General features: G+C 55.7%; 215 protein-coding genes, 12 tRNA genes and 1 riboswitch (2 of these 228 cut by a window edge). Of the genes, 120 read left to right on the plus strand and 107 right to left on the minus strand.

Going from position 1 to position 230686, the window contains the following annotated elements; translation table 11 throughout:
* Positions 1-926: the 3' portion of a mechanosensitive channel protein gene (gene ybiO / locus FU672_RS07495; protein WP_148242770.1), read on the plus strand. Its footprint begins 1288 nt before the window's first position; 926 of the gene's 2214 nt are visible here — the last part of the coding sequence; the start codon falls outside the window, past its left edge; the stop codon is at positions 924-926.
* Between the two features lie 46 nt (positions 927-972).
* Here the strand turns inward: ybiO and rlmF are convergent, their stop codons facing one another.
* Positions 973-1890, minus strand: coding sequence for a 23S rRNA (adenine(1618)-N(6))-methyltransferase RlmF (gene rlmF, locus FU672_RS07500; RefSeq protein WP_187360786.1), 918 nt, complete (start codon positions 1888-1890; stop codon positions 973-975).
* Between the two features lie 243 nt (positions 1891-2133).
* On the opposite strand from rlmF, the gene mcbA reads away from it, so the two are divergent.
* The 3 genes from mcbA (at position 2134) to ybiJ (ending at position 3335) form a co-directional block, all read left to right on the plus strand.
* Positions 2134-2400 carry a DUF1471 family periplasmic protein McbA gene (mcbA, locus tag FU672_RS07510; RefSeq protein WP_023334995.1) on the plus strand — a complete coding sequence of 89 codons (267 nt, stop codon included), beginning with the start codon at positions 2134-2136 and terminating at the stop codon, positions 2398-2400.
* A 122-nt stretch (positions 2401-2522) separates the two neighbouring features.
* A complete protein-coding gene (locus FU672_RS07515; RefSeq protein WP_148242772.1) occupies positions 2523-2789 on the plus strand; it encodes a DksA/TraR family C4-type zinc finger protein in 267 nt (88 codons plus the stop codon).
* A gap of 285 nt (positions 2790-3074) precedes the next feature.
* Positions 3075-3335, plus strand: a complete 261-nt coding sequence (gene ybiJ, locus FU672_RS07520; RefSeq protein WP_023310874.1) for a DUF1471 family protein YbiJ — start codon at positions 3075-3077, stop codon at positions 3333-3335.
* 116 nt (positions 3336-3451) lie between these two features.
* Here the strand turns inward: ybiJ and ybiB are convergent, their stop codons facing one another.
* Complete coding sequence (ybiB, locus tag FU672_RS07525) at positions 3452-4414, minus strand: DNA-binding protein YbiB (protein ID WP_148242773.1); 963 nt, start codon at positions 4412-4414, stop codon at positions 3452-3454.
* A 255-nt stretch (positions 4415-4669) separates the two neighbouring features.
* On the opposite strand from ybiB, the gene FU672_RS07530 reads away from it, so the two are divergent.
* The 5 genes from FU672_RS07530 to FU672_RS07550 all read left to right on the plus strand — a co-directional run bounded on the left by FU672_RS07530 (position 4670) and on the right by FU672_RS07550 (position 10039).
* Entirely contained in the window at positions 4670-5206 is a 537-nt protein-coding gene (locus tag FU672_RS07530) for a fimbrial protein (protein WP_148242774.1), read from the plus strand.
* A gap of 68 nt (positions 5207-5274) precedes the next feature.
* Positions 5275-5949 (plus strand): fimbrial biogenesis chaperone, encoded by a 675-nt coding sequence (locus FU672_RS07535; protein ID WP_148242775.1) that lies wholly within the window; start codon positions 5275-5277, stop codon positions 5947-5949.
* Between the two features lie 27 nt (positions 5950-5976).
* Positions 5977-8520: a fimbria/pilus outer membrane usher protein gene (locus FU672_RS07540; RefSeq protein ID WP_148242776.1), complete on the plus strand. Its 2544-nt coding sequence runs from the start codon at positions 5977-5979 to the stop codon at positions 8518-8520.
* A 21-nt stretch (positions 8521-8541) separates the two neighbouring features.
* Positions 8542-9528, plus strand: coding sequence for a fimbrial protein (locus FU672_RS07545; RefSeq protein ID WP_148242777.1), 987 nt, complete (start codon positions 8542-8544; stop codon positions 9526-9528).
* A gap of 7 nt (positions 9529-9535) precedes the next feature.
* On the plus strand, positions 9536-10039 hold the full coding sequence (locus FU672_RS07550; protein WP_148242778.1) for a fimbrial protein: 504 nt from the start codon (positions 9536-9538) through the stop codon (positions 10037-10039).
* Here FU672_RS07550 and dinG read toward each other — a convergent pair.
* Together dinG and rhlE are read right to left on the minus strand one after the other, a co-directional pair.
* Entirely contained in the window at positions 10026-12203 is a 2178-nt protein-coding gene (dinG, locus tag FU672_RS07555; protein ID WP_148242779.1) for an ATP-dependent DNA helicase DinG, read from the minus strand. The genes FU672_RS07550 and dinG overlap by 14 nt on opposite strands.
* 97 nt (positions 12204-12300) lie before the next feature.
* Positions 12301-13686 (minus strand): ATP-dependent RNA helicase RhlE, encoded by a 1386-nt coding sequence (rhlE, locus tag FU672_RS07560; RefSeq protein ID WP_033144989.1) that lies wholly within the window; start codon positions 13684-13686, stop codon positions 12301-12303.
* Between the two features lie 207 nt (positions 13687-13893).
* Between rhlE and cecR the strand changes: the two genes are divergently transcribed.
* Genes cecR through FU672_RS07585 form a run of 5 tightly spaced genes read left to right on the plus strand, consistent with a single transcriptional unit; the run spans position 13894 to position 19582 of the window.
* Entirely contained in the window at positions 13894-14571 is a 678-nt protein-coding gene (gene cecR / locus FU672_RS07565; RefSeq protein ID WP_148242780.1) for a transcriptional regulator CecR, read from the plus strand.
* A complete protein-coding gene (hlyD, locus tag FU672_RS07570) occupies positions 14568-15563 on the plus strand; it encodes a secretion protein HlyD (protein ID WP_148242781.1) in 996 nt (331 codons plus the stop codon). The genes cecR and hlyD overlap by 4 nt, the downstream gene beginning before the upstream one ends.
* Positions 15556-17295, plus strand: a complete 1740-nt coding sequence (locus tag FU672_RS07575; protein ID WP_148242782.1) for an ATP-binding cassette domain-containing protein — start codon at positions 15556-15558, stop codon at positions 17293-17295. Before hlyD ends, FU672_RS07575 begins: the two co-directional genes overlap by 8 nt.
* A complete protein-coding gene (locus tag FU672_RS07580; protein WP_148242783.1) occupies positions 17285-18418 on the plus strand; it encodes an ABC transporter permease in 1134 nt (377 codons plus the stop codon). Before FU672_RS07575 ends, FU672_RS07580 begins: the two co-directional genes overlap by 11 nt.
* A 57-nt stretch (positions 18419-18475) precedes the next feature.
* The gene (locus FU672_RS07585; protein WP_148242784.1) at positions 18476-19582 is read left to right on the plus strand and encodes an ABC transporter permease; all 1107 of its coding nucleotides are present in this window, start codon (positions 18476-18478) and stop codon (positions 19580-19582) included.
* Here the strand turns inward: FU672_RS07585 and FU672_RS07590 are convergent.
* Positions 19544-19954 (minus strand): YbhQ family protein, encoded by a 411-nt coding sequence (locus FU672_RS07590; RefSeq protein WP_148242785.1) that lies wholly within the window; start codon positions 19952-19954, stop codon positions 19544-19546. The genes FU672_RS07585 and FU672_RS07590 overlap by 39 nt on opposite strands.
* Positions 19955-20087: 133 nt before the next feature.
* Between FU672_RS07590 and FU672_RS07595 the strand changes: the two genes are divergently transcribed.
* From FU672_RS07595 to FU672_RS07605, 3 genes are read left to right on the plus strand one after another with little or no spacing between them, the layout of a single operon-like run.
* A complete protein-coding gene (locus FU672_RS07595; protein ID WP_023334979.1) occupies positions 20088-20849 on the plus strand; it encodes an endonuclease/exonuclease/phosphatase family protein in 762 nt (253 codons plus the stop codon).
* A complete protein-coding gene (clsB, locus tag FU672_RS07600) occupies positions 20846-22084 on the plus strand; it encodes a cardiolipin synthase ClsB (protein WP_148242786.1) in 1239 nt (412 codons plus the stop codon). Before FU672_RS07595 ends, clsB begins: the two co-directional genes overlap by 4 nt.
* Positions 22084-23046: a lysylphosphatidylglycerol synthase domain-containing protein gene (locus FU672_RS07605; RefSeq protein ID WP_148242787.1), complete on the plus strand. Its 963-nt coding sequence runs from the start codon at positions 22084-22086 to the stop codon at positions 23044-23046. Before clsB ends, FU672_RS07605 begins: the two co-directional genes overlap by 1 nt.
* Before the next feature lie 89 nt (positions 23047-23135).
* Here the strand turns inward: FU672_RS07605 and FU672_RS07610 are convergent, their stop codons facing one another.
* The 6 genes from FU672_RS07610 to moaA form a co-directional block, all read right to left on the minus strand.
* Entirely contained in the window at positions 23136-23843 is a 708-nt protein-coding gene (locus tag FU672_RS07610) for a Bax inhibitor-1/YccA family protein (protein WP_148242788.1), read from the minus strand.
* A 64-nt stretch (positions 23844-23907) separates the two neighbouring features.
* On the minus strand, positions 23908-24360 hold the full coding sequence (gene moaE / locus FU672_RS07615) for a molybdopterin synthase catalytic subunit MoaE (RefSeq protein WP_148242789.1): 453 nt from the start codon (positions 24358-24360) through the stop codon (positions 23908-23910).
* Between the two features lies 1 nt (position 24361).
* Positions 24362-24607: a molybdopterin synthase sulfur carrier subunit gene (gene moaD / locus FU672_RS07620; RefSeq protein WP_148242790.1), complete on the minus strand. Its 246-nt coding sequence runs from the start codon at positions 24605-24607 to the stop codon at positions 24362-24364.
* Complete coding sequence (gene moaC / locus FU672_RS07625) at positions 24600-25085, minus strand: cyclic pyranopterin monophosphate synthase MoaC (protein ID WP_023292962.1); 486 nt, start codon at positions 25083-25085, stop codon at positions 24600-24602. The genes moaD and moaC overlap by 8 nt, the downstream gene beginning before the upstream one ends.
* A 3-nt stretch (positions 25086-25088) precedes the next feature.
* Entirely contained in the window at positions 25089-25601 is a 513-nt protein-coding gene (gene moaB / locus FU672_RS07630; RefSeq protein WP_148242791.1) for a molybdenum cofactor biosynthesis protein B, read from the minus strand.
* Between the two features lie 24 nt (positions 25602-25625).
* Positions 25626-26615 carry a GTP 3',8-cyclase MoaA gene (gene moaA, locus FU672_RS07635; protein WP_148242792.1) on the minus strand — a complete coding sequence of 330 codons (990 nt, stop codon included), beginning with the start codon at positions 26613-26615 and terminating at the stop codon, positions 25626-25628.
* Positions 26603-26737: riboswitch (molybdenum cofactor riboswitch) on the minus strand. Its footprint overlaps the gene before it by 13 nt.
* 225 nt (positions 26738-26962) lie before the next feature.
* On the opposite strand from moaA, the gene yvcK reads away from it, so the two are divergent.
* Entirely contained in the window at positions 26963-27871 is a 909-nt protein-coding gene (gene yvcK, locus FU672_RS07640) for a uridine diphosphate-N-acetylglucosamine-binding protein YvcK (RefSeq protein ID WP_023310851.1), read from the plus strand.
* 72 nt (positions 27872-27943) lie between these two features.
* Here yvcK and uvrB read toward each other — a convergent pair whose 3' ends face one another.
* Positions 27944-29959 carry an excinuclease ABC subunit UvrB gene (uvrB, locus tag FU672_RS07645; RefSeq protein WP_148242793.1) on the minus strand — a complete coding sequence of 672 codons (2016 nt, stop codon included), beginning with the start codon at positions 29957-29959 and terminating at the stop codon, positions 27944-27946.
* A gap of 752 nt (positions 29960-30711) precedes the next feature.
* On the opposite strand from uvrB, the gene FU672_RS07650 reads away from it, so the two are divergent.
* Complete coding sequence (locus FU672_RS07650) at positions 30712-31434, plus strand: ABC transporter ATP-binding protein (protein ID WP_148242794.1); 723 nt, start codon at positions 30712-30714, stop codon at positions 31432-31434.
* Here FU672_RS07650 and bioD read toward each other — a convergent pair.
* The 4 genes from bioD to bioB are packed head-to-tail and all read right to left on the minus strand — an operon-like array spanning position 31397 to position 35024.
* Positions 31397-32098 (minus strand): dethiobiotin synthase, encoded by a 702-nt coding sequence (gene bioD / locus FU672_RS07655; protein ID WP_187360787.1) that lies wholly within the window; start codon positions 32096-32098, stop codon positions 31397-31399. The genes FU672_RS07650 and bioD overlap by 38 nt on opposite strands.
* A complete protein-coding gene (gene bioC / locus FU672_RS07660) occupies positions 32091-32846 on the minus strand; it encodes a malonyl-ACP O-methyltransferase BioC (RefSeq protein ID WP_148242796.1) in 756 nt (251 codons plus the stop codon). The genes bioD and bioC overlap by 8 nt, the downstream gene beginning before the upstream one ends.
* Entirely contained in the window at positions 32830-33987 is a 1158-nt protein-coding gene (gene bioF / locus FU672_RS07665; RefSeq protein WP_148242797.1) for an 8-amino-7-oxononanoate synthase, read from the minus strand. The genes bioC and bioF overlap by 17 nt, the downstream gene beginning before the upstream one ends.
* Positions 33984-35024, minus strand: coding sequence for a biotin synthase BioB (bioB, locus tag FU672_RS07670; protein WP_032641628.1), 1041 nt, complete (start codon positions 35022-35024; stop codon positions 33984-33986). The genes bioF and bioB overlap by 4 nt, the downstream gene beginning before the upstream one ends.
* 86 nt (positions 35025-35110) lie before the next feature.
* On the opposite strand from bioB, the gene bioA reads away from it, so the two are divergent.
* Together bioA and FU672_RS07680 are read left to right on the plus strand one after the other, a co-directional pair.
* Positions 35111-36400 (plus strand): adenosylmethionine--8-amino-7-oxononanoate transaminase, encoded by a 1290-nt coding sequence (gene bioA, locus FU672_RS07675; protein WP_410053325.1) that lies wholly within the window; start codon positions 35111-35113, stop codon positions 36398-36400.
* Positions 36401-36448: 48 nt separating this feature from the next.
* The gene (locus FU672_RS07680; protein WP_108090560.1) at positions 36449-36925 is read left to right on the plus strand and encodes a kinase inhibitor; all 477 of its coding nucleotides are present in this window, start codon (positions 36449-36451) and stop codon (positions 36923-36925) included.
* 66 nt (positions 36926-36991) lie between these two features.
* Here the strand turns inward: FU672_RS07680 and hutH are convergent, their stop codons facing one another.
* From hutH to hutI, 5 genes are all read right to left on the minus strand, one after another.
* A complete protein-coding gene (gene hutH, locus FU672_RS07685) occupies positions 36992-38512 on the minus strand; it encodes a histidine ammonia-lyase (protein WP_148242799.1) in 1521 nt (506 codons plus the stop codon).
* A complete protein-coding gene (hutU, locus tag FU672_RS07690) occupies positions 38512-40197 on the minus strand; it encodes a urocanate hydratase (RefSeq protein ID WP_148242800.1) in 1686 nt (561 codons plus the stop codon). The genes hutH and hutU overlap by 1 nt, the downstream gene beginning before the upstream one ends.
* A 127-nt stretch (positions 40198-40324) precedes the next feature.
* Positions 40325-41059, minus strand: coding sequence for a histidine utilization repressor (locus tag FU672_RS07695; protein ID WP_148242801.1), 735 nt, complete (start codon positions 41057-41059; stop codon positions 40325-40327).
* A gap of 19 nt (positions 41060-41078) precedes the next feature.
* Positions 41079-42017 (minus strand): formimidoylglutamase, encoded by a 939-nt coding sequence (gene hutG, locus FU672_RS07700; RefSeq protein WP_148242802.1) that lies wholly within the window; start codon positions 42015-42017, stop codon positions 41079-41081.
* On the minus strand, positions 42014-43237 hold the full coding sequence (hutI, locus tag FU672_RS07705; protein ID WP_148242803.1) for an imidazolonepropionase: 1224 nt from the start codon (positions 43235-43237) through the stop codon (positions 42014-42016). Before hutI ends, hutG begins: the two co-directional genes overlap by 4 nt.
* Positions 43238-43461: 224 nt before the next feature.
* Between hutI and FU672_RS07710 the strand changes: the two genes are divergently transcribed.
* Positions 43462-44745 carry a putative acyl-CoA thioester hydrolase gene (locus tag FU672_RS07710; protein ID WP_148242804.1) on the plus strand — a complete coding sequence of 428 codons (1284 nt, stop codon included), beginning with the start codon at positions 43462-43464 and terminating at the stop codon, positions 44743-44745.
* Positions 44746-44847: 102 nt separating this feature from the next.
* On the opposite strand, the gene pgl is transcribed toward FU672_RS07710, so the two are convergent.
* Positions 44848-45843, minus strand: a complete 996-nt coding sequence (gene pgl, locus FU672_RS07715; protein ID WP_148242805.1) for a 6-phosphogluconolactonase — start codon at positions 45841-45843, stop codon at positions 44848-44850.
* A 140-nt stretch (positions 45844-45983) separates the two neighbouring features.
* Here pgl and FU672_RS07720 point away from each other — a divergent pair, with 140 nt between their 5' ends.
* A complete protein-coding gene (locus FU672_RS07720) occupies positions 45984-46802 on the plus strand; it encodes a pyridoxal phosphatase (protein ID WP_148242806.1) in 819 nt (272 codons plus the stop codon).
* On the opposite strand, the gene modC is transcribed toward FU672_RS07720, so the two are convergent.
* The 4 genes from modC to FU672_RS07740 form a co-directional block, all read right to left on the minus strand.
* Positions 46803-47861 carry a molybdenum ABC transporter ATP-binding protein ModC gene (modC, locus tag FU672_RS07725; RefSeq protein ID WP_148242807.1) on the minus strand — a complete coding sequence of 353 codons (1059 nt, stop codon included), beginning with the start codon at positions 47859-47861 and terminating at the stop codon, positions 46803-46805.
* 2 nt (positions 47862-47863) lie between these two features.
* Positions 47864-48553 carry a molybdate ABC transporter permease subunit gene (gene modB / locus FU672_RS07730; RefSeq protein ID WP_033144966.1) on the minus strand — a complete coding sequence of 230 codons (690 nt, stop codon included), beginning with the start codon at positions 48551-48553 and terminating at the stop codon, positions 47864-47866.
* Positions 48553-49326, minus strand: coding sequence for a molybdate ABC transporter substrate-binding protein (gene modA / locus FU672_RS07735; protein WP_148242808.1), 774 nt, complete (start codon positions 49324-49326; stop codon positions 48553-48555). Before modA ends, modB begins: the two co-directional genes overlap by 1 nt.
* Positions 49327-49504: 178 nt before the next feature.
* Complete coding sequence (locus tag FU672_RS07740) at positions 49505-49654, minus strand: AcrZ family multidrug efflux pump-associated protein (RefSeq protein ID WP_008501118.1); 150 nt, start codon at positions 49652-49654, stop codon at positions 49505-49507.
* 127 nt (positions 49655-49781) lie between these two features.
* Here FU672_RS07740 and modE point away from each other — a divergent pair, with 127 nt between their 5' ends.
* The 7 genes from modE to gpmA all read left to right on the plus strand — a co-directional run bounded on the left by modE (position 49782) and on the right by gpmA (position 57598).
* Positions 49782-50570, plus strand: a complete 789-nt coding sequence (gene modE / locus FU672_RS07745) for a molybdenum-dependent transcriptional regulator (RefSeq protein WP_148242809.1) — start codon at positions 49782-49784, stop codon at positions 50568-50570.
* A 67-nt stretch (positions 50571-50637) separates the two neighbouring features.
* Positions 50638-52110: a molybdate ABC transporter ATP-binding protein ModF gene (gene modF / locus FU672_RS07750; protein ID WP_148242810.1), complete on the plus strand. Its 1473-nt coding sequence runs from the start codon at positions 50638-50640 to the stop codon at positions 52108-52110.
* 201 nt (positions 52111-52311) lie between these two features.
* The gene (gene galE, locus FU672_RS07755; protein WP_024908784.1) at positions 52312-53328 is read left to right on the plus strand and encodes a UDP-glucose 4-epimerase GalE; all 1017 of its coding nucleotides are present in this window, start codon (positions 52312-52314) and stop codon (positions 53326-53328) included.
* A gap of 9 nt (positions 53329-53337) precedes the next feature.
* A complete protein-coding gene (galT, locus tag FU672_RS07760; protein ID WP_148242811.1) occupies positions 53338-54384 on the plus strand; it encodes a galactose-1-phosphate uridylyltransferase in 1047 nt (348 codons plus the stop codon).
* A gap of 3 nt (positions 54385-54387) precedes the next feature.
* On the plus strand, positions 54388-55536 hold the full coding sequence (galK, locus tag FU672_RS07765; protein WP_148242812.1) for a galactokinase: 1149 nt from the start codon (positions 54388-54390) through the stop codon (positions 55534-55536).
* On the plus strand, positions 55530-56573 hold the full coding sequence (gene galM / locus FU672_RS07770) for a galactose-1-epimerase (RefSeq protein WP_148242813.1): 1044 nt from the start codon (positions 55530-55532) through the stop codon (positions 56571-56573). The genes galK and galM overlap by 7 nt, the downstream gene beginning before the upstream one ends.
* Positions 56574-56845: 272 nt before the next feature.
* Positions 56846-57598, plus strand: a complete 753-nt coding sequence (gene gpmA, locus FU672_RS07775) for a 2,3-diphosphoglycerate-dependent phosphoglycerate mutase (RefSeq protein WP_023310804.1) — start codon at positions 56846-56848, stop codon at positions 57596-57598.
* A 61-nt stretch (positions 57599-57659) separates the two neighbouring features.
* On the opposite strand, the gene aroG is transcribed toward gpmA, so the two are convergent.
* On the minus strand, positions 57660-58712 hold the full coding sequence (gene aroG, locus FU672_RS07780; protein ID WP_148242814.1) for a 3-deoxy-7-phosphoheptulonate synthase AroG: 1053 nt from the start codon (positions 58710-58712) through the stop codon (positions 57660-57662).
* Positions 58713-59016: 304 nt separating this feature from the next.
* On the opposite strand from aroG, the gene FU672_RS07785 reads away from it, so the two are divergent.
* Complete coding sequence (locus FU672_RS07785; protein WP_148242923.1) at positions 59017-59397, plus strand: protein YbgS; 381 nt, start codon at positions 59017-59019, stop codon at positions 59395-59397.
* A 106-nt stretch (positions 59398-59503) separates the two neighbouring features.
* On the plus strand, positions 59504-60442 hold the full coding sequence (zitB, locus tag FU672_RS07790) for a CDF family zinc transporter ZitB (protein WP_148242815.1): 939 nt from the start codon (positions 59504-59506) through the stop codon (positions 60440-60442).
* On the opposite strand, the gene pnuC is transcribed toward zitB, so the two are convergent.
* The 20 genes from pnuC to mngA all read right to left on the minus strand — a co-directional run bounded on the left by pnuC (position 60439) and on the right by mngA (position 77321).
* Positions 60439-61158: a nicotinamide riboside transporter PnuC gene (gene pnuC / locus FU672_RS07795; protein WP_148242816.1), complete on the minus strand. Its 720-nt coding sequence runs from the start codon at positions 61156-61158 to the stop codon at positions 60439-60441. The genes zitB and pnuC overlap by 4 nt on opposite strands.
* Before the next feature lie 22 nt (positions 61159-61180).
* On the minus strand, positions 61181-62224 hold the full coding sequence (nadA, locus tag FU672_RS07800) for a quinolinate synthase NadA (protein WP_123922724.1): 1044 nt from the start codon (positions 62222-62224) through the stop codon (positions 61181-61183).
* 187 nt (positions 62225-62411) lie between these two features.
* A tRNA-Lys gene (locus FU672_RS07805) sits at positions 62412-62487 on the minus strand.
* A 24-nt stretch (positions 62488-62511) separates the two neighbouring features.
* Positions 62512-62587, minus strand: a tRNA-Lys gene (locus FU672_RS07810).
* 45 nt (positions 62588-62632) lie between these two features.
* A tRNA-Lys gene (locus tag FU672_RS07815) sits at positions 62633-62708 on the minus strand.
* A gap of 3 nt (positions 62709-62711) precedes the next feature.
* Positions 62712-62787: transfer RNA gene (locus FU672_RS07820), tRNA-Val, on the minus strand.
* 126 nt (positions 62788-62913) lie between these two features.
* Positions 62914-62989: transfer RNA gene (locus FU672_RS07825), tRNA-Lys, on the minus strand.
* A 161-nt stretch (positions 62990-63150) separates the two neighbouring features.
* Positions 63151-63945 (minus strand): cell division protein CpoB, encoded by a 795-nt coding sequence (cpoB, locus tag FU672_RS07830; protein ID WP_148242817.1) that lies wholly within the window; start codon positions 63943-63945, stop codon positions 63151-63153.
* A gap of 9 nt (positions 63946-63954) precedes the next feature.
* Complete coding sequence (pal, locus tag FU672_RS07835; protein ID WP_003858578.1) at positions 63955-64476, minus strand: peptidoglycan-associated lipoprotein Pal; 522 nt, start codon at positions 64474-64476, stop codon at positions 63955-63957.
* A gap of 35 nt (positions 64477-64511) precedes the next feature.
* On the minus strand, positions 64512-65804 hold the full coding sequence (gene tolB / locus FU672_RS07840; RefSeq protein WP_116343916.1) for a Tol-Pal system beta propeller repeat protein TolB: 1293 nt from the start codon (positions 65802-65804) through the stop codon (positions 64512-64514).
* A gap of 134 nt (positions 65805-65938) precedes the next feature.
* Positions 65939-67240: a cell envelope integrity protein TolA gene (tolA, locus tag FU672_RS07845; RefSeq protein WP_148242818.1), complete on the minus strand. Its 1302-nt coding sequence runs from the start codon at positions 67238-67240 to the stop codon at positions 65939-65941.
* 28 nt (positions 67241-67268) lie between these two features.
* A complete protein-coding gene (gene tolR, locus FU672_RS07850; protein ID WP_003858589.1) occupies positions 67269-67697 on the minus strand; it encodes a colicin uptake protein TolR in 429 nt (142 codons plus the stop codon).
* Between the two features lie 3 nt (positions 67698-67700).
* On the minus strand, positions 67701-68393 hold the full coding sequence (gene tolQ / locus FU672_RS07855; protein ID WP_008501101.1) for a Tol-Pal system protein TolQ: 693 nt from the start codon (positions 68391-68393) through the stop codon (positions 67701-67703).
* Complete coding sequence (gene ybgC / locus FU672_RS07860; RefSeq protein WP_148242819.1) at positions 68390-68794, minus strand: tol-pal system-associated acyl-CoA thioesterase; 405 nt, start codon at positions 68792-68794, stop codon at positions 68390-68392. The genes tolQ and ybgC overlap by 4 nt, the downstream gene beginning before the upstream one ends.
* A 148-nt stretch (positions 68795-68942) precedes the next feature.
* Positions 68943-69233 carry a cyd operon protein YbgE gene (ybgE, locus tag FU672_RS07865; protein WP_010428735.1) on the minus strand — a complete coding sequence of 97 codons (291 nt, stop codon included), beginning with the start codon at positions 69231-69233 and terminating at the stop codon, positions 68943-68945.
* A complete protein-coding gene (cydX, locus tag FU672_RS07870; RefSeq protein ID WP_003858598.1) occupies positions 69233-69346 on the minus strand; it encodes a cytochrome bd-I oxidase subunit CydX in 114 nt (37 codons plus the stop codon). The genes ybgE and cydX overlap by 1 nt, the downstream gene beginning before the upstream one ends.
* Positions 69347-69360: 14 nt before the next feature.
* Positions 69361-70500 carry a cytochrome d ubiquinol oxidase subunit II gene (gene cydB / locus FU672_RS07875; RefSeq protein ID WP_023334940.1) on the minus strand — a complete coding sequence of 380 codons (1140 nt, stop codon included), beginning with the start codon at positions 70498-70500 and terminating at the stop codon, positions 69361-69363.
* Positions 70501-70515: 15 nt separating this feature from the next.
* Positions 70516-72084 carry a cytochrome ubiquinol oxidase subunit I gene (cydA, locus tag FU672_RS07880; protein ID WP_148242924.1) on the minus strand — a complete coding sequence of 523 codons (1569 nt, stop codon included), beginning with the start codon at positions 72082-72084 and terminating at the stop codon, positions 70516-70518.
* A 677-nt stretch (positions 72085-72761) separates the two neighbouring features.
* Positions 72762-75392 carry a mannosylglycerate hydrolase gene (mngB, locus tag FU672_RS07885; RefSeq protein ID WP_148242820.1) on the minus strand — a complete coding sequence of 877 codons (2631 nt, stop codon included), beginning with the start codon at positions 75390-75392 and terminating at the stop codon, positions 72762-72764.
* Positions 75393-75413: 21 nt separating this feature from the next.
* A complete protein-coding gene (gene mngA / locus FU672_RS07890) occupies positions 75414-77321 on the minus strand; it encodes a PTS 2-O-a-mannosyl-D-glycerate transporter subunit IIABC (protein ID WP_148242821.1) in 1908 nt (635 codons plus the stop codon).
* 170 nt (positions 77322-77491) lie between these two features.
* On the opposite strand from mngA, the gene FU672_RS07895 reads away from it, so the two are divergent.
* A complete protein-coding gene (locus tag FU672_RS07895; protein WP_148242822.1) occupies positions 77492-78208 on the plus strand; it encodes a GntR family transcriptional regulator in 717 nt (238 codons plus the stop codon).
* 65 nt (positions 78209-78273) lie between these two features.
* Here the strand turns inward: FU672_RS07895 and FU672_RS07900 are convergent, their stop codons facing one another.
* Complete coding sequence (locus tag FU672_RS07900; RefSeq protein ID WP_148242823.1) at positions 78274-79029, minus strand: oligogalacturonate-specific porin KdgM family protein; 756 nt, start codon at positions 79027-79029, stop codon at positions 78274-78276.
* Between the two features lie 424 nt (positions 79030-79453).
* On the opposite strand from FU672_RS07900, the gene FU672_RS07905 reads away from it, so the two are divergent.
* The 4 genes from FU672_RS07905 to FU672_RS07920 are packed head-to-tail and all read left to right on the plus strand — an operon-like array spanning position 79454 to position 84306.
* Positions 79454-80710 (plus strand): MFS transporter, encoded by a 1257-nt coding sequence (locus FU672_RS07905; RefSeq protein WP_222848621.1) that lies wholly within the window; start codon positions 79454-79456, stop codon positions 80708-80710.
* Between the two features lie 29 nt (positions 80711-80739).
* Complete coding sequence (locus FU672_RS07910; RefSeq protein ID WP_148242824.1) at positions 80740-81972, plus strand: alginate lyase family protein; 1233 nt, start codon at positions 80740-80742, stop codon at positions 81970-81972.
* 28 nt (positions 81973-82000) lie between these two features.
* Positions 82001-83935, plus strand: coding sequence for a heparinase II/III domain-containing protein (locus FU672_RS07915; protein WP_148242825.1), 1935 nt, complete (start codon positions 82001-82003; stop codon positions 83933-83935).
* A gap of 47 nt (positions 83936-83982) precedes the next feature.
* Positions 83983-84306, plus strand: a complete 324-nt coding sequence (locus tag FU672_RS07920; RefSeq protein ID WP_148242826.1) for a cupin domain-containing protein — start codon at positions 83983-83985, stop codon at positions 84304-84306.
* Positions 84307-84397: 91 nt separating this feature from the next.
* Here FU672_RS07920 and sucD read toward each other — a convergent pair whose 3' ends face one another.
* The 8 genes from sucD to sdhC form a co-directional block, all read right to left on the minus strand.
* On the minus strand, positions 84398-85267 hold the full coding sequence (sucD, locus tag FU672_RS07925) for a succinate--CoA ligase subunit alpha (RefSeq protein ID WP_014169173.1): 870 nt from the start codon (positions 85265-85267) through the stop codon (positions 84398-84400).
* On the minus strand, positions 85267-86433 hold the full coding sequence (gene sucC, locus FU672_RS07930) for an ADP-forming succinate--CoA ligase subunit beta (RefSeq protein WP_006809579.1): 1167 nt from the start codon (positions 86431-86433) through the stop codon (positions 85267-85269). The genes sucD and sucC overlap by 1 nt, the downstream gene beginning before the upstream one ends.
* A gap of 95 nt (positions 86434-86528) precedes the next feature.
* Entirely contained in the window at positions 86529-87749 is a 1221-nt protein-coding gene (gene odhB, locus FU672_RS07935) for a 2-oxoglutarate dehydrogenase complex dihydrolipoyllysine-residue succinyltransferase (protein ID WP_008501093.1), read from the minus strand.
* Between the two features lie 14 nt (positions 87750-87763).
* The gene (sucA, locus tag FU672_RS07940) at positions 87764-90571 is read right to left on the minus strand and encodes a 2-oxoglutarate dehydrogenase E1 component (protein ID WP_148242827.1); all 2808 of its coding nucleotides are present in this window, start codon (positions 90569-90571) and stop codon (positions 87764-87766) included.
* Between the two features lie 269 nt (positions 90572-90840).
* A complete protein-coding gene (gene sdhB / locus FU672_RS07945) occupies positions 90841-91557 on the minus strand; it encodes a succinate dehydrogenase iron-sulfur subunit SdhB (RefSeq protein ID WP_008501090.1) in 717 nt (238 codons plus the stop codon).
* A gap of 15 nt (positions 91558-91572) precedes the next feature.
* Positions 91573-93339, minus strand: coding sequence for a succinate dehydrogenase flavoprotein subunit (sdhA, locus tag FU672_RS07950; protein ID WP_148242828.1), 1767 nt, complete (start codon positions 93337-93339; stop codon positions 91573-91575).
* The gene (gene sdhD, locus FU672_RS07955; protein WP_008501088.1) at positions 93339-93686 is read right to left on the minus strand and encodes a succinate dehydrogenase membrane anchor subunit; all 348 of its coding nucleotides are present in this window, start codon (positions 93684-93686) and stop codon (positions 93339-93341) included. The genes sdhA and sdhD overlap by 1 nt, the downstream gene beginning before the upstream one ends.
* Positions 93680-94084, minus strand: coding sequence for a succinate dehydrogenase cytochrome b556 subunit (sdhC, locus tag FU672_RS07960; protein WP_020684965.1), 405 nt, complete (start codon positions 94082-94084; stop codon positions 93680-93682). The genes sdhD and sdhC overlap by 7 nt, the downstream gene beginning before the upstream one ends.
* Positions 94085-94723: 639 nt before the next feature.
* Here sdhC and FU672_RS07965 point away from each other — a divergent pair.
* A complete protein-coding gene (locus FU672_RS07965) occupies positions 94724-96007 on the plus strand; it encodes a citrate synthase (RefSeq protein ID WP_010428698.1) in 1284 nt (427 codons plus the stop codon).
* A gap of 83 nt (positions 96008-96090) precedes the next feature.
* Here the strand turns inward: FU672_RS07965 and nei are convergent, their stop codons facing one another.
* From nei to FU672_RS08000, 7 genes are all read right to left on the minus strand, one after another.
* A complete protein-coding gene (gene nei, locus FU672_RS07970; RefSeq protein ID WP_148242829.1) occupies positions 96091-96882 on the minus strand; it encodes an endonuclease VIII in 792 nt (263 codons plus the stop codon).
* Positions 96883-96900: 18 nt separating this feature from the next.
* Entirely contained in the window at positions 96901-97641 is a 741-nt protein-coding gene (pxpA, locus tag FU672_RS07975) for a 5-oxoprolinase subunit PxpA (RefSeq protein WP_148242830.1), read from the minus strand.
* Complete coding sequence (gene pxpC / locus FU672_RS07980) at positions 97628-98560, minus strand: 5-oxoprolinase subunit PxpC (RefSeq protein ID WP_148242831.1); 933 nt, start codon at positions 98558-98560, stop codon at positions 97628-97630. The genes pxpA and pxpC overlap by 14 nt, the downstream gene beginning before the upstream one ends.
* Complete coding sequence (gene pxpB / locus FU672_RS07985) at positions 98554-99210, minus strand: 5-oxoprolinase subunit PxpB (RefSeq protein ID WP_148242832.1); 657 nt, start codon at positions 99208-99210, stop codon at positions 98554-98556. The genes pxpC and pxpB overlap by 7 nt, the downstream gene beginning before the upstream one ends.
* Positions 99211-99224: 14 nt before the next feature.
* Positions 99225-99968, minus strand: a complete 744-nt coding sequence (locus FU672_RS07990; protein WP_148242926.1) for a type 2 GTP cyclohydrolase I — start codon at positions 99966-99968, stop codon at positions 99225-99227.
* Positions 99969-99978: 10 nt separating this feature from the next.
* Positions 99979-101391 carry a deoxyribodipyrimidine photo-lyase gene (phrB, locus tag FU672_RS07995; RefSeq protein ID WP_148242833.1) on the minus strand — a complete coding sequence of 471 codons (1413 nt, stop codon included), beginning with the start codon at positions 101389-101391 and terminating at the stop codon, positions 99979-99981.
* A gap of 606 nt (positions 101392-101997) precedes the next feature.
* Positions 101998-102204, minus strand: coding sequence for a YbfA family protein (locus FU672_RS08000; protein WP_014069366.1), 207 nt, complete (start codon positions 102202-102204; stop codon positions 101998-102000).
* Positions 102205-102512: 308 nt separating this feature from the next.
* On the opposite strand from FU672_RS08000, the gene kdpF reads away from it, so the two are divergent.
* From kdpF to potE, 9 genes are all read left to right on the plus strand, one after another.
* Positions 102513-102602: a K(+)-transporting ATPase subunit F gene (gene kdpF / locus FU672_RS08005; RefSeq protein ID WP_014069365.1), complete on the plus strand. Its 90-nt coding sequence runs from the start codon at positions 102513-102515 to the stop codon at positions 102600-102602.
* The gene (kdpA, locus tag FU672_RS08010; protein WP_148242834.1) at positions 102602-104281 is read left to right on the plus strand and encodes a potassium-transporting ATPase subunit KdpA; all 1680 of its coding nucleotides are present in this window, start codon (positions 102602-102604) and stop codon (positions 104279-104281) included. The genes kdpF and kdpA overlap by 1 nt, the downstream gene beginning before the upstream one ends.
* A 17-nt stretch (positions 104282-104298) precedes the next feature.
* Positions 104299-106347, plus strand: coding sequence for a potassium-transporting ATPase subunit KdpB (gene kdpB, locus FU672_RS08015; RefSeq protein WP_148242835.1), 2049 nt, complete (start codon positions 104299-104301; stop codon positions 106345-106347).
* A gap of 12 nt (positions 106348-106359) precedes the next feature.
* Complete coding sequence (gene kdpC, locus FU672_RS08020; RefSeq protein ID WP_148242836.1) at positions 106360-106935, plus strand: potassium-transporting ATPase subunit KdpC; 576 nt, start codon at positions 106360-106362, stop codon at positions 106933-106935.
* Positions 106936-109623, plus strand: a complete 2688-nt coding sequence (kdpD, locus tag FU672_RS08025; RefSeq protein WP_148242837.1) for a two-component system sensor histidine kinase KdpD — start codon at positions 106936-106938, stop codon at positions 109621-109623.
* Positions 109620-110297 (plus strand): two-component system response regulator KdpE, encoded by a 678-nt coding sequence (kdpE, locus tag FU672_RS08030; protein ID WP_148242838.1) that lies wholly within the window; start codon positions 109620-109622, stop codon positions 110295-110297. The genes kdpD and kdpE overlap by 4 nt, the downstream gene beginning before the upstream one ends.
* Before the next feature lie 279 nt (positions 110298-110576).
* Positions 110577-110681, plus strand: a complete 105-nt coding sequence (speFL, locus tag FU672_RS08035) for a leader peptide SpeFL (protein ID WP_003858645.1) — start codon at positions 110577-110579, stop codon at positions 110679-110681.
* A gap of 255 nt (positions 110682-110936) precedes the next feature.
* A complete protein-coding gene (speF, locus tag FU672_RS08040; RefSeq protein ID WP_148242839.1) occupies positions 110937-113135 on the plus strand; it encodes an ornithine decarboxylase SpeF in 2199 nt (732 codons plus the stop codon).
* Entirely contained in the window at positions 113132-114445 is a 1314-nt protein-coding gene (potE, locus tag FU672_RS08045) for a putrescine-ornithine antiporter (protein WP_148242840.1), read from the plus strand. Before speF ends, potE begins: the two co-directional genes overlap by 4 nt.
* A 104-nt stretch (positions 114446-114549) precedes the next feature.
* On the opposite strand, the gene pgm is transcribed toward potE, so the two are convergent.
* Both pgm and seqA read right to left on the minus strand, forming a co-directional pair.
* Complete coding sequence (pgm, locus tag FU672_RS08050; protein ID WP_148242841.1) at positions 114550-116190, minus strand: phosphoglucomutase (alpha-D-glucose-1,6-bisphosphate-dependent); 1641 nt, start codon at positions 116188-116190, stop codon at positions 114550-114552.
* Positions 116191-116214: 24 nt separating this feature from the next.
* On the minus strand, positions 116215-116763 hold the full coding sequence (seqA, locus tag FU672_RS08055; protein ID WP_008501070.1) for a replication initiation negative regulator SeqA: 549 nt from the start codon (positions 116761-116763) through the stop codon (positions 116215-116217).
* 183 nt (positions 116764-116946) lie between these two features.
* Between seqA and ybfF the strand changes: the two genes are divergently transcribed.
* From ybfF to fur, 4 genes are all read left to right on the plus strand, one after another.
* Entirely contained in the window at positions 116947-117720 is a 774-nt protein-coding gene (gene ybfF / locus FU672_RS08060) for an esterase (RefSeq protein WP_148242842.1), read from the plus strand.
* 128 nt (positions 117721-117848) lie between these two features.
* The gene (gene ybfE, locus FU672_RS08065) at positions 117849-118136 is read left to right on the plus strand and encodes a LexA regulated protein (protein ID WP_148242843.1); all 288 of its coding nucleotides are present in this window, start codon (positions 117849-117851) and stop codon (positions 118134-118136) included.
* 155 nt (positions 118137-118291) lie between these two features.
* A complete protein-coding gene (gene fldA, locus FU672_RS08070) occupies positions 118292-118822 on the plus strand; it encodes a flavodoxin FldA (RefSeq protein ID WP_008501067.1) in 531 nt (176 codons plus the stop codon).
* A 290-nt stretch (positions 118823-119112) separates the two neighbouring features.
* Positions 119113-119559, plus strand: coding sequence for a ferric iron uptake transcriptional regulator (gene fur / locus FU672_RS08075; RefSeq protein ID WP_023310771.1), 447 nt, complete (start codon positions 119113-119115; stop codon positions 119557-119559).
* Between the two features lie 94 nt (positions 119560-119653).
* Here fur and chiQ read toward each other — a convergent pair whose 3' ends face one another.
* The 4 genes from chiQ to nagE all read right to left on the minus strand — a co-directional run bounded on the left by chiQ (position 119654) and on the right by nagE (position 125731).
* The gene (gene chiQ / locus FU672_RS08080) at positions 119654-119980 is read right to left on the minus strand and encodes a ChiQ/YbfN family lipoprotein (RefSeq protein WP_148242927.1); all 327 of its coding nucleotides are present in this window, start codon (positions 119978-119980) and stop codon (positions 119654-119656) included.
* 47 nt (positions 119981-120027) lie between these two features.
* A complete protein-coding gene (gene chiP / locus FU672_RS08085; protein WP_148242844.1) occupies positions 120028-121425 on the minus strand; it encodes a chitoporin ChiP in 1398 nt (465 codons plus the stop codon).
* 447 nt (positions 121426-121872) lie between these two features.
* Positions 121873-123540, minus strand: a complete 1668-nt coding sequence (gene glnS, locus FU672_RS08090) for a glutamine--tRNA ligase (protein ID WP_148242845.1) — start codon at positions 123538-123540, stop codon at positions 121873-121875.
* Positions 123541-123709: 169 nt separating this feature from the next.
* Complete coding sequence (gene nagE, locus FU672_RS08095) at positions 123710-125731, minus strand: N-acetylglucosamine-specific PTS transporter subunit IIBC (protein ID WP_148242846.1); 2022 nt, start codon at positions 125729-125731, stop codon at positions 123710-123712.
* Between the two features lie 329 nt (positions 125732-126060).
* Here nagE and nagB point away from each other — a divergent pair, with 329 nt between their 5' ends.
* From nagB to FU672_RS08155, 12 genes are all read left to right on the plus strand, one after another.
* On the plus strand, positions 126061-126861 hold the full coding sequence (gene nagB / locus FU672_RS08100; protein ID WP_023310765.1) for a glucosamine-6-phosphate deaminase: 801 nt from the start codon (positions 126061-126063) through the stop codon (positions 126859-126861).
* Between the two features lie 55 nt (positions 126862-126916).
* Positions 126917-128065: an N-acetylglucosamine-6-phosphate deacetylase gene (gene nagA / locus FU672_RS08105; RefSeq protein WP_148242847.1), complete on the plus strand. Its 1149-nt coding sequence runs from the start codon at positions 126917-126919 to the stop codon at positions 128063-128065.
* Between the two features lie 8 nt (positions 128066-128073).
* Positions 128074-129294, plus strand: coding sequence for a DNA-binding transcriptional regulator NagC (gene nagC / locus FU672_RS08110; RefSeq protein WP_021242995.1), 1221 nt, complete (start codon positions 128074-128076; stop codon positions 129292-129294).
* A gap of 45 nt (positions 129295-129339) precedes the next feature.
* Positions 129340-130092, plus strand: a complete 753-nt coding sequence (gene nagD, locus FU672_RS08115; RefSeq protein ID WP_148242848.1) for a ribonucleotide monophosphatase NagD — start codon at positions 129340-129342, stop codon at positions 130090-130092.
* 249 nt (positions 130093-130341) lie between these two features.
* The gene (gene asnB / locus FU672_RS08120; RefSeq protein WP_014069343.1) at positions 130342-132006 is read left to right on the plus strand and encodes an asparagine synthase B; all 1665 of its coding nucleotides are present in this window, start codon (positions 130342-130344) and stop codon (positions 132004-132006) included.
* Between the two features lie 226 nt (positions 132007-132232).
* A tRNA-Met gene (locus tag FU672_RS08125) sits at positions 132233-132309 on the plus strand.
* Between the two features lie 8 nt (positions 132310-132317).
* Positions 132318-132402 (plus strand) — tRNA-Leu (locus tag FU672_RS08130).
* A 23-nt stretch (positions 132403-132425) separates the two neighbouring features.
* A tRNA-Gln gene (locus tag FU672_RS08135) sits at positions 132426-132500 on the plus strand.
* Between the two features lie 32 nt (positions 132501-132532).
* A tRNA-Gln gene (locus tag FU672_RS08140) sits at positions 132533-132607 on the plus strand.
* Positions 132608-132624: 17 nt separating this feature from the next.
* A tRNA-Met gene (locus FU672_RS08145) sits at positions 132625-132701 on the plus strand.
* Between the two features lie 44 nt (positions 132702-132745).
* Positions 132746-132820, plus strand: a tRNA-Gln gene (locus FU672_RS08150).
* A 37-nt stretch (positions 132821-132857) separates the two neighbouring features.
* A tRNA-Gln gene (locus FU672_RS08155) sits at positions 132858-132932 on the plus strand.
* A 114-nt stretch (positions 132933-133046) separates the two neighbouring features.
* On the opposite strand, the gene ubiF is transcribed toward FU672_RS08155, so the two are convergent.
* The gene (gene ubiF, locus FU672_RS08160; protein ID WP_148242849.1) at positions 133047-134222 is read right to left on the minus strand and encodes a 3-demethoxyubiquinol 3-hydroxylase; all 1176 of its coding nucleotides are present in this window, start codon (positions 134220-134222) and stop codon (positions 133047-133049) included.
* 135 nt (positions 134223-134357) lie between these two features.
* On the opposite strand from ubiF, the gene miaB reads away from it, so the two are divergent.
* From miaB to rihA, 10 genes are all read left to right on the plus strand, one after another.
* On the plus strand, positions 134358-135782 hold the full coding sequence (miaB, locus tag FU672_RS08165; RefSeq protein ID WP_148242850.1) for a tRNA (N6-isopentenyl adenosine(37)-C2)-methylthiotransferase MiaB: 1425 nt from the start codon (positions 134358-134360) through the stop codon (positions 135780-135782).
* Between the two features lie 163 nt (positions 135783-135945).
* A complete protein-coding gene (locus FU672_RS08170) occupies positions 135946-136992 on the plus strand; it encodes a PhoH family protein (protein WP_148242851.1) in 1047 nt (348 codons plus the stop codon).
* Complete coding sequence (gene ybeY / locus FU672_RS08175) at positions 136989-137456, plus strand: rRNA maturation RNase YbeY (protein ID WP_148242852.1); 468 nt, start codon at positions 136989-136991, stop codon at positions 137454-137456. Before FU672_RS08170 ends, ybeY begins: the two co-directional genes overlap by 4 nt.
* 89 nt (positions 137457-137545) lie before the next feature.
* Complete coding sequence (gene corC, locus FU672_RS08180) at positions 137546-138424, plus strand: CNNM family magnesium/cobalt transport protein CorC (RefSeq protein WP_021242574.1); 879 nt, start codon at positions 137546-137548, stop codon at positions 138422-138424.
* Between the two features lie 5 nt (positions 138425-138429).
* Positions 138430-139968, plus strand: a complete 1539-nt coding sequence (lnt, locus tag FU672_RS08185) for an apolipoprotein N-acyltransferase (protein WP_148242853.1) — start codon at positions 138430-138432, stop codon at positions 139966-139968.
* A 400-nt stretch (positions 139969-140368) separates the two neighbouring features.
* Entirely contained in the window at positions 140369-141274 is a 906-nt protein-coding gene (locus FU672_RS08190) for an amino acid ABC transporter substrate-binding protein (RefSeq protein ID WP_023334902.1), read from the plus strand.
* Between the two features lie 155 nt (positions 141275-141429).
* Positions 141430-142170, plus strand: coding sequence for an amino acid ABC transporter permease (locus FU672_RS08195; RefSeq protein WP_148242854.1), 741 nt, complete (start codon positions 141430-141432; stop codon positions 142168-142170).
* Complete coding sequence (gene gltK, locus FU672_RS08200; RefSeq protein WP_023334900.1) at positions 142170-142844, plus strand: glutamate/aspartate ABC transporter permease GltK; 675 nt, start codon at positions 142170-142172, stop codon at positions 142842-142844. The genes FU672_RS08195 and gltK overlap by 1 nt, the downstream gene beginning before the upstream one ends.
* Positions 142844-143569 carry an amino acid ABC transporter ATP-binding protein gene (locus FU672_RS08205; RefSeq protein ID WP_014883001.1) on the plus strand — a complete coding sequence of 242 codons (726 nt, stop codon included), beginning with the start codon at positions 142844-142846 and terminating at the stop codon, positions 143567-143569. Before gltK ends, FU672_RS08205 begins: the two co-directional genes overlap by 1 nt.
* A gap of 120 nt (positions 143570-143689) precedes the next feature.
* The gene (gene rihA / locus FU672_RS08210) at positions 143690-144631 is read left to right on the plus strand and encodes a pyrimidine-specific ribonucleoside hydrolase RihA (RefSeq protein WP_148242855.1); all 942 of its coding nucleotides are present in this window, start codon (positions 143690-143692) and stop codon (positions 144629-144631) included.
* 54 nt (positions 144632-144685) lie between these two features.
* On the opposite strand, the gene FU672_RS08215 is transcribed toward rihA, so the two are convergent.
* The gene (locus FU672_RS08215; RefSeq protein WP_148242928.1) at positions 144686-145168 is read right to left on the minus strand and encodes a zinc ribbon-containing protein; all 483 of its coding nucleotides are present in this window, start codon (positions 145166-145168) and stop codon (positions 144686-144688) included.
* Positions 145169-145382: 214 nt separating this feature from the next.
* Between FU672_RS08215 and leuS the strand changes: the two genes are divergently transcribed.
* From leuS to lipA, 14 genes are all read left to right on the plus strand, one after another.
* Positions 145383-147965: a leucine--tRNA ligase gene (leuS, locus tag FU672_RS08220; RefSeq protein ID WP_148242856.1), complete on the plus strand. Its 2583-nt coding sequence runs from the start codon at positions 145383-145385 to the stop codon at positions 147963-147965.
* A gap of 14 nt (positions 147966-147979) precedes the next feature.
* The gene (lptE, locus tag FU672_RS08225; RefSeq protein ID WP_148242857.1) at positions 147980-148549 is read left to right on the plus strand and encodes an LPS assembly lipoprotein LptE; all 570 of its coding nucleotides are present in this window, start codon (positions 147980-147982) and stop codon (positions 148547-148549) included.
* Positions 148549-149580: a DNA polymerase III subunit delta gene (gene holA / locus FU672_RS08230; protein WP_148242929.1), complete on the plus strand. Its 1032-nt coding sequence runs from the start codon at positions 148549-148551 to the stop codon at positions 149578-149580. Before lptE ends, holA begins: the two co-directional genes overlap by 1 nt.
* Complete coding sequence (gene nadD, locus FU672_RS08235) at positions 149573-150238, plus strand: nicotinate-nucleotide adenylyltransferase (RefSeq protein ID WP_029740134.1); 666 nt, start codon at positions 149573-149575, stop codon at positions 150236-150238. The genes holA and nadD overlap by 8 nt, the downstream gene beginning before the upstream one ends.
* A 269-nt stretch (positions 150239-150507) precedes the next feature.
* Positions 150508-150825, plus strand: a complete 318-nt coding sequence (rsfS, locus tag FU672_RS08240; protein ID WP_023334893.1) for a ribosome silencing factor — start codon at positions 150508-150510, stop codon at positions 150823-150825.
* A gap of 3 nt (positions 150826-150828) precedes the next feature.
* Positions 150829-151296 carry a 23S rRNA (pseudouridine(1915)-N(3))-methyltransferase RlmH gene (gene rlmH / locus FU672_RS08245; protein ID WP_003858701.1) on the plus strand — a complete coding sequence of 156 codons (468 nt, stop codon included), beginning with the start codon at positions 150829-150831 and terminating at the stop codon, positions 151294-151296.
* A 28-nt stretch (positions 151297-151324) separates the two neighbouring features.
* A complete protein-coding gene (gene mrdA, locus FU672_RS08250; protein ID WP_047061344.1) occupies positions 151325-153226 on the plus strand; it encodes a peptidoglycan DD-transpeptidase MrdA in 1902 nt (633 codons plus the stop codon).
* 2 nt (positions 153227-153228) lie between these two features.
* Positions 153229-154341: a peptidoglycan glycosyltransferase MrdB gene (gene mrdB, locus FU672_RS08255; protein WP_023310746.1), complete on the plus strand. Its 1113-nt coding sequence runs from the start codon at positions 153229-153231 to the stop codon at positions 154339-154341.
* Positions 154342-154357: 16 nt separating this feature from the next.
* Positions 154358-155470: an endolytic peptidoglycan transglycosylase RlpA gene (gene rlpA, locus FU672_RS08260; protein ID WP_148242858.1), complete on the plus strand. Its 1113-nt coding sequence runs from the start codon at positions 154358-154360 to the stop codon at positions 155468-155470.
* A gap of 139 nt (positions 155471-155609) precedes the next feature.
* Positions 155610-156821 carry a D-alanyl-D-alanine carboxypeptidase DacA gene (gene dacA / locus FU672_RS08265; RefSeq protein ID WP_014069323.1) on the plus strand — a complete coding sequence of 404 codons (1212 nt, stop codon included), beginning with the start codon at positions 155610-155612 and terminating at the stop codon, positions 156819-156821.
* A gap of 106 nt (positions 156822-156927) precedes the next feature.
* Positions 156928-157191 (plus strand): DUF493 family protein YbeD, encoded by a 264-nt coding sequence (gene ybeD, locus FU672_RS08270; RefSeq protein ID WP_006177135.1) that lies wholly within the window; start codon positions 156928-156930, stop codon positions 157189-157191.
* A gap of 94 nt (positions 157192-157285) precedes the next feature.
* Positions 157286-157927, plus strand: a complete 642-nt coding sequence (lipB, locus tag FU672_RS08275; protein ID WP_148242859.1) for a lipoyl(octanoyl) transferase LipB — start codon at positions 157286-157288, stop codon at positions 157925-157927.
* 291 nt (positions 157928-158218) lie between these two features.
* Positions 158219-159172: a YbeF family transcriptional regulator gene (locus tag FU672_RS08280; RefSeq protein ID WP_148242860.1), complete on the plus strand. Its 954-nt coding sequence runs from the start codon at positions 158219-158221 to the stop codon at positions 159170-159172.
* A gap of 207 nt (positions 159173-159379) precedes the next feature.
* On the plus strand, positions 159380-160345 hold the full coding sequence (gene lipA, locus FU672_RS08285; protein WP_013097595.1) for a lipoyl synthase: 966 nt from the start codon (positions 159380-159382) through the stop codon (positions 160343-160345).
* Between the two features lie 81 nt (positions 160346-160426).
* On the opposite strand, the gene tatE is transcribed toward lipA, so the two are convergent.
* Together tatE and FU672_RS08295 are read right to left on the minus strand one after the other, a co-directional pair.
* Positions 160427-160630, minus strand: a complete 204-nt coding sequence (tatE, locus tag FU672_RS08290) for a twin-arginine translocase subunit TatE (RefSeq protein ID WP_023310742.1) — start codon at positions 160628-160630, stop codon at positions 160427-160429.
* 125 nt (positions 160631-160755) lie between these two features.
* Positions 160756-161544 carry a deaminated glutathione amidase gene (locus FU672_RS08295; RefSeq protein WP_148242861.1) on the minus strand — a complete coding sequence of 263 codons (789 nt, stop codon included), beginning with the start codon at positions 161542-161544 and terminating at the stop codon, positions 160756-160758.
* A gap of 67 nt (positions 161545-161611) precedes the next feature.
* Here FU672_RS08295 and crcB point away from each other — a divergent pair, with 67 nt between their 5' ends.
* Entirely contained in the window at positions 161612-161995 is a 384-nt protein-coding gene (crcB, locus tag FU672_RS08300; RefSeq protein WP_148242862.1) for a fluoride efflux transporter CrcB, read from the plus strand.
* A 219-nt stretch (positions 161996-162214) separates the two neighbouring features.
* Here the strand turns inward: crcB and cspE are convergent, their stop codons facing one another.
* Both cspE and pagP read right to left on the minus strand, forming a co-directional pair.
* Entirely contained in the window at positions 162215-162424 is a 210-nt protein-coding gene (gene cspE / locus FU672_RS08305) for a transcription antiterminator/RNA stability regulator CspE (protein WP_002439184.1), read from the minus strand.
* Positions 162425-162614: 190 nt separating this feature from the next.
* The gene (gene pagP, locus FU672_RS08310) at positions 162615-163232 is read right to left on the minus strand and encodes a lipid IV(A) palmitoyltransferase PagP (protein ID WP_080298633.1); all 618 of its coding nucleotides are present in this window, start codon (positions 163230-163232) and stop codon (positions 162615-162617) included.
* Positions 163233-163625: 393 nt separating this feature from the next.
* Here pagP and dcuC point away from each other — a divergent pair, with 393 nt between their 5' ends.
* Both dcuC and rna read left to right on the plus strand, forming a co-directional pair.
* Positions 163626-164993 carry an anaerobic C4-dicarboxylate transporter DcuC gene (dcuC, locus tag FU672_RS08315; protein ID WP_148242863.1) on the plus strand — a complete coding sequence of 456 codons (1368 nt, stop codon included), beginning with the start codon at positions 163626-163628 and terminating at the stop codon, positions 164991-164993.
* A gap of 130 nt (positions 164994-165123) precedes the next feature.
* Complete coding sequence (gene rna, locus FU672_RS08320; RefSeq protein WP_410053326.1) at positions 165124-165897, plus strand: ribonuclease I; 774 nt, start codon at positions 165124-165126, stop codon at positions 165895-165897.
* Here rna and FU672_RS08325 read toward each other — a convergent pair.
* Complete coding sequence (locus FU672_RS08325) at positions 165891-166508, minus strand: flavin reductase family protein (protein WP_023310735.1); 618 nt, start codon at positions 166506-166508, stop codon at positions 165891-165893. The two genes, rna and FU672_RS08325, sit on opposite strands and share 7 nt — an antisense overlap.
* A gap of 244 nt (positions 166509-166752) precedes the next feature.
* On the opposite strand from FU672_RS08325, the gene rnk reads away from it, so the two are divergent.
* The 3 genes from rnk to uspG all read left to right on the plus strand — a co-directional run bounded on the left by rnk (position 166753) and on the right by uspG (position 167988).
* A complete protein-coding gene (rnk, locus tag FU672_RS08330; protein ID WP_023334880.1) occupies positions 166753-167163 on the plus strand; it encodes a nucleoside diphosphate kinase regulator in 411 nt (136 codons plus the stop codon).
* Between the two features lie 137 nt (positions 167164-167300).
* Complete coding sequence (yldA, locus tag FU672_RS25390; RefSeq protein ID WP_283771125.1) at positions 167301-167390, plus strand: small membrane protein YldA; 90 nt, start codon at positions 167301-167303, stop codon at positions 167388-167390.
* Positions 167391-167559: 169 nt separating this feature from the next.
* On the plus strand, positions 167560-167988 hold the full coding sequence (gene uspG, locus FU672_RS08335; RefSeq protein ID WP_023310731.1) for a universal stress protein UspG: 429 nt from the start codon (positions 167560-167562) through the stop codon (positions 167986-167988).
* A gap of 61 nt (positions 167989-168049) precedes the next feature.
* Here uspG and ahpF read toward each other — a convergent pair whose 3' ends face one another.
* Complete coding sequence (gene ahpF, locus FU672_RS08340; RefSeq protein WP_148242865.1) at positions 168050-169615, minus strand: alkyl hydroperoxide reductase subunit F; 1566 nt, start codon at positions 169613-169615, stop codon at positions 168050-168052.
* Between the two features lie 188 nt (positions 169616-169803).
* Positions 169804-170367 (minus strand): alkyl hydroperoxide reductase subunit C, encoded by a 564-nt coding sequence (gene ahpC, locus FU672_RS08345; protein WP_008501015.1) that lies wholly within the window; start codon positions 170365-170367, stop codon positions 169804-169806.
* Between the two features lie 623 nt (positions 170368-170990).
* Here ahpC and citR point away from each other — a divergent pair.
* The 3 genes from citR to FU672_RS08360 all read left to right on the plus strand — a co-directional run bounded on the left by citR (position 170991) and on the right by FU672_RS08360 (position 173875).
* Positions 170991-171908 carry a DNA-binding transcriptional repressor CitR gene (gene citR, locus FU672_RS08350; protein ID WP_148242866.1) on the plus strand — a complete coding sequence of 306 codons (918 nt, stop codon included), beginning with the start codon at positions 170991-170993 and terminating at the stop codon, positions 171906-171908.
* Between the two features lie 132 nt (positions 171909-172040).
* Positions 172041-173276 (plus strand): phosphoadenosine phosphosulfate reductase, encoded by a 1236-nt coding sequence (locus tag FU672_RS08355; RefSeq protein WP_148242867.1) that lies wholly within the window; start codon positions 172041-172043, stop codon positions 173274-173276.
* The gene (locus FU672_RS08360) at positions 173249-173875 is read left to right on the plus strand and encodes an IbrB-like domain-containing protein (protein ID WP_148242868.1); all 627 of its coding nucleotides are present in this window, start codon (positions 173249-173251) and stop codon (positions 173873-173875) included. Before FU672_RS08355 ends, FU672_RS08360 begins: the two co-directional genes overlap by 28 nt.
* Here the strand turns inward: FU672_RS08360 and FU672_RS08365 are convergent, their stop codons facing one another.
* Entirely contained in the window at positions 173876-175036 is a 1161-nt protein-coding gene (locus tag FU672_RS08365; protein WP_148242869.1) for a pyridoxal phosphate-dependent aminotransferase, read from the minus strand.
* Between the two features lie 122 nt (positions 175037-175158).
* Between FU672_RS08365 and FU672_RS08370 the strand changes: the two genes are divergently transcribed.
* Genes FU672_RS08370 through FU672_RS08380 form a run of 3 tightly spaced genes read left to right on the plus strand, consistent with a single transcriptional unit; the run spans position 175159 to position 176998 of the window.
* A complete protein-coding gene (locus FU672_RS08370) occupies positions 175159-175773 on the plus strand; it encodes a methylthioribulose 1-phosphate dehydratase (protein WP_148242870.1) in 615 nt (204 codons plus the stop codon).
* Positions 175770-176459 (plus strand): acireductone synthase, encoded by a 690-nt coding sequence (gene mtnC / locus FU672_RS08375; RefSeq protein ID WP_023334872.1) that lies wholly within the window; start codon positions 175770-175772, stop codon positions 176457-176459. Before FU672_RS08370 ends, mtnC begins: the two co-directional genes overlap by 4 nt.
* On the plus strand, positions 176456-176998 hold the full coding sequence (locus FU672_RS08380; protein WP_148242871.1) for a 1,2-dihydroxy-3-keto-5-methylthiopentene dioxygenase: 543 nt from the start codon (positions 176456-176458) through the stop codon (positions 176996-176998). Before mtnC ends, FU672_RS08380 begins: the two co-directional genes overlap by 4 nt.
* 87 nt (positions 176999-177085) lie before the next feature.
* Here the strand turns inward: FU672_RS08380 and FU672_RS08385 are convergent, their stop codons facing one another.
* Together FU672_RS08385 and FU672_RS08390 are read right to left on the minus strand one after the other, a co-directional pair.
* Positions 177086-177874 carry a DUF2971 domain-containing protein gene (locus tag FU672_RS08385; RefSeq protein ID WP_148242872.1) on the minus strand — a complete coding sequence of 263 codons (789 nt, stop codon included), beginning with the start codon at positions 177872-177874 and terminating at the stop codon, positions 177086-177088.
* 19 nt (positions 177875-177893) lie between these two features.
* Entirely contained in the window at positions 177894-178145 is a 252-nt protein-coding gene (locus tag FU672_RS08390) for a helix-turn-helix domain-containing protein (RefSeq protein ID WP_148242873.1), read from the minus strand.
* A gap of 106 nt (positions 178146-178251) precedes the next feature.
* Here FU672_RS08390 and FU672_RS08395 point away from each other — a divergent pair, with 106 nt between their 5' ends.
* A complete protein-coding gene (locus FU672_RS08395) occupies positions 178252-178524 on the plus strand; it encodes a helix-turn-helix domain-containing protein (RefSeq protein WP_148242874.1) in 273 nt (90 codons plus the stop codon).
* Between the two features lie 35 nt (positions 178525-178559).
* Here FU672_RS08395 and FU672_RS08400 read toward each other — a convergent pair whose 3' ends face one another.
* Both FU672_RS08400 and mtnA read right to left on the minus strand, forming a co-directional pair.
* Positions 178560-179039, minus strand: a complete 480-nt coding sequence (locus FU672_RS08400) for an SRPBCC family protein (protein WP_148242875.1) — start codon at positions 179037-179039, stop codon at positions 178560-178562.
* 43 nt (positions 179040-179082) lie between these two features.
* Positions 179083-180099: an S-methyl-5-thioribose-1-phosphate isomerase gene (mtnA, locus tag FU672_RS08405; protein ID WP_148242876.1), complete on the minus strand. Its 1017-nt coding sequence runs from the start codon at positions 180097-180099 to the stop codon at positions 179083-179085.
* A gap of 103 nt (positions 180100-180202) precedes the next feature.
* Between mtnA and mtnK the strand changes: the two genes are divergently transcribed.
* Entirely contained in the window at positions 180203-181402 is a 1200-nt protein-coding gene (gene mtnK, locus FU672_RS08410; RefSeq protein WP_148242877.1) for an S-methyl-5-thioribose kinase, read from the plus strand.
* Between the two features lie 52 nt (positions 181403-181454).
* On the opposite strand, the gene FU672_RS08415 is transcribed toward mtnK, so the two are convergent.
* The 4 genes from FU672_RS08415 to FU672_RS08430 all read right to left on the minus strand — a co-directional run bounded on the left by FU672_RS08415 (position 181455) and on the right by FU672_RS08430 (position 186368).
* Positions 181455-182696 (minus strand): LVIVD repeat-containing protein, encoded by a 1242-nt coding sequence (locus FU672_RS08415; protein WP_187360788.1) that lies wholly within the window; start codon positions 182694-182696, stop codon positions 181455-181457.
* Between the two features lie 93 nt (positions 182697-182789).
* Positions 182790-183854, minus strand: coding sequence for a sugar ABC transporter substrate-binding protein (locus tag FU672_RS08420; protein ID WP_148242878.1), 1065 nt, complete (start codon positions 183852-183854; stop codon positions 182790-182792).
* Between the two features lie 19 nt (positions 183855-183873).
* Complete coding sequence (locus tag FU672_RS08425) at positions 183874-184869, minus strand: ABC transporter permease (protein WP_148242879.1); 996 nt, start codon at positions 184867-184869, stop codon at positions 183874-183876.
* On the minus strand, positions 184866-186368 hold the full coding sequence (locus FU672_RS08430; RefSeq protein ID WP_148242880.1) for a sugar ABC transporter ATP-binding protein: 1503 nt from the start codon (positions 186366-186368) through the stop codon (positions 184866-184868). Before FU672_RS08430 ends, FU672_RS08425 begins: the two co-directional genes overlap by 4 nt.
* Before the next feature lie 160 nt (positions 186369-186528).
* On the opposite strand from FU672_RS08430, the gene FU672_RS08435 reads away from it, so the two are divergent.
* From FU672_RS08435 to FU672_RS08450, 4 genes are all read left to right on the plus strand, one after another.
* Positions 186529-187617 carry an oxidoreductase gene (locus FU672_RS08435; protein ID WP_148242881.1) on the plus strand — a complete coding sequence of 363 codons (1089 nt, stop codon included), beginning with the start codon at positions 186529-186531 and terminating at the stop codon, positions 187615-187617.
* 57 nt (positions 187618-187674) lie between these two features.
* Positions 187675-188418 carry an SDR family NAD(P)-dependent oxidoreductase gene (locus FU672_RS08440; RefSeq protein WP_148242882.1) on the plus strand — a complete coding sequence of 248 codons (744 nt, stop codon included), beginning with the start codon at positions 187675-187677 and terminating at the stop codon, positions 188416-188418.
* Between the two features lie 183 nt (positions 188419-188601).
* The gene (locus FU672_RS08445; RefSeq protein WP_148242883.1) at positions 188602-188898 is read left to right on the plus strand and encodes a type II toxin-antitoxin system RelE family toxin; all 297 of its coding nucleotides are present in this window, start codon (positions 188602-188604) and stop codon (positions 188896-188898) included.
* On the plus strand, positions 188879-189283 hold the full coding sequence (locus FU672_RS08450; protein WP_148242884.1) for a helix-turn-helix domain-containing protein: 405 nt from the start codon (positions 188879-188881) through the stop codon (positions 189281-189283). The genes FU672_RS08445 and FU672_RS08450 overlap by 20 nt, the downstream gene beginning before the upstream one ends.
* Here the strand turns inward: FU672_RS08450 and FU672_RS08455 are convergent.
* The 7 genes from FU672_RS08455 to entC form a co-directional block, all read right to left on the minus strand.
* The gene (locus FU672_RS08455; RefSeq protein WP_006809671.1) at positions 189280-189477 is read right to left on the minus strand and encodes a YbdD/YjiX family protein; all 198 of its coding nucleotides are present in this window, start codon (positions 189475-189477) and stop codon (positions 189280-189282) included. The two genes, FU672_RS08450 and FU672_RS08455, sit on opposite strands and share 4 nt — an antisense overlap.
* Positions 189478-189536: 59 nt before the next feature.
* Positions 189537-191642: a pyruvate/proton symporter CstA gene (cstA, locus tag FU672_RS08460; RefSeq protein ID WP_148242885.1), complete on the minus strand. Its 2106-nt coding sequence runs from the start codon at positions 191640-191642 to the stop codon at positions 189537-189539.
* A 150-nt stretch (positions 191643-191792) separates the two neighbouring features.
* Positions 191793-192206: a proofreading thioesterase EntH gene (entH, locus tag FU672_RS08465; protein WP_148242886.1), complete on the minus strand. Its 414-nt coding sequence runs from the start codon at positions 192204-192206 to the stop codon at positions 191793-191795.
* Positions 192206-192961, minus strand: coding sequence for a 2,3-dihydro-2,3-dihydroxybenzoate dehydrogenase EntA (gene entA / locus FU672_RS08470; protein WP_148242887.1), 756 nt, complete (start codon positions 192959-192961; stop codon positions 192206-192208). Before entA ends, entH begins: the two co-directional genes overlap by 1 nt.
* The gene (locus FU672_RS08475; protein ID WP_148242888.1) at positions 192961-193815 is read right to left on the minus strand and encodes an isochorismatase; all 855 of its coding nucleotides are present in this window, start codon (positions 193813-193815) and stop codon (positions 192961-192963) included. The genes entA and FU672_RS08475 overlap by 1 nt, the downstream gene beginning before the upstream one ends.
* 10 nt (positions 193816-193825) lie before the next feature.
* Positions 193826-195436, minus strand: a complete 1611-nt coding sequence (entE, locus tag FU672_RS08480; RefSeq protein WP_148242889.1) for a (2,3-dihydroxybenzoyl)adenylate synthase EntE — start codon at positions 195434-195436, stop codon at positions 193826-193828.
* A gap of 9 nt (positions 195437-195445) precedes the next feature.
* Positions 195446-196621, minus strand: a complete 1176-nt coding sequence (gene entC, locus FU672_RS08485; protein ID WP_148242890.1) for an isochorismate synthase EntC — start codon at positions 196619-196621, stop codon at positions 195446-195448.
* A gap of 188 nt (positions 196622-196809) precedes the next feature.
* On the opposite strand from entC, the gene fepB reads away from it, so the two are divergent.
* The gene (gene fepB / locus FU672_RS08490) at positions 196810-197769 is read left to right on the plus strand and encodes a Fe2+-enterobactin ABC transporter substrate-binding protein (RefSeq protein ID WP_148242891.1); all 960 of its coding nucleotides are present in this window, start codon (positions 196810-196812) and stop codon (positions 197767-197769) included.
* 77 nt (positions 197770-197846) lie between these two features.
* Here fepB and entS read toward each other — a convergent pair whose 3' ends face one another.
* Positions 197847-199073 (minus strand): enterobactin transporter EntS, encoded by a 1227-nt coding sequence (gene entS / locus FU672_RS08495; protein WP_148242892.1) that lies wholly within the window; start codon positions 199071-199073, stop codon positions 197847-197849.
* Positions 199074-199181: 108 nt separating this feature from the next.
* Between entS and fepD the strand changes: the two genes are divergently transcribed.
* From fepD to fepC, 3 genes are read left to right on the plus strand one after another with little or no spacing between them, the layout of a single operon-like run.
* Positions 199182-200186, plus strand: a complete 1005-nt coding sequence (gene fepD, locus FU672_RS08500; protein WP_148242893.1) for a Fe(3+)-siderophore ABC transporter permease — start codon at positions 199182-199184, stop codon at positions 200184-200186.
* Positions 200186-201175, plus strand: a complete 990-nt coding sequence (gene fepG / locus FU672_RS08505) for an iron-enterobactin ABC transporter permease (protein WP_148242931.1) — start codon at positions 200186-200188, stop codon at positions 201173-201175. The genes fepD and fepG overlap by 1 nt, the downstream gene beginning before the upstream one ends.
* A complete protein-coding gene (gene fepC, locus FU672_RS08510) occupies positions 201172-201972 on the plus strand; it encodes an iron-enterobactin ABC transporter ATP-binding protein (RefSeq protein WP_148242894.1) in 801 nt (266 codons plus the stop codon). Before fepG ends, fepC begins: the two co-directional genes overlap by 4 nt.
* A 94-nt stretch (positions 201973-202066) precedes the next feature.
* Here the strand turns inward: fepC and entF are convergent, their stop codons facing one another.
* The 3 genes from entF to fes are packed head-to-tail and all read right to left on the minus strand — an operon-like array spanning position 202067 to position 207340.
* Positions 202067-205924, minus strand: coding sequence for an enterobactin non-ribosomal peptide synthetase EntF (gene entF / locus FU672_RS08515; RefSeq protein ID WP_148242895.1), 3858 nt, complete (start codon positions 205922-205924; stop codon positions 202067-202069).
* Positions 205921-206133 carry an MbtH family protein gene (locus FU672_RS08520; RefSeq protein WP_148242896.1) on the minus strand — a complete coding sequence of 71 codons (213 nt, stop codon included), beginning with the start codon at positions 206131-206133 and terminating at the stop codon, positions 205921-205923. The genes entF and FU672_RS08520 overlap by 4 nt, the downstream gene beginning before the upstream one ends.
* 10 nt (positions 206134-206143) lie before the next feature.
* The gene (gene fes / locus FU672_RS08525) at positions 206144-207340 is read right to left on the minus strand and encodes an enterochelin esterase (protein WP_148242897.1); all 1197 of its coding nucleotides are present in this window, start codon (positions 207338-207340) and stop codon (positions 206144-206146) included.
* A 144-nt stretch (positions 207341-207484) separates the two neighbouring features.
* Between fes and FU672_RS08530 the strand changes: the two genes are divergently transcribed.
* The 7 genes from FU672_RS08530 to FU672_RS08555 all read left to right on the plus strand — a co-directional run bounded on the left by FU672_RS08530 (position 207485) and on the right by FU672_RS08555 (position 217094).
* The gene (locus FU672_RS08530; RefSeq protein WP_148242898.1) at positions 207485-209725 is read left to right on the plus strand and encodes a TonB-dependent siderophore receptor; all 2241 of its coding nucleotides are present in this window, start codon (positions 207485-207487) and stop codon (positions 209723-209725) included.
* Positions 209726-209832: 107 nt separating this feature from the next.
* On the plus strand, positions 209833-210495 hold the full coding sequence (entD, locus tag FU672_RS08535) for an enterobactin synthase subunit EntD (RefSeq protein ID WP_148242899.1): 663 nt from the start codon (positions 209833-209835) through the stop codon (positions 210493-210495).
* A 480-nt stretch (positions 210496-210975) separates the two neighbouring features.
* Positions 210976-211122, plus strand: coding sequence for a hypothetical protein (locus FU672_RS24850; RefSeq protein ID WP_187360789.1), 147 nt, complete (start codon positions 210976-210978; stop codon positions 211120-211122).
* A gap of 190 nt (positions 211123-211312) precedes the next feature.
* Positions 211313-211459, plus strand: coding sequence for a hypothetical protein (locus FU672_RS08540; RefSeq protein ID WP_187360790.1), 147 nt, complete (start codon positions 211313-211315; stop codon positions 211457-211459).
* A 133-nt stretch (positions 211460-211592) separates the two neighbouring features.
* On the plus strand, positions 211593-212867 hold the full coding sequence (locus FU672_RS08545; protein WP_148242900.1) for an HlyD family secretion protein: 1275 nt from the start codon (positions 211593-211595) through the stop codon (positions 212865-212867).
* On the plus strand, positions 212860-214992 hold the full coding sequence (locus FU672_RS08550; RefSeq protein WP_148242901.1) for a peptidase domain-containing ABC transporter: 2133 nt from the start codon (positions 212860-212862) through the stop codon (positions 214990-214992). The genes FU672_RS08545 and FU672_RS08550 overlap by 8 nt, the downstream gene beginning before the upstream one ends.
* Positions 214989-217094: a prolyl oligopeptidase family serine peptidase gene (locus FU672_RS08555; protein WP_148242902.1), complete on the plus strand. Its 2106-nt coding sequence runs from the start codon at positions 214989-214991 to the stop codon at positions 217092-217094. Before FU672_RS08550 ends, FU672_RS08555 begins: the two co-directional genes overlap by 4 nt.
* A 47-nt stretch (positions 217095-217141) precedes the next feature.
* On the opposite strand, the gene betT is transcribed toward FU672_RS08555, so the two are convergent.
* Positions 217142-219175, minus strand: a complete 2034-nt coding sequence (betT, locus tag FU672_RS08560) for a choline BCCT transporter BetT (RefSeq protein ID WP_148242903.1) — start codon at positions 219173-219175, stop codon at positions 217142-217144.
* A 128-nt stretch (positions 219176-219303) separates the two neighbouring features.
* Between betT and betI the strand changes: the two genes are divergently transcribed.
* The 3 genes from betI to betA are packed head-to-tail and all read left to right on the plus strand — an operon-like array spanning position 219304 to position 223055.
* Entirely contained in the window at positions 219304-219891 is a 588-nt protein-coding gene (gene betI / locus FU672_RS08565) for a transcriptional regulator BetI (RefSeq protein ID WP_148242932.1), read from the plus strand.
* Positions 219892-219904: 13 nt separating this feature from the next.
* A complete protein-coding gene (gene betB / locus FU672_RS08570) occupies positions 219905-221377 on the plus strand; it encodes a betaine-aldehyde dehydrogenase (protein ID WP_148242904.1) in 1473 nt (490 codons plus the stop codon).
* A gap of 13 nt (positions 221378-221390) precedes the next feature.
* On the plus strand, positions 221391-223055 hold the full coding sequence (betA, locus tag FU672_RS08575) for a choline dehydrogenase (RefSeq protein WP_148242905.1): 1665 nt from the start codon (positions 221391-221393) through the stop codon (positions 223053-223055).
* A gap of 100 nt (positions 223056-223155) precedes the next feature.
* Here the strand turns inward: betA and FU672_RS08580 are convergent, their stop codons facing one another.
* From FU672_RS08580 to budA, 5 genes are all read right to left on the minus strand, one after another.
* Positions 223156-223854 (minus strand): GNAT family N-acetyltransferase, encoded by a 699-nt coding sequence (locus FU672_RS08580; protein WP_148242906.1) that lies wholly within the window; start codon positions 223852-223854, stop codon positions 223156-223158.
* A gap of 115 nt (positions 223855-223969) precedes the next feature.
* Entirely contained in the window at positions 223970-224443 is a 474-nt protein-coding gene (locus FU672_RS08585) for a cold-shock protein (RefSeq protein ID WP_148242907.1), read from the minus strand.
* Between the two features lie 131 nt (positions 224444-224574).
* A complete protein-coding gene (locus FU672_RS08590) occupies positions 224575-225345 on the minus strand; it encodes a (S)-acetoin forming diacetyl reductase (protein ID WP_148242908.1) in 771 nt (256 codons plus the stop codon).
* Between the two features lie 20 nt (positions 225346-225365).
* Positions 225366-227045 (minus strand): acetolactate synthase AlsS, encoded by a 1680-nt coding sequence (gene alsS, locus FU672_RS08595; protein WP_148242909.1) that lies wholly within the window; start codon positions 227043-227045, stop codon positions 225366-225368.
* A 13-nt stretch (positions 227046-227058) separates the two neighbouring features.
* Positions 227059-227838 carry an acetolactate decarboxylase gene (gene budA / locus FU672_RS08600; RefSeq protein ID WP_148242910.1) on the minus strand — a complete coding sequence of 260 codons (780 nt, stop codon included), beginning with the start codon at positions 227836-227838 and terminating at the stop codon, positions 227059-227061.
* A 105-nt stretch (positions 227839-227943) separates the two neighbouring features.
* Here budA and FU672_RS08605 point away from each other — a divergent pair, with 105 nt between their 5' ends.
* On the plus strand, positions 227944-228825 hold the full coding sequence (locus FU672_RS08605; RefSeq protein ID WP_148242911.1) for a LysR family transcriptional regulator: 882 nt from the start codon (positions 227944-227946) through the stop codon (positions 228823-228825).
* 74 nt (positions 228826-228899) lie between these two features.
* Here FU672_RS08605 and FU672_RS08610 read toward each other — a convergent pair whose 3' ends face one another.
* The 3 genes from FU672_RS08610 to FU672_RS08620 form a co-directional block, all read right to left on the minus strand.
* A complete protein-coding gene (locus FU672_RS08610) occupies positions 228900-229262 on the minus strand; it encodes a cupin domain-containing protein (protein WP_148242912.1) in 363 nt (120 codons plus the stop codon).
* Positions 229263-229337: 75 nt separating this feature from the next.
* A complete protein-coding gene (locus tag FU672_RS08615) occupies positions 229338-230156 on the minus strand; it encodes an AraC family transcriptional regulator (RefSeq protein WP_187360791.1) in 819 nt (272 codons plus the stop codon).
* A gap of 98 nt (positions 230157-230254) precedes the next feature.
* Positions 230255-230686, minus strand: partial view of an MFS transporter gene (locus FU672_RS08620; RefSeq protein WP_148242933.1) — the final stretch only. It continues 1122 nt past the right edge of the window; only the last 432 of its 1554 coding nucleotides appear in the window; its start codon lies beyond the right edge, outside the window; its stop codon occupies positions 230255-230257.

Here is a 230686-nt window from a genome sequence, read left to right on the forward strand (position 1 = left end):
CGCGCATTCTCACCGTCTGCGTGGCGATTATGCTGCTCCTGAATGCGTGGAGCCTGTTTGATTTCTGGAACTGGCTGCACAACGGTGCGGGTGAAAAAACGGTCGACATTCTGATTCGTATCGCGCTGATTTTGTTCTTCTCCGCCGTCGGCTGGACGCTGCTGGCGAGCCTTATTGAGAACCGTCTGGTCTCGGATATTCACGGCAGGCCTCTGCCCAGCGCGCGGGCAAGAACGCTGTTAACGCTGTTCCGCAACGCGCTGGCGGTGATTATCAGCACCATCACCATCATGATTGTGCTGTCGGAAATCGGCGTGAATATCGCCCCGCTGCTGGCAGGTGCCGGTGCCCTGGGGCTGGCCATCTCCTTCGGTTCGCAAACGCTGGTGAAGGATATTATTACCGGTATCTTTATTCAGTTTGAGAATGGGATGAACACGGGCGATCTGGTGACCATCGGGCCGTTAACCGGCACCGTTGAGAGGATGTCCATCCGTTCGGTTGGCGTGCGTCAGGACACCGGGGCGTACCACATCATTCCCTGGTCTTCGATCACCACTTTCGCCAACTTTGTGCGCGGCATAGGTTCCGTTGTGGCGAACTACGATGTAGATCGCCACGAGAATGCAGACAAAGCGAAGCAGGCGCTGCGCGATGCGGTAGAAGAACTGATGCAGATGGAGGATATTCGCGGGCTGGTGATCGGAGAACCGTCATTTGCCGGCATCGTCGGGCTGACGAACACGGCATTTACCCTGCGCGTGTCGTTCACCACCCAGCCGCTGAAGCAGTGGACGGTGCGCTTTGCGCTCGACAGCATGGTGAAAAAACACTTTGATCTGGCGAACGTGCGGATGCCCGTGCAGACGTATCAGGTATTGCCACCAGCCGCATCGCCGCTTCCTCCGCAGGAGCCGACGCTGTAACCTAATTGCCCGGTGGCGCTGCGCTTACCTTACCGGGCCTACGGGTTCAGGCCTGCTTTTTACGTTTGTTGTTGTCCATAAACGTCCAGGCGATAAAGCGGCTCTGTTTCTGGCCCTGCGCCATCTCTTTTTTCACCACTTTTACGGCGCCCGCTTCGGTCAGCGTGCGGTAGAGCGGTGGCAGGTTATCCCCCCGGGAAACCAGCGTCGTGAACCACTTCACCTGACGGCCAAACTGTTTGCTTTCTGCAATCATGCGCAGGATAAAGGCCACTTCACCGCCTTCGCACCAGAGTTCGTGCTGCTGACCGCCGAAGTTCAGCGCAGCATCTTCAGCCTGCCCCAGGTTACGGCGCTTACGCTCGCTGCCTGCACGGGCAGAGGCCGCTGAATCATGGAACGGCGGATTGCACATCGTCGCGTCATAGCTTTCGTTTTTGTGAATAATGCCGTTGAAGATCGACGCCGCGTCTTTCTGACGACGCAGGCGAATGGCGCGGCTTAATCCCGGGTTAGCGCTGATAATCGCCTGGGCGCTGGCAAAGGCCTCGTCACCGATTTCGCTTCCGGTAAAGCGCCACTGGTATTCATGCGCGCCGATCAGCGGGTAAATCAGGTTCGCCCCGGTGCCAATATCCAGAATGGTGGCCTGCTGTGGAACGACACCCTCATTGCTTTCGGCAAGAAGGTCGGCAAGGTGATGAACGTAATCAGCGCGACCCGGCACAGGAGGACAGAGAAAGCCTTCCGGAATATCCCAGTGAGCCACACCGTAAAAATGCGCCAGCAGGGCTTTGTTCAGCATTTTAACCGCCTGCGGGTCAGCAAAGTTGACCGAGGGCTCACCCGCTGGGGTCTGAACCAGGTAGTCCTTCAGCGGCGGGCAGCTCAGGCATAACGCATTCATGTCGTAGCGGCTGCGGTGGCGATTTCGCGGGTGCAATCCCGGCTTTTGGGCAGTCATGGCATTCTCCTTTAAACAGCGGCGTAAGATACCCTTTGCTGGCTCAACGGTAAATCTTTCTCTGCATCGCTCAAAAAATCGCCATAAATCAAACACCTTTATGTCTATGATCCGTCAGCGAATTGTCAATTTATATCGTTCAAAAAATAAGCAGATCATCATCAAATATTTGCGCTAAGTCACATTCGTCAGGCTTCTAAACTTAAAGGGAATCACCTGTTGTTTCCTCATGAGGATGTGATTATGAAAAAGTACCTGACCCTTGCTGTTATCGCAGCCGCCCTGGCGACCGCGTCCTTCTCTGCCATGGCCGTTCAGTCACTGACCCAGAGTACCGATACTAGCCAGTTGCGTCCTGCAGGCACCGTTTCGGTAAGTCGTGCCAGTAACCTTGACGATCTACAGGATAAGCTCGCCGAAAAAGCCCGTCAGGAAGGTGCAAAAGGATTCGTGGTGAACTCCGCTGGCGGAGATAACCATATGTACGGCACTGCGACCATTTATAAATAACCTGCCTCTTCCACAAGACTGCATCTGCCCAACGGGTGCAGTTCTCTTCTCCCCTCACCTTGATTGTTCATTTTTTAACCCCATAGTAAACAGATGGCCTAAACCGATTTCAGGAGGACACTATGGCTTCCGGCTGGGCAAATGACGACGCTGTTAACGAACAGATCAACAGTACTATTGAAGATGCGGTTGCGCGTGCTCGCGGTGAAATTCCGCACGGCGAAAGCTTAACTGAATGCGAAGAATGCGGAGAACCCATTCCAGAGGCGCGCCGAAAAGCCATTCCCGGTGTACGGCTTTGCATTACGTGCCAGCAGCATAAAGATTCAAAAAATTCATCACACTCGGGATATAATCGCAGAGGTTCGAAAGACAGCCAGTTACGTTGACTTTGCTTTACCAAAGCTAACCGAGGACGCGCGTTCCTTTACGCTCACGGTTTTTAGCCAGACGCGTAGCAAAACGTGCCCTTCATATCGCTTCTGTAAAGCGCATCTGCAAGAACTGTAAAGCGGTGCTTTGAATTTATTAATATTCAATAAGTTATTTGTCATTCAATTTTTTTGATCGACCACGTCAATTCTCTTCGATTTTATCACTCGCGAAAAACCGTGATACTTATCACATCGACGGAACATCGTCCCCTTAACAGAAACACCTGCGAGAGATTAATTATGAAAACCATCAAATATGCTGTAGCTGCTGTTGCCCTGTCCGCTCTGTCTTTCGGCGCTTTCGCTGTAGAGCCGGTCTCTTCTACTCAGGCACAGAACATGAACAAAGTCGGTGTGGTCAGTGCTGATGGTGCCACCACGCTGGACGGTCTGGAAGCCAAACTGGCTGAGAAAGCCGCTGCTGCCGGTGCAAGCGGATACACCATTACCTCCGCTAACGGCAATAACAAGCTGAGCGGTACTGCGGTTATCTACAAATAATCGACTGAATGAATGCTGTACCCTCGCCATACCCTCTGGTGAGCTGCTCCACCCTCATTGACCCTGTTGTTGTTACCCTTGCTTGCCCGTCCGCCACTGGACGGGCTTTTTTTTGTCTAAAACGCCTGCGCCACACGTTCAAGCCCGGCCTGGACGGATTCCACTTCTCCGGTTGCCAGCAAACAGCAGGCCATCTGCAGCTTGATCGAATGCGGAACAGGAACATTTCCGGCAAGGCACTGCTCAATCCAGTGGGCTGTGGTATGGGGATCTTTTGCCTCAGGCAATATCACACCGGTATTTTCCTCCCCGCGTTCCAGAATGGCGCGCGTACCGGCAGAATCAATCAGCATCACCTGCGGGCAGCGCTGTGGGTTCGCATAAACCTCACCTTCCGTGCCGTGCATCAGCAACGCCCTTCCGCCAATGGCCTCAAAGAATTGCCCCACGCGCGCCACGTATTCCGGGTGCGAGACGCTGGAAAGACGCAGGGCGGCATCTTCGCCAAACGGCGTGGCCAATTTAGCCAGCGTGTGCGCGCTGTTACGCACGCCCATGCGCCAGCGCATATCGAGCTGCTTTTCCAGCGGCGGGCAGAGTGTGCTGACCGGGATATAAACAGGCTGATGGCCATCCAGCTTCGCCTGCGCCTGACCGGCATGACGCGTTGGTTCGATGCCCAGCATCCCGAAAATAGTCTCCGTCAGCACGCGGGTGGGATCTTCGCTTACACCGTGCACCACCACCGGGAACCCCAGCTTGTGTAATAAGATAGCAAGCAGCGGGGTTAAATTTGCCTGCTTGCGCGCGCCGTTGTAGCTCGGGATCACGATCGGCATGGGTTTTGCCACGGGTGGCGTTAAGCGCAGCGTTTGCGCCTGCATGGCTTCATAGAACCCGCGCATCTCCGCCTCACCTTCCCCTTTGATACGCAGCGCAATCAGAATGCCCCCCATTTCCAGGTCGGGGACGTCGCCCTCAAGCATGCGAGTATAAAGTGCACGCGCGGTTTCATGGTCCAGATCGCGGGCATGATTTTTCCCGCGCCCTACCTCTTTGATAATTTTGCGGTAATCCACGACTTCTCTCCTGACAGCATCTCTTGTTAACAATATAGCCCTGATGATTGCCAGGCTGTTAGTGATTTATCCCTTTCCCCAATGCTCTGTTTTAATGAACAAAAATAAACACAAGTAATTTTTCAATTATTTGTGATTTATACAGAAGATTCTTAGCCATACATTTTTTGATTAAATAACCAGCGGAAAGTCTTCAAGGGTCAACGGTGAAAACGTCCAGGCAACGTTCGCACCAGTAACATATCAGGATTCACTATGAACAAGGTTGCTTTAGGTTTATTCGTCGCCGCAGCGGTGGGGTGTTCTGCATCCGCATTTGCGGCAACAAACGGTGAAGGTCAGATCAACTTCACCGGGGAAATTATTGATTCAGCATGTCAGGTGGTTAATGGGTTAAGTAACCCGTTAAACGTTCAGTTAGGCAAAGTCTCTAAAACGGTATTTACCGGTGCAGGCTCTACCAGCACGTTAACGAAGTTCGATATTCAGTTAAAAGACTGTCCGGAAACGGTTACCTCCGCAGCGATTAACTTCGGCGGAACGCCGGATGCGAATAACAACGCCACGCTGGCATTAACGCCGGATGTGGATGCTGCAACGGGTGTAGCTATTCAGCTGGTTGACGCTTCTGAGCAGCCGGTGAGTCTGTATACCCCTTCTCAGCAATATGCGTTAGCCTCCGGTACGGCGGTTAACGACCTGATATTCGGTGCTCGCTATATTCAAACCGGGGCCGCGATTACCGCAGGTCCAGCTAATTCTGTATCGACCTTCACCGTTATCTATAACTGATATTATCAATCCTGAGATATTAACGCGTTTATACGCGTTAATATCTCTCCTATTATTGAGAAATATTTATGCGCCACGGTTATTTACTGAGCACGCTTTTACTGGCGACCGCCACTGCACATGCAGGTGTCATTATTAATGGCACACGTCTGGTCTACCAGGGAGATAAAAAGGAATCGTCTCTTGGTCTTTCAAACCCGGATACAACGGATTATCTGGTACAGTCCTGGGTCGACGCTGGCGGTAAAAATCTGGCCAAAGCCCCTTTCCTGATCACCCCTCCGCTTTTTCGCCTTGATGCGAAAGAGGATAACGTTCTGCGCGTGGTGCGCACCGGCGGTAATTTACCGGAAGATCGTGAATCCTTGTACTGGCTGAATATCAAAGCCATCCCCTCGTCAAAGCACGTTGACGGGATGAATACCCTGCAAATTGCCATTAATACGCGCATAAAATTGTTGTATCGCCCAACGGCGGTTAAAGGCAAACCTGAAGATGTTGCGAATAAACTTGAGTGGCATCGTGAGGGCAACGATTTGGTCGTGAATAACCCCACGCCTTTCTATATGAATTTCCAGAAGGTGACGCTTAACGGCCATAAAGTGGATAAAGCCACATGGGCAATACCTGAAACGGAAACGCATTTTGCCTTACCTGGCAACGTCAGCGGTTCCACTGTCGCGTATTCCATTATTACGGATTACGGCAGCATCAGCCAGACCTGGTCGAAATCAGTCCACTAATATCACGCGCAGATAATTACTCTCATCATGTACAGCCATAAAAAACGGTTCACCTGCCGAATTTCATCACTGCTGGTCATTCTCTGTGGCCTGGCACTGGCGATCTTTGCGCAGCAGGTTATGGCTGATGATTATTTTAACCCGGCGCTGCTGGACATTGATAATCCACAACAGGGTAAGACCGATCTGTCGGTTTACGAAAAAGGGCCAGGGCAGGCACCGGGTAAATATCAGGTCGCCATTTTTATTAATAACAATAAAATTGATACCCGCGACGTCACGTTCACATTACAAAAAGATTCGCACGGCAACAGTTCACTTCAGCCCTGCTTTAGCCTGAGCGATTTAAAAAGCCTTGGGATCAAGACCCGAAAATACCCGGGGCTGATGGCAAAAGGCCGATGCGCCGATTTAACCGCCATCCCGGCAACCTCCGCATCGTTTCACGTTCGCAATCAGCAGTTGCTGCTCAGTATTCCACAGTTGGCCCTGGGTCAGGTTCCACGCGGCTATATCGACCCGAAAGAATTCGACGAGGGGATCACCGCGGGTATTCTCAACTACAGCGCGACCGCCAGCCAGAGCCATGCGCGTCAGTCGGGCGAGCAGGATAACAGTAGCCAGTACGTTAACCTGCGTCCCGGTTTTAACGTCGGTGCCTGGCGCGTGCGCAACTACTCCACGTGGAATCGCAGCACACAGGGAAAAGAAGAGCAGCAAAAATTCTCCTCCGTTTATACCTATGCCCAGCGCGATATCATCGCGATGAAGAGCGATCTCACCGTTGGGCAAAGCTCCTCACCTTCTGATGTTTTTGACAGCGTGCCCTACACCGGCGTGGAGATTAAATCCGACAGCGACATGCTGCCGGACAGCGAGAAAGGCTATGCGCCGATTATTCGCGGCACCGCACACAGCAATGCGCTGGTGATGGTACGCCAGAATGGCTACGTCATTTATCAGAACACGGTCGCGCCCGGCGCGTTTGAAATTAACGATCTCTACCCCACCGGCAGCAGCGGCGATTTGCAGGTCACCGTGAAAGAGACCGACGGCAGCGAAAGCCATTTCGTGGTGCCGTATGCCTCCGTACCGGTACTGCAGCGTGAAAAAAACCTGCGCTACAGCGTGACCGCCGGGCGGTACCGTTCTTACGACAAAGACGTCGAGAAGACCCCGTTTGCTCAGGGCAGCGCGATTTACGGCCTGCCCTATGGTTTCACCGCCTACGGCGGCGTGCAGCAGAGCAGTCATTATCAGTCCCAGGCGCTCGGCGCCGGGAAAAACATGGGCGATTTAGGGGCGTTCTCCATCGACGTCACCCGTGCGAAAGCCCTGCTGAAAAAGCAGCAGTCCAGCAAGGGCCAGTCCTGGCGCGTGCGCTACAGCAAAGATTTCGCCGGTTCAGGCACCAACTTCTCGCTCGCGGGCTATCGCTACAACAGCAAAGGGTTTTACACCCTGGAAGACACCATGGAGTCTTACACCCGCTCTGACGACTGGTCTGCCCCTCAGCAGCGCCGCGCCCGAACCGAGGCCACCGTCGACCAGACGCTGCCTGAAGGCTGGGGGTCCGTCACCCTGAGCATGGTGAAAGAGACTTACTGGAGCCAGAGCCAGGACATGACCTCCATGAGCGTCAGCTACAACAACAGCTGGCACGGGGTGAGCTACAGCCTGAGCTACAGCATGAACAAGAACACTGACGACAGCGATGAAAACGGCGACGAAGTGACGAACGACAACCAGTTCTCGCTGAGCGTCTCCGTTCCGCTGGACCACTGGATGCATAACACCTGGGCCACCTACAACCTGAATAACACCAAAGACGGCACCACGCAGAACATCGGTCTTAACGGCACGGCGCTGAAGGAAGACAACCTGAACTGGAATATTCAGCAGGGGCTGAGCAGTACCGGCAGCGGTAACTCGACCAGTCTGAATGCCGATTACAAAGCGACCTATGGCGAAGTGAGTGGCGGCGTCAGTCAGGATAAGTATCAGCAGACCGTTAACGTTGGTTTGCAGGGTGGCGTGGTTGCTCATGCTAACGGGATCACCCTGAGCCAACCGCTCGGTGAGACCATCGCGCTGGTGAAAGCACCCGGCACCCACGGAACGCATATTGCTAACCAGACGGGCGTTGAGACCGATTTCCGCGGCTATACCGTCGTGCCGTTCGTCACCGCATATCGCCATAACACCATCGCGCTGGATACCGAAACGCTGCCGGACAACGCCGACGTGACGCACGCGGCGCAGGTGGTGACCCCAACACGCGGCGCCGTGGTGCGTGCGAGCTTTAATACCCGCGTGGGCAGTCGCGTTCTGATGACGCTCACCCACAACGGCAAACCGCTGCCCTTCGGTGCAACGGTGACCACGGAGGATAAGGACAGCGAATTTATTGTCGGTAACGACGGACAGACCTACCTCTCAGGTCTGCCACCGCAAGGGCACCTCGCCGTCTCCTGGGGAGAGGATGTGAGCGAGCACTGCGTCGCTGACTACGCGCTAACGGATGAGAACGAGAAAACCAGCATTATCAACGCTGCGGCGCAGTGTCATTGATGCATCCATCAGGCAAATATTATGCAAATGATTAAACAGTGCTTCTTCTTACTGGTTCTGGGAACCGCCGCGTTATTTATGCCGCATGCGAAAGCGACATGCACCACGCCGGATCTGCCCAAAATGATCAATGTGGCATCCATCGCCGTCCCGACGACGCTGGCGGTTGGCGAGACCATTCCCGGCACCGAACAGATCACCCATGTCGCCGGTCATTGCGATCAGGCGGTAGAAAGCGGGCTGGAAATTGTCTCTTGCTATTACGGCACTGGCGCGGAAATCCCGGGCCTGAAAGGCGTCTACGATTCTGGCGTACCTGGTGTCGGTGTTGCATTGATGAACGATCAGGGTCAACGCATCAGCGGAGCCGGAGGCGTAAACTGCATCTCTACGGGAACGCCTGTCGGTTATGTCTCCAGTGACGGCAATCTCTCTTTTAACTTTGAGGTTACGCTTGAGCTGGTCAAAACCAGCGATACGGTGACATCAGGCACACTGAATCAAAGTCAGACCCGTTTTGGGATTGGTGTTTATCACCACGACGGCATCGGTGATCCGAACTCTATCGCCTACGCAGGGAATATCAATGTCCAGCAGGTGACCTGCTCCGTCTCGCCAAAAAGCCTGACCGTGGTACTGGGTGATTTCCCGGTTAGCCAGTTCTTCTCAACCGGCATGCTCACCGACGAAAAGGACTTTAACGTTAGCCTGAACTGTAATACGACGGTTCAGCCGGAGCTGAAGATCAGCAGCGCGAACGGCTATGTCCCCGGCTACGAAGGGGTAATTAAGCTAACCCCGGAAAGCGGCGTAGCAACAGGAGTGGGGGTATTTATCGTCGCCGATAACAAGGTTCCCGCTTTTGATGAGTACTTCACCACCTCAAGCCCCGCGAACGCCAACGAAACGCTAAACATTCCCTTTAAGGTTCGTTACGAGCAAATCAGCAATACCGTCACCCCCGGACCGGCCAATACCGTGGCGACCATTACCGTTGCATATAAGTAGGTTAATAATGAAAAAAACGCTGATTTTGCTGGCTCTCGGTCTGTTGTCCACCGCTTACGCTGAAGACATTCAGATAGCGATGACGGGAAATATTTATGCCAATACCTGCTCAGTCGATACGGCAAGCCAGAACCTGACCGTCGATTTAGGGCAGGCAGTTGCGGGCAATTTTAAAGATGTGGGGGATACCGGTGAGTGGAAAGCGTTTGATTTGACGCTCTCAAAATGCCCGTCGACCACCACGCTTGCGACGGCGACATTTATGGGCCAGGCGGACGCCGCCCATCCGAACAAATTTGCCAACACGGGCAGCGCGGGTGGACTGGCGCTGGAGCTGGCAGACCGTCCGGACAATATGTTGATCGCCCCGCAGGCCAGTTTCAGCGCGCTCGTCAACCAGAGTGACCACACCGTCGATTTCCCGCTGGCCGCGCGCTATTACACCACCTCAATGCCGGTCAGCGCAGGCACCTTCAACAGCGTTATTCAGGTCACCTTCACTTACCAGTAGGACCGCGCCCCTTAGCACGGATGCTTTTCTTACGCCCGGCGGTCAGTTTTGCCGGGCGTTTTTTTACCTCCGGCACTTCCGGTTGCTCAATCGGGAAGATCGGCAGCGCGTTCAGGAGCCGTTGGCCGTAATTTTTGGTGAGCAGACGTTTGTCATAAATCACCACTTCCCCCCAGCAGCCGTGGCTACGGATCAGACGCCCGACCTGCTGAATCAGGTTAAACGACGCCGCAGGTAAACTTTGCACTTCAAACGGATAGCGGTTAAGGCTTTTCAGCCATTCTCCCTCGGTGATCACCACCGGGCTGTCGATGGGCGGAAAGGCGATTTTATGGATATGCACCTGCGTCAGGTAATCCCCTTTCAGATCCAGACCTTCGGCAAAGGACTGTAGCCCCACCAGCACGCTGCGCTCGCCGTTATCGATGCGCTTGCGGTGGGTTTCCACCAGCCGGTAGCGCGGCTGATCGCCCTGCACCAGCAGGAGTAAACGCAAATCGGTGACGTGCTCCAGGAAACGCTGCATCGCACGCCCGCTGGCAAACAGCACCAGCATGCCGGGATATTTTTTGCTCTCGACCTGTTCGCGGAAGTAAGCCGCCATCTCCGCAATATGCTGCTCTTCGTTGTCGATGAGCGGCTCAAACGTCATGCGCGGAATGACCAGCTTGCCCTGCTCACAGTGGTTAAACGGCGAGTCCAGCGCCACAAAGCGGTCGCCCGCTTTTTCCCGCAGGCCGCTCATCTCCTGCAAACGCGAGAAACTGTTCAGGGAACGCAGCGTCGCAGAGGTGACGACCACGTGCGGCACGCTGCGCCAGATCAGCTTTTCCAGCTGATCGGCCACGCGAATGCCCACGCAGTGGAAAAAGAGGTGCACCTGCCCGTCCCGCACTTCGCGGGTGGCCCATTTGGTGACCGGCGCGCCGGACGCCTGTGCCATTGAGGCCAGTCTCCAGAGCTTGCTCTGCGCTTCAAACATCCCCAGCGCGCGGTTCATCTGCAGCAGAATGCGGTGCAGACGCACCACGTCATGCGAGCCGGTTTTTTCGCTCAGATCGTTTAAGAACATCTCCGCCAGCCCGCGCAACTTTTCCAGATGCTTCGCCAGCTGCTGGCAGATCTCCATCACCTCTTCCGGTAGCTCGCCCATCGCAAAGCGATGTTCAGCCTCCAGGGACGCAGGAAGGTAGAGGTTCAGGATGGTGTTCAGGGACGAAATAAGGCTATAGACCTCTTCACAGTGGTCGCTCAGCCGTTCGGGCACCGCCAGCGGCGGCGTGGTTTTCGGGCGGAACTGCTCCATGCAGGTCGCCACCAGTTTGCAGAAGAGATCGAGCTGCAGACGGAACCAGGGGGCGGTAATTTCGGCGCTCATCTCCAGCGCGTCCCGCGCTACGTCGGGCAGGTGGTGTCCTTCGTCAAGCACCAATAGCAGGTTTTTCGGCTCGGGAAGCACCGCTTCGCTCTCCAGCGCGGCCATCACCAGCGCGTGGTTGGCGACCACCACTTCCGCCTCCTGAATCTCACGCCGGGCGACAAAGAACGGGCACTCGCGGTAGTAGTGACAGTTGCGGTTCAGACAGCTGGCTTTGTCGGTGCTGAGCCTGCGCCACAGGTCGTCGCTTATGGCCTGGCTGGTGTGATCCCGCAGGCCGTCCCACTTATAGCCGTCGAGCTCGGTTTTGAGTTTTGCACACTGCTCCTGCTCGGCCTTATTGTTTGGCGTCAGCTCGTCATCCAGAAACGCGAGCAGATCCTGTTGATTCGGCTCGCTGCTGGCAAGCGCCGCCAGGTTACGCGGGCACACGTAACGCCCGCGCCCAAAGGCTGCCGTAAACCGCAGGTCGGGGATGATTTTTCGCAGCAGCGGTAAATCTTTGCTGAAGATCTGATCCTGCAGCGCCACGTTGGCGGTGCTGACCACCAGCGTTTTGTCCTCTTCCCGCGCAATCGCGATGCCGGGAATGAGATACGACAAGGTTTTCCCGACACCGGTCGGGGCTTCAATCGCCAGATGTCGCCCGTCGTCCCCGGCGAGCGTTTTTGCCACGTCAGCAATCATCTGCCGCTGCGGCGCTCGGGGGATAAAATCGGGGATCTGCTGTTGTAGCGCCTTATACCATGCGCCAATTTGCGCCTTCAGCGCAGCGGTTAAAGCCATTGGAAAACCTGAAATACTGTATAAACAGCCACTATTGTGGCACTTTCTCTTCGCTGCCGCAAAAAGAAAAGCCCGGCTTTACGACCGGGCTTCCAGATTACTGCGGGTTAGCAGGCTTGCGTGGGCGGCGTCGGCGCTGCCCTTCTCCTGCCGGTTTCCCTTCGCCACTGCGCCACGGGTTTTCACCGGCCGGTTTGCTGTCGTTGTTACGACGCGGCGGTTTGCCGGATGACTTCGGTGCGCCACCTTCGGCACGACGCGGCTGCTGACCGCGACCGCCGCCGCCCTGACCACGTCCACCGCCGCCCTGACGGCCGTTCTGAATCGGCTCGGCTTTGATCGACGGATCCACTTCGTAACCTGGGGTTTCGATGCGCGGGATCTCTTTCTTCAGCAGGCGTTCGATATCGCGCAGCAGCTTGTGTTCATCCACACAGACCAGCGAGAGTGCTTCACCTGTTGCCGCCGCGCGGCCGGTACGGCCGATACGGTGAACGTAATCTTCCGGGACGTTTGGCAGCTCGTAGTTCACCACGTGCGGCAGCTCTTCGATATCAAGGCCACGGGCAGCGATGTCGGTCGCCACCAGCACGCGGATATCGCCAGATTTGAATTCCGCCAGCGCACGGGTACGCGCGCCCTGGCTCTTGTTACCGTGAATGGCGGCGCTGCGGATGCCGTCTTTATTCAGCTGTTCCGCCAGGTGGTTCGCACCGTGCTTGGTGCGGGTAAAGACCAGCACCTGCTGCCAGTTACCCTGACCGATCATCTGGGAGAGCAGTTCCCGCTTACGCTTTTTATCAACAAAGTGTACGTGCTGCGTTACCTGCTCAGAGGCCGTGTTGCGACGCGCCACTTCCACTTCCAGCGGGTTATGCAGCAGCTTTTCCGCCAGCGCCTTGATCTCGTCGGAGAAAGTCGCGGAGAAAAGCAGATTCTGACGACGCGCAGGCAGCTTAGCCAGCACGCGACGGATATCGTGAATAAAGCCCATGTCGAGCATGCGGTCGGCTTCGTCCAGCACCAGAATTTCAACCTGATCCAGCTTCACCGCATTCTGATGTTCGAGATCCAGCAAACGACCCGGCGTGGCGACTAGCACGTCAACGCCACTACGCAGCTTCATCATCTGCGGGTTGATACTGACACCGCCGAACACCACCAGCGAGCGAATGTTGAGATAGCGGCTATAGTCACGCACGTTCTCACCAATCTGCGCCGCCAGCTCACGGGTTGGGGTAAGGATCAGGGCACGAACCGGACGACGGCCTTTGGCGTGCGGCTGGTTTTTTACCAGCAGCTCTAACAGCGGCAGCGTAAAGCCCGCGGTTTTACCGGTGCCGGTCTGGGCGCTGGCCATCAGGTCACGACCCTGCAGGACGGCGGGGATCGCCTGCTGCTGGATTGGGGTTGGCTCAACGTAGCCCTGCTCTGCGATCGCGCGCAGAATTTCCGGGTTCAGGCCAAGGGAATCAAAAGACATAAAAACTCCGAACCGCCCCGACCATCACAGGTGTAGTTTTCAGGGAGATATAACGAATAGGGGAGGACAAAAACCACAATGTCGCGAAGGGGCGGAGTGTAGCAGCTTTTGTGACGTGGCGCATAAAATATCCCTCAGCATTCCCTCGACGTTAGCGTGAATCAGGCATAATCTTAATCAATCGATTGATTAATTTTTATTGCCGCTATGAATACGACACCCACAACAACCAAAGGTGAACAGGCCAAAAATCAGCTTATCGCCGCCGCGCTGGCGCAGTTTGGTGAGTACGGGCTGCATGCGACCACGCGCGATATTGCCGCGCTGGCCGGGCAGAACATTGCGGCGATTACCTACTATTTTGGCTCAAAAGAGGATTTATATCTTGCCTGCGCCGAGTGGATCGCCGATTTTATCGGCACGCAGTTTCACCCGCACGTTGAGGAAGCCACCGCGCTGCTTAGCCAGCCGTCGCCCGATCGCGCCGCCGTTCGCCAGCTTATTCTCAACGCCTGCCACAATATGATCCGCCTGCTGACGCACGACGATACGCTCAACCTGAGCAAGTTTATCTCCCGGGAGCAGCTCTCCCCGACAGTCGCTTACCAGCGGGTGCACGATCGGGTGATTGAGCCAATGCACTCACACCTGACCCGGCTGATCGCCGCCTATACCGGGCGGGATGCCAGTGATACTGAGACAATTTTGCATACCCACGCCCTGCTGGGTGAAATTCTTGCCTTCCGTCTGGGCAGGGAAACCATCCTGTTACGCACCGGCTGGACACAATTTGATGAGGATAAAGCCGCGCAGATTAGCCAGGTCATCGCCTGTCATCTCGATCTGATCCTGCAAGGCTTAACGCAAAGGAGCCTGAAGTCATGAAAAAACCTGTCGCCATCATTCTGGTGGTTGTTGTTTTGCTTGCCGCGGGAGTCGGTGGATGGCTGTGGTATCAGAGTCATCAGGATAAAGGCCTGACGCTGTACGGTAACGTGGATATTCGCACGGTGAATATGAGCTTCCGCGTGGGCGGACGTCTCGCCTCGCTGAGCGTTGACGAAGGCGATGCCATTAAAACCGGACAGACGCTGGGCATGCTCGATAAAGCGCCCTATGAGAATGCACTGCTGCAGGCCAAAGCAGGCGTGTCCGTCGCTCAGGCGCAGTATGACCTGATGCTGGCAGGCTATCGCGACGAAGAGATCGCCCAGGCAGCCGCCGCCGTTAAGCAGGCGCAAGCCGCCTATGACTACGCGCAGAACTTCTACGCGCGCCAGCAGGGGCTGTGGAAAAGCCGCACCATTTCAGCTAACGATCTGGAAAATGCGCGCTCGTCCCGCGACCAGGCGCAGGCCACGCTGAAGTCCGCGCAGGATAAATTAAGCCAGTACCACACGGGTAACCGCCCGCAGGATATCGCCCAGGCGAAAGCCAGCCTTGAACAGGCGCAGGCGCAACTGGCTCAGGCAGAGCTGGATCTGCACGACACCACCTTAATCGCGCCGTCTGACGGCACGCTGATGACCCGCGCCGTGGAGCCGGGCAGCATGCTCAGCGCCGGCAGCACCGTCTTAACGCTCTCCCTGACCCGCCCGGTCTGGGTACGCGCCTACGTTGATGAGCCGAATCTCGGCCAGATGCAGCCGGGCCGCGAACTGCTGCTCTATACCGACGGTCGCCCGGACAAGCCGTATCACGGCAAAGTGGGCTTTGTCTCCCCTACCGCCGAATTTACGCCGAAAACCGTTGAAACACCGGACCTGCGTACCGACCTGGTGTATCGCCTGCGCATCATCGTGACCGATGCGGACGACGCGCTGCGTCAGGGCATGCCCGTCACCGTAAAAGTGAACAACGGGGAACGACATGAATGACACAGTTATTCAGCTCAACAATCTGGTTAAACGCTTTAAGGGGATGGATAAGCCTGCGGTAGCTCCGCTGAACTGCACCATTCAGAAAGGCTATGTGACCGGGCTGGTCGGCCCGGACGGCGCGGGGAAAACCACGCTGATGCGGATGCTGGCCGGGCTGCTGAAGCCGGATGAAGGAAGTGCCAGCGTGCTCGGCCTTGACCCGATCAAGGATGACGGAGCCCTCCACGCCATGCTCGGCTATATGCCGCAGAAGTTTGGCCTGTATGAAGACCTGACGGTGATGGAAAACCTGAACCTGTACGCCGACCTGCGCAGCGTCACCGGCGAAACGAGACAGAAAACCTTCGCGCGTCTGCTGGAGTTTACCTCCCTCGGCCCGTTCACCGGCCGGCTGGCGGGCAAGCTCTCCGGCGGGATGAAGCAGAAGCTGGGGCTGGCCTGCACGCTGGTCGGCGAGCCAAAGGTGCTGCTGCTGGATGAGCCCGGCGTCGGCGTAGACCCCATTTCCCGCCGCGAGCTGTGGCAGATGGTGCACGAGCTGGCGGGCGACGGCATGCTGATCCTCTGGAGCACCTCCTACCTCGACGAAGCGGAACAGTGCCGGGACGTGCTGCTGATGAACGAAGGTGAACTGCTTTATCAGGGCGAGCCGACGACGCTGACGCAGAGCATGGCCGGGCGCAGCTTCCTGCTGCACAGCCCGCAGGAGTCCAACCGCAAGCTGCTGCAGCGGGTGCTCAAGCTGCCGCAGGTCAGCGACGGGATGATACAGGGCCGCTCGGTACGGCTGATCCTCAAAAAAGAGGCCACCGTCGACGATATTCGCCGCGCGCCTGGCATGCCTGAGATCGAGATAGAAGAGACCGCGCCGCGCTTTGAGGACGCGTTTATCGACCTGCTGGGCGGCGCGGGTACGTCAGAGTCGCCGCTTGCCGCCATTTTGCATACGGTGGAAGGCACGCCGGGCGAAACGGTCATTGAAGCCAAATCCCTCACTAAAAAGTTCGGGGATTTCGCCGCCACCGATAACGTCAATTTTGCGGTAAAACGCGGCGAGATTTTTGGCCTGCTCGGGCCGAACGGTGCGGGAAAATCGACCACCTTTAAGATGATGTGCGGCCTGCTGGTGCCGACGTCCGGCAAGGCGCTGGTGCTGGATATGGACCTGAAGGTCAGCTCCGGCAAGGCGCGCCAGCATCTGGGCTATATGGCGCAGAAATTCTCCCTGTATGGCAACCTGACGGTCGAGCAGAATCTGCGCTTTTTCTCCGGCGTGTATGGGCTTCGCGGGCGCGCGCAGAACGAGAAAATCCGCCGCATGAGCGACGCCTTCGGGTTAACCAACATTGCCTCCCACGCCACCGACGAGCTGCCGCTCGGCTTTAAGCAGCGGCTGGCCCTGGCCTGCTCGCTGATGCACGAGCCGGATATTCTGTTCCTGGATGAACCCACTTCTGGCGTTGATCCCCTCACCCGCCGCGAGTTCTGGTTACATATCAACAGCATGGTGGAAAAAGGCGTGACCGTCATGGTGACCACCCACTTCATGGATGAGGCAGAGTACTGCGACCGCATCGGGCTGGTGTATCGCGGCAAGCTGATTGCCCACGGTACCCCGGACGACCTGAAAAACCAGGCCGCCGACGATGAGGTCCCGGACCCGACCATGGAGCAGGCGTTTATCACCCTCATCCACGACTGGGATAAGGAGAATGCCCATGCGCAGTAATGCCCTTTCCTGGCGCAGGGTGCGCGCGTTATGCATTAAAGAGACGCGGCAGATTGTGCGTGACCCCAGCAGCTGGCTGATTGCGGTAGTGATCCCCCTGCTGCTGCTGTTTATCTTTGGCTACGGCATTAATCTGGACTCCAGCAAGCTCCGGGTCGGGATTTTGCTGGAGCAGCAGAGCGAAGAGGCGCTGGACTTCACTCACGCCATGACCGGATCGCCCTACATTGACGCCACCATCAGCGACAACCGGCAGGAATTGATCCAGAAAATGCAGGCCGGGAAAATTCGCGGTCTGATCGTCATTCCGGTTGATTTCGCCGCCAACATGGCGCGGGCGAATACCGATGCACCGATCCAGGTGATTACCGACGGCAGCGAGCCGAACACCGCCAACTTCGTGCAGGGCTACGCGGAGGGGATCTGGCAGCTCTGGCAGATGCAGCGCGCGGAAGACCGGGGCGAGACGTTTGAACCGCTCATCGACGTGCAGACGCGCTACTGGTTTAACCCCGCCGCCATCAGCCAGCACTTTATTATTCCGGGCGCGGTGACGATTATCATGACGGTGATCGGCGCGATTCTGACCTCGCTGGTGATCGCCCGCGAGTGGGAGCGCGGCACCATGGAGGCGCTGCTCTCTACCGAAGTGACACGCGTCGAGCTGCTGCTGTGCAAGCTCATCCCCTACTATTTCCTCGGCATGCTGGCGATGCTGCTCTGTATGCTTGTCGCAGTCTTTATCCTCGGCGTGCCGTATCGCGGCTCGCTGATCGTGCTGTTCTTTATCACCAGCCTGTTTTTACTCAGCACGCTGGGGATGGGGCTGCTCATCTCCACCATCACCCGCAACCAGTTCAACGCCGCGCAGGTGGCCCTCAACGCCGCGTTCCTGCCGTCAATTATGCTGTCCGGGTTTATCTTCCAGATAGACAGTATGCCTGCGGTGATCCGCGCCGTGACCTATGTTATTCCGGCTCGCTACTTTGTGAGCACGCTGCAAAGCCTGTTCCTGGCGGGGAATATTCCGGTGGTACTGATCATCAACACGCTGTTTTTAATGGCGTCAGCGGCGATGTTTATCGGGTTGACGTGGATGAAAACGAAAAGAAGATTAGATTAGCCAACGGATTTTGTAGGTCGGGTAAGCGCAAGCGCCACCCGACAGGAGGACGATGCAATGTTTCACCGTTTATGGACGTTAATACGCAAAGAGCTGCAATCCCTGCTGCGCGAGCCGCAAACCCGCGCCATTCTGGTCTTGCCGGTGCTGATCCAGGTTTTACTGTTCCCGTTTGCTGCCACCCTTGAGGTGACCAACGCCACCATTGCCATTTATAACGAAGACAACGGCAAACACGCCGTCGAGCTGACGCAGCGTTTTGCCCGTGCGAAAGCCTTTACCCACATCCTGCTGCTGAAAAGCCCGCAAGAGATCCAGCCCACTATCGACACGCAAAAAGCGCTGCTGCTGGTGCGATTCCCGGCGGATTTCTCCCGCAATCTGGATACCTTCCAGACCGCACCGATGCAGCTGATCCTCGACGGGCGCAACTCCAACAGCGCCCAGATAGCGGCCAACTATCTGCAGCAGGTGGTGAAGGATTACCAGCAGGAGCTGATGGAGGGCAAACCGAAGCCCAACAACAGCGAGCTGGTGGTGCGTAACTGGTACAACCCAAATCTGGACTACAAGTGGTTCGTGGTGCCGTCGCTGATCGCCATGATCACCACCATCGGGGTGATGATCGTCACCTCCCTGTCCGTCGCCCGCGAACGTGAACAAGGCACGCTGGATCAGCTGCTGGTCTCCCCGCTCGCCACCTGGCAAATTTTCGTCGGCAAAGCGGTCCCGGCGCTGATCGTCGCGACGTTCCAGGCCACCATCGTGCTGGGGGTGGGGATTTGGGCCTATCAGATCCCGTTTGCCGGTTCGCTGGCGCTGTTTTACTTCACGATAGTCATTTACGGGCTGTCGCTGGTGGGGTTTGGACTGCTGATTTCGGCGCTCTGCTCGACGCAGCAGCAGGCATTTATCGGGGTATTCGTCTTTATGATGCCCGCGATTTTGCTCTCGGGTTATGTTTCTCCCGTCGAGAACATGCCGGTGTGGCTACAGGATCTGACGTGGGTAAATCCGATTCGGCACTTTACGGATATCACCAAGCAAATCTATCTGAAGGATGCGAGTCTGGATATTGTGTGGGGAAGTTTGTGGCCGCTACTGGCGATCGCGGCCACGACGGGCTCAGTGGCGTACGCGATGTTTAGACGCAACATTGCGTAGCTTTTTCTCTTTGGTCAGCAACGAGACGACCGCAGGCCCTGCGAGGATAGCCATACCCGCGAGGGCCAGCAGCAGGTTGTTTTGCAGCACGCGCGACAGCAGCCACAGAACGATCATCGCCGCACCAAAATACCAGGTGGTGGTGAGCTCTTCGAGCACATCACCCACCTCGCGCCAGCGCGCTTCATGGTGGCGCTGTAAGAACAGCATCGACAGCACGGTGACGCCATAAAGGACGCATAGCCCCAGGCCAACACGCACCAGCGTGCCGCTCATCCAGCCCATCACCAGTACGGCCACGACCAGTAAATGCAACATTATCTGCCAGCAACTCAGGCCAGTTGCGACACGAACACGTTGTTGCCACTTCATGGCTTCTCTCCTGAAGGATTTTTCTCTGCTTAATCAGACTACCGCACTTTACGGAAAATTCCGTAACGCCGCATCTTTTTGTGACGCCGACTACACTTTATTTTCATTGGGATAGTCACTCAGGAAGGAGCTTATGACTCAAAAAATGCAGCATTTCTCGCTTAAAGTGCTGACGATAAACATTCATAAGGGCTTCACAGCATTTAACCGTCGCTTCATTTTACCGGAGCTGCGCGACGCGGTACGCACCGTCAGCGCGGACATTGTCTGCCTGCAGGAGGTGATGGGCGCACACGAGGTGCATCCGCTTCACTTTGAGAACTGGCCCGACACGCCGCACTATGAATTTCTGGCCGATACCATGTGGAGTGATTACGCCTACGGCCGCAACGCGGTCTACCCGGAAGGGCATCACGGAAACGCGGTGCTGTCCCGTTACCCCATTGAACATTACGAAAACCGCGACGTTTCCGTCGGGGAAAGCGAAAAACGCGGCCTGCTTTACTGCCGCATTACCCCGCCCGACCTTGAGCGACCTGTCCATGTCGGCTGTGTTCATCTGGGCCTTCGCGAAGCCCATCGTCAGGCGCAGCTGAAAATGCTGGCCGAATGGGCCAACGCGCTTCCCGAAGGTGAACCGGTGGTGGTGGCGGGCGATTTCAACGACTGGCGACAGCGGGCAAACCATCCGCTGAAAGTGGATGCCGGGCTGGAGGAGATTTTTACTCGCGCCAACGGCAGGCCTGCGCGCACCTTCCCGGTCCGTTTCCCGCTGCTTCGACTTGACCGCATCTACGTGAAAAATGCCCACGCCAGCAGCCCGACAGCCCTGGCGCTTCTTAACTGGCGACATCTTTCCGACCATGCCCCGCTCAGCGCGGAGATCCACCTATGAAATGTTCCTGGCAGGAAGGCAACCGGATCACGCTGCTGGTCAATGGGGACGAGTATTACCCGGCGGTGTTTAAGGCGATTGATAACGCACAGCAGAAGGTGATCCTCGAAACCTTTATCTGGTTCGAAGATAACGTCGGCAAACAGTTGCACAGCGTACTGCTGCGCGCCGCACAGCGCGGCGTCAAAATTGAAGTGCTGCTGGATGGCTATGGCTCGCCGGATCTCAGCGATGCATTCGTCAATGAGTTGACCTCTGCGGGCGTGGTGTTCCGCTACTACGATCCCGGCCCTCGCCTGTTCGGCATGCGTACCAATCTTTTCCGCCGGATGCACCGCAAAATTGTGGTGGTGGATGAGACGGTAGCGTTTGTCGGCGGCATTAACTACTCCGCTGAGCATATGTCCGACTACGGCCCGGAAGCGAAGCAGGACTACGCCATTCGCATTGAAGGCCCGGTGGTGCAGGACATCTTACTGTTTGAGCTGGAGAACCTGCCGGGTAAAGAGGCCGTTCGCCGCTGGTGGAGACGCCGCCATCGTCCGGAAGAGAACCGTAAGCCCGGCGAAGCACAGGCCCTTTTCGTCTGGCGGGATAACGGCGAGCACCGGGACGACATTGAACGTCATTATCTCAAGATGCTCGCCAACGCGAAGCGCGAAGTGATTATTGCTAACGCCTACTTTTTCCCGGGCTATCGTCTGCTGCATGCCATGCGCAATGCGGCCCGGCGCGGGGTACGCGTGAAGCTGATTGTGCAGGGCGAGCCGGATATGCCGATAGTCAAAGTCGGCGCGCGGCTACTGTATAACTATCTGGTGAAGGGCGGCGTACAGATCTACGAATATCGCCGCCGACCGCTGCACGGCAAAGTGGCGCTGATGGACGATCACTGGGCAACCGTAGGCTCCAGTAACCTCGATCCGCTGAGCTTATCGCTCAATCTTGAAGCTAACCTGATCGTTCACGATCGCCAGTTTAACCAGACCCTGCGGGATAACCTGCAGGCGTTAATCGTTAACGACAGCGTGCGCGTGGACGAATCCATGGTTCCCAAACGTACCTGGTGGAACCTGGGCATCAGCGTGGTGGTGTTCCACTTTCTGCGCCATTTCCCGGCCATGGTCGGCTGGCTGCCGGCGCATACGCCTAAGCTTGCGCAGGTGGACCCGCCGGTACAACCCGAAATGGAAACCCAGGACCGTATTGAAGCGGAAGATGGAGGCAAACCCTGATGGCGAAATCGCATCCACGCTGGCGGCTGGCAAAAAAGATCCTGACCTGGCTGTTTTTTATTGCGGTCGCGGTTCTGCTGGTGGTCTACGCACAGAAAGTTGACTGGGAAGAGGTGTGGAAAGTCATCCGCAACTATAACCGGATGGTGCTGCTGGGCGCTGTGGGGCTGGTTATTGTCAGCTACCTGATGTACGGCTGCTATGACCTGCTGGGCCGTGCTTACTGCGGCCACAAGCTGGCCAAACGTCAGGTAATGCTGGTGTCGTTTATCTGCTACGCCTTTAACCTGACGCTAAGCACCTGGGTTGGCGGCATTGGCATGCGCTATCGCCTTTATTCACGGCTCGGCCTGCCGGGCGGGACCATCACGCGTATTTTCTCGTTAAGCATCACCACCAACTGGCTGGGCTATATTCTGCTCGGCGGGGTGATCTTCACCATCGGCGTAGTGCAACTGCCCGCGCACTGGTATATCGATGAGGCCACGCTGCGCATTCTGGGTATTGTGCTGCTGCTGATTATCGCCGTTTATCTGTGGGCCTGCGCGTTTGCCAGACGCCGTCATATGACCATTAAAGGGCAAAAACTGGTGCTGCCCTCGTGGAAGTTTGCGGTGCTGCAGATGGCCGTTTCCAGCGCCAACTGGATGGCGATGGGGGCCATTATCTGGCTGCTGATTGGCGAGGACGTAAATTACTTCTTCGTGCTGGGCGTGCTGCTGGTGAGCAGTATTGCGGGCGTAATTGTGCATATTCCGGCGGGGATCGGCGTGCTGGAGGCGGTATTTATTGCCCTGCTGGCCGGGGAGCATGTCTCTCAGGGAACGATTATCGCGGCCCTGCTGGCGTACCGCATGCTGTATTACTTCCTGCCGCTGGCGCTGGCAACGGTCTGTTATCTGGTGCTGGAGAGCCGGGCGAAGAAGCTGCGGGCGAAGAATGAGAGGATGTTAGCGAAGTGAACAAGTCGGGTGGCGGCTTCGCCTTACCCGACCTACGGTTCGCGTTTCGTAGGCCGGGTAAGGCGAAGCCGCCACCCGGCAAAGCAACCTTAACGACGGTTGCCGAAAATCCGCAGCAGCATCAGGAACAGGTTGATGAAGTCCAGATACAGCGTCAGCGCGCCCAGGATCGCGTATTTGCGCAGGTTCGAACTGTCGCGTACGTCAATCTGCTCGCCGATGTTTTTCAGCTTCTGGGTGTCATACGCCGTCAATCCAACGAAGATCACCACCCCAATGTAGGTCACGGCCCACATCAGCGCATCGCTCTTCAGCCACAGGTTCACCAGCGACGCCAGCACAATCCCAATCAGCCCCATAAACAGCATGCTGCCTAAACCGCTCAGATCACGTTTGGTGGTGTAACCGTAGAGGCTCATCGCACCGAACATCCCACCGGTCACCACGAAGGTACTGGCGATAGAAGAGTAGGTGTAAACAATGAAAATACTGGAAAGCGTCAGCCCCGTTAGCGCCGAATAGAGCATAAACAACGTGGTCGCCATTCCGGCACTCAGCTTTTGCACCAGACCCGAAAGCACAAACACCAGCGCCAGCTGCGCGATTATCAGCCCAAAGAAGGTGATTTTGCTGGAGAAGATAAACATCATCAGTTCAGGCGTGTTCGCCGCATACCACGCGATAAACGCGGTAAGCAGCAGGCCAACCGTCATCCAGCCGTACACCTGAGCCATATACGTCTGCAGGCCACTACGGGTCTGCTGTACTATTGAATCGGAACGCGGAAATCGGTCCATGATTCACTCCTGATTAAGTTTAAGTAGACACACACGTTAAGATTAACACATCCACGTAAACCGACTACCAACGGCTGGCGGCTTGTTTATCGCTGTCGCGAGATTCCACCCAACGGTCACCTTCCGGCGTGGCTTCGCGCTTCCAGAACGGCGCTTTGGTTTTGAGGTAATCCATAATGAACTCCCCTGCCGCAAACGCGCTGCTGCGGTGTGCACTGGTTACCCCGACGAAGACAATCTCTTCGCCTGGCCACATCTCGCCGATACGGTGAATCACCGTGATGCGGCCAAGCGGCCAGCGGCCTCGCGCCTCGTCGACAATCTCCGCCAGCGATTTCTCGGTCATCCCCGGATAATGCTCCAGCGTCAGCGCCTTCACGCTGTCACCGAGGTTGTGGTTGCGCACCTTGCCGGTGAAGGTGACAACCGCGCCGTCTTCATCGCGTTCCGCCAGCCAGCTATATTCGGTCCCCACGTTAAAACGCTCAGGACTCACCAGAATTCGGGTTTCAGCCATCTTAGCCCCCTGTCACCGGCGGGAAGAAAGCCACTTCATCCCCTTCAGCCAGCGGGTGGGTGAATTCCACCAGCGTCTGGTTAACGGCGGCCAGCAGTTTGCCTTCGTCGAGCGCCAGCGCCCAGCGCTCGCTTTGTGCCGCCAGATGCGCGCGCAGGGCAGCGACGTTTTCGAAAGACGCATCCAGCGTCAGGCTGTCGGTATTCACCAGCTCGCGGACCTGGGCAAAAAAGAGCACCTTAATCATGGCTGTCCACCTTAAAATCACCGGATTTGCCGCCGCTTTTTGCCAGCAGGCGAACCGGGCCAATGACCATATCTTTCTGCACCGCTTTGCACATGTCGTAGATGGTCAGCGCGGCGACAGAGGCCGCCGTCAGCGCTTCCATCTCCACGCCGGTTTTGCCGGTTAAGCGGCAGAGTGACTCAATGCGTACACGGCTCTGCTCCGGCTGCGCCTGCAGGTTCACTTCCACCTTGCTCAGCATCAGCGGATGGCACAGCGGAATTAAGTCCCAGGTGCGCTTGGCGGCCTGGATACCGGCGATGCGTGCGGTCGCAAAGACATCACCCTTGTGGTGGCTGCCGTCGATAATCATCGCCAGCGTCTCCGGCAGCATAGTGACGAACGCTTCCGCGCGCGCCTCACGCACCGTTTCCGCTTTGGCGGAGACATCCACCATATGCGCTTCGCCAGCGGCGTTAATGTGGGTCAGTTGTGACATAGCTTATTTCTTTAAATGGGGATGGAAATTACACGGACGGGTACGGGCATCCAGCTGCGGGGCGATGATGTTTTCCCACGCGGTGCGGCAGGCTTTGGTCGAACCTGGCATGGCGAAAATCAGCGTGCTGTTCGCCATGCCCGCTACGGCGCGCGACTGGAGCGTAGAGGTACCAATCTCTTCAAAGGAGAGCATGCGGAACACTTCGCCGAAGCCTTCCACTTCGCGGTCGAACAGCGGGATAAGCGCTTCGGGGGCCTGATCGCCTGCGGTAAAGCCGGTGCCGCCAGTAATCAACACCACCTGCACGTCATCGCTGGCGATCCACTGAGAGACCTGAGCGCGAATGGCGTAGCGGTTCTCCTTCACGATCGCTTTATCGACGATGTTATGCCCCGCGTCATGGGCCGCCTCGCGCAGCCAGTGGCCGGAGGTATCATCCTCTTCGCCACGGCGGTCGGAAACGGTAAGGATAGCAATGCGTGTCGGGATAAATTCTGCACTTACCTGACTCATCTTCTGATTCCTTCTTAAGCCTGATTACCCGCCGATGTAAGACAGGTTCTGAGTAATGCCGGTATTGCCCTGATGCAGGAAGTGGGTCTGTTTTTTATGCGTCAGCGCTTCAGAAATGCGCGCTTCAAGCGCGTCCTGCTGCGCATCGTCTTCCAGCAGATCGCGAAGGTCTACGCCGCCGTCGCCGAACAGGCAAAGATGGAGCTTGCCAACGGAGGAGACGCGCAGGCGGTTGCAGCTGGCGCAGAAGTCTTTCTCATAAGGCATGATAAGCCCTATCTCCCCTTCGTAATCCGGGTGACAGAAGACCTGCGCCGGGCCGTCGCTGCGCTGGCGGATCTGGTGGATCCAGCCGCGTTTCAGCAGATCCTCGCGCAGTACCATGCCGGAGATGTGATGGCGACGAAACAGCTCGCTGCCCTCGCCGGTTTCCATCAGCTCAATAAAACGCAGTTGAATGGGACGTGATTTGATCCACGCCAGGAAGGTGTCCAGCTGATGGTGGTTTACATCACGCATCAGTACCGTGTTGACTTTGACTTTTTCGAAGCCCGCCGTGAACGCGGCGTCGATGCCGTCCATGACCTGCTGGAATTTATCCTGGCCGGTAATGGCGTGGAACTGACGAGCGTCCAGGCTATCGACGCTGACGTTGATCGCCGTCAGCCCGGCATCGCGCCAGTTCGCCACGTCACGCGCCATGCGGTAACCGTTGGTGGTCACGGCAATCTGGCGGATACGTTCGTTTTCACGCACGGCGGCAATGATATCGGGAAAATCACGGCGCAGAGAGGGTTCGCCGCCGGTCAGACGCACTTTTTCGGTGCCGAGCTCAGAGAAGGCGCGCGTGACGCGGCGCACTTCATCCACGGAGAGAAAGCCGTTATTGGTGACGCTGCCCGGTTTGTAGCCATCGGGCAGGCAGTAGGTGCAACGGAAGTTGCACACATCGGTAATCGACAGACGTAAGTAATAAAACTTACGCGCGAAAGCATCAGTAAGTTGTGAAGCCATGTACACCTTTCCAGATACGGGAGGCACAGTCATTTCTTTCTGTACCCTGGTGGCAAATTCGCCACGGCCAGAGCGCCATATCTTTCGACACAGGCACAAGGGCTAGAGTGTATGTTTTCAATTTTGAAAACGTGGTTATGGCGATAGTAGCGCGGAAATTCTGACTGCGCCATTATCGCTTTACGCTATATAATTATCTATATAACGAATCGTTCCTGCATTTTCGCTACAGAATACCTAAAAACCGCATTTTCACATTGATATACGTCATTTTGCATCGGGTGAGGCATCGTCTTTTAGGGGTAGTTAGGTTACTGTTACGCGATCGAACGTGATAAGGAATACGTATGCGCAATCGCACTTTTGCGGATCTTGACCGAGTGGTCGCTCTTGGCGGAGGACACGGCTTAGGCCGGGTTATGTCCTCTTTGTCGTCACTCGGCTCAAGGCTGACAGGGATAGTGACCACCACCGACAACGGCGGCTCAACCGGGCGCATTCGTCGTGCCGAAGGCGGTATTGCCTGGGGAGATATGCGCAACTGCCTGAACCAGTTAATTACCGAGCCAAGCGTCGCGTCGGCGATGTTTGAGTACCGTTTTGGCGGTAATGGCGAACTTTCCGGGCATAACCTCGGAAATCTGATGTTAAAGGCGCTTGATCACCTGAGCGTACGGCCTCTGGAAGCCATCAACTTAATCCGTAATCTGCTCAAAGTGGACGCATTCCTGATCCCCATGTCTGAACAACCGGTTGACTTGATGGCAATCGACGCCGAAGGGCATGAAGTTTACGGTGAGGTGAATATTGACCAGCTCATCCTGCCGCCAACGGAGTTAATGACCTATCCGAGCGTACCCGCCACGCGAGAAGCGGTGGAGGCAATCGGGGAAGCGGATCTTATCCTGATCGGTCCGGGCAGTTTTTATACCAGCCTGATGCCAATTCTGCTGGTGAAAGAGCTGGCGCAGGCGTTGCGCCGCACCCCTGCCCCGATGGTTTACATCGGTAACCTTGGACGTGAACTGAGCCCGGCGGCAGCAAGCCTGTCGCTGGCAGACAAACTGGAATTAATGGAGCAGTACGTCGGTAAAAAAATTATCGACGGTGTCGTGGTCGGGCCGAAAGTGGATGTGTCGGGTATTGGCGACCGCGTGGTGGTGCAGGAGCCGCTGGAAGCGAGTGATATTAAATATCGCCATGACCGTCACCTTCTACGCGAGGCGCTGGAGAAGGCGATTCAGGCGCTGGGCTAGGTTCGTTTTGTGCGGCCTGATGCCCTCACCCCGGCCCTCTCCCACAGGGAGAGGGAGAAAACATCGCTTTACTCACGATGCCGCGATGAAAAGATCCCGCAACTGATGTAACTGGTCGCGGATCTGCGCCGCCTCTTCGAACTCCAGGTTCTGCGCGTGCTGCATCATCTGCCCTTCCAGCTCGTGGATTTTCTGCTGCAGCGCTTTCGGCGTCAGCACGACGGTATCTTCTTCCACCACTGAACGCGCCTTGCCGCGACCTTTCGCTTTGGTTTTGGCAATGTTCTGACCCAGCGCCAGAATATCCACCACCTTCTTGTTCAGCCCCTGCGGGGTAATGCCGTGCTCTTCGTTGTAACGATGCTGTTTCTCGCGGCGACGCTCCGTTTCACCAATCGCTTTCGCCATCGACGGGGTAATTTTGTCACCGTACAGAATCGCTTTACCGTTGACGTTACGCGCCGCACGGCCAATGGTCTGAATTAACGAACGCTCGGAACGCAGGAAGCCCTCTTTGTCCGCATCCAGAATCGCCACCAGCGAGACTTCCGGCATATCCAGACCTTCTCGCAACAGGTTGATCCCCACCAGCACGTCAAACTCGCCCAGACGCAGGTCGCGAATAATCTCCATGCGCTCTACGGTATCGATATCCGAGTGCAGATAGCGCACCTTCTCGCCGTGCTCTTCGAGATACTCGGTCAGGTCTTCCGCCATACGCTTGGTGAGCGTGGTCACCAGCACACGCTCGTTGATGGCTGAACGGGCGCGGATCTCAGAGAGCAGATCGTCAACCTGAGTGGCCACCGGACGAACTTCAATAATTGGGTCGAGCAACCCGGTTGGACGCACAACCTGATCAACAACGTCTTCACCGGATTTCTCCAGCTCGTAGTTGCCCGGCGTGGCCGAGACGTAAATGGTTTGCGGCGCTAACGCCTCAAACTCTTCAAACTTCATCGGACGGTTATCCAGCGCTGACGGCAGTCGGAAGCCGTACTCCACCAGCGTCTCTTTACGCGCCCGGTCACCGCGGTACATCCCGCCGATCTGCGGGATCGTGACGTGGGATTCGTCGATCACCAGCAAACCGTCTGCCGGAAGGTAATCAAACAGCGTCGGCGGCGGCTCGCCCGGCCCGCGCCCGGAGAGGAAGCGCGAGTAGTTTTCAATGCCGGAGCAGTAGCCCAGCTCGTTCATCATCTCAAGGTCGAACTGGGTGCGCTGGCTCAGGCGCTGCTCTTCCAGCAGCTTATTGTTAGCCAGAAGCACCTTACGGCGCTCGGCCAGTTCAACTTTGATCTCTTCCATCGCCTGCACGATACGCTCGCGCGGCGTCACGTAGTGCGTTTTCGGGTAGATGGTGAAACGCTGGATAACCGACTCAACGTGTCCGGTCAGCGGGTCAAAGAGCGACAGGCGTTCAACCTCTTCGTCAAACAGCTCGACGCGCAGCGCCATATCGTCCGATTCCGCCGGGAAGATGTCGATCACCTCACCACGTACGCGGAAGGTGCCACGCTGGAACGCCTGATCGTTACGGGCATACTGCAGCTCTGCCAGACGACGGACGATGGCGCGCTGGTCGATGATCATCCCCTGCGTCAGGTGCAGCATCATCTTGAGATACAGATCCGGATCGCCCAGACCGTAGATCGCGGAAACGGACGCGACGACGATCACATCGCGACGCTCCAGAAGCGCCTTAGTGGCCGACAGTCGCATCTGCTCAATGTGTTCGTTCACTGAGGCATCTTTCTCGATGAAGGTGTCAGAGCTCGGTACATACGCTTCAGGCTGGTAGTAATCGTAGTAGGAGACGAAATACTCCACCGCATTTTCCGGGAAGAACTCTTTCATCTCGCCATAAAGCTGCGCGGCCAGGGTTTTATTGGGTGCCAGCACCATCGTTGGGCGCTGGAGATCCGCAATCACGTTGGCGATGGTGAACGTTTTACCCGAGCCGGTTACCCCCAGCAGCGTCTGGTGCGCCAGCCCATCTTCCAGCCCCTCTTCCAGACGACGGATCGCCTCAGGCTGATCGCCAGATGGACGGAAAGCAGAATTCAATTTGAACGGTTTACTCATGGGCGACAACCTGATGACGTTATAAGCGGCAGGTGAGTAATTTTACTCGTTGTTGTCAGGAATGCCAGTAAAAAACACTGGATGAAAAACCAGTGGCATGTCAGGATATTTAGCATAGCGCCGGAATGATGAGTGAGATAACGGCCAAAATTTGAGCTGTGACAATATAAAACACCAGTCAGGTCAGGTTATCCCCAGAACTTTTTCTTTTTTAACATTTGTCAAGCCAGGTAATGATAGTTTTGTGGCAACGGGTGACACTTTCATGACGGGAATTGCTTTTATCTAAGCAATTAAATAATAAACGATATTTTCTAAAGCCGCGTTTCGCGTCAATTTGGGCGTAAGCCGCGTCTTCTCTCGCTTATCGCGTGTTTTCTAACTCTAATGCACATGGTTATCCACAGGAATAGTGGATAACTGCTTCCAGCCCATGCAGACTGGCGCTCGGCAAATTCCCGGATTTTCCCACGAAACGGCAGTAAAAAATTTTTATAGCTATTTTTTGATGATTAACAGTTGCGTCATTCATAACCAACCGATGGGATCTTGCTCACATTTTCATCATTTCGGGTTCTGCACCACAACTCAACACCACCGGCACCGTCGATGTGCAATCCCGTTTTTTATAAGCCCCTCTCCGGTGACTTATTCCTAAAAAAGCCGTTTTTTTAAACACTTTTCGGTTTCTGGCAGGGGTTTTGCAGATTCAAACTCGAGCCTCACCTACACACATTTTTAAGGAGAGAAAGATGTTGAGTCTGCGTGCTGTGAATCAGTTTTACGGAAGCCAACATACGCTATGGAACGTGAATTTGGATTTTCCGCAAGGGATGTGTACAGGCGTCGTTGGCCTGCCGGGGATGGGAAAAACCACCCTCATGAATTGCATCGCCGGGAGAGTGCCCGTCGAAAGCGGCAGCATCATCTGGCATGAGGCGGGGGCGCCGCCGCGCGATTTGCTTAACCTGCCGCCAGAACAGCGTTCAGGACCGGGGATAGGTTATGTCCCGCAGGACAGGCGGATCTTCTCCCAGTTAACGATTGAGGAGAATCTGCATATCGCCATGCGGGCAATGGGGAAACCCAACCCGGAAGCGAAAAGTGACGTTTACGACCTGTTTCCGGCGCTCTACGCATTGCGACAGACCCGCGCCAACACGCTCTCTCCGGACGACCAGTATCAGCTGGCGCTGGCTAATGCGCTGGTGAACCGTCCGCACCTGCTAATCCTTGATGAGCCCCTGCACGGCGCAGGACACAGCGTTGCCCAGAAGCTGGGACAGCTGCTGGCGCGCTTAAACCGGGAGTTAGGTATGACGGTGCTGTTAGCGGAGCAGCAGCTGTCGTTTATCCGCCGGGTTGCGGACCGGTTCTGTATGCTCTACCGCGGGCGTAACGTGGCACAGGGCCACGTTAACGAACTGGATGACGAGCTTATCGCTCACTGGATGTCGCGGGAAGCAAGACGCTGAGATCGAGATAACGCCCGGTTTCGGCATTTTCCGCGCCGTCAGCAAGCCAGGGAATTTCCCCGAGGCACGGGGCGGGAAGTACACGCCTGAGCGTCGTCAGATACTCCTGGTGTCGTTTACCCGGCGCAACCACGTCGTTGGCTATCCAGCCCGCCAGACGCAGCCTGGCCTGCTGTACGGCCTGCGCGGTCAACATGGCGTGATTGATGCAGCCCAGCTTGACGCCGACGACCAGAATGACCGGAAGCTGCTCGGCCTGCACCCAGTCAGCAAACGTCTGCGTGTCCGAAAGCGGCGTAAACCAGCCCCCAGCCCCTTCCACCAGCACCCAGTCGGCCTGGCTTTCCAGCGTCCGTAACCCGGCAGACAGCACGGCGAAATCAATCGGACGACCTTCGTCAGCGCTGATAATGTGCGGCGAGGTCGGCTCGGCAAAGGTATACGGATTTACCGCTGAATAGGCGAGCTCACGCGTGCTGTTCCGCTGGAGCGCCAGCGCGTCGGAGTTGCGTAACCCTTCCGCCGTCATCTCGCTGCCGGAAGCAACAGGCTTATACCCGGCGGTGTTTTTTCCGAGCAGCCTTGCCGCCTGCAGCAGTGCCGAGCTGGCAACCGTTTTGCCCACTTCCGTATCCGTTCCGGTGACAAAATAACGTTCAGTCACGTTCGATAATCCCATGAAAAAGTTGATAAGAGAGCGGGAAATGCCCCCGTTGCTGCGGCCAGGCCAGCTCCAGACGCTGCAGCTGTCCCCGGGTCAGCGGTTTTTTCTCCCGCCCGGCATGCAAATGCGTGGCGCCGATGCCCTTCAGCGAGCGCATGGCGCTGAACGCATCGCTAAAATTGAGGGTGATGGTCTGCACCGTGCTGCGGTAGCGCCAGCCTGCCAGCGCCAGCGTAACCTGCTCATGCGATAAAAAGCGGTTAGCGTGCGGTTGCTCATCCACCGCTTTCCACGCCTGATTCAGCTCCGGCAGCGAACTTTCCAGCAAGGTGGTAAAGGCCACCTTCCCGCCCGGTCGCGCCACGCGATAAAGCTCGCTTAAGGCCTGTGGCAGACTGCTGCACCACTGAACCGCCAGATGACTCCAGACCAGATCGAACTGCGCATCCGCCAGCGGGATCGCCTCGATATCGGCCAGCAGATAGTGGTCCGCTGCCTGCCTCTGACGCGCCTCGTCGAGCATCTGGTCTGAGAGGTCGATAGCCGTGACCTGGCTTCCCGTTCCGCGCCAGTAGCGGCTGTTGCTGCCGGGACCACAGCCCGCGTCCAGCACCTGCGGAAAACGGTTCTCGCCAAGCGCGGCCAGAAGCCCCTCCGCGCTCTGACGCTGCAGTTCATCGTGCTGCGAATAGCTCTGCGCGGCCCGACCAAATGCCGCCGCAACGGCCTGCTTATTCACCGGCATCATGGAGCGCCTCCAATAACGTCCGGATATCCTGTGCGTCATGCGCCGCCGTCAGGGTTAAACGCAGCCGTGCGGTGCCCGGCGGAACGGTTGGCGGGCGGATGGCGGTCACCCACATGCCGCGCTCGCGTAGCGCCTGCGCCAGTGCCAGCGCGCGGCTGTTTTCGCCGACAATCACTGGCTGGATAGCGCTCTGCGAATCGGGACTGTGGAAAGGCAGCGCCGCTAACCCCTGGCGGAAGCGGGAGATATGCTCTGCCAGCCGCTGACGACGTTCATCCCCTTCTGCACTGCGTATCACCGCCAGCGACGCAGACAGCGCCACGGCCTGCGCCGGGGGCATGCTGGTGCTGTAAATCAGGTGTCGGGCAAACTGCAGCAGATAATCGGCGACAGACTCGCTGCACAGCACGGCGGCACCGCTGACGCCAAAGCCCTTGCCAAAGGTGACAATCAGCAGTTCCGGCTTCACGTTTTGCTGGTAAGCGCTACCGCGCCCTTCGTTACCCATTACGCCAATGCCGTGGGCATCGTCGACCAGCAGCCAGGCGTTTTGCCGTTTTGCGGCCTCGTGCAGTGCGGCAAGCGGCGCGCTGTCGCCGTCCATGCTGAACACCCCTTCCGTGATCGCCAGCTGTTGTCCGCCGCAGGGTTTATCCAGCAGCGCAGCAAGCTGCCCCGCATCGTTATGGGCAAAGCGGCGCAGCTGCGCCGGGCTTAAATTTGCCGCCTCCAGCAGCGAGGCGTGGCTCAGGCGGTCAGCGACAATGCGGTCCTCTTTTCCCATCAGCGCGGTAATGACCGCCTGATTCGCGGCAAAGCCGGAAATAAAGAGCAGCGCGCGCGGATAGCCGAGCCAGTCGGCAAGCGCCTCTTCCAGTGCCTGATGCGCCGTGGTGTATCCGCTGACGTGTCCCGAGCCGCCGCTGCCCACGCCAAACCGCTCCGCACCCTGCTGCCAGGCGCGGATGATGGCCGGATGCTGGCTCAGTCCGAGATAATCGTTGCTGGAGAAATTACAAAACTGCCGCCCGTCGCGGGTAAGAAAACGGCCCGCGCCGTTTTCCACCACCCTGCGAACGCGAAGCGCCTCTGCTGCCCGGCGTTCGTCCAGCGCGGTATTAATTCGTGCCTGCCAGGTCATACGGCTGCCGCGTTGTAGAACTGGTCGGTGTCGGCGTTGAAAATCTGCTGCTCCAGTTGCTGCTGTTGCTCGTTATCACCCGTCAGCACTTCGGTCTGATGCGGGTTCAGCCCCAGCTTGCGGAACAGCTGAACGTCTTTGTCCTCTTCCGGGTTCGGCGTGGTCAGCAGCTTGCAGCCGTAGAAGATGGAGTTGGCACCGGCCATAAAGCACATTGCCTGGGTCTGCTCGTTCATCTGCTCGCGACCGGCAGAGAGACGCACGAAAGAGGTCGGCATCATGATGCGCGCCACCGCGATGGTGCGAATAAAATCAAACGCATCCACGTCGTCGTTATCCGCCAGCGGCGTGCCTTTGACCTTCACCAGCATGTTGATCGGCACGCTCTCCGGCGGGGTCGGCAGGTTCGCCAACTGCAGCAGCAGGCCCGCGCGGTCTTTCACCGTTTCGCCTAAGCCGACAATACCGCCGGAGCAGACCTTGATCCCCGCATCACGCACTTTATCCAGCGTATCCAGACGCTCCTGATAGGTACGCGTGGTGATGATGTTGCCGTAAAACTCCGGCGAGGTGTCGAGGTTGTGGTTGTAGTAGTCCAGCCCTGCCGCGGAGAGGCGCTGCGCCTGCTCGTCGTTCAGCGTGCCGAGCGTCATACAGGCTTCGAGACCCATCTCCTTCACGCCCTTCACCATCTGCTCCAGATACGGCATGTCGCGATCGTGCGGGTTCTTCCACGCCGCGCCCATGCAGAAGCGGGTCGAGCCAGCGTTTTTCGCCTTGCGCGCCGAGTCAAGCACCTGCTCAACCTCCATCAGCCGTTCAGATTCCAGACCGGTTTTGTAACGTGCGCTCTGCGGGCAATATTTGCAGTCTTCAGGACAGGCACCGGTTTTGATCGACAGCAGCGTACTGACCTGAACATGGCGCGGATCGAAGTGCTGACGATGCACCTGTTGGGCTTCGAACATCAGCTCAAGGAAAGGTTTGTTGAATAATTCAGTGACTTGCGACATCGTCCAGCGTGCGTGGTGAGCCATGGGGCTTCTCCAAAGGGTTTTGTTAATTTTCGGTTCGGTTTATACTCGTAAACCTAAAACTTTTCAAAATGGTTTACAAGTCGATTATGACCCAGGACGATCTCGCCTTCGACAAGCAGCATATCTGGCACCCTTACACCTCCACCACCCACCCCCTTCCCGTCTATCCGGTGGCCTCGGCCCACGGCTGCGAGCTGCACCTCGCCAGCGGCGAGCAGCTCGTTGACGGGATGTCTTCCTGGTGGGCGGCCATTCACGGGTACAACCACCCGCGCCTGAATGCGGCAATGAAGGCGCAGATTGACCAGATGTCGCACGTGATGTTTGGCGGAATTACCCATCAGCCCGCGGTGGATTTATGCCGCCGGCTGGTGGCGATGACGCCTGACTCGCTGGAGTGCGTGTTCCTGGCCGATTCCGGCTCCGTGGCGGTGGAAGTGGCGATGAAAATGGCGCTGCAGTACTGGCATGCGTTGGGCGAAACGCGCCAGCGCTTCCTCACCTTCCGCAACGGCTATCACGGGGATACCTTCGGGGCGATGTCGGTGTGCGATCCGGACAACTCCATGCACAGCCTGTGGAAGGGCTATCTGCCGGAAAACCTGTTTGCCCCGGCCCCGCAGAGCCGTTTCGACGGCGAGTGGAACGAGATGGACATGGTCGGTTTCGCACGGCTGATGGCGGCACATCGCCATGAAATCGCCGCCGTGATCCTTGAGCCGATTGTGCAGGGCGCGGGCGGAATGCGGATGTACCATCCGGAATGGCTGAGACGTATTCGCAGGATGTGCGATCGCGAGGGCATTCTGCTGATTGCGGATGAGATCGCCACCGGCTTTGGCCGCACCGGCAGGCTGTTTGCCTGCGAGCATGCGGGTATCGCCCCGGATATTCTGTGTCTGGGCAAGGCGCTGACCGGCGGCACCATGACGCTCTCCGCCACGCTCACGACCCGTCACGTTGCCGACACCATCAGCGACGGCGAGGCGGGCTGCTTTATGCACGGCCCGACGTTTATGGGTAACCCGCTGGCCTGCGCCGTCGCAAGCGAAAGTCTCGCCATTCTGACGAGCGGCGAGTGGCAGACGCAGGTTGCGGCCATTGAAGCGCAGCTGAAAGACGAGCTGAGCGCCGCCTCGGGTGCGAATTTCGTGGCGGACGTTCGCGTGCTGGGCGCCATCGGCGTGATTGAAACCACCCATCCGGTGAATATGGCGGCGCTGCAGCGCTTCTTCGTTGAGCAGGGCGTCTGGGTGCGGCCTTTCGGCAAGCTTATCTACCTGATGCCGCCGTACAGCATTACGCCGGAGCAGCTGCGTAAATTAACCGACGCGGTTGTAACAGCCGTTAACATTCCCGCGCATTTCACGATGTAACCCTATGCATTACACTTGCTGAACGAGCGATCAACGAGGGTAAACCGTATGAAAATCATCAGTAAAGATCTGCGCGACGGTGAAAAACTGCCGGAACGCCACGTATTCAACGGCATGGGGTATCAGGGAGACAATATCTCCCCGCACCTGGCATGGGACGAGGTTCCGGCCGGAACCAAAAGCTTTGTCGTAACCTGCTACGATCCGGATGCGCCTACCGGCTCTGGCTGGTGGCACTGGATTGTGGCGAACCTGCCTGCCGACACGCGCGTCCTGCCACAGGGTTCCGGTTCAGGCCTGGTTGCCCTGCCTGAAGGCGCCATTCAGACGCGCACTGACTTTGGTAAAGCGGGCTACGGCGGCGCGGCACCGCCAAAAGGGGAAACTCACCGCTATATTTTTACGGTGCACGCGCTGGATGTGGACAAGATTGAGGTAGATGAAGGGGCGAGCGGCGCGATGGTAGGGTTTAACGTGCATTTCCATACGCTCGGAAGCGCGTCGATTACGGCGATGTATTCGTAATCGTGCGGGCTGATGCCCTCACCCCGGCCCTCTCCCACAGGGAGAGGGTTAGGGTGAGGGTAAAAATCACAGCACCGAAGGCAACAGCCCCACCAGTCGCCCTTCTTCCAGAAGCTGCATCGCCTTATCAATATCCGGCGCAAAGAAGCGGTCGTCATCGTAGTGCGTAACGTGCTCGCGCAGCGCATGACGCGCCTGCTCCAGCAGCGGGCTGGATTTTAGCCCTTCACGCAGATCGATACCCTGACTTGCCGCCAGCCATTCCACCGCCAGCACGCCGCGGGTGTTGGAGGCCATTTCCCAGAGACGACGCCCGGCAGCCGGTGCCATCGAAACGTGATCTTCCTGGTTCGCTGACGTTGGCAGGCTGTCGACGCTGTGCGGGTGCGACAGGGCTTTGTTCTCGCTCGCCAGCGCCGCCGCGGTCACCTGGGCAATCATAAAGCCCGAGTTGACCCCGCCGTTACGCACCAGGAACGGTGGCAGCTGGGACATATGTTTATCCATCATTAACGCAATACGACGCTCGGATAACGCGCCAACTTCGGCAATGGCTAATGCAAGATTATCCGCCGCCATCGCCACCGGCTCGGCGTGGAAGTTGCCCCCGGAGACCACCTCGTTTTCCTGGGCGAACACCAGCGGGTTATCGGACACCGCGTTGGCCTCCACCAGCAGCACCTCTGCCGCCTGGCGCAGCTGCGTCAGGCACGCACCCATCACCTGCGGCTGGCAGCGCAGGGAATACGGATCCTGAACCTTCTCGCAGTTATGGTGTGAATCGGCAATTTCGCTGGTGTCGGTAAGCACGTGACGGTACATCGCGGCGGCATCAATCTGCCCGCGCTGACCGCGCACCTCGTGAATGCGGGCATCGAACGGACGACGCGAGCCCAGCACGGCTTCGGTGGTCAGCGCGCCGCACACCACCGCCGAGGCAAACAAATCTTCCGCTTCAAACAGGCCGCGCAGCGCGAAAGCGGTCGATGCCTGCGTGCCGTTCAGCAGCGCCAGGCCCTCTTTCGCCGCCAGCGTGATAGGGGTTAACCCGGCTTTTTTCAGCGCCTCTTTCGCAGGAAGCCACTCGCCCTGCCAACGCGCTTTGCCTTCACCCAACAGCAGCAGCGACATGTGCGCCAGGGGAGCAAGATCGCCGGATGCCCCAACAGAGCCTTTCGCCGGGATCCACGGATAGACTTCCGCATTGACCAGCGCCATCAGCGCCTGGATCACACTCAGGCGAATGCCGGAAAAACCACGCGCCAGGCTGTTGATTTTGAGTACCATCATCAGACGGACGATCTCATCATCCAGCGGCTGACCGACGCCCGCCGCGTGTGACAGCACCAGCGAACGCTGTAAGTTTTCCAGATCGTGTGTCGCAATGCGGGTCTGCGCCAGCAGCCCAAAGCCGGTGTTAATCCCGTAGGCGGTGCGCCCTTCGGCAACAATGGCTTCGACGCAGGCGACGCTGTCATTAATGGCGGCGTGGGCACTTGCATCAAGCGAAAGGGTGACCGGCTTACGCCAGACGTTACGCAGCTGTTTGAGCGTCAGTGAGCCGGGAGTGAGTGTTAACGCGTTCATTAATGCTTTCCTTGTGTGGCAGGGATCATCGGCAGGTTAAGGCCCTGCTCTTTGGCACAGTCAATGGCAATCTCATAACCCGCATCCGCGTGACGCATCACGCCGGTTGCCGGGTCGTTGTGCAGCACGCGAGCGATACGCGCGGCGGCTTCATCGGTTCCGTCGCAGACAATAACCATCCCGGAATGCTGGGAGAAGCCCATCCCGACGCCGCCGCCATGGTGCAGCGACACCCAGGTCGCGCCGCTGGCGGTATTCAGCAGAGCGTTCAGCAATGGCCAGTCGGAGACCGCATCCGAGCCGTCGCGCATGGCTTCCGTTTCGCGGTTCGGGCTGGCGACGGAGCCGGAGTCCAGGTGATCGCGACCAATGACGATCGGCGCAGAGACTTCACCGCTGCGCACCATTTCGTTGAAGGCGAGGCCGAGTTTTTGACGCCACTCCAGCCCTACCCAGCAGATACGCGCCGGCAGGCCCTGGAAATTAATGCGCTCGCGGGCCATGTCCAGCCAGCGATGCAGGTGCTCGTCATCGGCGACGATCTCCTTCACTTTGGCGTCGGTTTTGTAGATATCCTCCGGGTCACCGGACAGGGCAACCCAGCGGAACGGACCGATGCCGCGGCAGAACAGCGGGCGAATATAGGCAGGAACGAATCCCGGGAAGTCGAACGCGTTATTTACGCCCATCTCTTTCGCCATCTGGCGGATGTTGTTGCCGTAATCAAAGGTCGGAATGCCCATCTGGCTAAACGCCAGCATGGCGGAGACGTGTTCTGCCATGGAACGTTTCGCGGCAAGTACCGTGCCTTCCGGATCGGTTTCCGCTTTTTGCTGATAGGCTTCCCACGTCCAGCCTTTTGGCAGGTAACCGTGCAGCGGGTCATGGGCACTGGTCTGGTCGGTGACCAGATCCGGGCGCACGCCGCGGGCGACGAGCTGCGGGAGAATGTCCGCCGCGTTGCCGCACAGGGCAATCGACACCGCTTTACCTTCGGATGTGTATTTTTTAATGCGCGCCAGCGCATCGTCCAGATCGGTTGCCTGTTCATCGACGTAGCGGGTACGCAGACGGAAATCAATGCGGCTCTGCTGGCACTCAATGTTGAGCGAGCACGCGCCGGCCAGCGTGGCGGCCAGCGGCTGCGCGCCACCCATGCCGCCGAGACCCGCGGTCAGCACCCAGCGGCCTTTCAGCGAGCCGTTATAGTGCTGGCGGCCGGCTTCCACGAAGGTTTCGTAGGTGCCCTGCACAATCCCCTGGCTACCGATGTAGATCCAGCTCCCGGCGGTCATCTGGCCATACATCGCCAGCCCTTTTGCGTCCAGTTCGTTGAAGTGTTCCCAGGTGGCCCAGTGCGGCACGAGGTTAGAGTTGGCGATCAGCACACGCGGCGCGTTCTTGTGCGTTTTGAACACGCCCACCGGCTTGCCGGACTGCACCAGCAGGGTTTCGTCGTGCTCGAGTTCAGTCAGGGATTTTACAATTGCGTCATAGCATTCCCAGTTGCGCGCGGCGCGGCCTATGCCGCCGTAGACCACCAGCTCGTGGGGGTTCTCCGCTACCTCAGGATCGAGGTTGTTCATCAACATGCGCAGCGGGGCTTCGGTGAGCCAGCTTTTGGCGGTGAGAGTGGTGCCGCGCGCGGCGCGGACATCCTGCTGGCGGTATTTACCTGACGACATTGTGTGCTCCTCATACGGGACAGATGATGCATTTAGATATACTTGTATAGACAAGCACACACAAGGCCGGATTTAACAAAAAAGATACAATTTTGTTATATTGCGTTAGCGATCACGCTTATAAAACTTATGACATGAAGTGGCCCTGCAGCCGGTAGCGATTCCCCGGGAAAAGCAGCCGGGCATGCGACACAATGTGCGACGAGGACCAGGTTCGACGGCGGATCAGCAGGCACGGATCGTGCTCTTTAATGCGCAGCCGTTCACACTCCTGCGGCGTGGCGCGCACGGCCTCCACAATGTGCTCCCCTTCTGTGAGCGGTGCGACAAGCGAGAGATAGGCATGCGGCGTGGTCTGGGTGTAATCCTGGTCCAGATAGTCCGGAATCCGTTCAGCGTTCACGCAGCGATCTTCAATCTGCACCGGAATGTCGTTCTCGAAATGCACCATCACGGAATGGAAGATACGGCTGCCTTCTTTGACATTCAGCTCTACGGCCTGCTCGGCGCTGGCCTGGGTCTCTTCGAGCACCAGCACCTCACAGCGGTGCTGATGATTTCGCGAGGTTATCTCATCGGCAATACTGCGGATTTCAAACAGGGCCGATTGCCCTTTCGGTTCCGCCACAAATGTCCCCACGCCCTGCAGGCGCACCAGAAGGCCTTCGTCGGTCAGTTCGCGCAGCGCCCGGTTGATGGTCATCCGGCTAAAACCAAACTGCGCCACCAGCTCAGCCTCCGAGGGAATGCGATCGTGCGGCCGCCAGTCGCCAGCGGCAATTTTTTCGCTGATCGCCTGCTTCACCTTTTCGTAGAAAGGCGCGGGAGGGCTCGACTGCGGCAGAGGTGAGCGTGAAAACATCGTGACTCCTTGAATAGTGTTATGCCCACCAGTGAGCAATTTGCCAAGCCAGACGGGCGGCAAGCTTTGCGCCCTGTCCGTCCCGATCGTACTGCGGGTTAAACTCTACCAGATCGGCGGCCTGTAGCTTACCGCTACGGCAGATTTGTTCGATAACCGGCAGAAGATCCAGCGCCGGAACCCCTAACGCAGCCGGTGCGGAAACGGCAGGCATTTCGCTGGCAGGCAGGACGTCCAGATCGATCGTCAGGTAGATACGATCGGCCTGCACCAGCACCTTTTCCAGTGCGGATAATGCATCGCGCCTGAAATGGAGATCTTCCACCAGCGTGACGTTCAGGCGTTCGGCCTCATCCCACAGCGCCAGCGTGTTCGCCGCCCGGCTCACGCCAAAGCAGGCGTACTGAAATTCCCGCCCGCGCTCATCGCAGTATTGTGCCAGCTGGCGAAACGGGGTGCCGGACGTGGCCTGGTCGGCCTTGCGCAGGTCAAGATGGGCATCAAGATTAATAATGACAACCTGCTCGTTCGGGAACGCATCCAGAACGCCGCGACCGTGTGCCCACGCGGTTTCATGTCCGCCACCGAAAACCAGCGTCCGCATCCCGGACTGCTGGCAGGCCGTCACCGCATCGCTTAACGTCTTCTGCGCGGTTTCAAGATCGGTACCCTCAATGTAGATTGAGCCCATATCCGCCAGCCGCTCATGTTCTCGATGGCTTGCCATATTCGCCAGCGCTTTTCGCAGCATATCCGGTGCCTGCACGGCACCGGACCTGCCCTGATTGCGTTTAACCCCTTCATCACATTCAAAGCCTATCAGCGCGATACCGGATGCAAGCGGCGTGAACTGCCCCTGCTGCTTTATCGTCTGGAAAATGCGCGTTGCATTGCTGGCCTCGGCGCTGTCGTCGCGCCCCTGCCAGACCGTTTCGGCTACGGGCCGCCATAACCTCATACTGCCTCCCCACGGAAAATACGTTGATACAGCGGATTGCGTCCCGGCTCGTAGACCATCTCTACCGGATGGTGAGCATCCCAGACGATAAAATCAGCAACAAATCCTGCCTGCAGCTGTCCGTGGGTTGCGCCACGGCCCAGCGCCTGCGCGGCATGCCGCGTGACGCCAGCCCAGGCTTCTTCAGGGGTCAGACCAAACTGGACGCAGGCCATGTTCATCGCCAGGTGCAGGCTGGCAAACGGGCTGGTACCCGGGTTATAGTCGGTCGCGACGGCCATCGGTATCCCTTGTTTTCTGAGCTGTTCAACCGGCGGACGCTGGCGCTCCTGGAGAAAATAGAACGCACCGGGGAGCAATACCGCAACCGTACCGCTTTCCGCCATCGCCTGAACGCCTGCATCGTCGAGATATTCGATATGATCGGCCGACAGCCCCTTATATCGGCTGACCAGCGCCGCGCCGCCCTGATTAGACAGCTGCTCGACATGCCCTTTCACCGGAATACCGAGCGCGGTGGCAGCCTGGAAGAGGCGCTCGGTTTGCGACGGGGTGAAGCCGACATTTTCACAAAACACGTCTACTGCTTCATATAACTCTTTCTGCCACAGCGTGGGCAATATCTGCTCGCAGACCAGCGTGAGATACGCATCTGGATCCTGCCGGTATTCCGGCGGAACCGCGTGCGCGGCCAGCAGCGTTGGGCTGATATCGATCGGGTTATTGAGGCTCAGCTGGCGCGCGACCTGCAGCATCTTCTCTTCGGCCTCGGGGTTTAGACCGTATCCCGACTTGATTTCAACCGTGGTGACGCCTTCATTCATCAGTCGCTGAAGCCGCTGCTGCGCCAGTTGAAGCAGGGTTTCGGGTGAGCTGCTGCGCGTCGCCGTCACGGTAGCGTTAATCCCGCCCCCCTGGGCGCTGATCGTTTGATAAGAGACGCCGTTCAGACGCTGCTCCCACTCCGCCGCACGATCGCCGCCAAACACCAGGTGGGTATGGCAGTCAATCAGGCCAGGCGTGACCAGACGTCCCTGGAGATCGACACAGTGACGGTGTCCGGAAGGAATGTCAGATTCAGGGATCACGGCCAGAAGGGTGCGGTCGCGCACGACCAGGGCGTGTTGCTCTTTCAGTCCATAAGGCGCAGATACGTCCGGTACCATCGTCGCCAGTCGCGCATTTCGCCATATTACATCGTCGGGATGAATCTGCTGCATGGGCATTCCACTTGTCATGGGTTGTATAGACATTTATTTTCATCTGTTGTCTGCTGTCAACCGACTTTGTGGAAATTGTTATTTATTTGTGATCACTTACCTGCCGCTCCGGGGCTAAAAATGCAACTTTTACCCTTTTTATCTTCCCGTTTCGCTCAACTTAGTATAAAAAAGCAGGCTATTTCGTCTATCCCGTAAAGACTTGCATACCCAGGAGCTTCACCTTGAACATTTCCAGGATTTCCCGTCTGGCGTTAGCACTCGCCTTTGGCGTGACCTTATCCGCATGCAGTTCAACTCCACCGGATCAGCGACCTTCTGAGCAGGTTGCGCCCGGTACCGCCTCCCGCCCGATTTTGTCCGCTGATGAAGCGAAGAACTTCGATCGTGCGCACTACTTCTCAGCGATGGATCCTAACGCTGCGCCGTGGACACCGTCTTCTATTAACCTGCCTAAACAGCCTGACTTCGTGGTTGGCCCGGCGGGTACGCAGGGCGTAACGCATACCTCTATTCAGGCTGCGGTTGATGCTGCCATCACTAAACACAGCGCGTCTCGCCAGTACATCGCGATCCTGCCGGGTGAATATGAAGGCACCGTGTATGTTCCGGCGGCCCCAGGCAGCATTACGCTTTACGGTCTGGGCGAAAAAGCGATCGACGTAAAAATTGGCCTGGCGATTGATTCCGAAATCGACAGCAACGCGTGGCGCCACCTGGTGAACCCGGCCGGTAAATATATGCCGGGTAAACCGGCGTGGTACATGTTTGATAACTGCCAGAGCAAGCGCTCCGCCACCATTGGCGTGATGTGCTCAGCGGTATTCTGGTCTCAGAATAACGGTCTGCAGCTGCAGAACCTGACCATTCAGAATACCCTGGGCGACAGCGTTGATGCCGGCAGCCACCAGGCCGTTGCGCTGCGTAGCGATGGCGACCAGGTGCAGATTAACAACGTCAACATTCTGGGTCGTCAGAACACCTTCTTCGTGACCAACAGCGGTGTACAGAACACGCTGCAGAATAACCGCCTGACCCGTACCCTGGTGACCAACAGCTACGTTGAAGGGGATGTGGATCTGGTGTCCGGTCGCGGCGCGGTGGTATTTGATAACACCGATTTCCGCGTGGTGAATTCACGTACTCAGCAGGAAGGTTACGTGTTTGCTCCGGCAACCCAGTCTAATCTCTTCTACGGCTTCCTGGCCGTGAACAGCCGCTTTAACGCTGCGGGTGATGGCGTGGCGCAGCTGGGACGCTCCCTGGACGTCGACTCTGCGACTAACGGCCAGGTCGTGATCCGCGACAGCGTGATCAACGAAGGCTTCAACATGGCGAAGCCGTGGGCTGATGCCGCGATCTCCAAACGTCCATTCTCCGGCAATACCGGTGCGGTGGATGATAAAGGGAACGTGCAGCGCAACCTGAACGACGCTAACTTCAACCGCATGTGGGAATACAACAACCGCGGTCTGGGTAGCAAAGTGGTTGCTGAGCCGAAGCAGTAAGATGTCCTTTTGCCGGCCTACACAAACCGTAGGCCCGGTAAACGCAGTGCCACCGGGCATAAAAAAACCTCGCATTCGCGAGGTTTTTTTGTTTTAAGCCGCTTAGTGAGCGTTAACGACCACCCACATTGGCCCCTGGCCGACGGCGTAACGTCCTTTCTCTTCCAGCAGTCCCTGCTCACCTTTAATTTCATACAGCGCGATGTGGTGGGATTTCTGCCCCGCCGCAATCAGGTATTTACCGCTGTGATCGATATTAAACCCGCGCGGCTGGGTTTCCGTTGGCTGGAAGCCTTCAATGGCCAGCACGCTGCCATCTTCAGAGACGCTAAACACGGTAATCAGGCTGGAAGTACGGTCACAGGCGTAAAGATGGCGACCATTTGGCGTAATGTGGATATCCGCCGCCCAGCGGGTATCGGAGAAGTCAGACGGCATCATATCCAGCGTCTGCACACACTCAATCTGGCCGTTAGGATCTTTCAGCTCCCATACGTCCACAGAGCTGTTCAGTTCATTGACCACGTAGGCGTACTGCTGGTTCGGATGGAAGACCATATGACGCGGACCCGCGCCTTCAACGGTAGTCACTTCGGCAGGATGCTGCGCCACCAGGTGGCCATCGTCGCTCAGGGTGAACAGGCAGATACGATCCTGCTTCAGCGCAGGCACCCACAGCGTGCGGTTATCCGGAGAGATATTCGCCGAGTGGCAACCTTCAAGCCCTTCAACCACATCTACGGTTTCCACCGGAATGCCATTTTCCAGACGCGTTACGCTGACACAGCCTGCGTTATAAGAGCCGCTGAAGACAAAGTTGCCTTTACGATCGGTAGAGATATGGGTTGGGCTGCCCGGCAATGGTGCTTCGGCAGTGTACGTCAGCGCGCCATCGTCCGGAGAAATGCGATAAGCCAGCACGCGGAACTCCGGGCGCACACCCACGTACAAGAAACGTTTATCCGGGCTGATGACCATCGGTTGCACCTGGCCTGGCACATCAACAACCTGAACCAGCGTGAGTGTCCCTTCGGTATTTAAACGCCAGACGTGGATCTGCTGGCTTTCAGGACTGGCGGTATAAACGGTTTGCTTCATGAATATTCACTCCTCACTGCGCATGAAAGTAGTTAACTTTTGACGGTGAATGCTGAATTGTCGACAGGAGTTTTGAAGCGTTCGCCTCTCGGTGTACCATCCCATCAAAACGTAAATTCAATATTAACCCGGGAAAACAGATGACCTCGCGTGTGATTGCTCTGGATTTAGACGGTACCTTACTGACGCCGCAAAAAACCCTTCTCCCCTCCTCCCTTGAGGCGCTAAAACGCGCGCAGGAAGTGGGATATCAACTCCTTATCGTAACGGGTCGACATCACGTTGCCATTCACCCTTTTTATCAGGCACTGGCGTTAGATACACCTGCAATTTGTTGTAATGGCACTTATTTGTATGATTATCAGGCAAAAAAGGTTTTAGCATCCGACCCGCTGCCGGTTCCCCAGGCGCTGCAACTGATTGACCTGCTGGATGAGCATGCCATTCACGGCCTGATGTACGTGGATAACGCGATGGTGTACGAGCGCCCTACTGGCCATGTGGTGCGTACCAGCAACTGGGCATTGTCCCTGCCTGAAGCGCAGCGTCCGGTCTTTACCCAGGTTTCCTCCCTGCGTCAGGCAGCCCAGGATGTTGAGGCTATCTGGAAATTCGCTCTGACGGATGAAGACACCACCAAACTGAATACCTTCGCGAAACACGTGGAACAAACGCTGGGTCTGGAGTGCGAATGGTCCTGGCATGACCAGGTGGACATTGCCCGTAAAGGCAACAGCAAAGGCAAGCGTCTGACGCAGTTTGTGGAATCAAAAGGCTGGTCGATGCAGGATGTGATCGCCTTTGGTGATAACTACAACGACATCAGCATGCTGGAAGCCGCCGGTACCGGCGTGGCGATGGGCAATGCCGACGACGCGGTCAAAGCCCGCGCCAACGTAGTGATTGGTGACAACACCACCGACAGCATTGCGCAGTACATCTATACTCACCTGCTGTAATCAGGCGGTGATCGAGACGCTCTTAATTTGCGCGTAAAGCCACAGGCCAGGTTTAATCCCTAACTCATCCCTGGCCCACGGGCTGATGCGCGCCCAGAGCGTCCTGCTGCCGACTTCAAGCTTCACTTCCACCTGCCCGTTATCATCAAAACACTCCGCGACTTTGGCGCGCAGAATATTTCTAATGCTGGTTTGCAGCGGCGGTTGCAGCACCAGCGAGACGTCCGACGCCTGGATGCGAATTCTCAGAGCGGACTGTAACGGTTTGTCGATCTTATTGACCCAAAGATGCTGGTCACCCAGCGCCAGGGCGGTCATCGCGTAGTGTGGATGGTGTTCCAGAACGCTCACTTTCAGGATGCTGCTCTGCTGTTCCCGGGGTAACCAGGGGTGCATTACGCTGCTGCCCCACACCTCTTCCAGGTTACCGAAGGCCTTAACGCTGCCCTCTTCCAGCACCAGTACCTTGTCGGCCAGATGGAGGATTTCGTCCAGCGAATGGCTGACGTAGAGCATCGGAATATTAATTTCGCGCGTCAGACGCTGTAGATAAGGCAGAAGTTCGCGTTTACGCGGAATATCCAGCGAGGCCAGCGGTTCGTCGAGCAGCAGCAGCTCCGGTGCGGTCAGCAACGCGCGGCCAATGGCCACACGCTGTTTTTCTCCGCCGGAGAGCGAGGATGGCAGCCTGTCGAGCAGAGGTTCAATGCCTAACAGCGTCACCAGCTTATCAAATTGCCCGGCCATGCTTTTCGCCATGCCGTAACGCAGGTTGCCGCGCACGCTGTAATGCGGGAATAAGCGCGCGTCCTGGAAAACATAGCCGATGCGGCGTTTATCCGGCGAGAGGTAAATCTTATTCTCCACGTCATTCAGGACGCGGTCATTCAGGACAATACGGCCAGACTGCGGGCGGGTCAGGCCGCTGATGGCATTAATCAGAGACGTTTTGCCCGCCCCCGACACGCCAAAGATGGCGGTGATACCGCTTGCCGGCAGCGTCTCGTTAAGCGTCAGGGTATGTTTTCCCAGCGTCTGGGTAAAATGGAGTTCCAGCATGCTTATTTCCCCATCCGCTCGCGGCTGAGCCGCGCCAGCCATTCAGACACCATTAGCGATACCAGCGCCAGCACAATTGAAATAATACACAGCCGCGCCGCCGCGCCTTCACCGCCCGGCGTTTGAATCAGGGTATACATTGCCGAGGGGATGGTTCGCGTCTCGCCAGGGATGTTCGACACAAAGGTGATCGTCGCGCCAAACTCGCCCAGCGAGCGGGCAAAGGCCAGTACTGTACCAACAATAATGCCGGGTAACGTCAGGGGTAGCGTGATGGTGAAAAAGACGCGCCAGCGCCCTGCGCCCAGCGTGCGGGCCGCCTGTTCAAGCTTCATGTCCACGCCTTCCAGCGCGAGGCGTATCGCCCTCACCATCAGCGGGAATGACATCACCGCCGCCGCCAGTACCGCACCGCGCCAGCTAAACGCAAACGTCAACCCAAACCAGTCGTAGAGCTTCTCGCCGATAAAACCGCGTCGCCCCATCGAAATCAGCAGCAGGTAACCGACCACCACGGGCGGCAAAACGAGCGGAAGATGAAGCACGCTGTCGAGCAGCGTTTTGCCGGGAAACTGACAGCGAACCAGTAACCAGGCAAAGAAGATCCCAAAGGGCAAACTCAGCGCAACCGCCAGGGAAGAGACTTTAAGGCTCAGCAGAACAGCCTGCCATTCAGGATCGGTCAATATCATCAGTGAGTCGTAAATCCATAACGTTTAAAGATTGCGGACGCCTCCGGGCCCTTCAGGTAATCGCGGAAGGCCGTTACGGTCGCATTTTTATGTCCATCAACAATCGCAACAGGATATTCCACTTTCTTGTGGGAGTCTTCCGGGAACGTTGCGACCACTTTTACACCTTTACTGGCAACGGCATCAGAGCCATACACAATGCCCAGCGGGGCTTCGTTGCGTTCCACCAGCGCCAGCGCGCCGCGTACGTCTTCCGCCGGGGCCAGTTTCGGTGACAATGTCTCCCATGCGCCCAGCTTTTGCAGCGCTTCTTTGGCGTAAATCCCGGCCGGAACGTGCTCCGGATCGCCCACCGCCAGACGACCACCGTTCAGCAGGCTCGTCCAGTTGGTCTCTTTGTTGATGGTGATGTCCGCCTGCGCACTGGTTTTTGGCGCCACGACAACCAGGCTATTCCCCAGCAGCGTTTCGCGGGTTGTCGCATCAATCGATTTCTTCTCCGCCGCGTAATCCATCCACTTCTGGTCAGCCGAGATGAACAGATCCGCCGGTGCACCCGCTTCTATCTGGCGCGCCAGCGTCGAGGAAGAGGCAAACGAGGAGACTACGTCGACGTTTTTCTCTTTTTTATACGCCGCCGCAATATCCTGCATTGCATTGGTCAGCGACGCCGCCGCAAAGACCGTGATTTTACCCTCGTCCGCCAGCGCGTGTCCGGTAAGTGAAAGCGTCAGCGTTGCCCCTGCGAAAAGGCGTACCCATGTACGTGCCATTTGTAACTCCTGTGAGTATCGTTATATACATATTAATATAACGATATCGTCAGGGAGATCCCAGCGTTTAATCGTACCGCTGAAGGGGTAAATCAGTGTGATGCGTTAAATATTATCGGCGAAAACGGGAAAATCTTGAGAGCAAAACGCCCGGACTCGCCGGGCGTTTTGTGGGGAATCAATGCTGCTTTTTAGCCTGGTCTCTGTGACCAATGTTCGAAAAGACGTTGAACACTTCACCCAGGCCGTAGATGGCACCGAGGATGATGGCCATCACTACTGGTACCATGATCACGGCGAATACCAGACTTTTCAACAACTCTAACATGGTTTTCTCCAGATATTGTGAACGGCTTATTCTACCCTTTCAAGTGAGAAAAACATCCCCTTTTGTGCGGTGCCCTTTGCGCCCTGCACCATTTGGGTCACAATACTCTTTTTGCCAGGACACTGTTATGCAGGCCGAAATTCTCCTCACTCTACGACTTCAGCAAAAGCTTTTCGCCGATCCGCGACGTATCGCCCTGCTTAAACAAATAGAACAAACGGGCTCAATTAGCCAGGGGGCGAAAAACGCGGGCATCAGCTACAAAAGTGCCTGGGACGCCATCAACGAAATGAACACCCTGAGCGAACAACCGCTGGTGGACAGAGCCACAGGCGGCAAAGGCGGCGGCGGTGCGATCGTGACTCGTTATGGCCAGCGTCTTATTCAGCTTTACGATCTGCTGGCCCAGATCCAGCAAAAAGCGTTTGATGTGTTGAGCGACGACGATAACGTTCCGCTGGACAGTTTGCTGGCCGCTATTTCCCGCTTCTCGTTACAAACCAGCGCCCGCAACCAGTGGTTTGGTACGGTGACGGCGCGCGACAATCTCCAGGTACAGCAGCATATTGAGATCCTGCTTGCCGATGGCACCACCCGTCTGAAAGCCGCAATAACAGCGCAGAGTGCAGAGCGCCTTGAGCTGGATGAAGGTAAAGAGGTGCTGGTGCTGCTGAAAGCACCGTGGGTCAATATCACGCGCGATCCCGACACCGCAAAGGCAGCAGATAACCAGCTACAGGGTGCAATTAGCCATATCGAACGCGGCCAGACGCAGTGCGAAGTGCTGATGACCCTGGCCGACGGGCAACGGCTTTGTGCGACGATACCGCTTAGCGAAGCGGACGGTTTAGAAGAAGGTACTGTCGTCACCGCCTGGTTCAACGCAGACCGGGTGATTATCGCCACATTGTGCTGAGCGCATTGACAATCGCGCCGACAGTGCGTATCCCTGATATCTGTTGCTGCAAAAACAGGGATAAATCATGTCATCATTGCATATTTCGCAAGGCACGTTTCGTCTTAACGATACCCGAACGCTGACGATTGCTGATCTGACAATACGCGCGGGTGAAAGCTGGGCGTTTGTCGGCACTAACGGCAGCGGTAAATCCGCGCTGGCCCGCGCGCTGGCCGGAGAGCTCCCCCTCCTGAAGGGCAAATACCAGGGCGACTTTACACGCCTGACGCGCCTGTCATTTGAACAACTGCAAAAGCTAGTAAGCGACGAGTGGCAGCGCAACAACACCGATTTACTCAGCCCTGGCGAAGAAGATACCGGCCGTACGACGGCGGAAATTATTCAGGATGAGGTGAAAGATCCCGCCCGCTGTCAGCGCCTGGCAGAACGGTTCGGCATCACCGCCCTGCTGAACCGGCGCTTTAAATACCTTTCTACCGGCGAGACGCGGAAAACGCTGCTTTGTCAGGCGCTGATGAGCGAGCCCGAGCTGCTTATCCTCGACGAACCGTTCGACGGCCTTGACGTGCAGTCCCGTGCACAGCTGGCGTCCCTGCTGGAGTCGCTTAATCAGCAGGGATATACCCTGGTGCTGGTGCTTAACCGCTTCGATGAAATTCCGGATTTTATCCAGTACGCAGGCGTACTGGCTGACTGTAACCTGACCGAGACCGGTGAAAAAACAGCGCTGCTTAAGCAGGCGCTCATTGCCCAGCTCGCGCACAGTGAACAACTCGACGGTATTACCCTTCCGGAACCTGACGCCCCTTCAGCCCGCCACGCGCTTGATCCCCACCAGCCGCGCATCGTGCTGCGGGATGGGATGGTCTCTTATGACGATCGCCCGATCCTTAACCGTCTAAGCTGGACGGTCAATCCTGGCGAGCACTGGCAGATCGTCGGCCCTAACGGCGCGGGAAAATCAACGCTGCTGAGCCTGGTAACCGGCGATCACCCGCAGGGCTATAGCAACGATCTCACGCTGTTCGGTCGGCGTCGCGGCAGCGGCGAAACCATCTGGGATATTAAAAAACATATCGGCTACGTCAGCAGCAGCCTGCATCTGGATTACCGGGTCAGTACCACGGTACGCAACGTGATCCTTTCCGGCTATTTTGATTCCATCGGTATTTATCAGGCGGTGTCGGATAAACAACACAAGCTGGCCCAGCAGTGGCTGGATATCCTTGGCATGGACAATCGGGTCGCTGACGCGACGTTCCATAGCCTGTCGTGGGGGCAGCAGCGTCTGGCCTTGATCGTCCGCGCGCTGGTGAAACACCCTACGCTCCTGATCCTCGACGAACCGCTGCAGGGACTCGATCCGCTGAATCGACAGCTTATCCGCCGCTTTGTGGACGTGCTGATTAGTGAAGGTGAAACGCAGCTGCTGTTCGTTTCACACCATGCCGAAGATGCCCCCTCCTGCATCACGCATCGCCTGGAGTTTGTTCCGGACGGTGAGCACTATCATTATCTGCAAAGCAAAATCGATTAACTCCCGGAGGGCACCGCCCTCCGTTTTTCAGATAACCTGCACTAAGACATCGCTATCCCTTTGATCTACAATGCCCCACAGCGGCTGAAAATCGGACTTTAAAAACAGTGTAAACGATTCCACTATTTTATCCCATGTCACACTTTTCGCGACTCTGTTATGCTATGGTTATTACATACCATAAGCCCAATGGAGCGAAATATGCGAGTTCTGGTAACAGGTGGTAGCGGTTACATAGGTAGTCATACCTGCGTGCAACTGCTGCAAAACGGTCACGACGTCATCATCCTCGACAACCTGTGCAACAGTAAGCGCAGCGTACTGCCTGTGATTGAACGTCTTGGCGGTAAACAACCCACTTTTGTGGAAGGCGACATCCGCAACGAAGCGCTGATGACCGAGATCCTTCACGACCACGCCATCGAAGCGGTGATCCACTTCGCGGGTCTGAAAGCGGTCGGTGAATCCGTTGCGAAACCGCTCGAGTATTACGACAACAACGTCAACGGTACCCTGCGTCTCATCTCCGCCATGCGTGCTGCCAACGTCAAAAACTTCATCTTTAGCTCCTCCGCCACCGTCTACGGCGATCAGCCCAAAATCCCTTACGTTGAAAGCTTCCCGACCGGTACACCGCAAAGCCCGTACGGCAAAAGCAAACTGATGGTGGAGCAGATCCTGACCGATCTACAAAAAGCACAACCGGAGTGGAGCATTGCCCTGCTGCGCTACTTCAACCCGGTCGGCGCGCATCCGTCTGGAGACATGGGTGAAGATCCGCAGGGCATCCCGAACAACCTGATGCCGTATATCGCCCAGGTTGCCGTGGGTCGCCGCGACTCGCTGGCGATTTTTGGCAATGACTACCCCACCGAAGATGGCACCGGCGTGCGTGACTACATCCACGTGATGGATCTGGCCGACGGCCATGTGGCGGCGATGCAGCAACTGGCCAACAAACCGGGTGTGCATATTTACAACCTCGGCGCCGGGGTCGGCAGCAGCGTGCTGGACGTGGTTAACGCCTTCAGCAAAGCCTGCGGTAAGCCGGTGAGCTACCACTTCGCCCCGCGTCGTGATGGCGACCTGCCTGCTTACTGGGCCGATGCCACCAAAGCCGACAAAGAGCTTAACTGGCGTGTGACGCGCACGCTTGATGAAATGGCACAGGATACCTGGCACTGGCAGTCACGCCACCCGCAAGGCTATCCGGACTAAGGATCCGTCATGACGCAATTTAATCCCGTCGATCATCCGCATCGTCGTTTTAACCCGTTAAGCGGGCAATGGATTTTGGTTTCTCCACATCGCGCCAAGCGCCCCTGGCAGGGGGCGCAGGAGACGCCTGCAAAACAGACGCTGCCACAGCACGACCCGGACTGCTTCCTCTGCCCGGGCAACACGCGCGTAACGGGGGATAAAAACCCGGACTACAAAGGCACCTTCGTTTTCACCAACGATTTTGCCGCCCTGATGACCGACACCCCGGACGCGCCGGAAAGCCACGATCCGCTGATGCGCTGCGAAAGCGCGCGCGGAACCAGCCGCGTGATCTGCTTCTCGCCCGATCACAGCAAAACGCTGCCAGAGCTGAGCGTGGACGCGCTGAAAGAGGTCGTCAGCACCTGGCAGGCGCAAACCGCAGAGCTGGGACAGAGCTATCCGTGGGTGCAGGTGTTCGAAAACAAAGGCGCGGCCATGGGCTGCTCTAACCCACACCCGCACGGCCAGATCTGGGCGAACAGCTTCCTGCCCAATGAAGCCGAGCGTGAAGACCGCCTGCAGAAAGCGTATTACGCGGAAAACGGTTCGCCGATGCTGGTGGATTACACCCAGCGTGAGCTGGCCGACGGCAGCCGCACCGTGGTGGAAACCGAACACTGGCTGGCCGTCGTCCCTTACTGGGCTGCCTGGCCGTTTGAAACGCTGCTGCTGCCGAAAGCGCACGTTCAGCGCATCACCGAGCTCAGCGATGCGCAGCGCGACGACCTTGCCCTGGCGCTGAAAAAGCTGACCAGCCGTTACGATAACCTGTTCCAGTGCTCCTTCCCGTACTCCATGGGCTGGCACGGCGCCCCGTTTAACGGCGAAGAGAATCAACACTGGCAGCTGCACGCCCATTTCTATCCGCCGCTGCTGCGCTCTGCGACGGTACGTAAATTTATGGTGGGCTATGAAATGCTGGCGGAAACCCAGCGTGACCTGACGGCGGAACAGGCGGCAGAACGTCTGCGTGCCGTTAGCGACGTCCACTATCGCGAATCAGGAGTCTAAAAAATGAGTCTGAAAGATAAAACACAATCCCTGTTTGCTGAGAAATTTGGCTACCCTGCCACCCACGTTATCCAGGCACCTGGTCGCGTTAACCTGATCGGTGAACACACCGACTATAACGACGGTTTCGTGCTGCCGTGCGCCATCGATTACCAGACCGTCATCAGCTGTGCGAAGCGCGACGATCGTCAAGTCCGCGTGATTGCGGCGGATTACGGTAATGAGACGGACGCGTTTTCCCTCGATGCCCCGATTGTGACGCACGACAGCCAGCAGTGGTCTAACTACGTGCGCGGCGTGGTGAAACACCTTCAGAAGCGTAACAAGAACTTTGGCGGTGCGGATTTAGTCATCAGCGGCAACGTGCCGCAGGGTGCGGGCTTAAGCTCCTCTGCGTCTCTGGAAGTCGCCGTTGGCACCGTGTTCCAGCAGCTTTATCATTTACCGCTGGATGGCGCGCAAATCGCCCTGAATGGTCAGGAAGCAGAAAACCAGTTCGTGGGCTGTAACTGCGGCATTATGGATCAGCTGATCTCCGCGCTGGGCAAAAAAGAGCATGCCCTGTTAATTGATTGCCGCTCGCTGGGTACCAAAGCCGTTCCCCTGCCAAAAGGCGCGGCTGTGGTGATCGTCAACAGCAACTTTAAGCGCACGCTGGTGGGCAGCGAATACAATACCCGCCGCCAACAGTGCGAAACCGGCGCCCGTTTCTTCCAGCAGCCTGCCCTGCGCGACGTAACGCTCAATGAATTTAATAAAGTGGCGCACGAGCTGGATCCGGTCGTCGCCAGGCGAGTTCGTCACGTGCTGACGGAAAATGCCCGTACCGTTGAAGCCGCGTCCGCGCTGGCGAAAGGTGACCTGAAACGCATGGGTGAGCTGATGGCGGAATCTCACGCCTCCATGCGCGATGATTTTGAAATCACCGTTCCGCAGATCGACACCCTGGTGGACATCGTCAAAGCCACCATCGGCGACAAAGGTGGCGTGCGCATGACGGGCGGTGGTTTTGGCGGCTGCATCGTTGCGCTGGTGCCTGAAGAGATGGTCCCTGCCGTACAGGACGCCGTGGCGAAGCAGTACGAAGCAAAAACAGGTATCAAAGAAACCTTCTATGTTTGTAAAGCATCACAAGGAGCCGGACAGTGCTAAACGAAACACCTACCCTTGCACCGGATGGTCTGCCGTATCGCCTGTTAACCCTGCGCAACAGCGCAGGGATGGTCGTTACGGTGATGGACTGGGGTGCAACCCTGCTTTCTGCCCGCGTACCGATGCCGGACGGCAGCGTGCGCGAGACCCTGCTCGGCTGCGCCTCGCCTGAGCAGTACGTCAATCAGTCCGCCTATCTGGGCGCGTCCGTTGGGCGCTATGCTAACCGCATCGCGAAGAGCCGTTTTGAGCTCGACGGCGTGCAGTACACCCTGCTGCCAAGCCAGGGTGAGAACCAGCTGCATGGCGGACCGGAAGGGTTTGATAAACGCCGCTGGAAGATTGTTCGTCAAAACGACGGGGAAGTGTTGTTCTCGCTGGATTCGCTTGATGGCGATCAGGGCTTCCCGGGAAACCTTATCGCGTCCGCGCGCTTTACGCTGACCGACGACAACCGTATCGCCGTTGAATACCGTGCGACGGTCGACAAGCCGTGTCCGGTCAACCTGACCAATCACGCGTACTTTAATCTGGACGGTAACCAGTGCGACGTGCGTAACCACAAGCTGCAGATCCTGGCGGATGCATACCTGCCGGTTGACGAGATGGGCATTCCGTATCAGGGCCTCAAAAACGTGAGCGGCACCAGCTTTGACTTCCGCAGCGCGAAATCCATCGCCCAGGATTTCCTGAGCGATGACGATCAGCGTAAGGTAAAAGGCTACGACCACGCTTTCCTGCTGCAGACCAAAGGTGATGTGAAACAACCTGCCGCACAGGTCTGGTCTGCGGATGAGAAACTGCAGATGACGGTTTATACCACTGCCCCTGCCCTGCAGTTTTACTCTGGCAACTACCTCGGCGGCACGACGGCGCGCGAACACGATGAATACAGTGACTGGCAAGGCCTGGCGCTGGAGAGCGAGTTCCTGCCGGACAGCCCGAACCATCCGGAATGGCCACAGCCGGACTGCGTGCTGCGCCAAGGTGAAGAGTACGTTAGCGTCACAGAGTATCATTTCATTCCGCGCGCTTAATGCCCGGCGGCGCTACGCTTGCACGGGCCTACGGGTGCCGGATAAGCGAAGCGCCATCCGGCAAAAAACGCCAGCCCTCACAACGAGGGCTTTTTTCTGCGCGCTTTGCTGAAAATAGCGCCGATCGCAGACAAAATCATAACCCTGGATTCACAAGCATCTTACACTCAGAGGCTATTTTCGCTATGGTTAGGGTTAAGCGTTGCTGGTGGCATGGCCACGGCAATATAATGAGAATTGTTATCATTCTAAAAATGCTTGAGGAGTAAGAGATGGCTATTACTAAGCTGGTTCTGGTGCGTCACGGCGAAAGCCAGTGGAACAACGAAAACCGCTTTACCGGTTGGTACGACGTTGATCTGTCTGAGAAAGGCGTAAGCGAAGCAAAAGCAGCAGGTAAACTGCTGAAGGAAGAAGGCTTCAGCTTTGATTTTGCTTACACCTCTGTGCTGAAACGTGCCATCCACACCCTGTGGAACGTGCTGGACGAACTGGATCAGGCCTGGCTGCCGGTTGAGAAGTCATGGAAACTGAACGAACGTCACTACGGTGCGCTGCAGGGCCTGAACAAAGCGGAAACCGCTGAGAAATATGGCGACGAGCAGGTTAAACAGTGGCGTCGCGGCTTCGCAATCACCCCACCAGAGCTGACCAAAGATGACGAGCGCTACCCGGGCCACGACCCGCGTTACGCGAAGCTGACCGACGCTGAGCTGCCAACCACCGAGAGCCTGGCGCTGACCATCGACCGCGTTGTGCCTTACTGGAACGAAACCATTCTGCCACGCCTGAAAAGCGGCGAGCGCGTGATCATCGCGGCTCACGGTAACTCCCTGCGTGCGCTGGTGAAATACCTGGACAACATGGGTGAAGACGAAATCCTCGAACTGAACATCCCAACTGGCGTACCGCTGGTGTATGAGTTCGACGAAAACTTCAAGCCAATCAAACACTACTACCTGGGTAACGCAGAAGAGATCGCGGCGAAAGCAGCGGCTGTCGCAAACCAGGGTAAAGCGAAGTAATTTTCGCCAGACAAAAAAAAGCGCGGAGCCTTCCGCGCTTTTTTATTTGTGCCTGAGGCACTCAGCCGCGACGCGCTTTTACCGCATTCGCCAGCTGACGCAGGATGGTATCGGTATCGTCCCAGCCAATACAGGCATCGGTGACGCTTTTGCCATACACCAGCGGTTCGCTGCCTTCCAGGTTCTGGTTACCTTCAACCAGATGGCTTTCGATCATCACCCCAATCACCGCCTTCTCACCGCCGGCAATCTGCTGGCAGACGTCTGCCCCTACTTCCATCTGCTTTTTAAACTGCTTGCTGGAGTTGGCATGGCTGAAATCGATCATCACCTGCGGTGGCAGCCCGGCTTTTTCCAGCCCGACCTTCACTTCTGCCACGTGTTTTGCACTGTAGTTTGGCTCTTTGCCGCCGCGCAGAATGATATGACAGTCACCGTTACCGCTGGTGTTAACGATGGCGGAATGGCCCCATTTGGTCACCGACAGGAAGCAGTGCGGCGCGCCCGCTGCGTTGATGGCATCAATAGCTACCTTCATCGTGCCATCAGTGCCGTTTTTGAAACCCACCGGGCAAGAGAGACCGGACGCCAGCTCGCGGTGCACCTGAGATTCAGTGGTGCGCGCGCCAATTGCGCCCCAGCTCATCAGGTCAGCGAGGTATTGTGGCGTAATCATATCCAGGAACTCACCGGCCGCAGGCAGGCCGCTGTCGTTGATTTCCAGCAGCAGCTTGCGGGCAATGCGCAGGCCGTCGTTGATCTGGAAGCTGTTATCCATGTGTGGATCGTTAATCAGCCCTTTCCAGCCCACGGTGGTACGCGGTTTTTCGAAGTAAACGCGCATCACGATTTCCAGTTCGCCTTTCAGCGCTTCACGCAGGGTGAGCAGCCGTGCGGCGTACTCTTTCGCAGCTGCAGGATCGTGAATGGAGCACGGGCCAATCACCACCAGAAGACGATCGTCATTACCTTTGAGGATCTTATGGATCGCTTTACGAGCATGAGACACCGTGTTTGCGGCATTTTCAGTGGCGGGGAATTTCTCAAGGAGCGCTACGGGAGGTAATAACTCATTGATCTCTTTAATGCGTAAATCGTCGTTCTGATAATTCATTTTCTTTCCAGCTCTGCCATATCTTTAGTAATGAAAGCAATCCTTTCAATCTATCTTGTCGACCAGAAAGTGTAAACACGGTTTTACACTTCACGCAGATAATTCCTGGAATTCGCCTAAAAATCGCCACAAAATAGCGAAAAATGAGATCTAACCTAAGCTTTTTAACTGTAACAACCAATTTTACACGCTTAAACGCGATTCCCTACTGACGCAAGTCCGTAAGGCGGAATCTTTCGCCTCTGAAAAAGATGCACTGTTGGAGAATGTTATCCAGCGTAACGACAAGAACAGGAGCACCATGATGAAAATGACAAAACTGGCAACCCTCTTCCTGACCGCCACACTCACTCTGGCCAGCGGCAGCGTCCTCGCCGCGGAAACGGGCACATCAGACAGCAACGGGGATGCGAATGCGGCTGCAGCAGCAGGCCAGCCCGCCCCTGATGCGAAACAGAATATCGCCCCGAATAATGTCGACAACAGCCAGATCAATACCGGCAACACCAACACCGGCGGCACGATGCTGCATCCCAACAGCAGCGGTTCCGGCACCATGAACCATGACAATATGAGTTCAGATGAGATTCATAAGAACTCGATGTGTAAGGACGGCAAATGCCCCGATCCTAATGACAAAGTAGGAAACGACGCGAATACCAAAACCGATGGCACCACCCAATAATGGGTGGTGATCGGGAAGAAAAAGGAGAGCTCTGGCTCTCCTTTCTTTTTGGAGTAACCTATTAAAAACGCTACACTAAAAACAATAACACATCAGGAAAGCAGACATGGCGCACTCCCATTCCCACTCACACTCTCCCGGCAACGACAACGCGAAGCGACTTCTGCTGGCCTTTGGCGTTACGGCAACGTTTATGGTTATCGAGGTCATTGGCGGCCTGGTTTCCGGCTCTCTGGCACTTCTGGCTGATGCCGGACATATGCTGACCGATGCCGCAGCGCTGCTCTTCGCTCTGCTGGCGGTGCAGTTTGCGCGTCGTCCTCCGAATGCGCGCCATACCTTCGGCTGGCTGAGGCTGACAACCCTTGCTGCGTTTGTTAACGCCATTGCGCTGGTAGTCATTACCGTTCTTATCGTCTGGGAGGCCGTACAGCGCTTCAGACACCCGCAGCCGATCGCCGGGGCAACAATGATGGTGATTGCCGTGGCAGGGCTGCTGGCGAATATCCTGGCCTTCTGGATTTTGCACCGCGGCAGCGGGGAAAAGAACCTCAACGTACGCGCTGCAGCTCTGCATGTTCTGGGTGATTTGCTCGGTTCAGTCGGGGCGATTGTCGCCGCGCTGGTGATTCTCTACACCGGCTGGACGCCTGTCGATCCAATTCTGTCCGTGCTGGTGTCATGTCTGGTCTTGCGCAGCGCCTGGCGGCTACTGAAGGAGAGCGTGAATGAACTGCTTGAAGGGGCACCGGCATCGATGGATATTGACGAACTGAAGCGCAACCTGCGCCGTTCAGTCCCGGAAGTACGCAATGTTCATCATGTGCACGTCTGGCTGGTGGGGGAAAAACCGGTCATGACGCTGCACGTCCAGGTGATCCCGCCTCACGACCACGATGCGCTGCTTGAACGCATCCAGCACTTTCTTGAACATCACTACGAAATTGGCCATGCCACCATCCAGATGGAGTATCAGCCCTGTAACGGGCCGGACTGCTACCTGAACGAGGCGCAGTCCGGACATTCAGATCATCACCACCACTAGCTGGAAAGCGCGTGAGAACCTCGCTCACGCGCGCTGTTAATCCACATCCGGCTGCCGTTCAGCGCGATGAAGGTCAGCAGCAGATATTCCAGCGACATCGCATAGACGCCCTGCAGGGCGAAGATCGCCACGCTAATCACATTGATGATGACCCAAAGCAGCCAGTTCTCAACGTATTTACGGGTCATCAGGATCATCGCCGCAATCGACAGCACCATCATGCAGGAATCCCAGAACGGGAAGGCATCCGGCTGGAGCACTGGCATCGTCACGTTCAGGCCGAAACCTGACATGACCGAAACGGCAACGCGGGTCAGGAACGCAAACACCGGGTTGATATAGGCGGTCATAAAACCAATGGCAACCACGCAGGCAACAAACCAGGCGATGGCTTTCGGCAAGGGAAGCCAGCGGATTTGAAGCTCAGCCTCCTGCTGGCTGTTCTGACGTGACCACGCGTACCAGCCGTAAATATTGGCGGCGAAGAAGAACAGCTGCAAAAGCAGGCTGGCGTACAGTTGGATCTGGAAGAAGATAATCGCAAACAGCGTAACGTTAATCAGCCCGAACGCATAATTGCTGATTTTCTCCAGGCTTGCCAGCCAGATACAGAGTAATCCCGCCAGCGTGCCAACGGCCTCAATCCATGACAGGTCATAGCCACCTGCACCAATCGGTATATGAACCAGAATGTTCTGCGTGCTAAAAAAATCCATCTTTTCCCCGTGGCGTTTTGAATTAAGTACGTAGTGTAGCCGCAAAATCCAGCATGCGGTTAAGCGGAATTAACGCACCTTCACGCAGGGCGGCATCCACATGGATTTCATGCGCTGCACCGCCTGTCTCGAGCCCTTCGGCAATGGCCTTCAGGCCGTTCATCGCCATCCACGGGCAATGCGCACAGCTGCGACACGTTGCGCCCTCACCCGCAGTTGGCGCTTCAAGGAGCTCTTTCTCCGGCACGGCCTGCTGCATCTTATAGAAGATACCGCGATCGGTCGCCACGATGAGCTGCTTGTTAGGTAACGTCCTGGCCGCGTTGATAAGCTGGCTGGTTGAGCCCACAGCATCCGCCATGTCGACTATCGACTGCGGTGATTCAGGGTGAACAAGAATAGCGGCGTCAGGATAAAGTGCCTTCATGCGCGCCAGCGCCTGGGTTTTGAATTCGTCATGCACAATGCAGGCGCCCTGCCAGCAGAGAACGTCAGCCCCCGTCTGCTTCTGGACATAATTTCCAAGATGACGGTCAGGTGCCCAGATAATTTTCTCACCCAGGCTATCCAGATGTTCAATCAGCTCAACGGCGATGCTGGAGGTGACAACCCAGTCTGCCCGCGCTTTTACCGCCGCAGAGGTGTTGGCGTAGACCACCACGGTCCGGTCAGGATGAGCGTCACAGAAGGCCGTGAATTCGTCAATCGGGCAGCCCAGATCCAGCGAACATTCCGCATTGAGCGTCGGCATCAGAATGGTTTTTTCAGGGCTGAGAATTTTTGCCGTTTCACCCATAAAACGCACGCCAGCGACCAGCAGCGTGGAAGCGGGATGTCTTGCACCGAAGCGTGCCATCTCCAGTGAGTCAGAAATACAGCCTCCGGTCTCTTCCGCCAGTTGCTGAATTTCCGGGTCGGTGTAGTAATGGGCCACCATCACCGCATCTCGTTCTTTGAGAAGACGTTTGATCTTCTCGCGATAGAATTGCTTTTCATCCTGGCTCAGCGGGACAGGTTTTGGCGGAAACGGATAGATTGCGGCTTCAGGATCAAACATCACACTCATTATGGCTTCTCGTTTTACTGGCTTAACAATATTGCCTTTCTTTTGCATGACATAGCAAAACGCGTGGCAATTGTGTTTTGTATACTAAACAAGATAGCGAATATGAGAGGAAAAGTCACCGGAAATAGGTGCGGATAGCATTTGTAGGCAGATAGCAAAAAGGCGCCTTTAGGGCGCCTTTCTACACTGGTGGGTCGTGCAGGATTCGAACCTGCGACCAATTGATTAAAAGTCAACTGCTCTACCAACTGAGCTAACGACCCCTTGCGGGATTTATTTCTTCGAAGTGGTGGGTCGTGCAGGATTCGAACCTGCGACCAATTGATTAAAAGTCAACTGCTCTACCAACTGAGCTAACGACCCGTTCGGGTGCTGACTTCGAAGATTTTACTCGGTACCACTTTTAAGTGGTGGGTCGTGCAGGATTCGAACCTGCGACCAATTGATTAAAAGTCAACTGCTCTACCAACTGAGCTAACGACCCGAGTGGTGGGTGATGACGGGCTCGAACCGCCGACCCCCTCCGTGTAAAGGAGATGCTCTACCAACTGAGCTAATCACCCACTCTGTACTGCCGGTATGCGTTAAGTGGTGGGTCGTGCAGGATGACTCGGCTTCGCCTCGCCCTACGGGCCGTTGCTGACGCAACGTTATCCTTCACGTTTTACTACTACTTCCACCTGACTTAGTGGTGGGTCGTGCAGGATTCGAACCTGCGACCAATTGATTAAAAGTCAACTGCTCTACCAACTGAGCTAACGACCCACTTTTACGCTGTTTTCACGTTGTTTGATATCCCGTGGCAACGGCGGCATATATTACTGATTTAAGAATTCAGCGCAACAAAAATTTCGATGAAGATCACTTAACTGCTTACGAATCATGCTGCACGACCAGAAATAACGCGATTTCTGGTCATGCGATAATCATCCCATCGAATTCAGACGTTTTTGCGCCTGCTTAGCACCTTCGGTACCCGGGAATTTAGAGACCACCTGCTGATAAACCGCTTTGGCTTTCGCAGTGTCGCCTTTGTCCTGCATGATGACGCCCACTTTGTACATCGCATCAGGCGCTTTTGGCGATTTCGGGTAATTTTTTACCACGGAGGCAAAATAAAACGCCGCATCGTCCTTTTTACCCTTGTTGTAATTCAGCTGACCGAGCCAGTAATTCGCATTTGGCTGATAAGTGGAATCAGGGTATTTCTTAACAAAGCTCTGAAACGCAGCAAGCGCCTCATCCTGACGAGATTGATCCTGCACCAGGGCAATGGCCGCGTTGTAATCTGTATTCGCGTCACCGCTCTGTACAGGCGCACCTGTTGAAGCAGAAGCATCCGCAGCCGGAGCTGATGTCGCCGCACCGCTCTGATCGCCCGCGGCTTGCTGTGCTTGTGCTGCTGCACCACCGCTGCTCAGGCTATCCATCTGCAGCAAAATCTGCTTCTGACGTTCCACAACCTGGTTCAACTGATACTGGCTTTCCTGAATCTGGCCGCGGAGAGAGTCAATATCGTTTTGGTTATCGGAAAGTTGTTGCTGGAGTTGGGTTAAAAGCTGGCTGTGAGCGTTAGAAATACGCTCGAGTTGAGTGACCCGGTCTTCTACCGAGCCTGAGCCGACACTACTGATTGGTGCCTGAGCAAAAGCGGCCCAGGGGGCCGCTATTCCAACCAGTAACGACAGACTCAACAGATGATGTCTGAAGTTACTGCTCATGCAATTCTCTTAGTAAACCAGTACGGCACGACGGTTTTTGGAGTAAGCCGCTTCGTCGTGACCCAGTACTGCAGGTTTTTCTTTACCGTAAGAAACGATGGAGATCTGGTCAGCAGAAACGCCTTTACCCTGCAGGTACATTTTAACAGCGTTAGCACGACGTTCACCCAGGGAGATGTTGTACTCTGGAGTACCACGTTCGTCCGCGTGACCTTCTACGGTGACTTTGTAAGATGGGTTGCTACGCAGGAAGTTTGCGTGCGCATCCAGCATCGCAGCGAAGTCAGAACGAATGTCGTATTTATCCAGATCGAAGTAAACGATGTTGTTCTGCTGCAGCTGCTGCATCTGAAGACGCGCTTGCTCTTCAGAAGACATGTTGCCATTGCCGTTCGCGTCCATACCGGTGCCGGCACCCATCATGCCTTCGCCGCTCTGGTCATTGCTGGCGTTCTTGTTAGAAGAACACGCTGCGATTGCCATTACAGGCAGAGCGATCATCAGCCCCTTCAGCACTTTGTTCAGTTGCATTTCTATGATTCCTTTAGTAATCAATTAATTATTATTTACAGATACGGCGACCAGGCAGGTGATTTTACCTGTCCATCAGTTGCCGGAATACGCGCTTTGAAACGCCCATCTGTAGAAACCAGATTCAGCACAGATCCCATCCCCTGAGAAGAGCTGTAGATTACCATCGTGCCGTTAGGTGCCAGACTTGGCGTTTCATCCAGGAACGTTGACGACAGAACTTGAACGCCACCCGCTACCAGATCTTGTTTGGCAATGTGCTGCTGCCCACCGTTGGAGCTCACCATTACCATAAATTTACCGTCGCTGCTCACGTCTGCGTTCTGGTTCTGCGAACCTTCCCAGGTAATACGCTGCGGAGCACCGCCGTTGATGTTGACTTTATAGATTTGTGGACGGCCAGCCTGGTCAGAGGTAAACGCCAGGTTTTGACTGTCCGGGAACCATGAAGGTTCGGTGTTGTTGCTGCGACCGTCGGTCACCTGACGGATCTGGCCAGAGCCAATGTCCATCACGTACAGGTTCAGGCTACCGGTTTTTGACAGCGCAAAGGCCAGTTTAGACCCGTCCGGAGAGAAGGAAGGCGCACCGTTGTGACGTGGGAAAGACGCCACCTGACGAACAGCACCGTTTGCCAGCGTCTGGATAACCAGCGCTGAACGGCCGCTTTCGAAGGTGACATAGGCCAGTTTAGAACCGTCCGGAGACCAGGCTGGAGACATCAACGGCTGTGAAGAACGTTTCACCAGGAACTGGTTATAGCCGTCGTAGTCAGATACGCGCAGCTCATACGGGAACTGACCACCGTTGGTCTGCACCACATAAGCAATACGGGTACGGAACGCCCCTTTAATGCCGGTCAGTTTTTCAAATACCGCATCGCTGGCAGCGTGTGCCGCGTAGCGCAGGTACTGCTTAGTGACCTTGTAAGAGTTCTGTGCCAGAACGGTACCCGGTGCACCGCCGGTATCCACCAGCTGCCAGGCCACGTTGTAAGAGCCGTCCGGGTTAGGCGTAACCTGACCCACAACCACGGCATCAATACCCAGTGCAGACCATGCTGCAGGCTGTACTTCCTGCGCGCTACCCGGCTGCTGAGGCAGGCGAGAACGATCTAACGGGTTGAATTTACCGCTGTTACGCAGGTCAGCCGCCACGATGCCACCGGCATCTTCAGGTGCAGCGCCAGGACCGGCCCACTGGAACGGAACAACACCGATTGGGCGTGCCGAGTCCACCCCCTGGGTGATCTCGATACGTACTTCTGCGTGCAGTACTGCTGCCCACAGCATTAAAAAACCAAATGCTACACGTAATGCCTGCTTCATCATATCTCCCTTATCCGGGTAACCTTACCCACGATAATTTAGCAGAATGTTAACAAACTCAAATAGACAAAACTACCAGAACCCTGTGACTAAACCTGGTCTATTTTTCCCCGTTTGCACGGGGAAAATGTAACTTAAGGTTTGAAGTCCAGCGGCGCATTTTTGAAGACTTCGTAAACGGCCTGAGACGGCGGTTTAGGCATCTTCGCCTGACGCGCTGCAGCCAGGGCCGCAGTACATAAAGCCGGGTCGCCACCTTCAGACTTAATATCCAGCAGCATGCCGTCCGGAGCCAGTTTTATACGCAACGTACACGTTTTACCGGTATAGGAAGACGCATCATAGAATCGGCTTTCAATAGCGGATTTAATCTGCGCGGCATAACCGTTGATTTCAGCCCCAGTCGCACCGTTACTCTTAGTGTTACCACTTCCCGTCGGCGCTGCGTTGTTTCCTTTCGCCCCACCGCCCGTTTTCGGTGCATTCTTACCGGAACTCAAATCGCCCAGCAGATCGTCAACCCCTGCGGCAGCGGCAGCTTTTTCAGCGGCGGCAGCCTTCTTCGCAGCGGCTTTTTCAGCTGCTGCTTTCTTATCGGCAGCGGCCTTCTCAGCTGCAGCTTTTTTGTCAGCAGCGGCTTTTTCTGCAGCGGCTGCTTTTTCTGCTGCTGCTTTCTCAGCAGCAGCCGCTTTCTTCGCGGCCTCGGCAGCAGCTTTCTTCTCTGCTTCCTGAGCGGCTTTCTTCGCGGTTTCGGCTTCAGCTTTCTTCTGAGCATCAGCAGCGGCTTTCTTCGCGGCTTCCGCTTCAGCTTTCTTCTGAGCATCAGCAGCGGCTTTCTTCGCGGCTTCCGCCTCAGCTTTCTTCTGAGCATCAGCAGCGGCTTTCTTCGCCGCTTCCGCTTCAGCTTTCTTCTGAGCATCGGCAGCGGCTTTCTTCGCCGCTTCTGCCGCTAATTTTGCCTGGGCATCAGCCTGTGCTTTCGCGTCCGCTGCGGCTTTTGCTGCCGCCTCTTCCGCCTGCTTTTGCTGTTCCTGTGCTTTCTTCGCGGCCTCTTCGGCTTGTTTCTGCTGTTCCGCCTGCTCTTTCGCGGCTTCCTGCGCCTGCAAACGTTCTTTCTCAAGCTGCTTCAGACGCTCCTGCTCTGCGGCCTGCTTTTCACGCAGTTCTTCCGCCTGCTGTTGCGACTGTTTTTCACGCTGCTCTTCAGCCCGTTTGGCACTCGCCTTCTGCTGTTGTTCGCGATTATAGTTCTGTACTACCGCACCGGGATCCACCATCACGGCGTCAATGGAAGACCCTCCACCGCCGCCGGCTGATGCATCAATATGCTCGTCGAACGAACTCCAGATCAGCGCTGCAAAGAGAATAACGTGCAGCACTGCGGAGACGATTATCGCTCGCTTAAGCTTGTCGTTCTGTTCGGTTGCCTTTGACACTATCGGTTCCCAAAAACTACGCGGATGATCAAATAGGTTGGGTCATTAAGCCAACTGACTTAACACCCGCACTATGTAGCAAGTTCAGCGCTTTAATAATTTCATCGTAGGGTACGTCTTTCGCGCCACCGATTAAGAAGACCGTTTTCGGATTTGACTCCAGGCGACGCTGCGCTTCAGCAATAACCTGCTCAGGTGGCAGCTGATCCATTCGATCTTTTTCTACCACAACGCTGTATTGCCCCACGCCGGAAACCTCAATGATAACCGGAGGATCGTCATTGGTGCTCACCGCCTGTGATTCTGTCGCATCCGGCAGATCCACTTCCACGCTCTGGGTAATGATTGGCGCTGTCGCCATGAAGATCAGCAGCAGTACCAACAGGACGTCCAGCAGTGGAACGATATTGATTTCGGACTTGAGCTCGCGACGACCTCGTCCACGCGATCTGGCCATGGTTTACCCCTTGTTGCTCTCGGTGCTGGTAAACGCCTGACGGTGCAGAATCGCAGTGAACTCTTCCATAAAGTTGTCGTAGTTCAGTTCCAGTTTGTTCACGCGCTGGTTCAGACGGTTGTAAGCCATAACCGCCGGAATTGCCGCAAACAGACCGATAGCGGTCGCAATCAGTGCTTCAGCGATACCCGGTGCAACCATCTGCAACGTCGCCTGCTTCACCGCGCCCAGCGCGATAAAGGCGTGCATAATCCCCCACACGGTACCAAACAGACCGATATACGGGCTGATAGAACCGACAGTGCCAAGGAAAGGAATATGCGTTTCAAGGTTTTCCAGCTCACGGTTCATAGAGATGCGCATCGCACGCGAGGCACCTTCCACCACCGCTTCCGGCGCATGATTGTTTGCACGATGCAGACGAGCAAACTCTTTGAAACCACTATAAAAAATTTGCTCGGAGCCTGTAAGGTTTTCACGGCGTCCCTGGCTTTCCTGATACAGACGAGAAAGCTCAATACCCGACCAGAACTTATCTTCAAATGCTTCAGCTTCACGGCCAGCGGCATTGAGGATACGCGTTCTCTGGATGATGATGGCCCAGGATGCGATTGAAAAACCAATCAAAATCAACATGATAAGTTTAACCAGAAGGCTTGCCTTCAGGAACAAATCAAGGATATTCATGTCAGTCACTGCTTAAACTCCGCGACAATAGACTTAGGAAGCGCACGAGGCTTCATTATGGTTGGATCAACACAGACAATCAGTACTTCAGCTGAGTTCAGTACGGTGTTCTCTGCATTGACTATCCGCTGCGTGAAAACCAGTGAGGTCCCGCGCATTGATGTAATTTCAGTTTGGACTTCGAGCATATCGTCGAGTCTGGCAGGCGCAAAATACTCAAGCGTCATCTTGCGAACCACGAAGGCAACTCGCTCAGCCAACAGCACCTGTTGACTAAAGTGATGATGGCGCAGCATCTCTGTGCGTGCCCGTTCATAAAAAGCAACGTAGCTGGCGTGGTAAACCATACCACCGGCATCGGTATCTTCGTAATAGACACGAACCGGCCATCGAAACAGCGTTGTATTCACTTTACATCCCGGTAATGCAACAAAAGTTAATGCTTTTAAACTTCGCTACTATACGCGCGGGAAAGAGGGTTGGGAATGGGAGAAAGTAAACGGAGAGTAAATTTTTATGGGCTCGGGTAAGCCCATAACGTTAACGGACATTTCTTATTCAGAAGAAGAAGAAAATCAAACCGGCGAGAAGCACCAGATCGGCAATCAGCGGGCAAAAAATTCCCTGCCAGTGAACGGCTTTCGGACGAAAGCCCACGCCGTGGATCACACCTGCGCACACCGCCCACATAATGAGGAAGCCATGCCAGATTTCAAGCTCGCTGGTTTTCGCTGCAAAGCGCGAAGGGTCCCAGAAGATACAACCTGCCAGCAGTAATGCCATCACTAAAGAAAGCGCCCGTAACGGGCGCTTATCCATTACCGCATATAACGTTGCGATAATGTTCATTAGTGTTTTTCTTCACCCGCTTTGGTCGCTTCTACGTGCTCAAGCGCCAGGGCAGTGATGACACCAAATGCACAGGCAAGAAGCGTCCCTAAAATCCATGCGAAATACCACATATTCAGCTCCTTACTTAGTACATAGAGTGGGTGTTGCTTTCGATATGTTCTTTAGTGATGCGACCGAACATTTTCCAGTAACACCAGATGGTGTAAGCCAGAACAATCGGAACGAACACGCAAGCAACATACGTCATCAGGTTCAGCGTCATATGGCTGGACGTTGCATCCCACATGGTCAGGCTAGCATTCAGCATGGTGCTGGATGGCATGACGAATGGGAACATCGCAATACCCGATGTCAGGATGATGCACGCCAGGGTCAGTGATGAGAACACGAACGCCAGAGCACCTTTCTCCAGACGAGACGTCAACACGGTCAGCAGCGGTAACAGCACGCCCAGAGCCGGGATCGCCCACAGCGCAGGGGTATTGTTAAAGTTCACCAGCCATGCGCCCGCCTGACGCGCCACTTCTTTGGTCAGCGGGTTAGACGGCGCAGTATGGTTGATCGCAGACGTCACCACGTAGCCATCAATGCCGTACACCACCCACACACCGGCCAGTGCGAAGCAGACCAGCGTGACCAGCGCAGCGACCTGAGCCGTCGCGCGAGAACGCAGGTGCAGTTCACCAACCGTACGCATCTGCAGATAGGTTGCGCCCTGAGTGATGATCATCGCCACGCTCACCACGCCGGCCAGCAGACCAAACGGATTCAGCAGCTGGAAGAAGTTACCGGTGTAGTAAAGACGCATGTATTCGTCCAGGTGGAACGGTACGCCCTGCAGCAGGTTACCGAACGCCACGCCGATCACCAGCGGTGGAACGAAGCTACCGATGAAGATGCCCCAGTCCCACATGTTGCGCCAGCGGGTATCTTCAATCTTGGAACGGTAGTCGAAACCAACCGGACGGAAGAATAAAGAGGCCAGCACCAGAATCATCGCCACGTAGAAGCCGGAGAACGCAGCCGCGTAGACCATCGGCCAGGCAGCGAACAGCGCGCCGCCTGCGGTGATCAGCCACACCTGGTTACCGTCCCAGTGAGGGGCGATGGAGTTGATCATGATTCGACGCTCGGTGTCATTACGACCGAGGAAACGGGTGAGCATCCCCACCCCCATGTCGAAACCATCCGTGACGGCGAAACCGATCAGCAGAACGCCGATCAACAGCCACCAGATAAAACGCAATACTTCATAATCGATCATTTGATGACTCCTGTCTTAGCGTGCCGGCTGAGTAGTCGCAGTGGACTGCTCGTAGTGATAGCGACCGGTTTTCAGGCTGCTTGGGCCAAGGCGCGCGAACTTGAACATCAGGAACAGTTCAGCCACCAGGAACAGGGTGTACAGACCACAAATCAGCAGCATGGAGAAGATCAGATCGCCCGCTGTCAGGGACGAGTTCGCTACCGCCGTTGGCAGCACCTCACCAATCGCCCATGGCTGACGGCCATACTCCGCAACAAACCAGCCGGATTCGATAGCGATCCACGGCAGTGGAATACCGTACAGCGCGGTGCGCAGCAGCCATTTTTTCTCGCCGATGCGGTTGCGAATCACGGACCAGAAGGACGCCGCAATGATCAGCAGCATGATGATGCCGCAGCCCACCATGATACGGAATGCGAAGTACAGAGGCGCAACGCGTGGAATCGAGTCTTTGGTTGCCATCTGGATCTGCGCTTCCGTCGCGTCAGAAACATTCGGGGTATAACGCTTCAGGAGCAGACCGTAACCCAGATCTTTCTTCACGTTGTTGAACTGGTCGCGAATAGCCTGGTCGGTAGAGCCAGCACGCAGCTGTTCCAGCAGCGAGTAGGCTTTCATACCGTTACGGATACGCTCTTCGTGCTGAACCATCAGCTCTTTCAGACCGGTCACCTGCTTATCAACAGAACGAGTGGCGATGATACCCAGCGCGTAAGGGATCTGAATGGAGAAGTGGTTTTCCTGCGCGTCCTGATCCGGAATACCGAACAGCGTAAAGGCAGCAGGCGCCGGTTGGGTTTCCCATTCGGCTTCGATGGCGGCCAGTTTGGTTTTCTGCACGTCCCCCATTTCGTAACCGGATTCATCACCCAGAACGATAACGGAGAGGATTGCAGCCATACCGAAGCTTGCAGCGATAGCAAAGGAGCGCTTAGCAAAGGCGAAGTCACGACCGCGCAGCATGTAGTAAGAACTGATACCCAGGATAAACATCGCGCCGCACACATAGCCAGAAGCGACGGTGTGAACGAATTTAACCTGCGCAACCGGGTTCAGGACCAGCTCGGCAAAGCTGACCATCTCCATACGCATGGTTTCGAAGTTGAAATCAGACGCGATAGGGTTCTGCATCCAGCCGTTCGCCACCAGGATCCACAGTGCGGACAGGTTCGAACCTAATGCCACAAGCCAGGTTACCGCCATATGCTGGACTTTACCCAGACGGTCCCAACCGAAGAAGAACAGACCTACAAAGGTGGATTCGAGGAAGAATGCCATCAGACCTTCAATGGCCAGCGGCGCACCGAAGATATCCCCTACATAGTGGGAATAGTAAGACCAGTTAGTCCCGAACTGGAACTCCATGGTCAAACCGGTTGCCACGCCCAGTGCGAAGTTGATACCAAACAACTTGCCCCAGAACTTGGTCATATCTTTATAAATCTGTTTGCCGGAGAGAACGTATACCGTTTCCATGATGGCCAGCAGGAACGCCATACCGAGCGTCAGTGGCACAAACAGGAAGTGGTACATCGCGGTCAAGGCAAACTGTAAGCGCGACAGTTCGACTATATCTAACATCATGACTCCTTGCTCATCGCATGAAGACTCCGAGAGTGAACCCCGTCAGAAAGAGATCCACACGCATGCCCCAATACAAATTATTCGCATCCTTGTCGTCGTTATTACCCTGAAAGAGGATAAAAACGATGACGTGAGGTTACAAATACGTTAATAAAAAACTCAAATTGATCCCGCAAATATAATACGCTGCAAAACCCTTACAATAAACAGGTTTTTATTGAATCACATTTACGTTTTTCGACGGTGATCAATTTATAGCAAAATTACCACTTTTCAGCCATTTTGATCGGGGACAATTTAGCGCTTTTCCGTGCCTTTTTCCAAGAATTAAACCTTGATTTAAATCAAAAACAAACGCTAATGTTAACCATGTTTAATCATGGTGAGAATGGTAAAAACCATGTTAATGATATGTACATGCAAAGATGTGATTGGTTATCGAAGACGGGAAAAAATATAAACAGAAGTGATTTTAATTAGCGCTAAAGAAAGCATCATTTTCGACGAGGGACAAACAATAAAGCGTAGTCGGGCCAGATTATTTTTCCATTGCATTCATGCAACCCTTCGAAATTACATTTAATTTACTTTTGACACCCCATAAGTTAACACCGCTATGTGACTATTTAATGAAAAAAGGCCGCCCTCTCTGCAGCCTTTTTCGTATCACTGGTTCAGGCGATAAGAATACTAAAGGTTCGTGACTGCCCCGGCCTGAATGCCCCGACAATGCCCTCTCCTTCACACCGATCCATTATCCGTTCATTCATGTCCGTTTCGCAGCACCGTTTCACCGTCGGATTCATGGATAACGTCGTGTCAAATGCGCTGGACTCCGAAGGGTTGAACAGGCGCAGAATGAGCTCATCACGATCTTCAGCCTTTTTGAGCGTACTGAGCACGCATCCCGTTGGCGAAAGCGCTAACAAACTGTAACTTTCCGGCGTGATAAACGACGCGCGATTCAGTTTCATCGCATCCCAGGGAATTTTGTTATAGCACTGCACCGGCGTTAACCACGATTTAGCCTGCTGCGCGACGCCCGCGTTTTCCGGCATGCCACTGAAGCTGAAGAGGCTAAAGCGACAGGTTAACGGCCCGCGAACCTGAGAGTCAGGAACAGGCATTTTGATCCCCGAAGGTCTGCCAGGACGCAACAGCAAATCTTCTTTCCCGAGTAGCCCCACGCCACGCAACAAGGTCAAGGCGAATGCTTTTTTGTCATCGCCCACCACTTCAAACTCACGCAGTCCCTCGGTGAACAGCGCCAGCCCGTTTCGCTTTTCCTGCAGTACGGCATAGTTGAGTAAATTCCAGACGGGAACCGGCGCTTCTTTCCAGCTCTCCTCATGCCAGGTCGCCATCGCCGCGTCCTGCACCGGGCGAGTGAGCGTGCCAAACTGCGTGTCCGCTAACACTTCCTGAGTCGTAAACGGCGTTGGGATCAGTACGCGAACGCGGTGGTCGTCGGCCTGGTTATCCAGACGCACCGCCACATCAATGCGTCTGCTGTGATGACTAAGCGTAATGTCAAACTCAGCGTCGAGATAGCCGTTTCGCTGGCGCGCCGCGCGTTCGGCCAGATTAGCCGGAACAGCGATCCGATGGCGGATAGCCGCCCTGCTCTGCCAGCCTTCGTGCGTGACCTCAACCTGATATTCGCCCTGCGCTGAAGTGAGTCTCCACTCTTCCCGCGAAGGCGAGTAGTCGTACTCATCGCCATCATCAGAACTCTCTTCGATTTCCAGTACGCGGTCATAAATAAGCCCGGTCTCTTTATCGCGCAGGCGCAGCGTGCCGTCGTCATTTACGTCAATCTGCCAGAAGGCATTTTCAAGTAAGGATTCGGTGTCTTTAACCACAGAAAGCATCTTCCCGGCCACGTTCGGTTCGATAAACAGCGTACGGTAGCCCATCGACGGCAGTATTTGGCTGAGCTGAATATCAAACTCCATAAACGGTTCGTAATTGCCGTAATGGACAATCTGCCGGTCAATAAGACCAGGGTCGAGTTCGCGCGCACTGCGAATGAAATAGGGGATCTCGTTGCCTTTTTCATCGCGCAGTCGGAACTGGCTGGCGCGCAGCCGAATCGTGGTGTTCATCACCTCTTCACGCGGCCAGGGCATCAGGTTGAACATCACCAGCTTATCGGCGTCGCTTTGTGGCATGTTGTCGACAATCTTGCGCATATAGAAACGCACCAGGTTGTCAGCCATGTCCTCAGCCAGTTCAAAGCGGGAGACAATCTCGCGGTGCACCTTATCGCAGCAACAGCAGCCGATGCTGTCGTGAGCGTGGTTTTTGAGGATCTCTTTCCACATTTTTTCCAGCAAACCGTGGTGATATTCAAAACCCAGCGTCCAGGCAAGTGTGGCCAGCGGCTCGAGGATATTGACAATTTTGTTCTCGATACGCGCATGGGCGATTTTGATGTCCATGCGCGTGGAGCCGATGGTCCGGTGAACGCGCATGTATTTCCCGTCGATAAACTCCCCTTTCAGCGTCGCTAGTTCATCGCGGTGCGCGTCGATGTGCTCAAACACCTCTTCGAACCGACTCATCACAAATTGACGCTGAGGATAGATTTCACGAAGCTTATCCATTACCGCGAAAATGTTCTGCTGCAGCGGCATCTGGTCATGACCGTTGGGCAGTAAAATTTCTTTGGTCACCGAGGCTTTTTCCAGGACCTCGAAATAGCTGTCGAGCCGTTTTCGCAGCCCTGCTTCGTCCTCCGGTAAGTACTTACCAATCGCATAGCCCAGCGGCAGTACCTGCGCCGTCACTTCACTGCCGTCCTGGCTCTGCCAGAGAAACTCGGTTTTGTCGGTCCCGTGTCGTTCCGAGCAGCCGCGCCAGAACATCGTGCGGGTAATGCCAAACCCGTTATAGATATGCGGTAGCTGGCCGGACATACCAAACGAATCCGGCAGATAGCCGATCCTCATCGGCTCGCCGAACGCCATACAGTCGCGCATGCCGTACATAAGATTGCGGACAATCGACTCACCGCTGACAATCGTGGTATCGGTCTGGGTATACCAGGGGCCGATAATCAGCTTTCCGCGCTCCACAAGCGCTTTCACCCGCGAGCGGTTTTCAGGCACGACGGCAAAATAATCCTCCAGCACCGCCGTCTGTCCATCGAGGACATAATATTTATACTCGTCATCCTGCTCCAGATGGGTCAGGATCTCTTCCATATTATTGACCAGAAGAATACGTGACGCTTCGGTGGTGAAGTACCACTCACGGTCCCAGTGCATATGCGGCGTGATATGAACGCGAGATACAGCTTTCATCTTCGTTTCCTGTGTGAGTGTTTATGGCGTAACGTCTTCAGTAACGTACTTACCGCGCTCAACGGCATGACGCCGCCAGAGAATTAAAACCAGTGTGGAGATGGCGGTCCCCACCAGCGCTGCGCCAAACCAGCCTGCAGCAGCGGCCACACCATTCAGCCCGGCAGGATGCAGTAAAAAGAGGGAGAAAATGCCGGCTCCGGGTGTGGACAACCCAATCCCCATCGCGCCAACAATCGCCCCTGTGGCCATAGAGCCAAGGACAAACGAGCCAATTACCCGCAGCGGATCTTCAATCGCCATCGGGATCGCCCCTTCGGTGATACCCGCCAGCCCAAGCAACCACGTGGATTTGCCCGTCTCGATTTCAAACTGTTTGAAAAGGTGCGGAGCAAGCATCGTTGAGGCGGTCACGGTGAAAGCTGACACCATTTTGACAGAGGCGAATATGGCATACGGTCCGTAGACACCGTTGGCCATCGCCCCCAGGCAGAAAGCATACGAAGCTTTGTTGACCGGCCCGCCCAAATCGAACGAGCACATAAAACCGAGAACGGCTCCGAGCAACAGCGCATTCGCCCCAGACAGCCCGTTAAGCCACGCCGTGAGCGAATTGTTCAGCCATGCCACCGGCTCGCCAATTACAAACAGCATCAGGCTGCCCGCCCCCAATACGCCGATGACCGGATAGAGGTAATAGGTTAAAAAACCGTTGTAACGGGTAGTGAGGCGAATATGATTTTTCACCCAGCGCATCAGGTAGCCAGCAATCAACCCGCCCGCGATAGCCCCCAGAAAACCGGAGCCGATCATATTGGCGGCAAGGCCGGCCGCAAAGCCTGGCGCCAGCGCGGGTTTATCCGCCAGCGAGTAGGCGGTATAGGCAGCGAGCACGGGCACCATCAAAATACCGAGCATACCGCCGCCAAGTTTGCGGTACATCCACAGCCACGAATTCTCCTGATCGAACAGATGCTGCAGGCCGAGTATCTGCGCCAGCAGCACCGCGACGGCCAGCACCGTTCCCCCGGCGACAATCAACGGCACCGCAAAGGAGATCCCGCTGAGAAGCGCCTGCTTAAGCTCCGTCTTAACGCTCTTTTTTTCTGCCTGGACAGGCTGCGTACCCGATGAGGATGGTAATGCCAGCGCACGCTCAATTAACGCTTCGGCATGACGCAGCGGTTCCGCAACCGGCACAGAAATCGCCGGAATCCCCTCGAAACGCTCGCTCTCTTTGATCGCCACTTCCGCTGCGAAGATGCACGCTTTCGCCGCCTGCAACTGCTGAGGAGTAATGCGATCTTCGATGCCGTTCGCCCCCTGCTTTTCGACCACCACGTTAATGCCAAGCTTACGCCCTGCTTTTTCCAGGTATTCAGCCGCCATATAGGTATGGGCAATACCTGCCGGACACGCGGTGACGCAGACGACGGTGGGCGCATTCACCAGAGCGGCAGCCTCGTGTTCCTGCGGGACATCGTCCAGCGCAGCGAGCAGGTCTTCCGCCGTCGCTGCCGCCATCACGCGTCCCCGGAGAGCATCATCCGCCAGGCGAGACGTCAACTCCGTTAACACCTGGATATGTGTGGATCCCGCTTCAGCGGGCGGGATGGCAAGCAGGAAGATCAGCTCAACGTTTTCCGGTCCGTCCACACCTTCCCACTCCAGCGGTTCACTCAGGGTGGCGACCGCAAAAGCCGCTTCTTTCACCACAGCTGTTTTGCCATGGGGCACCGCCAGTCCTTCGCCAAGCGCAGTGGGGCCGAGCGACTCGCGATGAAAGACCTCCTTCAAAAATGCATCGCCATCTGTAATTTTGCCCAGCGCCACCAGTCGCATCGTAAGCTGGCGAATGGCCTCATCACGGCTGGCATAGTGCGCCTGCACGCAGACAGCACTGGTGTGGGTCAGAGTCGTCAGGTTCATAAGATCCTCACACGTAAGTTGTTATTGTCTGGTGGCAATTGTGACAGGCAACACAATACATTTATGTGATCACTTTCACTAACAATGCAAATTTGTATTTAAATTGTATTATTTACAAATTTTAAGCTGAAGGCATAATTCCGTGAAAAGGTATTAGAAAGGCAGATTCTATGGGTAACAAACCGATGTACCGGCAGATAGCCGATGCGCTTCGCGAGAAAATCAATGCGGGTGAGTTAAAACCCGGCGATGCGTTACCGACGGAATCCAGCCTTCAGGAGGCGTTCAACGTTAGCCGTGTAACGGTGAGACAGGCGCTGAAGTTGCTTACGGAAGAGCAGATCGTCGAGAGCATTCAGGGCAGCGGCACCTACGTAAAAGAAGAGCGCGTTAACTACGACATTTACCAGCTCACTGGCTTTTACGAAAAACTGGCGGACCGGAACGTGGATACCCACAGCGAGGTGAATATTTTCGAAGTGCTGAAAGCCGATGCAAAACTTGCCGAAAAGCTGAATATCGCTCATGACGATAAAGTCTGGCACGTCAAACGAGTCCGCTTTATCAAACAAAAACCAGTGAATCTGGAAGAAACGTGGATGCCGCTGGCGATGTTCCCTGACCTCACCTGGGAAGTGATGGAGAATTCGAAATACCACTACGTTGAACAGATCAAAAAGCTGGTTATCGATCGCAGCGAGCAGGAGGTCATTCCCGTGATGCCCTCTGCCGAGGTCGTGAATGCTCTGGGGATCGATGCGGCAAAACCTGTCCTCGAAAAAATCTCCCGCGGCTACCTCAGTGATGGACGCGTATTTGAATACAGCCGCAATACCTTCAAAAGCGATGACTACAAATTTACGCTTGTGGCGAAACGCAGACACTAAACGTACATGAATGACAAAAACCCGGTGCAAAACCGGGCTCTCATGTTAATACGTTAGTGCAATGTTTAAAGTGTAAACGTCATACCGATGCGATAGCGTGACTCAGACATATTGTCTTCGCCTTCGTAGTAGCCCTGCTGATCCAAATAATCGTATTCCACATAGGGACTAAACCATTTGTTCCATTTATAACGCAGGGTAAATGCATTCTCCGTAGCCCAGGTTTTATTATTTTTATAGGTATAATTCTCATTGGCATGTTTATATGCCGTGCCCTGATATAAGAAACTCCATTCACTATTAAATTTATAGCCCACAAAGATGTCTAAACGATTGACACTGTCACGATGCGACTCCCCTTCATCGTTAATAGATTCATAGGTATTATAATCGTAGCGGTAACGCAAACCGAGACTCCAGTCAGCACCTGGCAGATAGTTGACCCTAATATAGGGACGAAGTTGCGTGCCTTTGTTGCTCCAGTGATATATCCCCCCTGGTTGCAGGTTCCATTTATCGGCAAATCGCCAGGTATAATTGGTCTCTATCTCGTTATAGTCCGTTGTACTATCGCCAAAAGAGTGTGCACTGTCGGACTTATCTGTGCCATTTGTACCCTTTCCATTATTTTTATTGTTTTTATTATCCATCTCCGCACTGGCCCACCAGCCGTTAGCCCAACTTTCGCTGATCTTATATCGTGACTCATAGGAGTGGCTCCCGGTTTTATAGCCACCACGTACATCAAACGTTAGCGCATGGCTCACCAGCGGTGAGCCAGCAGCGATCAGAAGAAGAAAACGTAATAGATTCTTTTGCATAACAGACATTCATCCTTTATATAAAATCACTTGCCAGAAAATAAAAACCGTCAACAAACAATTCCGTGGAATCATATTTGTTTACAACCAAATATCACGCACATATTTTCATAAATAAGATCATCATCATAAAATTTACCGAAACATTGTTTCGATAAAATAAAAACATAAGAGAAATTTACTTAATAAAAATACACATAGGTTTCATGAATTTATTTTTTAGATTTTTCAAAACAAAAAACGATAACAGAAAACAAACAAAATGGTCTTGACGCGATCCTTAAAGAAACCACAAAATAAAAATGAAACATTGTTTTAAAAGCGAGATCAAGATCATGAACGCTATGGCCACAAGGCCATACAATAAAATGAAACCATGTTTTATGTTTTATTAAATAAATCATCAACGTACAGGATGGATGTCGTGAAGATCAAAAAACTACGCTGGTACATTATCTCACTCGTCATGCTAGGGACGATAATTAACTACTTAGCAAGAAGCACGCTCGGCGTCGCGGCGCCGGAAATGATGAAAACGCTCAACCTTTCCAGCGAGCAGTACTCATGGATTGTATCGGTCTTTCCTTTCACCTATGCCATCGGCGGGATCGCCTGCGGCTTTGTAATTGATAAATTCGGTTTGCGTGTCAGCTTTGCTGTACTGGCTGCATTGTGGTCTGTATGCAACATGTTGACGGCATTATTTAACACCTGGTTCCCGATCGCCGCCTTGCGCGGCGGCCTGGGTCTGACCGAAGCAGCCTTCAATCCTGCGGGTATGAAGGTGACCGCCGAGTGGTTCCCGGCAAAAGAGCGCGGCTTAGCCTGCGGCGTTTACAGCCTCGGTACCTCCGTTGGTGCCATGCTGGCGCCACCGCTGGTCGTTTGGGCGATTGTTAACTACAACTGGGAAATGTCTTTTGTTGTCACAGGTGCTATCGGCGTTGTTTGGGCCATTCTATGGGCAGTGCTTTATCGCTCCCCGGAGTCGCATCCTGCGTTGCTGAAGGAAGAACATGAAGAAGTGCTGGCCGACCAGATAGAGGTGGTTCAAGAGAAAGCAACTCTGATGTCCATGATCAAAGATAAGAGCCTTTGGGCAATCTCCTTACCCCGTTTTATGGCCGATCCGGCATGGGGAACACTGCACTATTGGATGCCGCTTTATCTGGTGACGGTGCGTCACATGAACATGAAAGAAATCGCTATGTTTGCCTGGCTCCCCTTCCTGACCGCTGACCTGGGCTGCCTGGCGGCAGGCTATATTTCGAAGTTTCTGCACAACCGCGGCGTACATATTGTTAACGCTAAACGCATCACTTTTACATTTGCCGCTCTGCTCATGCTGTCGATGGCTGGCGTCGGTTTTGTCAGCAATGTCTATGTGGCTATTGCGCTGTTCTGCATTGCCGGGTTCGCCCACCAGTGCCTGTCCGTTACCGTGATCAGCATGTCATCTGACCTGTTTCCGAAACAAAAAGTCGCAACCGCGACGGGTTTTGCAGCCTTCACCGGCAGTATGGGGAACTTTCTGTTCAGTATTTTCCTCGGTGCCATGGTTGCCGTTGTAGGTTACGACATCTTTTTTATCAGTCTGGGTGTCTTCGATTTGATTGGCGCATTGTTCCTGTGGATGCTGATTAAGGCCCCTTTGGTAAAAGTCGCACCGGCAATCGCCTGAGAGATAGCCTGAACGTAAGGAATAGACTTATGAATAATCGCGACATTGTGCTTATCAGTGCGTTGTTCTCAACCTCTGCTTTAGCAGCGACCGGGAAGCCTCCCTTTCAGAGCCTGCATGGCGGTTGTCTGACCTACGATTGCAGTCAGATGCTTGAGATCAAAAAAAGCCTTCAACACGGAGATCAAACATACGCCCCCGCCTGGAAGAAGCTGCTGCAGAAAGCAGACCTGGCACTGGAACACAAACCCTACAGCGTAACGGATAAAAAATTGTTACCGGCATCCGGGAATAAGCATGACTATTACAGCTTTGGCCCCTACTGGTGGCCGAATCCGGATACTAAAGACCACCTTCCCTATATTCGTAAAGACGGCCAGATAAACCCCTCGTCAAAAACAGACGATACGGACAGCAAGCGCCTGGCGCTGTTCTCTGACGATATTCGCGTACTATCGCTTGCCGCATTTTATAGCGCAGACGCCCGCTATGCGCAAAAAGCAGAAATCATGCTGGATACCTGGTTTCTGAACAAAAAAACCAGAATGAATCCTGACCTCAGTTACGCCCAGGCGATTCCGGGCATAGTGAATGGCCGGGGGATTGGCATTATTGATACGCGCGTATTGATAGATGTCGCTGACAGTATCGTCCTGTTGCACCATGCGGGATTCCTGTCTGATAAAGAGGTTCAGGGTTACAAAAGCTGGTATTCAGCCTATACCACATGGTTATTAACCAGCACTAACGGGCAGGAAGAGGGAAACTGGTATAACAATCACGGCGCCTGGTATGACGCACAGGTTACCGCCTTTTCATTGTTCTCAGGTGACATCAAACAGGCTCGTCGGCAAATTGATATTTTCAAAAACAGACACCTTGTCGCGCAGGTGAACGCCAAAGGTGAACTACCGGCCGAGCTTGAACGAACTCGCTCATTCCACTACACCAATTTCGCCCTGGCAGCTTACGCCAGAATGGGTCGCTACGGTGAAATAACCGGTGACGATGTCTGGAATTACGAACTTGATGGGCGAACCATGAAAAAGGCTTTTTCCTTCATCAGCCAGCAAACAAGTAAACCCGCCAGCAATTGGCCGTATCAGGAAATCAAATACATCCCTGAAGAGGCTACCGGCCCATTACTCGCTGCGACAAGAGCCTGGAAAGACGATGATTTCCGCAAAAATACCGCAGCATTGGTGAAAACAAATGACACCGATATCAACATCCTGGTTCCAGGCTCTGTACTGGTGAAGTAAACGCCATGACAACGCATACAGGTAGATAATGAAACTGTTTACACAAGCCCAAATTGCGACCGCGAAAGACCGGGTAACGCCGGAGATCCTCCACCGACTGGTGGAAAACAACTGTGACGTGCTCAACCACGACACGCTGGTTCCGCAAACAGGTTGCGCCACCTGGAACCACTATTTTTACTGCCCGGAGCACAGCGTGCGGCTGCTCTGGGACCGAAAGTCGCCAAATAAGCACCGTTGCCCCATTGATGGAGCCGTATTTACTGGCGAACCCTACTACGGGGCATGGTGGCGTTGGCTCAATGGACTGAATGCCAGGGCATGCTATGAGCTTGGCATTCTCTGGCTGCTAACGGACGATAATATCTACCTGGATAAAATTATCGATATCCTGATGCAGTACGCAAAATACTACCCCGACTACGAAGAGCACGGTGGGATTCCTTACAATGGTCCCGGTAAAGCCAACGCGCAGACGCTGTGTGAAGCCAACTGCCATGCTGACTTCGCACGCGGGTTCGATATTGTCAGCTCAGAACTGACGACAGAACAGTATGAGTACATTTCCCGACGCCTGCTGCGCTGTGGAGCCGATTTCCTGATGCGGAACCGGAGCAATCAAATTCACAACCATGAGGTGAAGATCAGCGCAACCATCGGCATTATCGGCGCTATTCTCGACGATGAGTATTATCTGACGTTTGCTGTTAACAGTCCTTATGGCCTGCGGTATCAGCTGGAACACGCCCTGCTGCCCGGCGGATTCTGGTTCGAGGGTTCACTGCATTACCATTACTACGCCCTTGAAGCGTTCATGGGTTTCGAGAAATTCGCCCATCATGGTCCATTCAGTCTGCTGGATAAGCCCTGGTATGTGAACATGCTGTCACTGCCATTAACGCTACTGATGCCAAATATGACGCTGCCGAAGGTGAACGACTGCGTGAACGGTCAGGAGAAGCTCGGCCACGCCGATATTTATGAATTTGCATTCAACTATTATGGCAACCCGCAATATGGTGAGCTGTTAGCCTGGTTATATACCGCCGGACCGCGCGACAATATTGACGCCCTTTTCTATGGGCAACCACTACCATCGCAGGTGTTAAGCGCCCCGGAAGGCAATGAGCATAATCCTGATGCCGGATTTACGATAATCCGCAATGCGCCAGGGCGCGCCGTATGCATTAAGCATGGTCCCTATGGCGGCGAGCACGATCACTATGACAGGCTCAACCTCATCGTCTTCAATAACTACAGCGCACTGTTCCCCGATCTGGGCACCACCGGCTATGGCGCACCGCTGCACTATGGCTACTACAAAAATACGTTTTCGCACAACACGCTGTGCGTCAACGGACTTAACCAACCCCCTGCACTCCCCCGGGTTATCGATTATCAGCAACGGGAAGGAGAAACGAGGCTTATTGCTGAAGTGGACTGGCGCAGGGCAACTGCGTTACCCGACAGTAAAACTCGCGTGGAGTGGGATGCAGAGTCTTACCGGGATATCGTTTTTCGCCGCACCGTCGTGGTGACGGAAAACCTGCTGATTGATAAATGGGACATTGATAACCCTCACTACCAGTGCGTTGATGCGGTTTACCACATCAATGCCGCAGCAACGCAGGCGGCACCACAGAATGGCGTCCGGATCTGCTACCCCTACGTTAAACAGGCAACCGAGCAACCGCTGAAGGGAAAAATTGAGGTTCGCTACCAGGCTGACGCCCCGGTTTCTGTCACCTGCTTTTCGACCAACAATACGGCGTTAATCAAAGCTCAGGGACCGAATAACCCTTCGACATCGATGCTCGACTATCTGCTATTACGCAGCCGTGATAAGCGTATTTCCTTCGTGTTTGTCACGGATTTCACGGGCACCGGAAAAGTCGATATCGTGAAGAGCGACGACACGATAACCGTCATTGACATGACGTTAAACCGCGAATACCGCCTCTGACAACGCAGTCAGAAGTCACGGATTCAATATGCAACTAAGGTGATACGATGTTTGTTTTTCACAATCTGACGCAGCTGGAAGAAGCAGGTAATGGCGTAACGCGCCGGATCCTCTCCCATGCCGGCAATATGATGGCGGTTGAAGTGCATTTTGCCCAGGGCGCTATCGGCCCTATGCACAGCCATCCTCACGAGCAGTTGACGTATGTACTCTCCGGTGAGTTTGAATTCACCATTGCCGACGAAACGCACATCGTCAGAGCGGGAGATACGCTGTACAAACAGCCCAATGTCATGCACGGGTGCGTGTGTCGCAAGGCGGGAACCCTGCTGGATACCTTCACGCCGGTACGTGAGGATTTCCTGCAATAAACAATAAAAAAAGGCCGCTTTACAGCGGCCAACCATGTCGAAACGGACATTTTTATACTTCAACGCCCCCCTTTCGGGGAGCAGAGAGGACTTACTTAATGATGGATTTCAGTGCTTCGCCGATATCCGCCAGGCTGCGAACGGTTTTCACGCCTGCGGCTTCCAGCGCTGCGAATTTCTCATCAGCCGTACCTTTACCACCAGCGATGATCGCGCCTGCGTGACCCATACGCTTGCCTTTCGGCGCGGTCACACCCGCGATGTAACCCACAACCGGCTTGGTCACGTGTTCTTTGATGTAAGCAGCCGCTTCTTCTTCCGCGCTACCACCGATCTCACCGATCATCACGATCGCTTCGGTCTGTGGATCTTCCTGGAACATCTTCAGGATGTCGATGAAGTTAGAGCCCGGGATCGGGTCACCGCCGATGCCCACACAGGTGGACTGGCCGAAGCCGTAATCGGTGGTCTGCTTCACTGCTTCATAGGTCAGGGTACCGGAACGGGACACGATGCCCACTTTACCCGGCTTGTGAATGTGGCCCGGCATGATGCCGATTTTGCATTCGCCCGGGGTGATAACGCCAGGGCAGTTCGGGCCGATCATACGCACGCCTGCTTCATCCAGCTTCACTTTCACGGTCAGCATATCCAGCGTAGGGATGCCTTCAGTGATGGTGATGATCAGTTTGATGCCTGCGTCGATCGCTTCCAGAATGGAGTCTTTGCAGAACGGAGCCGGAACGTAGATCACGGTTGCGGTTGCGCCCGTCGCTTCTACGGCTTCACGCACGGTGTTGAACACCGGCAGGCCCAGATGCGTGGTGCCGCCTTTACCTGGCGTTACGCCGCCAACCATCTGCGTGCCGTAGGCAATCGCCTGTTCGGAGTGGAAAGTCCCCTGGCTACCGGTGAAGCCCTGGCAGATAACCTTGGTATCTTTATTAATTAAAACTGACATTATTTCCCCTCCACTGCGGCAACAACCTGCTGAGCTGCATCCGTCAGACTTTTCGCTGCAATAATATTCAGGCCGCTGTCAGCCAGTTTTTTCGCGCCGAGTTCAGCGTTGTTACCTTCCAGACGTACAACAACCGGAACGTTAACACCCACTTCTTCTACCGCACCGATGATACCGTCAGCGATCAGGTCGCAACGGACGATGCCGCCGAAGATGTTAACCAGAACGGCCTTCACGTTGTCGTCAGAGAGGATGATTTTGAACGCTTCGGTTACGCGCTCTTTGGTTGCGCCACCGCCTACGTCGAGGAAGTTTGCTGGCTCACCGCCGTGCAGCTTAACGATATCCATAGTGCCCATTGCCAGGCCCGCACCGTTAACCATGCAGCCGATGTTGCCATCAAGAGCAACGTAGTTCAGTTCCCACTGTGCAGCCTGCGCTTCACGCGGATCTTCCTGAGACTGATCGCGCATTTCGCGCAGATCTGGCTGGCGGAACAGTGCGTTACCGTCAGCGCCCAGTTTGCCGTCGAGGCAAATCAGGTCGCCCTGGGTGGTGATCACCAGCGGGTTAATCTCGATCAGCGCCAGGTCGCGCTCCAGGAAGATAGTGGCCAGACCCATGAAGATTTTGGTGAACTGCTGAACCAGTTTACCTTCCAGGCCCAGCTTGAACGCCAGCTCGCGACCCTGGTAAGGCATTGGGCCCGCCAGCGGATCGATAGCCACTTTGTGGATCAGGTGCGGGGTCTCTTCCGCCACTTTTTCGATTTCCACGCCGCCTTCGGTAGACGCCATGAACACCACGCGACGGGAGCTACGGTCAACAACCGCGCCCAGGTACAGTTCTTTCGCGATATCGGTCGCCGCTTCCACCAGGATCTGGTTAACCGGCTGGCCGTTCGCATCTGTCTGGTAGGTTACCAGACGCTTGCCGAGCCAATGTTCAGCAAACGCACGAATCTCTTCTTTGCTCTTAACAACCTTCACACCGCCCGCTTTACCACGGCCACCAGCGTGAACCTGACACTTAACTACCCACGGGCCGGAACCGATTTTAGATGCGGCTTCTTCTGCTTCACGCGGGGTAGTACAGGCATAACCCACCGGAGCCGGTAAGCCATACCGGGCAAACAGCTGTTTGGCCTGATATTCATGTAAGTTCATGTGTTCTATCCATCCTTCAGGGTAATCGTTATCTTCAAACCTGTAGACCGGCGCTACGCTTATCCGGCCTACAGGGCAGGTGATGCTAAAAGTGACTAGACGTCCAGCAGCAGACGCGTTGGATCTTCCAGCAGCTCTTTAATCGCTACCAGGAAGCCCACGGACTCGCGGCCGTCGATCAGGCGGTGGTCGTAAGAGAGCGCCAGGTACATCATTGGCAGGATCTCAACTTTACCGTCTACCGCCATAGGGCGATCTTTAATGGCATGCATACCCAGGATCGCGCTCTGCGGCGGGTTAATGATCGGGGTAGACATCAGCGAGCCGAATACGCCGCCGTTGGTAATGGTGAAGTTACCGCCGGTCAGATCGTCTACGGTCAGCTTGCCGTCGCGGCCTTTAACAGCCAGCTCTTTAATGTTTTTCTCGATGTCAGCCATACCCAGGGTATCTACATCACGCAGAACCGGGGTCACCAGGCCACGTGGAGTAGAAACCGCCATGCTGACGTCGAAATAGTTGTGGTAAACCACGTCATCGCCATCGATAGACGCGTTCACTTCCGGGTAGCGTTTCAGCGCTTCAACTACCGCTTTCACGTAGAAGGACATAAAGCCCAGACGGATACCGTGACGTTTTTCAAACGCGTCACCGTACTGCTTGCGCAGGTCCATGATTGGCTTCATGTTCACTTCGTTGAAGGTGGTCAGCATCGCAGTGGAGTTTTTCGCTTCCAGCAGACGCTCAGCCACACGCTTACGCAGGCGAGTCATTGGCACGCGTTTTTCGCTACGGGCGCCCAGAGCAGGCTGTGCTGCTGGTGCTGCCGCAGGGGCTTTCGCTTCTGCCTGAGCAGGCGCTTTCGCCAGGTGTTTGTCGATGTCTTCGCGGGTCAGACGACCGCCCACACCGGTGCCCTTAATGGCTGCCGGGTCAAGGCTGTGCTCAGCCAGCAGGCGACGGATCGCCGGGCTGAGGGCGTCGTTAGACTGTTCTTCCAGAGAAGCCTGCTGGCGCTGAGCCGGCGTAGAGGCTTTCTCTTCAGATTTCGCGCTGGACTCTTTGCCCGCGCTGTTGCCTTCACGCAGGCGACCCAGGATCTGGCGAGAGGTTACGGTAGTACCTTCATCTTCCAGCACCGCGTCCAGAACGCCATCCGCCGAAGCCGGTACTTCCAGTACCACTTTGTCAGTTTCGATTTCTACCAGCACTTCATCGCGCTTAACGGCATCGCCTGGTTTTTTGTGCCAGGTAGCGACGGTCGCATCTGCTACGGATTCAGGCAGGTCGGGAACAAGAATATCTACGCTACTCATTTTGTATCCTTTAATTAATCGACGTTCAGCGCGTCATTGACCAGATCTTGTTGCTGCTTCTGGTGAACGGACATATACCCTACCGCCGGAGAGGCGGAGGCCGGGCGACCTGCATAACGCAGGGCTGACCCAAATGGAATCACTTCACGGAAATGATGCTGGCTGCAGTACCATGCGCCCTGGTTGAGCGGCTCTTCCTGACACCAGACAAAATCATGTACGTGAGCATATTGTTTCAGCACGTCCTGCATCGCCTGATGCGGGAACGGATAAAGCTGTTCGATACGCACGATGGCGACATCTTTCTGATCGTTCTTGCGGCGCTGTTCCAGCAGGTCGTAATAAACCTTACCAGAACACATCACGACACGCTTCACGGCCTGCGGATCCAGCTCGTCAATTTCGCCGATGGCCGGCTGGAAGGTACCGTTCGCCAGTTCTTCCAGGCTGGACACCGCCAGCGGATGACGCAGCAGGGATTTCGGTGACATCACCACCAGCGGACGGCGCATACCGCGCAGCGCCTGACGACGCAGCATGTGGTACACCTGAGCCGGGGTGGACGGCACGCAGACCTGCATGTTCTGCTCTGCGCAGAGTTGCAGATAACGTTCCAGACGCGCGGAGGAGTGCTCCGGACCCTGGCCTTCGTAACCGTGCGGCAGCAGCATCACCAGGCCACACATACGACCCCACTTCTGCTCGCCGGAGGAGATGAACTGGTCGATAACCACCTGCGCGCCGTTGGCGAAGTCACCGAACTGCGCTTCCCAGATGGTCAGGGTGCGTGGTTCAGCGGTGGCATAACCGTATTCGAAGGCCAGTACCGCTTCTTCAGACAGCACGGAGTCCCAGACCTTGAACTGGCCCTGACCGTTATGCACGTGCTGCAGTGGGGTGTAGGTAGAACCGTTGGACTGGTTGTGAACAACCGCGTGACGGTGGAAGAAGGTACCACGACCCGCATCTTCACCGGACAGACGAACAGGAATGCCTTCGTCAACCAGCGTTGCGTAGGCCAGCGTTTCCGCGCCGCCCCAGTCGAACAGCTTCTCACCTGCCGCCATGGCCTGACGGTCGCCGTAGATTTTCGCTACGCGAGACTGCATCTCGATAGCGTCCGGTACGGTGCTGATGCGTTTAGCCAGCTCCTGCAGGCGCTTCATCTCAACCTTGTTCGGGTAGCTCTCATCCCACTCGTGGTTGAGGTACGGCGACCAGGTAAAGGAGTGCATGTTCATCGGACGCAGTTCTTTCACCACGCATTCACCCGCATCCAGCGCGTCGCGGTAAAGGTTGACCAGCTCGGTCGCATCTTCCAGCGTCGCCACTTTGTCCGCTTCCAGCTTGTCAGCATAGATTTTGCGCGGCGTTGGGTGTTTTTTGATTTTCTGATACATCAACGGCTGGGTTGCACTTGGCTCGTCCGCTTCGTTGTGGCCGTGACGGCGGTAGCAGAACAGGTCGATCAGCACGTCACGTTTAAAGGTGTTACGGAAGTCGAGCGCCAGACGGGTAACGAAAGCAACCGCCTCCGGGTCATCCGCATTCACGTGGAAGATTGGTGCCTGCACCATCTTACCGATGTCGGTGCAGTACGGGGTAGAACGCGCGTCAAGCGGGTTAGAGGTGGTGAAGCCCACCTGGTTGTTGATCACGATGCGAACGGTACCGCCCACTTCGTAACCCCGCGCTTTCGACATGTTCAGGGTTTCCTGAACCACGCCCTGACCGGTAATCGCCGCATCACCGTGAATGGTGATTGGCAGAACTTTGTTGCTGCTCGGCTCGTCCAGACGATCCAGACGCGCACGCACGGAACCGATAACCACCGGGCTAACGATTTCCAGGTGTGACGGGTTAAACGCCAGCGCCAGGTGAACCAGACCGCCTTCGGTTTCGATATCAGACGAGAAGCCCATGTGGTACTTCACGTCGCCGGTGCCGAGGTGTTCTTTATGTTTGCCCGCGAATTCGTCGAACAGGTCCTGCGGTTTTTTACCCAGCACGTTGACCAGCACGTTCAGACGACCACGGTGCGCCATCCCCAGTACCACTTCACGGGTGCCGCTCTTGCCTGCGTGACGAATCAGCTCTTTCAGCATCGGCACCAGCGCATCGCCGCCTTCCAGCGAGAAGCGTTTTGCGCCCGGGAATTTCGCGCCCAGATAGCGCTCAAGCCCTTCCGCTGCGGTCAGTTCGTTCAGGAAGCGTTTTTTCTCGTCAGCCGAGAAGGTCGCGTGGCCCGCTACGGATTCGATGCGCTGCTGGATCCAGCGTTTCTCTTCGGTAGAGGTAATGTGCATGTATTCCGCGCCGATGGAGCCGCAGTAGGTTTGCTTGAGCGCGTCAATCAGATCGCCCAGCTTCATCGTGTCTTTGCCGATGGCAAAGGAACCTACGTTAAAGCTTTCCTGGAAATCGGCCTCGGTCAGATCGTGATACGCCGGATCGAGATCGGCCACACGGTCTTGTTTCCACAGTCCCAGCGGATCGAGATTCGCATGCTGGTGACCGCGGAAGCGATAAGCGTTGATAAGCTGCAGGACTTTAACCTGCTTCGCATTGGTGTCAGGGTCGGAAATCGCAGAAGAGTAACGTGAGGCATCCTTCGCCAGACGACGGAAATAATCACGTGTTTTGGAATGGAATTGATCCGGTTTGACCCCTGTGCCAGGCAACTGCTGGAACATGGAACGCCAGTTTGCGTCCACTGAGTCAGGATCGGTTAAGAAGTCTTCATAGAGCTGTTCAATCCAGCTCTGGTTCGCACCAGAAAGGAAAGAAGAGTCCAGCCAGGCTTTCATTGCGCCGTTCTGCATCGTGATCCCTTAAGCATTTTTATGCTTACTTTCGCCGTAGAAACTACCACGCACACCACGTGTACGTGCCGGGGTTCACCTGCGAGCTCTTTTCATTTGGCCCGCGAAGGAACCTTTAGAAACTGTCTTAAGGGTTTCCCCTCACCCCGACCCTCTCCCATGGGGAGAGGGGGAAGGTCGTCGGCAGTTTTTAAAGATTTCCTGCAATCTGTCCCCTCTCCCTTAGGGAGAGGGTTAGGGTGAGGGGAACATCGCTCCCCTCTCTTTACTTACGCACTGCGCTGCAGCAGCATCGACTTAATATGACCGATGGCGCGCGTCGGGTTCAGCCCCTTCGGACACACACTGACGCAGTTCATGATGCTATGGCAGCGGAATACGCTGAAAGCGTCACTCAGTCCTTCCAGACGGCTATCGGTTTCGGTGTCGCGGCTATCGATCAGGAAGCGATAGGCAGCCAGCAGACCGGCCGGGCCGATAAACTTGTCCGGGTTCCACCAGAACGACGGGCAGGACGTTGAACAACATGCACAGAGAATACACTCGTACAACCCATCGAGTTTTTCACGCTGCTCAGGAGACTGTAAGTGCTCGCGAGCGGGTGGATTTTGCCCATTATTCAATAAGTAAGGCTTAATCTTCTCATATTGTGCATAGAATTGCCCCATGTCTACCACCAAATCACGCACGACCGGCAGGCCTGGCAGAGGACGGATAACAATTTTCTGACCCGGACGCTGCAAAGCTGAAATTGGCGTGATGCAGGCCAGGCCATTTTTGCCGTTCATGTTCACCCCGTCAGAGCCACACACCCCTTCACGGCAGGAGCGGCGGAACGACAGTGTCGGATCTTTTTCTTTCAGCTGGATTAAGGCATCCAGCAGCATCATGTCGCGACCTTCTTCCGCTTCCAGGGTGTAGTCCTGCATACGCGGAGCATCATCAACATCCGGGTTATAACGATAAACTGAGAATTCGAGTTTCATTATCCTGTCTCCGCATTAGTAAGTACGAATCTTCGGCGGGAACGCCGGACGCAGTTTCGGTTCCATATTGACGCTACGACGCGTCATGGATTCCGACTCTGGCAGATACAGGGAATGGCACAGCCAGTTTTCATCGTCACGCTCCGGGAAGTCGAAGCGGCTATGCGCGCCACGGCTTTCGGTACGGAAGTTTGCCGACATCGCCGTCGCGAACGCGGTTTCCATCAGGTTATCCAGCTCCAGGCACTCAACGCGCTGGGTGTTGAACTCGCTGGAGGTGTCGTCCAGGCGGGCATTTTTCAGACGCTCGCGGATCGCTTTCAGCTGCTCAAGACCTTTCGCCATCGCGTCACCTTCACGGAAGACCGAGAAGTTGTGCTGCATGCATTCCTGCAGCGCTTTACGGATTTCCACCGGATCTTCGCCGTTACGGTTACCGTTCCAGCGGTTGAGGCGCTCAAGTGAGGCATCAATCTCGTCATCGGTTGCATCACGCAGCGTGCCCTGCTCGGCAATGGATTCCTGCAAATGCAGACCCACCGCACGACCAAATACCACCAGGTCCAGCAGGGAGTTGCCGCCCAGACGGTTTGCACCGTGTACGGATACGCAGGCAATTTCGCCTACCGCGAACAGGCCCGGGATGATCACATCTTCGCCCTGCTCGTTCACGGTCAGCGCCTGACCGGTTACTTTGGTCGGAATACCGCCCATCATATAGTGGCAGGTTGGGATAACCGGAATCGGCTCTTTCACCGGGTCGACGTGTGCGAAGGTGCGGGACAGTTCCAGGATGCCCGGCAGACGAGATTCCAGCACCTCTTTACCCAGGTGGTCGAGTTTCAGCTTCGCGTGTGGACCCCATGGGCCGTCACAGCCGCGGCCTTCACGGATTTCGATCATGATGGAACGCGCCACCACGTCACGACCCGCCAGGTCTTTCGCATTCGGGGCATAACGCTCCATGAAGCGCTCGCCGTGTTTGTTCAGCAGGTAACCACCTTCACCGCGGCAGCCTTCCGTCACCAGAACGCCCGCACCGGCGATACCGGTTGGGTGGAACTGCCACATTTCCATATCCTGCACCGGCACGCCCGCGCGGATAGCCATACCCACGCCGTCACCGGTGTTGATGTGGGCGTTGGTGGTGGACTGATAGATACGGCCTGCACCGCCGGTAGCCAGCACGGTAGCACGTGCTTTGAAGTAAACCACTTCACCGGTTTCGATGCACAGCGCGGTACAGCCGACGACTGCGCCATCGGCGTTTTTCACCAGATCCAGCGCATACCACTCGGAGAAGATGGTGGTATGGTTTTTCAGGTTCTGCTGATACAGGGTGTGCAGCAGTGCGTGACCGGTACGGTCAGCCGCCGCCGCGGTACGTGCCGCCTGCTCGCCGCCGAAGTTTTTCGACTGGCCGCCAAACGGACGCTGATAGATGGTGCCATTTTCCAGACGGGAGAACGGCAGACCCATGTGGTCCAGCTCCAGAATCGCTTCCGGGCCGGTTTTACACATATATTCGATGGCATCCTGGTCGCCGATGTAGTCGGAACCTTTTACCGTGTCATACATGTGCCATTCCCAGTTGTCTTCATGGGTATTACCCAGCGCAACGGTGATACCGCCCTGCGCAGACACAGTGTGGGAGCGAGTCGGGAAAACTTTTGAGAGCAGCGCACAGGTCTGGCCGCTCTGGGAAATTTGCAGTGCGGCACGCATACCTGCGCCACCGGCACCAATTACAACAGCATCAAATTCTCTGACTGGCAGTTTCATTACACACCCCACACCACAACGAATCCATAAATAACGTAAACCACCAGTGCAACGACAATGGCCAGCTGCAGTGGGAGGCGAATCGCCAGCGGTTTAACGTAATCGGTCAACACCTGCCACATGCCAATCCAGGCATGAATAAGGATGGAGAACAGCGCCAGCAGGGTGAACACTTTGGTGAAGGCGGATCCGAAGAACCCACTCCAGATTTCCCACGTCAGCGTGCCGCTGGTCGCGAAGAAACCGATCATATAGATGATGTAAAGGGTGAGAACGATGGCGGTAGCACGGACAAGGATGAAGTCATGTACGCCGTTGCGTCCTAATGCGGAGGCGTTGCTTACCATACGAGAACTCCTGCGAGAAGTGAGAGCACGACTGTAATCACAAATGAAATGTTAGCAGAGCGTTTACCGGCTTCGAAAGTCTCTTCCAGGTAGCCAAAGTCCATCAGCATATGGCGAACACCCACGACGACGTGGTACGCCAGCGCGGTCAGAATGCCCCACATGATGAATTTCACGAAGAAGCTGTTCATGATGGCAGAGGCCTGGAGGAATCCTTCAGGGGAAGAGAGGCTGGTGCCCAGTAACCACAACAGAATACCGACCGCCACAAACGTAATCACACCAGAAACACGGTGCAGAATGGACGCTATTGCTGTTACGGGGAACCGGATCGTTTTGAGATCCAGATTGACAGGTCTTTGTTTTTTCACATTTCTTATCATGAATAACGCCCACATGCTGTTCTTATTGTTTCCTTCCTCCGGACTGCGATGCGGGTCAAGCAGCGTTCCTTTTCTATAACTGCGCGTCATGCAAAACATTGCTTCCAGATGCTAAAACGACACGTTACAACGCTGGGTGGCTCGGGATTGCAGGGTGTTCCGGAGACCTGGCGGCAGTATAGGCCGTTCACAAAATCATTACAATTAACCTACATACAGTTTGTCGGGTTTTCTCTGGAACAGTGATCAGGGTCACGATAACAACATCTTTTTAATTTTTAATCATCTGATTTGACAAATGTTAAACAATATTGTTACAAACGTCATCAGAAAAGGCATATAATGCGTAAAAGTTATGAGGTCTCACTTTCACCTGACAAATAGTTATGTAACAGTGTGATGGTATTGACCGAAGTTATCAGGACAGTTATTAGTGATATACAGGTTTGAATAATTCGGACTGCAAAAACGCTGATTTGCTGTTGTTTCACTGATATTTCATTCGTTTACCTGCAAGGCGCCATAGCTCTGTACCCTGGTTTGTCCTCGTGAGCTGAGCGGTAAGCCAAATAACAATCTGGTAACGGTGATTAACAGCTGAAAGCAAATCCGGTAAAGCGCAGTCTTAAGCATAAGGCGCTAAGGAGACCGTAAATGGCTGATACAAAGGCAAAGCTCACCCTCGGTGGTGACACTGCTATTGAACTGGATGTGCTAAAAGGCACGCTCGGTCAGGATGTTATTGATATCCGTACGCTGGGTTCTAAAGGTGTGTTCACCTTTGACCCGGGATTTACCTCTACCGCATCTTGCGAATCCAAAATCACCTACATTGACGGTGACGAAGGTATCCTGCTCCATCGCGGCTTCCCCATCGATCAGTTAGCCACCGAATCCAACTATCTGGAAGTGTGCTACATCCTGCTGAACGGCGAAAAACCGACGCAGGCACAGTACGATGAATTCAAAACCACCGTGACCCGTCACACCATGATCCATGAGCAGATTACCCGTCTGTTCCATGCGTTCCGCCGTGACTCTCACCCAATGGCGGTGATGTGCGGGATTACCGGTGCGCTGGCGGCGTTCTACCACGACTCCCTTGACGTGAATAACCCGCGTCACCGTGATATCGCGGCGTTCCGCCTGCTGTCCAAAATGCCTACCATGGCGGCGATGTGCTACAAGTATTCCATCGGCCAGCCGTTTGTGTATCCGCGCAACGACCTCTCCTACGCGGGTAACTTCCTGCGCATGATGTTCTCTACGCCGTGCGAAGAGTACGAAGTGAACCCGGTGCTGGAACGCGCAATGGACCGTATTCTGATCCTGCACGCTGACCACGAACAGAACGCCTCTACCTCTACCGTCCGTACCGCCGGCTCTTCAGGCGCGAACCCGTTCGCCTGTATCGCTGCGGGCATCGCCTCCCTGTGGGGACCGGCGCACGGTGGCGCGAACGAAGCGGCACTGAAGATGCTGGAAGAGATCAGCACCGTTGAGCACATTCCTGAGTTCGTGCGTCGCGCGAAAGACAAGAATGACTCCTTCCGCCTGATGGGCTTCGGTCACCGTGTTTACAAAAACTACGACCCGCGTGCGACCGTCATGCGTGAGACCTGCCACGAAGTGCTGAAAGAGCTGGGTACCAAAGATGACCTGCTGGAAGTGGCGATGGAGCTGGAACACATCGCGCTGAACGACCCGTACTTCATCGAGAAGAAACTCTACCCGAACGTCGATTTCTACTCTGGCATTATTCTGAAAGCGATGGGCATTCCGTCTTCCATGTTCACCGTAATCTTCGCCATGGCCCGTACCGTTGGCTGGATTGCGCACTGGAACGAAATGCACAGCGAAGGCATGAAAATCGCCCGTCCTCGTCAGCTGTATACCGGCTACGAGCAGCGTGATTTTAAGTCTGATATTAAGCGCTAATAAACACGCCCGGCGGCGCTTCGCTTGCCGGGCCTGAAAGTGCGAAAGTAGGCCGGGTAAGGCGTAGCCGTCACCCGGCTTTTTTATTTCTGGCAGTGCGGGCACCAGTAAAAGGGTCTCGAAGAGAGCATAATCCTGTCAATAATCCCGCCGCATCGCTCGCACTTCTTCCCCGCCCGATGAAACACCTTGAACCGGAACAGCGCCCCGTGATGCTTGTTCTCATCCACCACGCCGCGCGTGTTGTACGACAGCCGAGGAATATCCAGCAGCGCGTGGGATAACGCCTCCAGCTGTTCATCATTCAGCTGAGACGCTTTATGTTGCGCCGACAGCCCGACTTCCCAGAGGATCTCTACCCGCAGATAGTTACCCAACCCGGCCAGAAAGGCCTGGTCGAGGAACAGACCGGAAAACTGTCGGTTACGGAATTTAGGTGATAACAACCGGGCTTTCACGTCGCTCGCCGTCAGGCGCATGTCCAGAACGTCTGGTCCTACCCGTTGCAGGAACGGGTGCGTGAGCTGCTGCTCCGGCGTTAACATTTCGATGTCCGACGCGCTGTAAAGCAGGATCGCTTTATCCGCCGTTTGCAGCCTGACGCGCAGCACGCGGGTGGTTTGCGGCTGTTCATTCGCGTTAACGACCCGCCACACGCCATAAAGCTGGTTATGGCTATATAACGTCAGGTTATGGGAAAAGTGCGTGAGCAAGGCCTTGCCGCGCGTTTCAATATGGGTCACCGTTTGCCCCACCAGCTGTAATTCAAACGGTTTTAGCTGAGGAAAAGCAAACCAGACATGCGTCAACGGTTTGCCCTTTATCGCCGCCTCCAGGCTATCCGCTGCGCGGCGGATCTCCGGACCTTCTGGCATGTTATTGTCCTTTCATGATTATTCTGCGCTGACAAGGATGCCCTCTTCAGAGAACGCAGCCCGCAAGCGGCGCGCGAACTGGAGCGCATGCTCGCCATCGCCGTGTAAACATACCGTATCAGCCTGAACGTTTGCCGGTGTTCCATCCACGGCGGTCACCCGCCCGGTGCGCACCATCTCCAGCGTCTGCGCCAGCGCTTTACCTTCATCGGTAATCAGCGCCCCGGCTTGCGTACGCGGTACAAGACTACCATCGGGCTGATAACCTCGGTCAGCAAACACTTCCTGACGGGTGGTCAGGCCCAGCCGCTGTCCGGCGCGAATCAGCTCGCTGCCCGCCAGACCCACGAGGATCAGCTGCGGATTACAGTCCCGCACCGCGCGGGCAATCGCCTCCGCCAGCGCCGGATCTTTCGCCGCCTGATTGTAGAGCATGCCGTGCGGCTTCACGTGGCGCATCACACCGTTCTCCGCACGCACCATCGCCTCCAGTGCGCCGATCTGGTAGAGCACCTGAGCGTAGACGGTCTCAGGCGGGAGATCCATCGCCGTGCGGCCAAAGTTTTCCCGATCGGGGAAGCTCGGATGAGCGCCTATCGCAACGCCATTTTTAATGGCATGACGCACGCTCTCCAGCATGGTTTGCGCATCGCCCGCGTGAAAGCCACAGGCGATGTTGGCCGAGGTGACCAGGGTCATCAGTGCCGCATCGGCGCTGCTGCCCTCACCCAGATCGGCATTCAAATCAATCTTTACCATCAAGCCTCCACGCCAGCTGTTCGAGATAACGCTGCTGATCCTGCCGGGCTTTCAGCGCCTCCTCCAGCGAACACTGCACGAAGTGAATCGGCTGCCCGAGGGGAATTTGCGCCAGATGGTAGCGATCGGCTTCAATGATGCAGGCAATGCGCGGGTAACCGCCGGTAGTTTGCGCGTCGTTCATTAACACGATGGGCTGACCGTTGCCCGGCACCTGAATAACTCCCGGCAATAAACCATGGGAGAGCAGTTCCCGGTCCGTCGTGCGGGTCAGCGGCTGCCCCTGCAGGCGGTAGCCCATGCGGTTACTCTGCGGGCTGAGCTTCCACGGCGAGCGCCAGAAGGACTCCTTAGACGCCTCGTCAAACTCATGATATTCCGGCCCCGGTAAGGCGCGGATCTGGTTTCCCCACAGCAGCTGTTTTACGCCCTGCGTGGTCGAGAAATGGCGCGCGGAGGGCTTGATTGCCAGCCGATCGCCGTCGCGCAGCAGGCGTCCTTCGTGACCGCCGATCCCGGCTTTCTGATCGGTACTGGACGAGCCCAGCACTTCCGGCACGTCGATGCCGCCCGCCACCGCAAGATAGCTACGCACACCGTGCAAAGGACGCTTCAAGGTCAGACGCTGTCCGGCTTTCGCCCGCAGCCGCCAGCCGGTCCAGACCGCTTTGCCATCCAGCGAGGCATCACAGCCTGCGCCGGTTAAGGCAAACCAGGTCTCCTGACTAAACTCAATGACGCACTGGCCGAGCGTAATTTCGAGCGCGGCCGTATTGCCGGGGTTCCCCACCAGCACGTTAGCAATCTCCAGCGCAGGCCTGTCCAGCGCGCCACAATAGCTCACGCCAGACTGGCGCATGCCAAAGCGGCCCGCATCCTGTACGGAGGTATAAAGCCCGGCGCGAATAAGCGTTAACATACCCCCTCCTTCTGCGGGATAAAGCGAAGGGTATCGCCGGGACGCAGGAGTATTGGCGTCTCCAGCCCGGGTTCAAATAACGGTGTCGCGGTATGCCCAATTAGCTGCCAGCCGCCAGGCGATGTCAGTGGATAAACGCCAGTCTGCTCGCCGCCGATAGCCACCGTCCCCGCCGGTACGCTCAGACGCGGTTCGGCACGGCGTGGCGTATGTAACTGAGGTGACAATCCCCCCAGGTACGGGAATCCGGGCTGAAACCCCAGGAACCAGACCACGTAGTCAACCGAACTGTGCAACTCTACAACCTGCTTTTCTGTTAATCCGCAGTGGTCTGCCACCACGCCAAGATCCGGCCCACCCGTGCCGCCATAAACGACCGGGATCTCAATGGCACGCGATTCCGGCTCCAGCGCCTCACTCTCTTCCCACCAGCGCTGCAAACGTTCGATGGCATCCAGCGCCAGGGTATGCGGGCTACGCAACACCACAGTGATGTTATTCATCCCCGGAATGGCTTCAACCACTTCCGGGAGATCGACCAGACGCTGTGTTAGCCGCCAGATACGCTTTTGTGTGGCAAGGGTCACCGGCGGCTCGAGCTCCAGAACCACTGCCGTTTCTCCCAGAAGATAACAACGCGCTCGCTGCACTCAGGCACCTCTCATCAGGCCGGGTTAGGAATATCAATAAAGGTCACATCCAGATCGGTATTTTCCGTCAGCCACTCGCTGAGGGCGCGAATGCCGCCACGCTCGGTGGCATGATGACCTGCAGCGTAAAAATGCAGTCCCTGTTCACGCGCCGAATGAATGGTCTGCTCGGAAACCTCGCCGGTGATAAAAGCATCGACGCCGAAACGCGCGGCACTGTCGATAAAGCCCTGACCGCCCCCGGTACACCAGGCAACACGCTTCACCGTATCCGGACCGGTATCACCGCTCCACAGCGGACGACGCCCCAGGCGCGCTTCAATCCACGAGGCCAGCTCCAGCCCCGGAACCGGCATCGCCAGTTCGCCCCACGGCACCAGCGGCTCAATTTCGCCCATCACGGTAATGCCCAGTAGCTGCGCCAGCTGGACGTTGTTGCCGAGTTCCGGATGCGCATCCAGCGGCAGGTGGTAACCGTACAGGTTGATGTCATTTGCCAGCAGCGTTTTCAGGCGGTTGCGCTTCATCCCGCGAATAATCGGCGATTCGTTTTTCCAGAAGTAACCGTGATGGACAATCACCGCGTCGGCGTCCTGACGCACAGCCTCGTCCAGCAGCGCCTGGCTTGCCGTCACGCCGGTGATAATTTTTTGCACCGTCTCACGACCTTCAACCTGGAGCCCGTTCGGGCCGTAATCGCTGAAGGACATACTGTTCAGTTTTTCGTTAATCAGGCTTTCCAGTTCGCTGTTTTTCATCATCACTCTCTTATGCTTTGCGGGCAGCTTCGTACGCCGCCAGCGTGGCGACACGCGCCTGTTTATGGTCGACAATCGGGCGAGGGTAATCCAGCTTTACACGCTGTTTATCCGCCCATGCCCACGGTTCGTGGATCGCTTTAGCAGGTATATGGTTAAGTTCAGGAACCCAGCGGCGGATAAACTCGCCGTCCGCATCAAATTTTTGTCCCTGAGTGGTCGGATTAAAAATCCGGAAATAGGGCGCGGCATCGGTGCCGGTAGAGGCCGCCCACTGCCAGCCGCCGTTATTCGCCGCGAGATCGCCATCGATCAGCTGAGAGATAAAATAGCGCTCTCCGATACGCCAGTCGATAAGCAGATCCTTCACCAGAAAGCTGGCGGTAATCATCCGCAGGCGGTTGTGCATCCACCCGGTTTCATTCAGCTGGCGCATGGCGGCATCAACTATCGGGTAACCCGTCCGCCCTGTTTGCCAGGCTTTCAGCAGCCGATCGTTCGATTGCCACTCCACCTTCTCCGTCCAGTTGATGAAGGGACGATGTTTACATAAATCAGGGTGATACGTCATCAGATGGCGGTAGAACTCGCGCCAGATCAGTTCATTCAGCCAGACGGACCCTGCGCCCCCCTCCAGCACCTGCGGCTGCTCCGCCAACAGGCGATGTAAACACTGGCGAGGAGAGATCGCGCCCAGCGCCAGACAGGCCGACAGGCGGCTGGTGCCCTCAATGGCGGGAAAATCCCGACGCGCGCCGTAATTGGCCGCGTCCTGTTTGCAGAACTGGCGCAGTTGGGCGATAGCCGCTTTTTCATCGGCGGGGAACTGCGTTTCATCAAACGGTTGCTGAGGGTAATCAAACGTCAGTTCAGGGAGGTCCTTTATGGGTTCGCCTCTCACGGCAGGCGCGGCAACGCACTCCGGCAGCGCTTCTTTCAGACGTTTGATAAAGGCATTTTTAAACGGCGTAAAAACTTTATACATCTCGTGGTTGCCGGTCATCACGCTGCCCGGTGCCAGCATCACGCTGTCATCAAACCCTTCGCAGACCACCTCTTCCAGCATCTTCTCCAGCTGACGGTCGCGCTGCTGCTCGTTGAATTCGTACTGATAGTTGTAAAATAAATGCGTGACGTTGTGCTGCTTACAGATCTCCTGCACCGTCTGAAGCTGTGCGGCAAAATCACTCACCTCTTTATAGATCAGCGGTATGCCTTTTCCGGCCAGCGAGTGCTGCAGATCGGTCAGATACGCACGGAGCAAGGCAGCCTGGCGGGGAGCCATATCGTGCTGCCGCCACTGCGCGGGCGTGGCCATAAACAGAGCCAGTACGTTAGCGTCTTTGGCGCGACAGGCCGCCGCGAGTGCGATGTTGTCATGTACGCGCAGATCCGCGCGAAACCAAACCAGATGGGTGGGCATAAAACTCCAGGCAAATATCCATTATGTCCGTAAGGGCTCGCCACCAAAGGAAAAAGCGGCGAGCTATTAATGTACTTTGCCATGAAGTGTAGACGGGATGAAATAAAAAAGGCCGCCCAAGGCGGCCTTAACGCTACTTGTCCTGCGCTATCGTAGAAAATGCAACAAACCCGGTGGATTCATCACTTTTTACAACGAGTACGCTGGCGACAATGAACGCGATGCAAAAATAGCGTTTCACTATGCGGTCCCTGCTGCTAACCGCTCCACCGTTCACCACCGGTGATAAGTCGGTGGACACAAGCCCTGGTAGGCGGATGCTTTACGGTTGTGAACACACCTTTCCCGAGACCGATGCCCATGTGCGAGATGGCGGAAAGGGACGACGCATCATAATTAACATTCGTCGCGCAGTTAAGATATTCGATGAAAATTAGGAATTTATAAAGGGTCTGGGGGATTGCCTGCCGTCTGAAGGAAGGTATGATAAAGATCCTTGGTAGGCGGTTGCAAAAACGCCATCCCAACGGACCGCGAATCCCGAGGGACAAAAAAACCGCCACATTGCTGTAGGCGGTTTTTTTATTGCTGTGCGTAATCTTCTTTCTAGTAGAAATCGCAGGTCGCTTTCTCGGCCTGATCCATCCACACGGGCTTCTCGCTGGTTTTCGCCCAGACGCGGTGCAGATAGCTGTAAAAACGTGCACGATCTTTCCAGAACAGCATCACCGGCAGAGCCAGCACACCAGCCACTACGGCGAAAGTGCGACGCATGAACACGATATGAGCCGGATACTCTTTATAAAGATCCATATTTTCTCCCCTATAGTTGGCCGGAAACGTCATCCGGAAAATTCAAAATCTGTGACCTGGCTAAAATAATATCGCTTTGTTTGTAATTTTACTACTCATCCGACCACTTATTTTTATCCATTTAGTGAATATTTACATTCACAACGTAATTAAGTTACAAAAAAGTTAACAATTTACTTATCAATAGTTAAATTGTGGGCTTTGCCATTTTTATACTTTTTTTACACCCGCCCTCCCCATTTTTGCGAAATCTTTGCGCCGGAAATCCTACCGTTAGTACAACAACGAAAGTCACCCGGAGGTGGATTGTGAGTGCAGGTCTTATTGCCGGCATCGTGCTGGTGTTCCTGTTATTGGGTTATCTGGTCTATGCCCTGATTAATGCGGAGGCCTTCTGATGGCTGCTCAGGCGTTTCTGCTTATTGCCAGCTTCTTAGTGGTATTGTTCGTTCTGGCAAGGCCACTGGGAACAGGACTGGCACGATTGATCAACAACGTCCCCTTGCCCGGCACGGGAAACGTTGAAAAAGGGATCTGGCGCGTACTGGGAATAGACGACCGGGAGATGAACTGGCGTGACTATCTGATCGCCATTCTGCTGCTGAATATCGTCGGGCTCATTGCGCTTTTTGCCATGCTGATGTTGCAGGGTATCCTGCCGCTAAATCCGCAACAATTACCGGGCCTGTCCTGGCATCTTGCGCTGAACACGGCAGTCAGTTTTGTCACCAACACTAACTGGCAGTCCTATTCCGGTGAAACCACGCTCAGCTACTTCAGCCAGATGGTCGGGTTAACCGTGCAGAACTTCCTCTCAGCCGCGAGCGGTATTTCGGTGATCTTCGCGCTGACGCGTGCGTTTGCGCGCCAGAAAGTGAGCACGCTGGGTAACGCGTGGGTGGATCTGACCCGCATTACGCTGTGGATCCTGCTGCCGATTGCGCTGCTGATCGCACTGTTCTTTATTCAGCAGGGCACCCTGCAAAACCTGATGCCTTACGCGCCTTATACCTCGCTGGAAGGGGCAAAACAGCTCCTGCCGATGGGGCCAGTGGCGTCACAGGAAGCCATCAAAATGCTCGGGACGAACGGGGGTGGCTTCTTCAACGCCAACTCGTCGCATCCGTTTGAAAACCCTACCGCCTTGACCAATTTTGTGCAGATGCTGGCGATTTTCCTGATCCCCGCCGCGCTCTGCTTTGCCTTTGGTGATGTGGTCAACGATCGCCGTCAGGGCCGCACCCTGCTCTGGACTATGTCGCTTATCTTTGTGGTCTGTGTTGCGCTGGTGATGTGGGCTGAATGGAGCGGCAACAGCCATTTCATGCAGCTTGGGGCTGACAGCAATATCAACATGGAAGGTAAAGAGAGCCGCTTTGGCATTCTCGCCAGCAGCCTGTATGCGGTGGTCACCACGGCGGCCTCGTGCGGGGCAGTCAACGCCATGCACGATTCCTTTACGGCGCTGGGTGGCATGATCCCGATGTGGCTGATGCAGATTGGCGAAGTGGTGTTTGGCGGCGTGGGCTCGGGTCTTTACGGCATGCTGCTTTTCGTGCTGCTGGCGGTGTTTATTGCCGGTTTGATGATTGGCCGCACCCCGGAATACCTCGGTAAAAAAATCGACGTTCGCGAGATGAAATTAACCGCGCTGGCGATTCTGGTCACCCCTGCGCTTGTGCTGCTCGGCACCGCGCTGGCGCTGATGACAGAGGCAGGACGCAGTGGCATCTTTAACCCTGGCATTCACGGTTTTAGTGAAGTGCTGTATGCCGTCTCTTCTGCCGCCAACAACAACGGCAGCGCCTTTGCAGGCTTAAGCGCCAACTCACCGTTCTGGAACTGCCTGCTGGCGTTCTGCATGTTTGTGGGTCGCTTCGGGATCATTGTGCCGGTTATGGCGATTGCCGGATCGCTGGTGAATAAAAAAATCCAACCGACCACCACCGGGACACTACCGACCCACGGCGCGCTGTTTATCGGCCTGCTGACGGGCACCGTGTTACTGGTCGGCGCCCTGACCTTTATCCCCGCCCTCGCGTTAGGCCCGGTCGCGGAAACCCTCTCTTTACGCTGATTTGCGGAGAAATTGTCATGAGTCGTAAACAACTGGCCCTGTTCGAACCGTCATTAGTTCGCCAGGCGCTCATGGATGCGGTGAAAAAGCTGAGCCCGCGCGTGCAGTGGCACAACCCGGTGATGTTTATTGTCTGGGCAGGAAGCATCCTGACCACCGCCCTGGCGATTGCCATGGGAACGGGCCACATGCCGGGAAATGCGATGTTTACCGGCGCCATCAGCCTGTGGCTGTGGTTTACCGTGCTGTTTGCCAACTTTGCGGAAGCGCTGGCGGAAGGCCGGAGTAAAGCCCAGGCCAACAGCCTGAAAGGGGTGAAAAAAACTGCCTTCGCGCGCAAGCTACGTGAACCGAAATACGGCGCGCAGATGGACCACGTTCCGGCGGATGAACTGCGTAAAGGCGATGTGGTACTGGTAGAAGCCGGCGATATCATTCCATGCGACGGAGAAGTCATCGAAGGGGGCGCCTCAGTGGATGAAAGCGCCATTACCGGGGAATCCGCGCCGGTGATCCGTGAATCCGGCGGTGATTTCGCTTCCGTGACGGGCGGGACGCGTATTCTCTCCGACTGGCTGGTGATCCAGTGTAGCGTTAACCCGGGGGAAACTTTCCTTGACCGGATGATCGCCATGGTGGAAGGCGCCCAGCGTCGTAAAACCCCCAACGAAATTGCCCTGACCATCCTGCTGGTGGCCTTGACCATCGTCTTCCTGCTGGCAACCGCGACGCTGTGGCCGTTCTCCGCCTATGGCGGCACCGCGGTCACCATCACGGTCCTGGTGGCGCTGCTGGTCTGTCTGATCCCAACCACCATTGGTGGCCTGCTGTCAGCCATCGGCGTGGCCGGCATGAGCCGTATGCTCGGTGCTAACGTCATCGCCACCAGCGGGCGTGCGGTTGAAGCCGCCGGTGACGTGGATGTCTTACTGCTGGATAAAACCGGGACCATTACCCTCGGTAACCGCCAGGCGTCAGATTTCTTACCCGCGCCGGGCGTGGATGAAAAAACGCTGGCGGATGCCGCACAGCTCTCTTCGCTTGCCGATGAAACCCCGGAAGGTCGCAGTATCGTGATCCTCGCCAAGCAGCGCTTTAACCTGCGCCAGCGTGACGTTCAGAGCCTGCACGCCACTTTCGTGCCCTTCACGGCGCAAACCCGCATGAGCGGAATTAACATTCAGGATCGCATGATCCGTAAAGGCTCTGTTGACGCTATCCGTCGCCACATTGAGGCTAACAATGGCCACTTCCCACCGGAAGTAGACAGCCTGGTCGAAAGCGTGGCCCGTCAGGGGGCGACGCCGCTGGTGGTGGCCGAAGGGGCACATGTGCTGGGGGTGATTGCCCTGAAGGATATCGTCAAAGGCGGCATCAAGGAGCGCTTTGCCCAACTGCGTAAAATGGGGATCAAAACGGTGATGATCACCGGGGATAACCGTCTTACCGCCGCGGCGATTGCCGCCGAAGCGGGCGTAGATGATTTTCTTTCTGAAGCCACACCGGAAGCGAAACTGGCACTGATTCGTCAGTATCAGGCGGAAGGTCGTCTGGTGGCGATGACGGGTGACGGTACCAACGATGCCCCTGCCCTGGCGCAGGCCGACGTGGCGGTGGCAATGAACTCCGGTACCCAGGCGGCAAAAGAGGCGGGCAACATGGTCGACCTCGACTCTAACCCGACCAAGCTGATTGAAGTGGTGCACATTGGCAAGCAGATGTTGATGACGCGCGGTTCGCTGACCACGTTCAGTATCGCCAACGACGTGGCGAAATATTTCGCCATTATTCCGGCCGCGTTTGCTGCGACCTATCCGCAATTAAACGCGTTGAACGTGATGCACCTGCATTCCCCGGCATCGGCCATTCTGAGCGCAGTAATCTTTAACGCCCTGATTATTGTCTTCCTGATCCCGCTGGCACTGAAAGGCGTGAGCTATAAGCCGCTCACAGCCGCCGCCATGCTGCGCCGTAACCTGTGGATTTACGGCCTGGGCGGGCTGGTGGTGCCTTTCATCGGTATCAAGGTTATCGACCTGCTGTTGACGCTGTTCGGTCTGGTTTAAAAGGTGATTCAAATGACGATGTTACGCCCCGCTATACTTCTGTTTATTCTGCTGTCTCTTATTACCGGCGGGCTGTACCCGCTGGTGACCACCGCGCTGGGCCAGTGGTGGTTTAAGGATCGGGCCAACGGCTCGCTAATTATGCAAAACGGTGAAAACCGCGGTTCGCGCCTGATTGGTCAGAACTTTACGGATGCCCGTTACTTCCAGGGACGCCCTTCCGCCACTGCCGAAAGCCCGTATAATCCGATGGCATCCGGCGGCAGCAACCTGGCGGGCAGCAACCCTGAGCTGGACAAAGCCGTTGCTGAGCGCGTGGCAACCCTGCGCGCCGCCAATCCGCAGGCCAGCCGTGAGGTCCCCGTAGAGCTGGTGACCGCCTCGGCCAGCGGGCTGGACTACAGCCTGACGCCAGCAGCAGTTGCATGGCAAGTCCCGCGCGTCGCCGCGGCCCGTCAGTTGACCGTCGAACAGGTTAGCAAGCTGGTTGCAGAGCACACGCAAAAGCCGCTGGTCAGCTTCATCGGCATGCCCGTGGTGAATATTGTTGAGCTGAATCTGGCGCTGGACGCGCTAAGGAAAAACTAAATGACCGACGAGCCCATGCGCCCGGATCCGGACAGGCTGCTTGAACAGACGGCTGAAGCCCATCGCGGCAAACTGAAAATTTTCTTTGGCGCCTGCGCTGGCGTCGGGAAAACCTTCGCCATGCTGACGGAAGCCCAGCGGCTTCGGGCGCAGGGGCTCGATATTTTGATTGGCGTGGTTGAAACACACGGACGTAAAGAGACGGCATCGCTGCTGAAGGGGCTGGCTACCCAGCCGCCCCGACGCATCAGCCACCGCGGTCGGTTAGTCACCGAATTCGATCTTGATGCCGCCCTCGCCCGCCGCCCCGCCCTTATCCTGATGGACGAACTGGCGCACAGCAATGCGCCAGGCTCACGCCATCCAAAACGCTGGCAGGATGTTGAAGAGCTTCTTGAAGCCGGCATCGATGTTTTCACGACGGTTAACGTTCAGCATCTTGAAAGCCTGAACGACGTGGTGAGCGGCGTGACCGGCATCCAGGTGCGCGAGACGGTGCCCGATCCCTTCTTTGATTCCGCTGACGAGGTAGTGCTGGTCGACCTTCCGCCGGACGACCTTCGTCAGCGCCTGCATGAAGGCAAAGTCTATATCGCCGGCCAGGCCGAACGCGCCATCGAACATTTCTTCCGTAAAGGTAACCTGATTGCCCTGCGCGAGCTGGCTCTGCGGCGAACCGCCGACCGTGTGGACGATCAGATGCGCGCCTGGCGTGACCTGCAGGGCCAGGAACGCGTCTGGCATACGCGAGATGCCATCCTGCTGTGCGTAGGGCACGGCAGCGGCAATGAAAAGCTTGTCCGCACCGCTGCTCGCCTGGCGGCTAAATTTGGCAGCGTCTGGCATGCGGTGTATGTCGAAACGCCGCAGCTGCACGCGCTGCCTGAAAACCAGCGTCGCGCGATCCTGAGTTCGCTGCGCCTGGCGCAGGAGCTGGGTGCCGAAACCGCCACCCTATCCGATCCGCAGGAAGATAAAGCCATTCTGCGCTACGCCCGTGAGCACAACCTGGGGAAAATCGTGATTGGCCGTCGCCAGCATCGCCGCTGGTTTAGCCGCGAATCCTTTGCCGACAAGCTGGCCCGCCGCGCGCCGGATCTGGACCTGGTGATCGTGGCGCTGGACGACAAACCTACCCCCTTACCGAATCGCGCGCCGGACAGCCGCACCTTCAGCGATAAATGGCGCATTCAGCTTCGCGGCTGTCTTGTCGCCGTCGTGCTCTGCGCCCTGATTACCGTCATTGCCAGCCAGTGGCTGATTGCGTTTGATGCCGCCAACCTGGTGATGATTTACCTTCTTGGCGTGGTGGTGGTGGCGCTCTTTTACGGGCGCTGGCCGTCGGTCCTGGCGACGATTGTCAACGTCATCAGCTTCGATCTGTTCTTTATTGCCCCCCGCGGGACGCTCGCGGTGTCGGACGTACAGTACATCCTTACCTTCGCCGTGATGCTCACCGTCGGGCTGGTGATCGGGAATCTGACGGCGGGCGTGCGCTATCAGGCGCGTATCGCCCGCTATCGCGAACAGCGCACGCGCCATCTCTACGAGATGTCGAAATCGCTGGCGGTGGGCCGCACGCCGCTGGATATTGTGCAGACCAGCGAGCAGTTTATTCGCTCGACGTTTCATGCCAGCAACCTGATTTTACTCCCGGACGAACACGGCAAGCTGCGTCCGCTGACGTCGGCCTCAGGCATGACGCCCTGGGACGAAGCCATCGCGCGCTGGAGCTTTGATAAAGGGCTGCCTGCGGGCGCAGGGACCGACACCCTGCCCGGCGTGCCCTATCAAATTCTGCCGCTGCGCAGCGCCGATAAAAATCAGGGGCTGGTGATTGTTGAGCCCTCAAACCTGCGCCAGCTGATGATCCCCGAACAGCAGCGACTGCTGGAGACCTTTACGCTGCTGGTTGCCAGCGCGCTGGAACGGCTGGCCCTCACCGCCAGCGAAGAGCAGGCCCGGCTGGCGAGCGAGCGTGAAAGCATTCGTAACTCGCTGCTGGCGGCGCTCTCTCACGATCTGCGAACCCCGCTCACCGTCCTGTTTGGTCAGTCAGAAATCCTGACGCTGGACCTGGCGGCGGAAGGCTCTAAACACGCCCTTCAGGCCAGCGAGATCCGCCAGCATGTGCTGAATACCACGCGTCTGGTGAATAACCTGCTCGATATGGCGCGTATCCAGTCAGGCGGTTTTAACCTCAAAAAAGAGTGGCTCACGCTTGAAGAGGTGGTGGGCAGCGCCCTGAAAATGCTCGAACCCGGTCTGGGTGGGCGACATATCGCGCTGAACATGCCCGAGCCCCTGACGTTAATTCATGTCGATGGTCCGCTGTTTGAGCGGGTGCTGATCAACCTGCTGGAAAATGCCGGCAAATATGCGGGCGCCAGTGCTCAAATTGGCGTGGATGCGACGGTGGACGATGGCACGCTTCGCCTTGACGTCTGGGATACCGGACCGGGCATTCCTGCCGGGCAGGAGTTGGCTATTTTCGAAAAATTCGCGCGCGGCAATAAGGAGTCGGCCATTCCTGGCGTGGGGCTGGGGCTGGCGATTTGCCAGGCGATCATTGACGTCCATGGCGGGTCCATTTCCGCAGAGAATCGTCCGGAAGGCGGCGCGCGGTTTTGTGTTACACTTCCTCTGGAAACCCCGCCAGAACTTAATGAATTACCAGAGGATTTGTGATCAACGTTCTGATTGTTGAAGATGAGATCGCCATTAGCCGTTTTCTGCGCGCTGCGCTGGAAGGGGACGGTCTGCGCGTTCATGATGCGGCTACGCTTCAGCGGGGTTTAATTGAAGCCGCCACCCGCAAGCCGGACCTGGTGATCCTCGATCTTGGGCTGCCGGACGGTGACGGTATCGATTTTATCCGGGAAGTCCGTCAGTGGAGCCAGATGCCGATCCTCGTGCTCTCCGCCCGTACTGAAGAGACGGATAAAATCGCGGCGCTGGATGCCGGGGCGGATGACTATCTGATTAAACCTTTTGGTATCGGCGAGTTACAGGCTCGCCTTCGCGTGGCGCTGCGTCGCCACAGCGCAACCACGCCTGCTGACCCAACCTATACGTTTGGGGATATCCGGGTTGACCTGGCCGCACGGCGCATTGTGCGCGGCGATGAGGAAATACACCTCACGCCAATAGAATTTCGCCTTCTCGCCGTACTGCTCAACAACCACGGCAAGGTACTCACCCAACGCCAGCTGTTAAGTCAGGTATGGGGGCCCAACGCAGTGGAGCATAGTCATTATTTACGCATATATATGGGACATCTTCGTCAGAAACTCGAACTCGACCCCGCTCGCCCTCGCCATTTATTAACTGAAACCGGTATCGGTTATCGGTTTATGCTTTGAATAACTATTCATTTTATTTTTAAATAAAAACAAAATCCCTCAGAAAATATTTCACAAATAACCCATACGTTATTTTTACGGGTTATTTATGCTCATTTAAAACATTGATAACACAACCTGTTAACGCACCACCAACAAATCAGAATTTTGATCTATGATATTCATCAAAAACGAATATTTATTTCTGATTTGATCGGTTAACGGTGATCTTCTTCACAGTTAATCGCTTTTTCCTGGATAAAATGACCATGCTTTCAATTGCTGAAAGGAAAATGAAACATGGAAAACAACAATCGCTTAATGCCCCATATAAGGCGGACAACACATATCATGATGTTTGCCCACCGAAACTGCTTTGACTTTCATCTCTTTAATGCCCGGTAGTCCTTCGACTTCTGGCGCACTCGCTTACAGGTTATCCTGAAACACTTTATTTTACAGTCCATTGCCTGTGATCTCGTGCGCTCATTCATCTTGATTCAGACTCATCCGCACCGGGCGGACTGAATTTCAATCATCAAAAAAGCAATTCACTGATTTTAATCAGCGGCCACCCTTTGCTTTTTTTTCCGGAAAATTATCGATTTCTTTCTTGCAAGAAATCGAGGGACGCTTATTACCTAAAATAAAGAGAGAAAGATGAAAAGTTTAAAAATCGCAGCCAGCCGTGCATGTCCGGATTGCTTTACCACTCAACGTGAACTGGTGGATGTCCGCGCTTCTGATTATATTGATGTTGCCGCCATTGTTCTGGCGGTCACGGATATTGCCAGCGGCATCCTGGACGAAATAGAAGCCACCGGTTTTGGCATTCCTGTTTTTGTCGCAACGCACAAAGAAGAGTTCATCCCGGCAGACTATTTATCACGCATTCATGGCGTATTTGAGTATTCAGACACCAGCAACGACTTTTATGGACGTCAACTGGAAGCGGCAGCCCAGAAGTATGAAACCCAGCTGCGTCCGCCGTTTTTCCGCGCCCTTGTCGACTATGTGAAACAGGGCAACAGCGCGTTTGACTGCCCGGGGCACCAGGGGGGCCAGTTCTTCCGCCGTCATCCTGCCGGTAATCAGTTTGTCGATTTCTTTGGTGAGACGCTTTTCCGCTCCGATCTGTGTAACGCCGACGTGGCGATGGGCGATCTGCTGATCCACGAAGGCGCACCATGCATCGCCCAGCAGCATGCGGCGAAAGTCTTTAATGCCGATAAGACCTACTTCGTGCTGAATGGTACTTCGTCATCCAACAAAGTGGTGCTTAACGCCCTGCTCACCCCGGGCGACCTGGTGTTGTTCGACCGTAATAACCACAAATCTAACCATCACGGTGCCCTCCTTCAGGCAGGTGCAACGCCGGTCTATCTGGAAACCGCACGCAACCCGTACGGCTTTATTGGCGGCATTGACGCCCACTGTTTTGAAGAAAGTTATCTACGCGAGCTGGTGGCAGAGGTGGCGCCTGGCCGTGCACGCGATGCGCGTCCGTTCCGTCTGGCGGTGATCCAGCTGGGTACCTACGATGGCACCATCTATAACGCCCGTCAGGTAGTGGATAAGATTGGGCATCTGTGTGATTACATCCTGTTTGACTCGGCCTGGGTGGGTTACGAGCAGTTTATTCCGATGATGGCCGACTGCTCTCCGCTGCTGCTGGAGCTGAACGAAAACGATCCGGGGATCCTGGTCACCCAGTCCGTGCATAAACAACAGGCCGGCTTCTCGCAGACCTCGCAAATCCATAAGAAAGACAGCCATATCAAAGGCCAACAGCGCTATGTCCCGCATAAGCGGCTGAATAATGCCTTTATGATGCACGCCTCCACCAGCCCGTTTTATCCACTGTTCGCTGCGCTGGACATCAACGCCCGTATGCATGAAGGCCAGAGTGGCCGCAACATGTGGATGGACTGCGTGGTTAACGGTATCGAAGCGCGCAAGCTGATCCTGGAAAACTGCCAGTATCTGCGTCCCTTCGTGCCGGAGACGGTGGATGGTCGTTCCTGGGAAAGCTGGGACACGGCGGAAATTGCGACCGATCTGCGCTTCTTCCACTTCGTTCCGGGTGAAAACTGGCACGCTTTTGAAGGCTACGCTGAGCATCAGTATTTTATCGATCCGTGCAAGCTCCTGCTGACCACACCGGGCATTAACGCCCGCACCGGGGAGTATGACGACTTCGGCGTGCCCGCCACTATCCTCGCCAACTTCCTGCGTGAAAACGGCATCGTGCCGGAGAAATGCGATCTCAACTCGATCCTGTTCCTGCTCACTCCTGCGGAAGATATGGGCAAACTGCAACAGCTGGTGGCACAGCTGGTGCGTTTCGAAAAACTGCTCGAGAGCGATGTTCCGCTGAAAGACGTCCTGCCTTCTCTCTACAAACAACATCCGGAACGTTACGCGGATTACACCCTGCGCCAGATCTGCCAGGAAATGCATGACCTGTACGCCCGCCACAACGTGAAACAGCTGCAGAAAGAGATGTTCCGCAAATCTCACTTCCCACGCGTGATGATGAACCCGCAGGACGCGAACTACGCCTATCTGCGCGGTGAAGTTGAACTGGTCTCCCTGCGCGACGCGGAAGGCCGCATCGCCGCCGAAGGCGCCCTTCCTTATCCGCCAGGAGTGCTGTGTGTTGTCCCAGGGGAAGTCTGGGGCGGTTCCGTGCTGCGCTACTTTGCCGCACTGGAAGAAGGCATCAACCTTCTGCCGGGCTTTGCACCGGAGCTGCAGGGTGTGTACGTCGAGGAGTGTGAGGGCCGCAAACAGGTTCGCTGCAATGTCATCAAACAACCCGCCGCTCAGCCATCGCTGCTGAAAGGAGAGAAATTATGAGTAAGTCCAATAAGATGGGCGTGGTGCAGCTCACCATCCTCACCATGGTGAACATGATGGGCTCCGGGATTATCATGCTGCCCACCAAACTGGCAGAGGTGGGTACCATCTCAATCATCTCCTGGCTGGTAACGGCAGTCGGTTCAATGGCGCTGGCGTGGGCGTTTGCCAAATGCGGGATGTTCAGCCGTAAGTCAGGCGGCATGGGTGGCTATGCCGAATACGCCTTTGGCAAGTCGGGCAACTTTATGGCCAACTATACCTACGGGGTGTCGCTGCTGATCGCCAACGTAGCGATTGCCATCTCCGCCGTGGGTTACGGTACGGAGCTGTTTGGCGCGACGCTCAGTCCGGTACAAATTGGTTTAGCCACCATCGGCGTGCTGTGGATCTGTACCGTGGCTAACTTTGGCGGCGCGCGTATCACCGGACAGCTCAGCAGCATCACCGTCTGGGGCGTGATTATCCCGGTTGTCGGCCTGTGCATCATCGGCTGGTTCTGGTTCAGCCCGACGCTGTACGCTAACTCCTGGAACCCGCACCATGTGCCGTTCTTTACCGCAGTCGGCTCTTCTATCGCCATGACGCTCTGGGCCTTCCTGGGTCTGGAATCCGCCTGCGCGAACGCGGAAGTGGTAGAGAATCCGGAAAAGAACGTCCCGATTGCGGTCCTCGGCGGAACGCTGGGGGCGGCGGTGATCTATATCGTCTCGACTAACGTGATTGCCGGGATTGTGCCAAACATGGATCTGGCTAACTCTACGGCGCCGTTCGGGCTGGCCTTCGCGCAGATGTTCACCCCGGAAGTCGGGAAAGTGATCATGGGTCTGATGGTGATGTCCTGCTGCGGTTCACTCCTCGGCTGGCAGTTCACCATCGCACAGGTGTTTAAATCCTCGGCTGATGAAGGCTATTTCCCGAAAATCTTCTCCCGGGTAAGTAAATCTGAGGCGCCGGTCCAGGGGATGTTAGCGATCGTGATCTTCCAGAGCGGCCTGTCGCTGATGACCATCAGCCCGTCGCTGAACAGCCAGTTCAACGTGCTGGTTAACCTGGCGGTAGTGACGAATATCATTCCGTATATTCTGTCGATGGCGGCGCTGGTGATCATTCAGAAGGTGGCGAAGGTGGATCCGCGCAAAGCGAAGGTGGCAAATATTGTCGCCCTGGTAGGGGCCATTTACAGCTTCTATGCGCTCTACTCCTCCGGCCAGGAAGCGATGCTGTACGGCGCGATGGTGACCTTTATGGGCTGGACGCTGTACGGGCTGGTGTCACCGAGGTTTGAATTGAAGAATAAGCACAGTTAGGTAAACGCAAAACGGCAACCCAAGGGTTGCCGTTTTTAATGTTTTCTCCCTCTCCCAGTGGGAGAGGGCCGGGGTGAGGGCATCAGCCCGCACCAGATCACGACTTACGCGTTTTTCAACACTTCGCTGACAATCTCTACCGCTTCTTTCTCAATCTGCTGACGGTGCTCAGCGCCGAGGAAGCTTTCGCAATAGATTTTGTACGCATCTTCCGTACCGGATGGACGCGCGGCGAACCAGCCGTTTTTCGTCATCACTTTCAGACCACCGATAGACGCACCGTTACCCGGCGCCGCCGTCAGACGCGCGGTGATCGGATCGCCCGCCAGGGTGCTTGCGCTGACCATCTCCGGGGAGAGCTTGGACAGGGCCGCTTTTTGGGCTGACGTCGCGCTAGCCTGAATACGGTTATAGCTTGGCGCACCAAAGCGTGCCGCCAGCTCATTGTAATGTTCCTGCGGGTTTTTACCGGTGACCGCGGTGATTTCCGCCGCCAGCAGGCACATGATGATGCCGTCTTTATCGGTTGACCATGGCGTGCCGTCGAAACGCAGGAAAGATGCTCCCGCACTCTCTTCACCACCAAAACCGAAGCTGCCGTCGTGCAGACCGTCAACGAACCATTTGAAGCCCACCGGCACTTCCACCAGCTTGCGACCCAGCGCCTCGACCACGCGGTCGATCATGGCTGAGGAAACCAGCGTTTTACCAACAGCCACCTCTTTGCCCCACTGCGGACGGTGCTGGAACAGGTAGTTAATCGCGACTGCCAGATAGTGGTTCGGGTTCATCAGTCCAGCAGGGGTGACGATACCGTGACGGTCATAATCCGGGTCGTTAGCAAACGCCAGATCGAATTTATCACGCAGCGCCAGCAGACCCGCCATCGCGCACTCGGAGGAGCAGTCCATACGGATCGCGCCGTCTTTGTCCAGGTGCATAAAGCGGAAGGTCTGATCGACGTGATCGTTCACGATGGTCAGATCCAGCTTGTAGTGCTCGGCGATACGTTTCCAGTATTCGATCCCCGAGCCGCCCAGTGGATCGACACCCAGCTTCAGGCCGGCTTTCTGGATAGCCGCCATATCGACGATATCCGCCAGGCCTTCCACGAACGGCTGAACCAGATCCTGCTCTTTCACGTGGCCGGACGCCATGGCAGCATCCAGAGAAATGCGCTTCACGCCTTTCAGACCGTCAGCCAGCAAGGCGTTAGCACGATCTTCCACCACTTTGGTGACGTTAGTGTCTGCCGGGCCACCGTTAGGCGGATTGTATTTGATGCCACCGTCTTCCGGCGGGTTGTGGGATGGCGTGATAACGATACCGTCAGCCAGCGCGCCACCTTTTTTGTTGTGCACCAGGATGGCGTTAGAGACCGCAGGCGTTGGGGTGAAGCCGTTGTTCTCCTGAACAATCACATCGACGCCGTTTGCAGCCAGCACTTCCACCACAGAGATGAACGCCGGTTCAGACAGGGCATGGGTATCTTTCCCCACGTAGCACGGACCGGTAACGCCGTTTTTAGCGCGCTCTTCCGCGATGGCCTGAGCAATGGCCAGAATGTGCGGTTCGTTAAAGCTGTGGCGCGCCGCGCTGCCGCGGTGACCAGATGTACCAAACTTCACTGCGTGTTCTGCGTTGCCCACGACCGGTTTCAGCACGTAATACTGCGCGGTCAGCTGAGCGACGTTAATCAAATCGCTTTGTTGTGCAGGTTGGCCTGCACGGCTGTGATTTGCCATTACCGGGTCCTTCTGATGCAAGGGTTAAATTGTACCGCAAACCTTTTCAATCAATTCCGCCGGGAACTGCATGGACTGCATGATGTGTTCGATCATGCTGCACTTGCGGCCCGTATTGGTATTGGTGATCACCCAGTACGGGGTGCCAGGAACATGTTTGGGTTTGGTTTGATTGCCATTTTGCAGCAGCGTCTGCTCGTCGCCCGCGAAATAGACGCGAGTGCGACCGTGAAGCGACTCGGTCGCTTCAGCAAACGCTTTGTTATCCAGTGAATAAAGTGTAGACAGCACCAGCATAAAGCGGTTGACCGCCTTTTTCTGCTCCGCGTATTCATCGGAGAGCAGCAGCTCGCGCATCGCGCGCACTTTATCTTTTGCCGGTGTCACGGCAGGTTTTGCTTGCGCAACAACGCTCGGCTGAGACACGACATCTTTAGTGACTGGGGTAGCAGGCTGTGAAGCGGCGGAAATTTTAAGCATGCGCCGTAAAATGTCGGACGCGCTCTCCCCGATATGCCGCGTCTGGCTGGCAATATACTGATAGAGTTCGTCATCAACTTCGATTGTTTTCATCTTAATCCAGTGCGATATCTTATCTGAATACAAGTCATTGGGATTATAAGGTCAAATCCCAACAGCGGATAGCGTCAAACCAGGTTGGCAGCAAAAGTCAGATTAAACTGGAACCTTGCAGCCGGGCGGCAGAATGGTCAACATGATACCCTAACCTGACATACGTAAAAAAAGAACTTTGCCATGAAATTGAATACCCGAGCGCAAACTGCACAATCGCCGAACAATAATTCTCCCATCGTACTGGTTCACGGGCTTTTTGGCAGTCTGGATAACCTGGGCGTGCTGGCGCGCGATCTGGTTACCGATCACGATATTTTGCAGGTCGATATGCGCAATCACGGTCTTTCCGGGCGTTCCGACGAGATGACCTACGCGGCGATGGCGCAGGATCTTCTGGATACGCTGGATGCCAACGATCTGCAAAAGGTAACCCTCATCGGGCATTCAATGGGTGGCAAAGCGGTGATGGCCCTGACGGCACTGGCTCCGGAGCATATTAGCGGCCTGGTGGTGATTGACGTCGCGCCCATGGATTATGACGTGCGTCGTCACGACGAGATTTTTGCCGCCATTAATGCGGTCACAGAAGCGGGTGTCGCGACACGCCAACAGGCGGCTGCCGTCATGCGTGAGCATCTTGATGAAGAAGGCGTCGTCCAGTTCCTGTTGAAGTCGTTTGTTGACGGGCAATGGCGTTTTAACGTGCCGGTGCTCTGGGACCAGTACAACAACATCGTGGGATGGGAAACCGTCCCCGCCTGGCCACACCCTACCCTCTTTATTCGCGGCGGAAACTCTCCTTACGTTACCGACGCGTATCGCGACACGCTGCTGGCTCAATTCCCGCAGGCTCGCGCCCACGTGATTGCCGGTGCCGGGCACTGGGTGCATGCGGAAAAACCGGATGCTGTACTGCGCGCCATCCGCCGCTATCTCGCTGATACTGCAAATTGATTAAAAAGAAAGCGACTGGAAGGCTGCAGGCTTCCAGTCGTTGGCGTGCCGTTTTTGGTGATGTATGATGGCGCGCTTATCGCCCGGGCATTAGCAGGGCGGCGTGTTTCCCCCGAAGTCTCAGAATCATGGCCAAAGAACAAACGGACCGTACGACACTAGATCTGTTCGCGAATGAGCGTCGCCCGGGACGACCCAAGACGAATCCGCTTTCGCGCGATGAACAGCTGCGTATCAATAAACGCAACCAGCTTAAACGCGATAAAAATCGTGGGCTTAAGCGTGTCGAACTGAAGCTTAACGCCGACGCCGTCGATGCGCTGAACGAGCTGGCTGACACGCGAAATATCAGCCGCAGCGAGCTCATTGAAGAGATGTTGATCGCCCAGCTTGAGACGTTACGCAGCCAGGCATAAGTCTGAAAATCCCCTTTATCGCCCTTTTCATGTAGCACAGAGTGCAGTCCTGCGCGATAGCTGTTTCCGCAGGGTTGCCAGTTCTGCTATTATTGCCCTTATCCGTGGCCGAATTGCGCCACCATACTATTAAGTTTCAAGAGGTTATTTTACTCATGGCAATCATCGGCATTTTCTTTGGCAGTGATACCGGCAATACCGAAAATATCGCAAAAAACATTCAAAAACAGCTCGGTAAAGACGTTGCTGATGTTCATGACATCGCCAAGAGCAGCAAAGAAGATCTGGAAGGCTATGACATTCTGCTGCTGGGTATCCCAACCTGGTACTACGGTGAAGCCCAGTGCGACTGGGATGATTTCTTCCCGACGCTGGAAGAAGTGGACTTCAACGGTAAGCTGGTCGCCCTGTTTGGCTGTGGCGATCAGGAAGACTATGCCGAATACTTCTGTGACGCGCTGGGTACCATCCGCGATATCATTGAGCCGAATGGCGCGGTTATCGTAGGCCACTGGCCGACCGCCGGTTACCACTTCGAAGCGTCTAAAGGCCTGGCCGATGACGATCATTTCGTGGGTCTGGCCATCGACGAAGACCGTCAGCCAGAACTGACCGCCGAGCGCGTTGAGAAGTGGGTGAAGCAGATCCGTGAAGAACTGCATCTGGATGATATTCTCAACGCCTGATTTTACCGCGGCGCAACTGCGGTTGCGCCCATGCCCCAGGTCAAACCGATTAAATTAATCGCTACAATCTTTTAACTTTTTCGCCCAGACCTGTACAATGTCTCCCTGATGAAATGTGGTTTTCCATTGAGCAAGTTTGTTGGTGATACCACGTTTTTATAAGCATATTTTGCCTGAGACTTGCAGTTTTCATTTAGCCATGGCAGTTCTATAATGAGACGCATTATCCCAGGTGCATTTTCTGTCACTTCCTACAGAAGTGAATCGTTTAGCAACAGGACAGATTCCGCATGACTGACAACAATACCGCATTAAAGAAGGCTGGCCTGAAAGTTACGCTTCCTCGGTTAAAAATCCTTGAAGTACTTCAGGGTCCAGACAATCACCATGTCAGTGCGGAAGACCTTTATAAACGTCTTATCGACATGGGTGAAGAGATTGGGCTGGCTACCGTCTATCGCGTGCTGAACCAGTTTGATGACGCGGGCATTGTTACCCGTCATAACTTCGAAGGCGGTAAATCTGTTTTCGAACTGACCCAGCAGCAGCACCACGATCACCTGATCTGCCTCGATTGCGGCAAGGTCATTGAATTTAGTGATGATTCCATTGAATCACGCCAGCGTGAAATCGCGGCGCGTCATGGTATCCGCCTGACGAACCACAGCCTGTACCTTTACGGTCACTGCGCTGAAGGCGATTGCCGCGAAGACGACCACGCGCACGACGCGAAATAAGTGAGTGTTTATACTCTGAGCCAGCCGTAAGGCTGGCTTTTTTTATGCGCGAAAAAGCCCGGTGGCGCAGCGCCACCGGGCGGAGTACAGCGCGTTATTTATTGTTGTTGCGAATCTCGTTCCAGATCTTATCGCAACGCTTCGCCACTTCCTGATCGTTACCGGTTTTACGCGCCTGGATACAGGCCTGGTAATCCATCACGCGAACGTTCTCCTGCGTCGCGAACTGCTCATGCGCTTTCTCTTTCTTCAGCACGTTCAGTACGCTCTGACAGGCTTCAATTTTCTCCGGCGATCCTTGCGCAGTATTAATACAGGCGCTGTACGCCTCCTTCAGACGGGAGTCCTCTTTCGGTGCCTGAGTCTGAGCACACGCCACCAGGCCTGATGCCAGCAACGCGACGATTACGATTTTTTTCATCATGTGCAGTCTCCATACCGGCGGGACTCAGCCCGCCGGTGTGTTCATCAGAAGATGGTGAATGGGGCGATAACCATGAATTTCACGTCACGCTCATCCTGGAAGATGTTGCCGTAACCGCCCGCATAGCTCGGGATATCGGAGTGGTTGTCATACTGGGTGAAGTGCAGTTTGAACATCGTGCCTTTCGCGCGACCATCCTGCAGGGTATAGATAGCGTCGAGGCTGTAGGAAGACTCTTTCAGACGGTAGTTAGGATCGTAGTATGCGTCCGGTGTGGCCATATCCGCCGGTTTTGCGTCCCAGGCGTAAGCGTAAGAAGCACCCACTGCCCAGCCAGGCAGGTTCCAGTTTTTCAGGTCATACATTGCGCCGAAGAAGACCGCTTTCTCGCCGTCGGCGTTGAAGTCTGAGCGGTTATCCCACCAGATATCAAGACGACCGTTGGATGAGGCATAGGTTGGGGTCATACGCTGCAGGAAGTAGCCCTGCTGCCCTTCTGCCTTCACCCATGTGCCTTCCAGACGCAAATCAACCTGACCAACCTTGTAGCCAAAGGTTAACGCCTGCAGCCATGCGGTGCCATCATAGGTATCGTTAACGGTGCCATTGCTGGCTTTATCGCGGGTACCGTAGAACTGATAGCTGGTACTCAGCGGGCTGCCCGCGATATCAAACTTGTAGCTGGCTTTTGCAAAATACTGATCGATATAACCTTCAGCCTGACCGAATGCCGCTTCAAGCACCAGATCGTTTTTGAAGTCGTACTTCGCGCCCAGCGAGTGCAGGTAATCGACTTTGGTTTTTTTATCGTTCTGATAGAACTTGTCCATTTCGATGTGCCACGGCGCTTTGTACTCGTTGGTCCACATATAGGAGAAGCTCAACGCACCCGCATCACCGTAGTCAAAGTTAGCCCCGGCTTCCGCTCCCTGATAGGTACCCGGCATAAAGCTCCAGTGCGGTGCTAACAGGGTCTGGCCAGTTGGCTGAATATAACCACCGCGCGCCCATACCGGACCGTATTTAAATTTCGCAGCGGCTTTGTAAAGGCTGATACCGCTTTTATCCCCGGACCAGTCTTCATCATAGGCTTTGTTGCTGGAGGAGAAGGCAATTTCGTTAGGGTGGCCGCTGTCGCCGTTCTCCGCCATTTCAATCGCGGTAAACGCGGCGATATCCAGACCGAACATATCGGCGGCATAGCCTGACTGGAAGTCCAGGTTGGCGTTCCAGGTGGAGTGAGAAAGGTTAGTTTTGTATTTATCTTCAGTGACGTCTTTACGGTCACGCTCACGCTGCCAGTAATAAATACCGCCCGTAAGGGTAGAATCTTCGATGAAACCCGCTGCTTTAGCCTCTGGCGCAATCACCAGGCCCGATATTGCTGTCACACCGGCGATAGCCAGCGCCAGCGCACTACGTTTGCCACTGAACGTACGCATAGATTATTCCTCTTTGACGAATTAAAACGCCTGAAACGGCGTAAATAAAAAAGACCAAATGGTCAGGGATAGTTTTAAATACCCTCGAATTAACTACCGTCTTTAGGTTATTTTTCGCGACGCGAATTATCAATGCTTTTCAGCGGACAAAAGTCAGGATTATGACGAAGTGCACATAATTGGTAGTGATTTGTAACATTTACAGGGAGGCGAGGAATGACGGGGAATTGTCAGGTATTTCAGTGGGTAGCTGTGGAATCTTTTCCCGGTTTTATAACTTTTTTGATTTTCGCAATGACACAAACTTTTTTTTGAAAAATAAGTAGCACCTCATTGACCTGATATTTTCATGGCGCCTTTTTAGGCCCTGGCTTAATACCCTGATCGTTAAATAAAAAAAACGCCGCATAGTGCGGCGTTTGTCTCTCATTGACCAGAGCAGCAATATTATTCGCCGATCTTCGTCCAGGTATCACGCAGACCTACGGTACGGTTAAATACCGGTTTTTCCGCGGTACTGTAACGGCTGTCCAGGCAGAAGTAGCCTTCACGTTCGAACTGGAACGCTTTGCCCGCTTCAGCGGCTTTCAGAGAAGGCTCCGCATAACCCTGCTTAATCACCAGAGACTCCGGATTGATGGTCGCCAGGAAGTCTTCCGCAGCACCTGGGTTAGGCACGCTGAACAGACGATCGTACAGACGAATTTCTACCGGCAGCGCGTGGGATGCGCTCACCCAGTGAATAACGCCTTTCACCTTGCGGCCATCCGCCGGATCTTTGCTCAGCGTTTCCGCGTCATAAGAACAGAAGATGGTGGTGATATTCCCTTCTGCATCTTTCTCTACGCGCTCGGCTTTGATGACGTAGGCATTACGCAGACGCACTTCTTTACCCAGCACCAGACGCTTGTACTGCTTGTTGGCTTCTTCGCGGAAGTCAGCGCGGTCAATCCAGATGTCACCGCTGAACGGCACGTCACGGCTTCCCATTTCCGGTTTGTTCGGATGGTTAGGCATGGAGACCAGCTCGCTTTCACCCTGCGGATAGTTTTCGATGACCAGTTTCACCGGATCGATAACGGCCATCGCGCGCGGGGCGTTTTCGTTCAGGTCTTCACGAATGCAGGACTCCAGAGAAGCGATCTCAATGGTGTTGTCCTGTTTGGTGACACCAATACGTTTACAGAACTCGCGGATAGAGGCAGAAGTGTAACCACGACGACGCAGACCGGAGATGGTCGGCATACGTGGGTCATCCCAGCCCTCAACGTGCTTGTCGGTCACCAGCAGGTTCAGCTTACGCTTGGACATCACGGTGTATTCCAGATTCAGACGAGAGAACTCGTACTGGCGCGGATGCACAGGAATGGTGATGTTATCCAGAACCCAGTCGTACAGACGTCGGTTGTCCTGGAACTCCAGCGTACACAGGGAGTGCGTAATGCCTTCCAGCGCATCGCTGATGCAGTGGGTGAAGTCGTACATCGGGTAGATGCACCACTTATTACCAGTCTGGTGGTGTTCAGCAAATTTGATACGGTACAGCACCGGATCGCGCATCACGATGAACGGAGACGCCATGTCGATTTTGGCACGCAGGCACGCTTTGCCTTCTTCGAAGCCACCGGCACGCATTTTTTCAAACAGCGCCAGGTTCTCTTCCACGCTGCGATCGCGGAACGGGCTGTTTTTGCCCGGCGCGGTCAGCGTACCGCGGTATTCACGGATTTCATCAGCAGACAGTTCGTCAACATACGCCAGACCTTTGTTGATCAGTTCAACCGCGTAGGCGTACAGCTGATCAAAATAGTCAGAGGAGTAGCAGATGTCGCCAGACCAGTTGAAACCCAGCCATTGCACGTCATTCTTGATGGACTCAACGTATTCGATGTCTTCTTTTACTGGGTTGGTGTCATCGAAACGCAGGTTGCACTGTCCCTGGTAGTCTTGTGCAATGCCAAAGTTCAGGCAAATGGACTTAGCATGCCCGATATGCAGGTAGCCGTTCGGCTCCGGCGGGAAACGGGTATGAATTGTGGTGTGCTTACCACTGGCCAGATCTTCATCGATGATCTGACGAATAAAGTTACTCGGGCGGGCTTCTGCCTCACTCATCGTGGATTCCTCAAAGCGTAAACAACGTATAACGGCGTATGATCTTATAAGCCGGACGTAGTGACAACCCTTAAAACGTCTCTGAAGAAAATAATGGGGGCATTTGCTGCAAAAAAAAGCGGCGGAGGATCTCCCCCGCCGCTTAAGGCATGACTCTACTCAGGAGCGATTACTTGCCTTTAATCTCATACAGCGGTGTTTGACCCGCAACCACCTGACCTTTCGCCTGAATGACCAGGCCGCTGAAGTCATCGATGTTGCTGCAAACGACCGGACTTATCATGGAGCGCGCGTTGGCGTTCAGGAAGTCCAGATCCATTTCCAGAATCGGCTGCCCGGCCACCACTTCGGCACCCTCTTCCACCAGGCGAGTAAAGCCCTGGCCGTTCAGCGCAACGGTATCGATACCCATATGGACAACGATCTCCGCGCCATTTTCGGTTTCGAGGCAGAACGCGTGGTTGGTGTTGAAGATTTTCACGATGGTACCGGCCGCCGGAGACACAACGGTTTTTTCCGTTGGTTTCACCGCCACACCGTCACCGACCGCTTTGCTGGCGAAGGCTTCGTCAGGCACCTGCTCAATCGCAACGACTTCACCTGTTACCGGTGAAACCAGCGCGGCTACCGTTTTGGCGTTGGGTACTGCCTGCGGTTTTGCAGCCGCTGGCGCGGCGGCAGGTGCAGCAGAAACGTCTGCTGCACCTACCGGACCGGTGGTTTTCATGGCGTTAGCAATTTTCTCCGCCACGAAGCCAACGATAATCTGCACGCTGGTTTTGTTCAGGCGGATAACACCGGAAGCACCCAGACGTTTGGCCAGCGCTTCATTCACCAGGGAAGAGTCTTTGACGTTCAGACGCAGGCGAGTGATACAGGCGTCGATACCGGTCAGGTTGTCAGAACCGCCGACAGCGGCGATGTACTGACGCGCCAGACCTGATACGTCCTGATCCTGAGCACCGCTCACGTTCATATCCTGACCATCCGCTTCGCTACCGGCGACAGCCAGTTCACGACCCGGCGTCATCAGGTTGAATTTGGTGATAGTGAAACGGAACACCATGTAGTAGATCGCGAAGAACACCAGACCTTGTGGGATCAGCATCCACCAGTGAGTCGCCAGTGGGTTACGGGACGACAGCACCATATCCACCAGACCGGCGCTGAAGCCGAAACCGGCAATCCAGTGCATGCTGGCGGCGATGAACACGGAGATACCGGTCAGCACGGCGTGGATCACATACAGAACCGGCGCCACGAACATGAAGGAGAACTCCAGCGGTTCGGTGATACCCGTGAAGAAGGCCGCGAACGCCCCCGCCATCATGATACCCAGCACTTTCGCTTTATTCTCTGGACGCGCGCAGTGGTAGATAGCCAGCGCAGCACCCGGCAGACCAAACATCATGATCGGGAAGAAGCCAGCCTGGTAACGACCGGTGATACCGACAACCGCTTTACCTGCTTCGATGGACTGTGCGCCACCCAGGAAGTTAGGAATATCGTTAATACCGGCAACGTCGAACCAGAATACGGAGTTCAGCGCGTGGTGCAGACCGACCGGGATCAGCAGACGGTTGAAGAACGCATACACGCCCGCACCGACAGAACCCAGTTTCTGGATGTGCTCACCGAAGTTCACCAGACCGTCGAAGATCATCGGCCAGACGTACATCATGATGAACGCGACAACGATCATCACAAACGAGGTCAGGATGGGGACCAGACGGCGGCCGCTAAAGAAGGAGAGCGCTTTTGGCAACTCTACGCTGCTGAAGCGGTTATACAGTTCAGCGGAGATGATACCCACAAGGATACCAACAAACTGGTTGCTGATCTTACCGAATGCCGCCGGAACCTGGTCCGCCGGAATTTTTTGGATCATGGCCACTGCTGCAGGTGAGCAGAGGGTGGTTAACACGAGGAAACCGACAAAACCGGTCAGCGCAGCGGCACCGTCTTTGTCTTTGGACATACCATAAGCCACACCAATAGCAAACAGCACGGACATGTTGTCGATAATGGCGGAACCTGACTTAATAAAGAACGCCGCCAGCGCGCTGGTATTACCCCAGCCGTTGGGGTCGATCCAGTAGCCGACACCCATCAGGATGGCTGCGGCAGGCAGCGTGGCGACCGGCACCATAAGTGCGCGACCAACCTTTTGTAAATAACCTAGAATACTCACTTTCTTCCCCCTATGAGACCCCGTTTAAGGCATGTTCTCAGCTCTGTTTTTTTATTGTGTCACGAACTATAGATACAGTTGATGATTCACTGGCATTGTGAGTGTGTGAAAAATTAATTCGTATCGCAAATTAAACGCGTACTTTTTGTGATTTTTGTCACCAAATATCGTTATTCACCCTCCCTTATACTGGCTAACAGCGAAAACTTATTTTATCATTCAAAAAATCAAGACGGATTGATCCGGCCTGAAAGTTTCCAGGTTACGCTTAAGTATCAGGTTCCGATAGCCATCCGCCCACTCTTCTACTTTAACTCTTGAGGTGAACAATGAGACTGATTCCCCTGGCAACTGCTGAACAAGTCGGTAAATGGGCCGCTCGCCATATCGTTAACCGTATTAACGCATTTAAACCGACTGCCGATCGTCCTTTCGTTCTTGGACTTCCGACAGGCGGCACGCCGCTGACCGCCTATAAGGCGCTGGTTGAGATGCATAAAGCAGGCCAGGTTAGCTTCAAACATGTTGTGACCTTCAATATGGATGAATACGTTGGCTTACCGAAAGACCACCCGGAAAGCTACCATAGCTTTATGCACCGTAATTTCTTTGATCACGTTGATATTCCATCTGAAAATATTAACCTGCTGAATGGAAACGCGCCTGATATTGACGCAGAATGCCGTCAGTATGAAGAAAAAATCCGTTCTTACGGTAAGATCCACCTGTTCATGGGCGGTGTAGGTAATGATGGTCATATCGCGTTTAACGAACCGGCGTCATCTCTGGCTTCCCGCACCCGTATTAAAACGCTGACCCATGACACACGCGTGGCAAACTCCCGCTTCTTTGACGGCGATGTTAACCAGGTTCCAAAATACGCCCTGACCGTAGGCGTAGGCACCCTGCTGGATGCCGAAGAAGTGATGATTCTGGTGCTGGGCGGCGTGAAAGCGCAAGCGCTCCAGGCTGCCGTTGAAGGCAACGTTAACCATATGTGGACCATCAGCTGCCTGCAGCTGCATCCTAAATCAGTCATCGTCTGCGACGAGCCGTCCACGATGGAGCTGAAGGTAAAAACGCTGAAATACTTCAACGAGTTAGAAGCTGAGAACATCAAAGGTCTGTAATTGAATAACCGCCTCTTCATCAAGAGGCGGCCGCTTTTTTTAACCGGGGGTCGTTATGTACGCTTTAACCCACGGTCGGATTTATACCGGCCATGAAATTCTGGATGACCATGCGATTGTTATCGCTGATGGCCTGATTGAACGTGTTTGCCCGCTGGCAGAACTGCCGCCGGAGATTGAACAGCGCTCACTCAATGGAGCAGTAATCTCCCCCGGTTTCATCGACGTACAGCTCAACGGCTGCGGCGGTGTGCAATTCAATGACACCGCGGATGCGGTGACGGTCGAAACGCTGGAGATCATGCAGAAAGCCAACGAGAAATCGGGCTGCACCAGCTATCTGCCAACGCTCATCACCAGCAGTGATGACCTCATGAAGCAGGGTATCCGCGTGATGCGCGAATACCTGGCCAAACACCCTAATCAGGCGCTGGGTCTGCACCTTGAAGGGCCATGGCTGAATATGGTCAAGAAAGGAACGCATAACCCGAATTACGTGCGTAAACCTGATGCGGAACTGGTTGACTACATGTGTGCGAACGCCGATGTGATCACCAAAGTGACGCTGGCGCCTGAGATAACGGGTACCGAAGTCATCAGCAAACTGGCTGGCGCCGGGATTATCGTTTCAGCAGGCCACTCAAACGCGACGCTGAAAGAAGCGAAAGCCGGTTTCCGCGCGGGCATTACCTTCGCAACGCACCTTTACAACGCCATGCCGTATATCACAGGCCGTGAACCGGGTCTGGTCGGGGCGATTCTGGATGAGCCAGACGTCTACTGTGGCATTATTGCTGACGGCTTACATGTCGATTACACCAACATTCGCAACGCTAAGCGGCTGAAAGGTGACAAGCTTTGTCTGGTGACGGATGCTACCGCACCGGCAGGTGCAAATATTGAGCAGTTCATTTTTGCCGGTAAAACAATATACTACCGCAATGGACTGTGTGTGGATGAGAACGGTACGCTGAGTGGTTCCTCTTTGACGATGATTGAAGGGGTGCGTAACCTGGTTGAACATTGCGGAATAGCGCTTGATGAAGTCCTGCGAATGGCAACCCTTTATCCGGCTCGCGCAATGGGCGTGGATAAACAGCTCGGCGGAATTGCACCAGGTATGGTTGCAAACCTGACGGCATTCACACACGATTATAAAATTATTAAGACCATCGTTAATGGTAACGAGGTCGTCACTGAGTAAGTAAAAGTATGACACCTGGCGGACAAGCTCAAATCGGTAATGTCGATCTCGTTAAACAACTTAACAGTGCGGCGGTGTACCGCCTGATTGACCAGCACGGACCCATCTCGCGAATTCAGATAGCCGAACAGAGCCAGCTTGCTCCCGCCAGCGTGACAAAAATTACCCGCCAGCTTATTGAGCGCGGTCTGATCAAAGAAGTCGATCAGCAGGCCTCCACCGGGGGCCGCCGCGCGATCTCCATTATTACCGAAACCCGCAATTTTCAGGCAATTGGCGTCCGTCTGGGTCGTCATGACACCACGCTCACGCTGTACGATCTGAGCAGTAAAGCCATTGCCGAGGAGCACTACCCTCTTCCGGAGCGCACTCAGGAGACGCTGGAGCATGCGCTGCTGAATACCATCGCGCAGTTTATTGAAAGCTGTCAGCGCAAGATCCGCGAACTCATCGCCATCTCCGTGATTCTGCCCGGTCTGGTCGACCCGGAAAGCGGCGTGATCCGCTATATGCCGCACATTCAGGTTGAAAACTGGGGGCTGGTCGATGCGCTGGAAAAGCGTTTTAAAGTGACCTGCTTTGTGGGCCACGACATTCGCTCGCTGGCGCTGGCAGAGCACTACTTTGGTGCGAGCCAGGACTGTGAAGACTCTATTCTGGTGCGCGTTCACCGCGGAACGGGCGCAGGTATTATCTCTAACGGCCGTATTTTTATTGGTCGCAACGGTAACGTCGGTGAGATCGGCCACATTCAGGTTGAACCCCTCGGGGAGCGCTGCCACTGCGGCAACTTCGGTTGCCTTGAAACCATTGCCGCTAACACAGCCATCGAGCAGCGCGTTCGCCATCTCCTTGAACAGGGTTATCAAAGCCGCGTCACGCTGGACGATTGCAAGATAGGCACCATCTGCAAAGCCGCTAATAAAGGCGACGCGCTGGCCTGTGAAGTGATCGAGCAGGTAGGACGCCATCTGGGGAAAACCATCGCCATCGCCATTAACCTGTTTAACCCGCAAAAAGTGGTGATCGCTGGTGAAATAGTGGAGGCGGAAAAGGTTCTGCTCCCCGCCATTGAAGGTTGTATTAACACCCAGGCGCTGAAAGCATTCCGCCAGAATCTCCCGGTGGTTCGTTCAAAGCTTGACCATCGCTCGGCGATTGGCGCGTTCGCGCTGGTCAAACGCGCCATGCTCAACGGAATACTGCTGCAGCATTTGCTGGAAAGTTGATCGGACCTTATAGTAACGCCTTCTTTTTTTGATGTCGGACTGTCCATGACCATTAAGAATGTAATTTGTGATATCGACGGCGTGCTGATGCACGACAACGTTGCCGTGCCGGGTGCTGCGGAGTTCCTTCACCGCATCATCGACAAAGGAATGCCTCTGGTTCTTCTCACGAACTACCCTTCTCAGACCGGTCAGGATCTGGCAAACCGCTTTGCCACGGCAGGTGTCGACGTCCCGGACAGCGTGTTTTATACCTCGGCGATGGCCACGGCAGATTTTCTGAAGCGTCAGGAAGGGAAAAAAGCCTACGTGGTGGGTGAAGGTGCGCTGATCCATGAACTGTACAAAGCAGGCTTTACCATCACCGATGTCAACCCGGACTTTGTGATTGTGGGTGAAACGCGATCCTTTAACTGGGAGATGATGCATAAAGCGGCATACTTCGTCGCCAGCGGCGCGCGCTTTATCGCCACCAACCCGGATACGCACGGCCGTGGTTTTTATCCGGCCTGCGGTGCGCTCTGCGCCGGTATCGAGAAAATCTCTGGTCGTCAGCCGTTTGTGGTCGGGAAACCTAGCCCGTGGATCATTCGCGCCGCGCTGAACAAAATGCAGGCCCACTCTGAAGAAACCGTTATTGTCGGCGACAACCTGCGCACCGATATTCTGGCCGGTTTCCAGGCGGGTCTGGAGACGATTCTGGTCCTCTCTGGCGTCTCTCAACTTGATGACATTGACGCGATGCCGTTCCGGCCAAGCTGGATTTACCCCTCCGTCGATGAAATTGACATTATCTGATACCGAACCACGCCTCAGGGCGTGGTTTTTCATTTATGGCCTACACAAATAAAACCCGATCTAACAAAAAGCACGTTTTATTGCATAATCATCAATAAAACAATTTATGACGTACTCTTTTTTCACTATTCCGCAATCACTATTGCACTATTTCCGTTCCCCCCCGTAAAACGCTTGCGCGCCCTGCCCCTTTGCGGCATTTTCATAAGCAAGCAACATTACAAAGCAACAGGGTTAACGGAGAAGGTTATGTGTTCAATTTTTGGCGTACTGGATATTAAAACTGACGCAGGCGAACTGCGTAAAAAAGCACTCGAACTGTCCCGCCTGATGCGCCATCGCGGACCGGACTGGTCAGGCGTTTACGCCAGCGATAAAGCGATTCTGGCTCACGAACGTCTGTCTATTGTTGACGTCAACGCCGGTGCACAGCCGCTGTATAACGAGAAAAAAACGCACGCGCTGGCTGTCAACGGTGAGATCTACAACCACCAGGCGCTGCGCGCCGAATACGGCGACCGCTACGCGTTCCAGACCGGTTCTGACTGTGAAGTGATCCTGGCGCTGTATCAGGAGAAAGGTCCCGAGTTCCTGGACGACCTGCAGGGCATGTTTGCCTTCGCCCTCTATGACAGCGAAAAAGACGCCTATCTGATTGGCCGTGACCATATCGGCATTATCCCGCTGTACATGGGCCACGATGAGCACGGCAACTTCTACGTTGCCTCTGAAATGAAAGCCCTGGTGCCGGTCTGCCGTACCATTAAAGAGTTCCCGGCAGGCAGCTACCTGTGGAGCAAAGACGGCGAGATCCGTCAGTATTATCAGCGTGACTGGTTCGATTTCGACGCGGTAAAAGACAACGTCACGGACAAAGCCGAGCTGCGTCAGGCGCTGGAAGATTCCGTGAAAAGCCACCTGATGTCCGACGTGCCATACGGTGTGCTGCTCTCCGGCGGTCTGGATTCCTCCGTGATCTCCGCGATCACCAAGAAATTCGCGGCCCGTCGCGTGGAAGATCAGGAGCGCTCAGAAGCCTGGTGGCCACAGCTGCACTCTTTTGCCGTTGGCCTGGAAGGCGCACCGGATCTGAAAGCCGCGCAGGAAGTGGCGAACCATCTCGGCACCGTGCACCATGAAATTCATTTCACCGTGCAGGAAGGACTGGATGCGATCCGCGATGTGATCTATCACATTGAAACCTATGACGTGACCACCATCCGCGCCTCGACCCCGATGTATCTGATGTCGCGTAAGATCAAAGCGATGGGCATCAAGATGGTGCTCTCCGGTGAGGGTTCTGACGAAGTATTTGGCGGCTACCTGTACTTCCACAAAGCGCCGAATGCCAAAGAGCTGCACGAAGAGACCGTGCGTAAGCTACAGGCGCTGCATATGTTTGACTGTGCGCGTGCCAACAAAGCGATGTCCGCCTGGGGCGTGGAAGCGCGCGTGCCGTTCCTGGATAAGAAATTCCTCGACGTCGCGATGCGCATCAACCCGCAGGACAAGATGTGCGGCAACGGCAAAATGGAAAAACATATCCTGCGTGAATGTTTTGAATCCTACCTGCCGGCGAGCGTGGCATGGCGTCAGAAAGAGCAGTTCTCTGATGGCGTAGGTTATAGCTGGATCGACACCCTGAAAGAGGTCGCGGCGAAACAGGTTTCTGACCAACAGCTGGAAACCGCGAGCTTCCGCTTCCCGTACAACACGCCGGGCTCGAAAGAGGCCTATCTGTACCGTGAAATTTTTGAAGAGTTGTTCCCGGTACCGAGCGCTGCGGAGTGTGTACCGGGTGGCCCGTCCGTCGCCTGCTCTTCTGCCAAAGCGATTGAATGGGATGAATCTTTCAAATCCATGAACGATCCATCAGGACGCGCGGTAGGCGTTCACCAGTCAGCCTACAAATAATCACTCAGATCGCAATCAGGCCCCCCAGGGGCCTGATTTTTTTGCCTCACATTTCACCGCCTAAATCTGATTAATAACCAATAATTGCCGAATATTCGGTCACGCTGTTCGCAACCTAACCAAACAGTCACATTCCGGCTATTTTCGTTGAAAAAGGTGTTGACGCTGCAAGGGTCTATACGCATAATGCGCCCCGCAACGCCGATAAGGTAACGCGAAAAAAGATGGCTACGTAGCTCAGCTGGTTAGAGCACATCACTCATAATGATGGGGTCACAGGTTCGAATCCCGTCGTAGCCACCATCTTTTTTGCGGGAGTGGCGAAATTGGTAGACGCACCAGATTTAGGTTCTGGCGCCGCAAGGTGTGCGAGTTCAAGTCTCGCCTCCCGCACCATTCCCAGGTAAGCGTTGCACGGATGGGGTATCGCCAAGCGGTAAGGCACCGGTTTTTGATACCGGCATTCCCTGGTTCGAATCCAGGTACCCCAGCCATATTTCTTCGATTTTGCGGTTCTCCGCGGTATTGGGGTATCGCCAAGCGGTAAGGCACCGGTTTTTGATACCGGCATTCCCTGGTTCGAATCCAGGTACCCCAGCCATCGAAGATTGCAGTACTGGCTACGTAGCTCAGTTGGTTAGAGCACATCACTCATAATGATGGGGTCACAGGTTCGAATCCCGTCGTAGCCACCAAATTAGTAATCTGTCGAATGATTCGATAGACTAGAAAAAATTGTTGGGGTATCGCCAAGCGGTAAGGCTCTGGTTTCTGATACCAGCATTCCGAGGTTCGAATCCTCGTACCCCAGCCAATTTAAAAAAGTCGTTAAGCAGTTTGTTTAACGCAATTGGGGTGTCGCCAAGCGGTAAGGCTCTGGTTTCTGATACCAGCATTCCGGGGTTCGAATCCCTGCACCCCAGCCACTTAAGTAACAAGAAAGCCCGCTCTGCGGGCTTTTTTGTTTTTGTTGTTAGTCTTGTGCGGCCTGATCTGATGCCCTCACCCTGGCCCTCTCCCACGGGGAGAGGGAAAAAGGATTAGAGTCCGAGGGCGTATTTCAGCGCCTGACGCTTCAGACCACCGGCTCGCTCCGCTGCCATCAATCCAATATTACGCAGAATGCGCACCGGGGCTAAATCATTGCTGAACCCGGCATAGAACAGATCCATCCCCGACTGCATGATGAAATTGTCCGCCATACGCCGCGTCTGGTAACGCTTCAGGACCTGATGGCTGGCCCAGCTTTCCGCGTGTCCGCGGGCGCTGCCCAGCACATCCAGTAACGCATCAATATCACGATACCCCAGGTTTACCCCCTGCCCGGCCAGCGGATGAATGGTGTGTGCCGCATCGCCCACCAGCGCCAGCCCTTCACGGGCATACTGCAAAGCGTGACGGCGCGTGAGCGGAAACGCCCCGGCAGCGACCGGCGTAACGTTGCCCAGACGGCTCGGGAAATGCAGGCGGATTTCCCGCTGCAATTGTTCCATCGTAAGCCCTTGCAGCTGGCGAATGCGTGCCGGTTTGTCGTACCACACCAGCGACGCCCAGTTATCGAAGAGCGGTAAAAACGCATGCGGGCCATTCGGCGTAAAGTGCTGCCAGGTGCTTTCTCCCGGCGCATTCTCGCACTTGACGGTAATCAGCATGCAGGACTGCTCATACTGCCAGGCATGAACCCCGATACCCGACATCTGTCTGACCTGCGAATTAGCGCCGTCCGCCCCCACCACCAGCTTCACGGCCAGTTCATCGCCGCTGTCGAGCGTCAGTAAATAGCCGCTCTCGTGAGGATGCAGTGCCTTAATCGAGGCCGGAACACGCAGCGTCACCTTCGGATGCGCCTCCAGCGCCTGCCAGAGCGCCAGCTGTAGCACGTTGTTTTCCACCATATAACCCAGGCGCGGCAGCTTCAGCTCAGCGGCATCAAACGCGACGTGGGCATTTTCCCACTCCCAGGTTTCAAGACGGCTGTAAGGATGGGCGCGCATCGCCAGCACCGCCTCCCAGACGCCCAGCCCGCGCAGCAGATCAACGGACGCCGCGCTGATCGCGGAAATACGCACATCCGGTTTACTGGCAGGATCGAAGGCCGGCGGAGCAGCCTGTTCAATTACCGTTACCTCAAATCCCTGTTGCGCCAGCCCCAGCGCCAGCGCGCCGCCGACCATACCGCCGCCGACAACGGCAACTTCGGTGTGTAGGAGTGTCATGGTCAATTTTCCTTATTGGAGAATCCCTTAAGTTTACCGGATTTTTGCGGCCCTGAGACACATAACCTTCATACTGGTCACAACCCCACCAAAGCATTACAATACGCGGCTTGCAATCCTGAGCTGAGCAAGTCGATGACTAAAAAACTCCATATAAAAACCTGGGGCTGTCAGATGAACGAATACGATTCATCCAAGATGGCCGATCTGCTGGATTCAACCCACGGATACCAGCTGACAGAAAATGTGAAAGAAGCGGACGTGCTGCTGCTGAACACCTGTTCAATTCGTGAAAAAGCGCAGGAAAAAGTCTTTCACGTGTTAGGCCGCTGGAAGCTTCTCAAGCGAAAAAATCCGGACCTGATCATCGGCGTGGGTGGCTGCGTCGCGTCGCAGGAAGGTAAGCTGATCCGTCAGAGAGCCCCGTATGTGGATATCGTCTTTGGCCCTCAGACCCTGCACCGCCTGCCAGAGATGATTAATCAGGTTCGCGGCAACCGTAGCCCGGTCGTTGACGTCAGCTTCCCGGAGATCGAAAAATTTGACCGTCTGCCAGAGCCGCGTGCCGATGGCCCGACCGCCTTCGTCTCCATCATGGAAGGCTGTAACAAATACTGCACTTACTGCGTGGTGCCTTACACCCGTGGTGAAGAAGTCAGCCGTCCGGCGGACGATATTCTGTTTGAAATCGCGCAGCTTGCCGCACAGGGCGTTCGCGAAGTGAACCTGCTGGGCCAGAACGTTAACGCCTGGCGCGGGGAAAACTACGACGGCACCACCGGCAGCTTTGCCGAACTGCTGCGTCTGGTGGCCGCGATTGACGGTATCGACCGCATTCGCTTTACCACCAGCCATCCGATGGAGTTTACCGACGACATCATTGACGTGTATCGCGATACGCCAGAGCTGGTGAGCTTCCTGCACCTGCCGATTCAGTGTGGCTCTGACCGCGTGCTGAACCTGATGGGCCGCCCGCATACGGTGCTGGAGTACAAATCCACCATTCGTAAGCTGCGTGAAGCGCGTCCGGATATCCAGATCAGCTCCGATTTTATCGTCGGCTTCCCTGGCGAAACCGCTGATGACTTCGAGCGCACCATGAAACTCATCGGTGAAGTGAATTTTGACGTCAGCTACAGCTTCATCTTCTCTGCGCGTCCTGGAACACCTGCAGCAGACATGGTTGACGATGTGCCGGAAGAAGAGAAAAAGCAGCGTCTGTACATTCTGCAGGAGCGTATTAACCAGCAGGCCAACGCGTGGAGCCGCCGTATGCTCGGTACCGTTCAGCGCATTTTGGTGGAAGGTACCTCGCGCAAGAGCATTATGGAACTCTCCGGTCGTACCGAAAATAACCGCGTGGTGAACTTTGAAGGCACCCCGGACATGATCGGTAAATTCGTGGACGTCGAAATTGTCGACGTATTGACCAACTCGCTGCGCGCGAAGCTGGTACGCACCGAGGACGAAATGGGCCTGCGTATTGCCGAATCACCGGAATCCGTGATCTCTCGTACCCGCAAAGAAAACGATTCTGGCGTGGGGATTTACCAGCCTTAATCCTCCTGGCCTGCCCTCCCGGCAGGCCTTGTATTTCCTCTCATCGTCCCCAATATCATCCGCAATGCTTGCGCCTTTATTCTGTGGCGTGAATAATTTCGGTAATGACCGTTTTATTACGCCGTGTGGCCTCAGGTCAGTTAACCAAACAAAGAGGAACAGTTTGAACATAGATACGCGTGAAATTAGCCTAACGCCCGCAGACAACGCTCGCCTGCTGAGCCTTTGCGGGCCGTTTGATGACAACATCAAACAACTGGAGCGACGTCTGGGTATCGAAATCAATCGTCGCGATAATCATTTCAAACTTACCGGACGCCCTATCTGCGTCAACGCCGCTGCGGACATTCTGCGTAGCCTGTATGTTGATACCGCCCCAATGCGCGGCGAAACGCAGGATATCGAGCCAGAACAGATCCACCTCGCGATTAAAGAGGCGCGCGTGCTTGAGCAGAGCGCGGAAAGCGTGCCGGACTACGGCAAGGCCATAAACATCAAGACCAAACGTGGTGTCATTAAGCCGCGTACGCCAAACCAGGCGCAGTACATCGCCAATATCCTTGACCACGACATCACCTTCGGCGTGGGTCCGGCGGGGACGGGTAAAACCTATCTCGCCGTTGCCGCTGCGGTAGATGCGCTGGAACGCCAGGATATCCGTCGAATTCTGCTGACCCGTCCGGCCGTTGAGGCGGGTGAAAAGCTGGGCTTCCTGCCAGGCGATCTGAGCCAGAAGGTCGACCCGTATCTGCGCCCTTTATACGATGCGCTGTTCGAAATGCTGGGCTTTGAGAAGGTCGAGAAGCTCATTGAGCGTAACGTTATCGAAGTTGCCCCGCTCGCCTATATGCGTGGCCGTACGCTGAACGATGCGTTCATCATTCTCGATGAGAGCCAGAACACCACCATCGAACAGATGAAGATGTTCCTGACGCGTATCGGCTTTAACTCGAAAGCGGTCATTACCGGTGACGTCACCCAGATCGACCTGCCGCGCAGCACCAAATCCGGCCTGCGCCACGCCATTGAGGTGCTGGCCGAGGTCGACGAAATCAGCTTTAACTTCTTCCACAGTGAAGACGTGGTACGCCACCCGGTGGTCGCGCGTATCGTTAACGCCTATGAAGCCTGGGAAGAGGCGGATCAGAAGCGTAAGGCCGAACTGGCCGCAGAACGTAAGCGCGAAGCGCAGGAGCAAGAACAGAAATGAGTCAGGTGATCCTCGATTTACAGCTGGCCTGTGAAGACAATTCCGGCATGCCAGATGAGGTACAGTTTCAGAAATGGCTGGATGCCGTTATCCCCCAGTTTCAGGAAGAATCAGAAGTCACGATTCGCCTGGTGGATGAAGCAGAAAGCCATGAGCTTAACCTGACCTATCGCGGGAAAGATAAGCCAACCAACGTGCTCTCTTTCCCGTTCGAAGCGCCGCCGGGCATTGAGATGCCGCTGCTGGGCGATCTGATCATCTGCCGTCAGGTGGTTGAGCAGGAAGCCAAAGAGCAGCAAAAGCCGCTTGAGGCCCACTGGGCGCATATGGTGGTACACGGCAGCCTGCACCTGCTGGGCTACGATCACATTGAAGATGACGAAGCGGAAGAGATGGAGTCCCTCGAGACAGAGATAATGCTTGCTCTGGGCTATGAGGATCCGTACATTGCCGAGAAAGAATAGTCCGTCACCTGACAGACTCACATGCCGCCACGAAAGGATATCGCGTGGCGGTAAACGTTGAACTAACAAGAGAACCCTTAACAAACGCCATGAGCGACGACAATTCACACAGTAGCGACACGACAACCAGTAAAAAGGGATTTTTCTCCCTCATTCTGAACCAGCTTTTCCACGGCGAACCCAAAAACCGTGATGAACTGCTGGAGCTGATTCGTGATTCCGGGCAGAACGACCTTATCGACGAAGATACGCGCGAAATGCTCGAAGGGGTTATGGACATCGCCGACCAGCGCGTTCGCGATATCATGATCCCCCGCTCGCAGATGATCACCCTGAAACGTAACCAGACGCTGGACGAGTGCCTCGATGTGATCATCGAATCCGCCCACTCGCGTTTCCCGGTCATCAGCGAAGACAAAGATCACATCGAAGGGATTTTGATGGCGAAAGATCTGCTGCCGTTTATGCGCAGCGATGCCGAAGCCTTCAGCATGGAAAAAGTGTTACGCCAGGCCGTGGTTGTGCCGGAAAGTAAACGTGTGGATCGGATGCTGAAAGAGTTTCGCTCTCAGCGTTACCACATGGCGATTGTTATTGATGAATTTGGTGGCGTTTCCGGTCTGGTCACGATCGAGGATATTCTTGAGCTGATCGTGGGCGAAATCGAAGACGAGTACGACGAAGAAGAAGATATCGACTTCCGTCAGCTTAGCCGCCACACCTGGACCGTGCGTGCGCTGGCCTCTATTGAGGACTTCAACGACGCCTTCGGTACCCACTTCAGCGATGAAGAGGTCGATACCATTGGCGGGCTGGTGATGCAGGCCTTTGGCCACCTCCCGGCGCGCGGTGAGACCGTTGACATCGACGGTTACCAGTTCAAAGTGGCCATGGCCGACAGCCGACGTATTATACAAGTTCACGTCAGAACGCCGGACGACTCACCGGTGCCAAAACTGGAAGATTAATGTAAATGGCATTTGCCCCACTGCTTGAACGCCAGCGCGTCCGTTTGCTGCTGGCGCTGATACTCGGAGCCAGCGGTACGCTGGCTTTTTCTCCTTACGATATCTGGCCCGCGGCCATTCTCTCCCTGATGGGGCTTCAGGGTCTGACCCTGAATCGTCGTCCGGTACAGGCCGCCGCTATAGGCTACTTCTGGGGACTGGGGCTGTTTGGCTCCGGCATCAACTGGGTCTATGTCAGCATCGCCCAGTTTGGCGGTATGCCAGGGCCGGTTAACGTCTTCCTGGTGGTATTGCTCGCCGCGTATCTCTCGCTCTATACCGGTCTGTTCGCAGGCATCCTTTCTCGCCTGTGGCCAAAAACCACCTGGCTGCGCGTCGCCATTGCCGCGCCGGTTGTCTGGCAAATTACCGAATTCCTGCGCGGCTGGGTACTCACCGGCTTCCCGTGGCTGCAGTTCGGCTATAGCCAGATTGACGGCCCGCTAAAAGGACTGGCGCCGGTAATGGGCGTTGAGGCGATCAACTTCCTGTTGATGGTGGTGAGCGGACTGCTGGTACTGGCGCTGGTCACGCGCTGCTGGAAGGCGCTGGCTGTGGCGCTGGTGCTGTTCGCCCTGCCCTTCCCGCTGCGTTATATTCAGTGGTTCACGCCTGAGCCCGATCGCACCATGCAGGTTTCCATGGTGCAGGGGAATATCCCACAGTCTATGAAGTGGGATGAGAAAGAGCTGCTGAATACGCTGAAGATCTACGCCAACGCCACCGAAGAGGTGATGGGTAAATCACAGCTGATTATCTGGCCGGAGTCTGCGATCCCCGATCTTGAAATTAACCAGCAGCCGTTCCTCAACATGATGAACGACCTGCTGCTTGCGCGCGGCAGCACGCTGATCACCGGGATTGTCGATGCGCGTCTGAATCAGCAGAACCGCTACGACACCTATAACAGCATCATTACGCTCGGGAAAGATAGCGAGTACAGCTACCACTCCACTGACCGGTACAACAAGAACCACCTGGTGCCGTTTGGTGAATTTGTCCCGCTGGAGTCGATTCTGCGCCCGCTGGCCCCGTTCTTTGACCTGCCGATGTCCTCTTTTAGCCGCGGCCCGTACGTACAGCCTCAGCTGCACGCGCACGGCCTGGCCCTGACGGCGGCCATCTGCTACGAAATCATTCTCGGCGAGCAGGTACGAGATAACTTCCGCCCGGATACTGACTATCTGCTGACCATCTCCAACGATGCCTGGTTTGGTAAGTCAATCGGCCCGTGGCAGCACTTCCAGATGGCACGCATGCGCTCCCTGGAGCTGGCGCGTCCGCTGCTGCGCAGCACCAACAACGGCATCACCGCTGTGATTGGTCCGCAGGGTGAAATTCAGGCGATGATCCCACAGTTTACCCGTGAGGTACTGACCACTAACGTCACGCCAACCACGGGGTTGACGCCATACGCCCGTACCGGCAACTGGCCGCTGTGGATTTTGACCGTGCTGTTCGGGTTTGGCGCGGTGCTGATGAGTCTGCGTCAGCGTCGTAAATAACCTTACCTTCTGTTGCCGGGTGGCGCTGACGCTTACCCGGCCTACTTTCCCATGCTGTAGGTCGGGTAAGGCGTAGCCGCCACCCGACAATTCCCTCCAGACTCCCATTCTGGCACGCCTATTGCTTTGTTTATTCAGGTAAACGCAGTTTGGCTTAACGTGCAACTTTGTCGCACCAGCGTAGATCACCGGTAGCACCGAAACGGTGCAACGGGAGATATTTGCCTCTGAATGGTGCGGCGCGCTTCGCAAAAATAAACAATAACGCAGCAAAATCTTTACATTAAGCCAGACTAAATGTTAACAAGCTTGCATAACACTGCACTCGCATTGCGCGAGATATAACAACATCACAATGGGTATCAAAGCGTCTCTGGCGCTGATAAAAAAGGAGTTGGGTATGCAATTACGTAAACTGGCCACAGCAATGCTGGTGATGGGAATGTCTGCTGGCGTTGTTCACGCTGAAGATGCGCCGGCAGCAGGCAGCACTCTCGACAAGATTGCCAAAAACGGCGTCATCGTGGTCGGCCACCGTGAATCTTCTGTCCCGTTCTCTTACTACGACAACACGCAAAAAGTCGTGGGCTATTCACAGGATTACTCCAACGCCATCGTTGAAGCTGTGAAGAAAAAGCTGAACAAACCTGACCTGCAGGTGAAGCTGATCCCAATCACTTCACAGAACCGTATTCCACTGCTGCAAAACGGCACCTTTGACTTCGAGTGTGGCTCCACCACCAACAACCTCGAGCGTCAGAAACAGGCTGCCTTCTCTGACACCATTTTTGTCGTGGGCACCCGTCTGCTGACGAAGAAAGGCGGTGAGATCAAAGACTTCGCTGACCTGAAAGGCAAAGCGGTTGTTGTGACCTCCGGTACCACTTCAGAAGTGCTGCTGCACAAACTGAACGACGAGAAGAAAATGGATATGCGCATCATCAGCGCGAAAGACCATGGCGACTCCTTCCGTACCCTGGAAAGTGGCCGTGCCGTCGCGTTTATGATGGATGACGCCCTGCTGGCGGGCGAGCGTGCGAAAGCGAAAAAACCAGACAACTGGGATATCGTCGGTACCGCGCAGTCGAAAGAAGCCTACGGCTGTATGCTGCGTAAAGACGATCCGCAGTTCAAAAAGCTGATCGATGACACCATCGCTCAGGTACAGACCTCCGGCGAAGCGGAAAAATGGTTCGACAAGTGGTTCAAAAACCCGATTCCACCAAAAAACCTGAACATGAATTTTGAACTGTCTGAAGACATGAAAGCGCTGTTCAAATCTCCAAATGACAAGGCTCTTAACTAATTAGAACAACAGGGGCGGGATCTCCTGCCCTCTCGATTGTCGGGAAGCATGGACAGACTATACGTTGAGTGGTCGTTCCCCACTCAGCGCGAAAAATGAGCTTCTCACCAATCTTCGAGGGTAGCGCTGCTACCCTTTTTTTTCTGGAGTTTATTATGTCAATAGACTGGAACTGGGGCATATTCCTGCAACAAGCCCCGTTCGGCAACACCACCTATCTTGGCTGGCTGTGGAGCGGCTTTGAGGTCACCGTGGCATTATCGATAACGGCGTGGATTATCGCGTTTCTTGTCGGTTCTTTGTTCGGTATTCTGCGCACCGTCCCTAACCGTTTTCTTTCAACACTTGGCACTCTGTATGTGGAACTGTTCCGTAACGTTCCGCTTATCGTGCAATTCTTTACCTGGTATCTGGTTATCCCGGAACTGCTGCCGGAAAATATTGGCATGTGGTTCAAGTCGGAACTGGATCCGAACGTACAGTTCTTTGTCTCCTCCATGATGTGTCTGGGGCTGTTTACCGCTGCCCGCGTTTGCGAGCAGGTGCGTGCCGCCATTCAATCATTACCCCGTGGACAAAAAAATGCGGGCCTGGCGATGGGGTTAACCCTGCCACAAACCTACCGCTATGTGCTGCTGCCGAACGCCTATCGCGTTATCGTTCCCCCGATGACCTCTGAGATGATGAACCTGGTGAAAAACTCGGCCATCGCCTCAACGATCGGCCTGGTCGATATGGCTGCGCAGGCGGGCAAGCTGCTGGATTACTCCGCCCACGCGTGGGAGTCCTTCACCGCGATCACGCTCGCGTATGTTCTGATTAACACTTTCATCATGCTGGTGATGAACCTGGTTGAACGCAAAATCCGCCTGCCGGGTAATCTGGGGGGCAAATAATGTACGAATTTGACTGGAGTTCTATCGTTCCATCCATGCCTTACCTGCTTGATGGCCTGGTGATTACCTTAAAAATCACCGTTATTGCCATCATCATTGGTATCGTCTGGGGTACCCTGCTGGCCGTCATGCGCCTGTCGAGCTTTAAGCCGTTCGCCTGGTTTGCGACCGCCTACGTTAACGTGTTCCGCTCCATCCCGCTGGTGATGGTGCTGCTGTGGTTTTACCTGATTGTGCCCGGCTTCCTGCAGAACGTGCTGGGGCTGTCGCCGAAAACTGATATCCGTCTGATCTCCGCCATGGTGGCGTTCTCGATGTTTGAGGCCGCTTACTATTCAGAGATTATCCGAGCGGGCATTCAGAGTATCTCCCGCGGGCAATCCAGCGCCGCGCTGGCGCTGGGAATGACGCACTGGCAGTCCATGCAGCTCATTATTCTGCCGCAGGCGTTTCGCGCCATGGTTCCACTCCTGCTTACCCAGGGTATCGTGCTGTTCCAGGATACCTCACTGGTCTACGTTCTGAGTCTGGCAGACTTCTTCCGTACCGCGTCAACCATCGGTGAACGTGATGGTACGCAGGTCGAAATGGTGCTCTTTGCGGGTGCGGTCTATTTTGTGATTAGTTTAAGCGCGTCGCTGTTGGTCAGCTGGCTGAAGAAAAGGACGGTATAATGATTTCCCTGAAAAATGTTTCTAAATGGTATGGGCACTTTCAGGTGCTGACCGACTGCTCCACTGAAGTCAAAAAAGGCGACGTGGTGGTGGTGTGCGGGCCGTCCGGCTCCGGTAAATCGACGCTGATCAAAACCGTCAACGGACTGGAGCCGGTGCAGCAGGGTGAGATCGTCGTCAACGGCACCAAAGTCAACGACAAGAAAACCAACCTTGCCCAGCTTCGCTCTCACGTTGGCATGGTGTTCCAGCATTTTGAGCTGTTCCCTCACCTTTCCATTATTGAGAACCTGACGCTGGCGCAGGTAAAAGTGCTTAAGCGTGATAAAAAAGCGTCGCGCGAGAAAGGTCTGAAACTCCTGGAACGCGTTGGGCTTTCGGCGCATGCCGATAAGTTCCCGGCACAGCTTTCTGGCGGCCAACAGCAGCGTGTGGCGATCGCCCGCGCGCTGTGCATGGATCCGGTGGCGATGCTGTTTGATGAGCCAACGTCGGCGCTCGATCCAGAGATGATCAACGAAGTGCTGGACGTGATGGTCGAGCTGGCGCACGAAGGGATGACCATGATGGTGGTAACCCACGAAATGGGCTTTGCCCGTAAAGTGGCCAACCGCGTGATCTTTATGGACGAAGGGAAAATTGTCGAAGACTCACCGAAAGAAGAGTTCTTCGCTAACCCGAAATCCGAGCGTGCAAAAGACTTCCTCGCCAAAATCCTGCATTAATCTTCCCGGTGCGCAATCCGCGGATTGCGCACTGCTTCACGCTTTAGATTTCTTCCTCTATTCGGCGTCACATCGCAGCGTTAACCTTGTCACAAAATAACGCTACGTATGGAGAACGCTATGGCACAGCCTATTATTCTCGATTGCGATCCGGGTCATGATGACGCGATCGCACTCGTCCTCGCTCTTGCCTCCCCTGAACTCGACGTGAAAGCAGTAACCTCGTCCGCCGGAAACCAGACGCCGGATAAAACCCTGCGCAACGTGCTGCGCATGCTCACGCTGCTCAAACGCACCGATATTCCTGTCGCCGGCGGGGCCGTGAAGCCGCTGATGCGCAAGCTGATTATTGCCGACAACGTTCATGGTGAAAGCGGACTTGACGGTCCGGCACTGCCGGAGCCCGGTTTCATGCCGCAAAGCTGTACCGCCGTCGAGCTGATGGCAAAAGTGCTGCGCGAAAGCGCGGAACCGGTAACACTGGTGGCAACCGGACCGCAAACCAACGTTGCGCTGCTGCTGAACAGCCATCCTGAGCTGCATAATAAAATTGCCCGTATCGTCATCATGGGCGGGGCCATGGGGCTGGGCAACTGGACGCCTGTGGCGGAGTTCAACATCTTTGTCGACCCGGAAGCCGCTGAGATTGTCTTCCAGTCCGGCTTACCGATTGTGATGGCGGGACTGGACGTTACCCATCGCGCGCAGATTATGGCGGAAGATATTGAGCGTTTCCGCTCGGTGGGCAATCCGGTTGCGACAACCGTGGCCGAACTGCTCGACTTCTTTATGGAGTATCACAAAGCCGAGAAGTGGGGCTTCCACGGCGCACCCCTGCACGATCCGTGCACCATAGCCTGGCTACTGAAGCCGGAAATGTTTACCACGGTGGACAGATGGGTTGGCGTTGAGACGCAGGGAAAATACACCCAGGGAATGACGGTGGTGGATTATTACTCGCTGACGGGCAATGCGCCGAATACCAAGGTGATGGTGGACATCGACCGGGAGGCGTTTGTGGATTTGCTGGCGGAGAGACTGGCTTACTATAGTGCGGCCTGATGCCCTCACCCTGGCCCTCTCCCACGGGGAGAGGGAATAAACCTGCGCTTTTACCTAGGGCTCAAACGGCCGACGCTGGAACTGATCGTGGCCGCATTTCGGACACAGCGGCAGGACATCCGGCGTATACACCGCGATATGGTGGTGGCAATTCTCGCACACCAGATTTCCCAACCCGACCACCTCACCGCTGTGATACACACCGTGATGGTTCAAATCCTGAAAGACCTCGCGCCACTCCAGCTGCGTTTTATCCGTGATATCGGCCAGCTCTTGCCACAGGCTCTCTTTAATCACCCGCATAAAAACGCTGTCCGTGACCTCCTCCTGACTCTCCTGGTAGCTGCGCGCGAACTCTTCCAGATCGCGACGCACGGCGCGCGTCACCTCTTCCACTTCGGTTCGCGTTAACTCACCCGTTTGCGTCACGCGGGCACGCGCTTGATCCACCAGCGCATCGATATCTCTCTCGCCGTTACGCAGCCGTTCCGTCAGTGTCGCCACCAGTTCGCGGTAAAATTGAGCAACCTTGTTCATCATTTTGCCTCCCGGGTAAGTAACTATTTCTAATAATAGACCTTATTTCATCGCCGCTTTGTCAGGTGAAGCACAGACCCGGTAAATTCCTGCAAAGCGCATTTGTGCGAAAGGCTGTTTTGACGCGGGCGTTTGGGCTATGCTATGCGGATCTGAATGACCACATCCATTGGCTACATTTGTAGCTGTATTGAAAACAGGACCACTGGCTGCCATGCAAGAGCAATACCGCCCGGAAGAGATAGAATCAAAAGTCCAGCAACACTGGGACGAGAAGCGCACCTTTGAAGTAACCGAAGACGAGAGCAAAGAGAAGTATTACTGCCTGTCGATGCTTCCCTATCCTTCTGGTCGACTACACATGGGCCATGTGCGTAACTACACCATCGGCGATGTGATTGCACGTTACCAGCGCATGCTGGGCAAAAACGTTCTGCAGCCTATCGGCTGGGATGCGTTCGGTCTGCCTGCGGAAGGCGCGGCGGTCAAAAACAACACCGCACCGGCGCCGTGGACGTACGACAACATCGCGTACATGAAAAACCAGCTCAAAATGCTGGGCTTTGGCTATGACTGGAGCCGCGAGCTGGCAACCTGTACCCCGGAATACTATCGCTGGGAGCAGAAGTTCTTCACCGAGCTGTACAAAAAAGGCCTGGTATATAAGAAGACCTCTGCCGTTAACTGGTGTCCGAATGACCAGACCGTTCTCGCTAACGAGCAGGTTATTGATGGCTGCTGCTGGCGCTGTGACACGAAAGTTGAGCGTAAAGAGATCCCACAGTGGTTTATCAAAATCACCGCTTACGCTGATGAGCTGCTGAACGATCTGGATAACCTGGACCACTGGCCAGATACCGTTAAGACCATGCAGCGCAACTGGATCGGCCGTTCTGAAGGCGTAGAAATTACCTTCAACGTTGAGAACTACGACCAGACCCTGACTGTCTACACCACCCGTCCGGACACCTTCATGGGCGCGACCTACCTGGCCGTGGCCGCAGGTCACCCGCTGGCGCAGAAAGCGGCAGAAAACAATCCGGAACTGGCTACCTTCATCGACGAGTGCCGCAACACCAAAGTGGCCGAAGCCGATATGGCGACGATGGAGAAAAAAGGCGTCGCGACAGGCTTTTACGCTAAGCATCCACTGACTGGTGAAGCGATCCCGGTCTGGGCAGCGAACTTCGTTCTGATGGAGTACGGTACAGGCGCAGTAATGGCTGTTCCGGGCCACGATCAGCGCGACTACGAGTTTGCCACTAAATACAGCCTGCCGATTAAAGCCGTTATTCTGGCCGCCGATGGTTCTGAACCAAATCTGTCCGAACAGGCGCTGACTGAAAAAGGTACCCTGTTCAACTCCGGTGAATTTAGCGGTCTGAGCTTCGAAGAGGGCTTCAACGCCATCGCCGATAAGCTGGCCTCTCTGGGTGTAGGTGAGCGTAAAGTTAACTTCCGTCTGCGCGACTGGGGCGTGTCACGTCAGCGTTACTGGGGTGCGCCAATCCCTATGGTGACGCTGGAAGATGGCACCGTGATGCCAACGCCAGAAGATCAGCTCCCGGTGATCCTGCCGGAAGACGTGATCATGGACGGTATCACCAGCCCGATCAAAGCCGATCCTGAGTGGGCAAAAACCACCGTTAACGGTCAGCCTGCGCTGCGTGAAACTGACACCTTTGACACCTTTATGGAGTCTTCCTGGTACTATGCGCGCTACACCTGCCCGCAGTATCAGGACGGTATGCTCGATTCCGATGCGGCAAACTACTGGCTGCCGGTAGACATCTACATCGGCGGCATTGAACACGCCATCATGCACCTGCTCTACTTCCGCTTCTTCCACAAACTGATGCGCGATGCGGGCATGGTGAACTCTGACGAACCAGCAAAACAGCTGCTGTGTCAGGGCATGGTACTGGCAGATGCATTCTATTACGTCGGTGCAAACGGCGAGCGTAACTGGGTTTCTCCGGTTGATGCGATCGTTGAGCGCGACGAGAAGGGCCGTATCGTTAAGGCGAAAGACGCCGAAGGTCATGAACTGGTCTACACCGGCATGAGTAAGATGTCCAAGTCTAAAAACAACGGTATCGATCCGCAGGTGATGGTTGAGCGTTACGGTGCGGATACCGTGCGTCTGTTCATGATGTTTGCCTCTCCGGCGGACATGACCCTGGAATGGCAGGAGTCTGGCGTGGAAGGCGCGAACCGCTTCCTGAAACGTGTCTGGAAACTGGTTTACGAGCACACCGCACTGGGCGATGCCCCGGCGCTGAACGCCGACGCACTGACTGAAGATCAGCAGGCGCTGCGTCGTGATGTTCATAAAACGATTGCGAAAGTAACCGATGATATTGGTCGTCGTCAGACCTTCAATACCGCAATTGCGGCTATTATGGAACTGATGAACAAGCTGGCGAAAGCCCCGCAGGACGGCGAGCAGGATCGTGCCTTAATGCGTGAAGCGCTGCTGGCCGTTGTTCGCATGCTGAACCCGTTCACTCCGCACGTTAGCTTTACCCTGTGGCTGGAGCTGAAAGGCGAAGGCGATATCGACAACGCGCCGTGGCCGCAGGCTGACGAATCAGCGATGGTGGAAAATACGACGCTGGTTGTAGTCCAGGTAAACGGCAAAGTCCGCGGTAAAATTACCGTGGCGGTCGATGCAACCGAAGAACAGGTTCGCGAGCGCGCAGGCCAGGAAACTCTGGTCGCAAAATATCTTGAGGGCGTTACCGTACGTAAAGTGATCTACGTACCGGGTAAACTGCTCAATCTGGTCGTTGGCTAAGCGCGGGAGGAAACGTGCGACAACTGGCAACAATACTCTTATCTCTGGCGGTGCTTGTCACCGCTGGCTGTGGCTGGCACCTGCGCAATACCACGGCGGTGCCTGCTCAGATGAAAACGATGATTTTCGACTCATCAGATCCGAATGGTCCACTCAGCCGGGCAATTCGTAATCAGCTGCGTCTGAACGGCGTTGAGCTTGTTGAGAAACAAACGCTGCGTCAGGATGTACCGTCTCTGCGTGTTATAGGAAGTGGTCTGTCGAGAGATACTGCCTCTATCTTCCAGGATGGTCGTACCGCTGAATATCAGATGGTGTTGACGGTCAACGCGGCAGTTCTGATCCCGGGTAAAGACATCTATCCAATCAGCACGAAAGTGTACCGTTCATTCTTCGATAACCCGCAGACGGCGCTGGCAAAAGATGCCGAACAGCAGATTATCATCAACGAAATGTACGACAAGGCGGCGGAACAGCTGATCCGTAAACTGCCAAGTGTTGCAGCGTCTACTAAACAAGGATCTGACATTGTTGAAAAACCGGTTGCTGGCACGCTTCCTGCTGCTAACTCTCTGGGTAAATGATGATCAGGCTGTATCCTGAACAACTCCGCGCGCAGCTCAATGAAGGGCTGCGCGCGGCGTATCTGCTGCTTGGAAACGATCCGCTATTACTTCAGGAAAGCCTGGATGCCGTGCGGCATGCCGCCGCCGCTCAGGGTTTCGATGAACACCACACTGTCCAACTGGACAACAACACCGACTGGAACGCCCTCTTCTCGCTTTGTCAGGCGATGAGCCTTTTTGCATCGCGCCAGACAATTCAGCTCCTGCTGCCGGAGAACGGTCCTAACGCGGCCATGAATGAGCAACTCGCCACCCTGGTCAGCCTGTTACACAGCGATCTGCTCTTTATTGTGCGTGGCAACAAGCTTACCAAAGCACAGGAAAACGCGGCGTGGTTTACCCAGCTCGCTACCCACGCGGTGCAGGTCACCTGTCAGACGCCTGAACAGACGCATCTGCCCAAATGGGTGGCAGCGAGAGCGAAGCAGAACAACCTTCAGCTGGATGATGCGGCGAATCAACTGCTCTGCTACTGCTATGAAGGTAACCTGCTGGCCCTGGCGCAGGTGCTGGACAGACTCTCCCTGCTCTGGCCGGACGGCAAACTAACCTTGCCGCGCGTCGAGCAGGCTGTTAACGACGCGGCGCACTTCACGCCGTTCCACTGGGTGGACGCGCTGCTGTCGGCGAAGAGCAAACGTGCCCTGCATATTCTGCAACAGCTGCATCTTGAAGGGAGCGAACCCGTTATTCTGCTGCGTACGCTGCAGCGCGAATTACTGCTGCTGATTACGCTCAAGCGTCAGTCTGCCCATACGCCGTTGCGTGCTCTGTTTGATAAACACCGCGTGTGGCAAAATCGCCGGGCTTTGATTACCGAGGCCGTCAACCGCCTGAGTCATGAACAGCTTCGTCAGGCGGTACAGCTTCTGATGCGCGCTGAGCTCACGTTAAAACAAGATTACGGCCAGTCGGTCTGCGCGGAGCTGGAAAGCCTTTCTCTGCTGCTCTGCCACAAGGCGCTGGCAGACGTTTTTATTGATGGATAGTATGCATTCTTTACAGGCCTTGTATGGCGGCACTTTCGACCCGGTACATTACGGGCATCTGAAGCCGGTTGAAATTCTGGCGAATCTGATTGGCCTTCAGCGCGTCACCATCATGCCCAATAATGTCCCGCCCCATCGCCCACAGCCCGAGGCGACCAGCGAGCAGCGAAAAGAGATGCTCGCCCTTGCTATCGCAGATAAACCGCTTTTCCGACTTGATGAGCGTGAGCTGCGTCGCGATACGCCCTCCTGGACGTCTCAGACGCTTCAGGAGTGGCGCGCCGAACAAGGGCCAGACCAGCCGCTGGCTTTTATCATCGGCCAGGATTCCCTGCTGAATTTCCCCACATGGCATCAGTATGAAACCATTCTGGAGAACAGCCATCTGCTCGTCTGCCGCCGCCCAGGCTATCCGCTGACCATGCGCGAAGAGCAATACCAGCAGTGGCTGGAAGACCATCTCACCGATAACGTTGAAGATCTTCACAATCAGCCTGCCGGAAAGATTTATCTGGCGGAAACGCCGTGGTTCGATATCTCTGCGACCCTCATTCGTGAGCGTTTACAACAGGGTTTAGCGTGTGACGATCTGCTGCCGACCCCGGTGCTGGCCTATATCCATGCGCACGGTTTGTATCAGAAAAGCGCAGATGAATAGCCGGAGGGCATAAAAAGCGGCTTATTGTTTATCCTGCCTTGACAGGGTAAGCCATACTGTTATTCTCCGCTGCCAGACTTTCCCGCCGATCATTGCTTTACAGAAATTGTTTTACAAAAATGGCGATGCAATCTCAGGCGGAGGGTGGGATGATACCCGCCTTCAAAAGCCCGGCCGGAGACATTTGTCCCGATACAGGCGTGAGTTCAGGTATACTGTCTGGCTACGAATTCAAAGTTTTACAATCTCATTCACCCCAGGGGGAAAACTTGCAGGGTAAAGCACTCCAGGATTTTGTTATTGACAAAATTGATGACCTGAAAGGTCAGGACATCATCGCTATCGACGTTAAGGGTAAATCCAGTATTACCGATTGCATGATCATCTGCACCGGTACATCGACGCGTCATGTTGTTTCGATTGCCGATCACGTGGTTCAGGAATCGCGTGCAGCAGGGCTGTTGCCGCTGGGTGTTGAAGGTGAAGCGACGGCTGATTGGGTGGTTGTCGACCTCGGCGATGTGATTGTCCATGTCATGCAGGACGAGAGCCGTCGTCTGTATGAGCTGGAAAAACTCTGGGGTTAATGCGTGAAGTTGCAGCTGGTCGCCGTCGGCACCAAAATGCCGGACTGGGTACAAACCGGTTTTACTGAATATCTGCGTCGTTTTCCCAAAGACATGCCGTTCGAACTGGTGGAAATTCCCGCCGGTAAGCGCGGCAAGAACGCGGATATCAAACGTATTCTCGATAAAGAGGGTGAACTGATGCTGGCTGCCGCAGGCAAAAACCGCATCGTCACCCTCGATATTCCAGGAAAACCCTGGGATACGCCGCAGCTGGCGCACGAACTGGAGCGCTGGAAGCAGGATGGCCGTGACGTCAGTCTGTTGATTGGCGGACCTGAAGGGTTATCCCCCGCCTGCAAAGCGGCGGCTGAACAAAGTTGGTCCCTCTCCGCGCTGACGCTTCCCCACCCGCTCGTTCGGGTACTGGTGGCAGAAAGCCTGTATCGCGCGTGGAGCATTACTACCAACCACCCCTATCACCGCGAGTAATGACTGACCAGGGTAGATTAAGCAGCGGATGAAACTACAGAATTCTTTTCGCGACTATACGGCTGAGTCCGCGCTGTTTGTGCGCCGGGCGCTGGTCGCCTTTACCGGGATTTTGCTGCTTACCGGCGTGCTGATCGCCAACCTTTATAATCTGCAAATTGTCCGCTTTACCGATTACCAGACGCGTTCAAACGAAAACCGTATTAAGCTGGTGCCTATCGCACCCAGCCGCGGCATTATTTACGATCGTAACGGCACTCCGCTGGCGTTAAACCGCACCATCTATCAAATCGAGATGATGCCGGAAAAAGTCGATAATGTTCAGGATACGCTGGAAGCGCTGAAAAGCGTTGTCGACCTTAACGATGACGATATCGCGGCTTTCAAAAAAGAGCGCGCCCGCTCTCATCGTTTCACCTCCATTCCGGTTAAAACCAATCTGACGGAAGTCCAGGTGGCCCGCTTTGCGGTGAACCAGTACCGTTTCCCCGGCGTGGAAGTGAAGGGGTATAAGCGTCGTTACTACCCCTACGGCTCCGCGCTGACGCATGTGATTGGCTACGTCTCCAAGATTAACGACAAAGACGTCGACCGCCTTGATAAAGACGGCAAGCTGGCAAACTACGCTGCAACGCACGATATCGGTAAGCTGGGAATCGAACGTTACTACGAAGATGTTCTGCATGGGCAAACCGGCTATGAAGAGGTTGAGGTTAACAACCGTGGCCGCGTGATTCGCCAGCTGAAAGAAGTGCCGCCTCAGGCGGGGCATGACGTCTATCTGACGCTCGATCTTAAACTTCAGCAGTATATCGAAACCCTGCTGGCGGGCAGCCGCGCTGCCGTTGTGGTTACCGATCCTCGTACCGGCGGTATCCTGGCGATGGTCTCTATGCCTAGCTATGACCCGAACCTCTTCGTTGACGGCATCTCCAGTAAAGACTATTCCGGTCTGCTGAATGACCCGAACACGCCGCTGGTGAACCGCGCGACGCAAGGGGTTTATCCGCCGGCATCAACGGTTAAACCTTACGTGGCGGTCTCTGCGCTGAGTGCTGGCGTCATCAACCGTAATACCAGCCTGTTTGACCCTGGCTGGTGGCAACTGCCAGGTTCAGATAAGCGCTATCGTGACTGGAAAAAATGGGGCCACGGTCATCTGAACGTCACCAAATCGCTGGAGGAATCTGCGGATACCTTCTTCTATCAGGTGGCGTATGACATGGGTATCGACCGCCTGTCCGAGTGGATGAGCAAATTCGGCTACGGGCATTACACCGGCGTTGACCTTTCAGAAGAACGTTCTGGCAACATGCCAACGCGTGAATGGAAGCTGAAGCGCTTTAAAAAACCGTGGTATCAGGGTGACACCATTCCGGTGGGTATCGGCCAGGGCTACTGGACGGCGACGCCGATTCAGATGAACAAAGCCATGATGATCCTCATCAATGACGGCGTGGTAAAAGTGCCTCACCTGCTACAGAGTACGGTTGAAGACGGTAAAAAAGTGCCGTGGAACCAACCGCACGAGGCTCCGGTGGGTGACATTCATTCCGGCTTCTGGGAAATTGCGAAAGACGGTATGTACGGCGTGGCAAACCGTCCGAACGGTACCGCGCATAAGTACTTCACCGGTACGCCGTACAAAGTGGCCGCGAAATCCGGTACTGCACAGGTGTTTGGTCTGAAAGCCAACGAAACCTATAACGCGCACCGCATTGCTGAACGTCTGCGTGACCATAAGCTGATGACGGCGTTTGCCCCTTATGATAACCCGCAGGTCGCGGTGGCGATGATTCTGGAGAACGGCGGTGCCGGGCCAGCTGTAGGGACCATCATGCGCCAGATCCTTGACCACATTATGCTGGGTGATAACAACACCGAACTGCCGGCTGAAAACCCGGCCGCCGCTGCGGCGGAGGACCAATAATCATGACGGATAATCCAAATAAAAAATCGCTGTGGGACAAAATCCACATCGACCCAGCCATGCTGCTGATCCTGCTGGCTCTGCTGGTTTACAGCGCCCTGGTTATCTGGAGCGCCAGCGGCCAGGACATCGGCATGATGGAGCGCAAAATCGGCCAGATCGCCATGGGTCTGATCATTATGGTGGTGATGGCGCAAATCCCGCCGCGCGTCTATGAAGGCTGGGCGCCCTACCTCTACATTTTCTGTATTATTTTGCTGGTTGCGGTAGATGCGTTTGGCGCCATTTCAAAAGGGGCGCAGCGCTGGCTGGATCTGGGCGTTGTCCGCTTCCAGCCTTCGGAAATTGCCAAAATCGCCGTTCCATTGATGGTCGCTCGCTTTATCAACCGCGACGTCTGTCCGCCATCTCTGAAAAATACCGCCATCGCGCTGGTGCTGATTTTCCTGCCGACGCTGCTGGTTGCGGCGCAGCCTGACCTTGGCACCTCAATCCTTATCGCCCTTTCCGGCCTGTTTGTCCTTTTCCTGTCGGGACTGAGCTGGCGTCTGATTGGTATCGCGGTAGTGCTGATTGCGGCGTTCATTCCTATCCTCTGGTTCTTCCTGATGCATGATTACCAGCGCCAGCGCGTTATGATGCTGCTCGATCCGGAAACCGATCCGCTGGGCGCGGGCTATCATATTATTCAGTCCAAGATTGCGATTGGCTCCGGCGGGCTACGCGGTAAAGGCTGGCTGCACGGCACGCAGTCGCAGCTGGAATTTTTACCGGAACGCCACACCGACTTTATCTTTGCCGTACTGGCGGAAGAGTTGGGGCTGGTCGGCATCTTAATTTTGCTGGCGCTGTACGTACTGCTGATCATGCGGGGATTGTGGATTGCAGCGCGCGCACAAACCACGTTTGGTCGCGTCATGGCGGGCGGGTTAATGCTGATTTTATTCGTTTATGTCTTCGTAAATATTGGTATGGTGAGTGGTATTCTGCCGGTGGTAGGCGTACCGCTGCCGCTGGTGAGTTACGGAGGCTCGGCACTGATCGTGTTGATGGCCGGGTTTGGTATCGTGATGTCGATCCATACCCACAGAAAAATGTTGTCAAAAAGCGTATAAAAATAAGGGGATCGGAATGCGTAAGCAGTGGCTGGGGATCTGCATCGCGGCAAGTTTACTTGCAGCCTGCACAAGTGATGATGGTCAGCAACAGGCAACCGTCGCGCCGCCGCAGCCTGCGGTATGTAATGGCCCGATCGTTGAAATCAGCGGAGCCGATCCCGTTTATGAACCGCTGAATGCCAGTGCCAATCAGGATTACGAGCGCGACGGCAAAAGCTACAAAATTGTTCAGGATCCTTCCCGTTTCAGTCAGGCGGGCTTTGCCGCCATTTATGATGCCGAGCCAGGCAGTAACCTGACGGCTTCCGGGGAAGCGTTCGACCCAATGCAACTGACGGCGGCACACCCAACGCTGCCGATTCCGAGCTACGCCCGTATCACCAACCTGGCAAATGGCCGGATGATCGTCGTGCGTATCAACGACCGCGGCCCCTACGGGAATGACCGGGTGATTTCCCTGTCGCGCGCGTCTGCCGATCGCCTGAATACGTCGAACAACACCAAAGTCCGTATTGACCCGATTATCGTCGCGCAGGATGGTTCGCTCTCCGGGCCGGGTACCGCGTGTACGACGGTGGCAAAACAGACCTATGCCCTTCCTGACCGCCCAAATCTTGACGGCGGAATGGGAAGCGTCTCGTCTCCGGCAGAGCCTGCTCAGCCGGGGGGAGAAATACGCCCGATCAGCAATGACACGCTGCAAAGCGAGGACGCTACCGGCGCGCCGGTAAAGAGTAGCGGCTTTCTTGGCGCACCGACGACCTTAGCCTCGGGCGTGCTGGAAGGCAGTGAACCGACTCCGGCCCCTGCTCCCGTTGCTGCGCCAGCGACCCAGCCGGCTCCCGTAACGGCACCAGCAGCCACGCAAAGTGCGGCGGTAGCGGCTCCGGCAGCGGCCAGCGGCAGCTATGTGGTTCAGGTAGGCGCAGTGAGCGATCAGGCCCGAGCCAAACAGTATCAACAGCGTCTCAGCCAGCAGTTTGGCGTACCAGGACGCGTTGAGCAGAACGGCGCGGTCTGGCGCATTCAGATGGGGCCGTTTGCCAGCAAATCGCAGGCAGCATCCCTGCAGCAGCGTCTGCAGAATGAAGCTCAACTTCAGTCATTTATCGCTGCTGCGAAATAATGAACCGGCGGTATCCGAATTGTCAGTTAGTGTAAAACACATTCACAAACTCATGCTTAAAGTCGGATGCCTGCCTGAATAGCATTTGCTATAGTAAGGCACTTTTTTTAATTCCATCACGGATGTCGTAGTTCTGACCATGAAGACCACTTTTTCTGCTCGTTTTGTGCAGCGCATGGCGCTGACCACGGCCCTTTGCGCTGCTGCGCTCTCTGCAGCTCACGCTGATGACCTGAATATCAAGACCATGATCCCTGGCGTTCCGCAAATCGACGCGGAATCCTACATCCTGATCGATTACAACTCTGGCAAAGTGCTGGCAGAACAGAATGCCGATGCCCGCCGTGACCCGGCCAGCCTGACCAAGATGATGACCAGCTACGTTATCGGCCAGGCGATGAAGGCAGGTAAATTCAAAGAATCGGATCTGGTCACCATCGGTAACGATGCGTGGGCAACCGGGAACCCTGTCTTCAAAGGTTCCTCTCTGATGTTCCTGAAGCCAGGCATGCAGGTTCCTGTTTCCCAACTGATTCGTGGTATCAACCTGCAGTCGGGTAACGATGCCTGCGTGGCAATGGCCGATTTCGCCGCCGGTAGTCAGGATGCCTTCGTAGGTCTGATGAACAGCTATGTTACCGCGCTGGGTCTGAAAAACAGCCATTTCCAGACCGTACACGGCCTGGACGCAGACGGTCAGTACAGCTCCGCACGTGATATGGCCCTGATTGGTCAAGCGCTGATCCGCGATGTACCTAATGAATACTCTATCTATAAAGAGAAAGAGTTCACCTTCAACGGTATTCGTCAGACCAACCGTAACGGTCTGCTGTGGGATAACAGCCTGAACGTTGACGGTATTAAAACTGGCCACACAGACAAAGCGGGCTACAACCTGGTGGCCTCTGCCACTGAAGGTCAGATGCGTCTGATCTCTGCCGTGATGGGCGGCCGCACCTTTAAAGGTCGTGAAACAGAAAGCAAGAAACTGCTGACCTGGGGCTTCCGTTTCTTCGAAACCGTGAATCCACTGAAAGCAGGCAAAGAATTTGCGTCTGAACCCGTCTGGTTCGGCGACAACGACCGTGCTTCTCTCGGCGTTGATAAAGACCTCTACCTGACCATTCCGCGCGGTCGTATGAAGGATCTGAAAGCCAGCTACGTACTGAACAGCACCGAGCTGCATGCCCCACTGCAGAAAAACCAGGTGGTGGGCACGATCAACTTCCAGCTGGATGGAAAAACAATCGATCAGCGTCCGCTGGTTGTCCTGCAAGAAATTCCTGAAGGCAATTTCTTCGGCAAAATCATTGATTACATTAAATTGATGTTCCATCACTGGTTTGGTTAAAAATTGAACACTTGAAAGTGTGATTTTGATCCCCATATACTAAGTATCCTGATAACTCCCACCTGACGTGGGAGTTATTATTTTTTGACGTTACGCCGGAGCTGACATGAAAACCAAACTTAACGAACTGCTTGAATTCCCTACCTCATTTACCTACAAAGTAATGGGTCTGGCGAAACCTGAGCTGGTTGATCAGGTGGTTGAAGTGGTACAGCGCCATGCGCCGGGTGACTACTCTCCGTCAGTAAAACCAAGCAGCAAGGGCAACTACCACTCGGTTTCTATTACCATCACTGCGACACACATTGAGCAGGTGGAAACGCTGTACGAAGAGCTCGGCAATATCGAAATTGTTCGTATGGTGCTGTAGTCCCTTTGCGGTTACCCGGTTTGCCGGGTAACCCCTCTCCCCGCTGTGATATACTCCCCCACACCTTTAGTCCCTCGTCTTCGGAGACGCAGTTTTGTATCAGGATAAAATTCTGGTCCGTCACCTCGGGCTGCAACCTTATGAGCCTGTCTCCCAGGCTATGCATGATTTCACCGATTCACGCGATGACAGCACTCCAGATGAAATCTGGCTGGTCGAACACCTGCCGGTATTTACGCAGGGTCAGGCGGGTAAAGCAGAACATCTATTAATGACGGGAGATATCCCGGTTATCCAGAGCGATCGAGGCGGTCAGGTGACTTATCATGGGCCCGGGCAGCAGGTGATGTACGTCCTGCTAAATCTGAAACGCAGAAAGCTGGGCGTGCGTGAACTGGTTACCTTGCTGGAACAAACTGTCGTCAACACGCTGGCGGAATATGGTATTGACGCGCATCCACGCGCCGATGCGCCGGGCGTCTACGTTGGGGAAATGAAGATCTGCTCTCTGGGGTTGCGTATTCGTAAAGGCTGCTCATTCCATGGCCTGGCCTTGAATATTAATATGGATCTCGCGCCTTTCCAGCGCATAAACCCCTGCGGCTACGCTGGCATGGAAATGACGCAAATGCGCCAGTGGATAGAAACCGCTACGCCAGAAAACATTCGTCCCGTGCTTTTGAAGAACGTGTTAGCACTACTTAACAATCCACCACACGAATATATCCCTGCTTAATATATCGTACAACAGGGCTCGATAATTTGACGGGCCACTGTTTATTTACCGCTTTGGCACTTTACAATAATCCACAGATTCTATATTTTCGAAGCGCCCGAATATTACCGCTACATATTATTTAGCCTCCAGCACGCACGGCAAACACGGCATAAGTAACGTGAGCAATTATCACACAACTGTTTGCTTTTGATAAACAAGTGAAACAAAACCAACACTTTACGAATCTCTACAAGCATAATAAATAAATTCAACTATCATTCATATTGTGAATGTATACGGAGTGAAAGCGTGGAGTATAATAATTTACCAGCCAAACGACTGAATGAACCTGGTGGCGAAGACAAGCCGCAAATTTTTCGGACTTTACGTAATATTGATCTCAATTTACTGACTATTTTTGAGGCAGTATATGTCCATAAGGGTATCGTTAACGCTGCGAAAATTCTTAATCTCACGCCATCAGCAATAAGCCAGTCAATCCAAAAGCTACGCGCTATATTTCCTGACCCGTTATTTATCCGTAAGGGCCAGGGGGTAACGCCGACGGCTTACGCCACGCATCTCCACGAGTACATCAGCCAGGGGCTGGAGTCGATTCTGGGGGCTCTGGATTTAACCGGGAGCTATGATAAGCAAAGAACCATCACCATCGGCTGTTCCCCTTCTGTGGGTGTGCTGGTGATGCCGGCGATCTTCCAGGCCGTGAAAGAGCATGCTCCGCAGCTCCTGCTTCGCAATGTGCCTCTCAATGAACCTGACATTCAGCTTGCCCAGTTCCAGACGGACCTGATTATTGAAAGCGGCAGCTTCAGTGCCCGAGCGCTGGGGCAAAATGTGCTCTATGCAGATAACCTGGTGCTGGTTTGCCGGCAGCAGCATCCGGTTCTCAACGAACCGCTGACCATCGAAAACCTGCGCAATTACGACCACTCGTCTTTCATGACCGAAGGGCAGTCTAACCATGCACTTCGTCAGCGTATTGATGAAATTTTCCCGGAACGTCAGATCAGCTTCAGCAGTTACAATATGTTCACCACCGCGTCACTGATCGGCAGCAGCGACATGCTGTGTGTTATGCCATCACGCCTGTACAGCCTGCTCCGAAAATGCTGGCCGCTGGAAAGCATACCGCTCAGTCAGCTTAATGCGGAATCTATTGAGATTTCACTGCATTACAACAAGCTGAGTTTGCGCGATCCGGTCCTGGAAAACGTCATCCGCATTATCCGTCAGGCCTTCTGACAGGTTTAGCCAGCACAAGTCCCTGCAACAGGCAGGGCAAAAGGCACAAAACAACAACTATTTTACAAATTGGCGATCTGGCAGGCTGCTTTAACGACCGTTTCAATGATATACTGCCTGTCGTTCGTTCAAAAATAGTTGATAAATACAACATTCCCTTGAATTGAAACGCTTTCCTTCGATATTCGCAACTGGAACACGCACGCTATGAGTAAACCCATTGTGATGGAACGCGGTGTTAAATACCGCGATGCCGATAAAATGGCCCTTATCCCGGTTAAAAACGTGGCTACAGAGCGCGAGGCGCTGTTAAGAAAACCGGAATGGATGAAAATCAAACTTCCGGCCGATTCTTCGCGTATCCAGGGGATCAAAGCGGCGATGCGCAAGAATGGCCTTCACTCCGTGTGTGAAGAAGCCTCTTGTCCGAACCTTGCTGAATGTTTCAATCATGGTACCGCGACGTTTATGATTCTGGGTGCTATCTGTACCCGCCGCTGCCCGTTCTGCGATGTTGCTCATGGCCGTCCAGTCGCACCTGATGCTAACGAACCCCAGAAACTGGCGCAGACCATCGCCGACATGGCGCTGCGTTATGTGGTTATCACCTCCGTTGACCGTGACGATCTGCGTGACGGTGGTGCTCAGCACTTCGCCGACTGTATTACGGCCATTCGCGAGAAAAGCCCTAACATCAAAATCGAGACGCTGGTACCTGACTTCCGCGGCCGTATGGACCGCGCGCTGGATATCCTGACCGCAACGCCGCCAGATGTGTTTAACCACAACCTGGAGAACGTGCCGCGTCTCTACCGTCAGGTCCGCCCGGGTGCTGACTATAACTGGTCTCTGAAACTGCTGGAGCGTTTCAAAGAAGCACATCCGCATATTCCGACCAAGTCTGGTCTGATGGTGGGTCTGGGTGAAACCAATGATGAAATCATTGAGGTGATGCGCGATCTTCGCCGCCACGGTGTGACCATGTTGACCCTGGGACAGTATCTGCAGCCAAGCCGTCACCACCTGCCGGTACAGCGCTACGTGAGCCCGGACGAGTTCGATGAAATGAAAGCCGAAGCGATGGCGATGGGCTTCACCCACGCAGCCTGCGGCCCATTCGTTCGCTCCTCATACCATGCCGATATGCAGGCAAAAGGCGAAGAAGTTAAATAATGCTGTAATATTCATTTACAGTAATACAAAAAAACCGGCCTCATGAGCCGGTTTTTTTTCGCAAGCCCTCAGGCGTTGCTGTCACTCTTTGTGAGAAAGCTTGTCTGCCGGGACGTCATCCTCGGCGCTTTTCTTCGCCGCTGCATCATCGTCGTTCATCGCTTTCTTAAAGCCTTTGATGGCAGCCCCCAGGTCACCACCCAGCGTGCGTAACTTCTTGGTACCAAACAGCAGGACGACCAGTGCGGCAACCACCAGCAGTTTGGTAATACTAATCTCACCCATAGATACCTTCTTTACTTAAAACAGGCTGCATTCAGCGCCAAAACCTGATTGTATTAACGGTCATTTAGCGCGTGCACACAATAGCAATCTGTAACAAGGTGAATCAAGCATTGTTGAAAAAAACATCACAATAATTGCGGTGGCGCAAACCGACGATTGCGAAGAACGGGTAATTGCTGACGCGCAAGCGCAATTCTTTCTAAGTTTATCTCCGCCACCAGCAAATGCGGGGCTTCAGCAGCAGCGGCGATCGTCACCCCCAGCGGATCAACCACTCTGCTTTGCCCGATGTTTTTCGAGCCGCATTCCCCTGCGGCAACGACATAGCAGGTTGTATCCAGCGCGCGTGCCGCAAGCAGCGTTGCCCAGTGGTGCTCTTTTAACGACCCTCTGACCCACGCAGCAGGCAGTACCAGTACGTCCGCACCCTGCAACGCCAGATGGAGCGCCAGCTCGGGAAAACGCAGGTCATAGCACGTCATCAACCCGATCTTAAATCCATCAATCTCCAGCAGCGGTGGGATACCGTCTCCGGGGTCAACGCGACGCGACTCCTGAATGCTGAACGCATCATAGAGATGAAGCTTCGCGTAACGTGCGACAATGGCTCCGCCACGGATAGCCACAAGCGTATTGACTGCTCTACCCGGCGTTGAGGGAACATGGATCGTTAAGATCGTCGTCATCGTATTGCCCACGCTCTGGGCAAGCAGTTGCTGTAAAAATTCGCCGTCCAGCGGCTGCGCGGACTTCACGGATAAATCCGGATCATTATCATCCCTGGCCAACAGCGCCTCAGGGAGAACCAGCAGCGACGCGCCTTTCTGCCGGGCCTGCATCATCAGGTTGACGCACGTGAGCGCATTTTCATGCCAGTCAGGCGTGACCACAAATTGTCCTACCGCAACATACATATTTGTCCCCTCATTATAAACGGCGTTAAACTCGCTTCTCTTACACATCAAATAGCAGGTATTTAGCGTGTTACAACTACTTTTAGCCGTTTTTATTGGTGGGGGAACGGGTAGCGTTGCGCGATGGTTTCTGAGTATGCGGTTTAACCCACTGCATCAGGCGATTCCCATGGGGACGCTTGCCGCTAACCTGATTGGTGCCTTTATCATCGGCATGGGGCTGGCCTGGTTTAACCGAATGACGCACATCGACCCGATGTGGAAGGTCCTGATTACGACGGGTTTCTGCGGCGGGTTAACCACCTTCTCGACGTTCTCTGCAGAAGTGGTATTTCTCTTTCAGGAAGGCCGTATCGGCTGGGCGCTGATGAATATCGCGATTAACATGCTCGGCTCCTTTGCGATGACGGGGATCGCATTTTGGCTATTTTCCTCCGCAAGCGCGCATTAACCGTCGAACCGTTAATGTTGGCTTAATTTTTCTCTGTCACTCTGAATGCAATACTGAACGAGGGTGACAGAATGAAACAGAGTCTGATGAGCGCAGGAATGGTGTTGTTGAGCGTGCTGATCGTTGCCAGCTTCCTGAAAATGTATCTGCTTGGCTGATTCAAAACGAAAAAAACCCGCTCAGTGAGCGGGTTTTGAAATTCTTGCTGACGCGTCTGAATTACAGAGCGATTACGTTAGCAGCAGAAGGGCCTTTGGCACCGTTAGTGATTTCGAACTCTACACGCTGACCTTCAGCCAGAGTTTTGAAACCATTAGACTGGATTGCAGAGAAGTGTACGAACACGTCTTTGCTGCCATCTTCAGGAGTAATGAAACCGAATCCTTTGGACTCATTAAACCACTTAACGTTACCTTTAATCTTAGACATCAAAATTACCTTTACATTAAAAAACGACACAAATGCTGTGTCGGTTATCAGTACATCAATTGTGGGACCTTTTGTCCAGCGGATCTTTGATAAAAAGTGACTAAAGTCGCGTTAATTTTCACTGACAGATTTTTATCGCTTATGAATCAACGTCTGCGCGTTTTTTCACCAGCATGTCACGTTTTGTCAGTTAAAACTGAAAACGCATCCAGGCGAAGTAAACGTTTCCGTTGTTATAAGTCCCCGGGATGTAGGTCATCTGGAACGTTGCAGGGCCATAGCCAATAGAGGCCAACGGCAACAGCACCGGGATCGGGATGTAGTTCCAGTTGTCACGCGCGGTGACACCGGCGGTGTAGCCCAACCCAACGTGGAAGTTCTCGTCCGCTAGCGGGCGCCAGGTTTTCTCCCAGCCATAACCCCCAATCGGCTCCCATTTATTAAACGAGTCTTTGAAGGCCATCAGATAGATGCCATGCCAGTTTCCCTTTTCATCCCAGCGCGACTGACCAAAACCCGCGCCCCACGGACGCTCGTTGTATTTATCGGTTTTCTCTTTGTCATAAGCAAAACGCGCATGCCACGTTATTGCCGGAACATAGAGATCATAATGTTCAGGTGCCGTCCAGGTCTGGGAAACATTATCCGTAAAGGTTGAGAACCAGCCTTTATCCGTCGCGTTACCTTCTGCCTGCGCAACAGAAGAAAACGTTAACTGCCCAAAAATAAACAACAAAATAGAGAAAAATGTATTACGTACGATCACAATGCAATTACCATTCTTAGTATTCGAGGCAAAGTTTACCATAAAATAGTTGAATCAAGGCTTAACGGCATCGGCGTTATTCCTAATTATTCAGCCTCTTTCCGGGAATATTCTTAAAGAAAGCGGGCGATACGTTCAAGTAAGCCCACAACGGGTGTGACTTTTCCCATTTAATCTTCTTAATCAGCGACATGTAAAACCATACAAAATATTAACAATTTGTTATCATAATTAGGACATGTTGCGCTATTTCTGACGGTCAAGAGCCTCATGACATAAATGTATGGGCCATGGCAAAAACACGGTTGTTCTGTTCTCTAGTCGTCTGTTTATTGATTTTAATCAGCAAGAACAGGCCAATTTTTCGGCACATTTTCATCCTTCTTTTTTTATTGATTTTTTGTGCTCCATTGCAGCTGAGATACAGGGGAAATCATGCTTACGCTATTCGAACTCCTTATTGGAGTCGTCGTCATTGTCGGCGTCGCACGCTACATCATTAAAGGCTACTCGGCCACGGGCGTATTATTTGTTGGCGGTTTAACACTGCTGATTATCAGCGCAATAATGGGGCACCAGGTGTTACCTGCCAGCGCGACCAGCACCGGTTACACCGCTACAGATATTGTTGAATACATTAAAATATTGCTCATGAGCCGCGGCGGTGATCTGGGCATGATGATCATGATGCTGTGTGGTTTTGCGGCCTACATGACCCACATCGGCGCCAACGATATGGTCGTTAAGCTTGCCTCCAAACCCCTGCAGTACATCAACTCGCCGTATCTGCTGATGGTCGCCGCCTATTTCCTCGCTTGCCTGATGTCACTGGCCGTTTCGTCGGCTACCGGACTTGGCGTACTGCTGATGGCGACGCTGTTCCCGGTCATGGTGAACGTCGGTATCAGCCGTGGCGCGGCAGCGGCAATTTGCGCGTCTCCGGCAGCCATTATTCTCTCCCCGACCTCCGGCGACGTTGTGCTGGCGGCAAAAGCGGCGGAGATGTCACTCATCGACTTCGCCTTTAAAACCACGTTACCGATCTCGATTGTTGCCATCGTTGGCATGGGGATCGCGCATTTCTTCTGGCAGCGCTATCTCGATAAGAAAGAAAACATCAGCCATGAAATGATGGACGTAAGCGAAATCACCACGACCGCTCCCGCGTTCTATGCCATTCTGCCGTTCACCCCAATCATCGGAGTGCTGATTTTTGACGGCAAATGGGGTCCACAGCTGCACATCATCACCATTCTGGTCATCTGTATGCTGCTGGCCGCCGTGCTGGAGTTTGTGCGTGGCTTTAACACGCAAAAAGTGTTCACGGGTCTGGAAGTGGCGTATCGCGGTATGGCGGATGCCTTCGCTGGCGTCGTTATGCTGCTGGTGGCAGCAGGCGTTTTTGCTCAGGGTCTGAGCACGATCGGCTTTATCCAGAGCCTGATTTCTATCGCCACCTCGTTCGGCTCGGCCAGTATTATCCTGATGCTGGTTCTGGTGGTGCTCACCATGCTGGCGGCCATGACAACCGGTTCCGGTAATGCGCCTTTCTACGCTTTCGTTGAGATGATCCCGAAACTGGCTCACTCTTCCGGTATTAACCCTGCCTATCTCTCCATTCCCATGCTGCAGGCGTCAAACCTGGGCCGTACCATTTCACCGGTGTCGGGCGTGGTCGTCGCCGTTGCCGGGATGGCGAAAATCTCGCCATTCGAAGTCGTCAAACGCACCTCAGTGCCTGTTATGGTTGGTCTGATTATCGTGATTATCGCCACGGAAGTGCTGGTACCCGGCGCGGCCTAAGCTAAATTAGGGATATCCAAAAAGCGCCTGCGGGCGCTTTTTGTGCTTTAATAATTTCCAGAAATTAATCGTGCTCATTCGATCAGGAAATCATATGTTCAGGAAGGATATCGTCATCCCGTCTGGCGCAATGGCGCTTGCTCTCTGTATCTTCTCCGCACAGGCGGAACCGCTTAAGGCAACACAGTATGGCGATTTCGATCGCTATGTGCTGGCTCTGTCCTGGCAAACCGGGTTTTGCCAGAGCATGGTCGAGCGCAACCGTAATGAACCTGACGAATGTCGCCTGCAAAAAGAGCGCGAGAATAAAGCCGATTTTCTGACCGTTCACGGGCTATGGCCTGGTCTGCCGAAATCTATTGCCGCACGCGGCGTGGATGAACGTCGATGGATGCGTTTTGGCTGCGCCACACGCCCCATTCCGAACATGCCGGAAGTGAAGGCCAGCCGCAAATGCGATGCCGCCGAAACCGGACTGTCGCTTTCCGCTGCCGCAAAGCTCAACGACGTAATGCCGGGCGCGGGCGGTAATTCCTGCCTGGAACGTTACGAATATGCCAAACATGGCGTCTGCTTTGGTTTCGATCCGGATGCCTATTTCGGCACGATGGTGCGGATGAATCAGGAAGTGAAAAACAGTGCGGTCGGTAAATTCCTCGCCGATAACTACGGGAAATCCGTCAATCGTAGCGACTTTGACAGTGCCGTTGCCAAAAGCTGGGGCAAGGAGAACATCAAAGCGATCAAGCTGACCTGCAACGGCAATCCGGCGTATCTCACCGAGATGCAGATTTCGCTGAAGGCAGACACCATTAACAACCCGCTTTCTGCCGCGTCATTTGCACCGCAGCCACATCCAGGTAACTGCGGAAAACAATTCGTGATTGATAAAGCCGGTTACTGATCCGCGCCCGGGCGCACCATATCAAAACGGTTTTCGTCACTGATGCCATAGTACGCCGTCGGCCCACCCGCACGCAGGATGGGCTGCGCTTTCGCCGTCTGGTATATCCCCTCTTCCAGCAGCGTTTCGGCAATATGGATACCAACCACCTCCCCCAACACCAGCCAGGTATCGACCGGTGTACCGTCGGCACCGGTAAGCTGAATGCACTGCGACAGACGGCACTCAAAGTTCACCGGGCTTTCTGCAACGCGGGGCGCGTTAACCAACTGGCTGGCCGCTGGCGTTAGCCCGGCGAAGCTAAATTCATCCCGATCGTGGGGAAGCATCGCAGAGGTTTGGTTCATCGCTTGCGCGAGATCGCGCGTCGCCAGGTTCCAGACAAATTCCTTTGTTTCGGTAATATTACGCACGCTGTCCTTCCAGCCGTTGCTGGAAAAGCCAATGATCGGCGGACGATAGTTAAAGCAGTTAAAGAAGCTATACGGTGCGAGGTTCAACTGACCAGCCTTATCACATGAGGAGATCCAGCCGATCGGACGTGGACCAATAATGGCGTTCAGCGGATCGTGCGGCAGGCCGTGACCCTGAGACGGTTGGTAGAAATACATAGTTCTCTCTCGTTGGTGGGCAACGCCCTGGTTCAGGATCTCAGCGTAACGTATTCCGCCCGGAATGAAGACTGAATAAATTTCAGCGAAAATTCATATGGACCATGAATGTGACCTTCATCACTTCAAACTTATGCGCTCAGCCAGTATCATCGGGAGAGTTAAACCCTCGCTGCCAGACGGCGAGGGTTTTCTTTTGGATCGGTTTCTGCGTTACACGCAGCATTAACGACATGGAGTAAAAATGTCCAGACCTACAATTATCATCAATGAGCTCGACGCAGAACGTATCGACAGGCTGCTGGAAAAGGCAGAGTTTGCCTCACTTCCCGTGGCCGACGCCCTGAATGAGGAGCTCGACCGGGCACAGATGTGCACGCCTGAGTCGATGCCGCATGACGTGGTCACCATGAATAGCCAGGTAAAATTCCGCAACCTGACCACCGGTGAAGAGCTGACCCGCACGCTGGTTTACCCGGCTCAGATGACCGACAGCAGCGCACAGCTTTCTGTTCTTGCGCCTGTGGGTGCCGCACTGCTGGGGCTACGCACGGGCGATACCATCCACTGGGAATTGCCGGGCGGCGCCTCTGCCCATCTGGAAGTGCTGGCGTTGCTCTACCAGCCAGAAGCCGCGGGCGATTACCTGCGTTAACCTCTTCTGAACAAGCGCCTCCGCGTTGCACAGAGGATGCAGCCGCATCCTCTTTCCGCAAATTCACCCCATTTTCCTATTTCGCGCTAAGCGGCCTTAATCCACGCTTAATCTGTTTCGGTGCCGCGGGGACGGTCATGAGTGAGATACTGGTTATCACACTTATTTTTCTGATTTTTGTGGCGATTATCGTCACGGCCGTGCTCTACCTCGAACGCCACAGGTAAGCGAGACTTCTCATGCAACCCCACCCGGGAAAGCATTCACCAGACCCTTAACGTTCTGCTCTGCGGCAATTTATCCTCGCAACATAAGAAAACTGACGAGGCGCTTACAGAAACCATTAATATTTTGTGGTTGAATGAGTTCAGCGTTTATAAACAAGGAGAAACGGGTATGTATCAGAGAATCATTATGCCGGTTGATGTTTTTGAGATGGAGCTGAGCGACAAGGCCGTTCGCCATGCGGAGTTCCTGGCGCAGCAGGACGGTGTCATCCATCTGTTGCACGTACTGCCGGGCTCCGCCAGCCTGAGCCTTCACCGCTTTGCCGCCGATGTACGTCGCTTCGAGGAGCATTTGCAGCATGAAGCGGAAACTCGCCTGCAAACCATGGTCAGCCACTTCAGCATCGACCCTTCACGGATCAAAACGCACGTCAGATTCGGCAGCGTACGCGATGCGGTAAACGAACTGGCAAACGAACTGAAAGCAGACGTGGTGGTCATCGGTTCGCGCAACCCTTCCATTACCACGCATCTGCTGGGCTCTAACGCCTCCAGCGTGATCCGCCACACTCACATACCGGTGATGGTCGTAAGATAAAAAAAAGAGGCCACCTTTCGGTGGCCTCTCGCTATTGCAGGTGTAGCCTTACTTTCTTTTATTATGCGGTTTTGGTGCGAATCAGATAGTCAAACGAACTCAGAGACGCCTTCGCCCCTTCACCCGTGGCGATGATGATCTGTTTGTACGGCACGGTGGTGCAGTCGCCCGCCGCAAACACGCCTTTCACGCTGGTTTCACATTTCGCATCGATCATGATTTCGCCCATGCGGTTGCGCTCAATCGCGCCTTCCAGCCAGGTGGTGTTTGGCAGCAGACCAATCTGCACGAAGATCCCTGAAAGCTGAACGCTGTGCACGTCGCCGCTTACGCGGTCGCGGTATTCCAGACCGGTCACTTTGCTGCCGTCGCCCCTCACTTCCGTGGTTTGCGCGTTCAGAACGATGTCGACGTTTTTCAGGCTGCGAACTTTATCCTGCAGAACCTGGTCGGCTTTCATCTCTGGAGCGAACTCCAGAAGCGTAACGTGTTCAACAATCCCCGCCAGGTCGATAGCCGCTTCCACGCCGGAGTTACCGCCGCCAATCACCGCCACGCGTTTACCTTTAAACAGCGGGCCGTCACAGTGCGGACAGTAGGTCACACCCTTGGTACGGTACTGATCTTCGCCCGGGACGTTCATGTTGCGCCATTTCGCACCGGTGGCAATGATAATGCTGCGCGCTTTCAGCACCGCGCCGGACGCGGTTTCAATCTGGTGTAAACCACCCTCGACCGCTGCCGGAACCAGCTTGCTGGCGCTCTGGCTGTCGATCACGTCCACGTCGTAGTCGCTGACGTGCGCCTTCAGCGCCCCGGCCAGCTTCTGGCCTTCAGTCTTCGGCACGGAGATGTAGTTTTCGATGTCCACGGTATCCAGCACCTGGCCACCAAAGCGTTCGCCCATCAGGCCGGTACGAATACCTTTACGCGCGGAGTACACCGCTGCCGCCGCACCCGCAGGGCCGGAACCGACAATCAGCACGTCGTAGGCATCGCGTTTGTTCAACTCGTCCGCCGCACGTTTTTCTGCGCCGGTATCCACTTTGGCAACGATTTCGGTCAGCGTCATACGGCCCTGGCCGAACGCCTGACCGTTCAGGTAGACCGCCGGAACGCCCATCACGTTGCGATCGGTGATTTCATTCTGGAAGGTACCGCCGTCAATCGCCGTGTGCTTAATGCGCGGGTTCAGGACTGACATCAGGTTCAGCGCCTGTACCACGTCCGGGCAGTTGTGGCAGGAGAGCGAGTAATAGGTTTCAAACTCGAAATCACCGTCGATATCGCGGATTTGCTCCAGCAGCGCCTGCGCTTCTTTTGACGGATGACCACCTGTCCACAGCAGCGCCAGCACCAGTGAGGTAAATTCGTGACCAAGCGGAGAACCGGCAAAGCGCGGTCCCTGGTCGGAGCCTGGGTTGGTGATCAGGAAGGAGGGCTTACGCACTGGCAGCGCGTTATCTTCTTTAAACGTCACTTTCGGCGACAGCTCGGCGATCTCTGCCAGCAGTTCCTTGATCTCTGCCGATTTCGCGCTGTCGTCCAGCGTGGCAATCAGCTCAACAGGTTTGGTCAGTTTCTCAAGGTAGGCCTTGAGCTGGGTTTTCATGTTTGTGTCGAGCATTGTTCTTCCCTCTCTTAAGACGTCATCATGCAAGCTGCCTTAATCAGGCGGCCTGAATGCAACTTGCATCATGGTGCTTGAATAAAATGGGCGCGGGGGGCGCCCATTGATTGCCGGGTGGCACTTCGTTTACCCGGCCTACGATACTGTAGGCCTGTGCAAGCGCAGCGCCGCCAGGCTTTACAGACTTAGATCTTGCCGACCAGGTCTAAGGATGGAGCGAGAGTCGCTTCGCCTTCTTTCCATTTCGCCGGGCACACTTCGCCTGGGTGAGAAGCCACGTACTGAGCCGCTTTCACTTTACGCAGCAGATCAGAAGCATCACGGCCGATACCTTCAGCGGTAACTTCGATAGCCTGGATAATGCCCTGCGGGTCAACAACGAAGGTGGCGCGGTCAGCCAGGCCTTCATCTTCACGCATGTTGTCGAAGTTACGGGTCAGGGCGCCAGTCGGGTCGCCGATCATCGCGTATTTGATTTTTGCGATGGTTTCAGAGCTGCTGTGCCATGCTTTGTGGGTGAAGTGGGTATCGGTAGAGACAGAGTAAACGTCCACGCCCAGCTTCTGCAGTTCGTCGTAATGGTCTGCTACGTCACCCAGTTCAGTCGGGCAAACGAAAGTAAAGTCAGCCGGATAGAAGAAGAAGACGCTCCAGCGGCCTTCGGTATCTTTCTCGGTAACTTCGATGAACTCACCGTTTTTGAACGCCTGGTTTTTGAAAGGTTTAATTTTGGTATTAATCAAAGACATCTGTACTTCCTCCGTGTTTTCGTTGAGATGTAAGGTAACTAACTTTGTTTATCGGGGCTAATGCGTATGCTTTATCAAATCAATCAGCCAAACCTTACAACGTCGACAAGACAACAAGGCGAACCTTTTACAGGAAAGCCTGAAAGTAAAAAGGCCGCCTCAACGGGCGGCCCTGATACCTGAATTCCCCGCAGGTACATTCAGTGCCAGCCGAAACTGGCGTTGCGTTGCGCTCTACAACCCTGAGTATCAAGGCGGTAACAGCGCGTTGATTACACCATCCGTCCCGGCTTTGAGCAATCCATAAGAGGGGTATTCCTGCCTATGACTGTGATAGGCAAAATCGAAAATGCTTTCAGAAGGTTATAGATTTAATTTTATTATGAATACCCCACTATATATAAATGTCGTTTGTCATTCAAATAAGCCACTCACACTTTAAAGATAAAATTATCTTAATCACCCTTGAAGTTCTATTTCATTAATCTGACGCCGTGATATATTAAGATGACTTAAATATAAAATTAAGTCAGTGAACCACAAAGATTGTAAATGGTTAACTTCAATCTATAGTTATCATTAATGTGATAACTCCAGCAAACCCGGCATCCGCAGGACGAAAAATGGCAAATCTCTATGAGCTTAAAAAATTCGATCTCAATCTGTTAGTCATTTTCGAATGCATTTACCAACATCTCAGTATCAGTAAGGCCGCCGAGACGCTGTACATCACGCCCTCTGCCGTGAGCCAGTCGCTACAACGCCTGCGCGGCCAGCTCAATGACCCCCTTTTTATCCGTTCAGGTAAAGGGATTACGCCGACTACGGTAGGCACCAACCTGCACCATCATCTTGAACAGAATCTCAACCAGATTGAGAAAACTATCAATCTGATGCATCACTCAGAGATCAAGAAAAACTTCGTCATTTATTGCTCTCAAATGGTTTCGCCCGGTTATATGCTCGAACCGCTGAAACTGTTAATGTCTGAAGAAAATTATGAGGTAGAACAACGCGATGTCCTTATCTCCCCGGAGTCCGCCGAGGATCTGCTCGCGTACCGTAAAGCCGACCTGATATTCACGATTGCACCGGTAAATAATCGCTCAGTGGTGTGTACGCTCTTCACCACGATACCAATAACGCTATTTTGCAGAGAAGGCCATCCAAGGATCACCGACCAGGTCAGTACCGAAGCGTTATACCGCGAGAAATTCACCTTTTACCAGAGTGCTCATCCTGGCGTTAAAGAGTTCCAGAATCGCGCCAATGACGCTTTTCCTGAAAGGAATATTGTTTTTCGCACGGACTCAGTCAGTTCGCTCATTTCCATGGTCAGCACCTCTGATTTGTTAGGCTTCATTCCCATATCAATCTATGAAACATATAAAGACACGTTAAAACTAAAAAGGGTTGAGACCCCGTTTGCACTCCCCGAATTACATGTCTATATGCTCTATAGCCGTTCATCACTGAACAGCAGTGTTTTTTCAACATTTATTGAGAAAATGCATAAACTCATTGTCTCCCCCTCTGTCTGATTAAGAATCATTTGCACGGTGAAATAAAAGAATCATAAATTGAAAAAAATGATTCCGTGAAAGTAAGGGAAAATAATTTCATAATAATGTTTAATTTCGTTTAGACATTTACCACGCAGGATGCGATCAACCATGTCGATCTATAAAATCCCTCTCCGGGAAAATGTTCTTGAAGCTGCTACAGAACGCATAGACTGGACGCTTAACAATTTCCCAGGAGTCTGTGTTTCCTTTTCTGGTGGAAAAGATTCTACCGTGATGCTTCATCTTGTGGCCCAGCAGGCACGGCAGTTGAAACGAAAAATAGATGTTTTATTTCTGGACTGGGAAGCGCAGTTCTCGTTAACCATTCAGCATGTTGAGACTATGCGAGCGCTTTATCAGGATGTTATCCATCAGTTCTGGTGGGTGGCGCTCCCTATCACAACACAAAACGCCCTGTCACAGTTTCAACCTGAATGGCAATGCTGGGCACCCGGAACACACTGGGTTCGCCAGCCACCGGCAGATGCCATTACCGATCCAAACTATTTCGATTTTTATCAACAGGGTATGACGTTTGAAGCCTTCGTGCGCGATTTTGCGGAATGGTACGCGCAAAAACGCCCTGCTGCAGTCATGGTTGGGATCCGCGCCGATGAATCCTACAACCGCTTTCTGGCTATCGCTTCAGCGCGTAAGCAGCGGTTTTCGGATGACCGCCCCTGGACGACCGTCTCACCAGGCGGGCATGCCTGGTATATATACCCCCTCTACGACTGGAAAACGGCCGATATCTGGACCTGGTTCGCCAAAACGGGATGTGGCTACAACCCGCTTTACGATCTGATGTACCAGGCCGGTGTGCCTCCGCGCTATATGCGTATCTGCGAACCTTTTGGTCCCGAACAGCGCCAGGGATTATGGCTCTACCATGTGGTCGAACCCGAACGCTGGGCGGCGATGTGCGAGCGGGTTAGCGGCGTGCGCAGCGGCGGGATCTATGCCGGTCACGACAACCATTTTTATGGTCACCGCAAAATACTTAAACCCGATCGCCTTTGCTGGCGCGAATACGCCATGCTGCTGCTCGACAGCATGCCGCAAAATACGGCAGAGCATTACCGCAATAAAATCGCGGTGTATCTTCACTGGTACCAAAAGCGCGGTATGGACGATATTCCCGATACCCAGGACAGGGACATCGGTGCCAAAGACATTCCCTCATGGCGACGTATTTGTAAGGTTTTACTTAATAACGATTACTGGTGCCGGGCACTTTCCTTCAGCCCAAATAAACCCAAACATTATCAGCGCTACAGCGACAGAATGAAGGCAAAACGCAAGGAGTGGGGCATTTTATGCGACAGCGAATCATCACCGAAATAGAAACCTACCTTCAGTCACTTCCCGAAGAGGATCGAATAAACGCCATTAATGCCTTTCGTCAGGCGATACACAAAAACAGCCCTTTCCGTGATCACCCCATAGACTGCGTTCTGTGGGTTAAACAGGACGAGATCACCGCCAACGATTACAACCCCAATAACGTTGCCCCACCGGAAAAACGGCTGCTCAGTCAGTCGCTGGAACTTGATGGATTCACCCAGCCTATCGTTGTGTCCGAAAGCAAGTCTCAACACTATGAAATCGTGGACGGTTTTCACCGCCACGAAATCGGCACGAACCGGGCGAGCTTAAAGCGCCAGCTCAAAGGGTATTTACCCGTCACCTGCTTGCGCCAGGCGCGGCAGGACAAACATAATCGAATGGCTGCCACCATTCGCCACAACCGTGCGCGTGGGCGACATCAGATCAATGCCATGTCAGAGATTGTTCGTGAACTGGTTCAGCTCGGCTGGGACGATGCAAAAATAGGCACAGAGCTTGGGATGGATAGCGATGAAGTCTTGCGCCTTAAGCAAATCAACGGTCTGCTGGAACTGTTTGCAGACCGTCGCTACTCAGAAGCCTGGACGGTGAAATAATCAGAGCCTGTTCAGGCGCTCTGCCGCTGCCAGGAGCGTCGATTCCTGCTTCGCAAAACAGAGACGAATCAGCTTATGCGGGAAGGGATCGGCGCAAAAGACGGATAGCGGGATCGCCGCAACGCCCACTTCTTTGGTCAGCCACTGGCAGAAACTGACGTCATCCAGATCGGAAATGGCGCTGTAGTCAGCCAGCAGAAAGTAAGTGCCTTCTGAGGGCAAAATTTCCAGACGGCTTTTACTCAGCGCCGCCACAAACAGATCCCGACGGTCACGATAGAAGTGCGGTAGCTCGCGATAATGCCCGGGTTCAGCGCGCAGCATATCTGCGAGCGCCAGCTGAGCCGGTGTGTTCACGGCAAAGGTCAGGTACTGGTGCACCTTGCGCAGCTCAGCACTAATGGCAGCCGGTGCGACGCAGTAGCCCACTTTCCAGCCGGTCATATGGTAAGTCTTACCGAATGAAGAGACGGCGATAGCACGCTCGCGAAGTTGCGGATGGGCCAGCACACTGGCGTGCCCCTCTTCTGCAAAGCAGATATGCTCGTAGACTTCATCGCTCAGCACGTAAATTTCACGTTCCGCGATCGCCTGCCACAGCGTGGTGAAATCGGCTTTTTGCCATACCGTCGCCGACGGATTGTGCGGCGTATTCAGAATCACCAGACGGGTTTTGTCGCTCAGCAGCGCAGCAAACGCCTGCCAGTCAGGGCGGAAATGCGGTGGTTGTAACGCCACGCGTTTCACCACGCCGCCGGAGAGTTCAACCGCAGGCGCATAGCTGTCGTAGCTCGGGTCAAAGCAGATGACTTCATCGCCCGCACGCACCAGCGCGGTGATGGCTGCATACAGCGCTTCGGTCGCTCCTGCCGTCACCGTAATGTCGCTGTTCGCATCGGGCTTATGGCCATACAACTCCGCCGTTTTATCCGCAATGGCTTCCCGCAGCGCCTGCACGCCCGTCATCGGCGCATACTGATTCGCCCCCCGCGCCACGTGATACGCCAGACGCTCCTGCAGATAGCTCGGGCCGTCGAAATCCGGGAATCCCTGAGAAAGGTTAATGGCGTTGTGTTGCTGCGCCAGGGCGCTCATCTGCGTAAAGATGGTGGTACCGAGATTGGGAAGTTTACTCTGTGGAATCAATGCGTTATTGCTCATTGTGTCGCGCCTGCTTGTAATACTTATGTTGCTGCCACTATAACACGATGGTAGTCTTTGGCAATCAAGACGCTTAGACGTCTAAACCATATGAATATTCCTGGCCGCGAGGGTAAAAGGAAATGACAGACAACCTGCAACTCACACATCTTGTCGACGCCTGCCGCTGGATTGGTGCCAAAGGCTGGGCACCCGCCACCGGGGGCAACATGTCGGTGCGTCAGGACGAGCGCCTGTGCTGGCTCAGCGAATCCGGCAAAGACAAAGGCAGCCTGACGACGGAGGATTTTCTGCAGGTGGAGATCGCCACCAACCGCGCGCCGTCTGGCCGCAGGCCGTCGGCGGAGACCGGGTTGCATACTCTCATCTATCGTCTGTTCCCGGAAGCCAACGCTGTCCTGCACGTTCATACCGTCAACGCCACGGTGCTGTCGCGTCTGGTCAAAGAAGCCGAGCTCAACATCAGCGGCTTTGAGATGCAAAAATCCCTCACCGGACAGACCACGCATCTGGATACGGTGGCTATCCCGGTCTTTGATAACGACCAGGACATTGACGCCCTCGCCTCCCGAATCGCCCATTACGCACAGGAACGGTCGCTTAATTATGGTTTTCTTCTGCGCGGTCATGGCTTAACCTGCTGGGGACGCGATGTGGCCGAGGCCCGCCGTCATCTGGAAGGATTAGAATTCTTATTTGAATGCGAAATGCGTTTACGACAACTGGAGAGAGTATGATTCGCGCGATTGTGACGGATATTGAAGGAACCACCAGCGATATCCGTTTTGTCCATGATGTTTTGTTCCCCTACGCGCGTGAGCGGCTGGCGGCCTTCGTGACCGCCCAGCAGTACGCCGAGCCGGTCAAATCCATTCTGGACAACCTGCGTGATGAAATCGGTCACCCGCACGCCAGCGTCAGCGAGCTTATCGACGCCCTGTTTGCCTTTATGGACGAAGACCGCAAATCCACGGCGCTCAAAGCCCTGCAGGGGATCATCTGGCATGACGGCTACGTGAACGGCGACTTTACCGGCCATCTCTACCCGGACGTCCTGCCTGCGCTGGAAAAGTGGAAAGCGCAAGGTATTGATCTCTATGTTTATTCCTCTGGCTCCGTCGCCGCGCAGAAACTGTTATTTGGCTACAGCGACGAAGGTGATATTACTCATCTGTTCAGCGGCTATTTTGATACCCACATCGGCGCCAAGCGCGAGGTGCAGTCTTATCAAAACATTGCGGCACAAACGGGCATCGCCCCGTCGCAGATCCTGTTCCTCTCCGATATTCATCAGGAACTGGACGCGGCTGAACAGGCAGGTTTTCGCACCCTGCAGCTGATTCGCGGTGATGATGACGGCGCAAGCCACCACCATCAGGTCCACCAGTTTGACGAGATTAATCCGGAGCAGATCCCTTCATGAGCGCATTGACCATTTATTCCGATAAAGACGCCAGTCAACATCAGTGGCACAGCACCGACGCCACCGAGATCGCCCAGCAGCTCAACGCTAAAGGCGTGCGGTTTGAACGCTGGGCGGCCGACCGTGATTTAGGCCACGATCCCGCGCCCGAAGCCGTGATCGAGGCGTATCAGCATGCCATCGACAAACTGGTGGCGGAGAAAGGCTATCAGAGCTGGGACGTGATCAGCCTGCGCGCCGATAACCCGCAGAAAGAGGCGCTGCGCGCGAAGTTCCTGAACGAACACACCCACGGTGAAGACGAAGTGCGCTTTTTCGTGGAAGGCGCAGGGCTGTTCTGCCTGCACATTGGCGATGAGGTGTATCAGGTGCTGTGCGAGAAAAACGACCTGATTTCCGTTCCTGCGGGCACGCCGCACTGGTTTGATATGGGTTCAGAGCCAAATTTTACGGCCATTCGTATTTTCGATAACCCGGAGGGATGGGTGGCGCAGTTTACGGGTGATGCGATTGCGGATGCGTATCCGAGGCTGGCTTAACTCGACTTACATGTAAATACCATTGATATTAATAAAAAGGTTATCAATGGTATTTGCCATGCTGTAGATTGCAATATCACTATTTATTTAATAAATATCCAGACCATAATGATTGTGTTGCATAAGTGCCTTACGCACAGATAAATCAGGTCTTAACTCATAGATAAAATCCTTAATCTCATCATAGTTTGCTTTGCAACCTATGATTATTGACTTCAAGGCTTGTCGTGGAAATACCAATTTATTACATTCATCGACAAGAATTGATTGCTGCTGTTTCTCATTAGCTTTATTTGTTTTAGGTAAGATCCGATACTCTTCTTCATACTTCCAGCAAGTTGCTTTTGTGAGTGCGAGTCTTATAGGATCATAGTCACTTCGCCATGAATGGTATGGATACTCATCATGATACTCAACCATCCAGGCACTTCCAAAAACAATATTATTCGTTTCAAATTCTAAACAGATGCCATGATGTTTGTCGGCATAATGAGACCACATTAACAAGTTATCATTTTTAGGGCTTAGACAATATACTCGGAAATTTTCTTCGAAAAAATTCCAATGTGCTATTGCGCTACTTGCAGACATATACTTTAGAAATGAAGCATCGTTCAACGCTCTGTCCATTGAGTCTTTAGATATATTATTTTCAATCATTGCTTTGGTTAGATATTCAAGATATTCTCTACTAATAATTTCATTATCTAAATCTTTTATTAGAGGTTTCATATCCCAAGGGTCATTAAAGTCAGCTGGGTGTGAGCAATAAATCTTATTTTCTACAAGAGTTTCCTTTAACCACTCTGCTTTAAATGGTTGGTAGTGATATAGATTATTAATTTTATTAAAAAAAGCTTGTTTCGCAAGTTCCATCGAAATTCTCACTAATAGGCTAATTATTAATAATTAATTGCTCACCAAAAATATCATTTAAGACATTGAATGGTTCTAACCCAACCAACTTCGCCAGATGCACAAACTCCACCACATCCAATCTGCGCTCGCCGTTTTCCACTTTAGCTATAAATGACTGCGGTTTTCCCAGTGCATCAGCAAGCTGCGCCTGAGTAATCCCATTCTCCTTCCGAGCTTTCTTTAATGCACTGATAACACGCTGATATTCATCCGAGTAAACTGAGGCCATTGTTCCGATTCCATACAAATATCCTGAAATCGAATATCCTCCCATTGCGTTTTTATCCCAAAACAGGATAATTGAACACGTAACGAACACATGTAAGGAGCACACAATGCGTCATCAAAACTGGCATCCTGCCGATATCATCGCCGCACTAAAGAAACACGGAACAAGCCTGGCTGCGTTGTCCCGAAAGGCTGGCCTTTCCTCATCAACACTGGCAAACGTGCTTACCCGACCATGGCCCAAAGGTGAATTGCTTATCGCACAGGCGCTAGACATTCCGCCCGATGTGATATGGCCGGAAAGATACTTTGATGAAAAGGGAGAGCCAATATTTCGTCAGATGAGGAATACCAAAAAGAGAAACCTATCTTCGACTTGATCAATGAATTCTCCCCCTCACCCCAACCCTCTCCCTCAAGGGAGAGGGGGTTGAAGAGACTTCACATACCCCACCAGCTGATCCAGCACAATCCCCCACCCTTCGTGGAAGCCCATCTGTTCATGCTGCTCGCGGATTTCCTTCGTCGGATGACGCGCAATCGCCGTGTAGCGGGTTTTGCCCTCGCCGACATCTTCCAGCAGCAGGATCGCCGTCATAAACGGCTTCTCGGCAGGTTTCCAGCCCTCGGTATAGCCGTCGGTAAAGACCAGCTTTTTGCCCGGATCGATTTCCAGGAAGACACCCCGATTATCCATCCGCTGCCCGTCCACCTCAAACACGGTGTTGAACCGCCCGCCCACGCGCAGGTCAAGCTCGCATTCGGTCACTTTATGGGGAACAGGGATGAAGAAGTTTTTGATGTGCTCCGGCGTAGTCCAGCAGAGCCACAGCAGGTCGCGCGGTGCATCCACCACGCGCTCCAGTTTTAAGTCAGTTTCAGGATCGAGCGTCACGATGTTGTCCTCTTAAGGGAACCCCTTACAAGGATAGTCGGGCTCAGGCGAATTTCCCGTTTGCCACCGCTTCCGGTGTGACCACGCCCGTATCCAGCACCCAGCCGCTAATCAGCGAGGCAGGCGTAACGTCAAACGCCGGGTTATAGACCTGCGCGTTTTCCGGCGCCCACTGCACCGCGCCAAAGCTTCCGGCCACGCCCGTCACTTCGCTGGCCGCGCGCTGCTCAATCGGGATTGCGTCACCGTTCGGGCAGTCCGGATCGAGAGTCGTTTGCGGAGCAGCCACGTAGAACGGAATACCGTGGAATTTCGCCAGCACCGCCAGAGAATAGGTGCCGATCTTGTTCGCCACGTCGCCGTTGGCAGCAATACGGTCTGCCCCCACCCACACGGCGTCCACCAGCCCTTTTGCCATCAGGCTGGCGGCCATGGAATCGGCGATCAGCTGATACGGCACGCCCAGTTCGCCAAGCTCCCACGCCGTCAATCTGCCGCCCTGTAACAGCGGACGGGTTTCATCCACCCAGACGTTGCTGACGTTACCCTGCTGATGCGCGCGGGCAATCACGCCCAGCGCCGTACCGACGCCCGCCGTTGCCAGCCCGCCGGTGTTGCAGTGGGTCAGCAGGCGGCTGCCGGGCTTCACCAGCGCGCTGCCCGCATCCGCAATCGCGTCGCAAAGCCGTTTGTCTTCGTCAATCAGTCGCAGTGCTTCCGCTACCAGCGCCGGAACGAACTCTTCCTTCCAGAGCGCCAGCTTCATGCGGTCGAGATTGTTCATCAGATTCACCGCCGTCGGGCGGGACGCGCGCAGGGTTTCCAGCGCCGCCGCCAGCTCGTCGCGACTTTTGCCGTTTTCCGCCAGCAGCGCCAGCAGCAGGCTTGCAGAGAGACCAATCAGCGGCGCGCCGCGCACCCGCAGAGCGTGAATGTGGCCCACCAGCGCCTCTACCGTAGAGGCATCCAGCCAGCGTTTCTCCTGCGGAAGCGCCTGCTGATCGAGAATAAAGAGCTGATTATTCGCCACTCGCAGGCTGGTCGTCTGTAATGTCTGCATGTCGTTAATTCCCTGTTGCGTTGTTGTAGCACATTGTGTCAGGATGAAATCCAGATGTATAGACGTCTACATGTCTTTATTAGCAAACCCTGAGGAGCAGGCCATGTCGCAATACCGTACCTTTACCGCCCAGGACGCCGTGGAGTATGCCAGGCAGTTTGGCGGCCTTGATGACCCATCATCGCTGGTGGAGGCGCAGGAGGTAGGCGACGGCAACCTCAATCTGGTTTTCAAAATTTTCGACAACGCAGGCGTGAGCCGCATCGTTGTAAAGCAGGCACTGCCCTACGTGCGCTGCGTCGGGGAGTCCTGGCCGCTGACGCTGGACCGCGCCCGTCTTGAAGCACAAACCCTGGTCGAGCACTACCAGCACAGCCCGCAGCACACCGTGAAAATCCACCACTTCGACCCGGAACTGGCGGTGATGGTGATGGAAGATCTCTCCAGCCATCGCATCTGGCGCGGCGAGCTGATCAACAACATTTACTACCCGCAGGCGGCACGACAGCTGGGCGAATACCTCGCGCAAGCGCTGTTCCACACCAGCGATTTCTACCTGCACCCGCACGATAAAAAAGCGCTGGTGGCAAAATTCATCAACCCGGAGATGTGCGAGATCACCGAAGATCTGTTCTTCAACGATCCGTACCAGATCCACGAGCGCAACAGCTACCCGGCCGAGCTGGGAAATGACGTAGCGGCCCTGCGCGACGACGTTCAGCTGAAAATTGCCGTGGCCTCCCTGAAGCACCGTTTCTTTTCTCAGGCTGAAGCCCTGCTGCACGGCGATATTCACAGCGGGTCGATTTTTGTGGCCGACGGCAGCCTGAAAGCCATCGACGCCGAGTTCGGCTATTTCGGGCCGATTGGCTTTGATGTCGGCACCGCCATCGGCAACCTGCTGCTGAACTTCTGCGGTCTGCCGGGGCACCTGGGCATTCGCGATGCCGCCGCCGCACGCGAGCAGCGCCTGACCGATATTCAGGAACTGTGGAACACCTTCGCGGAACGCTTCCAGGCACTGGCAAACGAGAAAGCCCGCGATGCGGCGCTCAGCGCACCGGGCTATGCCTCCGCGTTCCTGAAAAAGGTCTGGCATGACGCCATCGGCTTCTGCGGCACCGAGCTCATTCGCCGCAGCGTCGGGCTGTCCCACGTCGCGGATATCGACACCATTCAGGATGAAGCCATGCGCCACGAATGTCTGCGCCACGCGATAACGCTCGGCAAAGCGCTGATTGTCATTGCCGACCGCATCGACAGCGCGGAAGATCTGGTGGCACGGGTGCGGCAGTACAGCTGATTTTCTCCCTCTCCCTTTGGGAGAGGGCCGGGGTGAGGGCATCAAACCGCACTTACCCCAAATACTCAATCACCGATAACCCACCGTTATAATCCGTGCTGTAAATTATTCCCTGCGCATCCACAAACACGTCGCACGACTGGATCACCTGCGGACGATTGGGCCGCGTATCCATCATTCTCTCCGGCGCGGCGGGCACCAGCGCACCGGTTTCCACCGGACGGTACGGGTTCGAAATGTCATACGCGCGCACGCCCGCGTTCTGATACGTCGCGAAAATCAGCGTCGAGCTGACAAAGCTCCCCGGCCGGTTCTCATGCAGGTTATGTGGGCCGAAATGCGCCCCTTTTGCCACGTAGTCGGTTTCATCCGGCTGCGGAAAGGTGGATATGCTCACCGGGTTCACTGGCTCGCGGATATCAAACAGCCAGATCAGCTTTTCGCCGTCCTGCTGGTTATCCAGCACCGCTTCGTCCAGCACCACCAGCAGAGAGCGGTCCGGCAGCGGCAGCGCGGTGTGCGTCCCGCCGCCAAACGGCGGGCTCCAGTTACGGTGGCTAATCAGCTTCGGTTGGGTGCGGTCCTTCACGTCGAGAAGCGTCAGGCCGCCGTCGCGCCAGCTGCCGTAGGCGGTATCGCCGGCAATAATCGCATGGTGCAGCGCGTAGCGTTTCCCTTCCGGCCAGTTCGGCTTCTCGCCTTCGGCCTGGTTCATCCCCGGCAGCCACCAGCGCCCCGCCACCTCGGGTTTACGCGGGTCAGCCAGATCGATGGTCAGGAAGATGTAGTCGGTAAAGCCGTCGATCAGCGCTGAAACGTAGGCCCAGCGGCCGCCGACGTACCAGATACGGTGGATGCCGATGCCGCTCAGCGACAGAAAGCCGATTTCGCGCGGCCTGTCCGGCGTGGAGATATCAAAGACGCGCAGCCCGGCGCTCCAGCCTTTGTCGTTCACGTCGCTGACGGTCTCCCCCACCTGACGGGTGTAGTAGACCTTCTCGTCGGCAAAGCGGGCATCGGCAAACAGATCCCGGGCGTTAATCACCAGCAGCAGGTCGTCATGCGCCTGCAGGTGCACGTTCCAGGTGCCGGGCGGTGCGGGCACGTAGCCTGCCGCTTTCGGGTTTTTCGGGTCGCGCACGTCGACAATCGAAAAGCCCTGCGACACCATATGGCCGATATAGGCAAAGCCGCGATGCACCATCAGCTGTACGCCGTCCGGGCGACCACCCTGGTCGCTATGGCCAATCAGCCGCATATTGCGGCTGTATTCGGGAGGGGGTAATTGAGTCACCTTATGCTCCTTACGCCCGGTGGCGCTGCGCTTACCGGGCCTACGGGTGCGAAATGTAGGCCGGGTAAGGCGCAGCCGCCACCCGGCTTGGTTTTATTTATTTTTCGCTTCCAGCGTCGCAAACCACGGGGCGATAAAATCTTCGGTCTGGCCCCAGCCCGGAATAATTTTACCCAGAGACGCCACGTTCACGGCGCCCGGCTGGGCGGTCAGCAGCGCCTGTGGAATGGCGGCCGCTTTGAAAGCGTAAGTCGCAGGCGTCGCTTCCCCGGCTATCTTGTTCGCCACCAGACGCATGTTGGTCGCGCCAATCAGCTTCGGATCCACCGCCACGCTCACCTTCCACGGGCTGCCCGGCTCGCGCATCAACTGCAGATCCTGGTTGGAGATGTCGATGCTGTAGAGTTTGATTTCGGTGCGGCCGTTCTCCTTCAGCGCTTTATACGCGCCCTGGCTGAAGGCGTCCCATGTGCCCCAGATGGCGTCGATTTTGCCCTTCGGGTATTTCGCCAGGATCGCGCCCACCTTGTTGGCGGTATCACCCTGCACGTCAGAGGAAACAGCGCCGATAGACTCCAGCTCTTTGATGTCCGGATACTGCTTTTGCAGCGCTTTATAGGCCGCCTGACGACGTTCCATCGGCGGGAAGCCCGCCACCCACAGCTTGACGATATTGGCCTTGCCGTTGAAATCTTTCGCCAGCTGGCCGAAAGAGAGGTTGGTCAGGGAGGCGTCGTCCTGCTGGGTGACGGTTACGCCCGGGATCTCGCCGTTCACGGCAGTATCAAACACCGAGACTTTGATCCCGGCATCCACCGCTTTCTTCACCAGCGCGGTGGAGTACGGATCGCGCCCCTGAGAGAGGATAATCCCGTCATATTTCTGGCTGATCGCCTGGTTAACGAAGTCCTGGAATTTGGCGTCGTCGCCGTTGCTTAAAAAGGTGCTGACCTTAAAGCCGAGCTTTTTCCCTTCCTGAATTGCCCCCGCAATAAACTGCGTGGTGTTGTCGTCTGAGCCAAGGTTACGGATCACCGCGATGCGGATCGGGCCGTCATGGTTCGCAATGGCAGCCGGAAGCGGCGCGGGCGTAGCTGCGAAGCCTGGCAGAGAAGTGAGCAACCCAAGTGCCACCCAAGAGAGTGCAATCTTTTTCATTTTTTATCCCGTTGTGTTGTCAGCGTTTTTGTATGTAGGTCATCGCCAGTGCCACCGCGAGCACCAGCCCTTTTATAATGTCCATGGCGTAATACGGCACGGAGAGCATCACCAGCCCGTTCGACAGCACGCCGAGAATAACCGCCCCGACCAGGGTTCCCAGCGCATTCGGCTTGCCGGACCCGGCCAGTGAAAAGCCAATCCACGCCGCCGCTACCGCATCCATCAGGTACCCGCCGCCCGCATTCACCTGCGACGAACCAATGCGTGAAGCCAGCAAAATCCCGCCCAATCCCGCCAGCAGAGAGGCAATCACGTAGGCCGCCACCTTGTAGCGCGTGGTGCGAATGCCGGAGAGACGCGCGGCTTCGGGGTTGCCGCCAATGGCGTACATCCGGCGTCCGTGAGTGGTCAACGAGAGGCCAAGCTGCGCCAGCACGGTTACCACCAGCATGACGATCACGATGGTCGGCACCTGCCCCAGCAGGCTGAACGCTGCCGGAATGGTGCCTTCCGCCATGTCGCCGCTCGGCAGCACCATGTTCTCGGTAATCGACCCGCCGTAGCTGTAGGTCATCGCCACGCCCTGAATGACAAACAGGCTGGCAAGCGTCGCAAGCATGTCCGGAATGCGCAGGATGACGATCAGAAAGGCATTAAACAGCCCCACCAGCGTACAGAGCGCGAGGGTGATCAGAATCGATTCGGTGGTACCAAAGCCGTGCCAGACGAAAAGCGAAATCACCAGCGCGTTCGCCAGCGACGCGGTTGAGCCCACGGAGAGGTCGAACCCGCCGATGGTCAATGATATCGACACGCCAATGGCAATCACCGTCACGATGGCAATCGAGCGCAGAATATTGATGATGTTGTTCGGATCGAGGAAGCTGTCCGACGCCAGGCCAAAGACGGCCACCAGCGCGACGACGGTCAACAGCATGCCCCACTTGTAGAGAAAATCGAAAATCTGCTGACGGCCAGACGCTGCCGCGTTCACTGAAAGGGCCTTGCTCACGACGCCGTTCCTCCGGTTGAATAATAAAGTAGTGTCTCTTCGCGGGCCTCGGCCCCGGCGATTTCCGCCACGATGCGCCCGTCCCACAGCACGCAGATGCGGTCGCACAATCCCACCAGCTCGGCAAATTCGCCAGAGGCGTAAATCACCCCTTTGCCCTCGCGCGCCAGGCCGTCAATCAGCTGGAACAGGTCGGTTTTGGCCTTCACGTCCACGCCTTTCGTCGGCTCGTCGAATATCAGCACGCTGGCGTCATTGCGCAGCCATTTACCGATGGCGACCTTCTGCTGGTTACCGCCGGACAGACGGCGCAGCACCTGCCCCGGCCCACGCGCACGCACGCCGACGCGAGCGATGACCTCTTCCGCCCAGCGCCACGCCTGACGATGACCGAACAGGCTCCAGCGCGAGAAGCTGTTATCGGCGCACACGGCAAGGTTCATGCTCACCGGCTCGTCGATAAAAATACCCTCTTTCCGCCGCTCCTCCGGCACCAGCGCCAGACCGCGCAGCACGGAATCCACCGGATCGCGCGGCTGCCAGGATTGATGATTCAGCTCGCCGTGCGCCACGCGGCTTTTGGTGGCGCCAAACAGCGCCTTGCAGAGTTCGGTTTTCCCCGCGCCCGCCAGCCCGGCAATCCCGAGGATTTCGCCTTTACGCAGGTGCAGGGAGATATCTTTCAGCAACGCGTCATCGTGAAGCCCCTCAACGCGTAGCAGCGTTTCGTCGCCGTGCGGCGGTCGCGCGGGTGGATAGATATCGCTCAGCACGTGGCCGAGCATTTTCTCGACGATGGCTTCGCCGCTGAGGTCCGCCATCGGACCGGACTCGATCAGCTTGCCGTCGCGAAGCACCGTCAGGGTGTCGCAGATGGCCTTCAGCTCGTGAATGCGGTGGGAAATAAACACCACGCCAATGCCCTGCTGCTTTAAACGTCTCACCACCGCAAACAGGCGCTCGCTCTCGTGCGCGTCCAGCGGCGCGGTGGGTTCATCAAGAATCAAAAAACGGCAGTGATGGGACAAGGCGCGTGCCAGTAAAATCTGCTGCTTTTCGGCCAGCGAACAGCCGTCGATGGAATGGCGAACGTCCAGCGTAACGTCCAGCTGCGCCAGCGCCTGTCTCGCCTGCTGGCGGATCGCGCGCCAGTTGAAGCGATGCCCCGGCTGCGCCAGCTGGTCGAGCATGATGTTCTCGGCGATGCTTAACCCCGGGATCAGCGCCACGTCCACTTCCTGCTGCACAAGGTGGATCCCCAGCCGTTTGGCATCCAGCGGTTCGCGGATGCTCACCGGCTGGTTGTTAATGCAGATCTCACCTTCGTAGTGGTCGTGCGTGCCGCACAGCACCGCCATCAGCGTCGATTTCCCCGCGCCGTTGGCGCCGGTCAGCGCGTGTACAGATCCGCCGGTTAAGGTGAAATTCACGCGCGACAGTGCCTGAAAGCCGGAAAAGGCCAGGCTGATACCGCGCATCTCAAGGCGACTGGAAACCATCCGCGTAAATCCTTCATTACTCTTCTGATTTATCGAATTTTTCACAGCTCCGGTTGACTGACAACGACGGAAAAGGCATAAGATAAAGCGAAATATTATTAGCCATCCGGATGTCCAGACATAACATCGGGTTAGCGCTTGCTAAAAAAAGGACAACACCATGAGCAACACCGATATCCGCGTCGTGCCTGGCCCGGCAAACTACTTCTCACATCCCGGAAGCCTGACGCAGCTGGATAACTTCTTTACCCCAGAACAGCTTTCCCGCGCGGTGTGGATTTACGGCGAACGCGCAATCGAAGGCGCGCGCCCTTTCCTGCCGGCGAGTTTTAACGCGCCGGGGGCGAAACACCTGCTGTTTAAAGGCCACTGCAGCGAGCGCGACGTCAGGCATCTGGTGAATGAATCGGGCAGCGACGCCAGCGTAGTGATTGGCGTCGGCGGCGGCGCGGTGATGGATACCGTCAAGGCCGTGGCGCGCCGCTTAGGGGTGCCGTTCGTGGGCATCCCCACTATTGCCGCCACCTGCGCGGCGTGGACCCCGCTCTCCGTCTGGTACAACGATGCCGGTCAAGCGTTGCAGTTCGAGATATTTGACGACGCCAACTTCCTGGTGCTGGTGGAGCCACAGATCGTCCTTAACGCCCCGGCGGAGTATCTGCTGGCGGGCATCGGCGATACGCTGGCGAAGTGGTACGAAGCGGTAGTCCTCGCCCCACAGCCTGAAAACCTGCCGCTGACCGTGCGGCTGGGCATCAACGGCGCGCTGGCGATCCGCGACGTGCTGCTGGCGCGCAGCGAAGAGGCGCTGGCCGACCAGCAGCGCGGCGACCAGACGCAAGCATTCCGGGACGTGGTGGATGCGATTATCGCCGGTGGCGGGATGGTCGGCGGTCTGGGCGAACGCTATACCCGCGTGGCGGCAGCGCATGCGGTACACAACGGTTTGACCGTGCTGCCGCAGACGGAAAAATACCTGCACGGCACCAAGGTAGCCTACGGCATTCTGGTGCAAAGCGCTCTGCTCGGTCAGGACGACGTACTGGCTCAACTGGTGGCGGCGTACCAGCGTTTTAACCTGCCAACCACGCTTCGCGAGCTGGACGTTGATATTAACAGCCAGGACGAACTGGATAAGGTGATTGCCCATACCCTGCGTCCGGTGGAGTCGATTCACTATCTGCCGGTTGCGTTAAGCCCCGAGGTTCTGCGCGCCGCGTTTGAGAAAGTGGAATCCTTCAGCCGTTAATCGCTCTGACCGTCTATACCTAATGATGATTCTTACCACTCTCGTAACGAGGTCATCATGCAGATCGATTTAACAGGTAAAAAGGCGCTGGTTACCGGTGCCAGCCGCGGCTTGGGTCGTGCTATTGCACTGTCGCTGGCGCGCGCCGGTGCGGATGTGATTATTACGTATGAAAAATCTGCCGATAAAGCCCAGGCGGTCGCCGAGGAGATTAAGGCGCTGGGACGACACAGCGAGGCTGTGCAGGCCGACAGCGCCAGCGCGCAGGCGATTCAGGATGCCGTCACCCATGCGGCGCGTTCCCTTGGCGGGCTGGACATTCTGGTCAACAACGCCGGGATCGCGCGCGGCGGCCCGCTGGAGTCCATGACGCTTGCTGACATCGACGCCCTTATCAACGTCAACATCCGCGGCGTGGTGATCGCCATTCAGGAAGCGCTGGTGCATATGTCAGACGGCGGGCGCATTATCAACATCGGCAGCTGTCTGGCAAACCGCGTGGCGCAGCCGGGTATCACCGTCTACTCGATGACCAAATCTGCCCTTAACTCCCTCACCCGCGGGCTGGCGCGTGATTTAGGACCGCGCGGCATTACCGTTAACCTGGTGCATCCCGGACCGACCAACAGTGATATGAACCCGGAAGACGGCGAACAGGCTGACTCGCAGCGTCAGCTTATTGCTTTGGGTCATTACGGTCAGCCGGAAGACGTCGCGGCGGCGGTCACGTTTCTTGCCAGCCCGGCCGCCGGGCAGATCTCCGGTACGGGGCTGGACGTGGACGGCGGTTTGAACGCCTGATCGCAATCTCCCTGCAAGCCTCTGTCGCCCGGCAGAGGCCTTTTCGAGCCGCCTCGACGGTTCGCGTTTTGCCGCTTTCTCCCGTTTTATCTCCGCTCTACAGTACCCCATTAGAAATTCGGAATTTATCTAATAGTCTTATTATTTCCTTATAGTTTGTGTGGGTGTACAGTGGAGGTACGGATGAAGATTGTCTGGTCAAAGAATGCAGAGAAAGAGTTTTCCAAAATCGATGGCCGATATCAGCGAAGAATCAAAGCAAAACTTGCTGAGCTGGACGATCGCTCAGCTCCCCGGCCCGATATCAAAAAAATATCGGCGACAGAAAATCATTTCCGGCTACGCGTTGGCGATTACCGCATTCTGATTACACTCCGGAACGATCCCGATAACCATTGTTATGTTTTGGCCGTCAAGCGCAGAACATCAACGACCTACCTTCACGAGGAGAAAGCCCCCTATGGCTGTTCAGCTAATTAAGGACGATGACGGAAAAACGCAGTACGTCGTTATTCCCTATGATGAATACTTTCGTATGTGCTTACAGATGGCAGAAATCGACGACGAAACCGACGATGACCTGGAGGATATTGAAGTCGAACACGATTGTTATGATGACGTAGGATTACCTGGTGAAGTGTGCGACGTCATGCATAACGAGAACGTCAGCCTGCAGGCCGCGTGGCGTATCCTGCGCGGCATGTCCCAGCAGGAGGTGGCCGAGAAACTCGGCATCAGCCAGTCTGCCGTATCACAGCTTGAGGCCCTGGACTCGCGCCCGCAAAAACGCACCCGTGAAAAGCTGGCGGCAATTTATGGCTGCAAGCAGGAACAGATCAGCCTCTATTTACCGAAAGAGGGTTAACAGCACTTCGCCCCGCCCTTGCCGCCGTAGCGGGCATCCTGGCGGTCGCGGAAAAATTCTTCATAGGTCATCGGCGTCTGGTCCGGATGGTTGACGCGCATATGCTCGACGTAGTTGTCGTAGTCCGGCACGCCAATCATCATTTTGGCGGCCTGGCCCAGGTACTTACCTGCTTTGGAGAGGGTGTCGAACATAATTTTGGTCTCACAGGAAATGTAGGCCGGGTAAGCGTTAGCGCCACCCGGCACACAGGTTAATGCGCCCCTTTCGCCTGGGTGACAATCTCTTCCAGGTTTTCAGGCATTGGCTCGTACGGCGTCTCTTTCGCCGTTGGCTTATCGTTTTTCAACGCCGCCAGCGCGGTCTTGAGAGAATACAACGCCAGCACCACGACGACCACCATAAAGAAGATAGTCAGCCCGGCGTCCAGACGGTTGTTAAACACCAGCTGAGACAGCTGCGACTCGGTGTACTGCGTCGGGATCTTACCGCTGTCGATCATCGCCTGAAACTTGTTGGCGATCGCCAGGAAGCCCACCTTGTTGTCCGGGCTGAAGGCTTTCTGCCAGCCTGCCGTCAGGGTACAAATCAGCAGCCACGCGGTAGGCACCAGCGCTACCCAGGCGTAACGCTGGCGCTTCATCTTGAACAGCACCACCGCGCAGAGCATCAGCGCCATACCTGCGAGCATCTGGTTGGCAATACCGAACAGCGGCCACAGGGTGTTAATCCCGCCCAGCGGATCGACCACGCCCTGATGCAGGAAATAGCCCCACGCCAGCACGCACAGCGCCGTCGCCAGCAGGTTAGCCGGGAGCGAATCGGTACGCTTCAGGTTCGGGGAGATCACCCCCAGCAGGTCCTGCAGCATAAAGCGCGCCGCACGGGTTCCCGCATCCACCGCCGTCAGGATAAACAGCGCCTCGAACAGAATGGCGAAGTGATACCAGAACGACACATCCATCAGCCCGCCCAGCGCGCCGTGAAGAATATACGCCATGCCGACCGCCAGCGTCGGCGCCCCGCCCGCACGGGAGATAATCGACTGCTCGCCCACTTCACTGGCGATGCTCGTCAACGTATCAGGGGTAATCGCAAAGCCCCAGCTGCTCACCACCTGCGCGGCGGACGCCACCACGTCAACGGTGCCAGCCGGTGCCAGTACCGCCATCGGGCTGTTCATCGCGAAGTACACGCCCGGGTCGATGATACAGGCCGAGACCAGCGCCATGATGGCAACGAAGGACTCCATCAGCATGCCGCCGTAGCCAATCAGGCAGGCCTGATTTTCATTCGCCAGCATCTTCGGCGTGGTGCCAGAGGCAATCAGCGCGTGGAAGCCCGACACCGCGCCGCAGGCGATGGTGATAAACAGGAACGGGAACAAATTGCCGGTCCAGACCGGGCCGGTACCGTCGATGAATTTGGTTAACGCAGGCATGGTCAGGGTCGGACGCATAATCAGGATGCCGATCGCCAGCCCGATGATGGTGCCGATTTTCAGGAAGGTAGAGAGGTAGTCACGCGGAGCCAGCAGCAGCCACACCGGCAGCACCGCTGCCACAAAACCGTAGCCCACCAGCATCCAGGTCAGCTGTACGCCGGTAAAGTCGAAGAACGGCGCCCAGGTCGGGCTTTCCGCCACCCAACCGCCGGAGATAATGGCAAACACCAGGAATACCAGACCAATCACCGACACTTCACCAATACGCCCCGGGCGCAGATAGCGAATGTAGATCCCCATAAACAGCGCCAGCGGAATGGTGAAGGCAACGGTATACGTTCCCCACGGGCTGTGGGTCAGTGCTTTCACCACGATCATTGCCAGCACCGCGAGGATGATCACCATGATCATAAAGGTCGCCACCAGCGCAATCACCCCGGCGGTTGCCCCCATCTCCTCTTTCACCAGCTCACCCAGCGAACGCCCGTCGCGGCGGGTGGAGACGAATAGCACCATAAAGTCCTGCACCGCACCTGCCAGCACTACGCCCGCGAGGATCCAGATCATCCCCGGCAGGTAGCCCATCTGCGCGGCCAGCACTGGTCCCACCAGCGGACCCGCCCCGGCAATCGCCGCGAAGTGGTGACCGAACAGCACTTTTTTGTCGGTCGGCACATAGTCCAGCCCGTCGTTATGGCGGACGGCAGGCGTCATGCGCGTCGCGTCAACCCCTAAGACGTTCTTCGCGATATAGCGGCCATAAAAACGGTACGCGATCAAATAAATGCAGACGGAGGCGACAACGATCCAGAGCGCATTGATCTGTTCCCCTCGGTTGAGGGCGATATAGCCCAGGGCAAAGGCTCCCACAACGGAGAGCCCTGCCCATGTAAGGTATTTCCCTGAGTTGTTCATCGTGGTTATCCGTTGTTGCGAAACAGTGATATGTTACATTTTGTTTCTAGAACAACGACGAAAATTTAACAACTTTGAAACGCAATAATGCGTGGTCAAACCAGACATTTACACCACAGTGTTAAGTCGATCACTTTCAGCGTGAAAGGGTCAGCCCAACACCATCGTACTCAACCGGCAGGTGCAGCACCGCCGCCCCTGCTCGTCGAATACCACAATCTCCCAGCTCTGGCTGGAGCGGCCAAGATGCAGCGGCTGGCACACCCCGCGCACCTTACCGTGAGATACCGCACGATGGTGCGTGGCATTCAGCTCCGTTCCCACCAAGTTCTGCCCGTCGCGGGTCATCAGAAAACCGGCCATTGAGCCCAGCGTTTCCGCCAGCGCCGCCGATGCGCCGCCGTGCAGCAGGCCAAACGGCTGATGGGTGCGCGCATCCACCGGCATCTCCCCTTCCAGCGTATCGTCACCGATGCGGGTATAGACAATGCCGAGATGCCCCACCAGGGTGTTCAGGCTGGTCGCGTTCAGCTCCTCGAGCGGTAAATGACGTTTCCAGATCATTACGCCCCCAGCGTGGAGCCGCCGTCAACCACGATATCCTGCAAGGTGATATGGCTGGCGGCATCGGATGCAAGGAACAGTACCGTGCTGGCAATCTCCTGCGGACGGGCGATTTTCCCCAGCGGAATGCCGAGCTTAAACTGTTCACCAAAGCCGCGAATACGCTGCTGCTCCGCGTCGTCGCGGGTCCACAACGTGCGCTGCATATCGGTATCCGTTGAGCCCGGCGACACCAGGTTACAGCGCACGCCGCTCCCCGCCAGCTCCAGTCCGACGGTCAGGGCCAGGCTTTTCAGCGCCGCTTTCGACGCGCCATAGGCGCTCATGCCGATGCGCGGCGTATGCGCCGCGTCGGACGCCACGGTGACTATCGCCCCGCCCTGCTGACGGCGGAAGTGGCCCATCGTCTGCTGGAACAGGTTGAACGCGCCGCCGACGTTGACCGCAAAGGTCTGCTGCCAGTCCTCCTGCGAGAGCTGGTCCGTCGCCCCCATGCGCAGAATGCCCGCCGCGTTGACCAGCACGTCCAGACGCTCAAGCGTTGCCAGCACGCGCCCGCACACCTCATGCACCTGCGCGGCGTTAGCCACGTCCAGCGTTTCGGTGGCGAACGGATAATCACCCAGCGGAAACGCCAGATCGAACCCGGTCACCTGTGCGCCCGCCTCCACAAAGGCCAGCGCCGTCGCGTAGCCGATCCCCTTCCCCGCGCCCGTCACCCAGACCGTTTTGCCGGTAAAATCGAAACCCGCCATCACTTCACCTCGCGGGAGAGCAGCGCCCACCAGGCGTCGATTGTGGGATTTTTTGCCAGCATCACGAAGTCGATATCGCCATGCACTTTGCGCCAGCGGGCGGCCAGGGCCATCATGCGCACCGAATCCAGACCGTAGTCGATCAGGTTTTCGTCATCCATCGGCTCATCGGACTCGTCCAGCAGCGGCAGAACAAGCTCACGCAGCGCGGCTTTGGTCGCCGGAACGGACGGCAGCAGCTCGTCGGTCATCACCACGCGGCCAGAACGCCCGGCCACGTAGTTGAGTGACATCAGATGCTCGTCGCGGGTGAAATCCGCCAGCGCGTCGGCAATAAAGAACGGTTTGATGTCGCGCATAAAGGCATCGGTGGCGGTGGTCATGCAGCCGATGTGGGCATAAACGCCGGTAATCAGCAACTGGTTGCGGCCCGTTTCTTTCAGCATCTGCTCCAGCGGCGAGCGGTGAAACGCGCTGTAGCGCCACTTCACCAGCACCGTGTCCGCTTCGTCCGGCGTCAGTTCACGGACAATGCGCTGCTGCTCCGGCGAGCGGGTCAGGCCCGGCCCCCACATGTCGTTGAGCAGGGCGCGGTCTTCATCGCTCTGCTCTTTCGGCTGGGCGGTGTAGTACACGGGAATATGGTTTTCTTTGCAGTACGCGCGCAGTTTGGCGATATTCGCCACTACCTGCTGCATCATCGCGCTGTTTTCGCCCCAGAAGTTCAGGAAATACTCCTGCATATCGTGGATCAACAGCGCGGCACGTTCAGGCTCAAACGCCCAGTTCACTTTATTAGTCGGCAGTTCTGCGGCGGTCGGCAGCGCGTAAGCGGTTAATTTTGGAATAGCCATACTCTGTTCCTCAGCCCAGGGTGCGTTCAGCAAGCCACAGGCGCAACTGTTTCTTATCGACTTTGCCGACCGGCGTCAGCGGAAGCGCATCCACGCTCTCCACGCGGTCCGGCAGCTTGAATTCGGCAACGCCCTGCTCGCGCAGGAAACGGCGCACCTCGACCGCGCGCAGGGGCTGTTTCACCACCAGATACGCGCAGCTCTTCTCGCCCAGCAGGCTGTCCTCCATGCTCACCAGCGCGGCGTGGATCACCGCCTCATGGCGCAGCAACAGGTTTTCAATCTCTTCGGCGGCGATCTTCTCGCCACCGCGGTTGATCTGATCCTTCTCGCGCCCCTGCACGGTGATGTAGCCCTGTTCATCGATGGCGATCAGATCCCCTGAGCAGTAGAAACCGTCCGCATCGAAGGCGCTGGCGTTGTGTTCCGGGCTGTTGAAATAGCCGCGGAAGGTATACGGCCCGCGCGTCATCAGACGCCCGACCTCACCGCGCGGGAGCGGGTTGCCGTGCTCGTCCGCCACCCACACTTCGTCGTCCGGGCACATCGGGCGGCCCTGGGTGTTGATGATGCGTTCCGGCGCGTCGTCGAGCGCGGTGTAGTTCACCAGCCCTTCCGCCATGCCGAACACCTGCTGAAGCTGGCAGCCGATTTCCGCCGGAATGCGCGCCGCGAGCGTGGCGGAGAGGCGTGCGCCACCCACCTGCAGCAGTTTCAGGGATGTGAGCTGCGCGTTCCCCGCGCCGTCGGTAATCGCCTGTAACCACAGGCTGACCGCCGGTGGCACCAGCGAGGTGACGTTAATCTGATGCTGTGCAATCAGCGGGAAGCAGAGCGTGGCGCTCGGATCGTTCGCCAGCACCACGCAGCCGCCCGCCGTGAAGACGCCTAACGATCCCGGCGAGCTCATGGCGTAGTTATGCGCCGCAGGGAGCGCGTTCAGATAACGGGTATCGGCGGTAATGCCGCAAATCTCGTTGCTGCGGCGGATGCTGTAGTCGTAATCGTTGTGCGTGCGTGGGATCAGCTTCGGCGTGCCGGTGCTGCCGCCGGAAAGCTGGAAGAAGGCCACTTCGTCGGCGGGCGTCGGGTTCGGAATGAAGTTATCCGCCGGACGTGCAATCGCCGCTTCCACAGCATGTTCGCCCTTATCGCCGCGCAGCAGCACCACGCGCACCGAGCGATGCGCATCCACAAAGGCGTTAAGGAAATCGTCGCCCGCAAACAGGGCGTGGTCGCGATCGGCAATCAGCACGGCGGGTTTGATCTGCTCCGCGTAGGCGTTCAGCTCGCTGCGCTGATGGCTAAAGAGCGCGTTGACCGGCGCGACGCCAATTTGCAGCAGCGCGAAGAAGGTGATATAGAACTCGGCCACGTTGCCGAGCTGTACCAGCGCGGTCTCGCCGCGGTGCAGCCCCTGCGCCTGAAGCGCAGACGCCAGGTTGTTCACCGCCTGATTAAACGCGCGATAGGTGATGTGCCGCTCGCCGTCAATTATCGCCACCGCATCGCTGTCCGCATGGTCCGTCAGGATGTGGGTCAGCGGCAGATCCTGCCAGTAGCCTTTTTCACGATAGCGGCGGGCGAATTCCTCAGGCCAGCGGGTAAAGGGAATGGTCATCCGTCTTCCTTAGTGCAAGCCAAACACGTTGAGCATGGTGGAGAGCTTCACGCCGGTCTCGCGCCACTCGCCCACCGGCGAGGAGGCAGGCACAATGCCCGCACCGGCAAACAGGCGAACGGTATTTTTATGCAAACGCGCGCAGCGGATGGTGACCACCCACTCGCCGTTGCCTTCGCTGTCGCACCAGCCGACAATGCCGCCGAACAGCTCGCGGTCGAACGGCTCCAGCTCGGCAATCAGATCTTTTGCCGCCTGATGCGGGAAGCCGCTCAGCGCCGGCGTCGGATGCAGCAGGCAGGCCAGCGTCAGGGCGTTTTCGTTTTCACGCGCCTCGCCTTCTACCGGCGTTGCCAGATGCCACAGCGTCGGGGTGGTGATCAGCTGCGGAGAAGACGGCATGCTGAGGTGATGACTGCGCGGAGCCAGAATCGTTTTCATCGCCTGGGTTACCAGGTCGTGCTCGTGACGGTCCTTTTCGGAGGCCAGCAGCTTATTGCCCGCTTCGCGATCTAATACGTCGTCTGGCTGACGACGCGCCGAGCCTGCCAGCGGCAGCGAACTAAAGTGCGCGCCTTCTTTACGCAGCAGCAGTTCCGGACTTGCACCGAGCAGTACGCCGCCGTCTTCCAACGGCACGTGGAAGTTAAAGCTCGCCGGGTTCTGGGCGATAAGACGCTCCATCAGCGCACCGCTATCAATCTGTTTATCGGTCGCGATATCAATCAGACGCGACAGCACGACCTTGTTCACCTGCGGCGTGGTGGTGAGCGACGCAGCGCGGGCAACCATCTCTTCGAACACGGGCTGCGGCGGGATCTCGGTGCGTTGTTCCACCTTCAGCGCCTGCGAGCCGGAAAAATAGCGTGCGGACTGCTGTCGTGCCGGACGGGAAAAGGTCTGCCAGCGTTGCGGAATAAACAGCGACGACGGCTTGCGGGTATCGAACGGGATAGCCCCTACCATCACCGGATGAGCGATACCGTTGGCTTTCGCATTCCGGAAGGCCTGAGCTAATTTTTGCTGGAAGTGACCCGCCGGATCGTCGCCGCCGACGGCGGGTTCACTGAAGCGGGCAAAGCAGCCGGACGTGGTAAAGCTGCGGTAAGGCGACATAAAGAAAAAACGGTCTGATTCCAGCGTGGTTGCGGTGTGCTGAACTTCCTCAGCCAGGGACGTATCCATATCATCCTCCTCAAAATGATAAAAGAAGCAATAATGATTATCATTTATATTTTCGTTGGCTAACCTAATCCCACATCGCTTCGCTGTCAACCGTCGGGCAAATAACTTGTGCGACAAAAGCTTGCATCCCTTCGCGGCAACCATGAAAATGAGAAGCATTATCCTCAACAAAAACAGGATGTCGCGCTGTGAAATTCCCTGCCCTATTCCGTAATACCCTGCTTTTATCTGGACTTTTTGTTTTCGGACTTGCCTCAGCCGTTGCCGCCGACTGGCCGCGTCAGGTGACCGACAGCCACGGCGTTCACACGCTTGAGAGCAAACCGACGCGCATTGTCTCCACCAGTGTGACCTTAACCGGCTCCCTGCTGGCCATTGACGCACCGGTCGTCGCCAGCGGTGCGACCACGCCGAACAACCGCGTGGCGGATGCGCAGGGCTTTTTACGTCAGTGGGGCGATATCGCAAAACAGCGCAAGGTTGCGCGGTTGTACATTGGCGAGCCGAGCGCCGAGGCAGTGGCCGCCCAGATGCCGGATCTAATTTTGATCAGCGCGACAGGCGGAGATTCCGCCCTGGCGCTCTACGATCAGCTTTCTGCCATCGCGCCGACGCTTATCATCAACTACGACGACAAGAGCTGGCAGGCGCTGCTGACGCAGCTCGGCACCATTACAGGACAGGAAAAGCAGGCCGCAGAGCGCATTGCCGCGTTTGATAAACAACTCGCGCAGGTGAAACAGCAGATGAAGCTGCCGCCGCAGCCGGTAAACGCCATCGTCTACACCGCCGCCGCGCACAGCGCCAACCTGTGGACCGCTGAATCCGCGCAGGGCAAGCTTTTGCACCAGTTGGGCTTTACGCTGGCGGAGCTGCCCGCCGGGCTGCAGACCTCCAAAAGCCAGGGCAAACGCCACGACATTATTCAACTGGGTGGGGAAAACCTGGCGACGGGGCTGAACGGCGAAGGGCTGTTTGTGTTCGCCGGCGACCAGAAAGACGTGGATGCGATTAACGCCAACCCGCTGCTGGCGCATCTGCCGTCGGTGAAAAACAAACGGGTTTGGGCATTGGGAACCGAGACGTTCCGCCTGGATTATTACAGCGCGATGTTGGTGTTGCAGCGTTTAAATTCAATTTTTAAATAAGTGGCACGTTCCCCGTAGGCCCGGTAAGCGCAGCGCCACCGGGCGTTTTGTCGGGTGGCGGCTAGGCCTTACCCGACCTACAGGATCTGCCTGAACCGACGCAACTCCACCAAAACCGCCAATAAAATCATGCCAACAACGGCTAACACAAACCCGCTGCTGCTCGCCGACGCCACCGGGGTCATCATCGCCCCCAGCCCACCGAGGATCGCCGCGCCAATCGCATCGCCCGTCACGTTTTGCGCGGTCCACAGACCGTTAATGCGCCCGAGCATCCCTTCCGGCGTCTGAGTCTGGATCAGGGTGTACTGCAGCAGCGAACTGATGGCGCTCAGCCAGCCAAAGATCACCAGACAGAGCACTCCCAGCGCCCACACCGGCATCAGGCTGAAGAAGCCGATGGCGATAAACGAGGCCAGCGTGGCAAGCAGCATAATCAGCCCCGGACGCGCGCTCTGCGCCAGGTTGCCGCTGGTCAGCGCCCCGCACGCCGCGCCGAGCGGAATGGCAGCGTAGAGAATGCCAATCTCCGAGGCGCTCATCTGCCACTCGCCCGCCAGCGCCGGGTACAGCACGCGCACGGCGCTCGCCATCGTCAGCAGGCCGCCGAGCAGCGCAATGCCGCCGATCAGCGGGTTGCTGAACAGGAAACGAATAGCGGCCATCAGCGATTTCAGCGGATGCTCGCGCGGCTGCGGCGGAGGTGGCAGCAGCGGCAGGCGCAGCAGCGTCAGGGTGGTGATAAAGGTCCCCGCTGCCGCCAGCCCGTAGTTCCACGCCACGTTACCGGTCGCCAGCAACAACCCACCCACCATCGGCGAAATCACCGAGCCGAGGCGCACGGTGAGCATGGTGATCGCCCCCGCCTGCATCAGGTTCTCGCGCCCGACCAGCGCGGGCGTCGCCGCCAGCAGCGCCGTCACGCCCAGGGAGGCAAAAAAACCATCCCATAAACCCAGGGCATAAATCGCGATCAGCGACGGCTCCGGCAGCATCGCGTTCAGACACAGCCCGATAAAGCCCACGCCGCAGGTGCCGCGCGCCAGCAGGATCAGCTTCTTACGCTCGTAGCGGTCCGCCAGCACGCCGCCGACCATCAGTCCGATAAACATCGCCCCGCCGGTTAAGGTGACGGATAACCCCACCAGCCAGCTGGAGTGCGTCAGGGTCTGGATCTGTACCGGCACGGCCACGCCGAGTAGCCCGAGGGACAAAATGGAGATAAAGCGAGCGATAAAAACGGCGCGATACGCCGGGTGCGTTTTCAGCAGGCTGAGATTGAGCAGCCAGGATTTTTGATTCATGACAAAGCCTTGAGTCTATTTCTACCCTTTCCATGGGCGCACATGCTAACATAGCCAAATAAGATAGATAACGATAATCACTATCATTATCAAATCATGGATGTTGCTATGTCGTTTCCCTCTTCTGCGGTGCGCGCCGTTGCCGTGCCCGTTTTACTGCTGCTCCTGAGCCTTGCGGTTGCACTCAGCCTGCTGGTCGGCGCGAAGCCGCTGCCCGCGTCCGTTATCGTTGATGCGCTCTCCGGCACCTGCCAGAGCGCCGACTGCATTATCGTGCTCGACGCCCGCCTGCCCCGCACCCTTGCCGGACTGCTGGCGGGTGGCGCGCTCGGCCTTGCCGGTGCCCTGATGCAAACCCTTACCCGTAACCCGCTGGCGGACCCTGGTATTCTCGGCGTTAACTCCGGCGCCAGCTTTGCCATCGTGCTCGGCGCGGCGCTGTTCGGGTTGACGTCACCCTCTGAACAGCTGGTGATGGCCTTTTGCGGCGCGCTGGTTGCCTCGCTGGTGGTGGCGTTTACCGGCAGCCAGGGCGGCGGGCAGCTGAGTCCGGTACGCTTAACCCTGGCGGGTGTGGCGCTCGCGGCGGTGCTGGAAGGCTTATCCAACGGCATCGCGCTGCTTAACCCGGACGTCTACGACCAATTGCGCTTCTGGCAGGCCGGTTCGCTGGATATCCGCACTCTTGAAACCCTAAAAGTGGTGGCATTCCCGGTCATTATCGCTGCCGCCGTGGCGCTGTTTTTAAGCCGATCGCTTAATAGCCTGAGCCTCGGCAGCGACACCGCGACTGCCCTCGGCAACCGCGTGGCGCGCACGCAGCTGATTGGTCTGCTCGCCATCACCGTGCTGTGCGGCAGCGCGACCGCCGTGGTTGGCCCCATTGCCTTTATTGGCCTGATGATGCCGCACATGGCGCGCTGGCTGGTGGGGGCGGATCACCGCTGGTCGCTGCCGGTCACGCTGCTGGCCACCCCTGCCCTGCTGCTGTTTGCGGACGTGCTCGGTCGTCTTCTGGTTCCGGGTGAACTGCGCGTCTCGGTGGTCAGCGCCTTTATCGGCGCACCGGTGCTGATCTTCCTGGTACGACGTCAACGGGGAGGTGGCGCATGATGGCCCCGTCCCGTCGTTTAATCACCAGCGTCTTCCTGCTGGCTATCGCTATTCTGCTGCTGGCGGTCTGGAGCCTGCGCAGCGGCGCAGTGACGCTCGATTTCGCTCAGGTTTTAAATGCACTGCTCGGCAGCGCACCGCGCAATATCACCCTGGTGGTCACCGAATGGCGATTGCCGCGCGTGGCGATGGCAATTCTGGTGGGTGCGGCGCTCGGTGTGAGCGGTGCGATATTCCAGTCGCTGATGCGCAACCCGCTCGGCAGCCCGGACGTGATGGGCCTCAATACCGGAGCCTGGAGCGGCGTGCTGGTGGCGATGGTGCTGTTTGGTCAGCACCTGACGGCGATCACCTTTACGGCGATGGCGGGCGGCATTCTGACGTCGCTGATTATCTGGGCGCTGGCCTGGCGCAACGGTATCGACACCTTCCGACTGATCATCATCGGGATTGGCATCCGCGCCATGCTGATGGCCTTTAACACGTGGCTGCTGCTGCAGGCCTCGCTGGAAACCGCGCTTTCCGCCGGGCTATGGTACGCCGGTTCGCTCAACGGCCTGACGTGGGGCAAAACCTGGCCCGCCGCGCCGCTGATTTTGCTGATGTTTATCGGCGCGCTGCTGCTGGTGCGCCGTATGCGCCTGCTGGAGATGGGCGACGACAGCGCCTGCGCGCTCGGAGTGAGCGTTGAGCGTTCGCGCCTGATGCTGATGCTGGTCGCCGTATTACTGACCGCCGCCTCCACCGCGATTGCCGGGCCGATCTCGTTTATCGCCCTCGTGGCACCGCATATCGCCCGCCGTCTTTGCGGTACGGCTCGCTGGGGCTTAACCCAGGCGGCGCTGTGCGGCGCGTTATTACTGCTGGCCGCCGATCTCTGCGCCCAGCGGCTATTTATGCCTTATCAACTTCCGGTGGGCGTGGTGACCGTCAGCCTCGGCGGGATTTACCTCATCGTCTTGTTAATTCAGGAGTCACGCAAGAAATGACAGACACGGCAACCCGCTTGCGCGGCGAAAACCTCACCCTCGGCTACGGCAAAAAAATCATTGCCCGTGATTTATCCGTCGCCATTCCGGACGGCCATTTCACGGCGATTATCGGCCCGAACGGCTGTGGTAAATCGACCCTGCTGCGCACGCTGAGCCGCCTGATGACGCCCGCTGAAGGTAGCGTGTTCCTCGACGGGGAGCCGATCCAGCGCTTCGCCAGTAAAGAGGTGGCCAGGCGCATCGGGCTGCTGGCGCAAAACGCCACCACGCCGGGAGATATCACGGTACAGGAGCTGGTCTCGCGCGGACGCTATCCGCACCAGCCGCTGTTTACCCGCTGGCGCAAGGAAGATGACGATGCGGTGAACCGCGCGATGCAGGCGACGGGGATTATCGATCTCGCCCAGCAGAGCGTGGACACCCTTTCCGGTGGACAGCGTCAGCGCGCGTGGATTGCGATGGTGCTGGCGCAGGAGACCTCCATCATGCTGCTGGACGAGCCGACGACCTGGCTCGATATCAGCCATCAGATTGACCTGCTGGAACTGCTGAGCGATCTGAACCGCACGCAGGGGTACACTCTGGCGGCGGTGCTGCACGATTTAAACCAGGCGTGCCGCTACGCCACGCATCTGATTGCACTGCGCGACGGCGAGATTGTGGCGCAGGGCGCGCCGAAAGAGATTGTGACGCCGGATCTGATCGAGCGGATCTACAGCATGCGCTGCATGATTATTGACGATCCGGTGGCGGGTACGCCGCTGGTGGTGCCGCTTGGAAAACGTGCGGTTTAATTCCCCTCACCCTGACCCTCTCCCCATAGGGGAGAGGGGACGATTACACCCTCTCCCCTATGGGGAGAGGGCTGGGGTGAGGGGGCTTTTGACGTTACCCCAATATTTCCCTCAACACCGGCCCAATCTTCTCAAACGCCTGCGGTGAAATGATATCCACATGGGCGCAGTCCTGGCTGTACACCTCAAGCTCCGCCACCCACGGTGCCCACGCGACCTGCGGATCCATCGTTCGCGTTCGCTCGGCGACAAACAGCGTCGCTTTGCCGTCAAAGCGTGAACTGTGCGCCGTGGTGAGCAGCCGTACCGCGTCGGCGTAGTTGCCCTCGATAGCGGTAAACAGCTCGCTGGAGCCCTGCCCCTGCTGAGCAGCGATAAACGCCTGACGCTCGCGCTCGATCTCCGCCAGCACCTCCGGGTCGAGGTCGTTGGCCTCTTTCTCCGCCCAGTTCTGAGTTTCCGGCGGCCAGGTATCCAGCAGGCCGAGGAACGCCACCGCTTCACCCTGTTCGCGCAAACGGGCAGCAATCCCCTGCGCCAGCGTGCCGCCGAGGGAATAGCCGAACAGATAATACGGCCCCTGCGGCTGCTGCGTACGCAACGTCTTCAGGTGATACTCAATCACTCCATCCAGATCCGCACACTGCTGCATCGGCCCGTCCGGGCGCGGCGACTGAATGCCGGTAATCGACCAGCGAGGGCTGAGGTAGCGCGCCAGGACGCTGAACTGCCAGGCAAACCCGGATGCCGGATGGAAGCAGAACAGCGTCGGGCCGTTGCTTTCGCGCAGCGGGAGAAGGGTTTCATGCCCCAGACGCTGCGCCTGCTCATCGCTCATCGGCGAATCCAGTAGCGCGCTGAGCTTGCTCACCGTCGAGGCGACCATAATCTGCCCGGGCGTGACCTTACGCTCGAACGCACGGCTGAGCTGCGCCGCCAGGCGCATCGCCAGCAGCGAGTGGCCGCCAAGGGCAAAGAAGTCGGCTTCGGTATCGTTCACCTCGCAGCCCAGCAGCGCAGAAAATGCCTGCGCGACGGCGACTTCGCTTTCCGTCTCCGGTGCGCGGCCGGAGGTTTTACTCGTTAGCGACGGCAGCGGTAGAGCCTTGCGATCCAGCTTGCCGTTAGCGCTTAACGGCAGCTCGCTGATTTGCAGCAGCACCACCGGCACCATATGCGGCGGCAGTTGGGCTTTAAGTGCTTCCAGCAGCGCGTCGCGATCCAGCGGTAAACCGGATTCGGAGACGACGTATCCCACCAGCTGGCGGGCATCGCCGCCCGTTGCCGTAGCCTGGTTGAACACGCAGGCATGCACCACGGCCTGGGCCACGTCCGGCAACGACAGCATCGCCCGATCGATTTCACCCAGCTCAATACGCTGACCGCGGATTTTCAGCTGATCGTCGCTGCGGCCCAGATATTCCACCGCGCCGTTGTCCAGCCAGCGGGCCACGTCACCGGTGCGGTACATCCGCTCGCCAGGGGCGAACGGGTCGGCAATAAAGCGGCTGGCGGTGAGGTCGGGGCGTCCCAGATACCCCTGCGCCAGCTGAATGCCGGTGAGATACAGATCCCCCGCCACGCCGAACGGCACCGGGCGCATCATCGCGTCCAGAATGCGCAGCCCCGTGTTCCACACCGGGAAGCCGATCGGCACGCTGTTGCCCTCCACCGCCGCCAGCTCGGGGCCATAAGCCGGATACCAGCTGACGTCCACCGCCGCTTCGGTTGGGCCATAGAGGTTGTGCAGCGGCGCATGGGTCAACTGCTCCCACTCGCGGCACAGTTCAGTCGGCAGCGCTTCGCCGCTGCAGAACACTTGCTTAAGGGTTTTGCAGCATGCAACGTTTTCCGGCGTCAGCGAGGCGACAAACGCCGCCAGCATCGACGGCACAAAGTGAGTGGTGGTCACGCCGTACTGTGCGAAGAAGCTCTGCATCGCCTGCGGATCGCGGTGCGCGTCCGGCTCGGCCATCACCAGCTTTGCTCCGGCGATAAACGGCCACCAGAACTCCCACACCGACACGTCAAAACTGCACGGCGTTTTCTGGGCCACTACGTCATGCGCCGCCAGTGGATAATGATCCTGCATCCACTTCAGGCGGTTAACGATAGCGGTATGGCCGACCATCACGCCTTTTGGACGCCCCGTCGAACCGGAGGTAAAGATGATGTACGCCGTCTGCTCCGGCTTCGCCAGGCGCAGCGGATCAGCCTCCGCAGTCGGTAATAGTGTGTTGTAACTAAATGAGGTAATGGACATATCGCTAAAGCGCGAAATCTGCTCGTCGGTGGTGATGAGCAGCGATGGCTTCGCATCTTCCAGCATCATGCGCAGACGATCGTCCGGATAACCGGTATCCAGCGGTAGCCACGCGGCGCCTGCTTCCACGATGCCGTGCAGCGCCAGGGTCAGGAACACCGAGCGCGGGAGTGCCACCGCCACGCTGTCGCCCGGCTTCACGCCGCGTTCGCGCAGCAGGTTTGCCAGGGCGACCACCTGCTCGCGCATCTGGCGATAGTTCAGCTCAATGTGCGCATCCGCCAGCGCGGGCGCGTCCGGCGTTTTGCTCGCCTGCGCCGCCACCAGATCCGCCAGCGTGGTGGACGGCAGCGCCAGCCCGGTATCGTTGATGCGCGCCAGCTGCTGATATTCCTGCTCTGAAACGGTTTCCACCTCGCCACAGCGCAAATCAGGATTAGCGGCAAACTGCGTCAGCATCACGTTAAGGCGCGCAACGTGGCGGGTGAGCGTCGCTTCATCGTAACGCTGTTTATTGGCGAGGATCTCAATGCTCAAGCCGCCCTGCTCGTCCGGGAACAGCGCCAGCTCCAGATCGTTCACCGGGCCGGTTGCCAGCGTGTGGGTGATGGCCTCCACGCCGTCGATATCCAGCTGATAGTCGAACACCTTGACGTTCAGCACCGGGCCAAACAGCGCTTCGTCGCCTGCGGCACGCCCGCCGTCGCGCACGATCTGCTCGGCGTCGTAGCGCTGATGGCGACGCATTTTTTTCAGCTGGTTTGCCAGGCGCAGCGCCAGCGACGGCAGGCTCTCCTGCGGATGGATATTGACCGCCAGCGGCAGCACGTTGAGCACGGGTCCGGTCGCGGTGAGCGCGGCGGAGCCCATGCGGCGCATAAAGATAAACCCGGCGGCGTAGTCCAGCCGTCCGGTCAGGCGGCCCAGCCACAGCGCCACCAGTGCAAGCGCCAGATCGGTGCGCTGTACCTGCCCTGCCGCCTGCGCAAGCTGGCTAAAGGCGCGACCGTCCATTGCAATTTTCAGGCGCAGGATATCGGTGGTGGTGGCGCGTCCCGGCAGCGGCGCGGAAGAGAGCGAGACCGGAGAAGGAAGTTGTTTGCGCTGCTCAGCCCAGAAGGCACCGTCGCGCTGATACGCTTCGCTGTCGCGATAGCGCTGATACTCGTCCACCACCTCAGCGAACGGGGTAAACGGGGAAGCGGGCGTCGGTTCTCCCTTCTTCCATGCGGCGTAAATCGCGGCGATCTGGCGGGTAATGGCCGGGAAGCTGAAGCCATCGACTACCAGATGGTGATAACGCTGATACCAGTACCAGTGTTGCTGCCCCACCTGGATCAGCTGATGAAACGCCAGCGGCTGACCGCTCTCCACGCGCAGGTTTTGATTGAGATCGGCTTCCATCAGCGCCACGGCGGCGTCGTGGGAGTCGACACGAACGATGGACGGCTCCGGCAGGATCATGGACTCATCCACCCACTGCCACACCTCACCGTTGTCTTCGGCAAAACGCGTGCGCAGGGTATCGGCCTGCATCATGCCTGCGGCAATGGCTTTTGCCAGCAGCGGCGAATCGATATCGCCTTTCAGCTCGGTGTAGTGCGCCACGCTCCAGGCGTTTGGCAGGGTGGAAAGCTGCTCCGCCATCCAGATACCCGGCTGAGCGGCAACAAGAGGCAGACGGTTCATGCGTTCTCCCCCGCAAAATGAGAGGGCTCGAGCGTTTGCCAGTGTTCGGCCAGCCACTGCTGGCACGCGTCCTGAGATTGCGCTTCGCACACCACGCGCCAGCCTGCAGGCAACTCGCACTGCTGCGGCCACAGGCTGTATTGCCCCCGATCGTTACGCAAAATGGCGAATTGTCCCTGCGGATTATCGAAAGGGTTGCTGAATTCCATACAGACTCCGTTAGTGAATGAGCGGCTGCCAGAGGGTCATCAGCCCCTGCGTCAGCCCACCGCGCCAGCAAAGCGCATCATGTCCGCCGTCAACCTGACGCCAGTAAACCTGCTGCGCGTGTAGTTCGGCGTAAATCACCTGATTGGCATTGAAAATCAGCGGCTCGTTGCGCCCGGCCTCAAGGACGATACGTAGCCCGCTCGCGGTTAGCTCACCTGCTCTGAGCTGTTCGATGAGGCGCCCGTCCTGCTGCCCACCGCGGTGCGGCCACCAGTACGAGCCGGACTGGCTCAGCACGCAGCCAAAACGCTGCGGCCAGTTGAGGCCAGCATAAAGCGAAGAGAGTCCGCCAAAGCTCTGGCCCGCCACCACGGTACGGTCGGCGCGGTCGCTAAATGGCGCGAGATTTTTTACAAGGGGGAGAAGTTCTTCCTGTACCGCCAGCCAGAAATCGGGGTTACAGGGCAATTCGCGGCTGCGATGTTCCATGTCGATCACATCGATTAATACGTAGACCGCAGAGGGCAGTTTGCGCTCGGTGGTGAGCGACGCCAGCGCAGACCAGACCGGCATGCTTTCGGCCCAGAATTGCCCGTCGAGCAGCACCGCCAGCGGGCGTTCCGGGTCGTCATCGCCGGTGCTAAAAATCCATACACGGCGACGGTTGTTCAGACGCGCGCTGTTCCACTCAATGCAGAGCGGCTGTTGATACGGCATATCGGGACGATCCCAGCCAGGTTGAACGGGTGCGTCCGGCATCTCCAGCGCCGAGACGGCATGACCGCGCCCGCCGCGCCAGCTCTGCGGATTCAGCGGGTCGGAAACCGCATGCGGCAGCAGTTTGCGCCAGCCTTCGCGCAGCGCCATGCGGTCCGGCTGCGCGCCTTCAAACACGGTATCGGCAAAATCGTTTTCATTCACAGAAGGGATAAAGCAGTAGCTGCCGCGCCATTCGGGGCTGAACTCGCCCTGCCACTGCCAGACGTCGGTATCCGGGATGCGTTCGAGGGACTGCGGGCGGGCATTTTGATGGTGATCGGTCACGCCGGTGATGTAGAGCCAGACGCGTTTGACGGGTGACGAATCTTGCGTTCCTTTCGGGTCACGCCACCAGAACGTGACGCAATATGCCCCCTTTTCAGGCTTCCATTCAGGGCCGTTTTTCGACCGCCACCACGCTTCACTTCCGGTTGTTAACGCCGTCACCCTTATAACCTCATGTTTAACAGTCTTTTTTGTTTCAGGACAAATTTTATTGATAATATTATTGATAACTATTTGCATTTGCAATAGCGTAGTGGCCGCGCTGTGGGAAGCGCTCATAAAACAACCATAAAAGCGGGACGTACAATGAATAAGAAGATTCACTCTCTGGCCTTGCTGGTCAATTTAGGGATTTATGGTGTCGCACTGCCCGCCATGGCAGACGACAACACCGCCTCTGCGCAGCACGAAGATACGATGGTGATCACCGCCGCCGAGCAAAATTTACAGGCGCCGGGCGTGTCAACCATCACCGCCGACGAGATCCGCAAAAATCCACCCGCGCGCGATGTGGCTGAAATCATCCGCACCATGCCGGGCGTTAACCTGACCGGAAACTCCACCAGCGGCCAGCGCGGGAATAATCGTCAGATTGATATCCGCGGCATGGGGCCGGAAAACACGCTGATCCTGATCGACGGCAAGCCGGTGACCAGTCGTAACTCCATCCGTCTGGGCTGGCGCGGCGAGCGCGATACCCGCGGCGATACCGGCTGGGTGCCGCCAGAGATGATCGAACGCATCGAAGTGATCCGTGGCCCGGCAGCCGCGCGCTACGGTAACGGTGCGGCAGGCGGTGTGGTAAACATCATCACCAAAAAATTCGACAACCAGTGGCACGGCTCCTGGAACACCTACCTGAACGCGCCAGAACACAAAGACGAAGGCTCCACCAAACGCACCAACTTCAGCCTGAGCGGCCCGCTGGGCGGTGACTTCAGCTTCCGCATGTTCGGTAACCTGGACAAAACACAGGCTGATGCATGGGATATCAACCAGGGTCACCAGTCTGACCGTACCGGCGCCTACGCCAACACCCTGCCAGCAGGCCGTGAAGGGGTGGAAAACAAAGACATCAACGGCGTGGTGCGCTGGGACTTTGCACCAATGCAGTCTCTGGAGTTTGAAGCGGGCTACAGCCGCCAGAACAACCTTTACGCGGGCGATACCCAGAACACCAATAACGACAACGCGCTGGTGAAGAAAAACTACGGTAAAGAGACCAACCGTATTTATCGTCAGAACTTCGCGGTCACCTGGAACGGCGGCTGGGATAACGGTATCACCACCAGCAACTGGGCGCAGTACGAACACACCCGCAACTCGCGTCTGGGCGAAGGGCTGGCGGGCGGGCTGGAAGGCCTGTTCAACAGCAATAAATTCACCGACACCGACCTGGCCGACGTGATGCTGCACAGCGAAATCAACCTGCCGATTGATTTCCTCGTCAACCAGAATCTGACCCTGGGGACCGAGTGGAACCAGCAGCGCATGAAGGACTCCACTTCCTTCACGCAAACCCAGCAGGGCGGTACGATCCCGGGCATGAGTAACGATCGTAGCCCGTACACCTCAGCGGAGATCTTCTCCCTGTTCGCTGAAAACAACATGGAGCTGACCGACAGTACCATGCTGACCCCTGCCCTGCGCTTCGACCACCACACCATCGTCGGCAACAACTGGAGCCCGTCCCTGAACCTGTCGCAAGGTCTGGGTGATGACTTCACGCTGAAGATGGGCATCGCGCGCGCCTACAAAGCGCCGAGCCTGTACCAGACCAACCCGAACTACCTGCTGTACAGCAAAGGCCAGGGTTGCTACGCAAGTGGTGACGGCGTGGGCTGCTACATGATGGGTAACGACGACCTGAAAGCGGAAACCAGCATCAACAAAGAGATTGGTCTGGAGTGGAAACGCGACGGCTGGCTGGCGGGCGTGACCTGGTTCCGCAACGACTACCGCAACAAGATTGAAGCGGGCTACGCACCGATTGGTCACACCTCTTCCGGTAAAGTGCAGACGGATATCTACCAGTGGGAAAACGTGCCGAAAGCGGTGGTCGAAGGGCTGGAAGGCTCACTGAACGTGCCGGTCAGCGACACGATCAACTGGACCAACAACATCACCTGGATGCTGCAAAGCAAGAACAAGGAGACCGGCGACCGTCTGTCGATCATTCCGGAGTACACGCTGAACTCAACCCTGAGCTGGCAGGTACATCAGGACGTGTCGCTCCAGTCGACCTTTACCTGGTACGGCAAGCAGCAGCCGAAGAAGTACAACTACAAAGGCCAGCCTGTGACCGGGTCTGAGAAAGATGAAGTCAGCCCGTACAGCATCGTTGGCCTGAGTGCGACCTGGGACATGACCAAAAACGTCAGCCTGACCGGCGGCGTGGACAATGTCTTCGACAAACGCCAGTGGCGCGCGGGTAATGCCCAGACAACCGGAAATGCCACCACCGGTGCGTATATGTACGGTGCGGGTGCGTATACGTATAATGAACCGGGTCGTACCTGGTACATGAGCGTGAATACGCGATTCTAGGTAAAAGCAAAACGGCAACCCCGTTGCCGTTTTTAGTGTTTGCTCCCTCTCCCTGTGGGAGAGGGCCGGGGTGAGGGCAACAGGCCGCACAATTCTGAAGGAAAAACATGCACACAACCCACAGCACGTTCATTCTCGCCGGCCAGACCGTCCACCGCATCACCTTCGACCCCACCACCTTCACCGATGCCGACTTCCTCTGGCTCCCCCACCACGCTGAGCTTTCAAACGCCGGACGCAAACGCAAAGCCGAGCATCTTGCCGGACGCATCGCCGCCGCGCATGCGCTCGGTGCGATAAATGAACGCGCGATTCCCGGCATCGGCCCCAGCGGCGAACCGCTCTGGCCGGAAGGTGTGTCGGGCAGCATTACCCACAGCGGCACGCAGGCGATGGCGGTTGTCGTACGCGACCGACATACGCTTATCGGCATCGACTGCGAAACAATCCTCTCCTGGAATGAAGCAGTTGCGATAAAAGAGGGCATCGTCAACGCGCAGGAAGATGCGAGCCTGTCGGGTACGGGCTACCCTTACGCGCTGGCATTGACGCTGGCGTTCAGTGCTAAAGAGAGCCTGTTTAAAGCGCTGTTTCCTGAAGTGAAAGAGTACATGGGATTTGATTGCGCGCAGGCTACTGCCCTGGATGAAAGAACCTTAACCCTGACGCTCGCACATCCGGCAGGTCGTTATCATCAGGGGGTCAGTTTTACGCTAGCCTGGCAACGTACTGACGATAACATCTGCACTATGATCGTGGAGCGGCAATAAAGCTTTGGTTTTTTCTCTCCCGGATTATTACACTTTTAATCTATTCAAACGCAATTTAATTATATAACCATCCCTATTAAACTGACTTCCCGCCACCACCACCCACAAAAACAATTCACCCAGCAATATAACCTTACGCCTGTCAGGTAAAGATGTTAAGGGGGGCAGCCCTCACCCTACCATATGTTATAGCTATTAAAATCCTCCTTAATTATTTGAATGTCGCTCGTATACAACGCGCTTACATAACAGAATTTCACTATAAAAACGCGCGTCAGATCAAAATTGCGACAATGAAAAATAGATAAAGATAAAATAAGCCATTTCCTTTTTTACTAATTTAGGAACATGATGTTTGCGCTGTTTTACTTTAACTCGATATAACTAAGGAAAGTATAATGCGTGAATTAAATCAAAATGAAATGAGCAGTGTCGCTGGCGGAATTGGCGCTGGTAACGGGAACGGTAATCATAGTGGCAATGGCAACGGCAACAGTGGTGGTAATGGCGGTACCTGTAACGGCGGCAATGGCGGTAATGGCGGTCGAGGAGCTAATGGCGGGAACGGCGGTAATGGCGGTAACTGCGGCGGTGGTAATAATGGCGGTCGCCGTTAATCACCTGTAATAGCGAATACGACGGCTCACGATAGATTGCCATTGTGGGCCATCGTAAAGGATGGCCTTATTTCATAAGGAGATGTAAATGCGAGAACTATTGAATTCTGAGATGCAGCTTATTTCCGGAGGATCACAATGTGACGGCGGAAATGGCGGCAACGGTGGCGCCGGTGGGAACGGAGGCCATGGAGGAAACGGTGGCACCTGTGGTTCAGGTAATGGCGGCAACGGCGGCAATGGCGGTCCCGGCGGAAAAGGGGGTAAAGGAGGCAAAGGAGGCCCCGGTGGACATGATGGACGCAACGGCAAGGATGGCTGAATCTTTGCGGGGTCAGCATTACTGACAGAACGCTAATGACCAGGACAACATGTGAACGTTCTGGAACAGGCGGAATAACCAGGCGTCATTCAGCTAAAAATTGTCGCCTGGAATCAGGCTAAAACTCACAGCCTCGCTTTACAAAAGGAATAGCGTGCGTGTATCGCCAACAAGCGGTTGAACACAAAAAAATGCGATGGCAGGGAAAAGCCTTATTGCTGCCTGGCGTTCCGATTTGGCTTGTTGCCGGATTATCTGCTTTTTTTATTATTGCTTTTATCGTTTTTATTTTGACGTTCAGCTACACGAGAAGGATCACCGTGATGGGCGAGATATCCACTTATCCCCGCTTATCAAATGTATATGCCAGTGTCCAGGGCGTTGTGGTTAAACAGTTTGTCACTGAAGGTCAACTGCTCAAAACAGGCGATGCCATCTACATGATAGATGTCAGTAAAAGCACGCGTAGCGGTGTTGTGAGTGATAATCAGCGAAGGGATGTCGATAACCAACTTACGCGTATTGCTCAAATCACGGATCTTCTCCAGGAGAATAAGAGAAACACCCTGGACATGCTAAAAAAACAAAAAGAGCAATATAGCGCAGCCCTCAAACGTTCCTCAGACATTATCGCACAAGCCCAGGAAGGCATTCGCGTCATGAAAACGAACATGGAAAACTATCGGCATTATCAAGCGCGTGGACTTATTACGCAGGATCAGCTGATAAACCAGATAGCCTTATACTACGAGCGACAAAATAATATGCTTAATTTGTCTGCTCAAAGCGATCAGAACGCGTTGCAGGTGACCACTCTCGAAAGTCAGATTCAAACTCAGGCTGCCGAATTCGATAATCAGATCCATCAGATGGAGCTTCAGCGCTACGAGCTGCAAAAAGAGCGTCTGAATATTGATGCCGGGGGCGCAATTATTATCCGGGCAATGGCTGAAGGGCGGGTAGACTCCCTGAGCGTTACGGTTGGTCAGATGATCAAACCTGGCGACAGCCTCCTGCAAATTATCCCTCTGACTATCGATCACTTTTCTCTTGTCGCCTGGGTGCCTAATGATGCCGTCCCCTATCTTTCTCCTGGCGACCGGGTCAACATCCGCTATGAGGCGTTTCCTGCACAAAAATTTGGCATGTTTGGCGGCACCATTTCGGTTATCTCACGCTCCCCTGCCTCTCCTCAGGAGATGCAAACCTACCAGGGAGCACTTAAAGCGACCTCACCCGGGGCTGCCCCCTACTACAAAATTATTATCAGGCCTGACAGACAAAATATTGCATATGCGGGCAAACGTCTGAGTTTAGGCAACGGTATGCAGGCTCAAAGCACCTTATTTCTCGAAAAAAGGAAGATCTACCAGTGGATGCTTTCCCCCTTCTACGATATGAAAAATAGCGCAGGGGGTCCGGTAAATGAATAAACGTTCTCTTAAAACGCTCATCGAACAGCTTGATCTCCAGCTGCGCTCCCGGGTTCCGCTGGTCCACCAGACGGAATCGTCAGAGTGCGGCCTGGCCTGCCTCGCGATGATCTGTAGCCACTATGGCAAACAGAGCAACCTCATCGCCTTGCGTCAACAATTTAACTTGTCGGCACGCGGCACCACGCTGGCTGGCATGACGCAAATCGCTGAACAACTTGGGCTAGGAACACGCTGTTTATCCCTTGATCTAAATGAACTCAGCGCGCTTAAGCCCCCTTGTATCCTGCACTGGGATTTTAACCATTTTGTCGTTCTCGTCAGCGTGAAGCAGAATCGAGTGATTCTCCACGACCCCGCCCGGGGCCGAAGAAAAGTGAGTCTTGAGGAGATGTCGCAATACTTCACCGGCATAGCCCTCGAGTTATGGCCCGAAAGTACGTTTGCCGCACAGCCAACAAGCCACCAGTTCAGCCTCAGGTCACTGGCCGCAAAGGTGCACGGCCTTAAGGGAATGTTAGGCAAAATCTTTTTCTATTCGCTCATTATTGAAACCATCAACCTGCTTATACCGATAGGCACTCAACTCGCGCTGGATCATGCTATTCCCGCCGCAGATATGGGCTTGTTAACGGTGATTTGTATCGGCCTGTTTCTCTTTACTTTACTGCGCGTGGCGTTGAGCGCCCTGCGTTCATGGTCCTCACTGATGTTGACGACGCTTATCAATGTGCAGTGGCAGTCCGGGCTTTTTACCCATCTCGTACGCCTACCGCTGAGCTATTTTGAACGGCGCAAGCTGGGCGATATTCAGTCGCGTTTTGGGTCACTGAACACGCTTCGGGAAACTTTTACCAGCAGCATCGTTGGGGCACTTATCGATGGAACCATGATGATAGGTGTCATCGTGATGATGATACTGTATGGCAGCTGGCTGACTGGCGTGGTTATCGGCTTTACTGCGCTGTATGTTCTGACCAGACTCCTGACCTACAGTACCTATCGCGAATTATCGGAAGAAACCCTCATCAGAGATGCCCGCACCCGCTCTTATTTCATGGAAACGTTATACGGTATCGCAACCGTCAAAATGCAGGGTTTGAGTGAACGACGCGGCACTCACTGGCTAAATCTGGAAATTGATACGATCAATACAGAGATAAAAATCACCAAAATGGATCTGCTTTTTGGTGGCGTAAACGCTTTTATTATCGCCTGCGAACAAATAACAATGCTATGGCTGGGTTCAAGACTCATCATAGAAAACGCGATGACGATTGGGATGTTCATCGCTTTTGGCGTGTTCAGGGAACAATTCGCCGATAGAATCTGGTCACTTACCAATTTTCTGATGAAGTTGCGCATGATGCATCTGCATAACGAACGTGTCTCCGATATTGCGCTTAACGTAAGAGAAATGAAAAAGCCTGACAGGGAAATCATAAATACCATGCAACCTGTTACGCTGGAAACCCGCGCGCTGAGCTATCGCTATGACGACCATTCCGCCGATGTGTTTCGCGATCTTTCATTTCAGGTTTCAGCTGGCGAAAGCGTGGCGATTACAGGACCGTCAGGGGCGGGGAAAACCACGCTTATGAGAGTACTTTGCGGGTTATTTGAACCCCGTTCGGGCTTAGTCACCATCGACGGGAATGACATTCAACAGCTGGGTTTAAACAACTACCGTAAAATCATCGGCTGCGTTATGCAGGATGATAAGTTGTTCTCTGGATCAATCAGGGAAAATATTTGTGGATTCGATGACAAAGCCGATAAGGACTGGATGGAAGTCTGTGCCCGCGCCAGTTATATCCATGACGTGATTGTTAAAATGCCTATGGGGTACGAGACCTTAATTGGCGAACTCGGTGAAGGATTATCGGGTGGACAAAAGCAACGACTCTTTATTGCGCGCGCGCTATATCGTAAACCCGGAATTTTATTTATGGATGAAGCGACCAGCGCGCTGGACGAGGAGAGTGAGGGCTATGTCAATGCAGCCATCAAAAAGTTAAACATCACGCGAATTATCATCGCTCACAGGCAATCAACTATCGCATCCGCTGAACGCGTGATTCGACTAACGCCACTGACAGAACAGCATGGATCCAGCTCGACATGAAAGATTACCTGATAAAAAGACTAAAACGCGTCAGTAAGCAGGTAATTATTGCTACCCTCACTTTGTTCAGCGGTCTCTTTTTTGTTCATGCGAACGAAAAGCCATATGAGGATTACATGGATCCTTATCACTGGATGGAAACTCACCCTCAACAGACCGCGCGCTGGTTAAATCAACGTTCAAACCAGACGGTTAACATGCTCCACGCCCTTCCCTGGCGAAACGTGCTGGCGAAAAGGTTGAGCGAGTTAGTGAATACGGCCCCCACTATTTCAGACATTTATGATGCGGGAGACAATCGTTTTTATCTCCGCTCATCGGCCGAACACCCCTACCTGCGGCTGTTTGTAAAAGAAACAGGGAAGCCTGAGCGGGTGCTCATCGATCCGCCTGTGGGTTATGGGATTAACTTTTTCATTCCTTCACATGATGGTCGCTTCGTGGCCGTTGGGCGCTCACGAAATGGAACGGAAAGCACGGAAATCATGGTGATCAGAGTGGCTGATAACGTGGTATTAGACACTCGCATCCCAGCCGTTCGCTACCCCAATGTTGTCTGGGCCGCAGATAATCAGTCCTTTTATTACAGTCTGAACACCACAACTCAGGATTCAGGACGGCAGACCTGCGGCAAGGTCTACCTCCATCATATAGAAAGCAATAGCGATGTTATGACGTTTGACTGGCACACCCTTCCACAACTCGCACAGCAATCCTGCGAAAACGTTAATCTTTACGCCTCACCTGATTCTGACTACCTGATTGTTAACGTGTCAAAATCCATCAGCGGCTATGGCAGCTCTCTTTTTTCCGCTAAAAAAGACGCAGATGGCAACGGCACGCTCAACTGGACCAGGATTGTTGCTCCCGAAGAAAATGTCTCTGCCTTTATTTATTCTGGAAGATGGATTTATCTGGCGAGTTATAACGCCTCATCCGGCTATGATATTTCACGAATCGATCTGGCCGCCGCCACATCCGCCAGAGCACCCGTGATGAACTGGTCAAATGGGGAGCTAACGCAGCTAAGCATCAGCCGGGATTCACTTTATGTGGCTTACCATGACGCCGGCAGCAGTAAATTCATGCGTATTCCGTTTGCTGATATCAGTAAACCCCAGACAATTCCGGTGCCTTCAGATGAAGACGTAAGTGCGATATTTGCCAGCAGTGACAGTAAAGATATTCTCTTCACCCGCCAGGGCTGGCTGAAGCCCCCCGTGATTTATCATTATCAATCTGGGGAGAACATTATCCGCAACACTGCATTAATACCGCCGATAAGCCAGCCGCTGACAGACTATGTGACGGAAGAAAAATGGGTGACCACAGCAGAGAATGTTCGCGTCCCGCTTACGCTCATTTATCGTAAAGGGATTGCACGAGCGGGTACGTCTCCCACCTGGCTGACGGCTTATGGCGCGTATGGCGTAAGTACGTTTCCGTCATTCGATCTGTCGCGACTGCTCTGGCTTGAACAAGGCGGCATTCTCGCTATCGCGCATGTTCGCGGAGGCGGCGAACTGGGACCCGCATGGCACGAGGAAGGAAGAGCGGATAAGAAAGAAAATTCCATTACCGATTTTATTCGTTGCGCTGAATATCTTATCGACAATCGCTACACCTCACCGTCAAAACTGGCGATCGGTGGCGAGAGCGCAGGGGGAATTATCGTGGGTATGGCGATGGCCCAGCGCCCGGAACTGTTTGCCGCTGTGGCCATCGACGCAGGGATGCTGAATACCAGCCGACTGGATAAAATTCCGATAGGCGTGATGAACTATGAAGAATTGGGATCGCCGCTGACGCCTTCTGGCAGGCTCAGCTTAATGAAAATAGATGCGTACCGGCATCTGGTACCTCAAAAACAGTATCCTCCCGTCCTGTTAACCGTAGGCCTGCATGACCAGCGCGTTTCCCCATGGCAAACAGCAAAATTCGCCGCCCGTTTAGAGGCGATAAGCACGCCGCGAAATGTGCTGGTGTTGGCTTACCGTCAGGGAGGACACAGTGCGGCAACCTATGCCGAGGCTGATTCAAAATTAGTCGACACGGTAAGCTTCTTTACCTGGAAAACCGGTCTTCACGTTCAGGATAGATGAAAGCGGCACCCTGCTACGGGTGCCCTGTCGTTCATGCACGTAATGGGTCAAACATCCGGGAACATCACGCTATTCCCCGGCGCTTCCCTGTGCAGATGGATAAAGTTCAGGTGCCGTTCATACTGATCCAGAATGTCCGTAATCACCTGCTCCTTGCTGTAATCCATCAAATCATTCCCCTGGCTACCTTCAAGCAGGAAGGTCTCAAGCCGGTAGTAGGTCGATTTCCCGCTGCGCGCCCGGTAGGTAAACCCGGGTACCGAATACTGCTGCGGCCAGATCTGGTAGACAAAGTTCTGCTCGTCGCCCATGTGCACCAGCAGATCCAGATGCCCCAGGGTCTCGCCCTCCTCCGGCGGCAGGTTTTTCAGTTCCACGTAGGCCCCGCGCAGCTTCAGCTCCTGCGCCACCTCTTCCATCGCCGGGAAGCAGACCGTCTCCATCATCTGTTTGGTGTAGCGCGTGCCCGGGTAGTTCATCAGGCGCGAGAGGCGTTTCTTCCAGCTCAGCCTGTCCTGTGCGCCCATCGGACGCGGCGCGGTGTCGCGGCTGGCGCTGACGCGGCGGTAGTCTTCCACCTTGAGCGATTTATACAGCCCGGCCATCACAAAGAAGATGACGAAGCTGAACGGCAGTCCCATGATCACCGTGGTGTTCTGCAACGCCGAAATACCGTTGGTCATCAGCATCCCGAGCGTCAGCAGGCCGATGGCAACGGACCAGAAAATGCGCAGCCAGTTTGGCGCGTCGCTGTTGATATCCTTCAGCTTCGAGGTGAAGTTCCCCAGCACCAGCGCGCCGGAATCCGCCGAGGTGACGTAGAACAGCAGGCCGGTGATGGTCGCCACGGAGGCGCTAAAGGTAAACGCCGGGTACTGCGCCAGCAGGCTGTAGAAGCCGCGCTCCGGGTGCGCTATCGCTTCCTGCGCGAAGCTCGCGTTGCCGTGGATGATCTCGTGCAGCGCGCTGTTGCCGAAGATTGACAGCCACAGCAGGGTAAAGGTGAACGGGATAATCAGCGTGCCCATCACAAACTGACGGATGGTGCGGCCACGTGAAATACGCGCCAGGAACAGGCCGACAAACGGCGACCACGCGACCCACCATGCCCAGAAGAACAGCGTCCAGTTGTTCATCCACTCCACCGGACGGTCAAAGGCGAAGCTGTTCAGCGTCATGCCCATAAAGCGGTTTACGTAGTCGCCCACGTTCAACACTAAGGCATTAAGCAGGAACGAGGTGTCGCCCATAAACAGCACGAACAGGATCAACCCCAGCGCCAGCGCCACGTTCAGTTCAGAGAGCACGCGGATGCCTTTATCCACGCCGGAAGTGACCGAAATGGTGGCGATAATGACCGAGAGCGCAATCAGCGCCGCTTTGGCCGCCATCGAATCCGGGATATCAAACAGCACGCTCAGCCCGTAATTAAGCTGCACCACGCCAATCCCGAGCGTCGTCGCGATCCCGAAGATGGTGCCGATCACTGCCGCAATATCGACCGTGTGGCCAATCGGGCCGTTAATCTTTTTACCGAAAATCGGATACAGGGCGGAGCGGATGGTGAGGGGCAAATTATAACGATAGCTAAAGTATCCGAGCGCCATACCCATCAGGGCATACATCGACCAGCCGGTCAGGCCGTAGTGGAACAGCGTCCAGACCATCGCCTGGCGCGCGGCCTCCATCGTCTGCCCTGCCCCTTCCGGGGGCTGCATATACTGCGTGACCGGTTCCGCCACGGAGAAAAACATCAGGTCGATACCGATGCCTGCGGCAAACAGCATCGCGGCCCAGCTCAGCAGGCTGAACTCGGGCTTAGACTGCTCTGGCCCGAGCTTCACCGAACCAAAGCGCGAGCAGGCAATGCAGACGACGAAGACGATATAGAGCGTCGCCGCCAGCAGATAGTACCAGCCGAAGGTCTTCGACACCCAGTTCAGGGTGCGCCCAATCCACTCGGCAGAAAAATCACGAAAGAAGATGGTCGTCAGGGAAAACAACAAAATCAGCCCGGCGGAAGTGTAAAAAACAACCGGATTGATTTTGTCTTTTTCTCTGTCTTGTGAAAGGTCTGTCATCCAGTATCCCCACTGTTTTTGTAACTATTAAAATCCAAATCCGCAACAATTAAGACACATTTTATATTGAACGTCCAATCAAAAACCGCTTTAATGTATTACTAACGCTGATGAATGGAGTGGCAAAAATGCCCAAAGTGGGGATGCAGCCGATCCGGCGCAGGCAGCTTATCGACGCCACGCTGGAAGCAATAAATGAAGTGGGAATGCACGACGCGACGATCGCGCAGATCGCCCGCCGGGCGGGCGTTTCCACGGGGATCATCAGTCACTACTTCAAAGACAAAAACGGTCTGCTGGAAGCGACCATGCGCGACATCACCGGCCAGCTGCGCGACGCGGTATTGAGCCGCTTACGCGCCTTACCGAACGCCAGCGCAGAGCAGCGCCTGCAGGCGATTGTCGGCGGCAATTTTGATGAAACCCAGACCAGCGGCGCGGCAATGAAGGCCTGGCTGGCCTTCTGGGCGAGCAGCATGCACCAGCCGATGCTCTACCGCCTGCAGCAGGTGAGCAGCCGCCGTCTGCTGTCGAACCTGGTGTACGAGTTCCGCCGCGAACTGCCGCGCGAACAGGCGCAAGAGGCGGGTTACGGGCTGGCGGCGCTGATTGACGGGCTATGGCTGCGCGCCGCGCTGAGCGGAAAGCCGCTGGATAAAACCCTGGCCCAGTCGCTCACCAGCCATTTTATCAGCCAGCATTTACCGACCGAATAACCGAGGAGAATTTATGTCCCGAATGGCAGAACAGCAGCTTTATATCAATGGTGGTTATACCTCCGCCACCAGCGGTCGCACCTTCGAGACCATCAACCCGGCCAACGGTGAGGTTCTGGCGACCGTACAGGCCGCCGGGCGCGAAGACGTCGACCGCGCCGTGGAAAGCGCACAGCGCGGGCAGAAGATCTGGGCGGCGATGACCGCCATGGAGCGCTCGCGCATTCTGCGTCGCGCCGTCGATATCCTGCGCGAGCGTAACGACGAACTGGCGAAGCTGGAAACCCTCGACACCGGTAAAGCATATTCCGAAACCTCCACCGTCGACATCGTCACCGGTGCGGACGTGCTGGAGTACTACGCGGGGCTGATCCCGGCACTGGAAGGCAGCCAGATCCCGCTGCGCGAGACCTCGTTCGTCTACACCCGCCGCGAACCGCTGGGCGTGGTGGCGGGTATCGGGGCGTGGAACTACCCGATCCAGATCGCCCTGTGGAAATCTGCCCCGGCGCTGGCGGCAGGCAACGCGATGATCTTCAAGCCGAGCGAAGTCACCCCGCTCACCGCCCTGAAGCTTGCGGAAATCTACACCGAAGCGGGCGTTCCGGACGGCGTGTTTAACGTCCTGCCGGGCGTGGGCGCCGAGACCGGCCAGTTCCTGACCGAGCATCCGGGCATCGCCAAAGTCTCCTTCACCGGCGGCGTCGCCAGCGGCAAAAAGGTGATGGCCAACTCGGCGGCCTCGTCCCTGAAAGAGGTGACGATGGAGCTGGGCGGCAAATCTCCGCTGATCGTTTTCGACGACGCGGATCTCGATCTCGCGGCAGACATCGCCATGATGGCCAACTTCTTCAGCTCCGGCCAGGTCTGCACCAACGGCACCCGCGTGTTCGTACCCGCGAAGTTTAAGGTCGCGTTTGAGGAGAAAATCGTTGAGCGCGTGGGCCGCATCCGCGCGGGCGATCTGTTCGATGCAAGCACCAACTTTGGCCCGATGGTCAGCTTCCCGCACCGCGACAGCGTGATGCGCTACATCGCCAAAGGCAAAGAAGAAGGCGCGCGCGTGCTCTGCGGCGGCGACGTGCTGAAGGGCGAAGGCTTCGATAATGGCGCGTGGGTCGCCCCGACCGTGTTCACCGACTGTACCGACGAGATGACCATCGTGCGCGAAGAGATCTTCGGCCCGGTGATGTCCATCCTCACCTATGAAAACGAGGAAGAAGCCATTCGCCGCGCCAACGACACCGACTACGGTCTGGCGGCGGGCATCGTGACTGCCGATCTGAACCGCGCGCACGGCGCCATTCATCAGCTCGAAGCGGGCATCTGCTGGATCAACACCTGGGGTGAATCCGCCGCAGAGATGCCGGTTGGCGGCTACAAACACTCCGGCATTGGCCGCGAGAACGGCGTCATGACGCTACAGAGCTACACCCAGGTGAAGTCCATCCAGGTTGAGATGGGTAAATTCCAGTCCATATTTTAACCGGGAGGTTTATTTGCAATTTGACTACATCATTATCGGGGCCGGATCTGCCGGCAACGTACTGGCAACGCGACTGACTGAAGATCCGAACACTACCGTCCTGCTGCTTGAGGCGGGCGGTCCGGATTACCGCTTTGACTTCCGCACCCAGATGCCTGCCGCGCTGGCGTTCCCCCTGCAGGGCAAGCGCTATAACTGGGCGTATGAAACCGAGCCAGAACCGTATATGAACAACCGCCGCATGGAGTGCGGACGCGGTAAAGGGCTGGGCGGCTCGTCGCTGATCAACGGCATGTGCTACATCCGCGGTAACGCGATGGATCTGGACCACTGGGCCAAAGAGCCGGGTCTGGAGCACTGGAGCTATCTCAACTGCCTGCCTTACTACCGCAAGGCAGAGACGCGCGACGTGGGGCCGAACGACTACCACGGCGGCGACGGTCCGGTGAGCGTCACCACCTCGAAACCGGGCGTGAACCCGCTGTTTGAAGCGATGGTGGAAGCGGGCGTGCAGGCGGGCTATCCGCGCACTGAGGATCTCAACGGCTACCAGCAGGAAGGCTTCGGACCGATGGACCGCACGGTCACGCCGCAGGGCCGACGCGCCAGCACCGCGCGCGGCTATCTGGACCAGGCGAAACAGCGCCCGAACCTGACCATCCGCACCCACGCCATGACCGATCGCATTATTTTTGACGGCAAGCGCGCGGTGGGCGTCGAGTGGCTGGAAGGCGAAAGCACCATTCCGTCCAGAGCGACGGCGAAGAAAGAAGTGCTGCTGAGCGCCGGGGCCATTGCCTCCCCGCAGATCCTCCAGCGCTCCGGCGTGGGCAGCGCGGAGCTGCTGAAGCAGTTCGATATCCCGCTGGTGCACGACCTGCCCGGCGTGGGCGAAAATCTGCAGGATCACCTGGAGATGTATCTTCAGTACGAGTGCAAAGAGCCGGTCTCTCTCTACCCTGCTCTGCAGTGGTGGAACCAGCCGAAGATTGGCGCCGAGTGGCTGTTTGGCGGCACCGGCGTGGGCGCGAGCAACCACTTCGAAGCGGGCGGGTTTATCCGCAGCCGCGAAGCGTTCGAATGGCCGAACATTCAGTACCACTTCCTGCCGGTGGCGATTAACTACAACGGTTCGAACGCGGTAAAAGAGCACGGCTTCCAGTGCCACGTCGGATCCATGCGATCCCCGAGCCGTGGCCACGTGCACATTAAGTCGCGCGATCCGCACCAGCATCCGGCAATCCTGTTTAACTACATGTCCCACGAGCAGGACTGGCAGGAGTTCCGCGACGCGATCCGCATCACCCGCGAGATCATGCACCAGCCCGCTCTGGACAAGTACCGCGGTCGCGAAATCAGCCCGGGCATTGACTGCCAGACCGACGAACAGCTGGACGAGTTCGTGCGTAACCACGCCGAAACCGCCTTCCACCCGTGCGGCACCTGCAAGATGGGCTATGACGAGATGGCGGTGGTTGACGGCGAGGGTCGCGTTCACGGACTGGAAGGGCTGCGCGTGGTGGATGCGTCGATCATGCCGCAGATTATTACCGGCAACCTGAACGCGACCACTATTATGATTGGCGAAAAAATTGCCGACGCGATCCGCGGGCGCGAGCCGCTGGCGAAGAGCACGGCGGCGTATTATGTGGCGGATGGGGCTCCGGTTCGCCGCTGAGTACGTTTTTCCCCTCACCCCAGCCCTCTCCCCAAAGGGGAGAGGGGACGATTACACCCTCTCCCCTTTGGGGAGAGGGTTAGGGTGAGGGGTAAGCCTTTTACTGCCGAAACGCCTCTAACCGCTTAATCTGCCGCCCTTCCCCGTCAAAATTCTCCGCCGCCAGCCAGGCGCGCAGTTCGGCATCGCGCTGCGGCCATTCGCCGTCAATAATAGAAAGCATATCGCTGTCGCGGTTGCGCCCTTTGCGCACCAGCTTCTGGCGCAGGCGTCCTTCCCAGATAAATCCCAGCCGCTCCGCCGCGTTGCGTGACGCAATGTTCATGGAATCGCACTTCCACTCGAGGCGCCGGTAGCCGTGCTCAAACGCATTTTTCAGCAGCAGCCACACCGTTTCGGTGCCAATCCGGGTCCCTTTCATCTTGCGCGACCAGGTCACGTGCCCGATCTCCACCGATCCCAGCAGACGCTCGTTAGCCATATAGCTCACCAGCCCTACCGCACGTTCGGTGCGTAAATCAATCACGGCATACGGCACCAGCTCATCGTCCATCACCTTCGCCATGATCCAGTGCGCAGTGGCTTCCACGCTCGTTGGCTGCGTGCTGGCAAGCCACGTCCAGTCGCTGTCGTCGCCCAGCGCATAGGCTTCAAACAGATCCGCCGAATGGCGTTCGGCATCCAGCGGCTCCAGACGGCAATACTGGCCGAACAGCGGCGTGCGGGTTAACACGCGCCCGCCCGCCCAGCCCGGCACGATATCGTTGACGGTTTGACCATGTTGATTGATTTCGGGCATGGTGGTGACTCCCTGAAAGGTAAGGAGTTTGTTATAGCAGGTTAAAAAGCGGGCGAGAAGAGAAAGATAAGCAGGGAGATGCCGGGTAAGCCGTAGCCGCCACCCGGCAAAAAAATCACTTCAGCAGCTTCACCGTGGCATCAATGTCGATCTCATCTTCGGTGAAGATCAGCGTCGTGTTCTGGAAGGTGGTGATCGCCAGCTTCTTCACCGTGCGCATTTCGCCCGGTTTTTTCTCTGATTTCGGCTTGATGCTGTTCATCAGCAGCCCCACAGACAGCACCGCGTTCTCTTTGTCGATTTTGGTATCAACCGGTTCTTCTTCGTTAAACACCACGAAGGATTTGATGGAGGTGAGCTTCACGCGCTCGCCAGCAATAAAAAGATGTTTGCTTTCCGGGATCACCTTCACCGCATAAGCGGAAAGGCCTTTGTTGTTGGTGGTTGGCTCAAAGGTCACCGCGGCATCTTTCTTAATCAGCTCGGGGTTCGCGACCTTAATCACATGAAAATAGCGGTTGTCGCCGTTTTCATCTTTGATAAATCCAAAGCCTTTATCTTTAAACCACGTTGTGATTGTACCGTTCATCGCTGTTACCGCCTGTCAGATCGTAATGACTAAAGTTTTGCAGCGCGCAGTGTAATCCACAATGACTGAGGAGACAAAAAAAAGCCCCTGCACGGGTGCAGGGGAAAACTCATGTCAGAGCTTATTAGAATTTAATTGAACACCATCCCACCATCAATTAAGAGCGACTGGCCGGTCATGTAGTCGGAATCCGGTCCTGCCAGGTATGAGACACAAGCGGCCACATCTTCCGGTTCGGACAGGCGGCCAAGCGTAATGCGTTTGGCAAAGGTTTCCGTCCCGTAGCCGAGCGGTTTACCTGCCGCCTCGGAGACCTGACGATCTATTTCCGCCCACATTGGCGTTTTGACGATGCCCGGGCAGTAGGCGTTAACGGTGATCCCCAGCGGCGCGAGATCCCGTGCAGCTGTCTGGGTTAAGCCGCGAACCGCGAACTTGCTGGAACTGTAGACGGCCAGTTCCGGGTTGCCGGTGTGGCCCGCCTGGGAGCAGGCGTTGATGATCTTGCCGCCGTGCCCTTCTTTGCGGAAGGCGTCAATCGCGGCCTGGATCCCCCAGATCACCCCTTTCACGTTGATGTTGTAAACCTTGTCGACAATGTCCGGCGTGATGGATTCGATTGGGGTAGACGGCGCAATCCCGGCATTATTCACAATCACGTGGAAACCGCCCAGCGCGGTGCGCGCTTTCTCCACCGCCGCAAACACCTGTTCACGGTCAGAGACATCGACTTTCACGGCAATGGCGTTACCGCCGTTACGGATGATTTCATCGGCGACGGCTCTTGCCGTCTCAACGTTATAGTCGGCGATGGCCACGGCAAAGCCATCTTTCACCAGGCGAAGCGCAATCGCTTTACCAATCCCCTGTCCTGAGCCTGTTACGAGAGCAACTTTTTGCATTTCTCTGTCCTTATATTGAGTCACAAAATCTGGCTGAGATGGAGCTGGCCCATCAGCAGCGGGTTATCGCTGTAGTCGACGGGAATGGCCACCACGGCAGGGCCATCCACATCCATCGCCGCACGCAGCGTCGGCTCCAGCGCCTCGGCGCTCTCCACGGCAAAGCCTTTCGCACCGAAGGCGTCGGCATAGACTTTGAAATCGACCGGGCCGAACTCCACGCCGGAAAGACGTTGGTATTTTTTCTCTTCCTGAATCGCCACCATGTTGTAGCCGTTATCCACCCAGATGATATGCAGCACGTTGGCGTTGAGGCGCACCGCGGTTTCCAGCTCCATGCTGGATTGCAGGAAGCCGCCGTCACCGGAGACAGAAACCACCTTGCGACCCGGGTTCACCAGCCACGCACCAATCGCCCACGGCAGGGCGACGCCCATGGTCTGTTGACCGTTAGAGATCATCACCTGACGCGCCCGGAAGCTGTAGAGATAGCGAGCGATCCAGATGTGGAAGCTGCCCATATCGACGGTAAGCGTCACGTCGTTATTCACGATGTCCTGCATGGCGCGCACGATGCGCAGCGGGTGCAGGGCAAACTGGTTGAGCGAGGCGCCGCGGCGATCGAGCAGATCCCGCTGATGCTGGCGATCGACCAGAATTTCGGAGGCCCGCTGGCTCAGCTCCAGCTTATGATCGATCCGGTTAGCGAGCAGGCTCAGCGTTTCGGCGATATCCCCCACCAGCTCCAGATCCGGCACGTAGTTACGTTCTTCATAGGCGGGCAGCACATCAATGTGCACCAGCGTCGCGTCGCCGCTGTTCCACATGGACGGCTCGTACTCCACCGGGCTGTAGCCGATGCAGATAATCAGGTCCGCCAGATGCAACAGCCGGTCGCCCGCCTGGTTATTGAACAGACCGACGCGTCCGGCGAAACGGGTGAAGTGCTCCTGATTCACCGCCCCGGCGGCCTGATAGGTGCTGGTAACCGGAATGCGGCTTTTCTCCAGCAGCTTGCGCAGCGCGGCACTGTTCGCGGGCTGGCTGGCCATCAGGCCGAGTAAGATGACCGGGTTTTTGGCGTTTTCGATAAGCTTCGCCACGTCGTTAATCGCTGACTCCGGTGCCGGGCCCATCAGCGCCGGACCGCTGGCAGGTAAAATCGCGCCCGTCGCGGGCTGGTCGACAATATCCTGCGGCAGGCTGACGAACGCGCCCCCCGGCCTGCCGTGCTCGGCGGCGCGAAACGCGTTCGATACCACCTCGGCAATCGCATCCGGCGAACTGACCTCCACGGCGTATTTGGTGACAGGGCTAAACATGGCGACGGTGTCCATGCTCTGGTGCACCATCTTCGCTTTATCCGCCCGCTTCACCGCCCCGCCCAGCGCCACCACCGGGTCGCCTTCGCTGTTGGCGGTGGCGATGCCGGTGATCAGGTTGGAACAGCCCGGCCCGGAGGTGACCAGCGCCACCCCGGCCTTGCCGGTCAGCCGCCCTACCGCCGCCGCCATAAACGCCGCGTTGGCCTCGTGACGCACCGGGATGATCTCGATGGAGGAGTCCAGCAGGGAGTCGAAAACCTTGTCGATTTTTGCGCCCGGTATGCCAAACACCTGCTTCACGCCCTGCGCTTCCAGCTGGCCGACAACCATATCGGCGCCGTGCGCCCACTGACGTGACTGTTTCTCACTGTTCACGGTAGTTCTCCTGTTAGTTTTCGACGGAACGGATCGCTGCATCAAGATTGCTGGGGTGAAGGTTTGCCTGTAAAAACGCGCTGTCGGCGGGCAGGTCAATCATCAGCTTATGAATTTCACCGAAGGTGAGCACGCCGCTCTCCAGCTGGTAGTCGAGCAGATGGCCCCCACCCTGACGGTCGTCGGTGATGAAATGCTCGTGATATCCGGCCACGTTAATGCCCTGCATATGCTGCGGCGTGCGGAACCCAACCAGCACCCCTTCGCGCTGGTTAAAGCGGAACACCGGCTGGTCGTCCAGCACATCGGTCATCGCGCGATACGGCGGCTTCTGGCGCGGTACGGTGCGGGTGTGGGCGTGGCGAAAGTTGCCGTCGATGCGCAGCGCGCAGAACAGGTTATCGGAGGGGATCTGCTGGTCGATCGCGTCGTGGATCTGCTGACGGCTGACCGGCGCATTGAAGGTGATACGATACTGCGGCTGGAACCAGGTCATCACCGCGAACGGCGTTTTCTGCTCTGGCTTCGCGGCCCGGGCGCTGCCGTCGGCACGCAACTGGTACACCTGGCTGCTGAAGGCAATCATTTCACCGTCCAGCTCGTTGAAGGTGCCCAACCCAAAATCACCGTGTGCCAGCAGATCGGCGATGGTGGTCTCACCTTCGTACACGCCGCTTAGCAGGGCGCTCATTAGCGATGTCTGATAGATCACGCTGTCAGGATGCTGAGCGGAGAACCCGCGCAGGGTCTCGCACAAACTGGCCTCACAGTCGCAGGCAGATGAATGCATCATCACGCTCGTCCTCTTCAACTTTATTTAGAAAGGTTAAATAAATGTTGACCCGATTCAGCAGAGAGTTCCAATATAGAAACCATGCTGGTTTGAGACGTTTTAGATATGGAACTTCGTTATCTGCGGTATTTTGTCGCGGTTGCTCGCGAGCGACACTTCACCAGGGCGGCCGAAGCGCTGGGTATTTCACAGCCTCCTCTGAGTCAGCAGATCAAACGGCTCGAAGAGGAAGTGGGCACGCCGTTGTTCAGACGCCTGACGCGGGGCGTGGAGCTAACCGAAGCGGGAGAAGCCTTCTATGAGGATGCCTGCAAGATTCTGGCGCTGAGCGATGCCGCGCTGGAAAAAGCCCGTGGCATCGCACGCGGGCTGAACGGCAATCTGTCGATTGGCATCACCAGCTCCGACGCTTTTCATCCCAAAATTTTCGCGCTGATTCGCCAGTTTCAGGTGCAGAACATGGCGGTGCAGGTTCACCAGGTGGAAGCCAATATGTCTTCGCTGACGACGATGCTGGCGGAGGGTGAACTGGATATCGCTTTCGTGCGCCTGCCGTGTGAGAGTAGCAAAGCATTCGAGTTAAAAGTCCTCGACCGGGAGCCGATGGTGGTGGCGTTACATCGCGATCATCCGCTGGCGACGTGCGATACGCTGGCGTTAGAGCAGCTTCGGGATACGCCAGTGGTGTTGTTCCCGCAGGAGGTCGCGCCTGGGCTGTACGAACGGGTTCACGGCTGCTGCGAGCGGGCCGGGATTGACGTGCAGCACGCGCTGCAGTCGTCGCAGCTTTCCTCCTCCCTCAGCATGGTTTCCGCTGGCGGCGGGTTCGCGCTGGTGCCGAAATCGATGGCGGCCATTTCTCCCCCGAATGTGACCTATCATGCGCTGAGCTCACCGGAGCTCTATACCGATATCGCGCTGTGCTGGCGGCGGTTTGAACGCTCGCGAACGGTTAAGCGGTTTTTGATGATGATGAGCGAGGGGTGACGGCAGTATAGGTTTTTTGGTTTTTTATAGGCCGGGTAAGGCGTAGCCGCCACCCGGCAACATAGTCTCCGTCGTTAAATCCAGACATCGTTCTCTGCGGTGCGCTCCCCGCCTTCGTGTCCGGTATTCAGGACCCCACAAGGTTCTATCATCATCATTTTTACCGTCGTTTCAGCCGACGTTTTATGTTCAACGCCTTTCGGCACAACGTACATTTCCCCCGGATTGACGAGCACATGTCCGTCACGAAAATCAATACGTAACACGCCCTCGACCACGATGAATGCTTCATCGGTTTCAGGGTGCGCGTGCCATATAAAATCACCCGATATTTTGACGATTTTAAACTGATAGTCGTTCATCTGGGCGATGACTTTCGGCTGCCAGTGCGCGTCGAAGAGGGAAAATTTATTTTCCAGATTAACAGGTTGATACATAGTGACACTCCCTATGGTTGAGAAGTGTTCAGGATAGAATAAGATCGGAGTGCCGGTCTTGAACGATCGTGCAAATCAGGCAGGATGACCTTTGATGAATTTTTGCCAGCGCCCCGGCGACATCCCCAACGTTTTGATGAACTGACGAGTCATGTGACTTTGATCTGAAAACCCCGCCGCAGCGGCAGCCTCAGCAAGCGACAGGCCCGCCTGAATCAGGCGTCGACAGTATTCAAGACGACGCATGGTCACATAGCGATAAGGACTCGTTCCATAAAGCGCACGAAAATCCCGACTCAGGCTCCAGCGATCTCTACCACTGACGGCGGATAAGGTATCCAGCGTAATGTTCTGAATGAATTCAGTGTGTATATATTCACGCGCGCGTTCTGCGGATTGATAATCCACCCGATTCCGGTGAAAACGTTGCCCTCCCACGACGGCCAGCGTGTGGGCGAGATCGTAGAGCGCATCATCTTCTTCCAGCGTATCAAAAGATTCTTCTGGCGCTTTTAACAGCGGCTCAGTCGCTGCAAAAAGCCGGGGATCGGATGAAATCCCGCCGGGAATAAACGGCAAAGGCTTTCCACCCAGGATTTTTTGAATTAACGCCGGATCGATATACAGCATCCGATACTGAAATCCTTCTGTTGTCCCCGCTTCTCCGTCATGCACTTCGTCCGGGTGCAGGACCATCGTTCCGCCCGGCTGACTGTGTTGCTTACTGCCCCGATAGTGAAAACTCTGCACCCCGGATAAGGTCCGGCCTATGGCGTAAGTGTCGTGACGATGCGGCTCATAGCCATGCCCGCTGAAATACGCCTCTATGCGCTCTATTTTCCCGGGTTGTTGCGCCAGTCTGACCCAGTCTTTGTTGGCTTTTGCATTCGACATATATGACACCTGATGCCCTTTGAGGGTGAAGCAACACCATAAACGCATAGGGTGCAGTTTGGAAAGTCGTTGTTGGCAACGCGGCAAGAGCTTGCACGCTAGCGCGGGGGGCGAGCCCGGGATACCGCCGAAGGTAAGGAGGAATAAACGGGACCACTCCGCCCTAACATTCGCCAGACCATGAATGCGCAAAGCACAGTGATGACGGCGAGGAGACGAAATAGCCAGACGTAGGCTGAGTCATAACTTTCCCTGAGTAACTGATGAGAAAGCCCCGGCAAGAGAGCGGCGGCCCGTTCAATATTTCCACTTCCCAGCCATGAAACGGCACTATCAATACTCTCTGACGCATAACCGGAGAGGTTTTTTCTGAGATTGAGCGCGTTCATTTCCACTAAAAATGCTGACACCATAGCAAGCGCAATCCCCTCCCCCGCAACGCGAACAGTATTAAACAGGCCTGCTGCCATACCGGATTTTTCGACAGGCACGGAGGAAATGGCCAGGCCATCCATCAGCCCCCATGGAAG

It is taken from the genome of Enterobacter asburiae, from assembly GCF_008080435.1.
GTDB lineage: Bacteria > Pseudomonadota > Gammaproteobacteria > Enterobacterales > Enterobacteriaceae > Enterobacter > Enterobacter asburiae_C.

Coding starts and splice junctions, on each gene's coding strand:
- rlmF (WP_187360786.1), bottom strand. CDS start 1,890: ATGACTGCCCAAAAGCCGGGATTGCACCCGCGAAATCGCCACCGCAGC.
- mcbA (WP_023334995.1), top strand. CDS start 2,134: ATGAAAAAGTACCTGACCCTTGCTGTTATCGCAGCCGCCCTGGCGACC.
- FU672_RS07515 (WP_148242772.1), top strand. CDS start 2,523: ATGGCTTCCGGCTGGGCAAATGACGACGCTGTTAACGAACAGATCAAC.
- ybiJ (WP_023310874.1), top strand. CDS start 3,075: ATGAAAACCATCAAATATGCTGTAGCTGCTGTTGCCCTGTCCGCTCTG.
- FU672_RS07530 (WP_148242774.1), top strand. CDS start 4,670: ATGAACAAGGTTGCTTTAGGTTTATTCGTCGCCGCAGCGGTGGGGTGT.
- FU672_RS07535 (WP_148242775.1), top strand. CDS start 5,275: ATGCGCCACGGTTATTTACTGAGCACGCTTTTACTGGCGACCGCCACT.
- FU672_RS07540 (WP_148242776.1), top strand. CDS start 5,977: ATGTACAGCCATAAAAAACGGTTCACCTGCCGAATTTCATCACTGCTG.
- FU672_RS07545 (WP_148242777.1), top strand. CDS start 8,542: ATGCAAATGATTAAACAGTGCTTCTTCTTACTGGTTCTGGGAACCGCC.
- FU672_RS07550 (WP_148242778.1), top strand. CDS start 9,536: ATGAAAAAAACGCTGATTTTGCTGGCTCTCGGTCTGTTGTCCACCGCT.
- dinG (WP_148242779.1), bottom strand. CDS start 12,203: ATGGCTTTAACCGCTGCGCTGAAGGCGCAAATTGGCGCATGGTATAAG.
- rhlE (WP_033144989.1), bottom strand. CDS start 13,686: ATGTCTTTTGATTCCCTTGGCCTGAACCCGGAAATTCTGCGCGCGATC.
- cecR (WP_148242780.1), top strand. CDS start 13,894: ATGAATACGACACCCACAACAACCAAAGGTGAACAGGCCAAAAATCAG.
- hlyD (WP_148242781.1), top strand. CDS start 14,568: ATGAAAAAACCTGTCGCCATCATTCTGGTGGTTGTTGTTTTGCTTGCC.
- FU672_RS07575 (WP_148242782.1), top strand. CDS start 15,556: ATGAATGACACAGTTATTCAGCTCAACAATCTGGTTAAACGCTTTAAG.
- FU672_RS07580 (WP_148242783.1), top strand. CDS start 17,285: ATGCGCAGTAATGCCCTTTCCTGGCGCAGGGTGCGCGCGTTATGCATT.
- FU672_RS07585 (WP_148242784.1), top strand. CDS start 18,476: ATGTTTCACCGTTTATGGACGTTAATACGCAAAGAGCTGCAATCCCTG.
- FU672_RS07590 (WP_148242785.1), bottom strand. CDS start 19,954: ATGAAGTGGCAACAACGTGTTCGTGTCGCAACTGGCCTGAGTTGCTGG.
- FU672_RS07595 (WP_023334979.1), top strand. CDS start 20,088: ATGACTCAAAAAATGCAGCATTTCTCGCTTAAAGTGCTGACGATAAAC.
- clsB (WP_148242786.1), top strand. CDS start 20,846: ATGAAATGTTCCTGGCAGGAAGGCAACCGGATCACGCTGCTGGTCAAT.
- FU672_RS07605 (WP_148242787.1), top strand. CDS start 22,084: ATGGCGAAATCGCATCCACGCTGGCGGCTGGCAAAAAAGATCCTGACC.
- FU672_RS07610 (WP_148242788.1), bottom strand. CDS start 23,843: ATGGACCGATTTCCGCGTTCCGATTCAATAGTACAGCAGACCCGTAGT.
- moaE (WP_148242789.1), bottom strand. CDS start 24,360: ATGGCTGAAACCCGAATTCTGGTGAGTCCTGAGCGTTTTAACGTGGGG.
- moaD (WP_148242790.1), bottom strand. CDS start 24,607: ATGATTAAGGTGCTCTTTTTTGCCCAGGTCCGCGAGCTGGTGAATACC.
- moaC (WP_023292962.1), bottom strand. CDS start 25,085: ATGTCACAACTGACCCACATTAACGCCGCTGGCGAAGCGCATATGGTG.
- moaB (WP_148242791.1), bottom strand. CDS start 25,601: ATGAGTCAGGTAAGTGCAGAATTTATCCCGACACGCATTGCTATCCTT.
- moaA (WP_148242792.1), bottom strand. CDS start 26,615: ATGGCTTCACAACTTACTGATGCTTTCGCGCGTAAGTTTTATTACTTA.
- yvcK (WP_023310851.1), top strand. CDS start 26,963: ATGCGCAATCGCACTTTTGCGGATCTTGACCGAGTGGTCGCTCTTGGC.
- uvrB (WP_148242793.1), bottom strand. CDS start 29,959: ATGAGTAAACCGTTCAAATTGAATTCTGCTTTCCGTCCATCTGGCGAT.
- FU672_RS07650 (WP_148242794.1), top strand. CDS start 30,712: ATGTTGAGTCTGCGTGCTGTGAATCAGTTTTACGGAAGCCAACATACG.
- bioC (WP_148242796.1), bottom strand. CDS start 32,846: ATGATGCCGGTGAATAAGCAGGCCGTTGCGGCGGCATTTGGTCGGGCC.
- bioF (WP_148242797.1), bottom strand. CDS start 33,987: ATGACCTGGCAGGCACGAATTAATACCGCGCTGGACGAACGCCGGGCA.
- bioB (WP_032641628.1), bottom strand. CDS start 35,024: ATGGCTCACCACGCACGCTGGACGATGTCGCAAGTCACTGAATTATTC.
- bioA (WP_410053325.1), top strand. CDS start 35,111: ATGACCCAGGACGATCTCGCCTTCGACAAGCAGCATATCTGGCACCCT.
- FU672_RS07680 (WP_108090560.1), top strand. CDS start 36,449: ATGAAAATCATCAGTAAAGATCTGCGCGACGGTGAAAAACTGCCGGAA.
- hutH (WP_148242799.1), bottom strand. CDS start 38,512: ATGAACGCGTTAACACTCACTCCCGGCTCACTGACGCTCAAACAGCTG.
- hutU (WP_148242800.1), bottom strand. CDS start 40,197: ATGTCGTCAGGTAAATACCGCCAGCAGGATGTCCGCGCCGCGCGCGGC.
- FU672_RS07695 (WP_148242801.1), bottom strand. CDS start 41,059: ATGTTTTCACGCTCACCTCTGCCGCAGTCGAGCCCTCCCGCGCCTTTC.
- hutG (WP_148242802.1), bottom strand. CDS start 42,017: ATGAGGTTATGGCGGCCCGTAGCCGAAACGGTCTGGCAGGGGCGCGAC.
- hutI (WP_148242803.1), bottom strand. CDS start 43,237: ATGCAGCAGATTCATCCCGACGATGTAATATGGCGAAATGCGCGACTG.
- pgl (WP_148242805.1), bottom strand. CDS start 45,843: ATGAAGCAAACCGTTTATACCGCCAGTCCTGAAAGCCAGCAGATCCAC.
- FU672_RS07720 (WP_148242806.1), top strand. CDS start 45,984: ATGACCTCGCGTGTGATTGCTCTGGATTTAGACGGTACCTTACTGACG.
- modC (WP_148242807.1), bottom strand. CDS start 47,861: ATGCTGGAACTCCATTTTACCCAGACGCTGGGAAAACATACCCTGACG.
- modB (WP_033144966.1), bottom strand. CDS start 48,553: ATGATATTGACCGATCCTGAATGGCAGGCTGTTCTGCTGAGCCTTAAA.
- modA (WP_148242808.1), bottom strand. CDS start 49,326: ATGGCACGTACATGGGTACGCCTTTTCGCAGGGGCAACGCTGACGCTT.
- FU672_RS07740 (WP_008501118.1), bottom strand. CDS start 49,654: ATGTTAGAGTTGTTGAAAAGTCTGGTATTCGCCGTGATCATGGTACCA.
- modE (WP_148242809.1), top strand. CDS start 49,782: ATGCAGGCCGAAATTCTCCTCACTCTACGACTTCAGCAAAAGCTTTTC.
- modF (WP_148242810.1), top strand. CDS start 50,638: ATGTCATCATTGCATATTTCGCAAGGCACGTTTCGTCTTAACGATACC.
- galE (WP_024908784.1), top strand. CDS start 52,312: ATGCGAGTTCTGGTAACAGGTGGTAGCGGTTACATAGGTAGTCATACC.
- galT (WP_148242811.1), top strand. CDS start 53,338: ATGACGCAATTTAATCCCGTCGATCATCCGCATCGTCGTTTTAACCCG.
- galK (WP_148242812.1), top strand. CDS start 54,388: ATGAGTCTGAAAGATAAAACACAATCCCTGTTTGCTGAGAAATTTGGC.
- gpmA (WP_023310804.1), top strand. CDS start 56,846: ATGGCTATTACTAAGCTGGTTCTGGTGCGTCACGGCGAAAGCCAGTGG.
- aroG (WP_148242814.1), bottom strand. CDS start 58,712: ATGAATTATCAGAACGACGATTTACGCATTAAAGAGATCAATGAGTTA.
- FU672_RS07785 (WP_148242923.1), top strand. CDS start 59,017: ATGAAAATGACAAAACTGGCAACCCTCTTCCTGACCGCCACACTCACT.
- zitB (WP_148242815.1), top strand. CDS start 59,504: ATGGCGCACTCCCATTCCCACTCACACTCTCCCGGCAACGACAACGCG.
- pnuC (WP_148242816.1), bottom strand. CDS start 61,158: ATGGATTTTTTTAGCACGCAGAACATTCTGGTTCATATACCGATTGGT.
- nadA (WP_123922724.1), bottom strand. CDS start 62,224: ATGAGTGTGATGTTTGATCCTGAAGCCGCAATCTATCCGTTTCCGCCA.
- cpoB (WP_148242817.1), bottom strand. CDS start 63,945: ATGAGCAGTAACTTCAGACATCATCTGTTGAGTCTGTCGTTACTGGTT.
- pal (WP_003858578.1), bottom strand. CDS start 64,476: ATGCAACTGAACAAAGTGCTGAAGGGGCTGATGATCGCTCTGCCTGTA.
- tolB (WP_116343916.1), bottom strand. CDS start 65,804: ATGAAGCAGGCATTACGTGTAGCATTTGGTTTTTTAATGCTGTGGGCA.
- tolR (WP_003858589.1), bottom strand. CDS start 67,697: ATGGCCAGATCGCGTGGACGAGGTCGTCGCGAGCTCAAGTCCGAAATC.
- ybgE (WP_010428735.1), bottom strand. CDS start 69,233: ATGAACATTATCGCAACGTTATATGCGGTAATGGATAAGCGCCCGTTA.
- cydX (WP_003858598.1), bottom strand. CDS start 69,346: ATGTGGTATTTCGCATGGATTTTAGGGACGCTTCTTGCCTGTGCATTT.
- cydB (WP_023334940.1), bottom strand. CDS start 70,500: ATGATCGATTATGAAGTATTGCGTTTTATCTGGTGGCTGTTGATCGGC.
- cydA (WP_148242924.1), bottom strand. CDS start 72,084: ATGTTAGATATAGTCGAACTGTCGCGCTTACAGTTTGCCTTGACCGCG.
- mngB (WP_148242820.1), bottom strand. CDS start 75,392: ATGAAAGCTGTATCTCGCGTTCATATCACGCCGCATATGCACTGGGAC.
- mngA (WP_148242821.1), bottom strand. CDS start 77,321: ATGAACCTGACGACTCTGACCCACACCAGTGCTGTCTGCGTGCAGGCG.
- FU672_RS07895 (WP_148242822.1), top strand. CDS start 77,492: ATGGGTAACAAACCGATGTACCGGCAGATAGCCGATGCGCTTCGCGAG.
- FU672_RS07900 (WP_148242823.1), bottom strand. CDS start 79,029: ATGCAAAAGAATCTATTACGTTTTCTTCTTCTGATCGCTGCTGGCTCA.
- FU672_RS07910 (WP_148242824.1), top strand. CDS start 80,740: ATGAATAATCGCGACATTGTGCTTATCAGTGCGTTGTTCTCAACCTCT.
- FU672_RS07915 (WP_148242825.1), top strand. CDS start 82,001: ATGAAACTGTTTACACAAGCCCAAATTGCGACCGCGAAAGACCGGGTA.
- FU672_RS07920 (WP_148242826.1), top strand. CDS start 83,983: ATGTTTGTTTTTCACAATCTGACGCAGCTGGAAGAAGCAGGTAATGGC.
- sucD (WP_014169173.1), bottom strand. CDS start 85,267: ATGTCAGTTTTAATTAATAAAGATACCAAGGTTATCTGCCAGGGCTTC.
- sucC (WP_006809579.1), bottom strand. CDS start 86,433: ATGAACTTACATGAATATCAGGCCAAACAGCTGTTTGCCCGGTATGGC.
- odhB (WP_008501093.1), bottom strand. CDS start 87,749: ATGAGTAGCGTAGATATTCTTGTTCCCGACCTGCCTGAATCCGTAGCA.
- sucA (WP_148242827.1), bottom strand. CDS start 90,571: ATGCAGAACGGCGCAATGAAAGCCTGGCTGGACTCTTCTTTCCTTTCT.
- sdhB (WP_008501090.1), bottom strand. CDS start 91,557: ATGAAACTCGAATTCTCAGTTTATCGTTATAACCCGGATGTTGATGAT.
- sdhA (WP_148242828.1), bottom strand. CDS start 93,339: ATGAAACTGCCAGTCAGAGAATTTGATGCTGTTGTAATTGGTGCCGGT.
- sdhD (WP_008501088.1), bottom strand. CDS start 93,686: ATGGTAAGCAACGCCTCCGCATTAGGACGCAACGGCGTACATGACTTC.
- sdhC (WP_020684965.1), bottom strand. CDS start 94,084: ATGTGGGCGTTATTCATGATAAGAAATGTGAAAAAACAAAGACCTGTC.
- FU672_RS07965 (WP_010428698.1), top strand. CDS start 94,724: ATGGCTGATACAAAGGCAAAGCTCACCCTCGGTGGTGACACTGCTATT.
- nei (WP_148242829.1), bottom strand. CDS start 96,882: ATGCCAGAAGGTCCGGAGATCCGCCGCGCAGCGGATAGCCTGGAGGCG.
- pxpA (WP_148242830.1), bottom strand. CDS start 97,641: ATGGTAAAGATTGATTTGAATGCCGATCTGGGTGAGGGCAGCAGCGCC.
- pxpC (WP_148242831.1), bottom strand. CDS start 98,560: ATGTTAACGCTTATTCGCGCCGGGCTTTATACCTCCGTACAGGATGCG.
- FU672_RS07990 (WP_148242926.1), bottom strand. CDS start 99,968: ATGAAAAACAGCGAACTGGAAAGCCTGATTAACGAAAAACTGAACAGT.
- phrB (WP_148242833.1), bottom strand. CDS start 101,391: ATGCCCACCCATCTGGTTTGGTTTCGCGCGGATCTGCGCGTACATGAC.
- FU672_RS08000 (WP_014069366.1), bottom strand. CDS start 102,204: ATGGATCTTTATAAAGAGTATCCGGCTCATATCGTGTTCATGCGTCGC.
- kdpA (WP_148242834.1), top strand. CDS start 102,602: ATGGCTGCTCAGGCGTTTCTGCTTATTGCCAGCTTCTTAGTGGTATTG.
- kdpB (WP_148242835.1), top strand. CDS start 104,299: ATGAGTCGTAAACAACTGGCCCTGTTCGAACCGTCATTAGTTCGCCAG.
- kdpC (WP_148242836.1), top strand. CDS start 106,360: ATGACGATGTTACGCCCCGCTATACTTCTGTTTATTCTGCTGTCTCTT.
- kdpD (WP_148242837.1), top strand. CDS start 106,936: ATGACCGACGAGCCCATGCGCCCGGATCCGGACAGGCTGCTTGAACAG.
- speFL (WP_003858645.1), top strand. CDS start 110,577: ATGGAAAACAACAATCGCTTAATGCCCCATATAAGGCGGACAACACAT.
- speF (WP_148242839.1), top strand. CDS start 110,937: ATGAAAAGTTTAAAAATCGCAGCCAGCCGTGCATGTCCGGATTGCTTT.
- potE (WP_148242840.1), top strand. CDS start 113,132: ATGAGTAAGTCCAATAAGATGGGCGTGGTGCAGCTCACCATCCTCACC.
- pgm (WP_148242841.1), bottom strand. CDS start 116,190: ATGGCAAATCACAGCCGTGCAGGCCAACCTGCACAACAAAGCGATTTG.
- seqA (WP_008501070.1), bottom strand. CDS start 116,763: ATGAAAACAATCGAAGTTGATGACGAACTCTATCAGTATATTGCCAGC.
- ybfF (WP_148242842.1), top strand. CDS start 116,947: ATGAAATTGAATACCCGAGCGCAAACTGCACAATCGCCGAACAATAAT.
- ybfE (WP_148242843.1), top strand. CDS start 117,849: ATGGCCAAAGAACAAACGGACCGTACGACACTAGATCTGTTCGCGAAT.
- fldA (WP_008501067.1), top strand. CDS start 118,292: ATGGCAATCATCGGCATTTTCTTTGGCAGTGATACCGGCAATACCGAA.
- fur (WP_023310771.1), top strand. CDS start 119,113: ATGACTGACAACAATACCGCATTAAAGAAGGCTGGCCTGAAAGTTACG.
- chiQ (WP_148242927.1), bottom strand. CDS start 119,980: ATGAAAAAAATCGTAATCGTCGCGTTGCTGGCATCAGGCCTGGTGGCG.
- chiP (WP_148242844.1), bottom strand. CDS start 121,425: ATGCGTACGTTCAGTGGCAAACGTAGTGCGCTGGCGCTGGCTATCGCC.
- glnS (WP_148242845.1), bottom strand. CDS start 123,540: ATGAGTGAGGCAGAAGCCCGCCCGAGTAACTTTATTCGTCAGATCATC.
- nagB (WP_023310765.1), top strand. CDS start 126,061: ATGAGACTGATTCCCCTGGCAACTGCTGAACAAGTCGGTAAATGGGCC.
- nagA (WP_148242847.1), top strand. CDS start 126,917: ATGTACGCTTTAACCCACGGTCGGATTTATACCGGCCATGAAATTCTG.
- nagC (WP_021242995.1), top strand. CDS start 128,074: ATGACACCTGGCGGACAAGCTCAAATCGGTAATGTCGATCTCGTTAAA.
- nagD (WP_148242848.1), top strand. CDS start 129,340: ATGACCATTAAGAATGTAATTTGTGATATCGACGGCGTGCTGATGCAC.
- asnB (WP_014069343.1), top strand. CDS start 130,342: ATGTGTTCAATTTTTGGCGTACTGGATATTAAAACTGACGCAGGCGAA.
- ubiF (WP_148242849.1), bottom strand. CDS start 134,222: ATGACACTCCTACACACCGAAGTTGCCGTTGTCGGCGGCGGTATGGTC.
- miaB (WP_148242850.1), top strand. CDS start 134,358: ATGACTAAAAAACTCCATATAAAAACCTGGGGCTGTCAGATGAACGAA.
- ybeY (WP_148242852.1), top strand. CDS start 136,989: ATGAGTCAGGTGATCCTCGATTTACAGCTGGCCTGTGAAGACAATTCC.
- corC (WP_021242574.1), top strand. CDS start 137,546: ATGAGCGACGACAATTCACACAGTAGCGACACGACAACCAGTAAAAAG.
- lnt (WP_148242853.1), top strand. CDS start 138,430: ATGGCATTTGCCCCACTGCTTGAACGCCAGCGCGTCCGTTTGCTGCTG.
- FU672_RS08190 (WP_023334902.1), top strand. CDS start 140,369: ATGCAATTACGTAAACTGGCCACAGCAATGCTGGTGATGGGAATGTCT.
- FU672_RS08195 (WP_148242854.1), top strand. CDS start 141,430: ATGTCAATAGACTGGAACTGGGGCATATTCCTGCAACAAGCCCCGTTC.
- gltK (WP_023334900.1), top strand. CDS start 142,170: ATGTACGAATTTGACTGGAGTTCTATCGTTCCATCCATGCCTTACCTG.
- FU672_RS08205 (WP_014883001.1), top strand. CDS start 142,844: ATGATTTCCCTGAAAAATGTTTCTAAATGGTATGGGCACTTTCAGGTG.
- rihA (WP_148242855.1), top strand. CDS start 143,690: ATGGCACAGCCTATTATTCTCGATTGCGATCCGGGTCATGATGACGCG.
- FU672_RS08215 (WP_148242928.1), bottom strand. CDS start 145,168: ATGAACAAGGTTGCTCAATTTTACCGCGAACTGGTGGCGACACTGACG.
- leuS (WP_148242856.1), top strand. CDS start 145,383: ATGCAAGAGCAATACCGCCCGGAAGAGATAGAATCAAAAGTCCAGCAA.
- holA (WP_148242929.1), top strand. CDS start 148,549: ATGATCAGGCTGTATCCTGAACAACTCCGCGCGCAGCTCAATGAAGGG.
- nadD (WP_029740134.1), top strand. CDS start 149,573: ATGGATAGTATGCATTCTTTACAGGCCTTGTATGGCGGCACTTTCGAC.
- mrdA (WP_047061344.1), top strand. CDS start 151,325: ATGAAACTACAGAATTCTTTTCGCGACTATACGGCTGAGTCCGCGCTG.
- mrdB (WP_023310746.1), top strand. CDS start 153,229: ATGACGGATAATCCAAATAAAAAATCGCTGTGGGACAAAATCCACATC.
- rlpA (WP_148242858.1), top strand. CDS start 154,358: ATGCGTAAGCAGTGGCTGGGGATCTGCATCGCGGCAAGTTTACTTGCA.
- dacA (WP_014069323.1), top strand. CDS start 155,610: ATGAAGACCACTTTTTCTGCTCGTTTTGTGCAGCGCATGGCGCTGACC.
- ybeD (WP_006177135.1), top strand. CDS start 156,928: ATGAAAACCAAACTTAACGAACTGCTTGAATTCCCTACCTCATTTACC.
- lipA (WP_013097595.1), top strand. CDS start 159,380: ATGAGTAAACCCATTGTGATGGAACGCGGTGTTAAATACCGCGATGCC.
- tatE (WP_023310742.1), bottom strand. CDS start 160,630: ATGGGTGAGATTAGTATTACCAAACTGCTGGTGGTTGCCGCACTGGTC.
- FU672_RS08295 (WP_148242861.1), bottom strand. CDS start 161,544: ATGTATGTTGCGGTAGGACAATTTGTGGTCACGCCTGACTGGCATGAA.
- cspE (WP_002439184.1), bottom strand. CDS start 162,424: ATGTCTAAGATTAAAGGTAACGTTAAGTGGTTTAATGAGTCCAAAGGA.
- pagP (WP_080298633.1), bottom strand. CDS start 163,232: ATGGTAAACTTTGCCTCGAATACTAAGAATGGTAATTGCATTGTGATC.
- dcuC (WP_148242863.1), top strand. CDS start 163,626: ATGCTTACGCTATTCGAACTCCTTATTGGAGTCGTCGTCATTGTCGGC.
- rna (WP_410053326.1), top strand. CDS start 165,124: ATGGCGCTTGCTCTCTGTATCTTCTCCGCACAGGCGGAACCGCTTAAG.
- FU672_RS08325 (WP_023310735.1), bottom strand. CDS start 166,508: ATGTATTTCTACCAACCGTCTCAGGGTCACGGCCTGCCGCACGATCCG.
- rnk (WP_023334880.1), top strand. CDS start 166,753: ATGTCCAGACCTACAATTATCATCAATGAGCTCGACGCAGAACGTATC.
- yldA (WP_283771125.1), top strand. CDS start 167,301: ATGAGTGAGATACTGGTTATCACACTTATTTTTCTGATTTTTGTGGCG.
- uspG (WP_023310731.1), top strand. CDS start 167,560: ATGTATCAGAGAATCATTATGCCGGTTGATGTTTTTGAGATGGAGCTG.
- ahpF (WP_148242865.1), bottom strand. CDS start 169,615: ATGCTCGACACAAACATGAAAACCCAGCTCAAGGCCTACCTTGAGAAA.
- ahpC (WP_008501015.1), bottom strand. CDS start 170,367: ATGTCTTTGATTAATACCAAAATTAAACCTTTCAAAAACCAGGCGTTC.
- citR (WP_148242866.1), top strand. CDS start 170,991: ATGGCAAATCTCTATGAGCTTAAAAAATTCGATCTCAATCTGTTAGTC.
- FU672_RS08355 (WP_148242867.1), top strand. CDS start 172,041: ATGTCGATCTATAAAATCCCTCTCCGGGAAAATGTTCTTGAAGCTGCT.
- FU672_RS08360 (WP_148242868.1), top strand. CDS start 173,249: ATGCGACAGCGAATCATCACCGAAATAGAAACCTACCTTCAGTCACTT.
- FU672_RS08365 (WP_148242869.1), bottom strand. CDS start 175,036: ATGAGCAATAACGCATTGATTCCACAGAGTAAACTTCCCAATCTCGGT.
- FU672_RS08370 (WP_148242870.1), top strand. CDS start 175,159: ATGACAGACAACCTGCAACTCACACATCTTGTCGACGCCTGCCGCTGG.
- mtnC (WP_023334872.1), top strand. CDS start 175,770: ATGATTCGCGCGATTGTGACGGATATTGAAGGAACCACCAGCGATATC.
- FU672_RS08380 (WP_148242871.1), top strand. CDS start 176,456: ATGAGCGCATTGACCATTTATTCCGATAAAGACGCCAGTCAACATCAG.
- FU672_RS08385 (WP_148242872.1), bottom strand. CDS start 177,874: ATGGAACTTGCGAAACAAGCTTTTTTTAATAAAATTAATAATCTATAT.
- FU672_RS08390 (WP_148242873.1), bottom strand. CDS start 178,145: ATGGCCTCAGTTTACTCGGATGAATATCAGCGTGTTATCAGTGCATTA.
- FU672_RS08395 (WP_148242874.1), top strand. CDS start 178,252: ATGCGTCATCAAAACTGGCATCCTGCCGATATCATCGCCGCACTAAAG.
- mtnA (WP_148242876.1), bottom strand. CDS start 180,099: ATGCAGACATTACAGACGACCAGCCTGCGAGTGGCGAATAATCAGCTC.
- mtnK (WP_148242877.1), top strand. CDS start 180,203: ATGTCGCAATACCGTACCTTTACCGCCCAGGACGCCGTGGAGTATGCC.
- FU672_RS08420 (WP_148242878.1), bottom strand. CDS start 183,854: ATGAAAAAGATTGCACTCTCTTGGGTGGCACTTGGGTTGCTCACTTCT.
- FU672_RS08430 (WP_148242880.1), bottom strand. CDS start 186,368: ATGGTTTCCAGTCGCCTTGAGATGCGCGGTATCAGCCTGGCCTTTTCC.
- FU672_RS08435 (WP_148242881.1), top strand. CDS start 186,529: ATGAGCAACACCGATATCCGCGTCGTGCCTGGCCCGGCAAACTACTTC.
- FU672_RS08440 (WP_148242882.1), top strand. CDS start 187,675: ATGCAGATCGATTTAACAGGTAAAAAGGCGCTGGTTACCGGTGCCAGC.
- FU672_RS08445 (WP_148242883.1), top strand. CDS start 188,602: ATGAAGATTGTCTGGTCAAAGAATGCAGAGAAAGAGTTTTCCAAAATC.
- FU672_RS08450 (WP_148242884.1), top strand. CDS start 188,879: ATGGCTGTTCAGCTAATTAAGGACGATGACGGAAAAACGCAGTACGTC.
- FU672_RS08455 (WP_006809671.1), bottom strand. CDS start 189,477: ATGTTCGACACCCTCTCCAAAGCAGGTAAGTACCTGGGCCAGGCCGCC.
- cstA (WP_148242885.1), bottom strand. CDS start 191,642: ATGAACAACTCAGGGAAATACCTTACATGGGCAGGGCTCTCCGTTGTG.
- entH (WP_148242886.1), bottom strand. CDS start 192,206: ATGATCTGGAAACGTCATTTACCGCTCGAGGAGCTGAACGCGACCAGC.
- entA (WP_148242887.1), bottom strand. CDS start 192,961: ATGGCGGGTTTCGATTTTACCGGCAAAACGGTCTGGGTGACGGGCGCG.
- FU672_RS08475 (WP_148242888.1), bottom strand. CDS start 193,815: ATGGCTATTCCAAAATTAACCGCTTACGCGCTGCCGACCGCCGCAGAA.
- entE (WP_148242889.1), bottom strand. CDS start 195,436: ATGACCATTCCCTTTACCCGCTGGCCTGAGGAATTCGCCCGCCGCTAT.
- entC (WP_148242890.1), bottom strand. CDS start 196,621: ATGGATACGTCCCTGGCTGAGGAAGTTCAGCACACCGCAACCACGCTG.
- entS (WP_148242892.1), bottom strand. CDS start 199,073: ATGAATCAAAAATCCTGGCTGCTCAATCTCAGCCTGCTGAAAACGCAC.
- fepD (WP_148242893.1), top strand. CDS start 199,182: ATGTCGTTTCCCTCTTCTGCGGTGCGCGCCGTTGCCGTGCCCGTTTTA.
- fepG (WP_148242931.1), top strand. CDS start 200,186: ATGGCCCCGTCCCGTCGTTTAATCACCAGCGTCTTCCTGCTGGCTATC.
- fepC (WP_148242894.1), top strand. CDS start 201,172: ATGACAGACACGGCAACCCGCTTGCGCGGCGAAAACCTCACCCTCGGC.
- entF (WP_148242895.1), bottom strand. CDS start 205,924: ATGAACCGTCTGCCTCTTGTTGCCGCTCAGCCGGGTATCTGGATGGCG.
- FU672_RS08520 (WP_148242896.1), bottom strand. CDS start 206,133: ATGGAATTCAGCAACCCTTTCGATAATCCGCAGGGACAATTCGCCATT.
- FU672_RS08530 (WP_148242898.1), top strand. CDS start 207,485: ATGAATAAGAAGATTCACTCTCTGGCCTTGCTGGTCAATTTAGGGATT.
- entD (WP_148242899.1), top strand. CDS start 209,833: ATGCACACAACCCACAGCACGTTCATTCTCGCCGGCCAGACCGTCCAC.
- FU672_RS24850 (WP_187360789.1), top strand. CDS start 210,976: ATGGCAACGGCAACAGTGGTGGTAATGGCGGTACCTGTAACGGCGGCA.
- FU672_RS08550 (WP_148242901.1), top strand. CDS start 212,860: ATGAATAAACGTTCTCTTAAAACGCTCATCGAACAGCTTGATCTCCAG.
- FU672_RS08555 (WP_148242902.1), top strand. CDS start 214,989: ATGAAAGATTACCTGATAAAAAGACTAAAACGCGTCAGTAAGCAGGTA.
- betT (WP_148242903.1), bottom strand. CDS start 219,175: ATGACAGACCTTTCACAAGACAGAGAAAAAGACAAAATCAATCCGGTT.
- betI (WP_148242932.1), top strand. CDS start 219,304: ATGCCCAAAGTGGGGATGCAGCCGATCCGGCGCAGGCAGCTTATCGAC.
- betB (WP_148242904.1), top strand. CDS start 219,905: ATGTCCCGAATGGCAGAACAGCAGCTTTATATCAATGGTGGTTATACC.
- FU672_RS08580 (WP_148242906.1), bottom strand. CDS start 223,854: ATGCCCGAAATCAATCAACATGGTCAAACCGTCAACGATATCGTGCCG.
- FU672_RS08585 (WP_148242907.1), bottom strand. CDS start 224,443: ATGAACGGTACAATCACAACGTGGTTTAAAGATAAAGGCTTTGGATTT.
- FU672_RS08590 (WP_148242908.1), bottom strand. CDS start 225,345: ATGCAAAAAGTTGCTCTCGTAACAGGCTCAGGACAGGGGATTGGTAAA.
- budA (WP_148242910.1), bottom strand. CDS start 227,838: ATGATGCATTCATCTGCCTGCGACTGTGAGGCCAGTTTGTGCGAGACC.
- FU672_RS08605 (WP_148242911.1), top strand. CDS start 227,944: ATGGAACTTCGTTATCTGCGGTATTTTGTCGCGGTTGCTCGCGAGCGA.
- FU672_RS08610 (WP_148242912.1), bottom strand. CDS start 229,262: ATGTATCAACCTGTTAATCTGGAAAATAAATTTTCCCTCTTCGACGCG.
- FU672_RS08615 (WP_187360791.1), bottom strand. CDS start 230,156: ATGTCGAATGCAAAAGCCAACAAAGACTGGGTCAGACTGGCGCAACAA.